At 74.8% G+C, this 230,686-nt stretch carries 149 protein-coding genes and 6 pseudogenes (1 of these 155 cut by a window edge); 80 read left to right on the top strand and 75 right to left on the bottom strand.

The features are described 5' to 3' along the window. On the bottom strand, positions 1-845 hold the 5' portion of the coding sequence (locus ACFVVU_RS08465) for a helix-turn-helix domain-containing protein (RefSeq protein ID WP_387788790.1). Its footprint begins 55 nt before the window's first position; only the first 845 of its 900 coding nucleotides appear in the window; it begins with the start codon at positions 843-845; its stop codon lies off the left edge, out of view. Between the two features lie 230 nt (positions 846-1,075). On the opposite strand from ACFVVU_RS08465, the gene ACFVVU_RS08460 reads away from it, so the two are divergent. The 3 genes from ACFVVU_RS08460 to ACFVVU_RS08450 are packed head-to-tail and all read left to right on the top strand — an operon-like array spanning position 1,076 to position 3,345. Next, the gene (locus tag ACFVVU_RS08460) at positions 1,076-1,639 is read left to right on the top strand and encodes a DoxX family protein (protein WP_387788789.1); all 564 of its coding nucleotides are present in this window, start codon (positions 1,076-1,078) and stop codon (positions 1,637-1,639) included. 24 nt (positions 1,640-1,663) lie between these two features. Next, positions 1,664-2,623 (top strand): prolyl aminopeptidase, encoded by a 960-nt coding sequence (pip, locus tag ACFVVU_RS08455; RefSeq protein WP_387788788.1) that lies wholly within the window; start codon positions 1,664-1,666, stop codon positions 2,621-2,623. Further along, on the top strand, positions 2,620-3,345 hold the full coding sequence (locus ACFVVU_RS08450) for a hypothetical protein (RefSeq protein ID WP_387788787.1): 726 nt from the start codon (positions 2,620-2,622) through the stop codon (positions 3,343-3,345). Before pip ends, ACFVVU_RS08450 begins: the two co-directional genes overlap by 4 nt. 41 nt (positions 3,346-3,386) lie before the next feature. Here the strand turns inward: ACFVVU_RS08450 and ACFVVU_RS08445 are convergent, their stop codons facing one another. Continuing rightward, positions 3,387-4,271 carry a hypothetical protein gene (locus ACFVVU_RS08445; RefSeq protein ID WP_387788786.1) on the bottom strand — a complete coding sequence of 295 codons (885 nt, stop codon included), beginning with the start codon at positions 4,269-4,271 and terminating at the stop codon, positions 3,387-3,389. Between the two features lie 157 nt (positions 4,272-4,428). After that, complete coding sequence (locus ACFVVU_RS08440) at positions 4,429-5,532, bottom strand: NADH:flavin oxidoreductase/NADH oxidase (protein WP_380690055.1); 1,104 nt, start codon at positions 5,530-5,532, stop codon at positions 4,429-4,431. Positions 5,533-5,837: 305 nt separating this feature from the next. On the opposite strand from ACFVVU_RS08440, the gene ACFVVU_RS08435 reads away from it, so the two are divergent. After that, positions 5,838-6,584: an SAM-dependent methyltransferase gene (locus tag ACFVVU_RS08435; RefSeq protein WP_387788785.1), complete on the top strand. Its 747-nt coding sequence runs from the start codon at positions 5,838-5,840 to the stop codon at positions 6,582-6,584. A gap of 85 nt (positions 6,585-6,669) precedes the next feature. Here ACFVVU_RS08435 and ACFVVU_RS08430 read toward each other — a convergent pair whose 3' ends face one another. Genes ACFVVU_RS08430 through ACFVVU_RS08420 form a run of 3 tightly spaced genes read right to left on the bottom strand, consistent with a single transcriptional unit; the run spans position 6,670 to position 10,007 of the window. Beyond that, the gene (locus ACFVVU_RS08430; RefSeq protein ID WP_380688098.1) at positions 6,670-7,524 is read right to left on the bottom strand and encodes a fumarylacetoacetate hydrolase family protein; all 855 of its coding nucleotides are present in this window, start codon (positions 7,522-7,524) and stop codon (positions 6,670-6,672) included. Beyond that, positions 7,517-8,509, bottom strand: a complete 993-nt coding sequence (locus ACFVVU_RS08425; protein ID WP_387788784.1) for a 3,4-dihydroxyphenylacetate 2,3-dioxygenase — start codon at positions 8,507-8,509, stop codon at positions 7,517-7,519. The genes ACFVVU_RS08430 and ACFVVU_RS08425 overlap by 8 nt, the downstream gene beginning before the upstream one ends. Then, on the bottom strand, positions 8,502-10,007 hold the full coding sequence (locus ACFVVU_RS08420) for an aldehyde dehydrogenase (RefSeq protein WP_387788783.1): 1,506 nt from the start codon (positions 10,005-10,007) through the stop codon (positions 8,502-8,504). Before ACFVVU_RS08420 ends, ACFVVU_RS08425 begins: the two co-directional genes overlap by 8 nt. 154 nt (positions 10,008-10,161) lie before the next feature. Here ACFVVU_RS08420 and ACFVVU_RS08415 point away from each other — a divergent pair, with 154 nt between their 5' ends. Together ACFVVU_RS08415 and ACFVVU_RS08410 are read left to right on the top strand one after the other, a co-directional pair. Continuing rightward, positions 10,162-11,667 (top strand): aldehyde dehydrogenase, encoded by a 1,506-nt coding sequence (locus ACFVVU_RS08415; RefSeq protein WP_387788782.1) that lies wholly within the window; start codon positions 10,162-10,164, stop codon positions 11,665-11,667. Beyond that, positions 11,664-12,407 carry a gamma-glutamyl-gamma-aminobutyrate hydrolase family protein gene (locus ACFVVU_RS08410; protein WP_387788781.1) on the top strand — a complete coding sequence of 248 codons (744 nt, stop codon included), beginning with the start codon at positions 11,664-11,666 and terminating at the stop codon, positions 12,405-12,407. Before ACFVVU_RS08415 ends, ACFVVU_RS08410 begins: the two co-directional genes overlap by 4 nt. Before the next feature lie 58 nt (positions 12,408-12,465). Here ACFVVU_RS08410 and ACFVVU_RS08405 read toward each other — a convergent pair whose 3' ends face one another. Then, positions 12,466-13,038, bottom strand: a complete 573-nt coding sequence (locus ACFVVU_RS08405) for a MarR family winged helix-turn-helix transcriptional regulator (protein ID WP_387788780.1) — start codon at positions 13,036-13,038, stop codon at positions 12,466-12,468. Positions 13,039-13,183: 145 nt separating this feature from the next. Then, positions 13,184-13,984, bottom strand: a complete 801-nt coding sequence (locus tag ACFVVU_RS08400) for an acetoacetate decarboxylase family protein (RefSeq protein ID WP_387788779.1) — start codon at positions 13,982-13,984, stop codon at positions 13,184-13,186. A gap of 392 nt (positions 13,985-14,376) precedes the next feature. Here ACFVVU_RS08400 and ACFVVU_RS08395 point away from each other — a divergent pair, with 392 nt between their 5' ends. Next, the gene (locus ACFVVU_RS08395) at positions 14,377-15,639 is read left to right on the top strand and encodes a glutamine synthetase family protein (RefSeq protein WP_380689972.1); all 1,263 of its coding nucleotides are present in this window, start codon (positions 14,377-14,379) and stop codon (positions 15,637-15,639) included. 149 nt (positions 15,640-15,788) lie between these two features. Here ACFVVU_RS08395 and hpaD read toward each other — a convergent pair whose 3' ends face one another. Genes hpaD through ACFVVU_RS08375 form a run of 4 tightly spaced genes read right to left on the bottom strand, consistent with a single transcriptional unit; the run spans position 15,789 to position 20,859 of the window. Next, a complete protein-coding gene (gene hpaD, locus ACFVVU_RS08390; protein WP_380685631.1) occupies positions 15,789-16,856 on the bottom strand; it encodes a 3,4-dihydroxyphenylacetate 2,3-dioxygenase in 1,068 nt (355 codons plus the stop codon). 8 nt (positions 16,857-16,864) lie between these two features. After that, a complete protein-coding gene (hpaE, locus tag ACFVVU_RS08385) occupies positions 16,865-18,409 on the bottom strand; it encodes a 5-carboxymethyl-2-hydroxymuconate semialdehyde dehydrogenase (RefSeq protein ID WP_387788778.1) in 1,545 nt (514 codons plus the stop codon). Between the two features lie 44 nt (positions 18,410-18,453). Then, positions 18,454-19,374, bottom strand: coding sequence for a 4-hydroxy-tetrahydrodipicolinate synthase (dapA, locus tag ACFVVU_RS08380; protein WP_387788777.1), 921 nt, complete (start codon positions 19,372-19,374; stop codon positions 18,454-18,456). 45 nt (positions 19,375-19,419) lie between these two features. Continuing rightward, entirely contained in the window at positions 19,420-20,859 is a 1,440-nt protein-coding gene (locus tag ACFVVU_RS08375; protein WP_387788776.1) for a fumarylacetoacetate hydrolase family protein, read from the bottom strand. 191 nt (positions 20,860-21,050) lie between these two features. Between ACFVVU_RS08375 and ACFVVU_RS08370 the strand changes: the two genes are divergently transcribed. Beyond that, on the top strand, positions 21,051-21,806 hold the full coding sequence (locus ACFVVU_RS08370) for an alpha/beta fold hydrolase (RefSeq protein ID WP_387788775.1): 756 nt from the start codon (positions 21,051-21,053) through the stop codon (positions 21,804-21,806). Positions 21,807-21,883: 77 nt separating this feature from the next. Further along, the gene (locus ACFVVU_RS08365; protein WP_380685621.1) at positions 21,884-22,558 is read left to right on the top strand and encodes a GntR family transcriptional regulator; all 675 of its coding nucleotides are present in this window, start codon (positions 21,884-21,886) and stop codon (positions 22,556-22,558) included. An 80-nt stretch (positions 22,559-22,638) separates the two neighbouring features. On the opposite strand, the gene ACFVVU_RS08360 is transcribed toward ACFVVU_RS08365, so the two are convergent. Both ACFVVU_RS08360 and ACFVVU_RS08355 read right to left on the bottom strand, forming a co-directional pair. After that, on the bottom strand, positions 22,639-23,403 hold the full coding sequence (locus ACFVVU_RS08360) for an SDR family NAD(P)-dependent oxidoreductase (RefSeq protein ID WP_387788774.1): 765 nt from the start codon (positions 23,401-23,403) through the stop codon (positions 22,639-22,641). Beyond that, positions 23,400-24,401, bottom strand: a complete 1,002-nt coding sequence (locus ACFVVU_RS08355; protein WP_380685617.1) for a methyltransferase — start codon at positions 24,399-24,401, stop codon at positions 23,400-23,402. The genes ACFVVU_RS08360 and ACFVVU_RS08355 overlap by 4 nt, the downstream gene beginning before the upstream one ends. A 95-nt stretch (positions 24,402-24,496) precedes the next feature. On the opposite strand from ACFVVU_RS08355, the gene ACFVVU_RS08350 reads away from it, so the two are divergent. Continuing rightward, positions 24,497-25,513, top strand: a complete 1,017-nt coding sequence (locus ACFVVU_RS08350; protein ID WP_387788773.1) for an aldo/keto reductase — start codon at positions 24,497-24,499, stop codon at positions 25,511-25,513. A gap of 46 nt (positions 25,514-25,559) precedes the next feature. Here the strand turns inward: ACFVVU_RS08350 and ACFVVU_RS08345 are convergent, their stop codons facing one another. Then, positions 25,560-26,981: an amidohydrolase gene (locus ACFVVU_RS08345; protein ID WP_387788772.1), complete on the bottom strand. Its 1,422-nt coding sequence runs from the start codon at positions 26,979-26,981 to the stop codon at positions 25,560-25,562. A 111-nt stretch (positions 26,982-27,092) separates the two neighbouring features. On the opposite strand from ACFVVU_RS08345, the gene ACFVVU_RS08340 reads away from it, so the two are divergent. The 9 genes from ACFVVU_RS08340 to ACFVVU_RS08300 all read left to right on the top strand — a co-directional run bounded on the left by ACFVVU_RS08340 (position 27,093) and on the right by ACFVVU_RS08300 (position 37,307). Beyond that, entirely contained in the window at positions 27,093-28,040 is a 948-nt protein-coding gene (locus ACFVVU_RS08340; RefSeq protein WP_387788771.1) for an alpha/beta hydrolase, read from the top strand. Next, positions 28,037-28,804, top strand: a complete 768-nt coding sequence (locus tag ACFVVU_RS08335; RefSeq protein WP_380686464.1) for an ABC transporter ATP-binding protein — start codon at positions 28,037-28,039, stop codon at positions 28,802-28,804. Before ACFVVU_RS08340 ends, ACFVVU_RS08335 begins: the two co-directional genes overlap by 4 nt. Then, complete coding sequence (locus tag ACFVVU_RS08330) at positions 28,801-30,555, top strand: ATP-binding cassette domain-containing protein (RefSeq protein ID WP_387788770.1); 1,755 nt, start codon at positions 28,801-28,803, stop codon at positions 30,553-30,555. Before ACFVVU_RS08335 ends, ACFVVU_RS08330 begins: the two co-directional genes overlap by 4 nt. Positions 30,556-30,664: 109 nt before the next feature. Beyond that, a complete protein-coding gene (locus ACFVVU_RS08325; protein WP_380686460.1) occupies positions 30,665-31,828 on the top strand; it encodes an ABC transporter substrate-binding protein in 1,164 nt (387 codons plus the stop codon). Between the two features lie 43 nt (positions 31,829-31,871). Continuing rightward, positions 31,872-32,744 carry a branched-chain amino acid ABC transporter permease gene (locus ACFVVU_RS08320; protein ID WP_355363347.1) on the top strand — a complete coding sequence of 291 codons (873 nt, stop codon included), beginning with the start codon at positions 31,872-31,874 and terminating at the stop codon, positions 32,742-32,744. A 56-nt stretch (positions 32,745-32,800) separates the two neighbouring features. Next, positions 32,801-33,910, top strand: coding sequence for a zinc-binding dehydrogenase (locus ACFVVU_RS08315; RefSeq protein ID WP_380686458.1), 1,110 nt, complete (start codon positions 32,801-32,803; stop codon positions 33,908-33,910). Positions 33,911-34,078: 168 nt separating this feature from the next. Then, the gene (locus ACFVVU_RS08310) at positions 34,079-35,035 is read left to right on the top strand and encodes an aldo/keto reductase (protein ID WP_380689827.1); all 957 of its coding nucleotides are present in this window, start codon (positions 34,079-34,081) and stop codon (positions 35,033-35,035) included. A 26-nt stretch (positions 35,036-35,061) separates the two neighbouring features. After that, a complete protein-coding gene (locus ACFVVU_RS08305; RefSeq protein WP_387788769.1) occupies positions 35,062-36,837 on the top strand; it encodes an amidohydrolase in 1,776 nt (591 codons plus the stop codon). A gap of 92 nt (positions 36,838-36,929) precedes the next feature. Next, positions 36,930-37,307 (top strand): hypothetical protein, encoded by a 378-nt coding sequence (locus ACFVVU_RS08300; protein WP_380683959.1) that lies wholly within the window; start codon positions 36,930-36,932, stop codon positions 37,305-37,307. Between the two features lie 49 nt (positions 37,308-37,356). Here the strand turns inward: ACFVVU_RS08300 and ACFVVU_RS08295 are convergent, their stop codons facing one another. Then, positions 37,357-37,668, bottom strand: a complete 312-nt coding sequence (locus ACFVVU_RS08295) for a hypothetical protein (RefSeq protein ID WP_387788768.1) — start codon at positions 37,666-37,668, stop codon at positions 37,357-37,359. A gap of 400 nt (positions 37,669-38,068) precedes the next feature. Between ACFVVU_RS08295 and ACFVVU_RS08290 the strand changes: the two genes are divergently transcribed. The 7 genes and pseudogenes from ACFVVU_RS08290 to ACFVVU_RS08260 all read left to right on the top strand — a co-directional run bounded on the left by ACFVVU_RS08290 (position 38,069) and on the right by ACFVVU_RS08260 (position 104,392). Continuing rightward, positions 38,069-63,454 carry an SDR family NAD(P)-dependent oxidoreductase gene (locus ACFVVU_RS08290; RefSeq protein ID WP_387788767.1) on the top strand — a complete coding sequence of 8,462 codons (25,386 nt, stop codon included), beginning with the start codon at positions 38,069-38,071 and terminating at the stop codon, positions 63,452-63,454. 100 nt (positions 63,455-63,554) lie between these two features. Beyond that, on the top strand, positions 63,555-85,850 hold the full coding sequence (locus ACFVVU_RS08285; RefSeq protein ID WP_387788766.1) for an SDR family NAD(P)-dependent oxidoreductase: 22,296 nt from the start codon (positions 63,555-63,557) through the stop codon (positions 85,848-85,850). A 61-nt stretch (positions 85,851-85,911) separates the two neighbouring features. Then, positions 85,912-96,123 (top strand): type I polyketide synthase, encoded by a 10,212-nt coding sequence (locus ACFVVU_RS08280; RefSeq protein ID WP_387788765.1) that lies wholly within the window; start codon positions 85,912-85,914, stop codon positions 96,121-96,123. Between the two features lie 177 nt (positions 96,124-96,300). Then, positions 96,301-101,769, top strand: a pseudogene (locus ACFVVU_RS08275) (type I polyketide synthase); the annotation flags it as partial. A gap of 65 nt (positions 101,770-101,834) precedes the next feature. Further along, positions 101,835-102,377: a nuclear transport factor 2 family protein gene (locus ACFVVU_RS08270; RefSeq protein ID WP_387788764.1), complete on the top strand. Its 543-nt coding sequence runs from the start codon at positions 101,835-101,837 to the stop codon at positions 102,375-102,377. Next, positions 102,374-103,549, top strand: coding sequence for a cytochrome P450 (locus ACFVVU_RS08265; RefSeq protein WP_380679985.1), 1,176 nt, complete (start codon positions 102,374-102,376; stop codon positions 103,547-103,549). The genes ACFVVU_RS08270 and ACFVVU_RS08265 overlap by 4 nt, the downstream gene beginning before the upstream one ends. A gap of 42 nt (positions 103,550-103,591) precedes the next feature. Beyond that, a complete protein-coding gene (locus ACFVVU_RS08260) occupies positions 103,592-104,392 on the top strand; it encodes a thioesterase II family protein (protein ID WP_387788763.1) in 801 nt (266 codons plus the stop codon). 327 nt (positions 104,393-104,719) lie between these two features. Here the strand turns inward: ACFVVU_RS08260 and ACFVVU_RS08255 are convergent. The 15 genes and pseudogenes from ACFVVU_RS08255 to ACFVVU_RS08185 all read right to left on the bottom strand — a co-directional run bounded on the left by ACFVVU_RS08255 (position 104,720) and on the right by ACFVVU_RS08185 (position 119,731). Beyond that, positions 104,720-105,750 (bottom strand): annotated as a pseudogene (locus ACFVVU_RS08255) (medium chain dehydrogenase/reductase family protein). A 181-nt stretch (positions 105,751-105,931) separates the two neighbouring features. Further along, positions 105,932-106,474, bottom strand: a complete 543-nt coding sequence (locus tag ACFVVU_RS08250; RefSeq protein ID WP_387788762.1) for a DinB family protein — start codon at positions 106,472-106,474, stop codon at positions 105,932-105,934. Positions 106,475-106,551: 77 nt separating this feature from the next. Then, positions 106,552-107,565 carry a TIGR03571 family LLM class oxidoreductase gene (locus ACFVVU_RS08245; RefSeq protein WP_387788761.1) on the bottom strand — a complete coding sequence of 338 codons (1,014 nt, stop codon included), beginning with the start codon at positions 107,563-107,565 and terminating at the stop codon, positions 106,552-106,554. A gap of 141 nt (positions 107,566-107,706) precedes the next feature. Then, entirely contained in the window at positions 107,707-108,537 is an 831-nt protein-coding gene (locus tag ACFVVU_RS08240) for an aldo/keto reductase (protein ID WP_387788760.1), read from the bottom strand. A gap of 15 nt (positions 108,538-108,552) precedes the next feature. Beyond that, positions 108,553-108,900 carry a nuclear transport factor 2 family protein gene (locus ACFVVU_RS08235; RefSeq protein ID WP_380679967.1) on the bottom strand — a complete coding sequence of 116 codons (348 nt, stop codon included), beginning with the start codon at positions 108,898-108,900 and terminating at the stop codon, positions 108,553-108,555. Further along, complete coding sequence (locus tag ACFVVU_RS08230; RefSeq protein WP_387788759.1) at positions 108,897-109,319, bottom strand: heme-binding protein; 423 nt, start codon at positions 109,317-109,319, stop codon at positions 108,897-108,899. The genes ACFVVU_RS08235 and ACFVVU_RS08230 overlap by 4 nt, the downstream gene beginning before the upstream one ends. Positions 109,320-109,368: 49 nt before the next feature. After that, positions 109,369-110,574 (bottom strand): MFS transporter, encoded by a 1,206-nt coding sequence (locus ACFVVU_RS08225; RefSeq protein WP_387788758.1) that lies wholly within the window; start codon positions 110,572-110,574, stop codon positions 109,369-109,371. Between the two features lie 232 nt (positions 110,575-110,806). After that, positions 110,807-111,274, bottom strand: coding sequence for a MarR family transcriptional regulator (locus ACFVVU_RS08220; protein WP_355363373.1), 468 nt, complete (start codon positions 111,272-111,274; stop codon positions 110,807-110,809). 135 nt (positions 111,275-111,409) lie between these two features. Further along, entirely contained in the window at positions 111,410-111,901 is a 492-nt protein-coding gene (locus ACFVVU_RS08215) for a VOC family protein (RefSeq protein ID WP_380679958.1), read from the bottom strand. A gap of 146 nt (positions 111,902-112,047) precedes the next feature. After that, positions 112,048-113,208: an RNA polymerase sigma factor gene (locus ACFVVU_RS08210; protein WP_380679994.1), complete on the bottom strand. Its 1,161-nt coding sequence runs from the start codon at positions 113,206-113,208 to the stop codon at positions 112,048-112,050. A gap of 8 nt (positions 113,209-113,216) precedes the next feature. Next, positions 113,217-113,624, bottom strand: a complete 408-nt coding sequence (locus ACFVVU_RS08205; RefSeq protein ID WP_380286405.1) for a YciI family protein — start codon at positions 113,622-113,624, stop codon at positions 113,217-113,219. 135 nt (positions 113,625-113,759) lie between these two features. Beyond that, positions 113,760-115,820: a discoidin domain-containing protein gene (locus tag ACFVVU_RS08200; protein ID WP_387788757.1), complete on the bottom strand. Its 2,061-nt coding sequence runs from the start codon at positions 115,818-115,820 to the stop codon at positions 113,760-113,762. 190 nt (positions 115,821-116,010) lie between these two features. Next, a complete protein-coding gene (locus tag ACFVVU_RS08195) occupies positions 116,011-117,453 on the bottom strand; it encodes an MFS transporter (RefSeq protein WP_387788756.1) in 1,443 nt (480 codons plus the stop codon). After that, positions 117,450-117,848 (bottom strand): hypothetical protein, encoded by a 399-nt coding sequence (locus ACFVVU_RS08190; RefSeq protein WP_380679950.1) that lies wholly within the window; start codon positions 117,846-117,848, stop codon positions 117,450-117,452. The genes ACFVVU_RS08195 and ACFVVU_RS08190 overlap by 4 nt, the downstream gene beginning before the upstream one ends. 53 nt (positions 117,849-117,901) lie before the next feature. Beyond that, positions 117,902-119,731 (bottom strand): glycoside hydrolase family 15 protein, encoded by a 1,830-nt coding sequence (locus tag ACFVVU_RS08185; protein WP_387788755.1) that lies wholly within the window; start codon positions 119,729-119,731, stop codon positions 117,902-117,904. A 296-nt stretch (positions 119,732-120,027) separates the two neighbouring features. Here ACFVVU_RS08185 and ACFVVU_RS08180 point away from each other — a divergent pair, with 296 nt between their 5' ends. Further along, the gene (locus tag ACFVVU_RS08180) at positions 120,028-120,228 is read left to right on the top strand and encodes a hypothetical protein (RefSeq protein WP_355363385.1); all 201 of its coding nucleotides are present in this window, start codon (positions 120,028-120,030) and stop codon (positions 120,226-120,228) included. 71 nt (positions 120,229-120,299) lie between these two features. On the opposite strand, the gene ACFVVU_RS08175 is transcribed toward ACFVVU_RS08180, so the two are convergent. Continuing rightward, positions 120,300-123,026 (bottom strand): LuxR C-terminal-related transcriptional regulator, encoded by a 2,727-nt coding sequence (locus ACFVVU_RS08175; RefSeq protein WP_387788754.1) that lies wholly within the window; start codon positions 123,024-123,026, stop codon positions 120,300-120,302. A gap of 267 nt (positions 123,027-123,293) precedes the next feature. Between ACFVVU_RS08175 and ACFVVU_RS08170 the strand changes: the two genes are divergently transcribed. After that, on the top strand, positions 123,294-123,827 hold the full coding sequence (locus ACFVVU_RS08170) for a hypothetical protein (RefSeq protein WP_380679941.1): 534 nt from the start codon (positions 123,294-123,296) through the stop codon (positions 123,825-123,827). A gap of 125 nt (positions 123,828-123,952) precedes the next feature. Next, positions 123,953-124,432 carry a hypothetical protein gene (locus tag ACFVVU_RS08165; protein WP_380679938.1) on the top strand — a complete coding sequence of 160 codons (480 nt, stop codon included), beginning with the start codon at positions 123,953-123,955 and terminating at the stop codon, positions 124,430-124,432. 92 nt (positions 124,433-124,524) lie between these two features. Here ACFVVU_RS08165 and ACFVVU_RS08160 read toward each other — a convergent pair whose 3' ends face one another. The 5 genes from ACFVVU_RS08160 to ACFVVU_RS08140 all read right to left on the bottom strand — a co-directional run bounded on the left by ACFVVU_RS08160 (position 124,525) and on the right by ACFVVU_RS08140 (position 127,400). Further along, positions 124,525-125,091 (bottom strand): GNAT family N-acetyltransferase, encoded by a 567-nt coding sequence (locus tag ACFVVU_RS08160; protein ID WP_387788753.1) that lies wholly within the window; start codon positions 125,089-125,091, stop codon positions 124,525-124,527. 88 nt (positions 125,092-125,179) lie between these two features. Beyond that, positions 125,180-125,428 carry a type B 50S ribosomal protein L31 gene (locus tag ACFVVU_RS08155; RefSeq protein WP_380679932.1) on the bottom strand — a complete coding sequence of 83 codons (249 nt, stop codon included), beginning with the start codon at positions 125,426-125,428 and terminating at the stop codon, positions 125,180-125,182. 69 nt (positions 125,429-125,497) lie between these two features. Then, positions 125,498-125,662 (bottom strand): 50S ribosomal protein L33, encoded by a 165-nt coding sequence (gene rpmG, locus ACFVVU_RS08150; protein ID WP_355363397.1) that lies wholly within the window; start codon positions 125,660-125,662, stop codon positions 125,498-125,500. Positions 125,663-125,786: 124 nt separating this feature from the next. Next, positions 125,787-126,683 carry a RimK family alpha-L-glutamate ligase gene (locus ACFVVU_RS08145; RefSeq protein WP_387788752.1) on the bottom strand — a complete coding sequence of 299 codons (897 nt, stop codon included), beginning with the start codon at positions 126,681-126,683 and terminating at the stop codon, positions 125,787-125,789. A gap of 78 nt (positions 126,684-126,761) precedes the next feature. Continuing rightward, positions 126,762-127,400, bottom strand: coding sequence for an HD domain-containing protein (locus ACFVVU_RS08140; RefSeq protein WP_387788751.1), 639 nt, complete (start codon positions 127,398-127,400; stop codon positions 126,762-126,764). A 155-nt stretch (positions 127,401-127,555) separates the two neighbouring features. Here ACFVVU_RS08140 and ACFVVU_RS08135 point away from each other — a divergent pair, with 155 nt between their 5' ends. The 4 genes from ACFVVU_RS08135 (at position 127,556) to ACFVVU_RS08120 (ending at position 133,520) form a co-directional block, all read left to right on the top strand. Next, a complete protein-coding gene (locus ACFVVU_RS08135) occupies positions 127,556-128,032 on the top strand; it encodes a hypothetical protein (protein ID WP_380679922.1) in 477 nt (158 codons plus the stop codon). A 737-nt stretch (positions 128,033-128,769) separates the two neighbouring features. Then, on the top strand, positions 128,770-131,346 hold the full coding sequence (gene lanKC / locus ACFVVU_RS08130; RefSeq protein ID WP_380679919.1) for a class III lanthionine synthetase LanKC: 2,577 nt from the start codon (positions 128,770-128,772) through the stop codon (positions 131,344-131,346). 82 nt (positions 131,347-131,428) lie between these two features. After that, on the top strand, positions 131,429-131,566 hold the full coding sequence (locus ACFVVU_RS08125; RefSeq protein ID WP_380679916.1) for a SapB/AmfS family lanthipeptide: 138 nt from the start codon (positions 131,429-131,431) through the stop codon (positions 131,564-131,566). Between the two features lie 133 nt (positions 131,567-131,699). Then, positions 131,700-133,520 carry an ABC transporter ATP-binding protein gene (locus ACFVVU_RS08120; protein WP_387788750.1) on the top strand — a complete coding sequence of 607 codons (1,821 nt, stop codon included), beginning with the start codon at positions 131,700-131,702 and terminating at the stop codon, positions 133,518-133,520. A 10-nt stretch (positions 133,521-133,530) separates the two neighbouring features. On the opposite strand, the gene ACFVVU_RS08115 is transcribed toward ACFVVU_RS08120, so the two are convergent. Next, positions 133,531-133,911 (bottom strand): hypothetical protein, encoded by a 381-nt coding sequence (locus ACFVVU_RS08115; protein WP_387788749.1) that lies wholly within the window; start codon positions 133,909-133,911, stop codon positions 133,531-133,533. 79 nt (positions 133,912-133,990) lie between these two features. Between ACFVVU_RS08115 and ACFVVU_RS08110 the strand changes: the two genes are divergently transcribed. Further along, positions 133,991-134,389: a PLDc N-terminal domain-containing protein gene (locus tag ACFVVU_RS08110; protein WP_380679907.1), complete on the top strand. Its 399-nt coding sequence runs from the start codon at positions 133,991-133,993 to the stop codon at positions 134,387-134,389. Between the two features lie 12 nt (positions 134,390-134,401). Here the strand turns inward: ACFVVU_RS08110 and ACFVVU_RS08105 are convergent, their stop codons facing one another. Continuing rightward, positions 134,402-135,775 (bottom strand): hypothetical protein, encoded by a 1,374-nt coding sequence (locus ACFVVU_RS08105; protein WP_380679904.1) that lies wholly within the window; start codon positions 135,773-135,775, stop codon positions 134,402-134,404. A gap of 297 nt (positions 135,776-136,072) precedes the next feature. Here ACFVVU_RS08105 and ACFVVU_RS08100 point away from each other — a divergent pair, with 297 nt between their 5' ends. From ACFVVU_RS08100 to ACFVVU_RS08090, 3 genes are read left to right on the top strand one after another with little or no spacing between them, the layout of a single operon-like run. Further along, positions 136,073-136,543, top strand: coding sequence for a DUF6325 family protein (locus ACFVVU_RS08100; protein ID WP_380679901.1), 471 nt, complete (start codon positions 136,073-136,075; stop codon positions 136,541-136,543). A gap of 51 nt (positions 136,544-136,594) precedes the next feature. Further along, entirely contained in the window at positions 136,595-136,891 is a 297-nt protein-coding gene (locus ACFVVU_RS08095) for an SHOCT domain-containing protein (protein WP_387788748.1), read from the top strand. Positions 136,892-136,940: 49 nt separating this feature from the next. Beyond that, a complete protein-coding gene (locus tag ACFVVU_RS08090) occupies positions 136,941-138,539 on the top strand; it encodes an MFS transporter (protein ID WP_387788747.1) in 1,599 nt (532 codons plus the stop codon). Positions 138,540-138,617: 78 nt separating this feature from the next. Here the strand turns inward: ACFVVU_RS08090 and ACFVVU_RS08085 are convergent, their stop codons facing one another. Then, complete coding sequence (locus ACFVVU_RS08085) at positions 138,618-139,436, bottom strand: methyltransferase domain-containing protein (RefSeq protein WP_380679892.1); 819 nt, start codon at positions 139,434-139,436, stop codon at positions 138,618-138,620. Positions 139,437-139,710: 274 nt separating this feature from the next. On the opposite strand from ACFVVU_RS08085, the gene ACFVVU_RS08080 reads away from it, so the two are divergent. Beyond that, complete coding sequence (locus tag ACFVVU_RS08080) at positions 139,711-140,718, top strand: polysaccharide deacetylase family protein (protein ID WP_387788746.1); 1,008 nt, start codon at positions 139,711-139,713, stop codon at positions 140,716-140,718. 30 nt (positions 140,719-140,748) lie between these two features. Here the strand turns inward: ACFVVU_RS08080 and ACFVVU_RS08075 are convergent, their stop codons facing one another. Further along, a complete protein-coding gene (locus ACFVVU_RS08075) occupies positions 140,749-141,540 on the bottom strand; it encodes an aminoglycoside adenylyltransferase domain-containing protein (protein ID WP_380679886.1) in 792 nt (263 codons plus the stop codon). A 136-nt stretch (positions 141,541-141,676) separates the two neighbouring features. Here ACFVVU_RS08075 and ACFVVU_RS08070 point away from each other — a divergent pair, with 136 nt between their 5' ends. Beyond that, positions 141,677-143,128, top strand: coding sequence for an ALF repeat-containing protein (locus tag ACFVVU_RS08070; protein ID WP_387788745.1), 1,452 nt, complete (start codon positions 141,677-141,679; stop codon positions 143,126-143,128). Between the two features lie 138 nt (positions 143,129-143,266). Here the strand turns inward: ACFVVU_RS08070 and ACFVVU_RS08065 are convergent, their stop codons facing one another. The 4 genes from ACFVVU_RS08065 to ACFVVU_RS08050 all read right to left on the bottom strand — a co-directional run bounded on the left by ACFVVU_RS08065 (position 143,267) and on the right by ACFVVU_RS08050 (position 149,264). Next, entirely contained in the window at positions 143,267-144,343 is a 1,077-nt protein-coding gene (locus ACFVVU_RS08065) for a methyltransferase (RefSeq protein ID WP_380682626.1), read from the bottom strand. Positions 144,344-144,718: 375 nt separating this feature from the next. After that, on the bottom strand, positions 144,719-144,895 hold the full coding sequence (locus tag ACFVVU_RS08060) for a hypothetical protein (RefSeq protein WP_380682625.1): 177 nt from the start codon (positions 144,893-144,895) through the stop codon (positions 144,719-144,721). Positions 144,896-145,203: 308 nt separating this feature from the next. Next, the gene (locus ACFVVU_RS08055; protein WP_387788744.1) at positions 145,204-148,881 is read right to left on the bottom strand and encodes a tetratricopeptide repeat protein; all 3,678 of its coding nucleotides are present in this window, start codon (positions 148,879-148,881) and stop codon (positions 145,204-145,206) included. Beyond that, positions 148,878-149,264 carry a toll/interleukin-1 receptor domain-containing protein gene (locus tag ACFVVU_RS08050; RefSeq protein WP_380682623.1) on the bottom strand — a complete coding sequence of 129 codons (387 nt, stop codon included), beginning with the start codon at positions 149,262-149,264 and terminating at the stop codon, positions 148,878-148,880. Before ACFVVU_RS08050 ends, ACFVVU_RS08055 begins: the two co-directional genes overlap by 4 nt. 337 nt (positions 149,265-149,601) lie before the next feature. On the opposite strand from ACFVVU_RS08050, the gene ACFVVU_RS08045 reads away from it, so the two are divergent. The 5 genes from ACFVVU_RS08045 to ACFVVU_RS08025 all read left to right on the top strand — a co-directional run bounded on the left by ACFVVU_RS08045 (position 149,602) and on the right by ACFVVU_RS08025 (position 154,890). Continuing rightward, entirely contained in the window at positions 149,602-150,480 is an 879-nt protein-coding gene (locus ACFVVU_RS08045; protein ID WP_387788743.1) for a hypothetical protein, read from the top strand. Between the two features lie 178 nt (positions 150,481-150,658). After that, positions 150,659-151,798, top strand: coding sequence for an ABC transporter ATP-binding protein (locus ACFVVU_RS08040; protein WP_387788742.1), 1,140 nt, complete (start codon positions 150,659-150,661; stop codon positions 151,796-151,798). 103 nt (positions 151,799-151,901) lie between these two features. Further along, positions 151,902-153,227, top strand: coding sequence for an ABC transporter substrate-binding protein (locus ACFVVU_RS08035; protein ID WP_387788741.1), 1,326 nt, complete (start codon positions 151,902-151,904; stop codon positions 153,225-153,227). Continuing rightward, on the top strand, positions 153,224-154,102 hold the full coding sequence (locus tag ACFVVU_RS08030; protein ID WP_387788740.1) for a carbohydrate ABC transporter permease: 879 nt from the start codon (positions 153,224-153,226) through the stop codon (positions 154,100-154,102). Before ACFVVU_RS08035 ends, ACFVVU_RS08030 begins: the two co-directional genes overlap by 4 nt. An 8-nt stretch (positions 154,103-154,110) precedes the next feature. Beyond that, on the top strand, positions 154,111-154,890 hold the full coding sequence (locus ACFVVU_RS08025) for a carbohydrate ABC transporter permease (protein WP_380682618.1): 780 nt from the start codon (positions 154,111-154,113) through the stop codon (positions 154,888-154,890). Between the two features lie 101 nt (positions 154,891-154,991). Here ACFVVU_RS08025 and ACFVVU_RS08020 read toward each other — a convergent pair whose 3' ends face one another. After that, positions 154,992-155,792, bottom strand: coding sequence for an IclR family transcriptional regulator (locus ACFVVU_RS08020; protein WP_387788739.1), 801 nt, complete (start codon positions 155,790-155,792; stop codon positions 154,992-154,994). A gap of 67 nt (positions 155,793-155,859) precedes the next feature. On the opposite strand from ACFVVU_RS08020, the gene ACFVVU_RS08015 reads away from it, so the two are divergent. Continuing rightward, positions 155,860-156,651, top strand: coding sequence for an inositol monophosphatase family protein (locus tag ACFVVU_RS08015; protein ID WP_387788738.1), 792 nt, complete (start codon positions 155,860-155,862; stop codon positions 156,649-156,651). 62 nt (positions 156,652-156,713) lie between these two features. Here ACFVVU_RS08015 and ACFVVU_RS08010 read toward each other — a convergent pair whose 3' ends face one another. Further along, positions 156,714-157,688, bottom strand: a complete 975-nt coding sequence (locus tag ACFVVU_RS08010; protein WP_387788737.1) for a zinc-binding dehydrogenase — start codon at positions 157,686-157,688, stop codon at positions 156,714-156,716. 164 nt (positions 157,689-157,852) lie between these two features. Between ACFVVU_RS08010 and ACFVVU_RS08005 the strand changes: the two genes are divergently transcribed. From ACFVVU_RS08005 to ACFVVU_RS07995, 3 genes are read left to right on the top strand one after another with little or no spacing between them, the layout of a single operon-like run. Further along, positions 157,853-158,773 (top strand): hypothetical protein, encoded by a 921-nt coding sequence (locus ACFVVU_RS08005; RefSeq protein ID WP_380682614.1) that lies wholly within the window; start codon positions 157,853-157,855, stop codon positions 158,771-158,773. Then, on the top strand, positions 158,770-160,518 hold the full coding sequence (locus ACFVVU_RS08000; RefSeq protein WP_387788736.1) for a dihydroxy-acid dehydratase: 1,749 nt from the start codon (positions 158,770-158,772) through the stop codon (positions 160,516-160,518). The genes ACFVVU_RS08005 and ACFVVU_RS08000 overlap by 4 nt, the downstream gene beginning before the upstream one ends. Positions 160,519-160,565: 47 nt before the next feature. Continuing rightward, positions 160,566-161,318 carry an endonuclease/exonuclease/phosphatase family protein gene (locus tag ACFVVU_RS07995; protein WP_387788735.1) on the top strand — a complete coding sequence of 251 codons (753 nt, stop codon included), beginning with the start codon at positions 160,566-160,568 and terminating at the stop codon, positions 161,316-161,318. A gap of 76 nt (positions 161,319-161,394) precedes the next feature. Here the strand turns inward: ACFVVU_RS07995 and ACFVVU_RS07990 are convergent, their stop codons facing one another. The 3 genes from ACFVVU_RS07990 to ACFVVU_RS07980 form a co-directional block, all read right to left on the bottom strand. Further along, entirely contained in the window at positions 161,395-161,769 is a 375-nt protein-coding gene (locus ACFVVU_RS07990) for a hypothetical protein (RefSeq protein WP_387788734.1), read from the bottom strand. Between the two features lie 275 nt (positions 161,770-162,044). Continuing rightward, entirely contained in the window at positions 162,045-162,188 is a 144-nt protein-coding gene (locus ACFVVU_RS07985) for a hypothetical protein (RefSeq protein ID WP_387788733.1), read from the bottom strand. 189 nt (positions 162,189-162,377) lie between these two features. Beyond that, positions 162,378-163,010, bottom strand: a complete 633-nt coding sequence (locus ACFVVU_RS07980; protein ID WP_387788732.1) for an HD domain-containing protein — start codon at positions 163,008-163,010, stop codon at positions 162,378-162,380. A gap of 71 nt (positions 163,011-163,081) precedes the next feature. Between ACFVVU_RS07980 and ACFVVU_RS07975 the strand changes: the two genes are divergently transcribed. After that, positions 163,082-164,023, top strand: a complete 942-nt coding sequence (locus ACFVVU_RS07975) for a GlxA family transcriptional regulator (protein ID WP_387788731.1) — start codon at positions 163,082-163,084, stop codon at positions 164,021-164,023. Between the two features lie 133 nt (positions 164,024-164,156). Then, on the top strand, positions 164,157-164,753 hold the full coding sequence (locus ACFVVU_RS07970) for an RICIN domain-containing protein (RefSeq protein ID WP_387788730.1): 597 nt from the start codon (positions 164,157-164,159) through the stop codon (positions 164,751-164,753). 90 nt (positions 164,754-164,843) lie between these two features. Here the strand turns inward: ACFVVU_RS07970 and ACFVVU_RS07965 are convergent. Next, a pseudogene (locus tag ACFVVU_RS07965) lies at positions 164,844-164,969 on the bottom strand (carbohydrate-binding protein); the annotation flags it as partial. A 15-nt stretch (positions 164,970-164,984) separates the two neighbouring features. Next, positions 164,985-166,880 (bottom strand): annotated as a pseudogene (locus ACFVVU_RS07960) (M4 family metallopeptidase); the annotation flags it as partial. Between the two features lie 363 nt (positions 166,881-167,243). Between ACFVVU_RS07960 and ACFVVU_RS07955 the strand changes: the two are divergent. The 4 genes from ACFVVU_RS07955 to ACFVVU_RS07940 all read left to right on the top strand — a co-directional run bounded on the left by ACFVVU_RS07955 (position 167,244) and on the right by ACFVVU_RS07940 (position 176,557). Continuing rightward, positions 167,244-173,465 (top strand): DNRLRE domain-containing protein, encoded by a 6,222-nt coding sequence (locus tag ACFVVU_RS07955; RefSeq protein ID WP_387788729.1) that lies wholly within the window; start codon positions 167,244-167,246, stop codon positions 173,463-173,465. Continuing rightward, positions 173,462-173,701: a hypothetical protein gene (locus tag ACFVVU_RS07950; RefSeq protein WP_380686078.1), complete on the top strand. Its 240-nt coding sequence runs from the start codon at positions 173,462-173,464 to the stop codon at positions 173,699-173,701. The genes ACFVVU_RS07955 and ACFVVU_RS07950 overlap by 4 nt, the downstream gene beginning before the upstream one ends. A 253-nt stretch (positions 173,702-173,954) precedes the next feature. Next, on the top strand, positions 173,955-175,781 hold the full coding sequence (locus ACFVVU_RS07945; protein ID WP_387788728.1) for a hypothetical protein: 1,827 nt from the start codon (positions 173,955-173,957) through the stop codon (positions 175,779-175,781). 86 nt (positions 175,782-175,867) lie between these two features. Then, positions 175,868-176,557 carry an alpha/beta fold hydrolase gene (locus ACFVVU_RS07940; protein WP_387788727.1) on the top strand — a complete coding sequence of 230 codons (690 nt, stop codon included), beginning with the start codon at positions 175,868-175,870 and terminating at the stop codon, positions 176,555-176,557. A 10-nt stretch (positions 176,558-176,567) separates the two neighbouring features. Here the strand turns inward: ACFVVU_RS07940 and ACFVVU_RS07935 are convergent, their stop codons facing one another. Further along, positions 176,568-179,762 (bottom strand): discoidin domain-containing protein, encoded by a 3,195-nt coding sequence (locus tag ACFVVU_RS07935; protein ID WP_387788726.1) that lies wholly within the window; start codon positions 179,760-179,762, stop codon positions 176,568-176,570. Between the two features lie 278 nt (positions 179,763-180,040). On the opposite strand from ACFVVU_RS07935, the gene ACFVVU_RS07930 reads away from it, so the two are divergent. Together ACFVVU_RS07930 and ACFVVU_RS07925 are read left to right on the top strand one after the other, a co-directional pair. Then, positions 180,041-181,069, top strand: coding sequence for a DUF4190 domain-containing protein (locus tag ACFVVU_RS07930; protein WP_387788725.1), 1,029 nt, complete (start codon positions 180,041-180,043; stop codon positions 181,067-181,069). A gap of 131 nt (positions 181,070-181,200) precedes the next feature. Continuing rightward, the gene (locus tag ACFVVU_RS07925; RefSeq protein ID WP_387788724.1) at positions 181,201-182,529 is read left to right on the top strand and encodes a PP2C family protein-serine/threonine phosphatase; all 1,329 of its coding nucleotides are present in this window, start codon (positions 181,201-181,203) and stop codon (positions 182,527-182,529) included. Between the two features lie 114 nt (positions 182,530-182,643). On the opposite strand, the gene ACFVVU_RS07920 is transcribed toward ACFVVU_RS07925, so the two are convergent. From ACFVVU_RS07920 to ACFVVU_RS07910, 3 genes are all read right to left on the bottom strand, one after another. After that, a complete protein-coding gene (locus tag ACFVVU_RS07920; RefSeq protein ID WP_387788723.1) occupies positions 182,644-183,243 on the bottom strand; it encodes a choice-of-anchor C family protein in 600 nt (199 codons plus the stop codon). A gap of 331 nt (positions 183,244-183,574) precedes the next feature. Next, complete coding sequence (locus ACFVVU_RS07915; RefSeq protein WP_387788722.1) at positions 183,575-185,131, bottom strand: TolB family protein; 1,557 nt, start codon at positions 185,129-185,131, stop codon at positions 183,575-183,577. A 989-nt stretch (positions 185,132-186,120) separates the two neighbouring features. Then, the gene (locus ACFVVU_RS07910) at positions 186,121-188,145 is read right to left on the bottom strand and encodes a hypothetical protein (protein ID WP_387788721.1); all 2,025 of its coding nucleotides are present in this window, start codon (positions 188,143-188,145) and stop codon (positions 186,121-186,123) included. A gap of 498 nt (positions 188,146-188,643) precedes the next feature. On the opposite strand from ACFVVU_RS07910, the gene ACFVVU_RS07905 reads away from it, so the two are divergent. Beyond that, positions 188,644-190,626, top strand: a complete 1,983-nt coding sequence (locus ACFVVU_RS07905; RefSeq protein WP_387788720.1) for a glycoside hydrolase family 5 protein — start codon at positions 188,644-188,646, stop codon at positions 190,624-190,626. 111 nt (positions 190,627-190,737) lie between these two features. Here the strand turns inward: ACFVVU_RS07905 and ACFVVU_RS07900 are convergent, their stop codons facing one another. Then, on the bottom strand, positions 190,738-192,225 hold the full coding sequence (locus ACFVVU_RS07900) for a purine-cytosine permease family protein (protein ID WP_380688928.1): 1,488 nt from the start codon (positions 192,223-192,225) through the stop codon (positions 190,738-190,740). A gap of 390 nt (positions 192,226-192,615) precedes the next feature. Between ACFVVU_RS07900 and ACFVVU_RS07895 the strand changes: the two genes are divergently transcribed. Next, complete coding sequence (locus ACFVVU_RS07895; protein ID WP_387788719.1) at positions 192,616-193,161, top strand: EF-hand domain-containing protein; 546 nt, start codon at positions 192,616-192,618, stop codon at positions 193,159-193,161. A 53-nt stretch (positions 193,162-193,214) separates the two neighbouring features. On the opposite strand, the gene ACFVVU_RS07890 is transcribed toward ACFVVU_RS07895, so the two are convergent. From ACFVVU_RS07890 to ACFVVU_RS07880, 3 genes are all read right to left on the bottom strand, one after another. Beyond that, entirely contained in the window at positions 193,215-195,188 is a 1,974-nt protein-coding gene (locus ACFVVU_RS07890; protein WP_387788718.1) for a tetratricopeptide repeat protein, read from the bottom strand. 163 nt (positions 195,189-195,351) lie between these two features. Then, a complete protein-coding gene (locus ACFVVU_RS07885) occupies positions 195,352-195,492 on the bottom strand; it encodes a hypothetical protein (protein ID WP_380687081.1) in 141 nt (46 codons plus the stop codon). Positions 195,493-195,553: 61 nt separating this feature from the next. Then, complete coding sequence (locus ACFVVU_RS07880) at positions 195,554-196,468, bottom strand: hypothetical protein (protein ID WP_387788717.1); 915 nt, start codon at positions 196,466-196,468, stop codon at positions 195,554-195,556. 131 nt (positions 196,469-196,599) lie between these two features. On the opposite strand from ACFVVU_RS07880, the pseudogene ACFVVU_RS07875 reads away from it, so the two are divergent. Beyond that, positions 196,600-196,799: pseudogene (locus ACFVVU_RS07875) on the top strand (VOC family protein); the annotation flags it as partial. A 252-nt stretch (positions 196,800-197,051) separates the two neighbouring features. Then, positions 197,052-197,516, top strand: coding sequence for a phage tail protein (locus tag ACFVVU_RS07870; RefSeq protein ID WP_387788716.1), 465 nt, complete (start codon positions 197,052-197,054; stop codon positions 197,514-197,516). Positions 197,517-197,552: 36 nt separating this feature from the next. Here ACFVVU_RS07870 and ACFVVU_RS07865 read toward each other — a convergent pair whose 3' ends face one another. Together ACFVVU_RS07865 and ACFVVU_RS07860 are read right to left on the bottom strand one after the other, a co-directional pair. Continuing rightward, on the bottom strand, positions 197,553-198,305 hold the full coding sequence (locus ACFVVU_RS07865; protein WP_380687087.1) for a VIT family protein: 753 nt from the start codon (positions 198,303-198,305) through the stop codon (positions 197,553-197,555). A gap of 67 nt (positions 198,306-198,372) precedes the next feature. Continuing rightward, positions 198,373-199,068, bottom strand: coding sequence for a GntR family transcriptional regulator (locus tag ACFVVU_RS07860; RefSeq protein WP_387788715.1), 696 nt, complete (start codon positions 199,066-199,068; stop codon positions 198,373-198,375). 237 nt (positions 199,069-199,305) lie between these two features. On the opposite strand from ACFVVU_RS07860, the gene ACFVVU_RS07855 reads away from it, so the two are divergent. The 4 genes from ACFVVU_RS07855 (at position 199,306) to ACFVVU_RS07840 (ending at position 202,356) form a co-directional block, all read left to right on the top strand. After that, positions 199,306-199,710, top strand: a complete 405-nt coding sequence (locus ACFVVU_RS07855; protein ID WP_387788714.1) for a hypothetical protein — start codon at positions 199,306-199,308, stop codon at positions 199,708-199,710. A 146-nt stretch (positions 199,711-199,856) separates the two neighbouring features. Then, positions 199,857-200,666: a putative hydro-lyase gene (locus ACFVVU_RS07850; protein WP_380687093.1), complete on the top strand. Its 810-nt coding sequence runs from the start codon at positions 199,857-199,859 to the stop codon at positions 200,664-200,666. A 9-nt stretch (positions 200,667-200,675) separates the two neighbouring features. Next, entirely contained in the window at positions 200,676-201,350 is a 675-nt protein-coding gene (locus tag ACFVVU_RS07845) for an allophanate hydrolase subunit 1 (protein ID WP_387788713.1), read from the top strand. Between the two features lie 127 nt (positions 201,351-201,477). Beyond that, the gene (locus tag ACFVVU_RS07840) at positions 201,478-202,356 is read left to right on the top strand and encodes a biotin-dependent carboxyltransferase family protein (RefSeq protein ID WP_387788712.1); all 879 of its coding nucleotides are present in this window, start codon (positions 201,478-201,480) and stop codon (positions 202,354-202,356) included. Between the two features lie 304 nt (positions 202,357-202,660). Here the strand turns inward: ACFVVU_RS07840 and ACFVVU_RS07835 are convergent, their stop codons facing one another. The 8 genes from ACFVVU_RS07835 to ACFVVU_RS07800 all read right to left on the bottom strand — a co-directional run bounded on the left by ACFVVU_RS07835 (position 202,661) and on the right by ACFVVU_RS07800 (position 211,455). Next, complete coding sequence (locus ACFVVU_RS07835; protein ID WP_380690274.1) at positions 202,661-203,743, bottom strand: glycerate kinase; 1,083 nt, start codon at positions 203,741-203,743, stop codon at positions 202,661-202,663. Then, positions 203,740-204,594 (bottom strand): sugar phosphate isomerase/epimerase family protein, encoded by an 855-nt coding sequence (locus ACFVVU_RS07830; RefSeq protein WP_380715117.1) that lies wholly within the window; start codon positions 204,592-204,594, stop codon positions 203,740-203,742. The genes ACFVVU_RS07835 and ACFVVU_RS07830 overlap by 4 nt, the downstream gene beginning before the upstream one ends. Continuing rightward, on the bottom strand, positions 204,591-205,739 hold the full coding sequence (locus ACFVVU_RS07825) for a dihydrodipicolinate synthase family protein (protein ID WP_380688020.1): 1,149 nt from the start codon (positions 205,737-205,739) through the stop codon (positions 204,591-204,593). The genes ACFVVU_RS07830 and ACFVVU_RS07825 overlap by 4 nt, the downstream gene beginning before the upstream one ends. A gap of 99 nt (positions 205,740-205,838) precedes the next feature. Continuing rightward, positions 205,839-206,990: a Gfo/Idh/MocA family protein gene (locus tag ACFVVU_RS07820; RefSeq protein ID WP_387788711.1), complete on the bottom strand. Its 1,152-nt coding sequence runs from the start codon at positions 206,988-206,990 to the stop codon at positions 205,839-205,841. A gap of 157 nt (positions 206,991-207,147) precedes the next feature. Beyond that, positions 207,148-208,128, bottom strand: coding sequence for a hydroxyacid dehydrogenase (locus tag ACFVVU_RS07815; protein WP_380688024.1), 981 nt, complete (start codon positions 208,126-208,128; stop codon positions 207,148-207,150). Positions 208,129-208,259: 131 nt separating this feature from the next. Next, the gene (locus ACFVVU_RS07810) at positions 208,260-209,165 is read right to left on the bottom strand and encodes a carbohydrate ABC transporter permease (RefSeq protein WP_380688016.1); all 906 of its coding nucleotides are present in this window, start codon (positions 209,163-209,165) and stop codon (positions 208,260-208,262) included. Beyond that, the gene (locus tag ACFVVU_RS07805) at positions 209,162-210,103 is read right to left on the bottom strand and encodes a carbohydrate ABC transporter permease (RefSeq protein ID WP_380715115.1); all 942 of its coding nucleotides are present in this window, start codon (positions 210,101-210,103) and stop codon (positions 209,162-209,164) included. Before ACFVVU_RS07805 ends, ACFVVU_RS07810 begins: the two co-directional genes overlap by 4 nt. After that, positions 210,100-211,455 carry an ABC transporter substrate-binding protein gene (locus ACFVVU_RS07800; RefSeq protein WP_380688818.1) on the bottom strand — a complete coding sequence of 452 codons (1,356 nt, stop codon included), beginning with the start codon at positions 211,453-211,455 and terminating at the stop codon, positions 210,100-210,102. Before ACFVVU_RS07800 ends, ACFVVU_RS07805 begins: the two co-directional genes overlap by 4 nt. Positions 211,456-211,779: 324 nt before the next feature. On the opposite strand from ACFVVU_RS07800, the gene ACFVVU_RS07795 reads away from it, so the two are divergent. Next, positions 211,780-213,831 (top strand): DUF2264 domain-containing protein, encoded by a 2,052-nt coding sequence (locus ACFVVU_RS07795; RefSeq protein WP_387788710.1) that lies wholly within the window; start codon positions 211,780-211,782, stop codon positions 213,829-213,831. A 6-nt stretch (positions 213,832-213,837) separates the two neighbouring features. Beyond that, positions 213,838-214,620 (top strand): sugar phosphate isomerase/epimerase family protein, encoded by a 783-nt coding sequence (locus ACFVVU_RS07790; protein WP_387788709.1) that lies wholly within the window; start codon positions 213,838-213,840, stop codon positions 214,618-214,620. A 98-nt stretch (positions 214,621-214,718) separates the two neighbouring features. On the opposite strand, the gene ACFVVU_RS07785 is transcribed toward ACFVVU_RS07790, so the two are convergent. After that, positions 214,719-215,834: a substrate-binding domain-containing protein gene (locus ACFVVU_RS07785; RefSeq protein WP_387788708.1), complete on the bottom strand. Its 1,116-nt coding sequence runs from the start codon at positions 215,832-215,834 to the stop codon at positions 214,719-214,721. 262 nt (positions 215,835-216,096) lie between these two features. Between ACFVVU_RS07785 and ACFVVU_RS07780 the strand changes: the two genes are divergently transcribed. The 4 genes from ACFVVU_RS07780 (at position 216,097) to ACFVVU_RS07765 (ending at position 220,208) form a co-directional block, all read left to right on the top strand. Beyond that, positions 216,097-217,914, top strand: coding sequence for a beta-galactosidase family protein (locus ACFVVU_RS07780; protein WP_380689664.1), 1,818 nt, complete (start codon positions 216,097-216,099; stop codon positions 217,912-217,914). Between the two features lie 161 nt (positions 217,915-218,075). Further along, positions 218,076-219,140, top strand: a complete 1,065-nt coding sequence (locus ACFVVU_RS07775; RefSeq protein WP_387788707.1) for a substrate-binding domain-containing protein — start codon at positions 218,076-218,078, stop codon at positions 219,138-219,140. A gap of 170 nt (positions 219,141-219,310) precedes the next feature. Next, positions 219,311-219,565 carry a hypothetical protein gene (locus tag ACFVVU_RS07770; protein ID WP_380688683.1) on the top strand — a complete coding sequence of 85 codons (255 nt, stop codon included), beginning with the start codon at positions 219,311-219,313 and terminating at the stop codon, positions 219,563-219,565. Between the two features lie 142 nt (positions 219,566-219,707). Continuing rightward, positions 219,708-220,208 carry a GNAT family N-acetyltransferase gene (locus ACFVVU_RS07765; protein ID WP_380688685.1) on the top strand — a complete coding sequence of 167 codons (501 nt, stop codon included), beginning with the start codon at positions 219,708-219,710 and terminating at the stop codon, positions 220,206-220,208. A gap of 32 nt (positions 220,209-220,240) precedes the next feature. Here the strand turns inward: ACFVVU_RS07765 and ACFVVU_RS07760 are convergent, their stop codons facing one another. Continuing rightward, complete coding sequence (locus tag ACFVVU_RS07760) at positions 220,241-220,753, bottom strand: hypothetical protein (protein ID WP_387788706.1); 513 nt, start codon at positions 220,751-220,753, stop codon at positions 220,241-220,243. A gap of 301 nt (positions 220,754-221,054) precedes the next feature. On the opposite strand from ACFVVU_RS07760, the gene ACFVVU_RS07755 reads away from it, so the two are divergent. Next, the gene (locus ACFVVU_RS07755) at positions 221,055-222,716 is read left to right on the top strand and encodes a PxKF domain-containing protein (RefSeq protein WP_387788705.1); all 1,662 of its coding nucleotides are present in this window, start codon (positions 221,055-221,057) and stop codon (positions 222,714-222,716) included. A 183-nt stretch (positions 222,717-222,899) separates the two neighbouring features. On the opposite strand, the pseudogene ACFVVU_RS07750 reads toward ACFVVU_RS07755, so the two are convergent. Further along, positions 222,900-223,067: pseudogene (locus tag ACFVVU_RS07750) on the bottom strand (cupin domain-containing protein); the annotation flags it as partial. A gap of 324 nt (positions 223,068-223,391) precedes the next feature. Between ACFVVU_RS07750 and thpR the strand changes: the two are divergent. After that, entirely contained in the window at positions 223,392-224,009 is a 618-nt protein-coding gene (gene thpR / locus ACFVVU_RS07745; protein WP_387788704.1) for an RNA 2',3'-cyclic phosphodiesterase, read from the top strand. Positions 224,010-224,062: 53 nt separating this feature from the next. Here thpR and ACFVVU_RS07740 read toward each other — a convergent pair whose 3' ends face one another. Then, complete coding sequence (locus tag ACFVVU_RS07740) at positions 224,063-224,245, bottom strand: hypothetical protein (RefSeq protein WP_387788703.1); 183 nt, start codon at positions 224,243-224,245, stop codon at positions 224,063-224,065. A gap of 259 nt (positions 224,246-224,504) precedes the next feature. Here ACFVVU_RS07740 and ACFVVU_RS07735 point away from each other — a divergent pair, with 259 nt between their 5' ends. The 3 genes from ACFVVU_RS07735 to ACFVVU_RS07725 all read left to right on the top strand — a co-directional run bounded on the left by ACFVVU_RS07735 (position 224,505) and on the right by ACFVVU_RS07725 (position 226,824). After that, entirely contained in the window at positions 224,505-225,026 is a 522-nt protein-coding gene (locus tag ACFVVU_RS07735) for a hypothetical protein (RefSeq protein WP_380684254.1), read from the top strand. A gap of 106 nt (positions 225,027-225,132) precedes the next feature. Beyond that, complete coding sequence (locus ACFVVU_RS07730; protein ID WP_387788702.1) at positions 225,133-226,119, top strand: hypothetical protein; 987 nt, start codon at positions 225,133-225,135, stop codon at positions 226,117-226,119. 126 nt (positions 226,120-226,245) lie between these two features. Then, the gene (locus tag ACFVVU_RS07725) at positions 226,246-226,824 is read left to right on the top strand and encodes a hypothetical protein (RefSeq protein ID WP_387788701.1); all 579 of its coding nucleotides are present in this window, start codon (positions 226,246-226,248) and stop codon (positions 226,822-226,824) included. 21 nt (positions 226,825-226,845) lie between these two features. On the opposite strand, the gene ACFVVU_RS07720 is transcribed toward ACFVVU_RS07725, so the two are convergent. After that, a complete protein-coding gene (locus ACFVVU_RS07720; protein WP_387788700.1) occupies positions 226,846-227,298 on the bottom strand; it encodes a hypothetical protein in 453 nt (150 codons plus the stop codon). Positions 227,299-227,431: 133 nt separating this feature from the next. Here ACFVVU_RS07720 and ACFVVU_RS07715 point away from each other — a divergent pair, with 133 nt between their 5' ends. The 5 genes from ACFVVU_RS07715 to ACFVVU_RS07695 all read left to right on the top strand — a co-directional run bounded on the left by ACFVVU_RS07715 (position 227,432) and on the right by ACFVVU_RS07695 (position 230,595). Beyond that, positions 227,432-227,677, top strand: a complete 246-nt coding sequence (locus ACFVVU_RS07715) for a hypothetical protein (protein WP_380684258.1) — start codon at positions 227,432-227,434, stop codon at positions 227,675-227,677. 223 nt (positions 227,678-227,900) lie between these two features. Then, the gene (locus tag ACFVVU_RS07710; RefSeq protein WP_380684259.1) at positions 227,901-228,293 is read left to right on the top strand and encodes a hypothetical protein; all 393 of its coding nucleotides are present in this window, start codon (positions 227,901-227,903) and stop codon (positions 228,291-228,293) included. A gap of 265 nt (positions 228,294-228,558) precedes the next feature. Next, positions 228,559-229,143, top strand: a complete 585-nt coding sequence (locus ACFVVU_RS07705; protein WP_387788699.1) for a DUF2975 domain-containing protein — start codon at positions 228,559-228,561, stop codon at positions 229,141-229,143. After that, complete coding sequence (locus ACFVVU_RS07700) at positions 229,143-229,391, top strand: helix-turn-helix transcriptional regulator (RefSeq protein WP_355363610.1); 249 nt, start codon at positions 229,143-229,145, stop codon at positions 229,389-229,391. The genes ACFVVU_RS07705 and ACFVVU_RS07700 overlap by 1 nt, the downstream gene beginning before the upstream one ends. A gap of 286 nt (positions 229,392-229,677) precedes the next feature. Then, positions 229,678-230,595: a DUF6891 domain-containing protein gene (locus tag ACFVVU_RS07695; RefSeq protein ID WP_387788698.1), complete on the top strand. Its 918-nt coding sequence runs from the start codon at positions 229,678-229,680 to the stop codon at positions 230,593-230,595. Positions 230,596-230,686: the final 91 nt, after the last annotated feature.

The raw sequence follows: 230,686 nt of genomic DNA, 5'->3' as shown, positions 1-230,686 counted from the left end.
GGCCGATAGTAGAAATGCGACAGGCCCCGTCCGAGCACGTCGCCCGGCCGCTCGCCGGTGAGCCGGCGGAACTCGCGGACGAAGTGGCTCTGGTCGTAGTAGCCGGCCGCCAACGCCGCGGGCAGGTAGTCGCGTCGGTCCTCCCGCAGGAGGTGCCGGGCGAGGCGCTGGAACCGCGCGAGGCGCTGGAACTCCTTCGGCCCGGCCCCCACCGCCGCCGGGAACGCCCGCTGCAACCGGCGCTCGCCGACCCCGGCCGTCTCGGCGAGCCGGTCGATCCGCAGCCCGGCCGGCCGGCGGTAGACGCGCCCGACGGCGGCGTCCAGCCAGGCCTCCGGACGGCGGTGCTCGGCGAGCAGCCCGGTGAGGAACCCGTCCAGGGCCGCGATCCGATCCGCCGCGCCGGTGGCCGTCCGGACCCGGTCGACCAGCCGCCGGCCGGCCGCGCCCCAGAGGTCCTCGGCGTCCACCACCCGGTCGGCCAGCTCGTCGAGCCCGACCGGGACCAGGTGGCGCAGCGCACCCGCCCGGAACCGCACCGCCATGAAGCCGCCCGTCCCGCCGTGCCTGTCCAACCGCCAGGCGGTGCGGCGCAGACAGACGAGGTGCGCGCCCGGCAGCGGTGTCGGCGCCCCGGTGGTGTCGGGTGCGCGCAGCGCCACCCCGCCCGCCCAGTGCACCCACAGCTCGGCCCCGGTCCCCGGCAGCAGCCGGGGCAAGGCGCCCGCGCCGCCCTCGGACCACCAGTACCGTTCGACGAACGCCCGCAGTCCGGGCGCGGGCGGCGTGTGGCCGAAACACGGACGGACCGTCACTTCGGCGCTCGCCGGGGGTGGTGGAGTCATGACGGAGATGCTAGAAGGCGCCACCGCGCTCTTCCCCGTGTGGTCAAGCACCCCGCGGAGCCTATGCGGCGCGGCAGCAGGGCGCTAAGCTGCGGACTTCTGAGCCAGTACCTGACAGGCCGTGCCACGGCCGGTGCCCCGGGCCGCCCCTCACCCGGATCCCATCGGATGTGACATGTCCCGTCCCCGTTCGGTGCTGGGAACTCTGTTGGATCCGAAGGAGGGGCAGGATGGAGTCGTTTTCCGCACGGGTGGTGCGCTCGTCCAGACAGCGCGCCGAAGTGTTCGCCGACGCCTACCGGCGCGTGGCCCCCGGCGTTCTGCGCGTCAGTGTCGGGGTGTTGTACCTCTGGTTCGGGCTGCCGAAGTTCTTCCCCGGTACCAGCCCCGCCGAGGACCTCGCCACCCGCTGCATGAGCCTGATGACCTTCGACGCCGTCCCGCCCGACGTCTCGCGCTTCCTGCTGGCGCTGATGGAGGTCGCCATCGGGCTCGGTCTGGTCACCGGACTTCTGCGCCGACTCACCCTCACCGTGTTCTTCGTCCACATGACCGGGGTGTTCGCCACCCTCGTCCTGCTGCCGAACGACGTGTGGGCCCACGGCGTCCCGCCGGTGCCGACGCTGGAGGGGCAGTACATCCTGAAGAACATCGTGCTGATCGCGGCCTGTCTGACCGTCGCCACCCGCGAGCGGCGCGTGCCGGCGCCCCGTCAGGACCCGGCGGTGGAGCCGGCGGTGGACCGGGCGGTGGCCGAGGCGCCGCGGATCTCCCGTTCCCGGGCCGTGCGTTGACGAACCCGCGTACGATCGGAGGTCATGGTTGACTTCTATCCTCCGACCGCCCCCTACGACCGCGGGTTCCTCGACACCGGAGACGGCAACCGCCTCTACTACGAACAGCTCGGCAACCCGGACGGCAAGCCCGCCGTGCAGATCCACGGCGGTCCGGGGGCGGGCACCCCGGACCGTCCGACGAGGGCGTGGGACCCGGACGCCTACCGGGTGATCCGCTTCGACCAGCGCAACTGCGGCCGCAGCACCCCGCACGCCGGCGACCCGGCGGCGGACATGCGGCTGAACACCACGCAGCACCTCATCGACGACATCGAGCGGCTGCGCGAACACCTCGGCATCGAACGGTGGTTGGTGAACGGCGCCTCCTGGGGTTCGGCGCTCTCCGTCGCCTACGCGCAGCAACACCCCGAGCGGGTGACCGAGGTGGTGATCGCGGCCGTGTTCACCGCCCGCCGCTCGGAGATCGACTGGCTCTACCGGGGCGCCGGGCAGTTCCACCCGGAGGCCTGGGACCGCTTCCGCGACGGCGTCCCCGAGGACGAGCGCGACGGCGACCTGCTCGCCGCCTACGCCCGGCTGATGGAGCATCCGGACCGGGCCGTCCGCGAGCGGGCCGCCGCGCAGTGGCTGGCCTGGGAGGACGCCGTCGTCTCCGACGAGCCCAACGGCGTGCCCGGCATGTACAGCCGCCAGGAGACCGACGCCCGGATCGCCTTCGTGCGGATCTGCGCCCATGTCTTCGGCCACGGCGCGTGGCTGGAGGAAGGGCAGCTCATCCGCGATGCCCCCAAGCTGGCCGGCATCCCGGCGGTGCTGGTGCACGGCCGGCACGACATGGGCTGCCCGGTGCAGACGGCCTGGGAGCTGGCCAAGGCCTGGCCGGGAGCCCGCCTGCACATCATCGAGGACTCCGGCCACGCCGGCAGCGAACTCATGGGCCGCACCATTCGCGAGGCCATCGAGGAGTTCAAGACCCGGTGAACGCCACCCGTGCCACCGTGACCCGGACGGCGACCGTGCTCGCCACCCTGGCGCTCCTGGTCTCCGTCTCCGAGTGCTCGCTGCTCAAACGCGAGGGGGTGGAGCGGGCGGGCGGCCCCGTGGGTGCCGAGGGTCCGGCCGAACCGCCGCCGGCCCTCTCGCCGCCGGTGGTCGACACCCGAACGGTGGCGGACTGGCCGGACCGTCCGGTGACCGGGGAGTCCGCGCTGCCGCCGCTCAGGGCCCGGGTGATCGAGCCCGGCTACACCGGCGAGACCTTCCTGAAGCGTCTCGCCGCAGGCCGGGGCATCACGCTGAAGGAACGGGAGAAGGTCGACTTCCCGGGGCCGCCCGTCTGGCATGCGGCGGGGGAGAAGGCGGACGGCGGAGTGGTGGAGTGGATCGCCGCCGTGTGGTCCTTCGACGGCGAGTTGGAGAGGGTGACCTGCTCCGTGACGGCCACGGCGGTCGACCGCATCGCGTTCCTGCGGCAATGCGCGGGTGCGGACCGTCCGGCTGGGACCCCGGCGGAGGTCCGGGCCTGGCTGGACGGCATGGTGCCCCGGGTGGACGAGCTCTTCGCGACGGGACCGGGTCTCACCGTCACCAGTCCGCTGCTGCGGCGCGGCGCGACGGCGGCCTTCCTGCGGAAGTGGCACAGCGAGGACCGGGGTGGCGACACCTACGAACTGCACCTGTTCGGCACCGGGGCCGGCAACTGACCGGGCGGGCGGCCGCGTCGTTGGCGCGGCCGCCCACCCGCTCAGCGCGCCGGCGGCTGCTCCGGCAGTCGTACGACGGCGGTTCCGGCCTGAGACTCGCCGAAGCCCCAGCCCGCCACCAGGGAGCAGCCGACCGCCTCCAGGATGTCGCTCCACGGCCAGCCGTCGGCGCCGGAGTAGAAGCCGCCCTCGCTGCGCGCGTCGTTCGGGGAGAGGCAGAGCATCCGCAGGTGGTCACGGAGCGCGGGGTGGGTGAGCGTGCTGAGCCGCTCCTCCCAGGGCTCGGCGGCCTCGCGGGCGCGGCTCATGTCGCCGACCGACACCAGGTGTTCGGGGCCGCGCTCGGTGAACGTGGCGGCCCGCAGGGCGTCGGTGAGCGTGCCGTCGGTGGCGACGCGCAGCAGCACGGTCAGCCAGGTGTTCAGCTTCTCGGCGTTCCTGCCGGTCAGATCAACCTCGTGGCGGGCCAGGAGCGGGCCCAGGTCGGCGCCGTGCACCAGCGCCTCGTCGAACTCGTCGACGACGGCGACGGTCCGCAGGTCGGCGACGAAGGCGTCGTCGAACGGCCGGGGGCCCTTGTGGCCGTCCTCGCCCCACGGTCCCGTTCCCGCCAGGAGGTCGGCGTCGAAGCGGAACAGCGATCCGCCCAGGTCGAACCGCCAGGTCCAGGGGGAGAAGGGGTACTCGCCGTCCGGATCCGGCAGCTGCCTCGGTTCCCGGCCGGACAGCGCGTCAGAAGTCGTCCAGGGGCTCGGGAACAGGAACTCGTCGAGGGAGTCCGAGGCGTAGTAGACCCCGTACCCGGTGGCGGGTCCGACGGCCGGATCGACGGCCGGGCTTCCGTCGAGCAGGATCGCGAAGGCACTGGCCAGCGCGGCGTCCCACGCGCCGGGGTCGGTCGCCGGAGCCGTCTCGGGCGTCGTCATGGGCACTCCTTCATGTCGCGTCGCACGGGCGGACACAAGGTACCGGCCGCCGCTGACAGGACGGATGGCATGGGCGGCGGGCGGCGCCCGGGAACGCCGCAGCGCCCCGGCCGCCGTCCCTGTTCAGCGGGACGGCGGCCGGGGCGCTGCGGGCTCGTCAGGCCCGGTGGTACGGCGACGGGGTGGCGACCTCGCCGCCGAGCGCGGTGGCCGCGTGGCGGGCCCAGTACGGGTTGCGCAGCAGCTCGCGGCCGATCAGGACGGCGTCGGCGCGGCCGTCGGTGAGGATCTGCTGGGCCTGGGCCGGCTCGGTGATCAGGCCGACGGTCGCCACCGGCAGGTCGGTCTCCTGGCGGACCGCTTCGGCGAACGGGACCTGGAAGCCGGGGGCGGCCTCGATCCGGGCGTCGGGCACCAGGCCGCCGGTGGAGACGTCGAGCAGGTCGACGCCGTGCGAGAGCAGTTCCTTGGCGAGGCGGACGGTCTCCGCCGAGGTCCAGCCCTCGCGCCCGTCCTCGGGGTTCTCGGTGAGCCAGTCGGTCGCGGAGATGCGGAAGAAGACCGGCAGGTCCTCGGGCCACACCGCGCGGACGGCGTCCACGACCTCCAGCGCGAAGCGGGTCCGGCCCTCGAAGGAGCCGCCGTACGCGTCGGTGCGGCGGTTGCTGAACGGGGAGAGGAACTCGTGGACGAGGTAGCCGTGCGCGCCGTGGATCTCGACGACCTGGAAGCCGGCGTCGAGCGCGCGCCGGGCGGCGTCGGCGAACTGGCCGACGATCTCCGCGATCTGCTCGACGGTCAGCTCCTCCGGCGTGACCCGGGCGTCGTCGAACGGGAGGGCGCTGGGGGCGAGCGGCGTCCAGCCGTGCGCCTCGTCCGGGTGGATCGCGCGGCCGCGGTCGACCCAGGTCCGCTCGGTGGACGCCTTGCGCCCGGCATGGCCGAGCTGGATCGCGGGCACGGTGCCCTGCGCCTTGAGGAAGGCGGTGATCCGGCGGAAGGCCTCGGTCTGGGTGTCGTTCCACAGGCCGAGGTCGTAGGGCGAGATCCGGCCCTCGGGGCTGACGGCGGTGGCCTCGGTGATGATCAGCCCGGTGCCGCCGGCGGCGCGTGCGGCCTGGTGGGTGAAGTGCCAGTCGTGCGGAACGCCCGCCAGCTCGCCGTCCGGCGCGGCGCTGTACTGGCACATCGGCGGCATCCAGATCCGGTTCGGGATGGTGAGCGACCGCAGGGTGAAGGGGCTGAAGAGGCTGGTGCTCATGTCGGACTCTCCTGGTCAGGACGGAGGGCGGAGTGCAGACGGAACCCGCGAGTGATTGCAGCCGCAATCTCTGCTGGAACAATAATTGCATGCGCGCCCTAAATGCAAGCGGTGTCCGCCGCCCCCGGTGGGGCGCGCGCTCGGAAAACCGGTGGACAGTCGCAGGCCGTCGGCCTAGCTTGGCGACCATCGGCAACGGTGATGACTGCGGGGGTGTTGCGGGATGAGCGTTCGGACCGGCGCGGCGGACTGGCGGAAGCCGCGAACAGTTGCCATGACCTCATCCAGCCGAAGGGCCCCCCGAAGTGGATCTTCCACGTAGTTTCGTCATCCGCGAGAGCAGTCACCGCATCCACGACCCGTTCACCAGCGAGAAGCTGGCCATGCTCGGGCAGGCGCTCCGGCTGTCGCCCGGCGCGAGCGTGCTCGACCTGGCCTGCGGGTCGGGGGAGCTGTTGTGCACCTGGGCCCGGGACCACCGGATCACCGGGGCCGGAGTGGACATCAGTACGGCGTTCATCGACCGGGCGCGGACCCGCGCCGCCGAAGTCGGTGTCACCGATCGCGTGCGTTTCGTCCACGGGGACGCCTCCGGCCATGTGGCCGACGAGCCCGTCGACGTCGCCGCCTGCGTCGGTGCCACCTGGATCGGCGGTGGCGTCCCCGGCACGGTCCGGCTCCTGCGGCAGAGCCTCAAGCCGGACGGGATCATGCTCATCGGCGAGCCGTTCTGGCGGCGCCGGCCGGCTGACCAGGCCGTCGTGACCGGCTGCCACGTCGAGAGCGTCGACGACTTGCTGCCGCTGCCCGGGCTCGTCGAACAGTTCGGCGCGCTCGGCTACGACGTCGTGGAGATGGTCCTCGCCGATCAGGACAGCTGGGACCGCTACCGGGCCGCGCAGTGGCTGAACGTCCGCCGCTGGCTCGACGCCCACCCCGAGGACGAACTCGCCGCCGAACTGCGTGCGGAGCTCCACGCCGGTCCGGCGCGTTACGTGCGCTACGAACGCGAGTACGTCGGCTGGGGCGTCTTCGCGCTCATGCGTCGCTGACCGACGGCCGAGGACGACGGCCGGGGCGGGGGTCCGGCCCGTACGGCGCGGGGCGGGCCGCCGTCCGCCCCGCGCCGGTCCGTGCTCAGGAGGCGGTCCGCACCGGGGGCCTGATGCCGCGGAACTCCCAGTCGCCGCCGAGGGCGGTGGAGAGGACCTCCTCACTGGCCGTCACCTGGGCCCCGACGTCGGTGCGGATCGGGGTGGGGCCGGTGACCACGTGGTTGCGCAGCCGGCCGAGGCCCTCGGCCTCGACCTCGACGATGTCCCCGGGCCGGACCGGCCGGGAGTTGGCGGGGGTGCCGGAGAGCAGGACGTCGCCGGGGTGCAGGGTGATGGTGCGGGCGATGTCGGCGACCAGGTAGTGCATGTCCCACTCCATCTCGTCCGTGGAACCGTCCTGGACGAGCACGCCGTTGACGTAGGTGCGCAGGTACTTGCCGCGGAAGTCCCAGTCGGTGACCAGGCCCGGTCCGAGCGGGCCGAGGGTGTCGGAGCCCTTGACCCGGAGCATCGAGCCGGCGTCGGTGTCCCGGAAGTCGTGCAGGCCGAAGTCGTTGGCGACGGTGTAGCCGGCGATGTACGCGCCGGCCTCGGCGGGGGCGATGTTGCGGCAGGTGCGGCCGATCACGATCGCCACCTCGCCCTCGTAGTTGAGGTAGTGGCAGCCCTCGGGGCGCACGACCGCTCCGCCGTGGGCGTTGAGGGCGGAGACCGGCTTGTGGAAGTAGGTCGGGGCCGGGGTGAGCCGGATCCCGAACTCCTCGACGCGGCTGCGGTGGTTGAGGTGGACGGCGACGATCTTGCCCGGGACGACCGGCGGCAGGTGCCGGGCGGCGTCGGCGGCGACGCGGCGGCCGTCGCCGGCCACCAGCTCCTCGCCCTCGCGGCGCACCTCGACGGCCGCGCCGTCGAGGAGGATCCGGCGGTACTCAGGCATGGGCGGTCTCCTCGTACGGGTCGGCCTCGTGCGGGTCGACGTGGTGGTGCGGGTCGACGTGGTGGTGCGGGTCGTGCCGGTGGGCGGCGGCGCCGGCGGGCGGCGCGGTCCAGCCCGCTGTCGGGCGGTCGAACCAGAGCAGCGCCTGCCCGGTGCCGACCGAGTTCTCGTACTCCCCGTACTGCCGCGCGGGCGCGGTGCAGCGCTGCTCGCCGAGGGCGCCGGCCAGCATCAGGTAGTGGCCGAAGCGGGCCTCGGGCTTGAACCGCTGGAAGTCGTCCATGGTGTCGAGCACCCGGTCGTGCCGGCCCTCGCGGAACCAGGTGATCCGCTGCTCGTCGGCGGCCCTCGCCTCGGGGGTGAAGATGTGCGCGGGGTCGCCGGACTCGTGGTCGCGCAGTTGGCGCAGCGGCCAGAAGGTGTGCGAGAACGCCCCCGAGGCGATCACCAGGACCCTGCGGTCGACGGCCGCGATGCCGTCGGCGAGCGCCCGGCCGAGCCGCAGGTGGTCCTCGGCGTCGCCGGTCTGGCAGACGCCGATGCTCAGCCAGCGCTTGTCGGCCAGCCCCTCGCCGAGGTACTTCCAGAGGTTGATCGTGGCGTAGTGGACGGGCAGGCAGGGGTCGTCGATCGGGGTGATCCAGGTGCCGTGGCGATCGGCGAACCGGGCGACCGCGTGGGCGAGTTCCTGGTCCCCGGGGTAGTCGTAGAGCATCCGTCGCATGCCGCGCGGCAGCTCCTCGGAGGTGAACAGCCCGGCCCGGCGCTGCTGGGCGGCGATCACGAACTCGACGGTGGTGGCCCAGTGCGAGTCGAGGACGACGACGGTGTCGTAGTCCAGCGTCTCGAAGACGTCCCGGCGCAGCTCGCGCAGGCCGGTGACCAGGGTGAACTCCCGGCCCTCGTTGAGCTCGCGCCGGGTGGCCTCGGGCAGCACGATGGTGGGCACGTGGGCGAGCAGCCCGGCGCCGACGATCTCACCCACGGTCCGCCCACCCCCTCGGCGCGGTGACGGTGTTGCGGACGTCGGCGTAGAAGTCGAAGCTCCAGTCGCCGCCCTCGCGGCCGATCCCGGACTCGCGCGAGCCGCCGAACGGGGCGCGCAGGTCGCGGACGAAGAAGCAGTTCACCCAGACGGTGCCGGCCACCAGCCGGTCGGCGACCCGGTCGGCGCGTTCCCGGTCACCGGTGGCGAGGGTGGCGGCCAGGCCGAAGCGGGTGCCGTTGGCCAGGGCCACCGCCTCCTCCTCGCTGTCGAAGGTCTGCAGGGTGAGCACCGGGCCGAACACCTCCTCCTGGACGATCTCGGAGTCCTGGTGGACGTCGGTCAGCAGGGTGGGCCGGTAGTGGAGGCCGCCCAGCTCCTCGTTGGGCCCGCCGCCGAACACCGCGCGGGCGCCGGTGGCCAGGGCCCGCCGTACGAAGCCGTCGATCCGCTCCAGCTGGCGCGGGTGGATGTTGGGGCCGAGGTCGGTGGACTCCGCGCGCGGGTCGCCCTGGCGCAGCGCGGCGGCGCGGGCGGTGAGCCGGGCGGTGAACTCCTCGGCCACCGAGGCCTCGACGAGCAGCCGGGTGGCGGCCAGGCAGACCTGTCCGGCGTTGTCGAACTGCTCGACGGCGAGCTCCGCGGCGAGGTCGAGGTCGGCGTCGGCGAAGACCAGCAGCGGGGACTTGCCGCCGAGTTCCAGGCTGACCGGGGTGAGGTTGCGTCCGGCGGCCTCGGCGATCCGCCGGGCGGTGGGGACGGAGCCGGTGAAGCTGATCCGCCGTACGCCGGGGTGGGCGGTGAGCGGAGCGCCGACCTCGGCGCCCAGGCCCTGGACGACGTTGAGGACGCCGTCGGGCAGTCCGGCCGAGGCAGCGATGTCGGCGAGCAGCGAGGCGGTGAGCGGGGACCACTCGGCGGGCTTGAGGACGACGGTGTTGCCGGCCGCGAGGGCGGGGGCGACCTTCCAGGTGGCGAGCATCAGCGGGGCGTTCCAGGGCGTGATCAGGACGCTCGGTCCGGCCGGGTCCCAGCTGACCCGGTTGGCGTGGCCGCGGGTGTCCAGTCCGGGGTGGCCGAGGGCGAGCAGCCGGTCGGCGAAGAACCGGAAGTTGTGGGCGACCCGGGGCATCACGCCGCGCCGGTGGGAGCGGAGCAGGGCCCCGTTGTCGGCGGTCTCGACGGCGGCGAGGTCCTCCAGCCGGGCCTCGACGCCGTCGGCGATCGCGTGCAGCAGCCGGGCGCGTTCGGCGGGGGCGGTGGCGGCCCAGTCGGGGAAGGCGGCGGTGGCGGCGGCGACCGCGGCGTCGGCCTCGGCGGCGGTGCCCCGGGCGATCCGGGCCAGTTCGGCGCCGTCGATCGGGGAGTGGTCGGCGAAGGTGTCGGCGGAGGCGACGCGGCGTCCGCCGATCCAGTGGCGGGTGTCCACGGGGACCCCGGCCACCGTCGCGAGGTGGGGCGGCGGCGCGTCGGCGGCGGCCGCAGGGTGGACGGACATGCGCGCCCTCCTGATTCTCGTTTGGCTCCAAACAACGTAGGGCCCGGGATCCGTGGAGGTCAACCCTTGGAAGCGGCCGGGTCCTTGGTTATCGTTTGCCTCCAAATGACACCTGGGTGGCCTTCGCGCCACCGCGAGTTCGACCGGAGGCACCGTGACGGGCGCACCCCACGACGACGACACCCACGAAGGATGGCGGCGGCGCGCCCGCGCACTCGCCCTCCCGACCGCCCACCTCATCGGCGGCGCCCCGGAACCGGGCGGCGGCGCCACCTTCCCGGTGGTCTCCCCGCGTGACGGCCGCCTGCTGGCCGAGGTCGCCGCCGGCGGGCGGGCCGAGGCGGACGCCGCCGTCGCCGCCGCCCGGCGGGCCTTCGACCACGGCCCCTGGCCCCGGCTCGCCCCCGTCGAACGCGGCCGCGCGCTCCAACGGCTCGCCGACCTGGTCGAGCGGCACCGCGACGAACTCGCCCTGCTGATCAGCCTGGAGATGGGCAAGCCGGTCACCGAGGCGCGCGACATCGAACTGCGCGCCGTCGCCGCCACCTTCCGCTGGTACGGCGAACTCGCCGGCAAGCTCACCGACGAGGCCCCGCACACCCCCGGCGACGCCCTGGCACTGGTCACCCGGGAGCCGGTCGGCGTCGTGGCGGCCGTGGTGCCCTGGAACTTCCCGCTCACCATGGCCGCCTGGAAGGCCGCGCCCGCCCTCGCCGCCGGCTGCACCGTCGTCCTCAAGCCCGCCGAGCAGTCCCCGTTGTCCGCGCTGCGCCTGGGCGCGCTGGCCGTCGAGGCCGGACTGCCCGACGGCGTGCTCAACGTGCTGGCCGGACAGGGCCCGGAGGCCGGGCGCGCGCTCGGGCGCCACCCGGACGTCGACGCGCTCGCCTTCACCGGCTCCACCGAGGTCGGGCGGCACTTCCTGCGTTACGCCGCCGACTCCAACCTCAAGCGGGTCTGGCTCGAACTCGGCGGCAAGTCCCCGAACATCGTGCTGCCCGACGCCCCCGACCTGGACCGGGCGGCGGCCACCGCCGCCTGGGGCATCTTCTTCAACCAGGGCGAGATGTGCACCGCTCCGTCCCGGCTGCTGGTCCACCGGTCGGTCGCCGACCGGGTGGTGGACGCCGTGGTCGAGCGCGCCCGCACCCTGCGGATCGGCGACCCGCTGGACCCGGCCACCGAGATGGGCCCGCTGGTGACCGCCGCCCACCGCGAGCGCGTCCTCGGACACATCGAGGCCGCCCACCGGGACGGCGCCCGGCTGCGGGCCGGCGGCCGGGCGGTGCTCCCCGACAGCGGCGGGTCCTACCTGGAGCCGACGGTCTTCGACCGGGTCGGCCCGCGGATGCGGCTTGCCCACGAGGAGGTGTTCGGCCCGGTGCTCGCCGTCCAGGTCTTCGACACCCCCGAGGAGGCCGTCCGGATCGCCAACGACAGCGTCTACGGGCTGGCCGCCGGCCTGTGGACGGCCGACCTGTCCACCGCGCACCGGATGTCGCGGGCGCTGCGGGCGGGTACCGTCTGGGTCAACTGCTACGAGGAGGGCGGACTCGAAGTGCCCTTCGGCGGCGTCCGGCAGTCCGGGCACGGGCGCGACAAGTCCGCGCACGCGCTGGACAAGTACACCGACCTCAAGACCACCTGGATCCGGCTGTGAGCGCGCCCAGGCCGCTGATCGCGCTGCCCGCCCGCTTCTCGGCCTCCGTCTCGGCGCTGCGGTACGCCGCCGTGGTGGCCGCCGAGGCGCTCGCCGAGGCCGTCTACCGGGCCGGCGGCGAGCCGTTCGTGATGCTGCCCGCCGGACCGGGCGCGCCCGGGGCCGCCGGCGCCGAGGAGGTCGCCGAACGGCTCGCGCGCTGCTCCGGACTGCTGCTGCCCGGCGGCGGGGACCTCGATCCGGCGCACTACGGCGAGGACTCCCGGCACCCCGACGTCTACGACCTGCACGCCGGTCAGGACGCCTTCGACCTCGCGCTCGCCGAGTACGCCCTGCTCGCCGGACTGCCGACGCTCGCGGTCTGCCGGGGCCTGCAGGTCGTCAACACCGTGCTCGGGGGCACCCTGGAGCAGGACATGGGCGGCCCCGGGCTCGACCACCGGCACGTGGTGCACCCGCTGACGCCGCTCGACGGCAGCCTGCTGGCACGGTTGGCCGGCCCGGGGGACCGGGTGGTCTCCTGCTACCACCACCAGCGGGTGGCCCGGCTCGGTCACGGCCTGCGGGTGACGGCGCGGGCCGCCGACGGCACCGTGGAGGCGGTCGAACTCGTCGAACCGGCCGGCTGGTTCCTCGGCGTGCAGTGGCACCCGGAGGACACGGCGGCCACCGACCCGGCCCAGCAGGCGGTGTTCGACGCCCTGGTGGAGGCCGCGGCCGCCGAGGGCCGCCGGGGCTGAGCGCACGACATGAGGGCCCCGTCCACCGGTGGACGGGGCCCTCACGCCTTCCGGAGCGTCAGGCGACGCGCCGGCGGCGGCCGCCGGGGCGCGGCGGCGGGGGAGCGTCGGCGGTCAGCTCGGCGCGGCGGGCCTCGCCGTCCTGCTCCAGGGTGCCGACGACCCGGCGCAGCAGACCGGCCAGCTGCTCGCACTCCTCGTCGGAGAGCGCGCCGGCCACGAAGGCCTCCTCCTGGTTGAACCGCGGGAACAGCCCGGCCATCAGCTCCTCGCCGGCCGCGGTGAGCCGCAGCAGCACCATCCGGCCGTCCGAGGGGTGGCCGACCCGCTCGACGAGTCCGCGCGATTCGAGGGTCCGGGCGACGCCGGTCAGCGTGCCCTTGGAGATGCCCGCCTCCTCGGCGACGTAGCGGGTCTCCATCTCGCCCCAGATCCAGACCACCCAGAGCACCACGAAGGATGTCCAGGTCAGCTGGGCGCCGCGCAGGACGGAGTTCTCCAGGTGCTGGCGGACGGCCGCCGCCGCGCGGTGGATGTTGCCGACGGCGGCCATCTGCGCGCGCAGCAGCGGTACCTGCCCCAGCTTGGCCTGGACGGCGAGCTCGGTCTCCTCGATGGTGCGGTTGGTCACCGGTGGTCCCCTCCCCGCGGCCGGGCCGCGGTCGTGTCGTGGGGCCGAATCTAGCGCGCCGGGCACTCCATTTGCACCCGTACGATTCCTCGGCGCCCGCGCGCGGGCCCGCGGCCGAACCCCGGTCCCGGGCCCGCGCGGGGGCTCAGCCGCCGGTGGGTGACTCCAGTACCCGCCCGCCGTTCCAGACCACCCCGACCTGCCGGTAGTAGGCACCGATCGGCTCCTCGATCCGCAGCGCGGCCAGCTCCTCGGTGGGCGCCTCGAACAGTTCCAGCTCGGCCGTGCCGCGCCAGGCCGGCCCGGCCTCGAAGGCGGCGGCGCCGCTCTCCACCAGCTCGTCCAGGGCCAGGGTGCCGGGCCGGTCGATGGCGGGCAGCTGCCGGTGGTGGGCCATCGGGTGCCCGTTGACGAAGCCGTTGGTCGCGGACTCCTCCCGCAGCGTCACCACCGCCTGGGCGAGCCGGCGGTCGGCCGCCGCCAGGGTGGCGCCGAACCGGGCGCCGGGGGCGAGCCGGGGCGCCGGGCCGTAGGGGTGCGGGCGGGTCTGGTGGATCGAGCCGAGCTTCTTCGGGTAGCCCTGGTGCAGTCCGCGCGCGATCGCGAAGTCCTTGTCCACCCAGATGTAGACGCAGCGCGAGTAGGTGCGGCCCCGGTAGGAGCAGCGCACCACGGCGAAGCACTCCTTGTACTGGGCGCGGACCGGGTCGAGCAGCTCGGCGCCGTCGGCGGCGCAGGACTGCCAGTCGGCCCAGATCAGCGCGACGGCGCCGGGGTCCTCCTCGGCGGGTTCCAGTGGGGCGGGCAGCAGTTCGGCGACCCGGGCGGGGTCGGTGCGGTACTCGACCGTCAGCAGGTCGCCCGAGTAGTGCCAGGGCGGGGCGGGGACGAGCGAGGAGCGGCCGGTGGCCGTCCTGGGGTGAAAGAAGCCGTGCACGGTGGCCACGGCACCTCCTGGATCGCGGGGGCCGGGGAGAGCGGCGGGCGGCGGTCCGGAGCGGCGCCGCGCGGTCTCTCGTTTGGGGCCATACGATATGCCCTGGCGGGCGGACTGTCACCCCGTCCGGCCGGATCGCGCGGATCGGCCCGAGGGGCTTGTTCCGCGGTGCCGGTCGGGCCTATTGTTTGATCCCAAACGAGAGTCCCGGGCCGGAGCCGACCGTTCGCCCGCCCGGACCGCGGTGAACTCCCCACCCCCACGCCCGCCTCACGAGGAGGCCCGTCGTGACCGACCCGGTCGCCACCCCCCAAGCACCCGCCACGCAGGACCCCGAGGCGGTCGCCGCCGCGCTGAGGGCCCGCGGCATCGACGTCGTCCGGGTCGGCTACCCGGACCTCATGGGCACCGACCGGGGCCGCGACGTCCTGGTCGACGCGCTGCCCGCCGCCGTCCGCCACGGACTCACCTTCTGCCGCGCGATCTACCACACCGGACCGCTCGGCGAGGTCGTCCCGGTCGAGGGCGGCCTCGACGCCGGCCTGCCCGACATCACCGTCCACCCCGACCTCGCCACGCTCGTCGAACTCCCCTGGGAGCCCGGCGTCGCCTGGTGCCTCGCCCGCATCACCGACCCGAGCACCGGCCGCCCGTGCCCCGAGTCCCCCCGCGAGGTCCTGCACGCCGTCACCGAGCGCCTCGCCGGACTCGGCCTGACCGCCGTCGTCGGACCGGAGCTGGAGTACTTCCTCTGCGAGCCCGACCCGGCCGCCCCCAGCGGCTGGCGCCCGTACGCGGGCGCGCCCGGCAACGTCTACGTGGCCGGCCGCCGCGGCGACCCGGACGGCCACCTGCTGCGCACCCTGCGCCTGCTCGCCGCGCTCGGCATCGGCACCACCATGGGCAACCACGAGTTCTCCGGCGGCCAGTTCGAGATCAACCTCACCCACTCCGAGGCCCTCGACGCCGCCGACCGGGCCTTCCGCTTCAAGGCCGCGGTCAAGGAGATCGCCCGCACCGAGGGCCGGCTGGCCACCTTCATGGCCAAGCCGTTCAACGCCGAGGGCGGCTCCGGCTTCCACCTGCACGTCTCCTGCCTCGACGCCGACGGGCACAACACCTTCGCCGACCCCGGCGCGCCCGACGGTCTGTCCGCCACCGCCCGGCACGCCATCGGCGGCGTCCTGCGGCACGCCCCGGCGCTCGCCGCGCTGCTCAACCCCACGGTCAACTCCTACAAGCGGTTCGGGCCGGACACCCTGGCGCCCTGGCTGATCGACTGGGGCCTGGACAACCGCAGCGCGATGGTGCGCATCCCTCCGGAGCGCGGCGGGTCGACCCGGCTGGAGGTCCGCCTGGGCGACGCCGGCGCCAACCCCTACCTCGCCGTGGCCGGCCTGGTCGCCGCCCTCGCGCTCGGCGTCGAGGAGGCCGTCGAGCCGCCCGCGCCGCTGGAGGGCTACGGCTACGACGCCGCCAAGGCGCCGGTGCTGCCCGGCTCGCTGGGCGCGGCGCTGGACGCGCTGGAGGCGGACACGGCGCTCTGCGAGGCGCTGGGCAAGGGCTTCACCTCGGCCTTCCTCGCCTTCAAGCGCGCCGAGCTGGAGCGCTTCGCCCGCCACGTCACCGACTGGGAGTTCCGCGAGTACGGCTACCACCTCTGAGCACCCGCCCACCGGCCCCGCCACCCCGAGACCCGGGCGGCGGGGCCTTCCCGCTGCCGGGCCCCTTGCCGGGCCCTTGCCGGGGGCCGGGGACGACGACGCCGCCCCGGGCCGGCGGGCCCGGGGCGGCGCAAGGGGGTCAGGAGGGATCAGCGCTCCGCGGCGGGCACCGGCGCGGGCGCCGGGATGATGCCCAGCCCGTCCGCGCCGACCTGCACCGCCGACTCGTCCAGCGTCGCCGAGACCACCGGCTGCGCCTTGCCGTCGAGGTCCAGCACCGGCACCGCCTCCTTGTACCAGGACTCGATGACCGCGTTGCCCCAGAAGTCCCGGCGCCGGTCGTCGTGCACGTTCCAGCGGTAGGTCTCGTGGTCCGGGTCCCCGGTGTAGTAGTCGGAGGTGTAGATCTCCACCCGGTGGCCGTCCGGGTCGCGCAGGTACAGGTAGAAGGCGTTGGACACGCCGTGCCGCCCGGGCCCGCGCTCGATGTGGTGCTCGGCGCGCAGCGAGCCGAAGATGTCGGCCGTCCGCAGCACCTGGTGCGCCTCGGGGGCGAACACCCCGACGTGGTGCAGCCGCGGCCCGGCGCCGCTGGTGAAGGCGACGTCGTGCACGGTCTGCTTGCGGAACATCCAGGCCGCGTACAGCTCGTGCTCGTCGCCCTCGATGGTCTCCGAGCAGCCGAAGCCGAGCGAGCGGTAGTGCTCGTAGGCGGCCGGGATGTCCGGCACCACGATGTTGAAGTGGTCCATCCGCGCCACCTCGGCGCCGCGCCGCAGGTCGTAGCGCTGGATGAGGCGTTCGGCCCGGTCGATCGCGTGGAAGAACTCGACCGGGAAGCCGAGCGGGTCCACCACCCGCACCGCGTCGCCGACGCCGCGCGTGCCGGTGCCGGCCGGCACCCGGCGCACCGGGCAGCCGAGCGCGGTGAAGAACTCCTCGGCGCGGTCCACGTCCTCGGGGGTGCGCACCCGGTAGGCGAGGTGGTCCAGGGCGGGCGCGTCGCCCACCCGCAGCACCAGGCTGTGGTGGGTCAGCTCGTCGGTGCCGCGCAGGTACAGCGCGCGCTCGTCCTCGTACTGGACGTGGAAGCCCAGCATGTCGACCCAGAACCAGCGGGCCCGGGGCAGGTCGGTGACGACCAGCTGGGCGTAGGCGGACCGTACGACGTCCGGCGGGGTGGGCATCGGCGTGACCTCCATCTGCGTGACTCCCATGGGCGGGTTCAGTGCTGCTCGTCGGCGCCGAAGCGCGGCGTGTGGACGTCCCCGAGCATCACGTGGACGATCTTGGACTCGGTGTAGAAGTCGATGCTGTGCGCACCGCCCTCGCGGCCGAGGCCGCTGGCCTTCACCCCGCCGAACGGCGTGCGCAGGTCGCGGACGTTGTGCGAGTTGATCCAGACCATGCCGGACTCCACCGCGTGGGCCACCCGGTGACCCCGCTTGAGGTCGGACGTCCACACGTATGCGGCCAGACCGTATGCGGTGGCATTGGCCAGGTCAATGGCCTCCCGCTCGTCGTCGAACGGCGCGACGGCCACCACCGGGCCGAAGATCTCCTCCTGGAAGATCCGGGCGTCGCGCGGCACGTCCGCGAAGACGGTCGGCTGCAGGTAGTTGCCCTCCGGCAGGTGCGCCGGGCGGTCGCCGCCGGCCACCAGCCGCGCCTCGGCCTTCCCGGCCTCGACGTAGTCCAGCACCCGCCGGTAGTGCACGGGGTGGACCAGCGCGCCGACCTCGGTCGCCGGGTCGCCCGGCAGTCCGACCCGGACCCGCTCGGCCCGCTCGGCCAGCCGGCGGGTGAACTCCTCGTACAGCGGCCGCTCCACCAGTACCCGGGAGCCGGCCGTGCAGCGCTCGCCGTTGAGCGAGAAGACGCCGAACACCACCGAGTCCAGCGCCGCCTCGACGTCGGCGTCCGCGAAGACCACCACCGGGGACTTGCCGCCCAGCTCCATGGAGACCGTCTTCAGCCGGTCCGCCGAGCAGCGCACGATGTGCCGCCCGGTGGCGGTGGAGCCGGTGAAGGAGAGGATCGGCACCTCCGGGTGGTCCACCAGCGCCTGCCCGGCCTCGGTGCCCAGGCCGTGCACGATGTTGACCACGCCGGCCGGCAGGCCCGCGTCGGTGAGGATGGCCGGCCACAGGCTCGCCGAGAGCGGCGTCCACTCGGCGGGCTTGAGCACCAGGGTGCAGCCGGAGGCGATGGCCGGCGCCAGCTTCCAGCTCTCCAGCATGAACGGGGTGTTCCACGGGGTGATCAGCCCGGCCACGCCGACGGGGGTGCGCACCACGTAGTTGAGCTGCTGGGTGCCGACCCGGAACGCCTCCTCGCCGAGGGCGACGACGACGTCGGCGAAGTAGCGGAAGTTCTCGGCGGCGCGCCGGGCCTGGCCGCGGGCCTGGGTGATCGGCAGGCCGGTGTCGAAGGACTCGAACGCGGCCAGCTCCTCCTCGCGGGCCTCGACCGCGTCGGCGATCCTGTTGAGCACGGTGGCCCGCTCCCGGTTGCCGAGCGCCGACCAGGCGGGGAAGGCGGCCCGGGCGGCGGCCACCGCCCGGTCGACGTCCGCCGCGCCGCCCGCCGCGAGGGTGGCGTAGGCGGTGTTGGAGACCGGGTCGGCGACGTCGAGGACGCGGCCGTCGGCGGACGGCACGCGCTCGCCGCCGATCCAGTGCGGGATCTCGCCGGGCAGCCCGGCCGGACGGGCCGGGGCGCCGGCCGGGTCGGCGGCGGTCTGCGGGGCCGCCTCGGTGGTGGTGGTCATCTCGTCTCCTGCTCTCGTGGGGGGCGGGGCGGTGGAGCCCGCGGTCACAGCTGCTGGGTGAGGTCGCCGCCGGCGGCGAGCAGCGCGCGGATCCGCTCCAGGCCGGCGTCGGTCGGCGTGGTGAGCGGCGGTCGGACGTGGTCGGAGGCGATCCGGCCCTGCCGGGCGAGCACCCACTTCGCGGGGGCCGGGTTGGTCTCCACGAACAGCAGGTCGACCAGCGGGTGGAGGCGGTAGTGCAGTTCACGGGCGCCGGCGTGGTCGCCCTGCTCCCACAGCTCGTACATCCGGGCCACGGCGGTGGGCGCCAGGTTGGCGACGGCGCTGATGAAGCCGGCCCCGCCGAGGGCCATCAGCGGCAGGCAGAGCAGCTCGATGCCGGACCAGACGAGCAGTTCGGAGCCGCAGGCGTGGATCACCCGGGAGAAGTGCTCGAAGTCCTTGGTGGTCTCCTTGACGCCGACGACGTTGTCGAAGTCGGTGAACAGCCGGCGCACGGTCTCCGGCTCGATGTCCACGGCGGTGCGCGAGGGCACGTTGTAGACGACCAGCGGCAGGTCCGGGAACTCCCGGGCCACCGTGGCGTACCAGCGGTACAGCGCCTCCTGGGTGGGCCGGGCGTAGTAGGGGGTGATCACCAGGGCCGCGTCGGCGCCGAGTTCGGCTGCGGCGGCGGTGAGTTCGAGGGTCTCGTCGAGCTTGGCGGAGCCGGTGCCGGGCAGGAAGGGCACCCGGTCGGCGATCTCCTCGGCGGCGGTGCGCATCGCGGCGATCCGCTCGGCGACGCTCTGCGCGCTCGGCTCGCCGGTGGAGCCGCCCAGCGAGATGCCGTGCGAGCCGGAGTCGAGCTGCCAGCGCACCAGGGCGCGCAGCGAGTCGTGGTCGACGGCGCCGTCGTCGGTGAAGGGGGTGACCACGGGGGCGAGGGAGCCGCGGATCACGGACGGGTCGCTTCGGAACTTCATCGGGTCTCCGTGGGGGAGTGGGGGGAGGGGAGGAAGGGCGGAGGGTCAGTCGCCCTGGCGCTCGCGCTCGTAGCGGGCGCGCCAGTGCGCGTTCATCGGGTAGAGGCCGTCGATGCCGGCGCCGCCGTCCACCTGCCGCAGCACGAAGCGCTCCTCGTCCTCCTGGGCGGCGGCGTCCCGGGCGACCTCGGCGGCCAGCGCGGGCGGGATCACCACGACGCCCTCGGCGTCGCCGACCAGCACGTCGCCGGGCATCACCAGCACCCCGCCGCAGTCCACCGGCACCTGGGAGTCCATCGGAACGTGCCGGCGGCCGAGCACGGCGGCGTGCGGCCCGGCGTAGTAGGAGGGCAGGTCGAGGCCGGCGAAGGAGGGGCTGTCGCGCAGGCCGCCGTCGGTGACCACGCCGGCCGCACCGCGGCGCAGCGCGCGCAGTGCCAGGATGTCGCCGAGGGTGCCGGAGCCGTGCTCGCCGCGCGCGCCGATCACCAGCACCTCGCCGGGCAGCAGCTCCTCGACGGTGCGCTTCTGGGCGTTCATCCCGCCGCCGATCTCGGCGAAGACGTCCTCGCGCAGCGGCAGGTAGCGCAGGGTGCGTGCGGTGCCGACCATCCGCAGGTCGGGGCGGGCCGGGCGGACGCCCTCGATGAAGTGGTGGTCGATGCCGCGCTTGCGCAGCTGGGCGGAGAGGGTGGCGGTGGAGACGGTGCGCAGCAGGGCGGCGGTCCGCTCGTCCAGCCCGGCGGGGGCGGCCTCGGCGGCCTCGGTGGCGGGCGCGGGCGGCCGGACGGAGCCGTACGCGGCCTGCCGGGCCTCCTCGGTGGCCCGGGGCAGCGCGCCGTACTCGATGACGCCGCTCTCCTCGGCCACCACCTCGCTGCGCAGCCGGCCGCTCTCCTCCAGTTCGACCTCGACCACGTCGCCGGGCTGGACCACGGTGGAGCCGGCCGGGGTGCCGATCAGCAGCACGTCGCCCGGCTCCAGGGTGGTCGAGCGGGACAGGTCGGCGATCAACAGGTCGACGGGGAAGAGGAGTTCCTCGGTGGAGGCGTCCTGGACGAGCCGGCCGTTGACCCAGCTGCGCAGCCGCAGCCGGGTGGGGTCGACGCCGGTCAGCAGTGCCGGGCCGACGGGGGTGTAGCCGTCGCGGCCCTTGGCCCGCAGATTGGCGCCGAGGTCGGCGTGCTTGAGGTCGTAGACGCCGAAGTCGTTGGCGGCGGCGTAGCCGGCCACGTGCTCCAGGGCCTGTTCGCGGGTGACCCGGTGCGCCCGCTTGCCGATGACCACCGCGATCTCGCCCTCGAAGGCGAGCAGTTCGCACCCGGCCGGGCGGACGACGGGCCGGCCGCTCCAGGAGAGCGAGGAGGGGGGCTTCAGGAAGTAGGAGGGGGCGTCGGGGGTCCGCCCGCGCTCGGCCGCTCGGCTGCGGTAGTTGAGGTGCACCGCGATGATCTTTCCCGGCGACAGTCCGAGGGGGTGTGCCACATTGCCCTCCTAGAATCGTATACGGCATCATGCACGATAGCGGACGTGATCGACGCTGGCCATGGTTGATCGGATGTGAATTCGCACATGATCCGCAGGCGCGACCGACCCGGTCGAAGCGATGGCAGGGCGGGTGGGCGTGCAGTACTATCAAAAATCGTATGCGAAAACAGGGGAGAGGTGCAGTGCTCATGAACCGGAGCGACGACCTGGCGGTGCGGATCATCACGCCGGAGGAGGGCGACGGAGGTGGCGTCGGAGGCGAGCCGCCCGTCGTCCTGCTGCACGGCTTCGCCTCCGACGGCGAGACCGACTGGATCGCACCCGGCACCGCCGCCGCGATCGCCGCCACCGGCCGCACCGTGCTGGTGCCGGACCTGCCCGGCCACGGCGCCTCGCCGGACCCGGCCGACGCCGCCGGGGCCGGCGCGGACGCCCTGACCGCCCGGCTGCTGGCCGCCCTGGACGCCGCCGGGGTGGGGGAGTTCGACCTCGTCGGCTACTCCCTCGGTGCCCGGCTCGCCTGGGAGTTCCCGGCGGCCGCACCCGGGCGGGTGGGCCGGGTGGTGCTCGGCGGGCTCAGCCCCTTCGAGCCGTTCGCCGGAGTCGACGTCGAGGCGCTGCACCGCGCGGTGGCCGACGGCGCGGAGCCCGCCGACCCCCTCACCGGCATGATCGCCGGCCTGGTCCGCTCCCGCGGCGAACGCGCCGCCGCCCTCGCCCGCTGCGTCGAGGGCCTGCGCAACACCCCCTTCACACCCGGGCGTTGGGCCGGACGGACCGCCCCGGTGGTGGTCGTCGGCGCGGACGATGTGATGACGCGGGGCATCGAGAGTATCGTTGCTCCCCTTGACGGGGCGGAGCTGGTGACCGTTCCCGGCGACCACCTGGGGGCCTTGGCCGGTGCGGAGTTCCGCGGCGTCGTGCTGAAGGCCCTCGCCCGGTGACCGCCGGGGGCGCGCGGACCGCCCGGCGGTCCGCCACGGGGGCGAAGGCCGTGCTGAGGAAGGATGAGGGAACGGCGTTGGGTTCCGCGAAGGACCGAACCAGCGGTGGCGGGTCGAAGGCCGAGCAGAGCTACGAGTTGCTCCGCTCGCGCATCCTCGACGGCACGTACGGCCCGGGCTACCGCCTGGTGATGAACCAGCTCGCGCAGGAGACCGGGGTCAGCACCATCCCGCTGCGCGAGGCGCTGCGCCGGTTGCAGTCGGACGGCCTGGTCGAGGTGGTGCGCAACATCGGTGCCCGGGTGGCGGTCTTCGAGGCCGTCCAGGTCGAGCACTCGCTGCAGATCCTGGCCCGGCTGGAGGGGTACGCGACGGCCGTCTGCGCACCGCTGCTGACGCCGGACCAGATCGCCGCCTCACGGGAGATCAACGCCCGGATGGTGGCCGCGCTGGACGAGTTCGACCCGGCCGCGTTCACCGCGCTCAACCGCACCTTCCACTTCTCGATCTACCAGCACTGCCCGGACGCGCACCTGCGCTCCCTGCTGGAGGAGGAGTGGGCCCGGCTGGACCACATGCGCCGCTCCACCTTCACCTATGTGCCGGGCCGGGCCCGGCGCTCGGTGGTGGAGCACGAGCAGATCCTCGACCTGATCGAGCAGGGCGCCGACGCGGCCGAGATCGAGCGGGTGGCCTGCGCCCACAAGGCGGCCACCGCCGACGCGCTGCACCAGGCCAAGCCGTCCGGCTGAGCCGTCCGACCGAGCCCTTCCGTACGGCCCGAAGGGGCGGGAGTCCACGAGGACTCCCGCCCCTTCCGGGTTCCCGGGGGTCAGACCAGCAGCTGGCCGCCGTCCACCTGCACCACCGCGCCGGTGATGTGCCGGGCCTGCGCCGAGGCGAGGAACTGCACCAGCGGCGTCAGGTCGCCGGTGTCGGCGATCCGGCCGAGCGGGATCCGCGCCTCCCAGGCGCCGCGCGCCGCCGCGTCGTCCATCAGCGGCGCCGTCATCGGCGTGTGCACCGGCCCGGGGGCCACCCCGTTGACCCGGATGCCGTGCCCGGCCAGCTCCAGGGCGGCGGTGCGGGTGAGCGCGTCCACCGCGGCCTTGGTGGCCTCGTAGTGGCCGAGCCCCGGGGTGGGCTGGCGGGCGCCGATCGAGCTGATGTTGACGATCGCCCCGCCCCGGCCGCTGTCCACCATCTGCCGGCCGACGACCTGGGTGACGGTGAAGGTGCCGCGCAGGTTCACCGAGACGACCAGGTCGAAGACCTCGGCCGGCAGGTCGATCAGCGCACCGCCGCCGCCCGCCAGGCCCGCGTTGTTGACCAGCACCTCGACGGGGCCGAACCGCTCGGTGGCCTCGGCCAGCGCCGCGCTCACGCTCGCCCGGTCGGTGACGTCCATGGTGACGGCCAGCGCGCGGGTGCCGATCTCCCCGGCCACGGCGTCGGCCGCCGCCCGGTTGAGGTCGGCGACCACCACCCGGTCCCCGGCCGCCGCGAAGGCCTCGGCGACCGCCCGGCCGATGCCGCTGGCCGCCCCGGTGACCAGGACGACCCGGCCCCCGGTGCCCGTGCTCTCCTCGGTGCTCATCGGGCCTCCGCGATGATGATGCGCGGGCTGCCGGGCAGCGCGCGGGTCTCGACGGGCTCCCAGCCCGCCTCGCGCAGCCAGCCGCGGACCTCGTCCTCCGGGTAGACGGTGGTGCCGTCGATCACCAGGTACTCGCCGGCGTGCAGGGCGTCGATGGCGCGCTGCTTGTCGTCGGAGTCCAGGAAGAAGTCCAGCAGCACCAGCCTGGCCCCCTCGGCGGCCGCCGCGCGTGCCCGGCGGGCGATGGCGAGGTTCTGCCCGGCGTCGAAGCGGTGCGCCACGTGCTCCAGCAGCACCAGGTCGAAGCCGCCGGGGACGTCCCCGGCGACCGCGTCGCCCTCGACGATGTCCACCCGGTCGGCGACCCCGGCCGCCGCCAGCACGTCGCGGGCGTGGCCGACCAGCTCGCCGGCCGAGAAGAAGGTGCCCTTGAGGCCGGGGGCGGCGGTGAGCGCCTCGGCCAGGAAGGAGCCGGACAGGCCGCCGAGGTCCAGCACCCGCTCGTGCGCGGTGAAGTCGTAGTGCTCGGCCAGCTGGCGGGCGTGCAGCGCGTTGTAGGTCATCACGCCGCCGAGGAAGGTGGTCATCCGCTCGCCGCCGAAGTCGAGCTGCTGGGGCTCGGCGGTGCGGCTGGTGTCGCCGAAGCCCAGCCAGTGGCCGTAGCTGATCTCGTCGAGGAAGGTGAGGAACGGCCGCAGGTCGATCTGGCCCTCGGCGCCGGTGAGGTACGTGGCGGTGCCGGGCGAGTTGGCGTAGCGTCCGTCGGTGCGCTCCAGCAGGCCGAGGCCGGCCATCGCGTCGGCCAGGATGCGGCTGGTGCGCTCGGGCAGGCCGGTGCGCTCGGCGATCTGCGGCACGTCCAGCGGGCCGTCGGCCAGTGCGGCGAACAGGTTCGCGTCGGCGGCGGCGAACAGCTGCTTGGCGGCCATGTAGCCGACGGCCACCTCGACGATCGGGGCCGGGTCCGCGGAACGGGGGGATTCCGGGCGAAGGGACATCGCGTCCTCCTTGACGGTCAAAGAATATGCCGGATGCTATACGATCGCCTTCCCGGCGGCCAGAGCCGGACCACTCGGATCCTCAGGAGGTTGGCGTGGAGTTCTCGGAAACCGTGTCCCCGGACGGCGGCCCGCAGGCGGTGCCCCGGCGCAGGCTCGGCGCGGACGGCCCCGAGGTGCCGGTGTTCGGCCTCGGCTCGTGGAACACCTGGGACCGGATGACCACCGACGAGGCGGCCGACCTGGTCGCCCGCGCCGTCGCGCGCGGGGTGAACCTGTTCGACGTCGCCCACTACGACTTCGGCCCGCACGCGGAGAACGCGGTCACCGACATCCTCTTCGGCGAGGCCGTGCGCAATGCGGGCCTGTCCCGCGCGGACTACCTGCTCTGCGGCAAGCTGTGGCTCTGGGACTACCCGAAGGCCTCCTTCGCCGAGCAGCTGGAGGTCTCGCTGGCCCGGGTCGGCACCGACCGCGCCGACTTCGTGGTGGTCGGCGACTACCTCGGCAGGCTGGACGTCCCGGCGGTGGTCACCGACGTCGCCGAGCAGGTGCGGGCCGGGCGCTTCACCGCCTGGGGCGTCAACAACTGGTCGGCGGACGACCTGGCCGAGGCCTTCCGGTTCGCCCGGGCCGAGGGGCTGGTCGCGCCGTCCTTCGCCCAGCTCAAGTACAGCCTGGCCCGCCGCTCGGTGCCCGAGGGCGAGCCCTACGGGCGGCTGTTCGACGAGTTCGGGCTCGGCCTCCAGGCCTCGGACGTCTTCGAGGGCGGCATCCTGGCCGGCAAGCTGCACCCGCAGCGCAAGATCGGGGCCGACCCGGGCGGCATCCGCGAGCGGATCCGGGAGTCCTACCCGCAGGTGCGACGCATCGCCGAGGGCTTCGACGCCACCCCCGCCCAGCTCGCCCTCGCCTTCACCCTCACCCACCGGGCCGCCGCGAGCGTGCTGTTCGGCGCCAGCAGGCCGGAGCAGTTCGAGGCCAACCTCGGCGCGCTGGAGCTGCTGGAGCGTCACGGGGAGGAGCTGCGCGCGGCGGTCTCCGGCCTCTGGCTGGACCGCGACGTCGTGCACCCCGGGGCCTCCTGGGGCACCGACGCGCCGACGGGCTGAGCGTGGACCGGCCCGGACCTCCCGCGCGGGAGGTCCGGGCCGCGGGTCAGAGCTCGTGCACCACCCGGCCGTCCAGCACGGTCATCGCCACCGGCACCTCGGGCAGCGCGGTCGGGGCGACCTCCCGCAGGTCCGCGTCCAGCAGGCACAGGTCGGCCGCCATCCCGGCCTCCAGCGTGCCCTTCCAGTGTTCGGCGCCGTCCTGCCGCGCCGGGGCCGCGGTGTACGCGTAGAGCGCCTCCGTCAGGGCGATCCGCTGGTCGCGGCCGGTGGCCTCGACCGCCCGGGTGGCGGCCGCCGCCGCGCCGGCCCGCCAGTCCGGGGCGAGCACCGGCGCGTCCGAGCTGAGGCAGAGCGGCACGCCCGCCGCCAGCGCGTCGCGCACCGGCCAGGCGTGCGCCAGCGCGTCGGTGCCGAGCGCCCCGGCGAGCATCGCGGCGGTCGCGGCGGCGATGCCCGGCTGGGTGTTCAGGCCCACCCCGGCGGCGGCCATCGCGGCGAGCGTCGCCGGGTGCAGCACGTCGCCGTGGATGAGGTAGTGCCGCCCGTCCCGGCCGTCCGCCGCGCGGGCCTCGGCGAAGGCCTCGGTGACCACCCGGGTGGTGCGGCTGCCGGTGGCGTGCACCCCGACCTGGTGGCCGGCCGCGTGCGCGGCCCGGATCATCGCGCGCAGGTTCGCCTCCCGCTCGCCCGCGTCCGCGCCGTCCACCAGCAGGTCGCCGTGGCCGCCGTCGGCGTACGGCTCCTCGCTCCAGGCGCTGCCCATCGGCGGGATGCCGTCGGCGAAGATCTTCACCCCGGCCACCCGGAACCAGCCGGGCACCTCGGCGGGCGCGGCGAACCCGGTCAGTCCGCGGTGCAGGTCGGCGGCGCTGCTCGCGCCGTCCAGCAGGCCGAACAGCAGCAGCGCGGTGACCCGCGCCCGCAGTCGTCCCTCGGCGGCCAGTTCGGCGTACTCGGCCAGCACGGCGGAGGAGAAGCAGCCGGTCGGCCCGCCGTCCTCGCCGGGTCCGAGGCCGGGCTCGGTGTAGCTGGTGATGCCGAGCGAGGAGAGCAGCTCGCCGGTGCGCAGGATCGCCCGGCGCCGCTCGGCGGAGCTGGTCAGCGCGGCCAGCGCCGGCCCCTCGCCCGCGTGGTCGTGGCGGTGCCCGTCGTCGCCGAAGCCGCCGTCCGGCGCCGCCGCCAGCTGCGCCATCAGCGTGTCCGGCCACATCGTGCCCAGCCACGCGCCGTGCAGGTGCGAGTCGTTGATCCCGGGCAGCAGGGAGCGCCCGCGCAGCTCCACCACCCTGGTGCCGGGCCCGATCAGCGGGGCCACCTCGGCGTCGGTGCCGACCCGGACGACGGTGCCCCCGCGCACCGCCAGCGCCTCGCCGACCGTGCGGGCGCCGTCCATCGTGTGCACGCGGCCACCCTGCATGACCAGGTCAGCTGTGGTGATTCCGGCCTGGAATCCGTTGCGCATCATCTTGCTCCCAGCTCTGGACACCGTGGATTGTGACTGCTTAACGTACATGGAATCAGATACGATTTTCGAGTGCCGAACCCCCAGCGGCACCCGGGCAATCGGAGGTAAACGATGCCCCTGCACCCCGAGGCACAGCTGATCATCGACCGGGCCGGTGCGGCGGAGCAGCCCGCCCAGCCCGTCGAACTCGATGCAGCGACCATGCGCGAGCAGTTCCGCACCACCTGGATCATGCCGGAGACCCTGCCCGCCGTCGGTTCGGTGACCGACACCACCGTCCCCGGCCCGGCCGGCGACATCCCCGTGCGGATCTACACCCCCGACGGCGAGGGCCCCTTCGCCGCCTTCATCTGGCTGCACGGCGGCGGCTGGACCATCGGCTGTCTCGACGAGAACGAGTTCTCCTGCCGAGCCGTGTGCGCCGCCGCGGGCGCGGTGGTCGTCTCCGTCGACTACCGGCTCGCCCCCGAGCACCGCTACCCGGCCGCCGCCGACGACTGCTACGCCGTCCTCACGTGGCTGCACGAGAACGCCGCCACGATCGGCGTCGACCCGCAGCGCCTCGCCATCGGCGGCGAGAGCGCCGGCGGCAACCTCGCCGCCGTCACCAGCCTGCGCGCCCGCGACCAGGCCGGACCCCGGATATCCCTCCAGGTACTGGTCTCCCCGGTGGTCGCCCACCCCGACGAGGGCCGGGTCTCCTACCGCGACTACGCCGAGGGCTACTTCCTGTCCAAGGACAGCATGGACTGGTTCTTCACCCAGTACCCGCGCGAGGCCGCCGACCTCGCCGACCCCTACCTGCTCCCGCTGCGCGCCCGCGATCTGTCCGGACTGCCCCGCGCGCTGGTCCTGGAGGCCGAGTACGACGTGCTGCGCGACGAGGGCGAGGAGTACGCCCGCGCGCTCGCCGCCGCCGGCGTGGAGACCTCGCTGGTGCGGTTCGACGGCCTCATCCACGGCTTCTTCGGCCTGCTCGCCACCGACCTCACCGACGCCCCCCGGGCCCACGCCCTGGTCGCCGACGCCATCCGCGCCGCCTGCGGAGCCGAACGATGACACCCGCGCTCGCCCTGCGCGACGTCCGCATCAGCCGCGCCGAGGCCCCCGTGGTCCACGGGGTGAGCCTGGACGTCGCCCCCGCCTCGGTCACCGTCCTGCTCGGGGCCAACGGCGCCGGCAAGACCACCCTGATGGACGGCATCGCCGGCCTGGTGCGCTGCACCTCCGGCACCGTCACCCTCGACGGCACGCCCCTGGACAAGCTGTCCACCTACCGCCGGGCCACCGCCGGCCTCGCCTACGTCGAACAGTCCCGCAGCGTCTTCCGCACTCTGACGGTCGAACAGAACCTGCTGGTCGCCCAGCGGGACGGCGCCGACCTCGACACGGCCTACCGGCTCTTCCCCGAGCTGGACAAGCGCCGCGGCCTGCAGGCCGGCCACCTCTCCGGCGGCGAGCAGCAGATGCTCGTCCTCGGCCGCGCCCTGGTCTCCCGGCCGAAGACCGTCCTGATCGACGAGATGTCCTCCGGCCTCGCGCCGGTGGTCGTCCACCGGCTGATGAAGGCCGTCGCCGACCTCGTCGACCTCGGCATCGCGGTGCTCCTCATCGAGCAGTTCGCCCACCTCGCGCTGGAGATCGGCGAGCGGGCCTACGTCCTCAGCAAGGGCCGGCTCGCCTACGACGGCCCCTGCGCCGAACTGCGCGGCGACGCCGACCGGCTGCACGACTTCTACTTCGGCGCGACCCCGCAGCCCGTCGGCGCGGCGGTCGCGGACCACGGCCCGGGCAGCGGCCCGGCGGAGAGCGGGGGAGCATGAGCCTCACCGAAAGACTCGCCGGCGACCGGCGGGCGCTGCTCACCGGCCTCGGCGCCGCCGTCGCCGCCTGCGTCCTGGTCCCGACCCTGCTCCCGGCCTACTGGGTCTACCTGGCGATCACCGCCGTGGTCAGCGCCGTGATCATGCAGAGCTACGGTGTGATCGTCGGCCGGGTCGGCGTGATGTCGCTGTGCCAGATGTCCTTCGCCTCGATCGGCGCCTGGGTGGTACTGCGGCTCAACGTCGCCGACGCCCCCGGCGGCTTCCTGGTCTGGCTGGTGCTCGGCGGCCTGGCCGCCGTCCCGGTCGGTGTCGCGATCGGCCTGCCCGCGCTGCGCATCCGGGGCGTCAACCTGGCCGTGGTCACCTTCGGCTTCGCGGTCTCCGCCGACATCGTGCTGAACGCCAACCAGATGCCGGGCATGGCCGAGCTCAGGACCCTGGAGCGGCCCGCCCTGTTCGAGGAGGACGGCGCCTACTTCGTCCTGGTCGTCATCGTCTTCACGCTGATCGCGCTGGGCCTCGCCCTGCTCAACCGCACCCGGCTCGGGATGTCCTGGACCGAACTGCGGCACTCCGAGCGGGCCGCCGCCGCGCACGGCGTCTCGGTCGCCCGCAGCAAGCTCGCCGCGTTCGCGATCAGCGCCTTCGTCGCGGGCGTCGGCGGCGGCCTGATGGCCGGCCAGCTGGGCCTGGTCGTCCCCGGCAACTTCGCCATGATGCAGTCGCTCGCGCTGTTCGCGGTCGCCATCATGATCGGCCCGCACAACCCCGAGGGCGCCGTGATGGGCGGCATCTTCGGCGCGGTGATGGCGACCGTCCTGGAGAAGCTGGACCTGCCGCAGGACCTCGGCGGCATGCTGTTCGGCGTCGGCGCCGTGTTCGCGCTGCGCAGCGGCGTCAGCCAGACCGACTTCACCCGCTCCCGCAAGCGCGAGCGCGCCGCCCGCGCCTTCCTGAAGGAGCACGAGGCCACCGCCGCCGACCGCCCGGCCGTGCCCGAACCGCTCGCCGCCCCCGCCACCGTCGCCACCGGCGAGCCGGCCCTGACCGTCAGCGGACTGACCGTCCGCTACGGCCCGGTGACCGCGCTCGACGGCGTCGACCTCACCGTCCCCCGGGGCGCGGTGGTCGGCCTGATCGGCCCCAACGGCGCCGGCAAGTCCACCTTCATCGCCGCCGTCACCGGCTTCGTCGGCGGGTACCAGGGAAGCGTGGCGCTCGCCGGCACCCCGCTCGACAGGCTCAGCCCCAGCGCCCGCGCCACCCGCGGCCTGCGCCGCACCTTCCAGACCACCACCATCGCCCCGGAGCTCACCCAGTACGAGTACCTCACGATCGGCGCCGGCCGCCACCTGTCCACCGAGGAGGCCGACGAACTGCTCGACTTCTTCGGTTGCCCGCCCGGCCGCCTGCCGGTCTCCCTGGTCGACGCCGGCGCCCGCCGCCTGCTGGACGTCGCCGCCGCCGTCGCGGCCCGCCCCGCCGTCGCGCTGCTCGACGAGCCCGCCGCCGGCCAGTCCGCCGCCGAATCGCTCGCCCTCGGCCGCCGGCTCGCCCAGGTGCCCGCCCGCTACGGCGTCTCCGTCCTGCTCGTCGAGCACGACATGGACCTCGTCCAGGCCGCCTGCTCCGAGGTCACCGTCCTGGACTTCGGCCACGTCATCGCCGGCGGCCCGACCGCCGAGGTGCTCGCCGACCCCACCGTGATGGCCGCCTACCTCGGCACCGCGGACCTCCCGGTCGGCTGACCGGCCCCGCACGGCCCCGCCCCTCCCGCACACCCCCACACCCACCCTCGCGCGGGACCGCGTTGTACCCCTGTTCCGGCGCGCCCCCACAGAACGGAATGAGTGCACCATGACGCACGCCCGGCCGCTCGCCGCCCTCGCCGCCGCCACCGCACTGGCCCTCGGCGCCACCGCCTGCGACGGCTCCGGCTCCGGCTCGGAGTCCGGCCCGATCAAGGTCGGCTCGATCAACGGCATCACCGGACTCTTCCAGACCCCCGAGGTCCCCCAGGCCGTCAAGGCCGTCTTCGACGAGGTCAACGCCGCCGGCGGCATCAACGGCCGCAAGCTGGAACTCGTCAGCATGGACGACGCGATGAACCCGCAGCGCTCCACCGAGGCCGCCGTCGACCTGGTCAAGTCCAAGAAGGTGGTGGCCCTGGTCGGCTCCTCCAGCGCCGTCGACTGCGGCCTCAACCGCGCCGCCTACGGCAAGGAGAAGATCGTCTCGATCCCGGCCGTCGGCGTCGACCCGGCCTGCTTCACCAGCCCCAACATCGCCCCGGTCAACCCCGGCCCGTTCAACCTGCTCACCGCCAACCTCTACTACGCCTCCGAGGTGCTCAAGCACGACAAGGTCTGCCTGGACTACACCGTGCTGCCCGGCAGCGGCGGCGGCATCGAGGACGCGATCAAGAAGTGGACCGAGCTGACCGGCAAGCAGCTCGCCCACAAGGAGCTCGCCATCGCCGAGGGCGATCCGACCAAGTACCTGGTCGCCGACAAGGGCGCCGGCTGTCAGGCCGTGCTCTACAACGGCATCGTCGGGCCCTACTTCGCGCAGGCGAAGACGCAGGGCATGGACGACGTCGACTTCATCGTCGGCGCCAACAGCTACACCGACGCCAACGCCCAGGCCATCCCGGCCGGCCTCAAGGTCTACGCCGGCACCGAGTGGCAGCCGTACACCGACACCACCCTGCCCGGCAACGAGCGCTGGTCCCGGCTGGTCGACAAGAACAAGATCCAGAAGACCGCCTTCAGCCAGGGCGGCGTGATGGCCGCCGACCTCTTCGTGCAGGTCCTCAAGGGCATCTCCGGGACGATCGACCGGGAGTCCGTCACCAAGGCCTTCAAGACCATGCAGCCCGTCGACTACCCGATGGTCGGCACCCCCTGGGTGTTCGGCGAGGGCGACGCCCACAACCCCGTCCAGGGCAGCCGCTTCGTCCAGGCCGTCGACGGCACCTGGAAGGTCCTGCCCGAGGGCTTCGTCGTCCCCGGCAAGAAGTGACCCCGACCCCGCAGGACCCCCGGCGGACCCCAGGAGGCGTCCCATGCTCAACTCCACGCTCGCCGGCCTGACCGGTGGCGGCGTCTACGCCCTGCTCGGCCTGTGCGTCGTCCTGACCTACCGGCTCGTCGCCACCGTCAACTTCGCGATGGCCGCCGTCGGCGCGATCGGTGCCTTCGTCATGGTCAGCCTCACCGACGAGGGCGTGAGCCTCTGGCTGGCCCTGCCCGCCGGGGTGCTCGCCGGGGCGGCGCTGTCCGCCCTGCTCGGCACCGTGCTGGTGCGCTGGTTCGCCGGCCACTCGCAGAACACCAAGGCGGCCGTCACCGTCGCCGTCTACGTCGCCGTGATGGCAGCCGGACTGCGGCTGTTCGGCTCCACCACCACCGGCGCGCACACCTTCCCGAGCCCCTTCGAGAAGCCGGTGCTCACCCTCGGCGGGGTGGTGATCCCGCAGTCCGTGCTGGTCACCATCGCCTTCGCCGCGCTGATCACCGTCGGCGTCGGCCTGCTGCTCGGCCGCACCCGGCTCGGTCTGCGCCTGCAGGCGCTCTCCGAGCAGCCCGCCACCGCCGAGGTGGTCGGGATCCCGGTGGCGAAGCTGGCGGTCGCGGTGTGGGCCGCCATCGGCGCCGTCACCACGCTGGTGGTGGTGCTGGCCGCCCCGCGCCTGGGCGGGGACTTCTCCACCCTCGGAAAGCTCATCAACACCGCGCTGGCGGTCGCCATGCTCGGCGCCTTCCGCAGCCTGCCGCTGACCCTGCTCGGCGGCCTCGTCCTCGGCTGCCTGGAGGGCCTGTCCGCCTCCGTCGAGGCGATCCAGAAGTACCAGGGCGTGGTGCCCTTCCTGGTCATCGTGGTGCTGCTCTGGTGGCGCAGCCGCAACGAGGTCTGGGACACCGCCCACAGCAGATGACCGGACCGGGCACCCGCCCGGACCGTGGACCAGGGGAACGAAGGAGACGAAGGACCATGACGCTTCCGACCGGCACCAGGGCCGCCGTGCTGCACGCCCACGGCGAGCCGCTGGTGATCGAGGAGCTGCCGCTGCCCCGGCGGATCGAACCGGGCGCCGCCCTGGTGCGCGTCGACTGCGCCACGCTGTGCGCCACCGACGTCCACCTGTGGAGCGGGGCGATGTCGCTGCCCGGGATGCTGCCGCTGGTCCTCGGCCACGAGACGGCCGGCACCGTGGTCGCGGTGGGGGAGGGCACCGTGGACGCGCTCGGCCGCCCGGTCGCGGTCGGCCGCCGGATCGGCTGGTCGGAGTCCACCTGCGGGTACTGCTACGGCTGCACCGTGCTGCGCACCCCGGTGGCCTGCGAGGACCGCGGCTACGGCTTCCGCCAGCGCGCCGACCGCCACCCCTATGCCACCGCCGGGCTCGCCGAGTACAACTACGTCGTCCCGAACGCGCAGAAGTACCTGCTGCCCGACGAGGTCGAGTCCACCTGGGCCGCCGCGGCCGGCTGCGCCGTCAAGACCGTGCTGCACGCTTTCGACCGGGCCGGCGGCACCCGCCCCGGCTCCTCGGTGGTGATCCAGGGCGCGGGCGCGCTCGGCATCGTCGCCACCGCCGTCGCCAAGGCGGGCGGCGCCGGTCCGGTGATCACCATCGGTGCGCCGGACAGCCGCCTGGAACTCGCCGCCGAGTTCGGCGCCGACCTGACGCTGGGTCTGGCCGACGGCCCCGAGGCCCGCCGCGAGGCGGTGCTCGCCGCCACCGGCGGGCGCGGCGCCGACCTGGTGATCGACCTCGCGGGCGCGCCCGGCGTCGGCGCCGAGGCGGTGGACCTGGCCGCCTGGGGTGGGCGGTTCGTGGTCGTCGGCACCACCGGCCCGGCCCTCCAGGAGCTGCCGCTGGGCACCGTCATGGGCAAGGAGCTGACCGTGCTCGGCTCGCTCAACGGCGACGTCGGCGACTACCACCGGGCCGTGGAGTTCCTGGCCGCCTTCCGCTCGCACTTCGACTGGGACGCGCTGTTCAGCGACCCGGTCGGGCTGAGCGGCGCGAGCGGGGCCATCGAGGCGATGGCCCGCCTGGAGCAGACCAAGGCCGTCGTGCACCCCTGGCTGCCCTGACCCAGGCCCGCTCCGCGCCGGCGGCCCTCCGCCGCCGGCGCCCCGATCCGCCCGGCGCCCCGGGGCGTCCCCTCATGTCCCTGTGTCCCGCCCCGGGGCGCCGGGTGCCACCTTCGAGCACCCGACCGCCCGCCCCCTCCGTCATCCCCCGACCCCGTGAGGACCATCATGACCGTCGTCCCCCGCCGCCGGCTCGGCACCGCCGGACCCGAGGTGTCCGCGCTGTCCCTCGGCTCCTGGCACACCTACGACCGGATGGACTTCGGCGACGCCGTCGCCATGGTCCGCCACGCCGTGGACCTCGGCATCAACCTGTTCGACGTGGCCGTCTACGGCATCCCCGGCCACCCGCCGGTCTTCACCGACGTGCTGTTCTCCGCCATCGTGCGGGCCGGCGGCCTCGCCCGCGAGGACTACCTGCTCTCCGCCAAGCTCTGGCTGGAGCCCTACCCGCAGCTCTCGCTGCGCGACCAACTGGCCAACGCCCTGTTCCGGGCCGGCGTCGAGCACGCCGACCTCGCCGTGCTCGGCGACATCCGTCGCGAGGACCTCGACCTGCGCGCGATCGCCGAGGAGCTGGCGGAGCTGGAGAAGGAGGGCCTGATCGGCTGCTGGGGCGTCAACAACTGGTCCGCCACAGCGATCCGTACCATCCGCGAGCACGCCCGCGCCGCCGGCTCGCCCGGCCCGCAGCTCGCCCAGCTCAAGTACAGCCCCTGCCGCCGCGCCGTCCCCGACGGCGAGCCCTTCGCCGAGCTGTTCGCCGAGGGCCTCTCGCTCCAGGCCTCGGACATCCTGGAGGGCGGCATCCTGGCCGGGCGCACCAGCCCCGCACGCGAGATCGGCCGTGACCCGGGCGGCATCCGCGACCGGATCACCGAGGCCGCCGGCGGGCTGGCCGCCGTCGCCGCCGACCTCGGCGCGACCCCCGCGCAGTTGTGCGTGGCCTTCGCGCTCACCCATCCCGCCACCGCCACCGTGCTGTTCGGCGCCAGCCGGATGCGGCAGCTGACCGACAACGTCGGCGCCTTGGAGCTGCTGGAGCGGGTCGGCGCCGAGCAGGTGCGCGAACTGGTCGAGCCGTACTGGGCGGACCGCGGCGTGGTCTCCCCCGAGGGGCCCTGACACCCGTGAACCCTCCCGCCGACCCCATGCCCGTCCGAACGCGCCCCGCCGAATCCCGTCCCGCCGACCTCGTGCTCGTCGACGGCGATGTGCTCACCGTCGACGCCGGCTTCAGCACCGCCCAGGCGCTGGCCGTGCGCGACGGCGTCATCACCGCCGTGGGCAGCACCGCCGCCGTGCTCGGCCACGCCGGGCCCGCCACCCGGGTGGTGGACCTGCGCGGCCGCACCGTCCTGCCCGGCATCAACGACTCGCACCTGCACGGCCACGCCTGGGGCCTCAACCGCCCGCCGCTCGCCCTCGACCTCAACTTCCCCGCCGTCCGCTCGATCGCCGACATCGTGGCGGCCGTCGCCGCGGCGGCCCGCGCCGCCGCGCCGGGGGAGTGGATCGTCGGCCGCGGCTGGGACGTCGGCTACCTCGCCGAGTGCCGCGACGGCAGCCGGACCCTGCCCGACCGTGCCGACCTGGACGCCGCCGCCCCGGACAACCCGGTCTGCCTGACCGACTTCTCCGACCACATGGCCTGGGTCAATTCGGCGGCCCTGCGCGCGGCCGGCATCGGCCCCGCCACCCAGCCCCCGCCCGGCGGCACCATCGACGCCGACCCGGCCGGCCACCCCACCGGCATCCTCCGCGAGGCCGCCCAGCGCGCCGTCCACGCGCACATCCCGCGCGCCGACGAGCACCGCCGCCGCGCGGCGATCACCGGCGCGATCAGCGCCCTGCACGCCCTCGGCACCACCAGCTACACCGAACCCGGCCTGGGGCCGGGCGGCGAGGGCATCATGGCCGGCGCCATGGGCACCGGCGCCCTGCGCAGCTACCTGGACCTCGCCCGCGGCGGCGAACTGCACGCCCGGGTCAGCCTGTTGCTGCTGCCCTCCCCGATGGGCGGCGGCCTGCCGGACGTCCGGGCCGGGCTCGCCGAACTGGCCGCACTGCCGCTGGACGACATCGACCCGCGCCGGCTCGCGGTCCTCGGCGTCAAGCTCTTCGCCGACGGCGTGCCGCCCAACCGGACCGCCTGGATGCACGACGCCTACCGGGGAGGCGGCCACGGCGCGCTGTGCGTGCACGGCGCCGCGCCCGCGCTCCAGGCCGCCGAACTCACCGCGATGATCGCCGCCGTGCACGCCGCCGGCCACCAGATCGGCGTCCACGTCACCGGTGACCGGGCGATCGACACGGTCGCCGACGCCTTTGCCGCCGCCCAGCGCGCCCACCCGCGTTCCGACGCCCGGCACTACCTCATCCACGGCGACTTCGCGACCGGACGCAGCCTCGCCCTGCTCGCCGAGCACGGCTACGGCGTCAACATGAACCCGGCGATCAAATGGACGATCTCCGACCTGATGGACGAGGTCGTCGGGACCGAACGCTCCGGGCGGATGTGGCCGGTGCGCTCCGCCCTCACGGCCGGCGTACGGCTGTGCGCCAGCTCCGACGCGCCGATCACCGAACCGGACTGGCGCCGCGGCGTCGCCTCCATGCTGCTGCGCGAGTCCAAGGCGACCGGCCGCACCAGCGGACCGCAGGAGCGCGTCGGCCTCCCCGAGGCGGTGCGCGCCTACACCTCCGCCCCGGCCGTCCAGGACTTCGCCGAGCACTGGAAGGGCACCCTCGAATCCGGCAAGGTCGCCGACCTCTGCGTCCTCGGCGGACGCCTCGCCGACACCTCCCCGCACGACCTGCCCGACCTCCCGGTCGACCTCACCCTCTTCGACGGCCGGGCGGTGCACGGCACCCTGGGACCCCGCCGGCCACCTCGGCACGCGCGGAGGGGGCCGGCGGTCGGCTGATGATCGGCTGATGACAACGGGACCGACTTTTCCGGATTACCCGCGTGCAAGCGGACTTTGTGGGACATGATCGGCCTGTGCCGAGTAACAACGTGAGTCCGAGGACCGCGATCCTGCCCGCCTCGTGGACCACCTGGTGGTTCCGCCGCTGCGAGCTGCACCTGCGCGCGGTCACCGTCGAACTGTCGTGGTGGGGCCATGAGTTCCCGGACGGCCCGCCGGACGCCGAGGACGCGCTCATCCTGCTGCGCCGCACCGCCGCCGGCCTGAAGGCGGCCGCCGGCGCCGGTCCGCAGGGGCCGGAGACCGCCGAGCTGCTGCTCCGCGCCACCGCCCCGCTGGAGGCGGCCGAGGCCTTCACCCGAAGGCCGGAACCGCAGGTCCTCCCGCTGGTCTCCCACCACTTCGCCGCCGCCGCCCGCCACCTGGCGGCCGCCCGCGAACACCTCGCCACGGTCGGCCCGAACTGAGCAGGACCGGTCCGATGCGGCGGGAGTACGGGCCGGCCGGCGGGCGGAGTCAGCCGTGTTCCGCCGAGCCGGTGAGCCGGAGTTTGCGCTGGGCCCGCTGGTAGAAGGTGGTGTGGCCGAGCCGTACGACGCGGGCGGCGGCGGGCGGCATGGTGACCGCGACGGTGTCGCCCGGTGCGACGTGGCCGACGAGGAGGCCGTCGGCCTCGATGGCGAGGTCGCCGCTGTGCGGCAGGACGTCCAGGTCGGGCCGCTCGCCGCTGGAGAGGAACACGGAGCGGTTGAACGCGGCGTGCGGGGCCACGGGGGTGACCAGTAGGCCCTCCGCGTCGGGGGAGGTCCCCGAGGGATCGGAATTCACCGGAGGGTCGGAAAGCCGTCGCTTTCAATAATCCGTCAAACGTTCGAATGATAAGGAATTCGGGCTTCCGGTCGGCGCGCGGCCGGGTGGCGGGTGTGACGCCAGTGAATTTCTCTCGAATGACGGTCCGCCGTCCGACGACTTTTTCGGATCGGAATCGGACGTACGGATTCGACGTGTGCAATGACGTGTCTGGACCGGTGTGCTCGTCGGGTGATCGCATTTAGGCAGTTCCAGGCCTTGGGGCAGGAGAGCGCCCAGGGGCTCGGGGTGACTTCGATGTCCTTCGACGGCCTCCGGCTGGCCGAAACCGGGTGCTTGCGGATCATCGATCGTCCGATTCAGAGTTCTGCTGCCTGCGCTCGCCCGTGCTAATCGACTCTGGACGTGATGGAACGGTATGGCCGATTCGGATGCTGTCGCGATCGTCGGTTTCGCCTGCCGGGTGGCGGGAGCCGACACCCCGGACGGGTTCTGGCAACTCCTGCGCGCCGGCGGCGACTCCGTCCGCGAACTCCCTGACGGCCGCCGGGCTTTGACACCGCCGGAACGCCCCGGCGGCACGGTCGCCGCCGGCGGGCCGGACCGGCCCCGGCGCGGCGGCTACCTGGACGAGGTCAGCGGCTTCGACCCGGAGTTCTTCGGCATCGGTCCGGGCGAGGCGGCGCTCATGGACCCGCAGCAGCGGCTCATGCTCGAATTGTGCTGGGAGGCCCTGGAACACGCGGGCATCCCGCCGCACGGGCTCAGCGGCGGCCCGGTCGGCGTGTTCGCCGGGGCGATCTGGGACGACTACGCCGTGCTGCTGCGCCGCGCGGGCATCGCGGCCGGGGCGCGCCAGGTGACCGGCCTGCATCGCAGCATGATCGCCAACCGGGTCTCCTACACGCTCGGCCTGCGCGGTCCCAGCATGACGGTCGACGCGGCCCAGGCGTCCTCGCTGGTCGCGGTGCACACGGCCTGTGAGAGCCTGCGGCGCGGCGAGTCCGAACTCGCCCTGGCCGGCGGCGTCAACCTCGACCTCGTCCCCGACGCCCCGGGCGAGGCGGGCAAGCTGGGCGGCCTCTCCCCGGACGGTCGGTGCTTCACCTTCGACGCCCGCGCCAACGGCTACGTGCGCGGCGAGGGCGGCGCGGTCGTCGTGCTCAAGCCGCTGGCCCGCGCGCTCGCCGACGGCGACACCGTGCACTGCGTGGTGGCGGGCAGCGCGATGAACCACGACGGCGGCGGCGCGGCGCTGACCTCGCCCGAGGTCGCGGCGCAGGAGCAGGTGATCCGCGCGGCCCACCGCCGGGCCGGGTTCCGTCCCGCCGACGTGCAGTACGTCGAACTGCACGGCACCGGAACCCCCGTGGGCGACCCGGTGGAGGCGGCGGCCCTGGGCGCCGCGCTCGGCACCGGCCGCCCGGCCGGCGCGCCGCTTCGGGTCGGCTCGGTGAAGACCAACCTCGGGCACCTGGAGGGCGCGGCGGGCATCGTCGGGCTGGTCAAGACGGTCCTCGCCATCCGGCACCGCGAGCTGCCGCGCAGCCTCAACTACGAGACCCCGAACCCCCGCATCCCGCTGGGGGAGCTCGGCCTGCGCGTCCAGGACGCGACGGGTGCCTGGCCACGGCCCGAGCGTCGGCTGGTCGCCGGGGTGAGCTCCTTCGGCATGGGCGGCACCAACTGCCACGTGGTTCTGGCGGAACGGCTCCCCGACGGGAGCGGGCCGGCCTCGGCGGCGCCCGCCGCCGGTCACGCCGAGCCGGTCGCGGACCCCCGGCTCCCGGTCCTCACCCCGCTGTCCGGCACCACCCCCGAGGCGGTGCGCGCCCAGGCGGACCGCCTGCACGACCACCTGCTGAGGCACCCCGGGGTCGAGCCGACGCACGTCGGCTGGTCGGCCGCGACCACCCGCAGCCACCTGCCCTCCCGCGCCGTCGTCCTCGCGCCCGACCGCGCGGGGCTCCTGGCCGGCCTCGACGCGCTCCGTACCGAGGGCGCCACCGGCGGCGTGGTGAGCGGTGAGGTCAAGCCCGGCCGCACCGCCTTCCTGTTCACCGGCCAGGGCAGCCAGCGCCCCGGCACCGGCCGCGAACTGTACGACCGGTTCCCGGCGTTCGCCGCCGCCTTCGAGGAGGTCTGCCGCCACCTCGATCCGCTCCTGCCGCGCCCGCTGCGCGAGGTGCTGTTCGCTCCCGAGGGCAGCCCGGAGGCGGAGTCGGTCCACCGCACCGAGTTCACCCAGCCCGCCCTGTTCGCCGTCGGGGTGGCGCTGCACCGGCTGCTGGCGCACTGGGGCGTCGTCCCCGACCTGCTGCTCGGCCACTCGATCGGCGAACTCACGGCCGCGCACCTGGCCGGCGTCCTCGACCTGCCCGACGCCTGCGCCCTGGTGGCCGCCCGCGGCCGGCTGATGCAGCAACTGCCCGCCGGTGGCGCGATGGCGGCGGTCCGCCTGGGCGAGGCCGAGGTCGCGGAGGCGCTCGCCGACCTCGGCGACCGGGTCGCGATCGCGGCCGTGAACGGGCCGGCGGCCACCGTCGTCTCCGGCGACGAGGAGGCCGTCCTCGCCCTCGCGGAGCAGTGGCGGGCCCAGGGCCACAAGGTCCGGCGCCTGCGGGTCGGCCACGCCTTCCACTCGCCGCGGATGGAGCCGATGCTCGACGCCTTCGCGGAGGTCGCGCGGGGGCTGGTCTACCGTCCGCCGACGACGCCCGTGGTGTCGAACCTGACCGGCCGCACGGCGTCCGCCGAGGAGCTGTGCTCGCCCGACCACTGGGTGCGGCAGGTGCGCGGGACGGTGCGCTTCGGGGACGGCGTCGAGCGGCTGCGCGAGGCCGGTGCGACCGTCCTGGTCGAACTGGGGCCGGACGGCAGCCTGTCCGCGCTGGCCCGGGGATGCCCGGTGCCCGAGGGCGGCGAGGCCTTCGCCACCGTCGCCACCCTGCGGGCAGGCCGGCCGGAGGCGGACGCGCTGGCCGAGACCGCCGCCCGGCTGCACACCCTGGGCGCCGCGCTCGACTGGACCGCGCTGTTCGAGGCACCGGCGCGGCGCCGGGTCGAGCTGCCCGGCTACGCGTTCCAGCGCTCCCGGCACTGGCTGCGCGCCGCCGCCCCCGAGGACGTGGTGTCCGAGGACGTCGCGTCCGAGGTCCTCGCCGCCGGGGAGTCCGCGCCCGAGACGTCCGGACCGGCTCGCGCGGCCCAGGCATCGCCGCTGGCCCGCCGGATCGCTGGGCTGCCGACGGCCGACCAGGCGCGCGTGGTGCTGGACCTGGTCCGCTCGCACGCGGCCGCCGTGCTGGGCCGCGCCACCAGGGACGCCGTCCGCGCGGACCTCGCCTACCGTGAGTCGGGACTCGACTCGCTCGCCACCGTCGAACTCCTCCAGCGGCTGTCCGCCGCGACCGGCCTCGACCTGCCCGCGAGCGCCGGCTACGACCACCCGACGCCTGCCGACCTCGCCCGCCACCTGCGCTCCCGGGCCCTCGCGCTGCCCGTGCCGGAGCGGAGGGCCGGGCGGGCCGAGCCGTCCCCGGCGGCCGACCGGGACGGAGACCCGATCGCCGTCGTCGCCATGGGGTGCCGCTTCCCCGGCGGCGCCCACACCCCCGAGCAGCTGTGGCGCCTGGCCGCCGAGGGCGTGGACGCCATCGGACCGTTTCCCCGGGACCGCGGCTGGGACCTCGGGCGGCTGCACCACCCCTCCCCGGAGCGGCTCGGCAGCACCTATGTGCGCGAGGGCGGGTTCCTCGACGGCGCGGGCGAGTTCGACGCCGAGTTCTTCGGCATCAGCCCGCGTGAGGCCCTCGCGATGGACCCGCAGCAGCGGCTGCTGCTGGAGACGTCCTGGGAGGCCCTGGAGCGCGCCGGACTCGACCCCGCCGGGCTGCGCGGCGACCGCGTCGGAGTATTCGTCGGCGCCACCGCGCAGGACTACGGCCCGCGCATGCACCAGCCCGCCGACGGCCTGGACGGCTACCTGCTCACCGGCACCACCCCGAGCGTCGCCTCCGGCCGGATCGCCTACGAGCTCGGCCTCGAAGGCCCCGCCGTCACCGTCGACACCGCCTGCTCCTCCTCGCTCGTCGCCGTGCACCTGGCCGCCCAGGCCCTGCGCAACGGCGAGTGCACGCTGGCCCTCGCGGGCGGCGCCACCGTGATGGCCGAGCCCGGGATGTTCGTCGAGTTCGCGCGGCAGCGCGGCCTCGCCCCGGACGGCCGCTGCAAGCCGTTCTCCGCCGATGCCGACGGCACGGCCTGGGCCGAGGGCGTCGGCGTCGTCCTGCTGGAGCGGCTGTCGGACGCCCGGCGCCACGGCCACCCGGTGCTCGCCCTGGTCGTCGGCTCCGCCGTCAACCAGGACGGTGCCAGCAACGGCCTCAGCGCCCCCAACGGGGCCGCCCAGCAGCGGGTGATCCGGCAGGCGCTGGGCTCCGCCGGGCTGGTACCCGGAGACGTCGACGTGGTCGAGGCCCACGGCACCGGCACCGCCCTCGGCGACCCGGTCGAGGCGCACGCGCTGCTCGCCGTCTACGGCGCCGACCGCGCCCCCGAACACCCCCTGCTGCTCGGCTCGGTGAAGTCCAACATCGGCCACACCCAGGCCGCGGCCGGGGTCGCCGGGCTGATCAAGACCGTCCTCGCGCTGCGGCACGGGCTGGTGCCCGGCGTCCTGCACCTGCGCGAGCCCTCGCCGGAGGTGCGCTGGGCGGACGGCGCGGTCACCGTGCCGACGGCCGCGACCCCGTGGCCCGCGCCCGCCGGTCCCGAACGCCCCCGAAGGGCCGGCGTCTCCTCGTTCGGCATCAGCGGCACCAACGCGCACGTCATCGTCGAGCAGGCGCCGGCCGACACCTGGCGGGCGCCGGAGGCCGAGGACGGCGGGGACCCGGACCTGCCCGTGCCGCTCACCGTCTCCGGCCGCACCGAGGCCGCGCTGCGCGCCCAGGCCGCCCGGCTGGCCCGGCACCTGGCCACCGGCGGGGCGGACGCGCCCGCCGACCGGCACGCGCTCGCCCACGCCCTGCTGCACGGCCGGACCAGGTTCGACCACACCGCCGTCGTCCTCGCCCGCACGCACGCCGAGGCGCTGAGCGGGCTGACCGCGCTCGCCCAGGGCGAGCCGGCCGACAACCTCGTCCGGGCCCAGTCCACCGCCCGCGGCGGGACCGTCCTGGTGTTCCCCGGCCAGGGCTCGCAGTGGGCCGACATGGCCGTCGAACTCCTCGACGCCTCACCCGCGTTCGCGGCCGAGCTGGACGCCTGCGCGGCGGCGCTGGCCCGCTGGACCGACTGGTCGCTGCACGACGTCCTGCGGGGCCGGCCGGGCGCGCCAGACCTGTCCCGGGTCGATGTCGTCCAGCCCGTGCTGTTCGCCGTCATGGTCGCGCTGGCCGGGCTGTGGCGGTCCGTCGGCGTCGAACCGGGGGCCGTCGTCGGCCACTCGCAGGGGGAGATCGCCGCCGCGTACGTCGCGGGCGCGCTCACCCTGGACGACGCCGCCAAGGTGGTCGCGCTGCGCAGCCGCGCCCTGCTCGGCCTGGCCGGCACCGGCGGCATGGTCTCGGTGCCACTGTCCGCCGAGGAGACCGGCGAACTGCTCGCACCCTGGGGCGGAAGCCTCGGCATCGCCGCCCGCAACGGCCCCGCCACCACCGTCGTCTCCGGGGGCGCCGACGCCCTGGACGCCTTCCTCGCCCACTGCGAGCGGGCCGACGTGCGCGCCCGCCGGATCCCGGTGGACTACGCCTCGCACTCGGCGCACGTCGAGTCGCTGCGCGAGCCGCTGCTCGCCGCGCTCGCCGACCTCGCGCCCCGCGCCCCGCGGATCGCCTTCTACTCGACCGTCACCGGAGGGCTGCTGACCGACAGCACGACGCTCGACGCCGACTACTGGTACCGCAACCTGCGCCAGGAGGTCCGCTTCGAGCCCGCCGTGCGCGCCCTGAGCGCGGACGGCCACCGGCTCTTCGTCGAGGCGAGCCCGCACCCCGTGCTGAAGATCGGAACCCAGGAGACCCTGGACGCCTGCGGCACCGGCGGCCCCGGGGGCACGGCCATCGGCACCCTGCGGCGCGACCACGGCGGCCTCGGACAGTTCCTCGCCTCCGTCGCCGAGGCGATCGTCCACGGGGCGGAGCCCGCCCCCGACGCGCTGCTCCCCGGGGGCCACCTCGGCCGACACGTCGACCTGCCCACCTACGCCTTCCAGCGCCGCCGCTACTGGCTGGCCGCCGGGTCCGAGCGGACCCGCCCCGCCGACCTCGGCCTGGACGCCGTCGACCACCCGCTGCTCGGCGCCGTCACGACGGCCCCGGACGGCACCACCCTGGTCACCGGCCGACTCTCCGCGGACGCCCAGCCCTGGCTGCCCGATCACGCGGTCACCGGCACCGTCGTGCTGCCCGGAACGGCCTTCCTCGACCTCGTGCTCCGGGCGGGCGCGCTGGCCGGCTGCCCGGGCGTCGAGGAGCTCACCCTGGAGTCCCCGCTCGTGCTGCCCGACACCGGGTGGACGCAACTGCGGGTGGCCGTCGCCCCCGCCGGCCCGGCGGGCCGGCGCGCCGTCACCGTGGACTCCCGGCCGTCCGCCCCCGAGGGCGAGCCGGACGACGAGCCCGTGGAGCGGCCCTGGACCCGGCACGCCTCCGGCGTGCTGACGGCCGCCGAGGAGCCCGTCACCGCCGGGGAACACGGAACCTGGCCGCCGGCGGGCAGCGAACCGATGGACCTCGCCGACGCCTACCACCGCCTCGACCGCCTCGGCTACGGCTACGGCCCGTGGTTCCAGGGCCTCGCCGCCGCCTGGCGCGCGGGAGACCGCCTGTACGCCGACGTCCGCCTGCCCGCCGAACCCGGCCGGGGCGACGCCGCGCACAGCGTCCATCCCGCCCTGCTCGACGCCGCGCTCCACCCGCTGCTGCTGGCGGACACCGACGCCGGGAGCGCCCACGGAGCGGCCCCACGCATCCCGTTCTCCTTCACCGACGTGCGTCTTCACGCCACCGGCGCCACCGCGCTGCGCGTCCGGCTCTCGCCCGGGCCGGACGGCACCACCGCACTCGCCGTCGAGGACCCCACCGGAGCGCCGGTCCTCACGGTCGGCGGCCTCGGCCTGCGCGAACTGCCCGCCGACCGGCTCGGTCCGGCCGGGCCCGCCCCGCGCGACGCGCTGTTCGAACTGCGGTGGACGGAACTGCCCGCCCCCGCCACCGGCGCGGACCCGGACTGCGTGGTCCTCGGCACCGACGACCTCGGCCTCGACCCGCGCGCCGTGTTCCCGGGCCTCGCCGAACTCGACGCCCGCACCGCCGCCGGGCACCCGGCGCCCGCCGTGGTGGCCGCCGCCGTGCCCGGCGCGCCCGCGGCCACCGGCGCCCCCGGCGACAACACGGCCGAGGCCGCGCACGCCGCCGCCCGCTGGGCCCTCGACACCGTCCGGGCCTGGCTGGCCGGCGACCGCCCGGACGGCGCCAGGCTGGTCGTCGTCACCCGGGGCGCCGTCGCCGTCCGACCGGGGGACGCCGTGCCGGGCGTCGGCCAGTCCCCGGTGTGGGGCCTGCTGCGCACCGCGCAGTCCGAGCACCCGGGCCGTGTCACCCTGATCGACGTCGACGACCCCGCGCGCTCCGGCCGCGCCCTGCGGGCCGCCCTCACCGCCGACGAACCCCAGCTCGCCCTGCGCGACGGGATCCCGTACGGCCCCCGGCTCGCCCCGGCCGCGGTTCCGGGCGGTGGGCGCCCGCTGGACCCGGACCGCACGGCACTGATCACGGGCGGCACCGGCACCCTCGGCGCGCTGATCGCCCGACGGCTGGTCACCGAGCACGGCCTGCGCCACCTGCTGCTGGTCAGCCGGTCCGGGCAGCGGACGGACGGCGGCGAACGGCTGCGGGCCGAACTCGCGGCGCTCGGCGCACGGGTGACGATCGCCGCGTGCGACGTCGCCCGCCGCGAGGAGCTCGCGGAGCTGATCGCGGGCATCCCGGCCGCGCACCCGCTGGGCGTCGTCGTGCACGCCGCCGGCGTCCTCGACGACGGCACGGTGGAGACCCTCGCCCCCGAACGCCTCGCCGCCGTCCTGCGCCCCAAGGTGGACGCCGCCTGGCACCTGCACGAGCTGACCCGGGACCAGGAGCTCGACGCGTTCGTCCTGTTCTCCTCCGTCACCTCCGTCACCGGCAACGCCGGGCAGGGCGCCTACACGGCCGCGAACGCCTTCCTCGATGCCCTGGCCGAGCACCGCCGCGCGGCCGGACTGCCCGGCAACGCGCTCGCCTGGGGCCTGTGGGCCGAGGGCAGCGGGATGACCCGCCACCTCGCGGCCGCCGACCTCGCCCGACTCGCGCGCGGCGGCATCGGCCTGCTGTCCACCGAGGACGGGCTCGCGCTGTTCGACGCCGCACTGCGGTGCGACCTGCCGTACGCCGTCACCGCCCGCCTCGACCGGGCGGCGCTGCGCGGCCTCGCGGCGGCCGGCACAGTGCCGCCCGTTCTCCGCGGACTGGTCCGCGCCCCGCTGCGGCACGCGGCCGCGGCGGCGAGCACGGCGGAGGCGGGCGGCGCCGGGGACGCGTCCTCCTGGGCGCGCCGGATGGCCGGGCTGCCCGAGGACCGCCGTGCCCAGGCGGTACTCGACCTCGTCCGCGGCCAGACCGCCACCGTGCTCGGCCTCGGCGAGGCGGACACCGTCGACGTTCGACGGGCCTTCCGCGAACTGGGCTTCGACTCGCTCACCGCGCTGGAACTGCGCAACCGGCTCAACACGCTCACCGGCCTGCGGCTGCCCGCCACCGTGGTGTTCGACCACCCCAGCGCCACCGCCCTCGCGGCACGGCTGACCAGGGAGGCGGTGGGCGCCCCGGCGACGGCCGCCCCGGCACCCGCGGCCGTCCCGGCGGACGACGACCCGGTCGTGATCGTCGGCATGGGCTGCCGCTACCCCGGTGGCGTCGCCGGGCCCGAGGACCTCTGGCGCCTCGTCGCCCAGGAGACCGACGCGGTCGGCGGCTTCCCGACCGACCGCGGCTGGGACGCCGACGCCCTGTACGACCCGGACCCGTCCCGCCCCGGCACGGTGTACACCCGGCACGGCGCCTTCCTCTACGACTCCGGCGACTTCGACGCCGAGTTCTTCGGGATGTCACCGCGGGAGACCCGTGCGACGGACCCGCAGCAGCGCCTGCTGCTGGAGACCTCCTGGGAGGCGCTGGAGCACGCGGGCATCGACCCGAGCACCCTGCGCGGCTCCCGGACCGGCGTCTTCACCGGCGTCATGCACCACGACTACGCCTCCCGCCTCCACCGGGCCCCGGACGGCTACGAGGGCCTGCTGCTCGCCGGCAGCGTCGGGAGCGTCGTCTCGGGCCGGGTGGCGTACTCGCTGGGGCTGGAGGGTCCGGCGGTCAGTATCGACACGGCGTGCTCGTCGTCGCTGGTCGCGCTGCATCTGGCGGCGAACGCGCTGCGCTCGGGGGAGTGCGACCTGGCGCTCGCGGGCGGGGTGACCGTGATGTCGACGCCGCACGTGTTCGTGGAGTTCGCCCGCCAGCGCGGTTTGGCGGCGGACGGCCGGTGCAAGCCGTTCGCGGCGGGCGCGGACGGGACCGGCTGGGGCGAGGGCGTGGGCCTGCTGGTGGTCGAGCGGTTGTCGGACGCGGTGCGCAACGGGCATCGGGTGCTGGCGGTGGTGCGGGGCAGTGCGGTGAACCAGGACGGTGCGTCGAACGGGTTGACGGCGCCGAACGGTCCGTCGCAGGAGCGGGTGATCCGGCAGGCGCTGGCCAACGCGGGTCTGACCACGGCGGACGTGGACGTGGTGGAGGCGCACGGGACGGGGACGACGCTGGGTGACCCGATCGAGGCGCAGGCGCTGCTGGCGACGTACGGTCAGGGTCGGCCGGCCGACCGGCCGCTGCGGCTGGGGTCGGTGAAGTCGAACATCGGTCACACGCAGGCGGCGGCGGGTGTGGCGGGTGTGATCAAGATGGTGATGGCGTTGCGGCACGGTGTGCTGCCGAAGTCGCTGCATGTGGACGCGCCGTCGCCGCACGTGGACTGGTCGGCGGGTGCGGTCGAGCTGCTGGCGGAGTCGGTGGAGTGGCCGGAGACCGGGTGGCCGCGTCGGGCGGGGGTGTCCTCGTTCGGGATCAGCGGCACCAACGCCCACGTGATCATCGAGCAGCCGGTTCCCGTCGACCACGAGCGCGTTCCGACGGAGCTGGTGACGACCGCCGGAACGGGCGGGGTGGTGCCGTGGGTGGTGTCGGCGCGGTCGGATGCGGCGCTGCGTGTGCAGGTGGAGCGGTTGCGGGAGTGGGCGGTGGCGCACCCCGGAGTGGACCCGGTGGATGTCGGCCGGTCGTTGGTGGCGGGTCGCGCGGTGTTCGAGCACCGGGCAGTGGTCGCCGGTCATTCGGTGGCCCAACTCGTGGACCGGCTCGGAGAGTGGGGGACGGATTCCCTGCTGTCGGCGGGACGCGCCGAAGAGTCGGGTGCGGTGTTCGTGTTCCCGGGTCAGGGGTCGCAGTGGGCCGGGATGGCCGTCGAACTCCTCGACGCATCACCGGTGTTCGCCGCCGCGATCGATGAGTGTGCGGGGGTGATGGACGCGCTGACGGACTGGTCGTTGCTGGAGGTGTTGCGGGACGGTTCGGGGGCGCTGCTGGAGCGCGTCGACGTGGTGCAGCCGGTGCTGTTCGCGGTGATGGTGGGTTTGGCGCGGTGGTGGGAGTCGTGTGGGGTGCGGCCTGTGGCGGTGATCGGGCATTCGCAGGGGGAGATCGCCGCCGCCCATGTGGCGGGGCTGTTGTCCCTGGAGGACGCGGTCCAGCTCGTGGTGCTGCGCAGCCGGGCGCTGCGTGGGGTGACGGGCGGGGGGATGCTGTCCGTGGGTCTCGGTGCGGAGCGTGCTGCTGAACTGGCTTCCGGGGATGGTCGGTTGTCGTTGGCGGCGGTGAACGGGCCGTCGAGTGTGGTGCTGTCCGGGGAGATCGAGGCGCTGACCTCGGTGGTGGAGCGGTGTGAGCGTGACGGGGTGCGGGCGCGGTGGATTCCGGTGGATTACGCCTCGCATTCGGCGTACATGGACGCGGTGCGCGAGGAGGTCGTCGAACTCTCCTCGGGTGTGCGTCCGTTGGCGGGGCGGGTGGCGATGTTCTCGACGGTGACCGGCGAAGTGGTCGACGAGCCGGACCGGTTGGCGGGTTCGTACTGGTTCGACAACCTGCGCGGCACTGTCCGCCTGGACGCGGCGGTGCGGGCCGCGGTCGCCGCCGGGCACACCACGTTCGTGGAGTGCAGTCCGCACCCCGGGCTGGTCGTTCCGGTCGCGGACCAGTTGGAAGAGGTTCCCGGTGCCGTGGTCCTGGAGACCCTGCGCCGTCATGAGGGTGGTCCTGAGCGGCTGGTGACGGCGTTGTCGGCGGCCTTCGTCGCGGGCCTGCCCGTCGACTGGACCACCCTGCTCCCCACCGGCCGGCACGTCGACCTGCCGACCTACGCCTTCCAGCACCGCCGCTACTGGCTCGACGCCCCGCCCGTCGCGGGCGCCGCGCACGACCTCGGTCTCGTGGCGGCCGGCCACCCGCTGCTGGGCGCCGCCGTACGCTCGCCGGAGGACGGCGGCCTGTCGTTCACCGGACGGTTGTCCGTGCCCGCCCACCCCTGGCTCGCCGACCACGCCGTGCACGGGACGGTCCTCGTGCCGGGCACCGCCTTCCTCGACCTCGCGGCCTGGGCCGGCGCCGAGGCCGACTGCCCGGTGGTCGACGAACTCACCCTGCACGAGCCTCTCGTGCTGCCCGAACAGGCTGGAGTACGACTGCACGTGGCACTCGCCGCTCCCGACGCGACCGGTGTCCGGGCCCTTGCCGTCCACTCCCGGCCCGAGGGCGCCCCCGAGGACGAGCCGTGGACCCGACACGCCACCGGCAGTCTCTCCTCCACTCCGCCGCAGGTCGTCGCCGACGTCCTCCTGCCGTGGCCGCCTCCGCACACGGAGGCCGTCGACACCACCACGCTCTACGAGCGCCTGGCCGAGTCCGGCTACGACTACGGCCCCGTCTTCCAGGGCCTGCGGGCCGCCTGGCGGCACGGCGACGACCTGTTCGCCGAGATCGAGCTCCCGCACGGCCCGGACGAGCCGACCCAGCAGGAGCACGGCTACCACCTGCACCCCGCGCTCCTGGACGCCGCCCTGCACCTCACCGCGCTGGACGCGGTGGAGACCTCGGGCAGCACCCTGCTGCCCTTCGCCTGGGCGGGAACGACCAGGGAACCGACCGCCGAGCCCGTCACCGCCCTGCGGGTGCGGCTGCGGCGCACCGGCGGCGAGTCGGTGTCGCTGCTGGCCACCGACCGCAGTGGCTCGCCGGTGGTGCGCGCCGAGTCGCTCGTACTGCGGCCGCTGGCCCCCGGGGGGATCGCCGGCCGGGCCGCCGCCGAGCCGGCCTGGCTGCACCGGGTGGACTGGACGGAGACGTCCCTGCCGGAGGCGGAGCCCGACCCGCGGCAGCGCTGGGCGCTGCTCGGCGCGCCGTCACCTGGCCGGCCGGCCCACCCTGACCACGGCCTGCCCGCCCACCCCGACCCGGCTGCGGCCGCCGAGGCCGGGACCGACGTCGCCGTCCTTCCCTGCCCGCCTGCGGACGGCACCGGGCCCGCCGCCGTCCCGGCCGCCGTTCACACCGTCCTCGGTGTCCTCCGCGGCTGGCTCGCCGAGGAGCGCCTCGCCGCCGCCCGCCTGGTGGTCGTCACCCGGGGCGCCATCGCCTCCGACCCGTCCGAGGACGTCCCCGAACCGGCGCACGCAGCGGTCTGGGGCCTCCTGCGCAGTGCCCAGACCGAGCATCCGGGCCGCTTCGTCCTTGTCGACCTCGACCACGACCCGCACCGGGCCGCCCCCTCGTTCCCCGTGGACCTGCTGCGCGCCGTCCTGGCGTCCGGTGAGGCCCAGGCGATCGTCCGCGACGGCACCGTGCTGACCCCGCGCCTGGTCCGCGCCGACGCCGGACCGGCCCTGGTGCTCCCGGACGGGCCCGCACCCTGGCGCGTCGAGTCCGGCCCGCGGCACACCATCGACGCCCTCGCCGTCGTCGATCACCCGGCCGCGGCCGAACCGCTCGCCGCCGGGCAGGTCAGGGTCGCGGTGCGCGCGGCCGGCGTGAACTTCCGCGACGCACTGATCGCACTCGGCATGTACCCCGGCCGGGCCGTCGTCGGCGCCGAGGCGGCGGGCGTCGTGACCGAGGTCGGACCGGGCGTCACCGCGCTCACGCCGGGCGACCGGGTGATGGGCCTGTTCGACGGCGCCTTCGGTCCGCTGGCCGTCACCGACCACCGCCTGCTGGCCCGGGTACCCGCCGGCTGGTCGTACGCCCGGGCGGCCTCCGTGCCGGTGGTCTTCCTGACCGCCCTGTACGGGCTGCGCGACCTCGGCGGACTGCGGCCCGGCGAGACCGTCCTCGTCCACGCGGCGGCCGGCGGCGTGGGCATGGCCGCCGTCCAGCTCGCCCGGCACTGGGGCGCCACGGTCCTCGCCACCGCGAGCAGCGCGAAGTGGCCGGTGGTGCGTGGGCTCGGCGTGCCCGAGGACCGGATCGCCTCCTCCCGCGACACCGGCTTCGAACGGCGCTTCGCCGGGGCCACCGACGGCCGGGGCGTCGACGTCGTCCTGAACTCGCTGGCCGGGGAGTTCGTGGACGCCTCGCTGCGCCTGCTCGCGGACGGCGGCCGGTTCGTCGAGATGGGCAAGACGGACGTGCGCGGCCGGGAGGCCGTCGCGGCCGACCGCCCGGACGTCCGGTACCGGGCGTTCGACCTCATCGACGCGGGGCCGGACCGGATCGCCGAACTGTTCGCCGAACTCGTGGAGCTCTTCGAGGCGGGCGCCCTGGACCCGTTGCCCGTCCGCACCTTCGACCTGCGCCATGCCCGCGAGGCGGTGCGTTTCGTCAGTCGCGCCCGGCACATCGGCAAGGTCGTGCTGACCCTGCCCCAACCGCTCGCCGACGACGGGACGGTCCTGATCACCGGCGGTACCGGCACCCTCGGCCGCCACCTCGCCCAGCACCTGGTCACCCGGCACGGCGTCCGGCACCTCCTGCTGCTCGGTCGGCGCGGTGCGGACGCCCCCGGTGCGGCCGCCCTGGCCGCCGAACTCGCCGAGCTGGGCGCCGAGGTGCGCATCGAGGCCTGCGACGCGGCCGACCGCGAGGCCCTCGCCCGGGTGCTCGCCGCGATCCCCGCCGAGCACCCGCTCACCGCCGTCGTCCACGCCGCCGGCGTGCTCGACGACGGCCTGGTCGACGCGCTGACGCCGGAGCAGGTCGACCGTGTCCTGCGCGCCAAGGCCGAGACCGCCGCCCACCTGCACGACCTCACGCGGGACACCGAGCTGTCCGCCTTCGTGCTGTACTCCTCGGCCGCCGGCGTCCTCGGCACCCCCGGCCAGGCCGCCTACGCCGCGGCCAACGGCTACCTCGACGGCCTCGCGCAGCACCGCCGCGCCCGCGGCCTGCCGGCCACCTCCCTGGCCTGGGGCCTGTGGGCCGAGCGCACCGGACTGACCGGCCACCTCGGCGCGGCGGACCTGAAGCGGCTCGCCCGCGGCGGGCTGCTGCCCTTCTCGACGCCGCAGGGGCTCGCCCTGTTCGACGCCGCGTGGCAGCGCCCCGAGGCGGCACTCGTCCCGGCAAGGCTGGACCTCGCCGCGCTGCGGGCCACCACCGGCCCCGTGCCGCCACTGCTGCGGGCGCTCGCCGGTCCGGCGTCCCCGCGCCGCACGGCGGCCGCCGACGGCGCCCTGCCGTGGGCCCGGCGACTGGCCGGTGCCTCGCCCGAGGAGCGCGTCGACCTGGCGCTGCGCCTGGTGCGGACCGAGGCGGCCGTGGTGCTCGGCCACGACTCGGCGGAGACCGTGCGCCCCGGGACGGCCTTCAAGGAGCTGGGCTTCGACTCGCTGACCGGTGTCGAGCTGCGCAACCGGCTCAACGGCGCCACCGGTCTGCGGCTGCCGTCCACCCTGGTCTTCGACCACCCGACGCCGCTGCGGCTCGCGGGCTTCCTCGCCGCGGCCGCCCAGGGCGGGACGGCGTCCGCCGAGGCGCCGGCCGCCGCGAGCACGGCGGTCCGCGCCGACGAACCGGTGGCGATCGTCGCGATGGGCTGCCGCTTCCCGGGCGGTGTCGCGTCGCCCGAGGACCTCTGGGAGCTGGTGGTCGCCGGGGGCGATGCGATCGGTGACTTCCCGGGCGACCGGGGGTGGGACGTGGCGGGGCTCTTCGACCCCGATCCGGAGGCGTCCGGGAAGAGCTATGTGCGCCGGGGTGGATTCCTGTCCGGTGTGGCCGACTTCGACTCCGAATTCTTCGGGATCTCGCCGCGCGAGGCGCTGGCGATGGACCCGCAGCAGCGCCTGCTGCTGGAGACGGCGTGGGAGACCTTCGAGCGGGCCGGGATCGACCCGCGGTCGCTGCGCGGCAGCCGGACCGGCGTCTTCGCGGGGATGGCCGGGCACGACTACGCGACGGGTGGGATGCCGTCCAGCGTCGAAGGGCACGTGCTGACCGGCAACGCCACGAGCGTCGCGTCGGGCCGCGTCGCCTACACGTTCGGGCTGGAAGGCCCGGCGTTGACGGTGGACACGGCGTGCTCGTCGTCGCTGGTCGCGCTGCATCTGGCGGCGAACGCGCTGCGCGCGGGGGAGTGCGACCTCGCCCTGGCCGGCGGGGTGACGGCGATGTCCACGCCGGACTTCTTCGTCGAGTTCTCCCGCCAGCGCGGTCTGGCACCGGACGGGCGGAGTAAGGCCTTCGCCGCGACGGCCGACGGCATGGGGGCGGCGGAGGGCGTGGGTCTGCTGCTGGTGGAGCGGTTGTCGGACGCGGTGCGCAACGGGCACCGGGTGCTGGCGGTGGTGCGGGGCAGTGCGGTGAACCAGGACGGTGCGTCGAACGGGTTGACGGCGCCGAACGGTCCTTCGCAGGAGCGGGTGATCCGGGCGGCTCTGGCGAGCGGGGGGCTGGCTCCGGCGGACGTGGACGTGGTGGAGGCGCACGGGACGGGCACCGCGCTGGGTGACCCGATCGAGGCTCAGGCGCTTCAGGCGGCGTACGGGCGTGAGCGGGCCGGTGAGCCGCTGTGGCTGGGGTCGGTGAAGTCGAACATCGGTCACACGCAGGCGGCGGCGGGTGTGGCGGGTGTGATCAAGATGGTGATGGCGTTGCGGCACGGTGTGCTGCCGAAGTCGCTGCACGTGGACGCGCCCTCGTCGCACGTGGACTGGTCGGCGGGTGCGGTCGAGCTGTTGACGGACGAGGTGCCGTGGCCGGAGACCGGTCGGCGGCGTCGGGCCGGGGTGTCCTCGTTCGGGATCAGTGGCACCAATGCCCACGTGATCCTGGAGGAGGCGCCGGAGGCGGAGGCCCCGGCACCGGCGGAGGCGGTCGGCGGGGTGGTGCCGTGGGTGCTGTCGGCGGGCTCCGAGGCCGCGCTGCGTGCGCAGGTGGAGCGGTTGCGCGGTTGGGTGGCCGATCGTCCTGAGGTCGATCCGGTGGCGGTGGCGCGGACGCTCGCCTCGGGCCGGGCGGCGCTGGAGCACCGGGTGGTGGTGGCCGGTCGTTCGGTGGCGGAGCTGGTGGACCGGCTGGGTGAGCCGGCCGGGGGCGGGGCGGCTGCTGTGTCGGGGTCGGGTGCGGTGTTCGTGTTCCCGGGGCAGGGGTCGCAGTGGGCGGGGATGGCGGCTGAACTGCTGGTCTCCAGTCCGGTGTTCGCGGCTGCTGTGGAGGAGTGTGCGGGGGTGATGGACGCGCTGACGGACTGGTCGCTGTTGGAGGTGTTGCGGGACGGTTCGGGGGCGCTGCTGGAGCGGGTCGATGTGGTGCAGCCGGTGTTGTTCGCGGTGATGGTGGGGCTTGCGCGGTGGTGGGAGTCGTGTGGGGTTCGGCCTGTGGCGGTGATCGGGCATTCGCAGGGGGAGATCGCCGCCGCGCACGTGGCCGGGTTGCTCACTCTTGAGGATGCGGTGCGGGTGGTGGTGCTGCGGAGCCGGGCGCTGCGTGGGGTGACGGGTGGCGGGATGCTGTCCGTCGGTCTTGGTGCGGAGCGTGCTGCTGAACTGGTGGCCGGGGATGGTCGGTTGTCGTTGGCGGCGGTGAACGGGCCGTCGAGTGTGGTGCTGTCCGGGGAGATCGAGGCGCTGGCCGCGGTGGTGGAGCGGTGTGAGCGTGACGGGGTGCGGGCGCGGTGGATTCCGGTGGACTACGCCTCGCATTCGGCGTACATGGACGCGGTGCGCGAGGAGGTCGTCGAACTCTCCTCGGGTGTGCGTCCGTTGGCGGGTCGGGTGGCGATGTTCTCGACGGTGACCGGCGAAGCCGTTGACTCTCCGGACCGGTTGGCGGGTTCGTACTGGTTCGACAATCTGCGCGGCACTGTCCGCCTGGACGCGGCGGTGCGGGCGGCCGTCGCGGAGGGGTACACCACGTTCGTGGAGTGCAGTCCGCACCCCGGGCTGGTCGTTCCGGTCGCGGACCAGTTGGAAGAGGTTCCCGGTGCCGTGGTCCTGGAGACCCTGCGCCGTCATGAGGGCGGCCCCGAGCGGCTGGTGACGGCGCTGTCGGCGGCCTTCGTCGCGGGCCTTCCCGTCGACTGGACCACCCAGCTCCCCGCCGGTCCCCAGGCAGACCTGCCGACCTACCCGTTCCAGCGCGAGCGCTACTGGGTGACGGCTGCCGACGCGGGGTCCTCCGGTGCCGGCCGTGGCCAACTCGCCGTCGACCACCCGGTCCTGGGAGCCGCCGTCGAGTTGGCGGACGGTTCCGGGACGGTCCTGACCGGTCGGCTCTCCACCGTCACCCACCCATGGCTCGCCGACCACGCCGTACTCGGCACCGTCATCGTCCCCGGCACGGTGTTCGTGGAGCTCGCACTGCGCGCCGGAGACCGGGTCGGCCACGGCGAGATCGAGGAACTCACCCTGCCCGCACCGCTGGTGCTGCCCGAGACGGGCGGCGTTCAGCTCCAGGTCTCCGTCGGTGCGCCGGACGAGTCCGGAGCCCGTGCCATCGGCATCCACTCCCGGCCCGAGCACGCGCCCGCCGACCAGCCCTGGACCCGGCACGCCACCGGCACACTGGTCGCCCCGGACGAGAGGGCCGAGATCGGCGCGCCGGACCTCACCGCCTGGCCGCCGCCGGGTGCCGCACCCGTCGCGACCGACGGCACGTACGAGCGGCTGGGCGCTGCCGGCTTCGACTACGGACCGGTGTTCCAGGGCCTGCGAGCCGCCTGGCGGCGCGGCGACGAACTCCTCGCCGAGGTCGAACTCCCGGCGGAGGCCGACGCGCAGACCGGCCGTTTCGAGCTGCACCCCGCTCTGCTGGACGCCGCCCTCCACGTGCTGGCGGAAGCCCGCGAGCCGGGCGGGCCGAAGGATCCCGACCCGACGGTCGGGGCGCGGGTGGCCTTCGCCTGGCGCGGCGTCCGGTCGGCCGCCGGGCCGAGGCCGGCCGCAGGGACCTCCCGCCTGCGCGTCCGGCTGTCGCCCACCGGGGCCGACGCGGTGTCGCTGCACTTGGCGGACGAGACGGGCACGGGTGTCGCGTCGGTGGCGGAGCTCACCGTCCGCCCGGTCACGGCGGAGCAGCTGCGCCCGGCCGGTCCGTCGCACCGCGACGCGCTGTTCCGGGTGGAGTGGCGGGCGGTCGAGCCCGGCCCGGCGGAGCTGCCGCCGTGGGCCCTGCTCGGCCTGGTCGGCGCGGATGCGCCCGGCGTGGCCGCGCGCCTGGCCGAGCAGCACCATCCGGCTGCCCTCTTCGAGGACCTGGCCGCGGCCGCGGCGGCCGACGGGCCGGTGCCCGCCACGGTCGTGCTGCCCCTCCCGTTGGCGCCCGAGGCCGGGGAGGACGTCCCCGCCCGGACCCGCAGGCTGCTGGGCTCGGTGCTCGGCCTGCTCCAGGCCTGGCTGGCGCACGACCGCTTCGACGGCGCCCGCTTGGTCGTCGCGACGACCGGTGCGCTCGCCGCCCGTGCGGACGAGCCGGTCGCCGATGTCGCGGCCGCCGCCGTCTGGGGCCTGGTGCGCTCGGCGCAGTCGGAGCACCCCGGCCGCTTCACCCTGCTCGACCTCGACGGCGACGAGGCCTCGCTCATCCGGTGGCCGCTGGCACTCGCCGTGTCGGAACCGCAACTGGCCCTCCGCGAGGGGACCTTGCTGGTGCCCCGGCTGGTCCGCGCGACCCCGCCGCCGGCCGCCGACCGCGTGTTCGACCCGGAGGGAACCGTCCTGGTCACCGGCGCCACCGGCGGTCTGGGCGCGCTCGTGGCACGGCACCTGGTGACCGGCCACGGCGTGCGCCGGCTCCTGCTGCTGTCGCGCCGCGGCACCGCCGCGCCGGACGCCGCCGCGCTCCTCGCCGACCTCGCCGAGCTGGGCGCCGAGGCCACCCTGCTGGCCTGCGACCTGGCCGACCGCGACGCCCTGACGGAGGCGCTGGCGCGGGTGCCCGACGCGCACCCGCTGACCGGCGTGGTCCACACCGCGGGCATCGTCGACGACGGACTGGTCGAGGCCCTGACAGCCGGCCACCTGGACCGGTCGCTCCGCCCGAAGGCCGACGGGGCGTACCACCTGCACGAGCTCACCCGGGACGCCAAGCTCGCCGCCTTCGTGCTCTTCTCCTCCGGAGCGACCACCTTCGGCGGCCCGGGCCAGGGCAACTACGCCGCCGCCAACGCCTTCCTGGACGGCCTCGCGCAGCACCGCCGGGCTCTCGGCCTGCCGGCGATCTCGCTCGCCTGGGGCCTGTGGGCCGGCACACGGGGCATGGGCGGGCGGCTGAGCGAGGCCGACCTCGCCCGGTGGGCGCGGACCGGCGCGGTCGCGATGCCGGCCGAGGAGGCGCTGAGCCTGTTCGACCTCGCGCTCGCCGAGCCCGGCGCGACCCTGGTGCCCGCGCACCTGGACCTCCGGGCGATCCGCGCGTGTGCGGCGGCCGCACCCGCGCTGTTCGGCGAGCTGCTGGGTGTGGCGACCCGCCGCACCGACCGGCAGTCCGGCGCGGCCCCGCTGGCCGCCCGGATCACCGCCATGGCGGCGGGCGAGCGCGAGCGGGCGCTGTTGGAGATCGTCCGGACCGAGGCCGCGGGAGCGCTGGGCCACCGGTCGGCCGACAGCGTGCACGCGACCCGGGCCTTCAAGGAGCTGGGCTTCGACTCGCTGACCGGTGTCGAGCTGCGCAACCGGCTCAACGGCGCCACCGGTCTGCGGCTGCCGTCCACCCTGGTCTTCGACCACCCGACCCCGGCCCGGCTCGCCGGCCATCTCCTGGAGCGGCTGGTCGGCGCCGCCGGACCGGACGATTCGGCGGTGGTGCCCGTGCGCACGCCGGCCGCCGGAGCGGGCACCGACGGCGATCCGGTGGTGATCGTCGGCATGGGCTGCCGCTTCCCCGGCGGGGTGGGCTCGCCCCAGGAGCTCTGGGAGCTGGTCGCCTCCGGCCGCGACGCGGTCGGCGACTTCCCGGGCGACCGGGGGTGGGACGTGGCGGGGCTCTTCGACCCCGATCCGGAGGCGTCCGGGAAGAGCTATGTGCGCCGGGGTGGATTCCTGTCCGGTGTGGCCGACTTCGACGCCGAGTTCTTCGGGATCTCGCCGCGCGAGGCGCTGGCGATGGACCCGCAGCAGCGGCTGCTGCTGGAGGCCTCCTGGGAGGCGGTCGAGCGCGCCGGCATCGACCCCGGTTCGCTGCGCGGCAGCCGGACCGGGATCTTCGCCGGCGTCATCGACAACGACTACGGCTCGCGTCTCGACCGCGTCCCGGAAGAGGTCGAGGGCTACGTCGGCTACGGCAGCGCGAGCAGCATCGCCTCCGGCCGGGTGGCGTACTCGCTGGGGCTGGAGGGTCCGGCGGTCAGTATCGACACGGCGTGCTCGTCGTCGCTGGTCGCGCTGCATCTGGCGGCGAACGCGCTGCGCTCGGGGGAGTGCGACCTGGCGCTCGCGGGCGGGGTGACCGTGATGTCGACGCCCGAGTTCTTCGTCGAGTTCTCGCGGCAGCGCGGGCTGTCCGCGGACGGCCGTTGCAAGGCGTTCTCGGAGGCGGCCGACGGCATGGGCGCCGGCGAGGGGGTCGGCCTGGTCCTGCTGGAGCGGCTCTCGGACGCACGCCGCCACGGCCACCGGGTGCTGGCGGTGGTGCGGAGCAGTGCGGTGAACCAGGACGGTGCCTCCAACGGGCTGTCCGCCCCCAACGGGCCGTCCCAGCAGCGGGTGATCCGGCAGGCGCTGGCCAACGCGGGTCTGACCACGGCGGACGTCGACGTGGTGGAGGCGCACGGGACGGGGACGACGCTGGGTGACCCGATCGAGGCTCAGGCGCTGCTGGCCACCTACGGTCAGGGTCGGCCGGCCGACCGGCCGCTGCGGCTGGGGTCGGTGAAGTCGAACATCGGCCATGCCCAGGCGGCGGCGGGTGTGGCGGGTGTGATCAAGATGGTGATGGCGTTGCGGCACGGTGTGCTGCCGAGGACGCTGCACGTGGACGCGCCCTCGTCGCACGTGGACTGGTCGGCGGGCGCGGTCGAGCTGCTGGCGGAGTCGGTGGAGTGGCCGGAGACGGGGCGGCCGCGTCGGGCCGGGGTGTCCTCGTTCGGGATCAGCGGCACCAACGCCCACGTGATTCTGGAGGCGCCGGAGGCGGAGGCTCCGATCGCGGCCGAGGCGGTCGGCGGGGTGGTGCCGTGGGTGGTGTCGGCGCGGTCGGCTGAGGCGCTGCGTGTGCAGGTGGAGCGGTTGCGGGAGTGGGCGGTGGCGCATCCCGGGGTGGACCCGGTGGATGTCGGGCGGTCGTTGGTGGCGGGTCGCGCGGTGTTCGAGCACCGGGCGGTGGTGGCCGGGCGGGATCTGGCCCAACTCGTGGACCGGCTCGGAGAGTGGGGGACGGATTCCCTGCTGTCGGCGGGACGCGCCGAAGAGTCGGGTGCGGTGTTCGTGTTCCCGGGGCAGGGGTCGCAGTGGGCCGGGATGGCCGTCGAACTCCTCGACGCATCACCGGTGTTCGCCGCTGCCGTGGAGGAGTGTGCGGGGGTGATGGACCCGCTGACGGACTGGTCGTTGCTGGAGGTGTTGCGGGACGGTTCGGGGGCGCTGCTGGAGCGGGTCGATGTGGTGCAGCCGGTGTTGTTCGCGGTGATGGTGGGTTTGGCGCGGTGGTGGGAGTCGTGTGGGGTGCGGCCGGCGGCGGTGATCGGGCACTCGCAGGGGGAGATCGCCGCCGCCCATGTGGCGGGGCTGTTGTCCCTGGAGGACGCGGTCCAGCTCGTGGTGCTGCGCAGCCGGGCGCTGCGTGGGGTGACGGGCGGGGGGATGCTGTCCGTGGGTCTCGGTGCGGAGCGTGCTGCTGAACTGGTCGCCGGGGATGGGCGGTTGTCGTTGGCGGCGGTGAACGGGCCGTCGAGTGTGGTGCTGTCCGGGGAGATCGAGGCGCTGGCCGCGGTGGTGGAGCGGTGTGAGCGTGACGGGGTGCGGGCGCGGTGGATCCCGGTGGATTACGCCTCGCATTCGGCGTACATGGACGCGGTGCGCGAGGAGGTCGTCGAACTCTCCTCGGGTGTGCGTCCGTTGGCCGGCCGGGTGGCCATGTTCTCGACGGTGACCGGCGAAGCCGTTGACTCTCCGGACCGGTTGGCGGGTTCGTACTGGTTCGACAATCTGCGGGGCACTGTCCGCCTGGACGCGGCGGTGCGGGCCGCGGTGGCCGCCGGGCACACCACGTTCGTGGAGTGCAGTCCGCACCCCGGGCTGGTCGTTCCGGTCGCGGACCAGTTGGAGGAGACTTCCGGGGCCGTGGTCCTGGAGACCCTGCGCCGTCATGAGGGTGGTCCCGAGCGGCTGGTGACGGCGTTGTCGGCGGCCTTCGTCGCGGGCCTGCCCGTCGACTGGACCACCCTGCTCCCCGCCGGCCGGCACGTCGACCTGCCGACCTACGCCTTCCAGCACCGCCGCTACTGGCTCGACCAGGGTGCCAGGGCGGGCGACCCCGCAGGGCTCGGACTGGCCGCGGCCGAGCACCCGTTGCTGGGCGCGGCGGTCAGCTCGGCGCACGACGGCACCGTGTTGTTCACCGGCCGCCTCTCCGCTGCCGCTCACCCGTGGCTCGCCGACCACGTCGTCCTGGGCACGGCGATCGTGCCGGGGACGCTCTTCGTCGAGCTGGCGGCCTGGGCGGGTGGCGAGGTGGGCAGTCCCACCGTCGAGGAGCTGACCCTGCACACCCCGCTCGTCCTGCCGGAGTCCGAGGCTCTGCGGATCCAGGTTGTCGTGGGTGCGCCGGACGAGGCCGGCGCCCGTCCGATCGGCGTCCACTCCCGGCCTGAGCAGGCGCCCGCCGACCAGCCCTGGACCCGGCACGCGGAGGGCACGCTGGTCGAGGGTGCGGACGTCGACGACGCCGGGCCCGAGTGGACGAGCTGGCCTCCGACCGGCGCCGCGCCGTTGGAGGTGGACGACTTCTACGATCGCCTGGTCGCCTCCGGGGTCGACTACGGTCCCGCCTTCCGGGGCCTGCGGGCCGTCTGGCGGCGCGGCGACGACCTCTTCGCCGAGGTCGCGCTCCTCGGCGAGCACGAGCGCGGCGCGGCCGGCTTCGTCGTCCACCCGGCCCTGCTCGACGCGGGGATCCAGGCGCTCCGCGTGGGCGCGGGCGAGGACGAGGATGTCCGGGTGGCCTTCTCCTGGCACGGTGTCCGCTTCTCCGGCACGGGTCCGGTCGGCCTGCGGGTCCAGTTGACCCCGGCAGGGGAGGGCGCGGTGTCGATGCGGGTCGCGGACGCGGAGGGCCGTCCGGTCGCGGTGGTCGAGTCGCTGACCGTGCGCCCGGTCTCCGCCGAGCAGCTGCGCGCGGCCGGCGGTGCGCACCAGGACGCGCTCCTGCGACTGACCTGGGCGGAGTGGGCCGAGGACGCGTCGAGCCGTGATACGCCCGGACGTCTCGCCGTCGTCGGTGCGGCGGAGGCCCTCGAGGGCATCGAGGCGGTGGACCGGTACGCGGACGTGGCGGCCCTCGCCGCCGCCGTCGCGGGCGGCTCGCCGGCGCCCGACACCGTCGTGCTCGCCGTGACCGGCCCGGACCCGATCGCGGCGGACCCCGACGCGGACCGGACGGGCGCGGAAGCCCGCCACCGTCGGTCCCACGCGGCGGCCCAGGTCGCGGCCTGGGCGGTCGAACCGGCGCTGGAGGACAGCAGGCTCCTGCTGGCGACCTGGCAGGCCGTCCTCACCGCGGACGGGGACCGTGTGCCGGACCCGGACCGGGCGGCCGCCTGGGGCGCCGGGTGCGCGCTTCAGGCCGCGTACCCGGACCGGATCCTGCTGGCCGACCTGGACGACGACCCGGCCTCCGCCGCCGCACTGCCCCGGGCGGTGTCCGCCGGTGTCCCGCGGCTCGCCGTGCGCGGCGGACGGCTGCTCGCCCCGTCGCTCGCCAGGGCGGCAGCTGACCGTGCGGCAGTGGAGCCGTGGGGTGCGGGAGGCGGCACGGTGCTGATCAGCGGCGCGGACGGCCCGCTGGCCGCCGCGCTGGCCGGTCACCTGGTCGCCGCCCACGGGGTCCGCCGCCTGGTCCTGCTGCCGGGCGGTGACACCGGCAGCGACACGGGCAGCGCCGCCGTGCGCCGACTGGCGGACCGGCTGGCCGAGGCGGGAGCCGAGGCCGAGGTCGTCACCTGGGCCCCTGGAGACCACGAAGGGCTGCGCGCCGCGCTGGAAGCGGCCACCGCCGGGCGCCCGGTGGCCGGCGCGCTGCTCGCGGCGGCCGGTGCGGCCTGCGAGGGCGGGGAACCGGACGTCGAAGCCGCCCTGGCCCTCTCCGGACTCTTGGCCGAGCACCGGGGCGCGTCGCTCGTGGCGGTCTCCCCGGCGAGCGGCCTGATCGGTGCCGCTCCGGAACCGCCCGCCGTCGCTGCGGCCGCCGCCTTCGCGGAGGCCTTGGCGGCCGCCCGGCACGCGGACGGCCTGCCCGCCGCCGCGCTCGCCTGGGGGCCCGTCGGATTCGGTGGATCCGGGGTCGAACTCCAGGCAGGACTACTGGAGTTGACGGATGACGAGGCGCTGGTGCTGTTCGGGGAGGCCCTGCGTGCGGCCGGGCCCGGACTGGTGCTCGCCCGGCCCGACCGCGCGGCCCTGCGGACCCGCCCGGAGGCCGTGCGCGCTCCGCTGCGGCAGCTGCTCCGTGCCCTGGAGGTCCGCCGGGCGGCCGGCGGGGCCGAGACGCCCGGGGCCCCGGACACCGAAGCGCTGCGACGGCGGCTGGCGGCGCTGTCCGAGGAGGAGCGTGAACGCGAACTGGTCACGCTCGTCAGGACCTTGGCGGCCGCCGTGCTCGGACACCCGGGCGCCGACGAGGTCGGGCCCGAGCGGGCGTTCAAGGAGGTCGGCTTCGACTCGCTGATGGCGGTCGAGCTGCGGAAGCGCCTGATGCGCGCGACCGGGGTGCACCTGCGCTCGACGCTGGTGTTCGACTTCCCGAGCCCGGTGAGCCTGGCCCGCCACGTGCTGGAGCGCCTCGCCGAGGACTCCTCGGAGGCCACCCCGGTGCTCGCCGACCTGGACCGGCTGCACGAGGCGCTGCCGGCGGTCCTGGCCGAGGACGGCGCCCGTGACCGGATCGCCGAACGCCTGCGCGAGCTGCTGGCGCTGTGCGGAGCACCGGACGACGCGGTCGACGGGAGCGACGCGGACGACCTCGGCTCCGCCACCGACGACGAGCTGTTCTCGCTCGTCGACCAGGGGTTCGAGTGATGCCGCGGATCCACCCGGGCCCGCCGCCGGACGAACACCAGGGCCGGCACCACCACCAGACCAGCGACAACGACCGTTCGATCGAGGAGTCGGAGTAGACGTGGCCGAGTCGGAAGAGAAGCTGCGGTCCTACCTCAAGCGGGCCGTCGCCGATGCGCGGGACGCGCACCGGCGGGTACGGGAGCTGGAGGAGCAGGGCCGCGAGCCGATCGCGATCGTGGGCATGGCCTGTCGCTTCCCGGGCGGGCTGTCGACGCCGGAGCAGCTGTGGGAGTTCGTGGCGGGCGGCGGCGACGCGATCGGCGCCTTCCCGACCGACCGGGGCTGGGACCTGGAGGCCCTGTACGACCCCGACCCCGACGCCCCCGGCACGGCGTACGTCCGTGAGGGCGGATTCCTCTACGACGCCGCCGACTTCGACGCGGGCTTCTTCGGGATCTCGCCGCGTGAGGCGCTGGCGATGGATCCGCAGCAGCGGCTGCTGCTGGAGATCTCCTGGGAGGCCGTCGAGCGTACCGGCATCGACCCGAGCACCCTGCGCGGCAGCCGCACCGGGGTGTACACCGGGATCAACTGGCTCGACTACACCACCGTCCTCGCGCGGACGGCCAAGGGCCGGGACGGGACGCTGGGCATGGCCAACGCCGCCAGCCTCCTCGCGGGCCGGGTGTCCTACGTCCTCGGCCTGGAGGGGCCGGCGGTGACGGTGGACACGGCGTGCTCCTCGGCGCTGGTCGCGCTGCACCTGGCGGTCGGCGCACTGCGCGCGGGGGAGTGCGACCTCGCGCTCGCCGGCGGCGCCACCGTGATGTGCACCCCGGAGACGTTCGTCAACTTCAGCCGACAGCGCGGCCTCGCCCCGGACGGCCGCTGCAAGCCGTTCTCGGCGGCGGCCGACGGCTTCAGCCCCGCGGACGGCGCGGGCCTGCTGGTCGTCGAGCGGCTCTCGGACGCGCGCCGCAACGGACACCCCGTCCTCGCCGTGGTGCGGGGCAGTGCGGTGAACCAGGACGGTGCGTCCAACGGCCTGACGGCGCCGAACGGCCCGTCGCAGGAACGGGTGATCCGCCAGGCCCTGGAGGCCGCCGGCCTGGCCGCGCGCGACGTGGACACGGTGGAGGCGCACGGCACCGGCACGCCGCTGGGTGACCCGATCGAGGCGCAGGCGCTGCTGGCGACGTACGGGCGGGGCCGTCCTGCCGACCGGCCGCTCTGGCTCGGTTCGGTGAAGTCCAACATCGGGCACACCCAGGCGGCGGCGGGTGTGGCGGGTGTGATCAAGACGGTGATGGCGCTGCGGCACCAGGAACTGCCGCGCACCCTGCACATCGACGCCCCCTCGCCGAACATCGACTGGGAGACCGGCAACGTCCGGCTGCTGACCGAGCCGGTGGCCTGGCCGCGCTCGGACCGGCCGCGCCGGGCCGCCGTCTCATCGTTCGGCGCGAGCGGCACCAATGCGCATGTGGTGCTGGAGGATGCGCCGGAGGAGGAGGACCGGGCGGCGGCCGAGGCGGTCGGCGGGGTGGTGCCGTGGGTGCTGTCGGCGCGGTCGGACGCGGCGCTGCGGGAGCAGGTGGAGCGGCTGCGGGAGTGGGCGGTGGCGCATCCCGGGGTGGACCCGGTGGATGTCGGCCGGTCGTTGGTGGCGGGTCGCGCGGTGTTCGAGCACCGGGCAGTGGTCGCCGGTCGTTCGGTGGCGGAGCTGGTGAGCCGGCTGGGCGGGGTGGCCGACGGTGAGTCGGTTGCCGCGTCGGGGTCGGGTGCGGTGTTCGTGTTCCCGGGGCAGGGGTCGCAGTGGGCGGGGATGGCGGTTGAGCTCCTCGACGGCTCACCGGTGTTCGCCGCTGCCGTGGAGGAGTGTGCGGGGGTGATGGACGCGCTGACGGACTGGTCGTTGCTGGAGGTGTTGCGGGACGGTTCGGGCGGGTTGCTGGAGCGGGTCGATGTGGTGCAGCCGGTGTTGTTCGCGGTGATGGTGGGTTTGGCGCGGTGGTGGGAGTCGTGTGGGGTGCGGCCGGCGGCGGTGATCGGGCATTCGCAGGGGGAGATCGCCGCTGCCCATGTGGCGGGGCTGTTGTCCCTGGAGGACGCGGTCCAGCTCGTGGTGCTGCGCAGCCGGGCGCTGCGTGGGGTGACGGGTGGCGGGATGCTGTCCGTCGGTCTTGGTGCGGAGCGTGCTGCTGAACTGGTCGCCGGGGATGGGCGGTTGTCGTTGGCGGCGGTGAACGGGCCGTCGAGTGTGGTGCTGTCCGGGGAGATCGAGGCGCTGACCTCGGTGGCCGAACAGTGTGAGCGTGACGGGGTGCGGGCGCGGTGGATCCCGGTGGACTACGCCTCGCATTCGGCGTACATGGACGCGGTGCGCGAGGAGGTCGTCGAACTCTCCTCGGGTGTACGTCCGTTGGCCGGCCGGGTGGCGATGTTCTCGACGGTGACCGGCGAAGCCGTTGACTCTCCGGACCGGTTGGCGGGTTCGTACTGGTTCGACAACCTGCGGGGCACTGTCCGCCTGGACGCGGCGGTGCGGGCCGCGGTGGCTGCCGGGCACACCACGTTCGTGGAGTGCAGTCCGCACCCCGGGCTGGTCGTTCCGGTCGCGGACCAGCTGGAAGAGGTTCCCGGCGCCGTGGTCCTGGAGACCCTGCGCCGTCATGAGGGTGGTCCTGAGCGGCTGGTGACGGCGCTGTCGGCGGCCTTCGTCGCGGGCCTTCCCGTCGACTGGACCACCCTGCTCCCCGCCGGCCGGCACGTCGACCTGCCGACCTACGCCTTCCAACACCGCCGCTACTGGGCCGAGCCCGACCCCACGGACGTCGTCGGCGTCGGCTGGGGCCAGTCGGCCATGGAACACCCGGTGCTGGGCGCCGCCGTCGAACTGGCGGACGGCTCCGGGACGGTCCTGACCGGTCGGTTCTCCGCCGCCACCCATCCGTGGCTCGCCGACCACGCCGTACTCGGCACCGTCATCGTCCCCGGCACGGCCTTCCTCGAACTCGCCCTCCGCGCGGGGGCCGAGGCCGGCTGCCCGGTGGTCGACGAACTCACCCTGCACACCCCGCTCGTGCTGGCCGACGCCGACGACGTCCGGATCCAGGTCACCGTCGAGGACCCGGACGAGTCCGGCGCCCGCGCGATCGGCATCCACTCCCGGCCCGAGCACGCGCCCGCCGACCAGCCCTGGACCCGGCACGCCACCGGTCTGCTCACCGCCGCCCCCGAAGCGGTCGCCGAGGACCCGGCAGGCGAAGCGGCTGCCGGGCAGTGGCCCCCGCCCGGCACCCGGCCGCTCGACGCGGACGACCTCTACGAACGCGCGGCAGCGGCCGGCTTCGACTACGGCCCGCTGTTCCAGGGCCTGCGGCAGGTCTGGCGGCGCGGAAACGAGCTGTTCGCCGAAGTCGAACTCCCCGACGAGGGCGGCGCCGACGCCGACCGCTTCACACTGCACCCGGCCCTGCTCGACGCCGCCATGCACCCGATGCTGGTCCGGGAGGACGCGGACGCGCCCCTCCAGGCGGGCCTGCCGTTCTCCTGGACGGCTGTCCGGCTGGACGCCCGCCACAGCCGTGCGCTGCGGGTGCGGCTGGTGGCGGGCGCGGACGGCGCGATCTCGCTGAGCGCCCACGACGAGGACGGCCGGGCGGTCGTCTCCATCGGCTCGGTGGCCGTCCGACCCGTCTCCGCCGAGCTGCTGCGGACCACCGACGCGCCGCTCCGCGATTCCCTCTTCGAACTCCACTGGAAGGAAGCGGAGTTCGATGCCGCCTCCGGTTCCGGCCGGACCGTCGACCTGGACGACGCCCCCGCGCTCCTCGACGACTCCGAGGCCCCGCTCCCGGAGGCCGTCCTGGTGCGCGTCCCCTCCGCCGAGGACCCGGAACCCGCGCGGGCGCACGAGCTCACCGCTCGCGTCCTCGGTCTCCTGGGCCGCTGGCTGGCCGACCCCAGGACCGCCGACACCCGTCTCGTCCTGCTGACCACCGGCGCGGTCGCGGTCGGCGGGGACGAGCAGGTCGCCGACCTCGCCTCGGCCGCCGTCTGGGGGCTGGTCCGCTCCGCGCAGGCCGAGCACCCCGGGCGCTTCGTACTGGTCGACGCCGACCCCGACACCTCCGAGGAGGCCGTGCTCGCGCAGGCCGCCTCGGGCGAGGCCCAGCTCGCGCTGCGCCGCGGCACCGCTCTCCTCCCCGCCCTGGTCCGGGCCGCCGCCCGCCCCGAGGACACCGGCTTCACGCCCGCGCCCGAGGGCACCGTGCTGATCACCGGCGGCACCGGCACCCTCGGGGCCCTGCTGGCCCGCCACCTGGTCGCCGAGCGCGGCGTGCGCCGGCTGCTGCTGCTCAGCCGGCGCGGAGCGGACGCCCCCGGTGCGGCCGCCCTGGCCGCCGAACTCGCCGAGCTGGGCGCCGAGGTGCGCATCGAGGCCTGCGACGCGGCCGACCGCGAGGCCCTCGCCCGGGTGCTCGCCGCGATCCCCGCCGAGCACCCGCTCACCGCCGTCGTCCACGCCGCCGGCGTACTCGACGACGGGGTCGTCCAGGCCATGACGCCCGAACGGCTGGCCGCGGTGCTGCGCCCCAAGGCCGACGCGGCGTGGAACCTGCACCAGGCCACCCGTGACCTGGACCTGGACGCCTTCGTCCTGTTCTCCTCGGCCGCCGGCCTGATCGGCAACCCAGGGCAGAGCAACTACGCCGCCGCCAACGCCTACCTCGACGCCCTCGCCCGGCACCGCCGCGCCCACGGCCTGCCGGCGACCTCGCTGGCCTGGGGCTGGTGGGCCGACGGCAGCGAGATGACCGCGGGACTCGGCACGGCCGACCGCCGGCGGATGACGAGCCTGGGAGTCCTGCCGCTCTCCGCCGAGCAGGGCTGCGCGCTCCTCGAAGCGGCGACCAACCGTGCCGAGGCCGTACTGATGCCGGTCCGGATGGACCTCGCCGTGCTGCGCCGCGCCGACGCCGACACGGTGCCCGCGCTGCTGCGCGAGCTCGCCCGGGGCCCCCGCCGACGTCGTTCCGCGGTCGGCGGAAGGACGCGGTCGGGCGCCCTGACGGTCCGACTGGCCGGGCTGCCGGAGGCCGAGCGCCGGCAGCTGCTGCTGCGGACCGTCTGCACCCACGCCGCCGCCGTGCTCGGACACGGCGACGAGGACGGCATCGAGGAGAGCCGGGCGTTCCGGGAGCTGGGCTTCGACTCGCTCACCGGGCTCGAACTGCGCAACCGGCTGAGCGGTGCGACCGGCCTGCGCCTGCCCGCGACGCTGGTCTTCGACTACCCGACGCCGAGGCTGCTGGCCGGCCGCCTGGCCGACCTGCTCGCCGACGGCCCGGCCCCGGCCGCCGCGTCCGCCCGGCCCGTGCCGGTGGCTTCGGACGAGCCGATCGCCATCGTCGGCATGGGCTGCCGCCTCCCGGGCGGCGTGACCTCCCCGCAGGAGCTGTGGGAGCTGGTCGCCGGCGGTGTCGACGCCCTCACCGACTTCCCCGCCGACCGCGGCTGGGACATCGACCGGATCTTCGACCTCGACCCCTCGCGCCCGGGCAGCACCTATGTGCGGACCGGCGGATTCCTCGACACCGCCGCCGAGTTCGACGCGGACTTCTTCGGGATCTCGCCGCGCGAGGCGCTGGCGATGGACCCGCAGCAGCGCCTGCTGCTGGAAGCCTCCTGGGAGACCGTCGAGCATGCGGGCATCGACCCGGAGTCACTGCGCGGCAGCCGCACCGGCGTGTTCGCGGGCGCGATCTACTACGACTACGCGACCCGCCTGAACCGGGTGCCGGACGAGCTGGAGGGCTACCTCGGCAACGGCAACGTCGGGAGCGTCGCCTCGGGCCGGGTGGCCTACGCGCTCGGCCTGGAGGGCCCGGCGGTGACCGTCGACACGGCCTGCTCGTCCTCGCTGGTCACCCTGCACCTGGCCTGCCAGGCGCTGCGCGCCGGTGAGTGCGACCTGGCGCTCGCCGGCGGGGTGACCGTGATGTCCACACCCGCCGTCTTCGTCGACTTCGCCCGCCAGCGCGGTTTGGCGGCGGACGGCCGGTGCAAGCCGTTCGCGGCGGGCGCGGACGGGACCGGTTGGGGCGAGGGCGTGGGCCTGCTGCTGGTGGAGCGGTTGTCGGACGCGGTGCGCAACGGGCATCCCGTCCTCGCGGTGGTGCGGGGCAGCGCGGTGAACCAGGACGGCGCGTCGAACGGGTTGACGGCGCCGAACGGTCCGTCGCAGGAGCGGGTGATCCGGGCGGCTCTGGCGAGCGGGGGGCTGGCTCCGGCGGACGTGGATGTGGTGGAGGCGCACGGGACGGGGACGACGCTGGGCGACCCGATCGAGGCGCAGGCGCTGCTGGCGACGTACGGTCAGGACCGTCCCGGGGACCGGCCGCTGCGGCTGGGGTCGGTGAAGTCGAACATCGGTCACACGCAGGCGGCGGCGGGTGTGGCGGGTGTGATCAAGATGGTGATGGCGTTGCGGCACGGTGTGCTGCCGAAGTCGCTGCATGTGGACGCGCCGTCGCCGCACGTGGACTGGTCGGCGGGCGCGGTCGAGCTGCTGGCGGAGTCGGTGGAGTGGCCGGAGACCGGGCGGCCGCGCCGGGCCGGGGTGTCCTCGTTCGGGATCAGCGGCACCAACGCCCACGTGATCATCGAACAGGCCCCGGAACCGGCCGGCCAGGACACCCCCCGGGAGCCGGGCGTGCCCGTTCCGTGGGTGGTCTCCGCACGCACCGCGACCGGGCTGCGGGCCCAGGCGGCCCGGCTGCGCGACTGGGCCGACGAGCACCCGGAGGCCCGCATCGCGGAGGTCGCGGCCGTGCTCGCCTCGGGGCGTTCGGCCATGGCGCACCGGGCGGTGGTCCTCGGCGCAGACACCGCGGAACTGTCGGTCGGTCTGGCCGCGGTGGCGGCCGGCGAGCCCGAACCCGCAGGCGTGGTGACCGGCGCCGTGGCGCGCGGTGCGGGGCGGACGGCGCTGGTGTTCACGGGTCAGGGGGTGCGGTGCGCGGGTGTGGGGCGTGAGCTGTACGACGTGTTCCCGGTGTTCGCGGCGGCGGTGGACGAGGTGTGCGGGGCGTTCGAGGGGGTGGTGCCGTTCTCGGTGCGGGAGGTGCTGCTGGGGGAGCCCGGCGGTGCTGAGGACACGGGTGTGGTGCAGCCGGTGCTGTTCGCGTTCGAGGTGGCGTTGTACCGGTTGTGGCGTTCGTGGGTCGGGGTGCCGGAGGTGGTGCTGGGGCATTCGCTGGGCGGGATCGTGGCGGCGTACGTGGCGGGGGTGTTCTCGCTGGAGGGCGCGGTCGCCCTGGTGGCGGCGCGGGCCCGGCTGATGGCCGAACTGCCGCCGGGCGGGGCGATGCTGGCGGTGGGGGCGAGCGAGGCGCAGGTGCTGGCGCTGCTCGCGGAGCGTGCTGTGGGTGTGGTGGGGGTCGCGGCGGTGAACGGGCCGGCGTCGGTGGTGGTCTCCGGTGAGGCCGGTGCCGTGGAGGCGGTGCGGGTGCTGTGCGGGGAGCGCGGCTGGCGGTCCTCGCGGCTGGCGGTGTCGCACGCGTTCCACTCGGTGCTGATGGAGCCGGTGGTGGCACAGCTTCGGGAGGTGGTGGCGGGTATAGCCCTGTCGGAGCCGTCGATCCCGCTGGCCTCGGACGTGACGGGCCGGCTGGCGACGGCGGCCGAGGTCTGCGATCCGGAGTACTGGGTGCGTCAGGTGTGCGAGCCGGTGCGGTTCGCGGACGCGGTCGCCGCGGCCAGGTCCGAGGGTGCCTCGGTGTTCGTCGAGCTGGGCCCGGAGGCGGCACTGACCCCGATGATCGTCGAATGCACGACCGGCACGGACACCGTCGCCGTCCCCGCCCAGCAGCGGGACCGCGACCGGGTCCTGGCCCTCCGGACGGCGCTGGCCCGGCTGTTCGTCCGCGGCGGAGCGGTCGACTGGACGGCGGTGACCGGCATCGACGCGGCCACCGCCCGCCGCCGCGCCGGCGAGCTGCCGACGTACGCGTTCGAACGGCAGCGCTTCTGGCTCGACGCCGGCACCGGCGCGGGCGATGCCGCCGGCCTGGGACAGGGAGCGGTGGACCACCCGCTGCTGGGCGCGGTGGTGGGCCTCGCGGACGGCGACGGCGTGCTGTTCACCGGGCGCCTCTCGCTCGACACCCATCCGTGGCTCGCCGACCACGCGGTGCTCGACACCGTGCTGGTGCCCGGGGCCGCCTTCCTCGAACTCGCGCTGCACTCCGGCGCCCGGCTCGGCTGCCCGCACGTGGACGAACTGACGCTGGTGGCGCCGCTGGCCGTGCCGAGGACCGGGGGAGTGCAGGTCCAGGTCGCCGTCGGCGCGCCCGACCCGTCAGGCCTGCGGCCGGTCACCGTGCACGCCCGCCCCGAGCGGGCCGAAGGTCCCTCCGGGCCGGACGGCGCCTGGACGCTGCACGCCACCGGCGCGCTGACGCCCGAACAGGACTCCGGGGACACCCGGGGCGCCCGCGAACAGCAGGCGCTCGCCGTCTGGCCGCCGGCCGGCGCGGAGCCGGTCGAGGTGGACGAGCTGTACGCCGACGCGGCCGACGCCGGGGTGCGCTACGGTCCCTCCTTCCACGGGCTGCGGGCGGCCTGGCAGCGCGGCTCCGAGCTGTTCGCCGAGATCGTCCTCCCCGAGGAGGCGGCCGGCGGCCGGTTCGGCCTGCACCCGGCCCTGATCGACGCCGCCCTGCACCCGCTCGGGCTGACCGGGGTGGCGACCCGGGCGGCGACCGAGAGGGCCGAGGGGGCCGAGGACCTCGGCGCCCGGGTGAGGCTGCCGTTCTCCTGGCGCGGCGTGCGGCTGCACGCGGGCGGCGTCCGGGCGCTGAGGGTGCGCCTGCTGCCGCTGGACGCCGACACGATCGCCATCACGGCGGCGGACGCGGACGGCCGGGCCGTCCTCTCGGTCGAGACCCTGACGGTGCGCGCGCTTTCCCGGGACCAGCTGCCGACGGCCGCGGCGCCCGCCGCCGACCACCTCTTCGACCTGGCCTGGGCCGAGGCCCCGGCCGTCGAGCCGCCCGGGCGCTGGGCGGTCGTGGGCGGCGGGAGCGACCCGGAGCCGGCCGCGTTCGCGGCACGGTTCGCCGCCCCCGGGTACCCGGACCTCGCCGCGCTGGCCGCGGCGGTCGACGACGGCGCGCCACTGCCCGACGCGGTCCTGCTCGCGCCCCGGTCCGGCCAGGACCCGGCCGCCGGGCCGCAGGCCGTCCGGGCCGCTGTGCACGAGGCGCTCGCCGTCGCGCAGGCCTGGCTCGCGGACGAGCGGTTCGCCGCCGCGTGCCTGGTGGTCACGACCCGCGGCGCGCTCGCCGTGAACGGCACCGAGCCGCCCGACCCGGCAGCGGCCGCGGTGTGGGGCCTGATCCGGTCCGCGCGCTCGGAGCACCCCGACCGATTCGCCCTGCTCGACCTGGAAGCGGATGCCGGGCGCCCGGACGGTACCGACCCCGCCGACGCCCGGCTCGACGCGATCGCCGCGGCCGGCGCCCTGCCCGAGGCTGCGCTGCGCGGCGCGGCCCTGCTGGTGCCCCGGCTGCGCCGGGCGCCGGCCCTCCCGGCCGCCCCCACCCCGCCGGAGCCGGCGGACGGCGGCACCGTGCTGGTCACCGGCGGCACCGGAGCCCTCGGGGCCCTGGTGGCCCGGCACCTGGTCGCGGCGTACGGCGTACGGCACCTGCTGCTGGTGTCCCGGCGCGGCGCCGACGCCCCCGGGGCGCCGGAGCTGCGGGACGAACTCGCCGCGGCCGGTGCCCGGGCCGACTTCGCCGCCTGCGACGTCGCCGACCGCGCCGAGCTGGCGCGGGTGCTCGCGGCCGTCCCGGCCGAACACCCGCTCACCGCGGTCGTCCACTTGGCGGCCGTGGTCGACGACGGCCTGCTCCCGGCGCTGACCCCCGAGCGGGTGGACCGCGTCCTGCGCCCCAAGGCCGACGCGGCGCTGCACCTGCACGAGCTGACGGCCGACCTCGACCTGCGGGCGTTCGTGCTGTTCTCCTCGGCCGCCGGCCTCACCGGCAACCCGGGCCAGGCCGCCTACTCCGCCGCCAACCTGGTGCTCGACGCGCTCGCGCAGCGCCGCCGCTCCCTCGGACTGCCCGCCGTCTCGCTGCAGTGGGGCCTGTGGGAGCAGGACAGCACGCTCACCGCCGGTCTCGGCACGACCGACCGGCAGCGGATGGCCCGCTCCGGGGTCCAGCCGCTGGACGCCGGGCTCGGCCTCGCCCTGTTCGACGCGGCACTGGCCCGGCCGGAGGCGGTCCTGGCGCCGGTCCGGCTCGACCCCGCCCGCCTCGGCGGGGAGGACCTGCCGCCCGTCCTGGCCGGGCTGGCCGCCCGACGGCCCGGGGCCGAGCGGCCGGGTCCGGGCACCGGACGCGCCCTGGTCCGCCGGCTGGCCGCCGCTCCGGTGGCCGAGCAGGAACGGCAACTGGTCGACCTGGTGCGCACCCACGCCGCCGCGGTCCTCGGACACCGGGACGGCGGCGCGATCGACCCGGACCGCGCGTTCAGCGAGCTGGGCCTCGACTCGCTCGCCGCGCTCGAACTGCGCAACCGGCTGAACGGCGCGGCCGGCCTGCGGCTGCCCGCCACGGTGCTGTTCGACCACCCGTCCGCGGGCGCCCTCGGTCGGCACCTGCGCGCCGAACTGCTCGACGAGCCGCGCCGCCCGCGCGTCGCCGCCCCTGCCCGGGTGGCCGAAGAGCCGATCGCGATCGTCTCCGCCGGCTGCCGCTACCCCGGCGGGGTGGCGAGCCCCGAGGACCTCTGGCGGCTGGTGCAGGAGGGCACCGACGCCATCTCGGCCTTCCCCGACAACCGCGGCTGGGACGTGGAGAACCTGTTCCACCCCGACCCGGACCACCCCGGCACCTCGTACGTCCGCGAGGGCGGGTTCCTGTACGACGCCGACCGCTTCGACCCCGGGTTCTTCGGGATCTCGCCGCGCGAGGCGCTGGCGATGGACCCCCAGCAGCGCCTGCTGCTGGAGGCCTCCTGGGAAGCCGTCGAGCGGGCGGCCATCGACCCGCGCTCGCTGCGCGGCAGCCGTACCGGGGTCTTCGCCGGCCTGATGTACGCCGACTACGCGTCCCGGCTGGCCGCCGTCCCCGAGGGCGTCGACGGCTACCTCGGCAACGGCAGCGCCGGCAGCATCGCCTCCGGCCGGGTCGCCTACACCCTGGGCCTGGAGGGCCCGGCGGTGACGGTCGACACCGCCTGCTCCTCCTCGCTGGTCGCGCTGCACCTGGCCTGCCAGGCGCTGCGCCGCGGGGAGTGCGACCTCGCCCTGGCGGGCGGAGTGACGGTGATGTCGAGCCCGTCGACCTTCGTCGAGTTCTCCCGCCAGCGGGGCCTGGCCCCGGACGGGCGCTGCAAGTCCTTCGCGGCCGGCGCCGACGGCACGGCCTGGTCGGAGGGCGTGGGCCTGCTGCTGGTCGAACGGCTCTCCGACGCGCGGCGCAACGGCCACCCCGTCCTCGCGGTGGTCCGGGGCAGCGCGGTCAACCAGGACGGCGCGAGCAACGGCCTCTCCGCCCCCAACGGCCTCGCCCAGGAGCGGGTGATCCGCGACGCCCTCGCCGAGGCCGGGCTCACCCCGGCCGAGGTCGACGCGGTCGAGGCGCACGGCACCGGCACCGCCCTCGGCGACCCGATCGAGGCGCACGCGCTGCTCGCCACCTACGGCCAGGACCGGCCGGCCGAGCGGCCGCTGCGCCTCGGCTCCGTGAAGTCCAACCTCGGCCACACCCAGGCCGCCGCCGGGGTGGCCGGCGTGATCAAGATGATCATGGCGATGCGGCACGGCGAACTGCCCGCCACCGTGCACGTGGACGCGCCCACCCCGCACGTCGACTGGGCGTCAGGCGCGGTCTCGCTGCTCACCGAGCCGGCGCCGTGGCCGCAGGAGGGCCGGCCCCGCCGGGCCGGGGTGTCCTCCTTCGGCGTCAGCGGCACCAACGCGCACGTGATCCTGGAACAGGGCGATCCGGTCGAGGAGGCCGCGGCCCCGCTCCCCGAGCCGCAGCCGGAGCCGTCCGCGCTGGTCTGGCCGCTGTCCGGCGCGACCCCGGCCGCCCTGCGCGACCAGGCCGGCCGGCTCCGCGCCCACCTGGCCGCGCACCCCGCCGCCGAGCCCGCCGACACCGCCCACGCGCTCGCCACCACCCGCGCCGCGCTCGACCACCGCGCCGTGCTCGTCGCCACCGACCCGGACGAACTCCTCGCCGCACTCGACGCGCTGAGCACCGGCGCGGCCCACCCCGGGCTGGTCACCGGAGCCGCCGGGCAGCCCGGCCGGACGGTCTTCGTGTTCGGCGGGCAGGGCTCGCAGTGGGCCGGCATGGGCGCCCGGTTGCTGGACCGCTCCCCGGTGTTCGCCGAGCACGTCCGCGCCTGCGACGCCGCCCTCGCCCCGCACACCGACTGGTCGCTGCTCGACGTGCTGCTGCGGCGCCCCGGCGCCGCCTCGCTGGACCGCGTCGACGTCGTCCAGCCCGCCCTGTTCGCCGTCATGGTGTCCGTCGCCGCGGTGTGGCGCTCGCTCGGCGTCGAACCGGCCGCCGTCGTCGGACACTCCCAGGGCGAGATCGCCGCCGCCCAGGTGGCCGGCGCGCTCACCCTGGAGGAGGCCGCCCGGATCGTCGCGCTGCGCAGCCGGGCCCTGCGGGCCATCGCGGGCGGCGGCGGCATGATGTCGCTGGCCGCCGCGGCCGCGCGGACCGAGGAGCTGATCGCCGACCTGCCCGGCCGCCTCGGCATCGCGGCCGTCAACGGACCCGGCGCGGTGGTCGTCTCCGGCGACGCCGCCGCCCTGGACGCCCTGCACGAGCGGTGCGAGGCACAGGGCCTGCGGACCCGTCGGCTGCCGGTCGACTACGCCGCGCACTCCGCCGCCGTCGAGCACGTCCGCGACGAACTCCTCGCCGGCATCGGCGACATCGCCCCGAGGCCGACCCCGGCGGTCGCGTTCTACTCGACCGTCACCGGCGAGCCGTTGGACGGAGCCGCACTGGACGCCGGGTACTGGTACCGCAACCTGCGCGAGACCGTCGCCTTCGAGCGGGCCACCCGCGCGCTGCTGCGCGACGGGTACACCACGCTGGTCGAGACCAGCCCGCACCCGGTGATGGCCCCGGCCGTCGAGCAGACCGCCCAGGAGACCGGGACGGACGCCCTGGTCGTCGGCTCGCTCCAGCGCGACGCGGACACCCTGCACCGCCTGCTGACCGCGGCGGCAGCCCTGTCCGTGCGCGGGGTGCCCGTCGACTGGGCGGCGCTGCACGCGCACCGCGCGCCGCTGCGCACCGAGCTGCCCACCTACGCCTTCCAGCGCGAACGCTACTGGCTGGAGCCCGCTCCGGCCGCAGCCGACGCCGAGGGGCTCGGCCTGCGCTCCGCCGACCACCCGCTGCTCGGCGCCGCCCTCACCCAGGCCGGGGACGACCGGCACCTGCTCACCGGCCGGATCTCGCTGCCCACCCACCCCTGGCTCGCCGACCACGCCGTCCTCGGCACGGTGCTGCTCCCCGGCACGGCCTTCGTCGAACTCGCCCTCCAGGCAGGGCAGTCGGCGGACTGCGCGGTGATCGAGGAACTGACCCTGGAGGCACCGCTGACCCTGCGCGAGCGCGCGGCCGTCCAGCTCCAGGTCCACCTCGAAGCCCCGGACGAGGACGGGCGCCGCGCGCTCACCGTGCACGCCCGCCCCGACACCGCCGAGCCGGGCCCATGGACCCGGCACGCCGCCGGCGTCCTGGCGCCCGCCCCGCTCGGCGAGGAGCCCGCCGCCGACGGCGCGGCGTGGCCGCCGCCCGGCGCCGAACCGCTGGACACCGAGGGCCTCTACGAGCGGCTGGCCGCCGCCGGCTACCAGTACGGCCCGCTGTTCCGCGCGGTGCGCGCCGCCTGGCGGCACGGCGGCGACCTGCTCGCCGAGGTCGCCCTGTCCGGGGACGACCACGACGCCGGGCGGTTCGCGCTCCACCCCGCGCTGCTCGACGCCGCCCTGCACACCGCCGGGGCCCTCGACGGCGCGGACGGCGAGAACCGGGGTGTCGGCCTCCCGTTCGCCTGGACGGGGGTGCGCCTGTACGCGGTCGGCGCCCGCACGCTGCGCGTGCGGCTCGGCCGCACCGGCCCGGACGCCGTCACCCTCGCCCTGACCGACCCGGCCGGCGCGCCCGTCGCCACCGTCGACACGCTGCTCTCCCGGCCGCTCACCGCGGGCGGCCTCGCCCCCGCCCCGGCGGGCGCGGACGCGGACCTCCACCCCGTCGCCTGGCCGCCGCTGACGCTGCCGCCGACCGCCCCGCTCGGCAGCTGGCTGCTGGCCGGGCCCGACGAACTCGGCGCCGCGGCCGCCCTGCGCGCGGCCGGCGCCGCCGTCACCACGACGGCCGACCCGGCCGCGCTCGACCCCGGCGCCCCGCTGCCCGACGCCGTCGCGCTCACCTGCGCCACCGACGGCGGCCCGCAGGCCGTCCGCACCGCCACCCGGCGGGTGCTGGCGTTCCTGCAGTCGTGGCTCGCCACCGAGCGCTTCGCCGCCACACCGCTGGTGGTGCTCACCCGCGGCGCCGTGCCCGGCCCGTCCGGGGAGGCGGTCGACGACCTCGGCGCGGCCGCGGTCTGGGGCCTGGTGCGCTCCGCGCAGACCGAGCACCCCGGCCGGATCGTGCTGGTCGACCTCGACCGGCACCCCGACTCCCACACCGCCCTCGGCGCGGCCCTGGCCTCCGGCGAGCCCCAGCTCGCCCTGCGCTCCGGCACCGCGGCGGCGCCCCGGCTCGCCCGGACCGGCCCTTCGGAGCGCCTGGCGGTGCCGGCCGGCACCGACGCCTGGCGCCTAGACCTGACCGGCACCGGGACCGTCGACGGCCTGGCCCTGGTGCCCCACGAGGACGGTGCCCGCCCGCTCGCCCCCGGCGAGGTCCGGGTCGCGCTGCGCGCCGCGGGCCTCAACTTCCGCGACGTCGTGGTCGCCCTCGGCATGGTGGCCGACACCCGGCCGCCCGGCGGCGAGGGCGCCGGCGTGGTGGTCGAGGTCGGCACCGAGGTCCACGACCTCGCGCCCGGCGACCGCGTCATGGGCCTGTTCTCCGGCGGCACCGGCCCGCTCGCGGTGACCGACCGGCGCCTGCTCGCCCCCGTCCCGGCCGGCTGGACGTACCCGCAGGCGGCGAGCGTGCCGGTGGTGTACCTCACGGCGTACTACGGCCTGGTCGACCTCGGCCGGGTCCGGCCGGGCGAGTCGCTGCTGCTGCACGCGGCGAGCGGCGGCGTCGGCATGGCCGCCCTGCAACTCGCCCGTCACTGGGGCCTGGACGTCCACGGCACCGCCTCGCCGGCCAAGTGGCCGGTGCTGCGCGCCCTCGGACTGGACGACGAGCACCTCGCCTCCTCCCGCGACCTCGGCTTCGAGGAGCGGTTCCGCACCGCCCGCGACGGCCGGGGCTTCGACCTCGTGCTCAACTCGCTCGCCCAGGACTACGTCGACGCCTCGCTGCGCCTGCTCGGCCCCGGCGGCCGGTTCCTGGAGATGGGCAAGACCGACATCCGCGACCGCGACGCGGTGACCGCCGCCCACCCCGGCACCGACTACCGGGCGTTCGACCTGATGGACGCGGGCGCCGACCGGATCCAGCAGATCCTCACCGAACTCGGCACCCTGTTCGCCGACGGCATCCTCGCCCCGCTGCCCGTCACCACCTGGGACGTCCGCGACGCCGTGGCCGCCTTCCGCCACCTGAGCCAGGCCCGGCACACCGGCAAGATCGTGCTGACGCTGCCGCCCACCGTCACCGGCGCCGCCGCCGACCCGCACGGCACCGTCCTGATCACCGGCGGCACCGGCACCCTCGGCGCCCTGCTCGCCCGCCACCTCGTCACCGGGCACGGCGCCCGGCACCTGCTGCTGACCAGCCGCCGCGGCCCGGCCGCCGACGGCGCCGCCGAGCTCGCCGCCGACCTCACCGCCCTCGGCGCGGAGGTGCGGATCGAGGCCTGCGACGCCGCCGACCGGGACGCGCTGGCCGCCCTGCTCGCCACCGTCGACCCCGGGCACCCGCTCACCGCCGTGGTGCACGCGGCCGGCGCCATCGACGACGCCGCCCTGCACGCGCTCACCCCGGAACAGCTCGACCGGGTGCTGCGCCCCAAGACCGACGCCGCCTGGAACCTGCACGAGCTGACGCTCGGCCGGGACCTGGCCGAGTTCGTGCTCTTCTCCTCGATGGCCGGCACCTTCGGCGGCGCCGGACAGGCCAACTACGCGGCCGCCAACGCCTACCTGGACGCGCTCGCCCAGCACCGGCGCTCCCGGGGCCTGGCCGCCACCTCGCTGGCCTGGGGCCTGTGGGCGCAGGCCAGCGGGATGACCGGCCACCTCGACCGGGCCGACCTCGACCGGATCGCCCGCACCGGCGTCGCCGCCCTGGAGACCGACCAGGCGCTCGCGCTGTACGACGCCGCGCGCGCCGCCGACCACCCGGCCGCGGTGCTCGCCCACCTGGACCTCGCCGCGCTGCGCGGGGCCGACGGCGTCCCCGCCCTGCTGCGCGATCTGGTCCGGTCCCGGCCCAGGCGGGCCGCGGCCGGCCCCGACCCGGACACGGCCGCCTTCGCGCAGCGCCTCGCCCGGCTGCCCGAGGACCGGCGCCGGCAGACCCTCACCACCCTGGTCCGCCAGGAGACCGCGGCCGTCCTCGGCCACGCCGGCGCCGAGACGATCGAGCGCGGCCGCCCGTTCAAGGCGCTCGGCTTCGACTCCCTCACCGCGGTCGAACTGCGCAACCGGCTCAGCGCCGCGACCGGGCTGCGGCTGCCCGTCACCCTGGTCTTCGACCACCCGACGCCCGAGGTGCTCGCCGAGCACCTCGGCGCCGAACTCCTCGGCTCCTCCGAGCAGCAGGCGCCGGCCCTGCCCGTGCCGCGCACCGCCGACACCGGCGACGACCCGGTGGTCATCGTCGGCCTCGGCTGCCGCTACCCCGGCGGCGTCGCCGACGAGCACGACCTGTGGCGGATGCTCGCCGAGGGCGCCGACGCCATCACGCCGTTCCCGCGCGACCGCGGCTGGAACCTCGACACCCTCTTCGACCCCGACCCCGACCGCCCCGGCAAGTCCTATGTGCGCGAGGGCGGCTTCATCGACGACGCCGTGGCCTTCGACGCCGAGTTCTTCGGCATCTCGCCGCGTGAGGCCGCCGCGATGGACCCCCAGCAGCGCGTCCTGCTGGAGACCGCGTGGGAGACCTTCGAGCACGCCGGCATCGACCCCACCTCGCTGCGCGGATCCGCCACCGGCGTGTTCGTCGGCGCGATGGCGCAGGACTACCACACCGCCTCGGGCGCGGTGGCCGAGGGCCAGGAGGGCTACCTGCTCACCGGCACCGCCACCAGCGTCATCAGCGGCCGGGTCTCCTACGTGCTCGGCCTCGAGGGCCCGGCCGTCACCGTCGACACCGCCTGCTCCTCCTCCCTGGTCGCCCTGCACCTCGCGGCCGCCGCGCTGCGCTCCGGCGAGTGCGACCTCGCCCTCGCCGGCGGAGTCGCGGTGCTCACCTCGCCGCACGCCTTCGTCGAGTTCAGCCGCCAGCGGGGACTGGCGCCGGACGGCCGCTGCAAGCCGTTCGCGGCCTCGGCCGACGGCACCGGCTGGGGCGAGGGCGTCGGCCTCGTGCTCGTCGAGCGGCTCTCCGACGCCCGGCGCCGCGGCCACCGCGTCCTCGCCGTCGTGCGCGGCTCCGCGACCAACCAGGACGGCGCCTCCAACGGGCTCACCGCGCCCAACGGGCCGTCCCAGCAGCGGGTCATCCGCCAGGCGCTCGGCAACGCCGGGCTCACCCCGGCCGACGTCGACGCGGTCGAGGCGCACGGCACCGGCACCCGGCTCGGCGACCCGATCGAGGCGCAGGCCCTGCTCGCCGTGTACGGCCGCGAGCACACCGCCGACCGGCCGCTCTGGCTCGGCTCGATCAAGTCCAACATCGGCCACACCCAGTCCGCCGCCGGCATCGCGGGCGTGCTCAAGATGGTGCTCGCCCTGCGCCACGGCGAACTGCCGCGCACCCTGCACGCCGACGAGCCGACCCCGCACGTCGACTGGGCCTCCGGCCACGTCGCGCTGGCCACCGAGCACCGGGCCTGGCCGGAGACCGGCCGCCCGCGCCGCGCCGCCGTCTCCTCCTTCGGTGTCAGCGGCACCAACGCGCACATCATCCTGGAACAGGCCCCCGAGGAGGAGCCGGCGCCCGACCGGGCCGCCCTGCCCGCCCCGCGGGTGCCGGGCGTGGCCGACGTGGTGCCGTGGCCGTTGTCCGCCCGCACCGGCGAGGCGCTGCGCGCCCAGGCCGCCCGGCTGCGGGACTGGCTCCTGCGCAACCCGGGGGCCGAACCCGCCGACGTGGCCTGGTCGCTGGCGACCGGCCGGGCCGCCTTCGACCACCGGGTGGTGGCCCGCGGCCGCGACACCGCCGAGCTGCTCGCCTCCCTCGGTGAGGTGGCGGACGGAGCGGTGGAGGCTCCGGGCGTCCTGGTGTCCGGCCCCGGGCCGGTCTTCGTCTTCCCCGGCCAGGGCTCCCAGTGGCTCGGCATGGCGGCCGAACTGCTGGACACCAGCCCGGTGTTCGCGCAGGCCGTGGCCGAGTGCGCGGAGGCCGTCGACCCGCTGGTCACCGGCTGGTCGCTGCTCGACGTGCTGCGCGGCACCGACGAGAACACCGAGCGGGCGCTCGCGCGGGTCGAGGTGCTGCACCCCGTCCTGTTCGCCGTGATGGTCGGCCTCGCCCGCTGGTGGGAGTCCTGCGGGGTGCGCCCGGCCGCGGTGATCGGCCACTCCCAGGGCGAGGCCGCCGCCGCCTACGTGGCAGGCCGGCTCTCCCTGGCGGACGCGGCCCGGGTCGCGGTGATGCGGGTGCGGGCCGTGCAGACGGTCGACGCCTGCCACGGCGGCCTCCTCGCGGTGGCCCTGACCCCGGATCTGGCCCGCGCCGAGATCGACGCGGTCGGCGCCGCCGACCGGGTGTCACTCGGTGCCGTCAACAGCCCGACCGGTGTGGTGCTCTCCGGCGAGACGGACGCCCTGGCGGCGATCGCGGCCCGCTGCGAGGCGGCCGGCACCCGCGCCCGCTGGGTGCCCGCCGCCTACGCCTCGCACTCCGCGCAGATGGACCCCGCCCGCGGGGAGATCACCCGCCTGCTCGCGGACCTGCGCCCGCTGCCGGGCCGCGTCCCGATGTACTCCACCGTCACCGGCGCGCTGCTGGACGACGCGACCCCGCTGGACGCCGCCTACTGGTTCGAGAACATGCGCCGCACCGTCCTGTTCGAGAGCGCGGTCGCCGCCGCCGCGGCGGACGGCCATGACGCCTTCGTCGAGTGCAGCCCGCACCCCGGCCTGCTGGTGCCGGCCGGGGACACCCTCGACGGGCTCGGCGTGCCCGCCGCGGTGCTGGGCACCCTGCGCCGGGGCGACGGCGGCGCGGACCGGCTGGTCACCGCCCTGTCCGACGCCCACGCCCGCGGTCTGGACGTCGACTGGCCGGGGCTGCTCGCCCACGACGGCGCGGTGCGGGTCGACCTTCCCGGCTACGCCTTCCGGCGCCGCCGCCACTGGATCGAGCCCACCACCGCCACCGGCTCCGCGGGCGCGGGCTGGGGGCAGTCCGCGGTCGAGCACCCGGTGCTCGGCGCCGGTGTCGACCTCGCCGACGGCTCCGGGACGGTCTTCACCGGGCGGCTCTCCACCGCCGCGCACCCCTGGCTGGCCGACCACCTCGCGCTCGGCTCCGCCGCCGTGCCCGGCAGCCTCCTCGTCGACCTCGCGCTGCGGGCCGGTGGCGAGAGCGGCTGCCCGGTACTGGAGGAGCTCACCGTCCACACCCCGCTGGTGCTGCCCGCGACGGCCGGGGTACGGGTCCAGGTCGCCCTGGAGGTGCCGGACGGCACCGGCTCCCGAACCGTCAGCGTGCACTCGCGCTCCGAGGACGCGCCCGCCGAGGCCCCCTGGACCCGGCACGCCACCGGCAGGCTGGCCCCCGGCGGCCACCACCCGGCCGCCCGCCCCGGGCAGTGGCCGCCGATCGGCGCGACCCCGCTGCCCGTCGCGGACGCCTACGAGCGGCTCGCCGACACCGGCCTGCTGCTCGGCCCGGCCTTCGCCGGGATGCGGGCCGCCTGGCAGCGCGGCGAGGACCTGTTCGCCGAGACCGCCCACACCGGCGGCGAGGCGGCGACCGCCCGCCACGACCTGCACCCCGCACTGCTGGAGGCAGCCCTGCTCGGCCTCGCCCCCGGCGAGCCCGCGGGCGACGGCCAGGTGCGGCTGCCGTCCGCCTGGCAGGGCGTCACCGCCGTACCCGGGGCACGGGCGGCCGTCCGGCTCACGCTGCGCGCCACCGGCCCGGACACCCTGGCCGTGCACCTCGCCGACGAGCAGGGGCGGTCCGTCGCGGCGATCGAGTCGGTCCGGCTGCGCTCCTGGTCGGCCGCCGAACTGCGCGCGGCGGGCCGGGAGCGCCCGGCGCTCGCCCGGCTGGAGTGGCTGCCGCCGGAGCAGCCGCCCGCCGCGGCGCCCGGCGGTGCGTGGGCCGTGCTCGGCACCGCCGGCCCGCTCGCCCGCGAGCTCGCGGCCGGCACCCACCCCGACTGGGCGGCCCTCGGCGCCGCGGTGGCGGCCGGACTGCCGGTGCCGGAGCGGATCGCCCTGGTACCCGACGCCCCGGCGGACGGGGAGCCGCTGCCGCAGGCCGTCCGCGACCGGCTGGGCGCCGTGCTCGCGCTGCTGCGCGAGCACGGGGCGGACCGGCGTTTCGAGGGCGCCCGCCCGGTCGTGGTCACCCGGGGCGCGGTGCTCGCCGAACCCGGCGACCGCGTCGCCGACCCGGCCGCCGCCGCCCTGTGGGGGCTGCTGCGCTCGACCGGCCGGGAGCGGATCGTCCTCGCCGACCTGGACGACCACGAGGCCTCCCCGCAGGCACTGGCGGCAGCCGTGGACGCGGGCCTGACCGAGTTCGCCGTCCGGGCCGGGCAGGTCCTCGTGCCGGTGCTCGGCCGGGCACCCGCCGTCGGCGTGGACGGGCCGGGACTCCCGGCGGACGGCACCGTGCTGGTGACCGGCGCGGCCGGCCGCCTCGGCGCCGCCACCGCCCGCCGGCTGGTGGCCGTCCACGGCGTGCGCCGCCTGCTGCTCGCCGACCCCGGCCCCACGGCACCGGCGACGGCCGCCCTGGCCGAGGAACTGGCCGGACTCGGCGCCGCCGTCACGCTCGCCGACTGCGACGCCGCGGACCGGGACGCCTTGGCCGCGCTGCTGGCCGCCGTGCCGGCGGAGCACCCGCTGCGCGCCGTGGTGCACGCACCCCGGGCCCCGCGCACCGACGGCGCGGGCCCCGCCGACGACACCGAGGCCGAGTTGCGCCCGACCGTCGACGCGGCCTGGCACCTGCACGAACTCACCCGGGACCTCGACCTCGCCGCCTTCGTCCTGCACGGCTCCTGGGCCGGCCGGGCGGGCGACCCGGACCGGGCCGGGCGGGCCGCGGGCGCCGCTTTCCTCGACGCCCTGGCCCAGCACCGGCGCGCCCAGGGGCTGCCGGGCCTCGCGCTCGCCTGGGGCCCGTGGGCGGACGCGGACGCCTCCCCCGACGCGGGCGACGCCCGCCCGGACGGGCTGGTCGCCCTCGGTGAACCCGAGGCCCTGGCGCTGCTCGACGAGGCGCTCGGCCGCCCGGAGGCCGCGCTCGTCCCGCTCGCCGTCGACACCGCCGCCGTGCGACGCGGCGACCTGGGCGTGGCCCCGCTGCTCGCCGGCCTGGTGACGGACCGCCGGCGGGGCCGGCCCGCCGGCCCGGCCGAGGCGGGCCCCGCCGTCGCCGCCCGCCTGCTGGACCTGCCCGAGGACGAGCAGGAACAGGCCTTCGTCGACCTGGTCCGGGCCGGCGCCGCCGCCGTCCTCGGCCACGCCGACCCCGAGGAGATCGACCCTGGGACGGCCTTCAAGGACCTCGGTTTCGACTCGCTCACCGCGCTCGCGGTGCGCAACCGGCTGCGCACCGCGACCGGGCTGGCCCTGCCGGCCACGCTGGTCTTCAGCCACCCCAACCCGGCCGCCCTCGGCCGCCACCTGCGGACCCTGCTGCGCAGGGAGCACACCGTCTCCTGGGACTCCGTGCTCGGCGAGATCGACCGGGTCGAGGCGATGCTCGCCCTGCTGGACGAACACGACCGCGCCAAGGCGGCGCAGCGCCTCCGGGAGCTCGCCGGCGGCGGGGCGGAGAACCCGGAGGAACGACAGGTCCCGGCTGTGCACGAGGAATTCGGATCGGCCACCGACGAGGAGATGTTCGACTTCATCGACCGCGGCACCGATCGCTGACCACCCATCACGGGGCTGGGGCATCCCCGTCCCTCGCGGACATTCACGGAGCAGACCAACGATGGCGAACGAAGAGCAACTGCGCGACTACCTGCGGCGTGCGGCCAACGAGCTGCACGAGACCCGGACCCTGCTGCGCGACGCCGAGGACCGGTGGCACGAGCCCATCGCCATCGTCGGCATGCAGTGCCGCTACCCCGGCGGGGTCGGCTCTCCCGAGGAGCTCTGGGAACTGGTGCGCACCGGCGGCGACGCCATCACCGGCATCCCGTCCGGGCGCGGCTGGGAGCACGCCGAGGGAGCGGCCGGCGGCTCCTACCGGGGCGGGTTCCTGGCCGACGCGGCCGACTTCGACCCCGGCTTCTTCGGGATCTCGCCGCGCGAGGCGCTGGCGATGGACCCGCAGCAGCGCCTGCTGCTGGAGGCCTCCTGGGAGGCGGTCGAGCGGGCCGGGATCGACCCGACCTCGCTGCGCGGCAGCCGGACCGGCGTCTTCGTCGGGGTGATCGCGAGCGACTACCTGTCCCGGCTGCCCTCCGTCCCCAAGGAGGTCGAGGGCCACCTGCTGACCGGCAGCCTGACCAGCGTCGCCTCCGGCCGGATCGCCTACACCCTGGGCCTGGAGGGCGCGGCGGTCACCGTGGACACGGCGTGCTCCTCGTCGTTGGTCGCCCTGCACCTGGCCTGCCAGGCGCTGCGGGCCGGCGAGTGCGACCTCGCGCTGGCCGGCGGCGCCACCGTCCTGGCGACCCCGGGCGCCTTCGACGAGTTCGCCCGCCAGCGCGGCCTGGCGGCGGACGGGCGGTGCAAGTCCTTCTCGGCGGCGGCCGACGGCACCGGCTGGAGCGAGGGCGTCGGCATGCTGCTGGTCGAACGGCTCTCCGACGCGCGGCGCCACGGGCACTCCGTGCTCGCCGTGGTGCGGGGGTCGGCGGTCAACCAGGACGGCGCCTCCAACGGCCTGACCGCGCCCAACGACCTGGCGCAGGAGCGGGTGATCCGCCAGGCCCTCGCCAGCGCCCGGCTGACCCCGGCGGACGTGGACGCGGTGGAGGCGCACGGCACCGGCACGGTCCTCGGCGACCCGATCGAGGCCCAGGCACTGCTGGCCACCTACGGCCGGGACCGGCCGGCCGGACGGCCGCTGCGGCTCGGCTCGGTGAAGTCCAACCTCGGCCACACCCAGGCCGCCGCCGGAGTGGCCGGCGTCATCAAGACGGTGCTGGCGCTGCGGCACGGCCTGCTGCCGCGCACCCTGCACGCCCAGGAGCCCACGCCCATGGTCGACTGGGCGTCCGGCGGGGTCGAACTGCTGACCGAGGCGGCCGACTGGTCGGCGGGGGAGCGGGTGCGCCGGGCCGGCGTCTCCTCCTTCGGGGTCAGCGGCACCAACGCGCACGTGATCATCGAGGAGGAGCCGGCCGAGGACCGGACGCCCGCCGACGGGGTAGCCGCCGCGCCGTCACCGGCCCCCGTGCCCTGGGTGGTCAGTGCCCGCACCGAGGCCGGGCTGCGCGCCCAGGCCGCCCGGCTGCGCGACTGGGCGCTCGCGCACCCCGCGGCCCGGCCGGCCGACGTGGCCTGGTCGCTGGCCTCCGGACGGGCCGTGCTGGAGCACCGGGCGGTCCTGGTCGGGGACGACCTCGCCGGACTCGCCGCGCAGCTGGGCCGGGTCGCGGACGGCGGGGCGGACGCGCCGCAGGGCGCCGCGCCGCGCCGGACCGGCCGCACCGCCGTCCTGTTCACGGGCCAGGGCACCCGGACCCGGGGCGTCGCGCGCGAGGCGTACGCGGCCTTCCCGGTGTTCGCCGCCGCGCTGGACGAGGTCTGCGCCGCCTTCGAGGGAGTGACGCCGTTCTCCGTCCGCGAGGTGCTGCTCGGCGAGCCCGACGGGTCGCCGGTCGAGGACACCGGCGTCGCCCAGCCCGCCCTGTTCGCCTACGAGGTCGCCCTCTACCGCCTGTGGACCGCGTGGGCGCCGGCGCCCGACCACGTGGCCGGCCACTCACTGGGCGAGATCGTCGCCGCGCACGTGGCCGGGGCGCTCACCCTGGAGGACGCCGTCACCCTGGTCGCCGCCCGTGCCCGGCTGATGGCCGCGCTGCCGACCGGTGGCGCGATGCTCGCGGTCGGGGCGGGCGAGGGCGAGGCCGCCGCCGTCCTGGCCCCGATCGCCGGGGTCGGGCTCGCCGCCGTCAACGGGCCTGCGAGCGTGGTGGTCTCCGGCACCGTCGAGGCCGTCGAACAGGTCCGCGCCGCCTGCGCCGAACGCGGCTGGCGGCACACCCGGCTGCCGGTCTCGCACGCCTTCCACTCCGAGCTGATGGACCCGGTGCTGGAGAAGTTCGCCTCCGTGGTCGACGGGCTGCGCCCGCGCCGCGCCGGGATCCCGCTCGCCTCCACCGTCACCGGGACGATCACGGCCCCCGACCGGCTCAGCGATCCGGCGCACTGGATCGCCAACCTGCGCGGCACCGTCCGCTTCGCGGACGCGGTCGGCGCGCTGCGGGCGGCCGGGGTGACCGAGTTCGTCGAACTCGGCCCCGGGGCCGTCCTGACGCCGATGGCCACCGAGTGCCTCGCCGCCGAGGAGGCCGACCGGACGGTCGCCGTGCTCCCCACCGCCGACCGCGAGGGCCCCACCGCCCGGAGCGTCCTGACGGCGCTCGGCCGGGCCTTCGTGCGCGGCACGGCGGTGGACTGGGCAGCCCTCACCGCGGGGCCCGCCACCGACCCGGCCGCACTCGGCCGGCGCCGGGTCGAGCTGCCCACCCAGGCCTTCGAACGCCGCCGGTTCTGGCTGGACGCGGGCATCGGGGCCACCGACGCGACCGGCCTCGGACAGGGCCCGGCCGACCACCCGCTGCTCGGCGCCATGGTCGAACTCGCGGACGGGCACGGCTCGCTGTTCACCGGACTGCTCTCGCTCGACAGCCACCCCTGGCTCGGCGACCACGTGGTGCTCGGCACCGTGCTGCTGCCCGGCACCGCCTTCCTGGAGCTCGCCCTGCACGCCGGCCGGCGGGCCGGCTGCGAACTCGTCGAGGAACTCTCCCTGGAGGCGCCGCTGGTCCTGCCCGAGCGCGGCGCCCTCCAGCTCCAGCTGTGGCTGGAGGCCCCGGACGCCGCCGGCCGGCGGGCCGTCGCGATCCACTCGCGGCCCGACACCGGCGACGCCGCCGAGCCGTGGACCCGCCACGCGGTCGGCACCCTGGCCCGGACCGGCGCGAGCGCCCCCGCCGAGTCGCCGGTCCGGCCGCCGGCCGACGAGGGCGCCGTCCCGCTCGACGGCTTCTACGACTGGCTCGCCGACGCCGGTGTCGCCTACGGTCCGGCCTTCCTCGGCGTGCGCGCCGCCACCCGCCACGGCGAGGACGTGTACGGGGAGATCGCGTTGCCCGAGGCCGTCGCCCACGACGCCGACCGCTTCGGCGTCCACCCGGCACTGATGGACGCCACCCAGCACCTGCTCGGCATCGCGGCCTTCGCGGACCGCGCCGACCCCGGCGCCGGGCCGGTCTCGCTGCCGTTCTCCTGGCGCGACGTCCGCCTGTTCGCCCCCGGCGCCGCCGCGGTCCGGGCACGGCTGCGGCGCACCGGCCCGGAGGCCGTCACCCTGACCCTCGCCGACCCCCAGGGCCGACCGGTCGCCGAGGTCGGCTCGCTGTCGGTGCGGCCGGTCTCCGCGGAGAAGCTGCGCGCCGCCGCCACGGCCCGTCAGGACCCGCTGTACGCCGTGCGCTGGACCGCACTGCCCCACCCGGCGCAGCCCGCCGCCCCCGCCGCCGGCTCCTGGGCCGTGGTCGGGGACGGCGACCTGGCCCCCGGTCCGGAGGCCTCCCGGCACACCGACCTCGCGGCCCTCGCCCGCGCCCTGGACGGCGGCCTGCCCACCCCGGCCCTGGTCGTGCTGTCCTGGCCCGCCGCCGGAACCCCCGGCCCGCCGCCGGCGGAGGCCGTGCACGCCGCCGTCACCCGCGCCCTGGAGACCGTCCAGACCTGGCTCGCCGAGCCCCGCCTCACCGGAACGCGCCTGGCCGTGGTGACCCGCCGGGCGGTCTCGGTGGGCGCCGACGACCCGGTGCGCGACCTCGCCGCCGCCGCGGTCGGCGGCCTGGTGCGCTCCGCCATGTCGGAGAACCCGGACCGGATCGTCCTGGTCGACCTCGACGACGACCCGGCCTCGGCGTCCGCCCTCGCCGCCGCCACCGCGACCGCCGCCGCGACCGGAGAACCGCAACTCGCGCTGCGGGCCGGTGCGCTGTACGCGCCGCGGATCATCCGCAGTGGCCCCGCCGAGGCCGCCCGACCCGCCTTCGACCCGGACGGGACCGTCCTGGTCACCGGCGGCACCGGCGCGCTCGGTGCCCTCGTCGCCCGGCACCTGGCCGCGGTCCACGGCGTCCGCCGGCTGCTGCTGACCAGCCGGCGCGGCCCGAGCGCCCCCGGTGCCGCGGAACTCGTCGCCGACCTCGCCGCGCTGGGCGCCGAGGTCGAGGTCGCGGCCTGCGACGTCGCCGACCGGCAGGCCCTGGCGGCCCTGCTCGCCGCCGTCCCCGCCGAGCACCCGCTGCGCGCCGTGGTGCACACCGCCGGCGCCGTGGACGACGGCGTGATCGCCGCCCTGACACCCGAGCGCGTCGGCCCCGTGCTGCGCCCCAAGGTGGACGCCGTCCTCCACCTGCACGAGCTCACCCGCGACCTCGACCTGACCGCCTTCGTGCTCTACTCCTCCGTCGCCGGCGTCATCGGCAGCCGGGGCCAGGCCAACTACGCGGCCGGCAACGCCTTCCTGGACGCCTTCGCCCAGTACCGGCGGGCGGCCGGCCTGCCCGGCGTCTCGCTGGCCTGGGGCCTGTGGGAGGAGGAGAGCGGTCTGATGCGGGAGGACTTCACCGCCACCGACCGCCACCGCATCGACCGCAGCGGTGTGCTCGCGCTCTCCGCCGAGCAGGGCCTCGCCCTGTTCGACGCCGCCCTCGCCCAGGACGAGGCGCTGCTCGCCCCCGTCCGGCTCGACCTGGCCGCGCTGCGCCGCTTCGACGAACTGCCGGTCATCCTCGGCGCCCTCGTCCCCGCGCGGCGGCGGGCCGGCGGCGAGGAGGCCCGCAGGCTCGTCCAGCGCCTGGCCGGCCGCCCCGAGGCCGAGCAGGTCCAGCTGCTCACCGACCTGACCCGCCGGCAGGCCGCCGTCGTCCTCGGGCACTCCGGCCCCGAGACGGTCGGCGCCGACCGCGCCTTCACCGAGCTGGGCTTCGACTCGCTCACCGCGCTGGAGATGCGCAACCGCCTCAACACCGCGACCGGCCTGCGGCTCCCGGCGACCGTCCTGTTCGACTACCCCAGCGCCACCGCCCTCGCCCGCTTCCTGCGCACCGAACTGCTCAGCCTGCCCGGGTTCGGCCGGGCCCCGGCCGCCGTCCCGGCCCGGGTGACGGACGAGCCGATCGCGATCGTCGCCATGAGCTGCCGCTTCCCCGGCGACATCGCGAGCCCCGAGGAACTCTGGCGCTGCGTGGCCGACGGCGTGGACACCGTCTCCCCGCTCCCCACCGATCGCGGCTGGGACCTCGCGGGGCTGTACGACCCGGACCCGGACCGCTCCGGGCGCTTCTACACCCGCGAGGGCGCGTTCATGCGGGGCATCGACCGCTTCGACTCGGAGCTGTTCGGGATCTCGCCGCGCGAGGCGCTCGCGATGGACCCGCAGCAGCGCCTGTTGCTGGAGACCTCTTGGGAGGCCTTCGAGCGGGCCGGCATCGACCCGCTCTCGCTGCGCGGCAGCAACACCTCCGTCTTCGCCGGGCTGATGTACTCGGACTACGCCGCCGGCCGGGTCCAGGACGTCGACGACGAGCTGGAGGCGTACATCGGCAACGGCAACTCCTTCGGCGTCGCCTCCGGGCGCGTGGCCTACACCCTTGGCCTGGAGGGCGCGGCCGTCACCGTCGACTCGGCCTGCTCCTCCTCGCTGGTGTCGCTGCACTGGGCGAGCCACGCGCTGCGGACCGGGGAGTGCGACCTCGCGCTGGCCGGCGGGGTCACGATCATGTCGACGCCGAGCGTGTTCGTGGAGTTCGCCCGCCAGCGCGGGCTGGCCCCGAACGGCCGCTGCAAGTCCTTCGCGGCCGGCGCGGACGGCACCGCCTGGGGCGAGGGCATCGGCATGCTGCTGCTGGAGCGGCTCTCCGACGCCCGCCGCAACGGGCACCCCGTGCTGGCGATCGTCCGCGGCTCGGCGGTCAATCAGGACGGCGCCTCCAACGGCCTCACCGCCCCCAACGGGCCGTCCCAGCAGCGGGTCATCCGCCAGGCGCTGGCCAACGCGCGGCTGTCCACGGCCGACGTCGACGTGGTGGAGGCGCACGGGACGGGGACGACGCTGGGCGACCCGATCGAGGCCCAGGCGCTGCTGGCCACCTACGGCCAGGACCGTCCCGAGGACCGGCCGCTCTGGCTCGGCTCGGTGAAGTCGAACTTCGGCCACACCCAGGCGGCGGCCGGCGTGGCCGGTGTGATCAAGATGGTGATGGCGCTGCGCCACGGCCTGCTGCCGAAGACCCTGCACGTCGACGCGCCGACCCCGCACGTCGACTGGACGGCCGGCCGGGTGGAACTTCTCGCGGAGGGCCGCCCCTGGCCCGAGCTGGACCGCCCGCGCCGCGCGGCGGTCTCCTCGTTCGGGATAAGCGGCACCAACGCGCACGTCATCCTGGAGCAGGCGCCGGCCGCCGAGGCCCCCGCCGGGCCGGCCGCCGAGGCCCCCGCCGGCGTGGCCGGGGTGGTGCCCTGGGTGCTCTCGGCCCGGACCGAGGGCGCGCTGCGGGACCAGGCCGGCCGGCTCGGGCAGTGGCTGACCGCCCGCCCCGACGCCGGACTCGCCGACGCGGCGTGGTCGCTGGCGGCCGGGCGGGCCACCCTGGAGCGCCGCGCGGTGGTCTGGGGGCGCGACGGCGCCGAGATCGCCGCCGGGCTGCGGGCGGTGGCGGACGGTACGGCCTCCACCGCCCCGAACGCGCTCCCGGGCGACGCCGGCGGACCCGGAGCCGCCGCCACCGGACCGGTGTTCGTGTTCCCGGGGCAGGGGTCGCAGTGGGCCGGGATGGCGGTCGAACTCCTCGACGTCTCGAAGGTCTTCACCGCCGCGATCGAGGAGTGTGCGGAGGTGATGGACCCGCTGACGGACTGGTCGCTGCTGGAGGTGCTGCGGGACGGTTCGGGGGCGCTGCTGGATCGCGTCGACGTGGTGCAGCCGGTGCTGTTCGCGGTGATGGTGGGGCTTGCGCGCTGGTGGGAGTCGTGCGGGGTGCGGCCGGCCGCGGTGATCGGGCACTCGCAGGGCGAGATCGCCGCCGCGCACGTGGCCGGGCTGCTGTCCCTGGAGGACGCGATCCGGGTGGTGGTGCGGCGCGCCCAGGCGCTGCGGCGGGTCTCCGGCACCGGCGGCGGGATGCTTTCGGTCGGTGTGAGTGCGGACAGCGCCGCCGAACTGCTGGCCGACGACGAGCGGTTGTCCCTGGCGGCGGTCAACGGGCCGTCGAGCGTGGTGCTCTCCGGGGCCGTCGAGGCGCTGGCCGCCGTGGCCGAGCGGTGCGAGCGCGAGGACGTCCGGGCCCGCTGGATCCCGGTCGACTACGCCTCGCACTCGGCGCACATGGACGCGCTGCACGATGACCTCCGGGCGCTGCAGGCGGACCTCGCCCCGCTACCGGGCCGGGTGCCGATGTACTCGACGCTGACCGGCGAAGCGGTCGACTCTCCGGACCGGCTGGCGGGTTCGTACTGGTTCGACAACCTGCGCGGCACCGTCCGGCTGGACAAGGCGGTGCGCACGGCTCTCGGGGAGGGGCACACCGTCTTCCTGGAGTGCAGCCCGCACCCCGGGCTGGTCGTGCCACTGGAGGACCTCATCGCCGCGGCCGCCGCCCCCGGGACCGTGCTGCACACCCTGCGGCGCGGCGCGGGCGGTCCGGAGCAGTTGGTCACCGCCCTGGCCGCGGCCTTCGGCCGAGGCGTGCCGGTGGACTGGGCCGGGCTGCTGCACCGGCGTGGCGTGCGCCGGGTCGACCTGCCCACCTACGCCTTCCAGGGCCGCCGTTACTGGCTCGACCCGGACGGCGGGACCGCGCTGCCGGGCCGCGCCAAGCGGTCCGCCGCCCCGAGCGGCGACCCGGTCGACGGCACCCTGTGGGACGCCGTCACCGCCTCCGACGCGGCGGGCCTTGCCGCACTGCTCGACGTCCGCGAGGACGCGCCGCTGCACGAGGTCCTGCCCGCGCTCGCCGGCTGGCGCACCCGCCGGCGGGCCGACACGGCGGTCCGCTCCTGGCGCTACACCGAGAGGTGGGAGCCGTGGACGGACGCGCCCGCCGTGCCCGGCCGGCTCACCGGGCGCTGGCTGGTCCTCGCCCCGGCGGACACGGAGCCGCGCGCCACCGTGGCGGACGCGCTCACCGCGGCCGGCGCGGAGGTCCTCGCCCCCGGGGCCGGGGAGGTGCCCACCGACCGTGCCGAGCTGGCCGCCTGGCTGCGGGAGACCGCGCCCGCCGGCGTCCTGCTGCTGCCCGACCCCGGGCCGGAGCGGGCCGATCCGACCCTCGCCCTGTACGGGCTGGCGGTGCTCGTCCAGTCCCTCGGTGACGCCGGACTCGACGCACCGCTCTGGTGCGCCACCCGGGGCGCGGCCTCCCCCCTCGGCGAGGCCCCGGCCGACCTGACGGCGGCCGCCCTCTGGGGGCTCGGCCGCGTCGCCGGTCTCGAACACCCGGACCGCTGGGGCGGCCTGGTCGACCTGCCCGAGGCCGTCGACGAGCGCTCCGCCGCGATCCTGTCCGCCGTACTCGGTGCCCGCTCGGTGGAGGACGAGATCGCGATCCGCCCGCTCGGCACCTTCGTCCGGCGCCTGGCCCGGTTCCCGCACGCCGAGGGCGCCCCGCGCCGCGACACCCCCTGGCAGGCCGGCCGCACCGCGCTGGTCACCGGCGGCACCGGGGCGCTCGGAGGGCACGTCGCCCGCTGGCTGGTCCGGGCCGGCGCCGAGCACCTGGTGCTGGCCGGCCGGCGGGGCGAGGCCGCGCCGGGGGCCGCGGAACTGCGCGAGGAGCTGACGACGGCCGGCGCCGAGGTGGAGATCGCCGCCTGCGACGTCAGCGACCGCGAAGCGGTCGCGGCCCTGCTCGCCGACCTACGCGGCCGGGGACTGCGGGTGGACACCGTGGTGCACGCGGCGGGCGCCGAGGTCGGCGGACCGTTCGAACGGATCACCCGGGAGTCCGTCGCCGAGGCGGTTGCCGCCAAGGTCGGCGGCGCCCTCGCTCTTGACGGACTGCTGCGCGCCGACGAGGCCGGGACCTTCGTGCTCTTCACCTCGGGTGCCGGGGTGTGGGGCGGAGCCGGCCAGGGCGCGTACGCGGCGGCCAACGCCTACCTCGACGCGCTCGCCGCCCGGCGCCGTGACGAGGGCCGGGCCGCCACCGCCGTCGCCTGGGGCCGGTGGGCGGGCGGCGGAATGTCGGACGGCGAGGCCGTCTCGGCGGCACTCGACCGGATCGGTGTGGCGGCGATGGACCCCGAACTCGCCCTTGAGGCGCTGCGCCAGGCCCTGGAGGAGGACTTGGACCGGGTGACTGTCGCCGACCTCGACTGGCCGCGCTTTGCGGTCGGGTACACCGCCGCCCGCCCGCGCCCGCTGATCGCGGAGCTGGTCGCGGCCGAGACCCCGGCGCCGGCCGACGCGGAGCCGGGCGCCGACGACCGGGTGCCCGAGCACCTGCGCGAGCGCCTCGCCGGGCTGTCCGCCGATGACCGGCACGGCGCGCTGGTCACCCTGGTGTGTGCGGAGGTCGCCTCCCAGCTGGGCCACACCGACCCGGCCGAGATCGAGCCCGAACGGCCGTTCCGCGACCTCGGGTTCGATTCGCTGGCCGCCGTCGGCCTGCGCAACCGGCTGGTCGCCGCGACCGGGATCGACCTGCCGACCACGTTGGTCTTCGACCACCCGACGGCGCAGGCGCTGGCCGCCCACCTCGGCGCGGAGCTGTTCGACGACACCGCGCGGAACGCGTCGGCGCTCGACGAGCTGGACCGGCTGGAGGCGGGCCTGGCGGCGCTGTCCGGCGCCGCGGACCGTGACCGCGTCGCCGACCGGCTGGTCGAGCTGGCGGAGCGCCTGCGCGGCGGACCGCGCCCGCCGGCCGAGGCCGGCCGCGACCTGCGGACCGCGACCGACGCCGAGATGTTCGACATCCTCGGGGAGGAGTTCGGGATCTCCTGAGCAGCCGTCCACACCGGATTTCTCGAACCGACAGGGGTACACATGTCCACCGCGTCCAGCGCGCCGGACCCGTCCAACGGGTCGAACGAGGAGAAGCTCCGCCACTTCCTGCGGATGACCGCCACGGACCTGCGCGAGACCAAACAGCGACTGCGCGAGGCCGAACAGGCCGCCCGGGAGCCGCTCGCGATCGTGGCGACCGGCTGCCGGCTGCCCGGCGGCGTCCGCTCCGCCGAGGACCTGTGGCAGCTGGTGGCGGAAGGCATCGACGCGATCGGCGCCTTCCCGGCCGACCGGGGCTGGGAGGCCGGACCGGCGGGGGACGACGCCGCCGGCTCCGCCACCCGGCAGGGCGGATTCGTCTACGACGCCGCCGAGTTCGACGCGGACTTCTTCGGCATCTCGCCCTTCGAGGCGCTCGCGATGGACCCCCAGCAGCGCCTGTTGCTGGAGACCGCCTGGGAGACCGTGGAGCGCGCCGGCATCGACCCGCTCTCGCTGCGGCGCAGCCGGACCGGCGTCTTCGTCGGCGCCTCCGCGCTCGGCTACGGCGGTGGCCGGCAGGACATCGCCCCGGCGGTGGCGGGCCACCGGGTGACCGGCGGCTCGATGTCCGTGGTCTCGGGCCGGATCTCGTACGTGCTGGGCCTGGAGGGCCCGGCGGTGACCCTGGACACCGCCTGCTCCTCGTCCCTGGTGGCCCTGCACACCGCGGCGCAGGCGCTGCGCGCCGGTGAGTGCGACCTGGCACTGGCCGGCGGCGTGACCGTGATGGCCCGGCCGACCGCCTTCGTGGAGTTCTCCCGGCAGAACGGACTGGCGACGGACGGCCGGTGCAAGCCGTTCGCGGCGGCGGCGGACGGGACCGGTTGGGGCGAGGGCGTGGGCCTGCTGCTGGTGGAGCGGTTGTCGGACGCGGTGCGCAACGGGCATCCCGTCCTCGCGGTGGTGCGGGGCAGTGCGGTGAACCAGGACGGCGCGTCCAACGGCCTGTCCGCTCCGAACGGACCCTCGCAGGAGCGGGTCATTCGCCAGGCACTGGTGAACGCGGGGCTCTCCACGGACGAGGTGGACGTGGTGGAGGCGCACGGGACGGGCACGGCGCTGGGTGACCCGATCGAGGCGCGGGCGCTGCTGGCGACGTACGGTCAGGGTCGGCCGGCCGACCGGCCGCTGTGGCTGGGGTCGGTGAAGTCGAACATCGGTCACACGCAGGCGGCGGCGGGTGTGGCGGGTGTGATCAAGATGGTGATGGCGTTGCGGCACGGTGTGCTGCCGAGGTCGCTGCACGTGGACGCGCCGTCGCCGCATGTGGACTGGTCGGCGGGTGCGGTCGAGCTGTTGACGGACGAGGTGGAGTGGCCGGAGACGGGGCGGCCGCGTCGGGCGGGGGTGTCCTCGTTCGGGATCAGCGGCACCAACGCCCACGTGGTCCTCGAACAGGCCCCGGAACCCGCGCAGCCGCTGCCGGAGCCGCCCTCCGGGGCCGGGGTGGGCGGACTCGTTCCATGGGTGCTGTCGGCCCGGACCCCCGAGGCCCTGCGGGCCCAGGCCGCCCGGCTGCGCGACTGGGTCCGCGCGCACCCGGAGGCCGAGCCCGCCGATGTCGCCTGGTCCGCCGTCACCGGCCGGGCCCTGCTGGAGCACCGCGCCGTGCTGCTCGGCCGTGACCTCGCCGAGCTGACGGCCGGACTGACGGCGCTCGCCGACGGCGTGCCCAGGCCGGCCGGAACCCCGGCTGTGGTGACCGGGGTGCTGCCACGCGGTGCGGGGGCGGCCGGCAAGCACGCCGTGGTGTTCACGGGTCAGGGGGTGGGTTGCCGGGGTGTGGGGCGTGAGCTGTACGACGTGTTCCCGGTGTTCGCGGCGGCGGTGGACGAGGTGTGCGGGGCGTTCGAGGGGGTGGTGCCGTTCTCGGTGCGGGAGGTGTTGCTGGGGGAGCCCGGCGGTGCTGAGGACACGGGTGTGGTGCAGCCGGTGCTGTTCGCGTTCGAGGTGGCGTTGTACCGGTTGTGGCGTTCGTGGGTCGGGGTGCCGGAGGTGGTGCTGGGGCATTCGCTGGGTGGGATCGTGGCGGCGTACGTGGCGGGGGTGTTCTCGCTGGAGGGCGCGGTCGCCCTGGTGGCGGCGCGGGCCCGGTTGATGGCCGAACTGCCTTCGGGTGGGGCGATGCTGGCGGTGGGGGCGAGTGAGGCGCAGGTGCTGGCGCTGCTCGCGGAGCGTGCTGTGGGTGTGGTGGGGGTCGCGGCGGTGAACGGTCCGGCGTCGGTGGTGGTCTCCGGTGAGGCCGGGGCCGTGGAGGCGGTGCGGGTGCTGTGCGGGGAGCGCGGCTGGCGGTCCTCGCGGCTGGCGGTGTCGCACGCGTTCCACTCGGTGCTGATGGAGCCGGTACTGACCCACTTGCGGGAGGTGGCGGCGGGCATCGAGCTGAGGGAGCCGTCGATCCCGCTGGCGTCGGACGTGACGGGCCGGATGGCGACGGCGGCGGAGGTCTGCGATCCGGAGTACTGGGTGCGCCAGGTGTGTGAGCCGGTGCGGTTCGCGGACGCGGTCGCCGCGGCGAGGGCCGGGGGTGCCTCGGTGTTCGTCGAGCTGGGCCCGGAGGCGGCGCTCACCCCGATGGTCGCGGAGTGCACGGCCGGGACCGACGCCGTCGCCGTCCCCGCCCAGCGCCACGGCCGAGACCCGCGGGAGACCCTGGCGGCGGCACTCTCCACCGCCTTCGTCCGCGGCACCCCGGTCGACTGGGCCGCGGCCGTGACCGGCGCGCACCGGGTGGACCTGCCGACCTACCCCTTCCAGGGCCGCCCCTACTGGCTCGCCCACGAGGCGCCCTCGGCGGAACCGCTGCCGCAGCCCGCCACCGAGCCGGCGGACGGCGGGTTCTGGGAGGCCGTCGAGCAGACCGACCTCGACCGGCTCACCGCGCTGCTGGACGTCCCCGCGGACGCGCCGCTGCGCGAACTGCTGCCCGCGCTCTCCACCTGGCGCACCGAGGACCGTGCCGCGCGGACCGCCCGGTCCTGGCGCCACGAGCTGCGCTGGGAGCCGTGGACGCCCGCCGCGCCCGACGCCGCGCCCACCGGGCACTGGCTCCTCGTCCACTCCGCCGACGGCGGCGACCTCGCCGCCGCGGTGGCGCGGGCGCTGACCGACGGCGGCGCCCGGGTCCTGCGCCGCGAACTCGACGCCAAGACCGCCGATCGGGCCGAACTCGCCGCCTGGCTCCGCGAGTCGGCCGGTGAACCGGGACTCGCCGGGGTCGTCTCGCTGCTCGGGGCAGCGCCGGAGGAGGGCGACGGCGGATCGGTCCTGGTCCGCGCCGTGACAGCCACCGTCACCTTGGTCCAGGCGCTGGCGGACACGGACATCGCCGCCCCGCTCTGGTGCCTGACCACCGGCGCCGTGTCGGTGCTGGGCGAGGACGTGGCCTCCGCGACGGGCGCCGGGATCTGGGGCCTCGGCGGCGTCGTCGGACTCGAACACCCGCTCAACTGGGGCGGGTTGGCCGACCTGCCGGCCGACCCCGACGAGCGCTCCCTGACCACCCTGCTCGCCGTCCTGGCCGACGCCGGGGGAGAGGACCAGTTCGCGATCCGGCCGCTGGGCACCTTCGGCCGCCGCCTGTCCCGCCCCGCCGCCACGGACGCGCCCGCCCGCCCCGCCCGCCCCTGGCGGACCGGCGGCACCGCGCTGATCACCGGCGGCACCGGAGCCCTGGGCGGGCACGCGGCCCGCTGGCTGGCCGCCCGCGGGGCCGAGCGCGTGCTGGTGCTGGGCCGCCGGGGCCCCGACACCCCCGGCCTCGACGGGCTGCGGGCCGAGCTCGCGGCCGTCGGTGTCGACCTGGTGCCGGTTGCCTGCGATCTCACCGCCCCGGACGCCGCCGACCGGCTCCGCGAGGCCCTGGGCGAGGAACTTCCGCGCATCCGCACCGTGCTGCACGCCGCCGGCGTCGCCGGGCCCGCCCGGCTGCTCGACACCGGCCCGGCCGCGATCGCCGCCACCGTCACCGCCAAGGTCGCCGGGGCGCTGGCGCTGGACGAGCTCTTCGCCACGGCCGAGCTCGACGCCTTCGTGCTCTACTCCTCCGGCGCCGGGGTCTGGGGCGGCGCCGCGCAGGGCGCCTACGCGGCCGCCAACGCCCACCTGGACGCCCTCGCCCTGCGCCGCCGGCAGCGCGGACTCACCGCCACCGCCGTCGCCTGGGGCCCCTGGGCCGCCGGGGGCATGGCCGACGGCGAGGCCGGACGCCACCTCGGCCGGCTCGGGGTGCGGCCGATGGACCCCGCCACCGCCCTGACCGCCCTCGGCCAGGCCCTGGACGAGGACCTGACCTGCGTGACGGTCGCCGACGTGGACTGGCCCCGACTCGCGCACAGCTACGCCGCCGCCCGCCCCCGGCCGCTGATCGCGGACCTCGTGGCGGCCGCCCCGGAGCGTCCGGCGGACCCGGCGCCCGGCACCGTACCGCCCCCGGTCCTGGACCGCTCCGCCGAGCGCTCGCCCGCCCGGCTGGCCGCCGAGCTGCTCGACCTGGTCCGCACCGAGGTGGCCGCCCAGCTCGGCCACGCCGACGCCGGCGCCGTCGATCCGGACCAGCCCTTCCGCGCGATGGGATTCGACTCGCTGGCCACCGTCGGGCTCGCCCGGCGGCTCGGCGAGGCCACCGGCCTCGACCTCCCCACCACCCTGGTCTACGACCATGCCGGCCCGGCCGCGCTCGCCGCGCACCTGGCCCGCGCCCTGGAGGACGGGACCGCCGCGCGCCGCGCGCCGCGGCCGGAGCCGGGCACGGAGGAGTCCCACGAACTGCTCGGCTCCGTCTACCGCGAGCTGGCCCTGCGCGGGCAGATGGACGACGCGGAGGCACTGCTGGTCGGCGCGTCCGGCCTGCGCGAGGTCAGCGCGGATCTGCTGCTCCTGGCCGGCCTGGCCGGATCCGTCCGGATGTCGCAGGGCGGCGAACAGCCGCGGCTGATCTGCTTCCCTCCGTTCGCCCCGGTCGACGGCACCATCCAGTTCGGCCGACTGGCCGGCGCCTTCGACGGATTCTGCGGCACCGCCGTCCTGACCGTCCCCGGCTTCCGCTCCGGCGAGCCGCTCGCGGCCTCCCGCGACGTCCTGCTGGACCTGCTCACCGACGCGACCCTGCGCTGCGCCGAGGGCGAGCCGTTCGTCCTGCTCGGCTACTCCTCCAGCGGCTGGCTCGCCCAGGCGGTCGCCAGTCGGCTCCAGGCGGCCGGCACCGCGCCGGCCGGCCTGGTGCTGCTGGACACCTACCTGCCGGCCACCATGTCGCGTCGCATGCGCAAGGCGATGAACTACGAGGTGATCGTGCGCCGGCAGGCGTTCACCGCGCTCGGCTACGTCGGACTCACCGCGATCGGCAGCTACCGGCGGATGTTCCGCGGCTGGGAGCCCGAGCCGACCACGGTGCCGACGCTGTTCGTCCGGCCGTCGCGCTGCGTGCCGGGCTCGCCCGAGGAACCGATGACCGGCGAGGACTGGCGCTCCTCCTGGCCCCACGAGCACACCGCCGCGGAGGTCGAGGGCGACCACTGCACCATGATCGGCGAACACGCCGACCGGACCGGCGCCGCGGTGCGCACCTGGATCGAGGGGCTGTCCCGGACCGCCCCGTGACCCCGCAGGACCACCGGCCCCCGGCCGGCCGACGGACCGTACGACCGACGAAGGGATCATCACCCATGCCCCGGACCACCGCCCCCACGCCCGCCCCGCTGCTTCCGGCACCCGGCTCGACCGGCCACCTCGACGCGGCGTTCCTCGCCGACCGGGCGGCCATCCAGGACGTCATCGCCGCCTACAGCCTGTACTACGACTCCGGCGACTTCGAAGCCCTCGGCGACCTGTTCACCGAGGACGCGAGCTTCACCTTCACCCCGGCCCCCGAGGGCTTCCCGCCGTCGGTGACCACCCGCGAGCGGATCGTCTTCGCGATGGCCGCGCTGTACCGCCACCACACCGAGACACGCGGCGCCCACCAGCGCCACCTCACCGGCAACACGGTCGTCGTCCGCTCGGACGGGAACACCGCCGAGGCGCGCTCGCTGCTCTCCGTCACCTTCGCCCTCGACGACGGCAGCCACGAGATCGGCCGCAGCGGCTCGTACGTCGACCTGCTGGAGAAGGACGGGGACCGCTGGCGCATCGCGAGCCGCCACCTGTGGCTCCGGGACCTCCCCCGGGTCACCGCCACCCCCCCGGACGGACCGGAGGGTCGGGCATGATCCCCGTCCTGGACCTCGTCCAGATCTCCTCCCTGCCCGACGCGGAACGCGAGCTCGGGCAGCTGGCCCGCCGCCACCCGGTGATCCGCGCCCGGCAGGCCGACGGCACCGAGGCGTGGACCGTCCTCGGCGCCGAGTCCGCCCGGCGGTTGCTCGGCGACCCCCGGCTCTCCAGCGACCTCCACCGGCACGCGCCGCAGGCCGCGCAGATCCCGGACGCCCCGATCGTCCTCTTCGAACAGGACAATCCGGAGCACGCCCGCTACCGCCGGCTGGTCAGCGCCGCCTTCGCCTCCCGCGCGGTGCGCTCGCTGGAACCCCGCCTCACCGAGATCGCCCGCGGCCTGCTGGACGGCCTTCCCGCCGAGGGGGAGGCCGACTTCGTCTCCGCCTTCGCCAACCCCTTCCCGCTGGAGGTCATCTGCGAGCTGCTCGGCGTGCCGTCGGCCGACCGCGAGGTGTTCCACAGCCGGGTCAAGAACATGGACTCGCCCTCGGCGCCGGTCCGCCAGGCCGCGACGGACGCCTTCGCCGCCTACTGCACCAACCTGGTCGAGGCGAAGCGCCGACAACCCACCGAGGACCTGCTGAGCGAGCTCGTCGGCGCCCGGCTGGACGACGGACAGGCGCTCTCCCGGGAGGAGCTCGTCGGGTTCTGCTCCGTCCTGCTGTTCGCCGGACACGTCACCACCGCCCACGTCATCTCCAGCGCACTCCTCGAACTCCTCGAACACCCCGATCAGCTGGCCGCGCTCCGGACCGACCCGGAGCTCGTGGCGGGCGCCACCGAGGAGGCGCTGCGCTACCGCGGCTCCCTGCTGTCGACCACCAACCGGGTGGCGCTCGACGACATCGAGATCGATGGCGTGAACGTCCGCAAGGGCGAGCTGGTCCGCTTCCTGCCGTCGGCCGCCAACCGGGACCCGGCCGTCCGCGCCGACCCGCACTCCTTCGACCTGCTGCGCCCGACCACCGCGCACCTCGCCTTCGGCCACGGCCCGCACTTCTGCCTCGGCCACCAGCTGGCCCGGCAGGAGATCAGGGTCGCGCTGACCGAGGTCCTGGCCCGTTTCCCGGGCCTGGAACTCGCCGTCCCGCCCGGGCGGCTGACCTGGCACCGCTCGGACTTCCTGCGCGGGCTCACCGAGCTGCCGCTGCGCTTCGCCGGCTGACCGGCCGGACCGGTCCCACCACGAGAAACGGATCCCCCTCCCATGCCCGACCCCGGCCTCGACCCCGACCTCGCGGAGCTGAGCGGACGCTGGCTGCGGCAGTACCGCCCGGCCCCCGAGGCGGCCGTCACCCTGGTCGCCTTCCCGCACGCCGGCGGCTCCGCCAGCTACTTCCAGCCGCTGTCCGGCGCGCTCGGGCCGCGGACGCAGGTGCTCTGCCTCCAGTACCCGGGCCGGCAGGACCGCCGCCACGAACCCTGCCTGGACACCGTCGACGCCTTCGTCGACGCCATCTGCGCCGTGCTGCGCCCCCGCACCGAGCGGCCCCTGGTGTTCTTCGGACACAGCATGGGCGCCGTCCTGGCCTACGAGACGGCCCGCCGGCTGGAGGCCGAGCGCGCCGTCGACCTGCTCGGCCTGATCGTCTCGGGCCGCCGCTCGCCGACCACCACGCGGCACGAGACCGTGCACCTGCGCGACGACGCCGGCATCCTCGCCGAGATCCAGCAGCTGAACGGCACCGACAGCACGCTCCTGGACGACGAGGACATCCGGCGGATGATCCTGCCGTGCCTGCGCGCCGACTACACGGCGGTCGAGACCCACGTCCACCGCGACGGGCCGCCCCTGCGCTGCCCGGTCACGGTGCTGACCGGCGACGCCGACCCGCAGGTGACCCGGCAGGAGGCGGAGCGCTGGACGGAGGTCACCGCCGGAGGGTTCCGGCTCCGGACCTTTCCCGGCGGGCACTTCTTCCTCAGCTCCCAGCAGGGACCGGTGACCAGGGCGCTCACCGACTCCCTCACGGTCTTCCGCACCGGAACGGCGGAGAGCGCCCGCTGATCCGGGGCGAGGGGAGCGGGAACGGAGTGGTCCGGTAACACCTGTGCCGGACCCGGCTCGCGGACCGGGTGCGGCCCCGGTGGCCGCCGTCCGTACCTCGTGCGTCCCAGCACGGGACCGCCGGTGGCGCCGTTCTTCCGGAGAACGGCGCCACCCACCGGTCGATCCGCCACCGCCGGTGGAAGGCTCCCCGATGGCCGGCCGGGGGAAGCGCAAGCGCGTCCCGGGCGCCGCGGTCACACCTTCGAGTAGCGCCGGAACGAGTCCGGCCGGCCGTGGCCGAGCACCAGCGGCGACACGGGGCCGGCCGGTGCGACGGTGAGGGCGTCAGGGGATCAGCACCACCTTGCCGCTCACCGTTCCGGACTCGGCCAGGCGCAGCGCCTCGGCGGCGCTGGTGAGCGGGAGTTCGGCGGCGACGCGGGCGGAGACCTCGCCGCAGCGGACGGCGTCGAAGACCTCGGTGAGGTCCTCCCGCAGCCGGGCGCGGAAGCCGTCCGCGCGCAGGGCGCGGCCCGCCCAGATGTTGTAGAAGTGGGCGCGGCGCCCGTTGGGCAGGGTGTTCCAGAACCAGGTGCGGGCCAGGATCTTCAGCACCGGCCACTGCTTGGAGCCGGTGTCGTCCCGGGTGGAGGCGCTGCCGTAGGCGACCAGGGTGCCGCCGGGGGCGAGCAGCTGCCAGGAGTCGACCACGCTGCGCCCGCCGACGTGGTCGAACACCGCGTCCACTCCGCCGGGCGCCAGCTCCCGCACCCGGGCGGGGACGTCACCGGTCCGGTAGTCGAGCGGGACGGCGCCCAGTTCGCGCAGCGCGTCGTGGTGCCGGGCGGAGGCCGTGCCGATCACCGACGCGCCCCCCGTGCGGGCGAGTTGGACCAGCACCGAGCCGACGCCGCCGCTCGCGCCGTGCACCAGCACGGTCTGCCCGGGGCGCACCCGGGCCAGCCGGTGCAGCATCTGCCGGGCGGTGATGCCGTTGACCACCACGGCCTCCGCCTCGGCCGGGGTGAGGCCGTCCGGCACGGGCACCACGTCCGCGGCGTCGAGCGCCACATGGCTGGCCCACCCGCCGGTCTTCACCAGCGCCGCCACCCGCCGGCCGGTCAGGGCCGGGTCGACGCCCTCGCCGGTGGCCAGGACCCGGCCGACCAGGTCGTAGCCGGGGACGAAGGGGAACGGCGGCTGGTCGTAGTACCGCCCGCGGCGCATCTGCTGCTCGGCGAACGAGACGCCGGTCGCCTCCACGCCGATCACGACCTGGCCCCGGCCGGGCTCCGGCACCGTGCCCCGGCGGATCTCCAGCCCCTCCGGGCCACCACACCCGGCAGGACGACTTCGAGCAGGCGCAGGTCACTCATGGCCGCACCCTCCTGTTCCCTAGAGGCTTTTGCGTTCGTTATAAGTTGTAACTCCTACCTTTGTGAGTGTCAACAACTTCAGTGAGAGCCTCTAACTCCGCGGTGCGGCCGCGACGCCCCCGGCGCGCGTCACGGGACACGCGCCGGGGGCGGGCTGTCGGGGGCGGGCCGTCGGGGGTGCTCAGCCCATCGACTTGGCGCCGTCCAGGGACTCCCGCAGGATGTCGGCGTGGCCCGCGTGCTGCGCGGTCTCGCCGATGATGCCGAGCACCACCCGGCGGGCCGAGCGGCGGGCGCCGGGCTCGTACCACGGCGCCGGCGGCAGGGGCTGGGAGACCTCGAGGTCCGGCAGGGCGGCGATCAGCTCGTCCGTGCGGCGCGCCGTCTCGGTGTACTCGGCGAGCACGTCGGCCAGCGTCTCGCCGGGCAGCATCCGGAAGATTCCCGTCCACCTCTCCTGCTCGGCCTGCGTCATGCTGGTGAAGTCGGGCATCGCGGACGGGCCTTCGAGGATGAAGTCGACCCAGGCCCGCTCGACGGCCGAGACGTGCTTGATGAGGCCGCCCAGGCACAGTTCGCTGGCGGTGGTGCGCAGCCCGACCTGCTCGTCGGTCAGGTCGCGCGTGGTGTGGCGCAGGTAGTGGCGCTGCATGGCGAGCTGCTCCAGCAGGTCGGCCCGCTCGCCGGTGATCGCAGGGGCGGTGGTGGCCGTGGTGTCGCTCATGTCCGTACCTCCGTGGGGTGTTGCGTTCTCGACGGTCCGTCGCCGTCCGACGTGTTCCACGATAGGAGCCGTATAGGTCAGATCCTGTCCTCGACTGCCGGGGCGGCCTCGGGCGTGGGGAAGTTCGGCAGCACGTGCTCGGCGAGCTCGTGCAGCAGTTCCTCGATCGGCCGGTCGTTGGGGCGCAGGTTGAACGAGACATGGGAGACGCCGAGACCGGCCATCGCCTTCAGGTGCTCCACCAGGGCGTTGCGGCCGGTGCTCAGGCCGAGCCGGATGGGGGTGGCCGGGGCGTCGGGGTCCTCCTGGAGGGTGAGGACCATGGGCGTCAGGTACGGCTTGGCGCCGTCGGTCCGCTGCTGCCACTCCCGGGCCCTGATCCGCAGCGCGCCCAGTTCGCGCGGGTAGTTGAGGGAGGCGTCGACGTTCTCGGCGATCCACTCCGGGGTCTGCTGGGCGCCGCCGGCGACGGCGATCGGGATCCCGGCCGGGTGCACCGGCCGCGGCAGCACCTCCAGCTGCCGGTCCGCGCCGAGGCCGACGGCGGGCAGCTCCAGCGGCCCGCCGCGCCAGGCGGCGCGCAGGGTCTCGACGCCCTCGCGGAACGCCGCGCCGCGGGACTGGAAGTCGCGCCCGAACAGCGGGTACTCCACCGGGCGGTCGCCGCTGGCCAGGCCGAGCAGCATGCGCCCGCCGGACAGCACGTCGACGGTGGCGGCGGCCTTGGCGACCAGCAGCGGCTCGCGCAGCGGCAGGACTGTCGCGCCGGTGCCGAGGACGACGTTCTCGGTGACGGCGGCGAGGTGGCCGAGGTGGGTGAAGGTCTCGAAGACGGTGCCGGCGTCGCCGAACTGGAGCGGGTCGTAGAGCGGGACGTCGCGCAGCCACAGGGCGGCGAAGCCGAGCCGGTCGGCCAGCCGTGCGCGCTCGGTGTGCGCCGTGAGGTCGGGCACGCCGAACGGCAGGCCGGCGGCGCGGTCGGCGCGTCCGCGCTCGGGGCCCCAGTCGTTGTCCAGGGGCAGTTCGAGGCCGATCGTGAGCCGTCCGTCGCCGGGGGCGATGCGGGCGAGGGCGGGGTGGGCGGAGGCCATGGCGGATCCTTCCGAGGCGGTGCGGGCGGGTGTGCGAGCGGGGGTGCGGGCGAGCGGTGGGAGCGGGCGGAGCGGCAACGGGGGACGCCCCCGCTCCGCCCCGGTCGGTCGGCCGGTGGTGGAGCGGGGGCGTCGGGAGGATCAGTTGAACTGGTCCGGGTGCGGGCCGGTGCGCAGGCCGCGGTCGGTCGCACCGATCGCGTCCATGTCCGCGTCGGTCAGCTCGAAGTCGAAGACGTCGAGGTTCTGGCGGATGCGGGCCGGGGTGACCGACTTGGGGATCACGATGTTGCCCAGCTGCAGGTGCCAGCGCAGCACCACCTGAGCGGGCGACTTGCCGGTGCGCTCGGCGATCGCGGTGATCGCCGGGTCGTCCAGGACGGCGCCCTGCGCGAGCGGGCTCCAGGCCTCGGTGGCGATGCCGTGGCGGGCGTGGAAGGCGCGCAGCTCGGCCTGCTGGAGGCCGGGGTGCAGCTCGACCTGGTTGACGGCCGGGACGAGCTCGCTGTTGTCCAGCAGGCGCTGGAGGTGGGCGGGCTGGAAGTTGGAGACACCGGCGGCGCGGATCCTGCCGTCGGCGGCGAGGCGCTCGATGGCCCGCCAGGAGTCGAGGTAGAGGTCGCGGGCCGGGGTGGGCCAGTGGATCAGGTAGAGGTCGACGGTCTCCAGGCCCAGCTTGGCGAGGCTGGCGTCGAAGGCGCGCAGGGTCGCGTCGTAGCCCTGGTCGGCGTTCCACAGCTTGGTGGTGACGAACAGGTCCTCGCGCGGCACGCCGCCCTCGGCCAGGGCCCGGCCGACGCCGGCCTCGTTGCCGTAGATCGCGGCGGTGTCGATGCTGCGGTAGCCGGCCTCCAGGGCGCTGGCGACGGCGGCGGTGGTCCGGTCGTCCGGGACCTGGAAGACGCCGAAGCCGAGCTGGGGGATCTCGACGCCGTTGTTGAGCTTCACGGTGGGGACGGTGGGGGCGTTCATGGTGGTACCGGTCTTTCAGTCGGTGCGGTTGCTGAGGGTGTAGCGGACGGTCTGAGCACTGATCAGGCCGTCGCGGAAGACGAAGGTGTCGGTGCCGTCGGCGACCCGGTGGGTGCCGGTGGCGGCCGCCCAGCGGAGGAAGAGGATCTCGCCGGCGAACTGCGGGGTCAGCCACCACTCGGCCTGCGGCAGGTCGGCCAGCAGCCGGCCGATCACCTGCCGGACCCCGTCATGGCCCCGGAACTCCCCGTCGGGGGTGATCAGGACGGCGTCCTCGGTGTAGTTGCCCGCTATGTGGTCGAGGTCGCCGGTGCCCAGGCGCTCACCGTGGTCGGCGAAGACCTCGCGAGGGGTGCGGCTCACCGCTCCAGCTCCTGGAGGGCGGCGGTGGCGAAGGAGTGGTCCTGCTCCGGGGCGCCGCCGCCGAGGCCGATGGCGCCGACGAGGCGGCCGTCGCGGTGGACGGGGATGCCGCCGGCGATGAACAGGAGCGGACGGTCGAGCGCGGTCGGCAGCGAGTGGAACGGGCCGTCGGGCTTGACCAGGTCGACCAGGTCGGCGGTCGGGGCGTTCAGCTGCAGCGCGGTGTAGGCCTTGCGGGTGCTGGTCTCGCCGGAGATCAGGACGGCCCGGTCGTCGCGCCGGAAGGCGAGCAGGTGGCCCCCGGCGTCGAGGACGGTGACGCTGACCGGGACCCCGGCCGCTTCGGCGGCGGCGCGGGCGGCGGTGATCAGGGTCTCGGCGTCGGCGGTGGTCAGCGGGGTCACGGTGGTGGTGCTCATGGGGGTGGTTCTCCTGAGGTGAGGGGGCCGGACGGGGAGGGTGGGACGGTCAGTGGTGGACCGGGACGGCGGCGGCGACGGGGTCGGCCGGTGCCGCGGTCGCGGTCACGGGGGTGCGGCGCTCCAGGGCGGCGGACCAGATGGCGAGGACGAGGGCCGCGGCGGCGAGCACGGCGCCGACCCAGTTCGGCGAGGTGTAGCCGAGGCCGGCGGCGATGACCATGCCGCCGAGCCAGGCGGAGAGGGCGTTGCCGAGGTTGAAGGCGCCGATGTTCACGGCGGAGGCCAGGGTGGGCGCCCCGTGGGCCTGGTCGAGCACCCGCTTCTGCAGCGGCGGGACGGTGGCGAAGCCGAGCGCCCCGACGAGCATGATGGTGATCGCGGCCAGCACCTTGTTGTGCGCGGTCAGGGTGAACAGCGCCAGGACGACGGCGAGGCCGCCCAGGGTGGTGTAGAGCATCGGCATCAGCTTGCGGTCGGCGTACTTGCCGCCGAGCAGGTTGCCGAGGAACATCCCGATGCCGAAGAGGACCAGCAGCCAGGTGACCGCGCCGTCCGAGTAGCCCGCCACCTGGGTCATCATCGGGGCGATGTAGGTGATCGCGGCGAAGACACCACCGAAACCGAGCACGGTCATCGCCATGGCGAGCAGGACCTGCGGGTTGCGGAAGGCGGTCAGCTCGCGGCGCAGGTGGGCGCCCTCGGGCCGGGGCATGGCGGGGACGAGCTTGGCGATGCCGAGCAGGCCGACGATGCCGAGCGCGGCGACACCGGCGAAGGTGATGCGCCAGCCGACGGCCTGGCCGATGTAGGTGCCGAGCGGCACGCCGACGATGTTGGCGATGGTCAGACCGGTGAACATGGTGGCGATGGCGCCGGCCTTCTTGTCCGGGGCGACCAGGTCGGCGGCGACGACGGAGCCGATGCCGAAGAACGCGCCGTGGGCGAGCGAGGCGACCACGCGGCCGGCGAGCATCATGCCGAACGAGGGGGCGAGGGCCGAGACCAGGTTGCCGAGCACGAACAGGCCCATCAGCAGCATGAGCATCCGCTTGCGGCTGACCTTGGTGCCGAGCACGGTCAGCAGCGGTGCGCCGAGGACGACGCCGAGGGCGTAGCCGGTGACGAGCAGGCCCGCGGTGGGGATGGAGACGCCGTAGTCGGCGGCGATCTCGGGCAGCAGGCCCATGATCACGAATTCGGTGGTGCCGATGCCGAAAGCGCCGACGGCCAGAGCGAGCAGTGCGAGAGGCATTGGGCTCGACCCTTCTGTGATTGATTGAGTGAGCTCCTTGCGTGTCTTCACAATAGTTGCAGGCGCGCTATAAGTGCAAGCGCGGGCTGTGGTCGTTCTCTGGATGTCGGCGATCACATGGTGTCGTCGGGCCGGGGCTGCGGGGGTCGCCGGGCCGGGATGGGGGGTCGGGCATGCAAAAACCGGCCCCAGCGAGGTGCTGGGGCCGGTCGGGGGAGGCGGGGTCGGGTGGCTAGCCGAGGCGCGCCGGGGTCTCCACGGCCTCGACGGCCTCCACCAGTGAGGCCAGCTCGGGATTGCGCGCGGCCTCGCCGAGCGCCTCGCGCAGCGCGGCGTCATTGGTCGGCCGGGCCTCCTCCAGCAGCTTCAGCCCCTCCTCGCTGACATTGGTGTAGATGCCGCGGCGGTCGGTGGGGCAGAGGTAGCGGGCCAGCAGGCCGCGGTCCTCCAGGCGGGTGACCAGTCGCGTCGTGGCGCTCTGGCTGAGCACGACCGCGTCGGCGACCTGCTTCATCTGGAGGTGGCCGCCCTCGCCGTCGTGCTGCCGGCTGAGGACGTCGAGAAGTGAGTACTCCCGCACGCTCAGGTCGTGCTTGGACTGCAGGGCGCGCTCGATGTGCGACTCGATCCTGCCGTGCAGGAGGGAAAGCGCACCCCAGCCGCTGGCCAGGGCGGTGAGCGCGGGGTCCGTAGCGGTCATGAGGCCGGTCTCCTTCCGAATGTGGCTGTACCCAAGGGTAAGCCATGAAGGCGAATACCGGCTAGGGCCTATATGCGGCTAGTGCAAGTATCTCGTGCTCGGCTGCACGCTCGCCACACGCCCGGCCGCGGAAGTTCAGCTCGCGAAGCCGCCCTCCGGCTGGATGATCTCCAGATTGGTGCCGTCGGGGTCGTTGAAGTAGGCGACCTTGGTACCCAGGGCCGCCTCCGGGGTGACCTCGCCCGCGATGAACGTGTAGTCGTCGCCGAGGAAGTCGTACCCGGCCTCCTTCATCCGCCGGTACACCGCGTCGAAGTCGTCGACCCGCAGACACAGGTGCATCGAGCCGGGGCGGTTCGCCACCCCGCCGGTCCGCTCGCCCACCGGCTCCTGGAACTGGATGAGGTCGATGCCGAGGCTGTTGTCCAGGTTGATCGTGGCGTAGCGGAGCTTGGCGACCGGCAGCCCCTGCGACCTGCCGAACGGCACGCTGTGCATGGTTCCCTCGGCGACCGGCGACCGGCCGGTGAGGGCCGTGTAGAAGGCGATCGAGGCGTCCAGGTCGGAGACCGAGATGCCGACGTGGGCGGCGCGGGTGAGGTTGACCGGGGTGCTGGAAACGGTCATGGGGCATCCCCTTCGTCCTGCGGCCCTCCTCGTGCGGGGTGGCGCCGGCCGGCACGGGCGGGCCGGTCCCCGGAGAGCCGTCCGCGCTCAATTCTTCCGGGGACCGGGGCGGTCGCAACTCGCCCGCGGGGGGCCGGCGCGCACGCTCACTCCTGCCCCCGGTCCGCCGCGAGCGCGGTGTTGAGCCGGGCCGCCCGGCGGGTCAGATGGTCCCGCTCGGCGAGGTTGGGCGCCTCGCGGGCCGCCTCGGCGTACAGCCGCGCCGCCGTCGCCAGTTCGCCGTCCCGCTCGCGCAGGTGGGCCTCCGCCGCCGTGCGGCGCGGCAGCCCGGCGTCCACCTCCGCCAGCGCCGCCAGCCCGGCGCGCGGCCCGTCCGCCTCGCCGACCGCCACCGCGCGGTTGAGTCGCACGACGGGGCTGCCGGTCAGCCGCAGCAGCTCGTCGTACCACTCGACGATCTGCACCCAGTCCGTCTCCTCCGCCGTCCGCGCGTCCGCGTGCAGCGCCGCGACGGCCGCCTGCGCCTGGAACTCGCCCAGCCGGTCGCGGGCGAGGGCCGCCTGGAGGATCGCCACGCCCTCGGCGATCGCCGCGGTGTCCCAGCGGGAGCGGTCCTGCTCGGCGAGCGGCACCAGACTGCCGTCCGGGGCGGTCCGGGCGGCCCGCCGGGCGTGGTGGAGCAGCATCAGGGCGAGCAGCCCGGCCACCTCGGGGTGGTCGACCCGGGCCGCCAGCTGCCGGGTCAGCCGGATCGCCTCGGCGGCGAGGTCGACATCGCCCGAGTAGCCCTCGTTGAACACCAGGTAGAGCACCCGCAGCACGGTCGCGACGTCGCCCGGCCGGTCGAGGCGCACACCGGAGACGGTGCGCTTGGCCCGGCTGATCCGCTGCGCCATGGTCGCCTCGGGCACCAGGTAGGCCCGGGCGATCTGGCGGGTGGTGAGCCCGCCGACGGCGCGCAGGGTGAGCGCCACCGCCGAGGCCGGCGTCAGCGAGGGGTGGGCGCACAGGAAGTACAGCCGCAGCGTGTCGTCGAGCGCGGGGGCCGGCCCGGGGGCCGGCTCCTCCTCGACCCGGTCCTCGCGGCGGCGCCGGGCGGAGTCCGCCCGGGCCGCGTCGAGGAACTTGCGCCAGGCCACGGTGACCAGCCACCCCTTCGGCTCGGCCGGAGGCCCCGCGGGCCACACCCGCAGGGCCTCCACCAAGGCGTCCTGGACGGCGTCCTCGGCCGCCGCGAAGTCGGCTCCGCGGCGGACGAGGACGGCGAGCACCTCCGGGGTGAGGCTGCGCAGCAGGGCCTCGTCCACGGGTGCGGTCACTCCGTGATGGTCGGCGAGAAGGCGAGGAACGGGCGCAGCTCCAGCCACTCGTGGATCGGCCGCCCGCCCGCCCCCGGAGCGGCGGACAGCTCGCCGGCCAGCTCGACGGCGCGCTCGTAGCTGTCGACGTCGATCACCATCCAGCCGGCGATGAGGTCCTTGGTCTCCGCGAACGGGCCGTCGGTGACCGGCGGCCGGCCCTCGCCGTCGTACCGGACCCACGCCCCTTCGGGGGCGAGCGCCTGGCCGTCGACGTACTCGCCGCTCTTCTCCAGCCGGTTCGCAAAGTCGCGCATGTACTGCATGTGCGCCTCGATCTCCTCCGGGGTCCACTGGTCCATGGGCACGCAGTTGACCGCCTCCGGGGCGCCGCGGTAGTGCTTCAGCAGCAGGTACTTGGCCATGGTGACCCTCTCCTCGCAGTTCGTGCGGCCCATTGTGGCCGCCTTCGACCCTGGGACGGAGCCGTCCGCCGCTTCTCGACACCACCGCCGGAACTTTTTCGAGGAATTCCTCCCGCCCGGCCGCGCCCGGGCGCGTCAGCTCCGGTGGACGCCCACCTCGTACAGTGAGTACCCCCACGAGGTGGCCCGCTGCTCGCCGTGGATCCGCACCTGGCGGGCCGGGACGGCGGGGAACCGCGCGGTGTCCAGACCGCCGTCGCCGGAGGCGGTGGACCACACCGTCCGCCAGGTCGTCCCGTCGGTGGACACCTCGATCCGGTAGGCCCGGGCGAAGGCGCGCTCCCAGTCCAGGGTGACCCGGCCGACCAGGGTGGTGGCGGGCAGGTCGATCCGCAGCCACTGGTCGTCGCTCCAGTCACTGGCCCAGCGGCTGGATCCGTTGCCGTCCACGGCCCGGGCGGCCCCGAAGTCGGTGAACGGGTTCCACTCGGCCGAGCTCGCCGAGGCGGTGGCGCCCGCCGCGAGGTTCACCTCGGACCGGTACCGCTCGGCGGCGCCCCAGGTGGTGAGGTAGGACTCCGCGCCGCGGAACAGGTCGTCGACCACGCCCTGCCCGCCGACCTGCCGGATGTCCTCGATCCAGTCCGGCACCAGGCCGTAGTGCGCGGCGCCGTCGGTGTTGACGTCCCAGGTGCGGCTGCCGGCGGTGGCGCGCTCGACCACCGAGCCGCCGTCGGCGGTGCGGAACGGGTAGCGCACCGGGTTCGCGGTCCCGGCCCCGCGCGGACCGGGCCAGCCGCCCACGCCGTTCATGTCCGTCCCGTAGCCGTAGCCGACCCCGTACTTGTCGCGCAGCGCGTCGGTGCGCTTCGCCTCCGCGCTGAACGCCTCCGCGCCGTTCATGTACTGGGCGACGAAGCCGCCGAGCTTGTAGACCCGCTCCGTCCAGCCGAGGTCCATCCAGCTGTGCGAGGAGAGCACGCCCGGGTACGACGCGGACTCCAGCACATCCAGTGCCCGCCCGGCCGCCTTGACGCTCATGTGGTCGAGCTCCAGCATCATGCCGCGCCGCATCATCCCGCGCAGGGCGTACTCGCCCAGCTCGGTCAGTCCGCGGGTGTTGCACTGCGCTCCGGCCGCGTACGAGGGCGGCGCCACCCCTGCGGGGAGCCGGCTCTGGACGGAGGCCGGCGCGGGTGCCAGGCCGATCGGATTGTCGTGCTGCGGGCCGGTGCACTGCTCGGTCTGCCAGAAGGTGCCGGTCGACAGGAACTGGCCGGCGTTGATCGCCGCGCCCAGCGAGCCTTCGTCGAACCGCACCCCGCACAGCGCGTTGTCGAACTTGTGGCAGAGGAACATGCTGCGCACGCCGAGCCCGTACAGCTCGTCGAGACCGCGGTCGATGTCCGCCTGGCCGCACTGGGCGACGTCCAGCACCTGCTTGCAGCCGAACGGCTCCGAGGTCTCCACCCCGAGCACGACGGCGAGCTTGCCCTGCCGGACCACCTCGCGGGCCTGTGCGCCGGTGGTGACGATCCGGAACCAGCCCTTGCCCGGCCCGCCGTACATGCGGTCGACGTAGGCCTGCATCTCCCAGCTCTTCTGCGCCTGAAGGCGGATCGAGGTCATCTCGTCGCAGCTGCGGTCCTTGAAGAAGTAGACCGAGCAGATCACGCCGTTGGTCACCAGGTCGTTGACGAGCACTCGCTCGCCGCCGCGCCAGGCGCGTTCCACCCAGGCGTAGTAGTTCTGCTGGTGGGTCAGCGAGTCATGGGCGGGCCAGTCGGCGAAGGTGGGCCAGCCGACCGGGTCGTGCTTGCCGTCGCCGCCCTTGGTGATCATGTCGAAGAGGGCGAGCGAGCCGTCGGGGTAGTGCTCCGGGCAGTCCTTGAGGGCGTCCTCGACGCCCGCCTCGGAGAAGGCCTTGCCGCAGATCAGACGGCCGCCGAAGGCTTCGTTGGCCAGGATGTGGTCGTGCGCGTCCACGAAGCCGCGGACGCGGCCCTGGGCGTCGGTGCCGGTGAACGGCTCGCCCGTGACGCCGATGGCGGCGTCGGGCGCCGGCCGGGCGACGGGGTCCCACCAGTCGGTGGAGCCCGCCCCTTGGGCCGGGGCGGCGAGCGCGGCGGCGACCAGGGCGAGCAGCGCGGCGAGCAGGGTGGCGAATCGGAGGCGTGCGTGGGGGAGTCGGCTCATGGGGAACCCCGGTTCCGGACGGGCGGACGACGCGGTCGACGCCCGGTCGCCCGCGGCGCGGCACCGCAGCCGGACCGGCCGCCGGGTCCCGCGTACTCGGTGTGACGAGAATCGCCACTGTTGGACATTTCGTCAATAGCGCTGGCAGAACCGGCCGTTCCATGTGCGCCGGTGGGCCGTCGCGCCTGCCTCAGGTGCCGGCCCGGGCCCCGGCCTCGCCGCCGGCCTCGCCCCCGGTCGCGGCGTCCTGGGCGGCCGGTGGCCGGTCGTGCGGCAGGAACAGCGCCGCGCCGAGGCCGACCACGCCGAAGCCGGCCAGCGCGATCATCGCCGCCGCGTAGCCGTTGCGGGTGAGCTCGGAGACCAGGATGGTGCCGGCGACGGCGGTGCCCAGCGAGGAGCCGAGATTGGAGATGCTGCGGGACAGACCCGAGATCTCGCCCTGGCGGCTGTCCGGGAAGGCGGACTGCACCACGTTGACCGACGGGGTGAGCATCAGGCCGAGCCCGAGGCCGATCAGCAGCAGGCCGGGAGCGAAGGCCCAGGCACCGCCGAAGGAGCGCACCAGCAGGAGCAGCAGGACGATGCCGGCGGTGGTGGTCGCGAAGCCGGTGACGATCAGCGTGCGCTGGGCACGGCGCTTCGCCAGCCGTTCGGCGGCGAGCGAGGAGACCAGCAGCCCCAGGGTGGCGGCGGTGAAGACGCCGCCGGTGGCGATCGCGCTGTAGCCGCGGACCACCTGGAGGTAGGCGCCGACGGTGAACGAGACGCCCATCAGGACCAGCCACTGGGCGTTCTGGGTGACCAGGCCCAGGTTGGAGACCCGGTTGTGGAACAGGCTGGTGGCCAGCAGCGGTTCGCGGCCCGCGCGCTCCAGCCGGCGGATCCAGCGGAAGAAGCCGGCCAGGACGACGGCTCCGGCGGCCAGCAGGGCGATCATCAGCCAGGCGTTGTTGTCCGCCGCGAGGATGCCGGTGACCAGCAGCACCAGGCCGCCCGCGGACAGCACCGCGCCGACGAGGTCGAACGGCCGGTCGGGGTCGGCGGGCAGCGGGTCCTCCAGGGTGCGGGTGAGGAGGAGGATCGCGGCGACCACCACGGCCTGGAAGCCGAAGTTGGCCCGCCAGTCGATCGCGGTGGTGAGCAGACCGCCGATGAGCGGACCGGCCGCCGCGCCGATGCCGCCCAGTGCCATGATCGTGCCGAAGGCACGGGCCCGGGCGGCGGTGCCGGTGAACAGCAGGGTGGTCAGGATGTACACCGGGGGGATCAGCAGCGCGGTGCCGACGCCCTCCAGCACCGAGTTGCCGAGGATCAGCACGCCCAGCCCGGGGGCGGCCGCGCTGAGCACGGCACCGACGCCGTAGACGGCGAGGCCCAGCATCAGGCAGCGCTTGCGGCCCCAGCGGTCGGTGAGCTTGCCGCCGGGGATCATCAGGGCGGCCATCACCAGCAGGAAGACGGTGATCGCCACCTGGACGCCCTGGACGCTGGTGTCGAGGTCCGCGCTGATGTCGTTGATCATCACGTTCATGCTGGAGCCGGCGAAGCTGCAGATGAACTGGGCCAGCGCCAGCGGGGCCAGCACCTGCCGTCCGGCGGACCGGGCAGGACGGGCGGTGGCGGTGGTCATGTCCCGCTCCGTTCGTAGGGCGCGGTGAGCACCGCGTACAGGGCGGCCACGTCGATGGCGATGATCAGGAGCGACCAGGCGGGGTAGCTCGCCACGAAGACGAACTGCACGAAGACGTTGGCGCACAGCACCGTCACCGGGAACCAGCGGCTGGGAAGGTCGCCGGTGAGCAGCGTGATGCCGGCCAGGCCCTGGGCGACCGCCAGCGCGAGCACCGCCCAGCCGAGGCTGTGCAGGTCGCCGAAGACGTAGCGGTCGGTGCCGGTGACGACGGGCGAGTCGATCAGCGCGGCGATCGCGTCCCACCCGTTGAACAGGGCCAGCAGGATCAGCGCCACGCCCGCGAACGGCAGCAGGTTGCGGCGCGGTCGCGCCGGGTGGGTGGATGAGGCCATGGCGCCGGGCTCCTTTCGCGGTGCTGCGGTCCTGCGGTGGGGCGCTCCTGCGCTCAGGCGGCGCCGCGCCGGTCGAGCTCCTCGTCGAGCGCGAGCGCCGCGTCGATCAGCGCGAGGTGGGTGAACGCCTGCGGGAAGTTGCCCAGTTGCTCGCCGGAGGGCCCGATCTCCTCGGCGAACAGGCCCACGTGGTTGGCGTAGGTGAGCATCTTGTCGAAGGCGTAGCGGGCCTGCTCGACCCGGCCGGCCCGGGCGAGGGCCTCGACGTAGAGGAAGGAGCAGAGGTTGAAGGTGCCCTCCGTGCCGCGCAGCCCGTCCGGCGAGGCCGCCGGGTCGTAGCGGTAGACCAGGCTGTCGCAGACCAGTTCCCGGTCCATCGCGTCCAGGGTGGACAGCCAGTCCGGGTCGGTGGGGGAGAGGAAGCCGACCTTGGGCATCAGCAGCAGCGAGGCGTCCAGGACCTCGGTGTCGTAGTGCTGGACGAAGGCCTTCCGCTTCGGGCTCCAGCCCCGCTGCACCACCTGGCGCAGGATGTCGTCGCGCACCGAGCTCCAGCGGTCCAGGTCCGCCGGGCGGGCGTGGGTGCGGGCCATCCGCACCGCCCGGTCGAAGGCCACCCAGCACATCACCCGGCTGTAGGTGAAGTCCTGGCGTCCGCCGCGGGTCTCCCAGACCCCCTCGTCGGCGCGGTCCCAGTGCTCGGTCAGCCAGTCCACCAGCCGGCGGAAGGCGTCCCAGCCGCGCAGCGCGCCCATGTCGCCCTCCCCGGCGGCGAACGCGTAGGCGGCCTCGCCGTAGATGTCGAGCTGGAGCTGGTCGGCGGCGGCGTTGCCGGCCCGCACCGGGAACGAGCCCAGGTAGCCCTCCCAGTGGCCGAGCGTCTCCTCGCCCAGCCGCGGGTCGCCGTCGATGCGGTACATGATCTGCAGCCGCTCGCGCTCGGCGGCGGCGGCCTCGACCCGGTCGCGCACCCAGCGGCGGAACGCCGCCGCCTCCTCACGGAAGCCGAGCCCGATCAGGGTGTGCACGGAGAGCGAGGCGTCGCGGATCCAGGTGTAGCGGTAGTCCCAGTTCCGCTCGCCGCCGACCTGCTCGGGCAGGCCCATGGTCGCCGCGGCGATCAGCGCGCCGGTCGGCCGGTAGCTGAGCAGCTTCAGCGTGATCGCCGAGCGGTCCACGATCTGCTGCCAACGCCCGTGGTAGTTCGAGGACTTCAGCCAGCCGTACCAGAACGCCCGGCAGGCGTCGAAGGCGGCGAGGCTCTCCTCGTCCCGGGGCGCGGCGGGCAGGGCGGTGCCCGGCGGCCGGCTGGTCAGCACGACGGTGGCCATCTGCCCGGCGTCCAGGGTGAACCGCGCGGTCACGTCGGTGCCGTCCGAGCGCAGCACGACCGGCTCGGTGGCCTGCACGCACAGCTCCTGGCCCGCCCCCTCCAGGACGGCGGTGCGCTCGTCGGGCAGGGCGAGCCCGTGGGTGGCCCGGCCGTAGTCGAAGCGGGGGCGGCACTCCAGGACGAACGGCACCCGGCCGCGCACCACCCGCGCCGCCCGGAGGATCCGGTGCTGCTCGCTCGGGATGGGCGAGGTGTCCGGGAGCATGAAGTCGATCACCTCCGCCACCCCCTGCGGGGCGAGGAAGCGGGTGACCACGATGGCCGTGCCGGCCAGGTAGAGCTGCTTCACCTGGGCGTCCGGCACGGCCTCCCGGTCGACGGCGAGCCGGCACCGGCCGCCCTTGCGGTGGTCCAGCAGGGAGGCGAACAGACTCGGGGAGTCGAACCGGGGGGCGCACCACCAGTCGATGTCGCCGTCGGTGGAGACCAGCGCTGCGGTCTGCAGGTCGCCGATGACGCCGTGCTCGGCGATCGGGGGGTAGGGACTCATGGTGGATGCTCCCTCGGCGGACGACGGGACCCGGACGGCGCGGTCCGGGCGGTGGGAACCGCCTGCGCCGCCACCGTACGGGGGGCGGTCCGGGCGGAGGATCACCCCGGGCGGGTGAACGCCCGCCGGGTGGCCCCGCCGCGTCCTGCCGCACCCCGCCACTCCCCGCCGCTGCCACTCCCCGCCGCTCCGGCCGCCGTGCGCCCGGGCCGGCAGGTCACCTCGTGGGGGTGATGCGCCGGGCTCCCGGGACGACCAGGCTGGAGGCCACCGTCGAAGCGAAGGGAGCCGGCCCCATGCGCTACGAGATCCGGGTGTCCGGCGTGCTGCAGGAGACGACCCGCCGGGAGGGCTTTCCCGAGCTGGAGAGCAGGGTCGTTCCCGATCACACCGTTCTGTACGGGGACGTCGTCGACGAGGCCCACCTGTTCGGTCTGCTGAACCGCTGCCAGGCGCTGGGCCTGCGGGTGACGGAGCTGCACCGGCTGCCCGAGTGAGGCGCCCCGCCGTCGGCCCACGCGCCGCGGTCGGTCCGTGTGCCACCGGCGGTCCACGCGTCGCCGTCGGCTCACGGGCCGTCGAGCAGGTGCAGCCGGGCCGCCCTGCGCACCGCCTCGCGGCGGTTCGCCGTCAGCAGCTTGCGGTTGATGCTCTTGAGGTGCGTCTTCACGGTGTTCGGCGACAGGTACAGCTCGTCGGCGATCTCCTGGGTCGACAGCATCCGCGCCGCGTGCCGCAGCACGTCGCGCTCCCGCTCCGTCAGCGCCTCGGTCAGCAGGTCGGCCGGCGGCTCGGCGGCTGGTGCGGCCGGAGCCCGGGTCGGCGGCCGTCCGCCGGGGGGCGGGCCGTCCGGGTGCGGGTCCGGCGCGGACGGGCGCAGATCCTCGGGCAGCCAGCTGTGGGCCCGGGCCAGCCGGGGTTGCCGGTGCAGCTGGCGCCGTACCCAGGGCGCGGACTCGCGGAACGGCCGGAGCAGACCCTCCGGCTCGGCGGCGGCCAGGGCCTGCGCCAGCAGCCGGGCGCTCTCCGGCCCGCCGGGTTCGGCGTCGGCCTGGGCCAGCAGCAGCAGTGCCCGGGTCCGGGTGGCGCCGCCCACGGTGGGGTCGTCGCGCAGCGCCCGCAGCTGGGCGAGGGCGCCCGCCTCGTCCAGCCCGGCCGCCAGCCGGGCCCGCGCCACCACCACCAGCGAGTCCGGCGCCCTGGTCGGCACGCCCTCCAGGACCGCCACCGCCGCCTGCGGCCGTCCGGCCGCCAGATGCGCGGCGCAGGCGGTCACGGCGAGGCACTCGCGGCTCCAGTCGGACGGGCGGTCGGCGAGGCCGCCGTCCTCCCGGCTCTCCTCCAGCAGTCGCAGCGCGGCGTCGGGCCGGCCCCGGGCCAGTTCCAGCTCGGCGCCGAGCACCGCTTCGCCCAGCGCGACCACGGGATCGCGTTCGGCCGCCGGGCGGGCCGTCATCCGCAGCAGCGCCCGGCGGGCGTCGGCCGGCTCGTCGCGCTCCAGCGCGGTGGCGGCCAGCACCAGGTCGCGCACCTCGGTGCGGCTGTCGGGCGGCAGGCTGGAACGGTCGGCCTCCTCGTCGGCCTCGCGCACCCGGTGCTCGGCCCGCCCGGAACGGCCGCGCAGGTGGTCGATGAACGCGAGCCGGCACAGCGAGTCATGGCGCAGCCGGGCGGTGCCGGGCGAGGGCGGGGCCTGCGCCGCGCACTCCAGGGCCGCCCGCGCCTCGTCGAGCCGGCCGTGCCACAGCAGCGCGGAGCCGAGGCCGGCGTCCACCAGGGCGAGCAGTTCGGGGTGCCGCTCCAGCGGGCCGGCCGGCGCCCGGCCGGCCAGCTCGTGGGCACACCGGGCGGCCCGCTCGGCGAGCGCGGCCGAGCCGAGCAGCCGGGCGGCCTCCGCCCGCACGAAGGCGGCCGCCAGCCGCAGTTCGGTCTGCTGCTCCGCCAGCCGCGGTTCGACGCGCTCCAGGACCCGCAGCACGCCGTCCACCTCGTCGCGGCCCAACTGGACCGCGGCCCGGACGAGTTCGGCGGCCGGGGTGTGTTCGGTGGCCGGCATCCGGGAGAACAGGGCGCGCAGCCGGGTGGCGTCCCGTCCGGCGACCAGCTCGCCGAGGGCCAGCTGGTCGACCAGCAGCTGCGCCGCCGACCCCCAGGCGCCGCCCTCGACGGCGTGGTCCAGCGCCGCCCGGTACTGGCCGTGGTCGGCGAGCCAGCGCGCGGCCCGCACCCGCAGCCCGTCGACGCGGTCCGGGGCGGCGGCGCGCAGGTGCAGGCGCAGGATGCCGGCGAACATCGGGTGCAGCCGGTACCAGCCGTCGGACAGCGCCTCGGTGAAGGCGTTGTCCTGGTGCAGCTGCTCCAGGATCCGCCGGCCGTCGCGGCGCCCGGTGAGCGCGTCGGCGAGGTCGGGGTGGACCCGGCCCAGGATGCTGCAGCGCAGCAGCAGGTCCTGGGTCGGCGCGGGCTGGGTGCGCAGCACCTCGGCGAGCAGGTAGTCGGAGAGCGCGGCCTGTCCGGCGTCGATCCGCCCGAGGTAGGCCTCGGGCTCGCCGGAGTCCTTGGCGGCGAGCGCGAGCAGCCGCAGCCCGGCCGCCCAGCCGGAGACCGCCCGGTGCACCGTGTCGACGGTGGACGCGTGCAGCCGCAGCCCGTGGCGCTCCAGCAGCTCGGCCGTCTCGGCCGGGCCGAAGGCGAGGTCGGCGGCGTGGATCTCGGCGAGCTCGTCCGCGGCCCGGTAGCGGTGCAGCGGCAGCAGCGGCTCGCGGCGGCCGACCAGCACCAGCCGCAGCTGCCCGGCCGTGTGCCGGACCAGGTCGTGCAGCTGACCGGTCAGCCGGGGGTTGTCGATGTGCTCGAACTCGTCCAGCACCAGGACCAGCGGCTGGGGCCGGGCGTTGATCCAGGCGGCCAGCCGGACCAGCAGGGACGGTTCGACGTGCTCGGCCCGGGCCGGGGCGCCGACCTCCTCGGGCAGCCCGGGCACGCCGCCGCGCAGGGCCTCGCGCACGTAGGCCCAGAAGGTGCCGGGCTGGTTGTCGCCCTCCTCCAGGGTGAGCCACCCGGCCGGCCCCGGGAGCCCGCCGCGGGCCAGCCAGTCGGCCACCAGCAGGGTCTTGCCCGCCCCCGCGGGCCCGTCGACCAGGGTCACCGGCCGGGACACGGCCGCGTCCATCCGGCGCAGCAGCCGCTCGCGCCGGACGAAGGTGGCGGCGGGCGGGCCGGGCGGGCGGATCCGGGTGAGCAGCATCGGGTCCCCGTTGGGGAGCCTCGCGGGCGCTGTGCGGGTGTGCGGCATGGGGCCACCGCCTGGTGGTTCCGCCGTGCCCGAGGGCACGGCCGGGCGCGGACGCGAAAGGGCGGGCCGCGGGCTCACCGGCGCTCGGTCGCTCCGGGTGACGCCACTCAAACGGTAGTACGGCCCGGCCGCCGGGTGCCATCCGAGCGGGCGGGGCGGCCCGCCTCACCTCCCGGGGGTGAGGCCGGCACCCGGCGGACCGGCGACGATCGTCGCGAGGACCGGTCCGGGCGGCCGGTCCTGCCCCCGACCCCGCAGGAGGCCGCCGTGACCGGACCCGGACCGGCATCCCGCAGGCGCGTCCCCGGCCCGCCCGGACCGGGCCCGGAGGGGTCCGCGCAGCGGACCGACTACGCCGGCGCCGTCTACGGCTCGATGCTGGCGGCCTCCGTGATCGCGGCCTCGACGCTGAGCGGACCGCACCCGAGGCTGTCGCTCATCCTGCTGCTGGTGATCACCGGCCTGGTGTTCTGGGCGGCGCACGTCTACGCGCACGTCGCCGGGCAGCGCGAGGCCGGCCGCCAGGTCACCCGGCGGCAGGTGCGTGAGGTGGGGCGGCACGAGTGGCCGATCGTGGAGGCCGCCGCGCTGCCGGCCCTGGCGGTGCTGGTCAGCCCTTGGCTGGGGACCGGGGAGAACGCCTGGCTGGCCCTCGGCGTCGCGGTGGCCCAGCAGGTGGGCTGGGCCGGCCTGGGCGCCCGCCGGGCGGGGGCGACACCGCGCCAGGTGCTCGCGGAGGGCGCGGTCAACCTGCTGCTGGGCCTGGTCATCGTGGCGGCCAAGGTGGCCGTCGGGCACTGAATCACCCGGACCGGGTGGTCCCGGGGGGCGCTCCGTCGTGGCGCAGTGGTACTCGGGGCAGCCTGCCCGGATCCGGGGCTCCCGGGCCCCCGATGACCCACGCCCGACAACCCACGGAGGCCACCATGACCGCCGCCGTTCCGCACGGTCCCGCCCGCCCGGCCGGGGCGCGCGCGAGGACCGACCCCGTCGGCTCCGGCCTGCTGACCTTCGCCGGTGTGCTGCTGGTGCTGGTGGGCTCGCTGAACGCCCTGGACGGCATCTCCGCGATCGCCGGCTCGCACGTCTTCATCGGGAACGCCCACTTCGTCTTCGGGGACCTGCTCGCCTGGGGCTGGGTGATGCTCGCCCTGGCCGTCGCCCAGCTCGGGGCCGCCTACGGCGTCCTCGCCCTGCGCGCGCAGTGGGCCCGGTGGGCCGGCGTCGTCGTCCTGGTGCTGAACGCCTTCGCGCAGATGTCCTTCGTGCCGTCCTACCCGGTGTGGTCGCTGACGATCATCGCGATCGACGTGGTCGCCATCTACGGCCTGACCGCCTACGCCACCCCCGACCGGTGGGGACCCGCCCCCTCCGAGGAACCCCCGGGCCCCGGCGGCGCCGCCTGAGCGGCCGGGCCGCGTCCTCGGAGCGCGTGACCGCCGCCCCCGCCACCGGATCGACCGTCGGCGGGGACCGGCGGTCCCGCACGTCCGACGGCTCACCCGGGCCGCGCCGCCCCCGCCGCCGGCCGCTCCAGCCGCCAGACCACCGCGATCCCGGTGCCCGCGGGAGGGACCGGCGGCGTGCTCGGCCCGCGGTGGATCTCCGCGAACCCCAGCCGGCGCGGTACGGCGGCGCTGGCGGTGTTGGCCAGGTCGTGCACGATCTCCACGAAGTCCACGTCCGGCAGCGTGAACAGCTCGGCGGTCAGGGCCGCCGCGGCCCTGGTCGCGATGCCCCGGCCGGTCGCGGCCGGGTGCAGCCAGTACCCCAGCCCCCGCCCCCGGGGATCGGCGCCGCAGTAGGCCTGGCACATGCCGAGGAGCGCGCCGCTCCCGGCCTCGACGGCGTAGTTGAAGACCTCGCCCTCCTCCCACCGGACCCAGGACCGCGCGAGGAAGCCCCGGGTGTCCTCCTCGCTGTTCCCGGTGACCCAGGTCACCCAGGGCCGCAGGTGCTCCAGCGACTCCTCGAACAGCACCAGCGCCGCGGCGAAGTCCTCCTCCCCCCGCCACCGGCGCAGCGTGAAGCCTCCACAGTCGATGATCTCCCTCGGTCTCCCCATGGACGCCATGATGTCCCGCGCCGCAGGCGTGTCACCAGAGCGGCGGGGCCGCACCCGAGTCCGGGGGTGCGGCCCCGCGGGGCGTCGGTCAGTACCGGTCGCCGTAGCGCCGGTGGAACTGCTCGACCCGGCCGGCGGTGTCGAGGACGCGGGAGCGGCCGGTGTAGAAGGGGTGGCTCGCCGAGGAGATCTCGACGTCGACCACCGGGTAGCTGCGGCCGTCCTCCCACTCGACCGTGCGGTCACCGGCGACGGTCGAACGGGACAGGAAGGAGAGGCCGCCGCTCTTGTCGCGGAAGACGACGGGCCGGTACGCGGGGTGGATGGCGGTCTGCACAGGAGGCTCCTTCGGGTCGAGTCCGGTCGGTTCGGGTCGGTTCGGGTCGGCGGGTACGGGGCCGGCGGGTCAGCGCTCCTCGCGGAAGTCGACGTGCCGGGCCACCACCGGGTCGTACTTGCGCAGCACCATCCGGTCCGCGTCGGTGCGGCGGTTCTTGCGGGTCACGTACGTGTATCCGGTGCCCGCGGTGGAGCGGAGCTTGATCACCGGGCGAAGTTCGCTACGGGCCATGGGGGTGTCCTCCCGGGGTCGCGCGGTGGTGGGCCGGAGCCCCTCCACTGCAATGGAAGTCGTTTTCATCCGGCTCCAACACGGGCCCCGCCCGGTCCATTCCCGGGGCCGGGGGAACGACGGATCAGGGCCGCGCCAGCGCCGCCACCGCGTCGGCGAAGCGCGCCGGGCCGTCCGGAACGGTGTCCAGGAAGAGGTTCGGCTCGACGAGCTCCAGCTCCAGGACGAGCGGCCGCCCGTCACCGTCGAGCACCAGGTCCACCCGGGCGTACAGCGGCGGGCGAGGGGAGGGCAGCGCGGCCAGGGCCGCGAGCGCGGTGCGCAGCTCCGCCCCGGTCGGCCGGTACGGGACGAGGCCGGGGTGCGGGTGGCGGTCGTTGTCGATCACCCCGGGCTCGGTCAGCAGGGGACCCTTGCGGACCGCGTGGCTGAAGACGCCGTTGAGCAGGACCAGCGCGCGTTCGCCCTCCGCCACCCGGGGCAGGTAGGGCTGGACCATCACGCCGCGGCCGCGCTCCAGCAGCGTCCGGGCGTGCCGGGCGGCCTGCTCGCCGTGACCGGGCTCGTAGCGGGCGGTGTCCAGCGCGCCCGCCGAGACGACCGGCTTGACCACGACGCCGTCGGGGGCGTCCAGCTCCCCCGGGTCGGCCGGGTCGGCCGGGGCGTTCGGGGAGCCGGGTTCGAGGAACCGGGTCGGTACGACGGCGACCCCGTGCCGGGCCAGCTCCCGCAGGTAGTGCTTGTCGCAGTTCCAGCGGATCAGCGGCGCCGGGTTCCACAGCCGGGTGGCGCGCGCCGTGCCGTCGGCCCACCGCAGGAACTCGTCGAGCCGCTCCACGTAGTCCCACACCGAGCGGACGACGGCCAGGTCGAACCGCTCCCAGGCCGCGGCGGCGGCGCCCCACACCACCGGCTCCGCCGCCAGCCCGCGGTCGGCCAGCGCCGCCACGACGGGCGCGAGGTCGCCGTCGAGTTCGGCGCCGGCCTCGCTGGTCACCACGGCGACCCTGGTCACGGTCATGACTGCCCTCCTGCCACCAGTCCGACCCGGCCCACCCGGGCGGACGACGCGGATCCGCCGTTCAAGGCGGAGCGCCCGTCACTCCGGCCAGGCGGAGTCCTTGATGACCTCGACGAAGTCGCCGCGCTCGAAACCGGGCAGGTAGTGGGCCAGCACATCGGCCTTGACGTTGCCGAAGGTGGTGGCGGGCCGGTCCTTGACGCCCTCGGTGAAGGCGGCGAGGATCCGGTTCTTGAAGTCCGGCCGGGGGTGGGCGGCGGTGACGGCGGCGCGCTGCGCGTCGGTGACGGCGTGGTAGCCGATACCGAGGACGTCCAGCTCGACACCACGGGTGACCAGGGCGATCTCGGGCGCCATGTGCAGCGGGATCTCCGGGGTGGTGTGCAGCGCGATCGCGGTCCACACCCGGTCGGCCGGCTCGCCCGTGATGCCGTGGGCGTGCAGGAAGCGGCGGGCCTCGTCGGCGCCGTCGATCTCGAAGCGCCGGTCGGTGCGGGCGTAGCGGCCGGTGAGCCCGAGGTCGTGGAACATGGCGCCGACGTAGAGCAGCTCCGGGTCGAAGTCCAGCCCCTGTTCGGCACCGCGCAGCGAGCCGAACAGGAAGACCCGGCGGGAGTGGTCGAACAGCAGCGGGGAGGCGGCCTCCCGCACCAGTTCGGTGGCCTCCGCGGCCAGTGCGCTGTCCGGGATCCGCACACCCGCGATCGTCTCGCTCATCTCGGTCTCCTTCCGCTGGGGAACACTCGGTGGCCCCTCCACCCTCGCCCGGCGGCGGGGGCGGGCGCCAGGCCCGATCGGCCGTTCGCCCGAGCGGTGGGCGCCGCTGTGCAGGCGGGCCGCTCCGATCGGGCGGCCGGCTCGTTGAAGGGGGTATGGCGGACGAAGCGGGTGACGGCGGATCGGCGCCGATGGTCTGGGCCCTGGCGGTGCGTGCGGCGGCGGCCGGGCCGCCGTACGCGGAGCTGATCGTGGAGATCGGCCCGCGGCTGTACGAGGAGTTCGTCGAGAGCGCGGTGGACAGCGGTTTCGTGCTGGCGGCGGGGGAACCGCCCGCCACCACCGCCGTGGTGGGGCTGCGGGGCCATGTGCTGAGCCGGCTCGTCCTGGTCGGCGGCCGGCAGCTGTGGGAGCCGTCCTCCGAGGTCCACGCCTCGCCCGGCTGGGTGGCGGCCGCCGAGGGCCGGGCCGCCGTGGTGGTGCTGCTCGTACCGCCGGGGACGTGGCCGCCGGACCTCATGGACCTCGCCCCGGAGCAGGGCGCGGAGGTGCTCGGCCGGAGCCTGGAGGCGGCCCGCACCACCGGCGCCGTCCTGCACGGCACGGCGGCCTATGCGCAACTCGGCGGCTGATCCCGTGCTGCTGATGGGACGCCAGTGGTATTCGGGGTCGGACTCGTGCGAACGAATCATTCCGATGAGACTCCCGGTCGGTCAAGGGAAAACAAATTTCCCGACCGCCTGAAATAGTCCTGAAATAGAACGGCAATATCAAACAGCGGGCACCTGTTCGGTTTGTTGGGTTGAGGAGAAGGCGCGCCCCGGGCGGACGGACGGGGTGGCGCGCCGGGCGTGCGCCGGGCCCGGAGCGGCCGGCCCGCGCCGCGCGGGCACCCGTCCATCGGCCTGAGCCCGGCAGCATAATGGCAGGTCGATGCCGTCTCCGCGGGGGAGTGGCGCGCCCGCCGCCCGCGCCGTTCGTGCGCCCCCGGACGGCTCTTCCGGCCGCCGATGGTCGGTGGACGGCGCGCGGCCCCGCGCCCCGCTCGCGCAGTGGCGCGACGGGCGCCCGGGGTGCGCGATTCCGGTCGTGCGGGCGGAATGCGCGCCGTTGCGGGAGTCGTGGCAGCCAACCCAATATTCGGATGGCCTTATCGCCATACCGGAATCCCGCTTCCGGGTCCCGCCCCGTCGTCCACCCTCGCCCCGCCGTGCCCGGTGCCGTTCCGCGCCAGGCTTTCCGCCCCGCACTTCCCGCGTTCCGCGATCAACTGTTCGGCGATCAACTGTTCCGCGATCAGACGTTCCGCGATCAACCGTTCCGCACTGCCGCCGCCCGCCGCCGACCCCCTGCCACGAGGAGGGTTCCGTTGGACAACCGGTACGAGGCCTACGCCTACGCCGATCCGATCTTCTACGACTCGCCCCGGCGCTGGGGAGCGCACGAGGAGTTCGACGCCGTGACCCGCCCGCTGCCCGCCGGCTGGGAGCACGGGGACCTGGAGATGTGGGCGGTGGTGCGTCCCGTCGACGTGCGGATCCCCGACCAGGGCTGGAAGATCCACGTCTCCGCGTGCGTCGAGGACGCGGAGGAGGTGCTGGAGACCGTCTTCGCCTACTGCCTGCGCGAACACGTGACCTTCAAGTTCCTGCGCGGCCTGCCGATCCTCCAGGTGCAGAACTCCAAGTACGCGCCCCGCGGCTCCAGCGGGAAGTTCTGCACCCTCTACCCGGTGGACGACGCCGAGCTGGAGCGCTGTCTCGACGGCCTCGGCGCGCTGCTCGCCGGCCGCCGGGGGCCCTACATCCTCAGCGACCTGCGCTGGCAGGACGGCCCGCTGTACCTGCGGTACGGCGGCTTCGCCGAGCGCTACTGCCGCAACGAGGCGGGCGAGCGGGTGCTGGCCCTGGTCGGGCCGGACGGGCGGCTGGTGCCGGACGTGCGCGGCACGGCCTTCTCGGTCCCCGCCTGGGCGCCGGTGCCGGAGTGCATCGCCGCGGCCGTCGCCGAGCGCGCCGTCCAGCGCGACACCGGGCTGCCGTACACCGTGGAGCGGGTCCTGCACTTCTCCAACGCCGGCGGTGTCTACCTGGCCCGCGACGGGCAGGACGGCCCGCCGGTGGTGCTGAAGGAGGCCCGCCCGTTCGCCGGGCTGGACCAGCGCGGCGTGGACGCGGTGACCCGGCTGCGCAACGAGCACGCCGTCCTGGCCCGGCTGGCCGGCGTCCCCGGGGTCCCCGCCGAGTACGGGCTGCTGACGGCCTGGGAGCACGAGTTCCTCGTCCAGGAGTACGTGGCCGGGCAGGCCCTGAGCGAGTGGCTGACGGCCCGCTACCCGCTGATCCACCCCGGCGCGGACGAGGAGGCCGTCGCCGGGTACACCCGGGACGCCCTGGCGATCGTCGGCCAGGTCGAACGGGCCCTGGGACAGATCCACGCCCGGGGCGTCGTCTTCGGCGACCTCCATCCCCGAAACCTGATCATCGGACCGGACGGTGAGCTGAGCTTCATCGACTTCGAACTCGCCAGCACCGTCGAGGACTTCCTGCGCCCGGCGCTCGGCGCGGCGGGCTTCACCGCACCGCTCGGCGTCACCGGGCCGGACATCGACCGGTACGCGCTGGCGGCCGTGCGGCTCTGGCTCTTCTACCCGCTGGTCCAGCTCACCGCCCTGGACGCGGACAAGGCCGGTGAACTCGCCGACGCGATCGACCGGCGCTTCCCGGTACCGCCCGGCTACACCGACGACATCCGCCGCCACCTCGCCCGCTCGCCCGAGGACGGCCGCACGCCCCGCCCCGAACTGGCCGCCGGCCGCACCGGGACCCGCGCGCTGCTGGAGGCCCCGGTGGCCGACTGGCCGGCGATCAGGGACTCGCTGGCCGCCGGCATCGCCGCCGCGGCCACCCCCGGGCGGGCCGACCGGCTCTTCCCGGGCGACATCGCCCAGTTCACCCTGGGCGGGCTCGGCCTGGCGCACGGCGCGGCCGGGGTGCTCTACGCCCTGCACGCCACCGGGGCCGCCGTCGATCCCGCGCACGTGCGGTGGCTGGCCGCCGCCGCCCGCGACCGCGCCCCGGCGCCCGGGCTGTACCACGGCGGCCACGGCGTCGCCTACGTCCTGGACCTGCTGGGCGAGACGGAGCAGGCGGCCGAGCTCCTGCGCCGCCTGGGAGCCGCCGCGGGGGCCGAGGGCGAACCCGCCGCGGCGCCGACGCTGGTCTCCGGCGGGCCGGGGATCGCGCTCACCCTGCTGCACTTCGCCCGCGCCACCGGGGACGACCGGCTGCTGGACGAGGCGCTGGGCGCCGCCAGGAGCGCCGCCATGACCTGGGAGAAGGCCGGCCGCGGCGACGCCGGACGGCGCGCCGGGCTGCTGGCCGGCGCCTCGGGCGCCGCGCTCGCCCTGGTCCGCCTCCACGAGCACACCGGGGACCGCGCCCTGCTCGACCAGGCCGAGACCCTCCTGGAACTCGACCTCGACCGCTGTGTCACGGTCGCCGACGGAACGCTGCAGGTGGTCGACCGGCGCCGGGTGCTGCCCTACGTCGAGACCGGCAGCGCGGGCATCGGCCTCGCCCTGGCCGCCTTCCTCGTCCACCGGCCCGGCAGCGTCCTCGCCGGGCGGCAGGCGCCGATCCGGAAGGCGGCCGAGCCGGAGTTCGTGATCCAGCCGGGCCTGTTCAACGGACGGGCCGGACTCCTCGGCTACCTCGCGCTGACCGGCGACCCGGCGACGGCGCAGGCCCGGTCGGCCCGGCACCGAGCCCTGCTGGCGCTCCACCAGGTCCCGTACCACGGCCACCTCGCCTTCCCCGGCGACCAGTTGCTGCGCCTGTCGACGGACCTGGCGACCGGTTCGGCCGGGGTGCTGCTGGCCCTCGGCACGGCCCTCGCGGGCACCCCCTTCCTCCCGTTCACCGGTCCGGCGCCCGCGCCCCGGTGACGACCCCCGGGCGCGCCGGTCGCGCCCCCACCGACTCCCGGCCACCCGGCCGGGTGGTACACCGCAACCGAAGGAGAACGTCATGGCGATCCTCGACCTCCAGACCCTGGAGCTGCCCGAGACCGAGGCGGCCCCGATCGACGACACCCTCGCGAGCACCAGCTCGCTGAGCGTCCTCAACTGCACCGTCAGCACCGTCAGCACCCTGCTCTGCCTCTGACCCGACCGGCCGCCCGCACGGGCGGCCCGTGACGGTCGACCCGGCCGGAGGGTCCACGGACCAGCCGGCCGGGTCCCGGTCGCGGCGGCCACCGCCGCGTCCCGACGGTCCCGCCCCAGGAGAGAGGTGTACCGTGGCCGACCGGCCCGCGCCCGCCCACGCCGCCGAGCCGGCCCGTGCCGCCGAACCGGCCGCCGCCCCCGCGCCCGCCCCGGCCACCGCGCCGCCGCACGTCCGGCTGCGCCGCGAACTCACCGCCCAGCCGGTCCGCCTCGCCGCCGCCCTGACGCTCGCCGTGGTGGCCACCGCCGCCGCCCTCGCGCTCCCGCTGCTGGTCCGCCGGATCGTCGGCGACTTCTCCGGCCACCGCTCGCTCGCCCCCGGACTGCTGATGATGGCCGCCGCCGCCCTCACCGGCGCGGTGGCCCAGGCCCTCTCCGGCTTCCAACTGGCGCAGGTCGGCGAGGGGATGACCTACCGGCTGCGGACCGCCCTGATGGCCCACGCGCTGCGCCTGCCGCTGCCCGTCGTCCGGGCCCGGGGCACCGGCGAGCTCGCCGCCCGCGTCACCTCCGACGCCCAACTGCTGGGTCAGGTGGTGGAAGTGGCGATGCAGCTGCCGCTCGCCGCGCTCAGCGTGCTGGCCACCCTCGCGGTCATGGTGTGGATCGACTGGGTGCTCACCGTGGTCACCGTGGCCGCGCTCGTCCTGCTCACCGCCCTGGTCCTGGTGATCACCCGCCGGATGCGGGCCAATGTCACCGGGCAGCAGGACGCGGTGGGAAGGATCGCCCAGCGCTTCACCGCCGACCTGGAGGCCCTCACCACCATCAAGGCCTACCGGGCCGAGGAACTGGCCGACCGCGTCCTGGCCGAGGACGCCGAGCACCTGCGCGCCGTCTCGCTGACCGGCGCCCGCCTCGGCGCCCTGGTCCCGGCGGTGCTCACGCTCGGCAACCAGTTCGCCATGATCGCGGTCATCCTCACCGGCGGCGCGCGGCTGGCGGCCGGTCACCTGCAGGTGGCGGCCTTCGCCGCGTTCCTGCTCTACCTGCTCCAGACCGTCCCGTCCGTCAACACGCTGGCCACCGGGTTCGGCCGTCTCCAAGCGGGGCTGGCCGCCCGCGACCGCTGCAACGAACTCCTCGCGCTGGCGCCCGAGGCGGAGCCGGACGACGCCGCCCGGGCGACGCCCGTCCCCGCGCCCGAGGCACCGGCGGTGGTCTTCCGCACCGTCTCCTACACCCACACCGGCGCTCGGCGCGCCGCCCTGAGCGCCGCCTCCTTCAGCATCCCGCGCACCGGACTGACCGCCGTGGTCGGCCCCTCGGGCGCCGGCAAGAGCACCGCCCTCGCGCTCGTCGGCCGCTTCGTGCGGCCCGGCGCCGGATCGGTCAGCGTCCTCGGCCACGACCTGCGCGCCTGGCCGCTCGGCGCACTGCGCGCCCGCATGGCGTACGTGGACCAGGAGTTCACCCTCCTGGAGGCCAGCGCCCGCGACAACCTCCAGCTCGGCCGGGCCGGCGCCGCCGACGAGCACGAGCTGGCCCGGGCCCTGGCCACCGTCGGCCTGAGCGAGGACGTCGAACGCCTCCCGCACGGCCTGGACACTGTCCTGGGCCGGGAGTTCGACCTCTCCGGCGGCCAGCGCCAGCGGATGGCCCTGGCCCGCGCGCTGCTCGCCGACGCCGACATCGTCCTGCTGGACGAGCCCACCAGCCAGCTCGACGGCCTCAACGAACTGCGCTTCCGCGAGATCGTCGACCGACTGGCCCGCCGCAGCGCCGTCGTGGTCGTCGCCCACCGGCTCTCCACCGTCCAGCACGCCGACCACGTGATCATGATGGACGGCGGCGCCGTCGTCGACGCCGCCGACCACCCCACCCTGCTCGCCCGCTGCGCCCCCTACCGCGAACTGGTGACCAGCCAGGCCGGCCCGCCCCTGCACGCCTGAACCCGGCGGGTCAGTCCCAGTCGGATTGCGGCTGCACGAGCCCGGGCCCGCCGGTGTGCGGGACGGGCACGTAGCCCTCGGCCGGGGCAGGCAGCGTGTCCACGCACGCCGCCGAGCAGGCGTTGACCAGGAGCGGAAGCACATCGGTCGCCACTCGCAGCGAGATCCACACCTGCCGCAGTCCGGCCCCGTCGACGCTCCGGCCGCACACGCTGCACCCGCGGACCGCCGTGGTGCCCCGCACCCCGGGGTCGAGGCCGTACGCTACGCCGGCGTCCCCGGCCTGCGCGCCGCCTTCGGCAACTGGCGCACCACCGAGGCCGACGTCCGCCGGACCGTCGCCGCCCTCGCCCGCGCCCTCCGCACCCCGGCCGACTGACTCCCGGCTCACCCGGAAGGGGTGGTGCGCGGGCGGGCGGGGTGGGCGACCGTGGGCGCGAGGGGGTTCGGTTTCTCCTCCGGAGGCGGCGATGGACAGCTATCCGCTCTTGAACATCTTCCTCACGACCATGTGGATCTTCCTCTGGATCCTCTGGTTCATGCTCCTGTTCCGGGTCTTCGGCGACCTGTTCCGGGACGACTCCGTGAACGGCTGGGGCAAGGCGGGCTGGTGCGTGCTGCTGATCATCCTGCCGTTCCTGGGCGTGTTCATCTATCTGATCGCCCGCGGGAAGGGCATGGGGATGCGCGAGATGGCGCGCGCGAAGGAGGCCGAGGCGGAGTTCCGCACCTATGTGCGCGACGCGGCCGGGGCGGAGGCGAAGCCGGCCAGTGCCGCCGAGGAACTGGCCCGGCTCGCGGAACTGAAGCGCGACGGCTCCATCACGGAGGAGGAGTACCAGCGCGCCAAGGCGCTCGTCCTGGAGTGACGCGGCAGACCGTCACCGCTCCCCGTCCCCCGCGCCGGCCGGCTCGGGGGACGCGGGCGCGGGGGTGACCGGGTGGGCGGGCGCGAGGAACTCGCGCAGGGCGAAGGCGGCCAGCACGACCACCGCGAACCAGAACACCACCATCCCGGTCGGGTGGTCCCACAGGACGAAGACCACGGCGGCGACGACCAGGATCAGCACGCCCAGCCAGCGCTTCCAGCGGCGGACGAAGCGCTCCACCGGCCCGGCCCGGAACCCCGCCGCGTCGGCGGAGGACCGCAGCGCCGCGACCCCGTGCCCGGTCACCGTGCGGACGGTCACGGCGACGCGCGAGGGACCGATGAAGAACGCCCCGAGCGCGACGACCACGGCGACGAAGCCGACCATCCGCACGCCGACGCGCAGGTAGTGCACCAGGGCGTCGTAGACTGCGCCGGCGGCGGCCTGCGAGGCGTCCGCGGGCAGGTGGTCCAGGAAGTAGGAGCGGAAGACCGCCAGCGCGATGCCGAGCAGCAGCATGGCCGCCCCGATGCCGAGGGCGGCGCCGACCAGCGCGCGGCGGCGGTTGAAGGCGGTCAGCACGCCGGCCGCGGCGATCAGGACCGTGATGACCGGCAGCCACCAGCCGAGGATCTGCAGGAGCCGGAACCAGCCCTTGATCTTGGCGAGGTCGGGCGAGGAGAACACCACGAACGAGGTGTGCACCTCCGGGATCTTGGCGGCGGGCGCGAAACCGGCGTTGACCAGCTCGGTCTTGACGCGTTCCACCATCGGCCCGATGTCGATCACGACCTCGTCGTTCTTCAGTTCCACCGCGCCGCCGCCCTGGCCGGTCAGGGCCTTGACCATGGTGCTGTGCGCGGCCCGTACGGCGTCCTCCCACACGGTGGCGAAGGCGTCGCTGGTGACCACCCGGGTGGCGGCGCCGTGCACGAGGTTGGTCAGCGCCCCCTCCAGGGGACCGGTCAGCCCGCCCAGCAGCTGGGCGAGCCGGGGCGGCACGCCCTGCTCGGCGGCGGCCTGGGAGAGGTCGTTGACCACGGCCTTGACGTCGATCTGCTCCGTCGCGGCATCGGTGATCCGGTTGGCGAGGGCGTTCTGCACGTCGGGGTTGTGGGCCAGCGGCGCCATGGTGGCGACGAACCGGTCGGTGTCGGTGATCTCGTCGTGGGTCCAGACCGCGATCACCGCGAGCAGCGACAGCACCGAGGCCACGATCACCAGGACGGTCGCGCCGGTGGTGCGCAGCCGGTGGTGCTGCGGCCCGCGCCGGGCCTCGGCCTCCAGCTGGGCGACCCGGTGGTGGAGCGCCTCCAGCTCGCCGGCGTCCGGGCGGACGGGCTCCGGGCGGTCGGGCTGCGGTGTGCTGGACTCGGCCGGTGGCATGCGGGCGGCTCCTCGTTCTGGGCGGTCCGGGGGCGGAACGGCGGCACCGAGCGGACGGGTCGCCGTGTACACCAGCCAAGGGCCCGGCCGGGCGGACGGCGAGCAGGGTTACCCCACCGGGGTGAGGCGCTCCCCCCGGCGGAGGGAGCGCCCGGGTCACGGCTCGGGTCACCCCGAACAGGTGAGCCGGAGAGCGGGCCCGGCGGGTTAGCTTCGCCGAGGGTCGGCTCCACCGCAGCGTCCGGGGCCGGCTCCCGGCCGACGCCGTCGGCCGGCCCTCCTCCGACAGGAGCCGACGTGAGCAGCGAACCCGACACCCGCGGCGAACTCGACGACCTGGGCCCCATCGACTACCTGGTCATCGCGTTCCCCGGAAGCCACTTCACCGGCGAGGGACTGCCCCTGCTCGTGGACCTGGTCGACCGCGGCATCATCCGCATCCTCGACCTGACCTTCGTCCGCAAGGACACCGACGGCACCGTGGTCGGCGCCGAGCTGGCCGATGTGACCGGCGACGGCCGTCTCGACCTGACCGTCTTCGAGGGCGCCTCCTCGGGCGTGCTCGGCGAGTCCGACGTCGCCGAGGCCGGCGCACTGCTGGATCCCGGCGACTCCGCCGCCGTCCTTCTCTACGAGAACCGCTGGGCGGCGCCGCTGGTGGCCGCGCTGCGCCGGGAGGACGCGCGCCTCGTCGCCGGCGGGCGGGTCCCGGTCCAGGACCTGCTGACGGTGCTGGACTCGCTCGACCGGCTCGACGCCGCGAGCTGAGCCCGCTCCCCTCCCGCACCCCCCTCACCCCTCGCACCCCAGGAGGAAGCCATGCCCGGACTGCTCCGCGGAGTCGCCCGTACCGCGGTGGTCGCCGGAACGGCCACCGCCGTCTCCAACCGGGTCTCCCGCCGCCAGGCCGGCCGCTGGGCGCAGCAGGACGCCCCGCAGGCCGGCTACTACGCCGAGCCCGCCGCGCCCCCGCCCCCGCCGGCCGCCGCACCGCCCGCCGCGCCGACCATGGAGGACAAGCTGGACCAGCTCAAGGACCTGGCGACGCTCAGGGACCAGGGCGTCCTCACCGAGGAGGAGTTCGCCGCCCAGAAGGCCCGGATCCTCGGCAGCTGACCGCGTGCTGGGCGCGCGGCGGCAAGGCGGGTGACGTGGTGGTGACGTGATGAACCGCTGGAAGACCCTGGTCGTGCTCGGGACGGCCCAGTTCCTCATGGTGCTCGACGCGTCGGTGATGAACGTGTCGATCAGCCAGCTGGTCGAGGACTTCGACACCGAGGTGACCGCGATCCAGGCCGTCATCACCCTCTACACCCTGGTCATGGCCTCCTTCATGCTGACCGGCGGCAGGCTGGGCGACATGTACGGTCGGCGCCGGGTCTTCGTGGTCGGGCTCGCCGTGTACGCGGTCGGATCGGGGCTGACCGCGGTGGCCCCGACCGTGGGTGTGCTCGCGCTGGGGTGGTCGGTCATCGAGGGCCTGGGCGCCGCCCTGGTCCTGCCCGCGCTGGCGGCGCTGGTGGCCGGCACCTACCAGGGCCGCGACCGTGCCGTGGCCTACGGCGTCGTCGGCGGACTCGCGGGCGCCGGCATCGCGGTGGGGCCGCTGCTCGGCGGCTGGGTCACCACCTATCTGACCTGGCGGCTGGTGTTCGCCGGGGAGGTGGTCCTGGTCGTCGTGATCCTGTTCCTGATGCACTGGGTGCCGCCGCAGCCGCCACCGGAGCGGCGCCCCCGGCTGGACGTGGCGGGCGTGGTGCTGTCCGCCGCCGGCCTCGCCGTGATGGTGCTCGCGGTGCTGCAGAGCGGCACCTGGGGCTGGGTCCAGCCCCGCAACCCGCCGTTCACCGTCCTCGGCTTCGCCCCGACGCTGTTCGCGGTGGCGCTCGGGGCCGCGCTGATCTACGCGTTCGCCCTGCACGAACGCCGCCGGGAGGCCAAGGGCCTCGACCCGCTGGTCTCGCTCGCGCTGTTCGACAACCGGACGCTGCGCTCGGGCCTGGCGACCCTGTTCAACCAGAACACCGTCCTGCTGGGCCTGTTCTTCGTCATCCCGCTCTACCTCCAGGTCGTCCAGGGCCTGGACGCCTTCCAGACCGGCCTGCGGCTGCTGCCGGTGTCCATCACCATGCTCGCGGCCTCGATGTCCGGCTCCCTGATGCTGCGGTTCGCCTCGACCCGCACCATCGTCCGGGCCGGGCTGCTGGTCCTGGTCGCCGCCACCCTGTGGCTGATCACCGTCATCGGGCCGGAGCTTCGCGGCGGCTCGTTCGCCGGGGCGATGGCGCTGCTCGGCATCGGCATGGGGATGCTCGCCTCCCAGCTGGGCAACACGGTGCAGTCCAGCGTGCGGCAGGAGGAGCGCAGCGAGGCGGGCGGGCTGCAGTACACGGCCCAGAACCTCGGCTCCTCGCTCGGGACGGCGCTGATCGGCGCGATCCTGATCGGCGCCCTGGCGACGTCCGTCACCAGCCAGATCGAGAGCGACCCCCGGGTCTCCGCCGCCGTCGCCGAGCAGGCCGGGGTCCGCGTGGAGGCGGGGCTGTCGTTCGTGCCCGCCGACCAGGTGGCGGCGGCGCTGGCGGCGCAGCCCGGGATACCGCCGGAGGAGGCCGCGGCCGTGGTGGAGAGCTACCAGGACGCGCAGATCAACGGACTCAAGGCCGCGGTCCTCGCGTGCACGGGCATCACGGCCGCCGCCGTCCTGTTCACCCGCCGGCTCCCCTCCCGGCGCCCGGCCGCCGGATCCGGGCCCGAGGAGTAGCCCGGACGCTCCCGTTGCCCCGGGCCCGACCGGACGGTGCCCCGAAGCACACCCCGGGGGAGCGGTGGCGCGGTGCCGTCAGCGCGGCCGGTGGGCGGCGACGGCGAACATCGTCACCGACAGGTGGAAGGCACCCTGCTCGGCGGCGGCCGTCAGGTCCTCGTAGAGCCGGTCGCGCTGCTCCTCGTCCATCAGGCCCCGCCCGAGGGCTGCCGCGCCGAGCCCCCGCACCAGGGGCCAGGTGACGGACCGGGGGTCGTGCAGCAGGACGTCGGAGCCGATCGCGTCGACGGTCAGCCCGGCCTCCGCCAGCCAGCCGGCGAGCCGGCGCCCGGCGTCGGGGGTGGCGGCGGCGTCCCGGGCGACCGTGGCCAGCGCGGACCGGACGCCGGGGGAGGCGGGGTGCAGGATGAAGGTGGCCCAGTCGGTGTCCAGCAGGGTGACCCGGCCACCCGGCCGCAGCACCCGGGCGATCTCCGCGACGGCCCGCGCGGGATCTGTCAGATGCTGCAGGACCCGTTCGCACCGCACCGCGTCCAGGTCCGCGTCCGGCAGCGGCAGCGCGAGCGCGTCGCCGTCCAGGAAGCGGGCCGCACTCCCGGCCTCGGCGGCGCGCCGCTCGGCGAGGGCACGCAGCCCGGGGTTGGGCTCCAGCCCGATCGCGCTGCCGCCCGGCCCGACCGCCGCGGCGAGCACGCGTGTCTCCGAACCGGTGCCGGACCCGATGTCCAGCACCCGCTCGCCGGGGGCCGCCGCCAGCCGTTCGTGCGCCCACGCGCGCAGCCGCCGCACGCCGGCGTTGGCGGCCTGCGCGTCCAGCGCGGCGACCAACCGGCCGGTGACCGCGGGATCGGCGTTGGTGGCGTGGAACGGCGAGGTCGGCCGGGGATCGGTCATGGCGCCCACTTTAGGCAGCGCACCCCGCTCCGGCCTGGCCGCTCCCTGTTGTGTCCTGTCGTGTCCTGCCGTGTCCTGTTGTGGCGTCAATCCCGCGCCGGTGTCATCGGATTCATTCCGTTCCGCCCTATCGTCCTGGAGAGCCGGCGTCCGTATGATCTGGGCTGCCTGCCGTCGGGGACGCCTGTGGGGGGCGGGACCCCGCGTGGTGCCCGGAGCCGTCCCGTCGGCCTCGATCGTTCCCAGGGAGGGCAGCACGGTGCGGTTCGCGGGTGTGGGTGTGACGCGTGAGGGCTACCGGATCGCCGTGCCGGGGGCGGTCGAGGTGTTCGAACACTGCGGGGTGGAACGGCCGGTGGCCCGGCTGATCGAACTGGCGGCCCGAACCCCGGACGGCCTCACCGTGGTCGTCGACAGCGCCAACGGCATCATGGACGCCTCCCTCACGGCCGCCGGGGTGCGCGTGCTGCGCGCCGATCCGCCGCTCCTCGCGGACGGCGGCGCGACGGCGGAGGCGCTCGCCGCGCTCGGCCGCTCCCGTGCCGAGGACCTGGCGGTACTGCCCGCCGGGGCCTGGACGATGAGCGGGCGCGAGGAGGAGATCGCGGCCGCGGATCGGGCCGGCGCGCCGGTGGAGAGCGAACTCTCCTCCCGGGGACGGCTGCTGACCGGAAGGGAGGACACCGGGCCGCTGGTGGCACTGACCTTCGACGACGGCCCGCACCCGGAGTTCACGCCTCGGATGCTGGACGTACTGCACCGTCACGACGCCCCGGCCGCCTTCTTCTGCATCGGCCTGAACGCCCTGGCCCACCCCGCCGTGGTGCGCCGGATCGCCGACGCGGGCCAGACCCTGGGCAATCACACCTGGTCCCACGCCTACCTGCCGGACCTGGGCCCGATCGGCCTCGCCCGCCAGCTCGGCCACACCCGTGAGGTGCTCGCCGAGGCCTGCGGCGACGACCGCCCGGTCCGCTGGCTGCGCCCCCCGTACGGCGGACGAAGCCCCGAACTCCTCCGCGCGGTCGACGGATTGGGCCTGGTCACGGTGCTCTGGGACGTCGACGCCAAGGACTGGTCACGGCCCGGCCCCGAGGTCATCGCCGACCGGATCCTGAGCCAGGTGCGCCCCGGCTCGGTGATCCTGATGCACGACGGCGGTGAGGACCGTTCGCAGACCGTCGCCGCGCTGCCCGCCGTCATCACCGGCCTGCGCGCACGCGGCTACCGCCTGGTTACCCTCGACCAGCTGCTCGCGGCCACACGCCCCGTCGCCGCCTGAGCCGGCGTCGCCTTCGGCGCCGCCGCCGTCTCACCTGCCGGCCTCCGCCACCCGCTCGCCCGCCCAGTCCAGGAACGCCCGCACCTCCGCCTCCGGCAGCGCCGCGCCGGCCGCCGCCCGAGGCCGTTCGTAACCGCGTACCGCGGCCTCCAGCAGCGCCCGGAACCGGGGTTCGGCCTCGGCGGTCTCCCGGGCCGCCGCCCGCTTGGCCGACCATCTGCCGGAGCGGCAGAAGGCCACCGCCCGGCAGCCGTTGAGGACCCGGTCCTCCGCGCGGTGCCCCGGCCCGTCGGCGTGCTCGCGCACGGCGGCGCGCAGTGCGGCGAACAGCTCGGCGGGCGCGGGCTCCGCGATCACGCGGCGCGCCGGCGCGCCCCACAGGGTGATCCCGGCCCGGTGCGCGATCGAGCGGTCGATGACGAACCAGAACGCCGCCGCCCCGGCGCCGTCCAGGTCGGCGCGCTCCGCCAGCAGCGGCCCGGTGTCGAGGTTGAGCAGGAACCTCGGTCCGCCCGCCGACCGTCCGGCGAACTCCGCGTCGTGGACGACCAGTTCCAGCCCGGCCGCCGGGCAGGGCAGCCCCGGATGGGCCAGCTCCCCGGCCAGCCGGCGCAGCGCCGCCCTCGGCAGGCCCGGTTCGACGACCACCACCACGTCCACGTCGCTGCGGCCGTGCCGGTAGTCGCCGAGTGCCACCGACCCGACCGCCACCACGCTCACCAGCCGGGCCCCGCACACCGCCCGCACCCGGCGGACGACCTCCCCCAGGTATGCGCGCAGCTCGGCGGGCACCGGCCGCCGCTCCTCGTCATCGTGGCTCATGGGCCAAGTCTGCCCGTCCGCGGCCGTCCGGCGGTGGACGCCCGACTCCCCTGAAAACAGGGGGATGTGACGACAGGCCCGGACCCTCTATGCTTCGTGCGTTCACAGACTCTTCGTACAGAGCAGGTTCTGCCGGATGAAGCTTCCTCGGGTCACCGCCGTCGTCGCGGCCGCGGTTCTCGCCCCTGCCGTCCTCTTCCCGTCCTCGGCCGTGGCCGCCGACGCTCCCCAGCCGGCCGGCGTCGTCGGGCCCGACACCGCCGAGGCCGACCGGCCCACCGGCGCCCCCGGGCCCGGGCCCGCCGAGACCGGCCGGCCGGTCGGCTCCGAGCCCGGGACGACCGCCCCCGAGGGCGGCGTGACCCAGGAGGAGCTCGACCGCGCCGAGATCGAGCGGATCCTCGCGGACAAGGACAGCGGAATATCCGTGCGGGAGGAGGCGCAGAAGGCCCTCGCCGTCGGAACGCCCGAGGCCCTGCGGCGCTACCTGGCGGAGGGCCTGGAGGTCGCCCGCTACATCGACGACCGGGTGAAGGTCTTCCAGGCCCTCGCCGTCGGCGGCCCGGCCGTGAAGCGGGCCGCGGTGGCCGCGGTGACCGCGCAAACCCACTCGGCCCTGATCGCCTTCCTCAAGGAGGGCTGGTTCACGGCCCAGGCCGAGGACGACCGCGACGAGATCGAACGTCTCCTGGCCGATCCGCAGACCAGCAGACGCCTGCGACTGGCCGCCCAGAAGGCCCTCGACGCCGGAACGACCACCGCGCTGCGGCACTTCGTCGAGGTCGAACTCGCCGACGTGCGTGCCGGTGACGACCGCGTCGAGGTCACCCAGATCCTCTCCAAGGGTGGTCCCGCCGTGCAGAAGGCCGCACGCGAGGCCCTCAACGGCAGCTACGCGGACCTCGTCAAGTTCCTCAAGGAGGGCCAGTTCGCCGCCCGCGCCGAGGACGACCACGCCGAGATCGAGCGGATCGTCGCCGACCCGCAGACCGGCCCGCACACCCGCAGCGCCGCCCAGAAGGCGCTCGACCGCGACGCCGCCGGCCTGCGCGGCTTCCTGGAGTCCGAGCTGGCGGCGGTGCGCATGAGCGACCACCGGGTGAGGGTCTCGCAGATCGCCGAGAGCGGCGGCCCCGCGGTCCGGCAGGCCGCCCTCGCGGCCCTGGAGGGCAGCGACCAGGCCGTCCTGGGCTTCCTGGAGTACGGCTGGGACGCGGCCCGCGCCAAGGACGAGGCCGCCGCGAAGGCCGGCGGCCAGCCCACCGCCCAGCCCACCACTCAGCCCACCGAGCAGGCGCCGGCCACCACCCCGGCACCGCAGGACACCGCCACCGCCCCGACCGGCCAGGCCGCCCCGACCGGCCAGGTCGTTCAGGCCGCGGTCGGCAGCACCGGCTCCGGCACCGGCACGCGCCACGCACCCACCACCCGCGCCACCACCACCGGTACCGTCGCCTCCCGCCCCGGGCAGCTCGCCGCCACCGGTGCCGAGGGCCTCGGTACGGAGGCCGGCGCCGCCGCCGCGGCCGTCGCCGCCGGTGCGGCGCTCGTGGTGGTCTCCCGCCGCCGTCGCCCCACCGAGGACTGACCCACCCGCGCATCCGCAGGCCCGGACACCCGAAGGCCGGCGCCCCGTCACCCCGGCCGCCTCCCGGCGGCCGGGGTGACACGCGCGTACGGGCCGCCCGGACCGCGCCCGGACCGCCAACGAGGGGTCAGGGGAGCATCAGGCCGCGACCGCCTCGACCACCGACAGCACGGTCGGCGTGGGGATCACCCGGGACAGTCGCAGTCCGGCCCGCGCGAAGAGCTCCGCGAAGTCGGCCTCGCTGCGCTCGCGGCCGGTCAGCGAGGCCATCATCATCAGGTCCAGATCCTTGGACTGGTGGGGCTCGTTGCCCGGGGGAACCACGGCGTCCAGCACCAGCACCCGGCCGCCCGGGCGCAGCGCACGCGCGCAGTGGCCGAGCAGGGTCACGCACGCGTCGTCGTCCCAGTCGTGCGTGATCCGCTTGAGCATCAGGACGTCACCGGCCGGCACGGCGGCGAAGAAGTCCCCTTCCTGGACCGTCCAGCGGCCCGTGATCTCCGGGTGCGCGCCCAGCCGGTTGCCGGCGAGGACGTGGGAGCGGTCGTAGAGGACGCCCTCCAGGCCCGGGCCGCGGCGCAGCACCTCCAGCAGCAGACCGCCGTGACCGCCGCCGATGTCCACCACCGTGCCGCTCGGCGGGAAGTCGGGGGCGGCCGCGATGGGCGCGTTCTCCTGGTCCGACATCGCCGCCATGCCGACGTGGAAGACGGCGGCGGTGCGCTCGTCCTTGGCGAAGTGGTCGAAGAACGGCATCCCGAAGATGTTCTCGAACGCCGTGGTGCCCTCGGTCAGACAGTGCGTCAGCTCCCCGGCGGGGCGCCACATGGTGCGGTCGGTGAGCATCTGGACGGCCGTCCGCACCGAGTACGGGACGTCGCCGCGCAGCGCCTGGCCGGCGTCGGTGAGGGTGAAGCGGCCCTGCTCGTCCTCGGACACCACCCCCCGGGTGGCGAGCAGCCGCAGCACCCGGTAGAGGTTGCGGGTGTCGGTGCCGGTCGCGGCGGCGAGTTCGCCGGGGGTGGCGGGGCCGTTCGCCAGGTGGTCGGCCACCCCGACATCGGCGGCGGCGCGCAGGGCCGCGGGGAACAGGAAGCCGAGGGCCTCGTCGACGAGGAACGCGGCGGACCGCCGCAGACCGTCCTCGCCGCCGCCGTCCCCGGTCCGTTCCGTCCCTGTGGTCCCCGCTGCCACCACGGTCTCGTCCTGGCTCATCCCGTCCTCCTCCTCGCGGCCGAATGTCCGCCCGGGAGACTGCCCACCGCCGGCGGCCCCGAAGCCGGGCGCACGGCGATCCCGTTCTTTCGAGTGCCGCGCGCCGCTGTCCCAGGTCCGTGGCGGCTACCGCGCCCGGGCGCCGGTGCCGCTCTCGGCGCGCGCATCGTGGCGATGACGTTCCACCCGCGCTCGTGGACGTGGAGGGCGGTGCGGCGGCCGTAGTCCGGAGGGTCGCCGTACGCCCCGCTCGCCCGCCTGCTGCGCCCGTACGCCCCCTGGGACGAGCTGACCTCCCACCCCGCGGGGCTTGTGACCTCGGCCAGTTTCGATGGTTCCGTCAGTTCATCGACGGGCCCTCGGGTCGGAGCGCGTCTACGGGCCCGCGGTCCCGGCCGTCCCCGGCGGATCGCCGGGTTCGAGCAGCCCCAGGGCGTCCAGCAGCAGCCGGCAGTCCTCGGTGTCCCGGGCGCGTGCCGCCACCGTCCTCCGCGCCCGCGTTCGCACCTCGGGCGGCCCCGGCTCGCCCGGCGGTGCGAACAGGTCGCCCATCGTCTGCAGTTCATGGTTGGACCGAGCCGTCGCCGCCACTGTCGCCTCCCGTCCGAACCGAGACCGGTCGTCCAGCGTACTGCGATCGCCGCCCGCCCGGGAAAGCCGATTCGGGCAGGCTCCGCCCCCGGCCCTCCGGCGGTGGGCGGCGGCCCGCCTCGACCTGGTCTGGAGCAGCGGTGACCGCCAGGGCCGCCTCCACATCGACGACCACGGCCGCACCTGGTCCCGCACCGAGCCCGATCTCTGACCCCGGCCGCCGGGAGCCGGCCCGGTCGGCCCTTCCCGGTGACACCGCCGCCGGGGCGTCAGCTGATGTGGACGTTGCCCTGGATACCTGTGACAACAGTGCCGTGGCCCGCGATGTGGAGGGCCACGGAGCCGCTGACCGCTCCCACTTCCTCCGGCGCCACCGGCGTTCCGCCCGTGCGGGCGAGCTCGTGGAACAGCTCCTCCGCACCGGAGGCGAGCGCCCGGTCGACGAGGTCCTGCCACGGTTTGACGGTACGGTCCGGTTCGCGCAGGCAGGCCGTCACCCAGGCCGCCAGCCGGGCGTCGAGCCGGCTCACGGGTTCGGCGACCTCCTCGGGCGGCAGTGTGCTCGACTCCAGAACGGTGCCCAGCCAGTACGCGAGATTGGCCCGGGTGACGACGGTCTCCGGATGGTTCGGCCCGAGGACCCGCGCCCGGTCCACCGCGATCCGCGTCAGCAGCCTCACCGCTCCCCGGGCATCGCCGCTCCGGCCGAGCCAGGAGGCCAGGTTGTTGCCGGAGGTCAGGGTGTCGGGGTGGTCCGCACCCAGGACGCGCAGCCGGGCCTCCCTGACGCGCTCCAGCAACTCGGCGGCGTCCCGGGAGGCACCGGCCTGGCCGAGCGAGGAGGCCAGGTTGTCGCCCGAGGTGAGGGTGTCGGGGTGCTCCGCGCCCAGGACCCGGGTCTGGTCGGCGACCAGGGCGCGCCAGAGCCGGGTGGCCGTCGGGGCGTCGTCGCTCCGGCCGATGGACCAGGCGAGGCGGCCACGGAGCAGCAGGGTCTCGGGGTGATCCGGTCCGAACAGCCGCTCGGCGAAGGCGAGGAGCTCCCGCAGCTCCGCGATGGCGCCGGCGGTGTCACCGCACTCCCCGCGCCACGTGGCCAGGCTGCGGCGGATCGAGACCGCCTCGGGGTGGTCGGCGCCGAAGATCTCCTGCGCCTCGGCCAGCAACGCTGTCAGGGCCTCCACGGCCTCCTCGGGGCGGCCGGACTGGCCGCGGCACCAGGCCAGGTCGTGCGCCGCGCGCAGGGAGTCCGAGTGGTACGGCCCGAGGACCCGTCGGGTGTCCGCCACCAGCCGCTCCAGTTCCGCCGCCGCTCCCACGAGGTCTCCGGCGGCGGTCCGCCACCGGGCCAGGAACGAGCGTGTGTCCAGGACGTCGGGGTGGTCCGGGCCGAGCCGTTCGGTGGCTTCGGCGACGAGCCCGCTCAGGTACCGGACGGCCTCCAGCGGCATGGTCGTACCGGTGCTCTCGGCCAGGCGCAGCATCACCGGGTGCATCCCGCCGGACCACAGCACCTGCGGCGAGTGCTCCAGCAGCGCCCGCGCGCAGTTCCGCAGACCCTGGGCTCGTGCCGGGTCGTGCCCGTCGGCGGCCCAGGCCTGGGCCAGGGCATCCGCTGCCGCCAGGGCCACTTCGCCCAGTCCGGGCTCCGGAAGGTGTTCGAGCGTCAGCCGCTGGGTCAGCCGGTGCACCCGCACCAGTCCACGGTCGTGTTCGAAGGAGACCAGCCCGAGACGGTGCAGGCAGCTCAGCGCGGCACGGGCCTCGTGCGGTGCGCGGCGGCGATGGCCCGCTGCGGTGTTGTCCAGAACCGTCCGGGCCTTCAGGTAGTCGAGGGCGGCGTCGCTGAGGAAGACGTCGAGCGGGACACCGCTGGGGGAGAGCATCGAGGCGAGTTCCAGCACGGGCCGGGCCAGGCCCAGCGGTCGCATCCGGTCGGCTCGTGCCACGGACAGCGCCCAGCTCGCCGACAGCGTGGTGTGCTGGGCGTCCGGCAGCCCGGAGGGGTCCGGGAGGACGTCCTGGAGACGCAGCTGCCGATCCGTCAGGAGGCGCAGGTAGGCCGAGCTGTCGAGATGGACGTCGGCCATGTAGGTGGCGGCCTGTGCGAGTGCCAGCGGAAGGTGGCCGAGGCTCTCGGCCAGTTCGGCCAGCGGCCCGGGCTCGTCGTACAGGCCGGCGGCGGCGAGTTTGCTGCCCAGGTAGCCGACGGACGCCGCCGGGGAGAACGTCCCCAGGTCGAGCGTCCGTCCCACGCCGATCAGCGCCGAGTCCCTCCGCCGGGTGGTCACCACGACCTTGCCGCCGGCGTGCCCGGGCGGCAGGAGATCGCCGATGTCCGACGGTTCGAGAACGTCGTCCAGCACCACCAGCCACCGGAAGTCCGCGATGGCGAGGTGGTTGAGGAAGATCCGGGCCGCCGTCGGGACGTCGTCGGCCGTCGCCAGGTGCAGCTCCGCGGCGGCCTGGGCGTAGCCGGTGAGCACCGACTCCCGGCTGCTGGCGGACACCCAGACGAGCAGGTCGATCCGGCCCCCTGACAGGGTCTGCGTCGCGTGCAGGGCGGCGAGTTGGGTCTTCCCGACGCCCCCGATCCCGGTGACCACCACGGCCCCGCCGTCGGCCGCGCCGAGCACCGACAGTTCGTGATCGCGCTCCACCAGGCTGTCCGCCCGCCGCGGCACCGGCCCGACCTGGAGCGGCCACGAGGGCCGGACCGCGCGAACCGGGGGGAAGACCCTCCGCCGGGCACGGCGGAGCAGCGTCACCGTGACGAAGCCGTCCGCCTCCACCACCTGCGGCGGGGCGGCGCCGACGGCGTCACAGTCGGCGACCGCCGTGGGGATCCCGCTGCCCTCGCCCTCCACCAGCCGGTTCCAGGTGAGCAGGCGGGCGAGCTGGAAGTTCCGTTTGACGGACTGCCCCTCCAGGGCGGTCAGCTCCCGCGGATCCGAGTCCGCGAGCACGCCGCCGGGCCAGGTGCCGGGGCTGCTGACCTCCAGCCGGTCGGTGAACAGCCGCACGTGCACGCACGCGTCGACGCGTGCGTAGTCGCGGTGCACCAGCGCGTTCGCGATGATCTCCCGCACCGCGATCATCGGCAGTTCGTAGACGGGGACCGACCGGGCGCTCTCGGCGCTGGGCCGTTCGCCGCGGTGCACCCGGCCGGCGACGAAGTCGCGTGCCCCGGCGATGAGTTCCGTCACCGGTCCCTCGAAGGTCACGGGGTGCCGGGCGGCGGAGCGGTCGGTGCCGAAGTACTCGACGCACTTCACCATCGACCGGACGGAACCGGCGGCCGGGTACCGGGTGAACATCAGCACACCCGTGTGGGTCAGCACCTCGCCGGTCCAGACCCCGGTGCGCTTCAGGAACTCCGCGGCGGTGAGCGTGGCCGGATGGTCGGCGAGGACGTCCTCGTGCAGGTCCGCCCGGAAGGCGCGCACCACGTCGTGGTCGAACTCGGCCGTGGGGCTGGGTTCGTCGAGGAACTGCCCGGCCGCGCCCCGGTCGCCCGCCCGGGCGGCCGGGCGGGCAGGTGGCGGGGGCGGCGGGCAGGGGAAGTGGTGTTGCAGCGCCGCGAGCAGATCGGCCATCGCCTTGACGGGATCGTCGCAGTACCGGGCCGTCACCGTGCCGATGGCCAGCTGGTCGACGTAGGCCTCGGCGTCCATCTGGACCACGAACACCCGCGACGAGGCCCTTGCCCGGGCCGCGCCGACCAGCTTGTGCGCCCAGTCGCTGCCGACGGCCCTCAGGGTCGCGCACAGGACGACGGGGGCGTTCCGGTCGAGGGCCTGCACGGCCGCCGCGTAGACGGAGTCGCCGACCGGCACGGTCCCGTTGTGGGAGACCGGGTAGCCGGCCTCGCGGAGCTTCCCGGCCACCAGTTCGGCGTGCTCGCTCTCGTCCAGGGCCGCGACGATGAAGACCTCCTGGCAGCTCATCGCAGTGCGCGATCCAGTGCCTCGACTCCCTCGTTCCAGTCGGCCACCAGGTCCGCGTACTTGATGTCCGCCAGGATCGAGGGGAGTTCACCCCCGGTCAGCCGGGCGGGCAGCAGCTTCACGTCGGCACCGTTCAGCTGGCGGGCGAGCGCGGACAGCCACTCCCGGCTCATCCAGGGGGCGTGTACGCCCGAATCCGACAGGCACAGCACGAGGAAGCGGTAGCCGGCGAGCCCCTCGTCGATCTTCTGCACGATCGAGTCGCCGATCCCGATCTCCCAGAGGTCGAGCCACACCCGGTGCCCGCGCGCCCGGAGTTCGTCGGCGAGCTCCTCGGCCTTCTTGTCGTCGTTGCCCCGATGGCTGATGAACACGTCCGCCATGTGCCGCTGCCCCCTTGGGTCGAATCCCGTCGGAAGTCTACGGAAACCGCCCCGCGGTGGGCAGCGGTTCGGCGGGTTCGGCGGCCGTCCTGCGGTATCCGGTACGGACCACCGCCGGCCGGCGGAGCCCGTCGTCCGCCTGTCCGGTGACATCGGACGTTCACCTCCCGCTCGTTGACCCTGTTCGAGCGGCCCTGTTGTAATCATGTTGGCGATAGGGAACGAGGTTCTGTAGTACCGAACAATTGGAACCTCGCAGCCCCGGATACCGCCGAGAGCGCGGCGTCGAACGACAGCGGGCGCCAGCACCCCCCCGAACAGGCAGAGGTGATCGGCTGTGAAGAAGTTGGGCAGGATCAGCATCAGCGCCGCCGTCGTGGCGGCCGTGGCCGTCGCGGCGGCCACCCCCGCGCAGGCCGCGACGTGGACGCGGACCGCGCAGTACTACCGGTGGACCGGGTTCAACGCCCTGGAGCGCGGCCAGGGCGTGGCGACCGACGGCACGTACTTCTACTACGCCGGTCCCGGCGGGATGGTGAAGGCGACCATCTCCAACGACAGCGAGGTCGCCTCCTCGGCGTTCCCGATCCCGTCGTCGCTCAGCTCCCCGTTCAAGAGCGACCACATCGGCGACCTGGAGTACTACGGCGGCTATGTGATCGCCCCGTTGGAGGACGGCAAGAACAACTACCAGCACCCGCTGCTGGCGCTCTACAACGCGAGCGACCTCAGCTACACCGGCCGCTACGTGCAGCTGCCGCTCGACAAGATGCCCGGCGGGGTGCCGTGGGTGGCCGTGGACGGGGCCGCCGGCCTGGTCTACACCGCGCCGTGGACGCAGAACGCCGCCAACGGCACCAACACCCTGATCGCCTACAGCCTGGCCGACCTGCTCACCCTGCCGGCCGGCAGCACCCTCCCGGTGCAGCGGACCATCACCCTGTCCCAGCCGCTGAGTCGGATCCAGGGCGCGGCCGTCTGGCAGAACAAGCTCTACGCCTCGGTCGACGACAGCGGCAAGTCCGTCTTCTCGATCGACCCGAACACCGGTCAGGTCTCCTACGAGTTCCACCAGGACGCGGAGCCGGGCGACGAGGTGCAGGGCATCGCGGCCTGGGACCTCGGCCCCTCCGGTGGCCAGCTGCACATCGTGCACGTCGGTTCGGGCTGGAAGTCGATCTTCCTCTACCTCCAGCACTACACCAGGACCAGTTGACCGGTCCGGGTCCGGTCGCTCCGAGCGGCCGCCCGGATTTCATCGGCAGGTCATCGGCGCGCCGCCGCGACGACCGGGTGGCGCGCCACCATGTTCAGGAAAGCAGATCGATGTTCGGAATGGCAGAACATCTCGGAACATCGCAGAGCACTCTGCGGATCGTGAGGGGTGGGCGGGAATGCCCGACGTGGTACTGGAGCGGATCTCGAAGACCTACCAGGGCGCCAGGGGAGTCCGGCACCAGGCGCTGACCGCGATCGACTTCACCGTGCCGAGCGGCGAGTTCGCCGCCCTGCTGGGCCCGAGCGGCTGCGGCAAGTCCACCACACTGCGGATCGTGGCCGGCCTGGAACGCGCCGACGAGGGCGAGCTGAGGATCGGCGGACGCTCCGTCAACCGGGTTCCCGCCGCCGACCGCGGGCTGGCGATGGTCTTCCAGAACTACGCGCTCTTCCCGCACCTCTCCGTCGCCGAGAACATCCTGTTCGGCCTCAAGTCCCGCCGGGTCCCCAGGGCCGAGCGGAACGCCCGACTGGCGGAGGCGGCCCGCCAGCTGCGGCTGACGGAGCAGCTCAACCGCCGCCCGGCCCAGCTCTCCGGCGGCCAGCGCCAGCGGGTCGCCCTCGGCCGGGCCCTGGTCAGCGGGGCCGAGCTCGTCCTGATGGACGAGCCGCTGTCCAACCTGGACGCCCGGCTGCGCGCCGACATGCGCACCGAGCTGCGTGAACTCCAGCAGCGGCTCGGGCTGACCGTCCTGTACGTGACCCACGACCAGGTCGAGGCGATGACGATGGCCGACCGGGTGATCGTCATGCGGGAGGGCGGCATCGACCAGATCGCCGCCCCCGAGGAGCTGTACGCCCGCCCGGCCTCCGTGCGGGTCGCCTCCTTCATCGGCTCCCCGCCGATGAACCTGCTCGACGTCCGCCGGGACGGCGCCTGGCTGGCCCTCGATGAGGGCGAGGGCAAGGGTGGGAGCGAGGGGGGCGACGCGGTCCGGATCGAGGCGTCCGCCCTGCTCAAGGGCCTGCCGGACGAGCTGCCCGAGGAACTCGTGCTCGGCGTCCGCCCCGAGGACCTCGTGCCGGGCCCGGGCGAACTGACCCTGCCGGCCGTCCGGATGCGGGACGAACTGCTGGGCGCCGACCGGCTGATCGCCTTCCGGGTCGGCACCCGGACCGTCCAGGTGAGGGTCCGCGCCGACGAGCACCGCCCCGGCGGCGACCGGCTCGGCGTCCGGTACTCCGCCTGCCACCTCTTCGACCGCCGCACCGGTGTCCGCCTCGACGCCCGCCGCCTCGTCGGCGCCGTGAGCTGAACCCCGTGCTCAGCGGTCCAAAGCTCCACCAACGCACCGAGAAGCACCAAGCACCAAGCACCAAGCGCCAAGCACCGAAGCACAGACCCGTCAGGAGATCTCCGTGGCCCTCTCTCCCCGCACCCGAGCGCTCGCCGCAGCGACGCTCGCGCTGACCGCGATCGCCGGCTGCTCCTCGGCCTCGGGCGATTCGGGCGGTGACGGCGCGAAGGACGGCGCCGTCAGCATCGACTTCTACTACCCCGACCAGGTCGGCACCCTCAGCACCCTGATCGACGGCTACCTCAAGGACTTCGCCAAGGAGCACCCCGAGATCAAGGTCAAGGGCGTCTACTCCGGCGACTACGACCAGACGCTGGCGGCCGTCAACACCGCGATCGACGCCAAGAAGGCGCCCGCGCTGGCGATCATGGACCAGTCCTTCATGCACGACCTGGTCGAGCGCAAGGCCGTGACGGCCTGGAACCCGTTCCTGACCACCGACGCCGACAAGCAGTGGAAGGACTCCTTCTACCCGCAGTTCATGTCCAACTCGGTCGGCGCCGACGGCCAGGTCTGGGGCATCCCCTTCGCCCGCTCCACGATCGTCCAGTACTGGAACAAGGACTACTTCAAGAAGGCCGGGCTCGACCCCGAGAAGCCGCCGGCCACCTGGGACGAGCTGATCGCCGACGCCAAGACCGTGCAGAGCGGCGCGGGCGCCAAGTGGGGCCTGTTCATCCCGACCTCCACCGGGACGGCGTACTGGCTCTACCAGGCACTCGTCCAGCAGGCCGGCGGCGACGGCGCGATCAGCGACCGGGCCGGTACCAAGGTCACCGTCAACTCGCCGCAGAACGTCAAGGCCCTGGAGTCCTGGGCCTCGCTCGGCGCCCAGAAGATCGCCCCGACCACCGAGGTCGCCTGGGGCACCTCCACCGACGACTTCCTGGCCGGCACCACCGGAATCCTCTGGACGACCTCCGGCCGGATCGGCTCGATCCAGGAGAAGGCGGGCTTCGACTGGGGCGTCTCGGCGCTCCCGGCGGGCGCCGGCAAGGGCGCGCCCACCGGCGGCGGCAGCCTGATGCTCTTCGACGCGGGCGTCTCCAAGAAGCAGAAGGAGGCCGCCGTCACGCTGGCGAAGTTCCTCACCACCCCGGAGCGGGCCGCGGACGTCTCCGCCAAGTCCGGCTACATCGCCACCTCCGCCGCCGCCTGGAACACCGAGGCGATGCGCGGCTACCTCGCCCAGCACCCGCAGGCGAAGGCCCCGCATGACGCCGTCGCCGACGCCATCCCGGAGATGGCCACGGTCGACCGCGACCGGGTGGTCTACCAGACGCTCGCCCCCGCGCTGCAGTCCGTGCTGCTCAAGGGCGCCGACCCGCGCCAGGCGCTGGACAAGGCCCAGTCGGACATCGACGCGATCCTGAAGACCCACCGGTGAGGTCCCGCACCTCGCCGCGCAGGGTCCCGGACCAGGTGTTCGCGTACGCGCTGCTGGTGCCCGCGTTCACCTTCCTCGCCCTGTTCACGGTGAAGCCGCTCGTCTCGACGGTCGTCAGCAGCCTGTACGACCGCCGGGACGAGGGGCCCACCCTGGACAACTACCGCTTCCTGGCGGAGGACGAGGTCTTCCGCAAGGCCCTGGTGAACAACCTGCTGTTCTCGGCGCTGACCGTCCCGGTCTCCCTCGTGCTCGCGATGCTGCTCGCCGTCCTGCTGCAACGCGCCCTGCGGGGCAAGGCGCTGCTGCGGGCCGGCGTGTTCGCCCCGGCGATCCTGCCGGTGGTCGCGATCGCCGTGATCTGGCTGTACTTCTACCAGCCCAACATCGGGGTGATCAACGAACTGCTCGCCCGGTTCGGGGTGACCGGGCCGGACTGGCTCGGTGACACCGCCCTGGTGCTGCCCTCGCTGATGGTGATGATGGTCTGGAAGGAGGCCGGCTTCTTCATGATCTTCTACCTGGCCGGCCTCCAGGCCATCGACCCCGAACTGGATGAGGCCTCCCAGCTGGAGGGCACCGGACGGTTCGCCCACTTCCGCCGGGTGACCTTCCCGCTGCTGATGCCGACCACCCTGTTCGCCGCGATCGTGGCGCTCGCCGACAGCATCAAGATGGTCGACTTCGTCTTCGTGATGACCCAGGGCGGGCCGGACAACGCCAGCAACCTCCTCCTCTACTACCTCTACCGGGTGACCTTCTCCCAGCACTGGCCGCAGTACGGCGCCGCCGTCGCGCTGCTGGTGATCGGTGTCCTGGTCGCCCTGGCCGTCCTGCAGATCCGTCTGCTGGACCGCCGGATCCACTACCGCTAGGAGCCCCCGTGGACCGCATCGTCAGCTGGCCCGACCGGGTCGAGACGGCGCTCGCGTGGCTGGCCGGCCTGCTCTGGACGGCCCCGCTGCTCTACGTCTTCGTCCGCGCCTTCGAGTCGGGGACCGCCGACCTCTCCTCGGCCTGGCGGGCCGCGCCGTTCGGCCGCTACTACCTGAACACCGCGCTGCTGGTCACCGGGATCACCGCCGCCCAGCTCCTGGTGGGCGTGCTCGCCGCCTACGCGTTCGCCCGGTTCGCGTTCCCGCTGCGGGGGCCGCTGTTCGGCTTCGTGCTGATCCAGCTCATGATCTTCCCCGAGGTCCTGATGTCGGAGAACTACCGGACGATCGCCGCCCTCGGGCTGCTCGACACCCTCCCCGGGGTCGGACTGCCCTATGTGGCCAGCGCGTTCTGCGTGTTCTTCCTGCGGCAGGCCTTCCTCGGGGTGCCGGACGAGCTGGTGGAGGCGGCCCGGATCGAGGGGGTCTCACGGATCGGAATCCTGTGGAAGGTGTTCGTGCCGGCGGCCCGGCCGAGCATCGTCGCGTACGCGCTGGTCTCGATCTCGACGCAGTGGAACAACTTCCTCTGGCCGCTGATCGTCGCCGTGTCGGACGAGACCCGTCCGGTGACGGTCGGCCTGGTCCGCTTCCTTGCCCCGGAGACGGGCATCGACGTGCCCAGGATGGCGGCCGGGACGGTGATCGTCGCGGCGCCGCTGCTCGCGCTCTTCCTGATCGGGCAGCGGCAGTTCATCAACAGCTTCCTGCGCTCGGGGATCAAGTAGTGGCCCCGGGCCCCGCACCCGGAGCCCGGCCGTGCTCCGGACCCGGACCCGGACCCGGACCCGGACCCGGACCCGGATCCGGAGCCAGACCCGGCCGGTGCTCAGAGGGCCCGGTAACCGCCGAGCGTGCGGGTGATCCGGTCGGCGGCCTCGGTCAGCACCCCGCCGAGCTCGGTGATCTGCCGCACCGACTGGTCCCCCTTGAGCCCGGTGACGGACAGCGCGCCGAGGACCGTCCCGGTGTGGTCGAAGACGGGCGCGGCGACGCACAGCACGCCGTCGGAGTCCTCCTCGTCGTCCACGCCGTAGCCGCGCCCCCGGGTGAGGTCGAGCTCGGCCCGCAGCTCGGCCGCCGAGGTGATCGTCTTGCGGGTGCGCGGAGGCAGGCCCGTCTCCTCGGCGATCCGCTCGGTCACCGCGGCCGGCAGCAGGGAGAGGATCACCTTGCCGGCGGCGGAGGTGTGCGGCAGTTCACGCACCCCGAGCGGGGTGTGGAAGCGGACGGTGCCCGCGGCGTCGACCCGGGCGATGAACATCGGGTAGCCGTCGTCGTTGATCGCGGCGCGCGCCGTCATCCCGGTCTGCCGGCTGAGCTCGTTCAGCACCGGCTTGACCACGTCCGCCAGCGGGTGCGTGGCCGACGCCCGGTCGCCGAGCCGCACCAGGGCCATGCCGAGCCGGTAGCGCGGGCCGGGCTGCACGTCGCGCAGGTAGCCGGCGTCGACCATGGTGCGGGCCAGCGAGTAGGCGGTGGACTTGGAGGTGCCGAGACCGCGGGTGAGCTCGGTCAGGGTGACGCCCTCGGCCGGTCCCTCGGCGACCAGGTCCACCAGGCGCAGCGCCCGGACCACGCTGCCCACCGCGTAGCTGCGCTTCTCGCCGCTCTCCGTGCCGTCCGCCATCGCCGTCCCCGTTCTGTGCTGTCCTGTGGAACCTGATTCTTCCCTGCCAAACATTCTAGGAGGGCCTGTGGACCTGCTGACCCTGGCGACCGAACTCGCACGCGAGGGTGCCGCGTTCGTCCGGCGCCGCACGGGCGGGGCCCGTGTGGTCGCGACCAAGTCCTCGGAGCTGGACGTGGTGACCGCCGTCGACCGCGGGGCCGAGACGCTGATCCGCGACGCGCTGGCCGCCGCGCGGCCGCTCGACGGCTTCCTCGGCGAGGAGAGCGGCCACCGGCCCGGGAGCAGCGGACTGACCTGGATCGTCGACCCGCTCGACGGCACGGTCAACTTCCTGTACGGGGCCGCCCCGTGCGCGGTGAGCGTGGCGGTGGTGAGCGGCCCGCCGGATCGGTGGACGCCCGGGGCGGGCGGGTGGACGGCCGAGGCCGGCGCGGTGGTGACCCTCCCCGGCGGGGAGGTGTTCGCCGCCGCCCGGGGGAGGGGCGCGACCCTGGACGGCCGGCCGCTGCGGGCGAGCGGCGAATCGGCGCTGTCGCGGGGGCTGGTCTCCACCGGCCTGGCGTACGACCGCGCGGCCCGCGCCGGGCAGCTCGCCGTGCTCGCCGAACTCGCCCCGGTGGTACGGGACATCCGGATGAGCGGTTCGGCCTGCGCGGACCTGTGCGCGGTCGCGGCGGGGCGGCTCGACGGCTACTACGAGCGCGGACTCGGGCCGTGGGACCACGCGGCGGGCGCGCTGATCGCCCGGGAGGCCGGCGCCGTCGTGGCGGGACCGGGCGGCGGTCCGCCGGACGGGGAGCTGGTGCTGGCCGCCGCTCCGGGCATCGCCGCCGCGCTGCGCCGGGTGGTCGGGTGAGCCGGGCACGCCGGGCCGGCCCGGCGCCACGGCCGGGTCCGGTGTCACGACGGGGTCCGGCGTTACGGCAGGGTCAGCTGCACCTTCCCCCGGGGCCCGGCGCAGCCGCGCAGGACGGCCAGCGCCCGGTGGGCCTCGGCGAGCGGGAAGCGGTGGGTGATCACGAAGCCCGGTGCCACCTCGCCGGCGTTCAGCAGCCGCACCGTCTCCCGCCAGGCCTCCGAGGTGTAGGCGAAGCTGCCGAGCACGGTGAGGTCGCCGTTGACCGTGTCGTCGATCGGCAGGGCGGCGGTGCGGCCGGTCCCGGCCAGCCCGAGCAGCAGGATCCGTCCGCCGCGCCCGGCCGCGCCGAACGCCGTTCGCACCGCCTCCGGCGCGCCGGCCGCCTCGACCACGAGGTCGTAGCCGCCGCCCGCCTCCCGGGCGTCCAGGGTGAACCGGTCCGCTCCGGCCGCCACCGCGAGGCCGGCCTGCTCCGGTCGCCGGCCGAGCACGGTGACCTCGGCGGGCGACCGGAGCCGCAGCAGATGGGCGGCCAGCAGGCCGATCGTGCCGTCGCCGACGACCAGCGCACGCCCTCCCGGTTCGGGCGCGGCCCGGCGCAGACCGCGCAGCACCACGGCCATCGGCTCGACCAGGGCCGCCTCGGCGAGGTCCACGCCGGGCGCCAGCCGGTGCACCAGCCGGGCGGGGACGGCCAGTTGGTCGGCCGCGGCGCCGGGGCGGGTGAAGCCGATCTCGTCGTACGTCGCGCACAGGTTGGTCGCCCCGCGCCCGCAGGCGGCGCAGGCGCCGCAGGGGACGACTCCCTCGCCGACCACCGCGGTCCCGTCCGCCAGTACGCCGGACCACTCGTGGCCGAGCACCAGTGGGTAGCGGACGTAGGCGGGGTCGACGGCGCCGTCGATCAGCTCCAGGTCGGTGCCGCAGAGCCCGACCGCGCGCGGGCGGACCAGCAGTTCGCCGGCTCCCGGCGTGGGGGCGGGCTGTTCGGCGAGGGCGACGGAGCGGGGGCGGTCGACGCGGAGGGCTCGCACGGTCGGTCTCCTCTGTTCTGTCCTACCGAACGATGGTCTTTCATTCGGCACATAATGCTTGACGATCAGTGAGCCGTGGTGCTTGGCTCTCGATCGCTTCATGAAACCAAGTTCTGTGACGCAGAACAGGGCACAGAAGATGACCTTGACGTGAAAGGAAGCGCATGAGGAGTACCGACATCGTCGCCGGACTCGGACTGAGTGCCGAACCCGTGCCGCCGCCCAGCGAACTCCGCTTCCCCGACGGCGCCCACTACCGGGTGGAGATCCCCAGCGTGGAGGGCCCGGACGTCCTGCGGGCCACCCTCGCCGCGGCCGACGCCCTCGGCGTCACTGTCAACCGCGTCTCGCAGGGCAGCGGCGCGATGCTGCTCACCCGGGCCGAACTCGCCGAGCTGGCCCGGATCGGCGCCGACCGGGGCCTGGAGGTCTCCCTGTTCGTCGGCCCGCGCGAGGGCTACGACACCGGCAACCACTCCCGCTCGGGCGACGGCGCCGCGCTCGCCGGCCAGCTGCGCGGCACCCGCCAGCTGCGCCACGCCGTCGAGGACGTGCTGCGCGCCGTCGAGCAGGGCATCCGCGGCTTCCTGGTCTCCGACCTCGGACTGCTGGAGGTGCTCAACGGCCTCCAGAGGACCGGGGAGATCCCGGCGTCGGTGGTCTGGAAGGCCTCCGTGCTGATCGCGCCGTCCAACCCCGTGGCCATCCGCCAGCTCGCCCGGCTCGGCGCCCACACCGTCAACGTTCCCTGCGACATCACCCTCGGCCAGCTGGCCGAACTGCGCGCGGCGACCACCCTGCCGATCGACCTCTACGTCGAGTCCCCCGACTGGCTCGCCGGGGTGGTGCGCGGGCACGAGGCCGCCGAACTGGTGCCGGTGGGGGCGCCGCTGTACGTCAAGTTCGGGCTGCGCAACGCCCGCAACCTCTACCCGGCCGGCGAGCACCTGGCGGCCGACGCCGCCGCCATCGCGGCGGCCAAGGTCCACCGGGCCGCCGTCGCCCGGGAGTGGATCGACCGCTCGGGCCTGCCCCTCGTCCAGTCCTCGCCCGGCGCCGAGGGTCTGGGGGTGCCCGAGCCGTGAGTGAGCACGAACGAACGGGCGCGGACCCGTGCACGCCGAGGAGCCGGGAGTGGTTCGCGGGCGAGGACGAGGTCGCCGTCCTGCACCGCGTCGCGATGCGCTCGACAGGCGTCGCGATGGACGCCGACGACCACCGCCCGGTGATCGGCATCGCCGACTCCGCGAGCGACCTCAACCCCTGCAACCTGCCGCTGGCCGGGCTGGTCGACGCCGTGCGCCGGGGCATCACCGCCGCGGGCGGCATCGCGGTGCGCTTCCCCGTCATGTCGCTGGGCGAGGACCTGATGAAGCCCAGCGCGATGCTCTACCGCAACCTCCTCGCCATGGAGGTCGAGGAAACCCTGCGGGCGAACCCGCTCGACGGCGTCGTCCTGCTCGCCAACTGCGACAAGACCGTCCCCGGCGCCCTGATGGGCGCCGCCAGCGCCGACCTGCCGGCCGTGCTGGTCACCGGCGGCGCCCGCCCGGCGGCCGTGTACCGCGGCCGCCGGCTCGGCACCGGCACCGACCTGTGGCGGCTCTGGGAGGACCACCGCGCCGGGCGGCTCGACGACGCCGGCTGGGCGGAGGTGGAACGCTGCCTCTCCTGCGGCCTGGGTGCCTGCAACACCATGGGTACCGCCTCCACGATGGCGGTCCTCGCCGAGACGCTCGGCATGGCCCTGCCCGGCTCGGCGACCGTTCCGGCCGGCGACCCGGCCGCCGCCGTCCTGGCCGAACGGGCCGGCCGCCGGGCCGTCGAACTCGTCCGCGAGGGCCTGACCCCGTCGGCGGTCCTCACCCCGGCGGCGTTCCGCAACGCCATCGCGATGCTGAACGCCGTCGGCGGCTCCACCAACGCGATCATCCACCTGGCGGCGATCGCCGGACGGCTGGCCCTGGACCTCGCGCCGGAGGACTTCGTCCGCCCGGACGTGCCGGTGCTCGCCGACGTCGAGCCGTCCGGGGCCGGCCTCGTCCAGGACCTGCACGCGGCCGGCGGCGTCCCGGCCCTGGTCCGTGAACTCGGCCCGCTGCTCGACCAGGACGCGCCGACCGTGGCCGGCACCTCCCTCGGCGCGGCCGCCGCCGACGCGCCCCGGCCCTCCGGGGCCCTGCGGCCGCTCACCGATCCGCTGCGTCGCGGCGGCGCCTTCGCGGTCGTCCGGGGCTCCCTGGCCCCGGACGGCGCGGTGATCAAGGTCTCGGCCGCCGGACCCGAACTGCTCGTCCACCGCGGCCCGGCGCTGGTCTTCACCTCCTACCAGGACATGCGGGCGCGGATCGACGACCCCGACCTCGACGTCACCGCCGCGACGGTGCTGGTGCTCACGGGCTGCGGGCCGGTCGGCGTGCCCGGCATGCCCGAGTGGGGCATGGTCCCGGTCCCCGCCAAACTGGCGGCGCAGGGCGTGCGCGACATGGTCCGGGTCACCGACGGGCGGATGAGCGGCACCGGCTTCGGCACCGTCTTCCTGCACGCCGCCCCCGAGTCCGCCGTCGGCGGGCCGCTGGGCCTCGTCCGCACCGGCGACACCGTCGTGGTGGACGTCCCGGCCGGGCGGCTCGACCTGGACGTTCCGGCGCGGGAACTGGCCCGCCGCCGCGCCGCCTGGTCGCCGCCGCCCTCCCCGCACCTGCGCGGCTGGCCCGCCCTGTACCGGCGGCACGTCACCCAGGCCCCGCAGGGCTGCGACCTGGACTTCCTGCGGGCGCCCACCGAGCGGCACCTCGGGATGGTGCCGCCCGTGATCGGCCGCTCATGAGCCGCCCCCTTCGACCCTGCACAGAGGGAGGACGCACCGTGCGCGTCATGGCCTACAACATCCTGGACGGCGGGCAGCGGCGCACCGAGGCGCTGCTCTCGGTGATCCGTGAGCAGCGCCCCGACGTGCTCGGCCTGTGCGAGTGCGCGGGCTTCGACACGGACGGGACGTTCGGGTACTTCGCCCGGGCCCTCGGCCTGACCGGCGTCCTCAACCGGGCCCCCAGCGGCAACCACGTGGCGCTGCTGCACCGGCCCGGACTGGAGGTGGTGCGGAGCGGCACCCAGTCGGCCGGGATGTACAACGGCATGGTGGAGGTGGTGCTGCGCACGGGCCTCGGCGAGGTCGCCTTCGTGATGACCCATCTCCACCCGTTCTCACCGGTCTTCCGGCTGGCGGAGGCGGAGGCCGTCGCCGGCGCCGCGTCGTTCACCCCGCACTCGGTGGTGATGGGCGACCTGAACAGTCTCTCCGCGGCCGAACTCCCCGGCACGCACGAGGCGCTGGCCAGGACGTTCCGGCTGCGGACCACCACCGCGGACGGCCGGGTGGACACCGGGCCCGCCGATCTGCTGGCCGCCCGGGGCTGGACGGACCTCGAATCCGGCGCTCCGCGGCCGACCTATCCCAGCCGCCTGCCGGGCGCCGAGGAGGTCCCCGGCGGCTCCGCCCGGCTGGACTACCTGCTCGCCACACCCGAACTCGCCGCCCGGTGCCGGGAGTTCACCGTGGTCGACGACGAGCGCGCGCAGCTGGCCTCGGACCACCTGCCGGTCGTCGCGGAGTTCGACCTCGGCTGAGCCGCCGCACCGCCGCACCGCCGAGCCGTCGCACCGCCGGCCGGGGCCGGGGTCGCGTACCGGGGCGCACCCGGCGTCACAGCACGGTGAGCACGTCCTGGTGCAGCTCGTCGAGGACGAAGCCGTTGTCCCACCGGACCCGTACCGTCACCCGCCGGCCCCGCCCCCGGTACGCGGCCCACTGCGGCTCCAGCTCGGCGACCTCCGCCTCCAGCCGTTCGCGGCTCGCCACCGGCATGGTGTGCCCGTAGTCGTCGAGCAGCGCCTTCAGCCGCTGGTACTCGCGGACCTCGTGGCTCGCAGGGAGCTCCCCGTGAACCCGCTCGACGGTGCCTTCGATCCCGGCTCCCAGCGCGAGGAACCCGACGACGGCCGCCGGCTCCCCGGCGAGCGCCTCACCGATCCCGAGGTCCTCGGCGAGCCTGACGCGGCGGCCTTCCTCCAGGGTCATCCGTTCACTGCCTCTCCGTCGATCATCACCGGACGTCACCGTACCCGGCTCCCGGCGACGGGTCGCACCCGACGGGCGGCACGCGACCGGCGGGGCACTGCTCGCCGCGATCGATGAGCGGGGCTTGTCGATCGATGAGTTCATCGATCTTGTTCGGCCCTTCCGCCGGCTGATGGGCTGATCACATGACGAACCCGGAAGATCTCGTTCCACCGGCCGGTCCGGCCACCACCCCGCAGCGCTGGACGCCGGTGCTCGCCGTCGCCTCGCCACCTTCACCGTGGCACGACGGCCAGATCCACCTCGCCCCGGGCGAGCTGCGAGAACGGGTCCGCCCAGGGCAGCTCGACCGGCCGCGTGGTGCCCTCCGGCAGACCCGCGATCACCCGGGCGACCGGCTCGTAGACCGCGCACTGCAAGCCCAGCCGCAGCGGCCGGGCCGTCGCCGCCCGGGCGCGCGGTGTCGTAGCCCGACCGGAGCCGTTCGAAGGCGGGCGCCAGCTCCTGCAGCGGCAGTTCGGGCAGGATCGGGACGGGCGTCGGTGGTTCCACCGCGCCGGCCTACGCCGGTCCGCCGGTCCGCCGGTTGGCGGTCCGCCGGCCTCCGGTCACTCTCCCCAGGGGCAGGAGGCCGCGGCCCGCTCCAGCTCGGTCACCCCGTCGGCCCGGCGCTCCCGCAGCAGTTCGCCGCCGAGGGAGTACCGCACCGAGGCGGCGTCCGACCGGGCGGCCCGCTCCGCGATCGCGTCGACGAGGGCGCGGACCATGGACAGCCGCGGATGGGCGGCGTGGATCCGCTTCTCCCAGGGGGCGAAGATCGCGGCATTGCGCCCGAAGTCGGCGCCCACACCCTCGCGGGTGAGGTGGCACAGCAGGCCGCGGCGTTCGGCGATGCCGGCGGAGGTGTGTAGGGCGATCGCCTCCCAGACCCGGTCGACGTCCGCCTCGGGAACGTCGTGCCGGCGCAGCAGCTCCGCCGCCAGGTCCGCGCCCTCCACCTCGAAGCGGGCCGCGCCCGGCGCCAGGTCGCCCGTGCCCAGATCGTGCAGCACGGTGGCGGCGAACAGCAGTTCACGGTCGTACGCCGCGTCCTCCAGGCACCCCTCGTGGGCGGCGAGGATCTCGGCGAAGAGGAAGCTGCGCACGCTGTGATTGGCCACCGGGGGAGTCTCGGAGGCCCGCACGGTGGCGAGCACCGCTTCGGCCAGGGGGCCGGTCGGCAGGTCGAGTGAGAAGTCCATGGGTGCAGGCTATGAACCCGCGGCCGACCCCCGACAGTGGCACGTGGGACGGGTCTCGCTAGGATCGTGCCATGTCGGCCACAGCAGGGCACCGGGTCGCGGTGCTGGCGCTACCGGGGGTGCTCCCGCTCGACCTGGGCATACCGGCGCAGGTCTTCGGCAGTGACCCGCACTACCGGGTCACCGTCTGCGCGGACCCGGAGGCCGGGCCGGTCAGCAGCGGCGGGTTCACCGTCACCGCACCCGCGGGGCTGGAGGCGCTGCGGGACGCGGACACCGTCGTCGTCCCCGGCTACACGGAGCCGCAGGTCCAGCCGCCCGCCACCGTGCTGTCGGCGATCCGTTCGGCGCACGCCCGCGGAGCGCGGCTGGTGTCGATCTGCACCGGGGCGTTCACGCTGGCCGCCGCCGGGCTGCTGGACGGTCGGCCCGCGACGACCCACTGGCGGGACGCCGCCGAGCTGCAACGCCGTTACCCCCGGATCGACGTCCGTCCGAACCGGCTCTTCGTCGACGACGGCGACATCCTCACCTCGGCGGGCGTGACCGCCGGCATCGACCTGTGCCTGCACGTCATCCGCCGCGACCACGGCGCCGCCGCCGCCAACGACCGCGCCCGGGCACTCGTCGCCCCGCCGCAACGGCCCGGCGACCAGGCGCAGTTCATCGAGCGCTTCCGGCCCGCCGACCGTGGCGACGAACTCGCCCCGGTCCGCGCCTGGATGCTCGACAACCTCGCCTCGCGCCACAGCGTGGACGAGCTGGCCCGCCGCGCGCACATGTCCCGGCGCACCTTCATCCGGCGCTTCCAGCAGGAGACGGGCACCTCGCCGATGGCCTGGCTGACCGCCGCCCGCATCGACTGGGCCCGGGAACTCCTGGAGACGACCGCGGGCCCGGTCGAACAGGTCGCCCGGCTCAGTGGCCTGGGCAGCCCGGCCGCCTTCCGCGCGGCCTTCCACCGCCATGTCGGCACGTCCCCGGCGGAGTACCGGACCACCTTCCGCCGCTGACGCCGCCGCCCCGTTCCTCCCGTCGGTGTCGATCCTCGGCCATGATCGGAACGGCCGGTACTCGACTGTCCGTGGCGGTCACCTGACCCCTAGCCTCACTGGTCTGAACCAGTCGGACGAAGGGACCCCAATCATGAACCGTCTCAGACGAGTTGGCTCGATCCTCGGTGCCGCCGCGGCGGCGCTGACCCTGTGCGCAGGACCTGCGGCCGCGGTCGGGCAGCCCGCGGCACCCGCGGCGTCCGGCAGCACCCTCGCGGCGAACCCGGCGGCGAGCGTGTCGGCCGGCACGTTCGCCCGGACCTTCACGCTCGTGAGCAACAGCCCCGACGCCGCCGGCAAGTGCTTGGACGTCTGGGACTGGGGCAACGGGCCGTGGATCCAGATGTGGGGCTGTCACGGCGGCAGCAACCAGTCCTGGAACGTCTCGTTCAACAGCGTCAGCAACGGCTACCAGATCCAGAGCAACGCCAGCGGCAAGTGCATCGACGGCTGGCGCGGCCGGGGGCAGCAGGTCGTCCAGCTCCCGTGCGACAACAGCAAGACGCAGACCTGGATCCTGTCCACGACGGGTGGCCCCTGGCACCTCATCAACGCCCAGTTCCCCGGCTCCTACCCCCTGCCCATGGTCACCGGCCAGTGCCTGGACATCTACGACTGGGGTCGCGGCGACGCGGTCCAGCTCTGGGACTGCGCGAGCCGGGGCAACCAGGAGTGGTGGTACAACTGATCCACCCCGGCCCCGAACACGGCTGCGCCGCGGTCCGTCCCCTCGACGGACCGCGGCGCGGCGGTTTCAGCGGGCGTCAGCGCCTGCCGGTCACACGGCCTGCCAGAGCGCCGGGACGTTCGGCGGCTCCCAGCCGACGTAGGCGGTGTGGCCCTGGAGGCAGCGGTAGCTGACCCCGTTGTAGGTCACGATGTCGCCGGCCTTGTAGGTGGTGCCGGCGGCCCAGGTGCCACCGCCGGGGTTGGGCGTGCCGTCACCGACCGTCAGGTTGAACTGACTGGTGTGGACGGTGGCGCCGGCGGTGCCGGTGACGGTGATCTGGTAGGTGCCGGCCGTGGCGCTCGACGAGGCCGACAGCGTCAGGGTGGCGGAGCCACCGGACTGGACCGACGACGGGCTGAAGGCCGCCGTGACGCCGGCCGGGAGGCCGGAGGCGGTCAGGGCGACGGTCTGCGCGCTGCCCGAGGTGACGGCGGTGTTGACGGTCGCCGTGGTCGAGGCGCCGGGCTTGACCGAGGCGGACGACGGGTTCAGCGCGAGCGAGAAGTCGTCGCCGCCGTTGTTGGTGCAGGTCGGGTCGCCGGTCTGGGCGGGGACGCTGACGGCGTCCCAGGCGGCCTTGGCGCGGTTGAACAGGTTGCAGGTGGAGTCGAGCTGCTTGGCGGCGGTCAGGGTGGTGGTGCGGTAGCGCTTGAGGGTCATGCCGCTGGTCTTGAGCAGCATGCCGCCGTAGAAGATCCGGCCGGCGTCCTTGATGCCGACGCCGGTGACGGTGGAGTTGTTGCAGGTGGGGCTGGTGGGCTTGCCGCCGCCGGGGTTCGAGCCCTCGGAGATCAGGTAGAACCAGTGGTTCAGCGGGCCGGCGGCCGCGTGCACCTCGGTGTTGGGGATCGAGGAGGAGTAGCAGTTGGGGTTGTTGCTGACGAGCGAGGGGTTGTACATGTTGCGGATCGGGCCGCTGCCGACGAGGTTGATCATCTCGCCGACGAGGTAGTCCGGGCTGTCGTACGGGGCGGACTGGTTGGCGTAGGCCTCGGTCAGTGCGCCGAAGATGTCGCCGGTGCCCTCGCCCAGGCCGGCCTCGTTGTTGGCGCCGCCGGGGGTGAACTGGTCGATGCCGTGGCCGAACTCGTGGCCGACGACGTCGATCGAGGAGATCCACTCGTTGGCGTTGCTGTGGCCGATGGAGATGGACGAGCCGTCCCAGTAGGCGTTGACGTCGTTGAGGCCGACCTTGATCGGCCAGCTGCCGCCGTTGCCGTTGTGCCCGTTGCGACCGAGCCAGTCGCGGAGCATGTCCCATTCCTTCTGGGCCGCGAACATGGCGTCGCCGCAGCCGGTCTCCTTGCTGGTGGGGCTGCCGGTGCCCCAGGAGTCGGAGGACTTGGTGAAGACCTGGCCGGTGGCGTTGTCGGCGCAGCTCAGGCCGGGGCGGCTGGGGTCGCGCAGCGAGTAGGAGCTGCCGGAGCCCGTGGTGCTGATGGTGGGGTTCGGGCCGTTCCACTTGGAGTTGAGCGTGCCGGCGCGCGCGTCGTCGTAGCTGTCGATGACCTCGCCCGAGGTGGCGTCGACGAAGACGTGCAGGGTGCTCGGGGCGATGCCGTTGCTTCCGGTGAGCACGGTCTCCCAGGCGAGCCGGCCGCTGTCGCCGTCCTTGACACGCACGACGAGGCGGCGCGACTCGACGGAGTCGACCCGGGCCAGCTTGGTGCGGGCGGTCTTCTCGGCCTTCTGGGCGCTGATCCTGGCGCTGGTGGCGCCACCGATCCGGCCGGTGGAGGCGGACTGGGCGCCGCGGACCTTGCCCTGGCCGTCGGCGAGGACGACCGCGTCGCCGCCGACGACGGGCAGGCCCTTGTAGGTGCGCTCGTAGGAGACCGAGTAGAGGCCGCCGACCCAGGGGGTGACGGTCTGCCGCTCATAGGTCTCGTCCGGGCCCTTGGCCAGGGCGTCCAGGCCCGCCGAGGCCGCCAGGTCGGCGGCGTTGACGGCGGCGGCCAGGGCGCTGGGCGGCGCGGGGGTGGCCGCGGCGGTGGCCGGGCCCGCGGTGGCGGCTATCGTGCCGGCCAGCACGGTCAGGGTGGTCGCGGCGGTCAGCAACCGGCCCGCGGTGGCACTGCGTTTCATCGAGGCTCCTAGCACGTGGGGGTCCTCGACCGCGGAAGGCATGGCTGATGGCGCACCGCAGGGCCGTGTTTCGGGGACGGCCGTGCGGGCCGTCCGCGCTCGGGTGCTCGAACCCTCACACGACGTCATGCTCCGGTCAATGAGTGCGGCAGGGGGTGACCGGGGTTGGCAAGTTCCGTCAAGAATCGCGGGAACGGATCCACCCGGGCCGGTCCTGCCGGGTCATGATCACGAACAAATGAATCCTGGTCGAACAATCGCGTCGGCCGGTGATCATTTGACGCTGTTTGGTCAATTTCGATCGTTCTGGCCCCTCCTAAGCTCCGAGCGCACCGTCGCGTGACGGCAAGTCAAGGAGTGCACATGAAGAGGGACATACCCGAACGGCCCGGGCGCCGCGCGCCCGTGGGCATGCGGGCGTTGAGCGGGACGCTCGCGCTCGCCGTGGCCGTGTCGCTGCTGGCCGGGTCCGAGGCGGCGCTCGCGGCCTCGCCGGCCGCCGCCCCGGCCGGCCAGGGGGCGGGCCGGTGGGCCGGCTCCGCGGCCGACGTGCCGTCGGCGCGGATCGCGGCCCGGCTCTCGGGACAGCGGGTGGAGGCGCTCTCCGAGCGCACCGAGACGTCGACGACCTGGGTCAACAAGGACGGCTCGCTCACCACCGAGCTGTTCGCCGGCCCGGTCCGCTTCCAGCGCGACGGCCAGTGGGTGGACGTCGACCTCGGCCTGCAGGCCGCCGCCGACGGCTCGGTGGCACCCAAGGCCCACCCGAACGCGCTGCGGCTCGCCGGTGCCGGCGGCACCCGCACGAAGTCCCTGGCCGAGGCGCAGGGCGCGGCCGAGCAGGCCCGCACCCTGGTGACCCTCGGTCAGGGCGACGAGCAGGTCGAACTCCAGTGGAAGGGCGGCCTGCCCAAGCCCGTCCTGGACGGCACCAAGGCCACCTACCGGGACGCCATCGCCGACGGCGCAGCCGACCTGGTCGTCGAGGCGACCCGCACCGGCTTCGAGCAGTACACGGTGCTGAAGCAGCGCCCGGCCGCCGCCGGCTTCTCGTACACGATGCCGTTGCGCGCCGACGGCCTGAAGGCCGAGGCCCAGCCGGACGGCAGCGTGCTGTTCACCGACAAGAAGTCCGGTGAGAAGAAGGCGGTGCTGCCGGCCCCGGTGATGTGGGACGCCACCACCGTCCCCGGGTCCAGCGAGCACCCGCGCCAGGCCAGGGTCGACCTGAAGGTCGTCCAGCACGGCAACGGCATCGACCTCGTCTTCACCCCGGACGCCGCCTTCCTGGCGGACCCGAACACGCGGTACCCGGTCACGGTCGACCCGTCCACCACGGCCCTCGGCAACGCCTTCGACACCCGGGTGCAGCAGGGCGAGACGGTCGACTGGTCGGCCGACACCGAGATCTACTGGGGCAACTCCGGCACCAAGAACGCCGACGGCTCCTCCCGCCAGGCCCGCTCGTTCATCAACTGGAACACCGCGCCGATCGCGGACGCGCTGATCACCAACGCCACCCTGTCGCTGTACAACTTCCACTCCGGCAACAGCGACTGCCTGCCCTACGCGTGGGACATCTGGGACACCGGCCTCGCCTCCACCGCCTCGCGGTGGACCGCCCAGCCCTCCTGGAACTCCAAGAAGGCCACCGGCACCGAGACCAAGGGCCGGGACGCCTGCGGCGGCGACGGCTGGATCACCGCCGACGTCACCAACCTGGTGCAGACCTGGACCTCGGCGAAGAACGCCACCTCGGGCATGGGCCTGCGCGCCCCCGACGAGACCAACACCAAGTACTGGAAGGAGGTGAACTCGGCGAATGCCGCGAGCAACGTGCCGAAGCTGACGGTGACGTACAACTACCGCCCGCGCACCGGCACCGACCAGCAGGCCGGCTCCCCGTTCTACAAGGACACCGCCGGTACCTGGTGGGTCAACTCGGCCACCCCGACCCTGCGCGACACCTTCGTCGACCCCAACAACGACAAGGTCGACGGCACCTTCCAGATCTTCGACGCCGCCACCGACACCCAGGTGGGCAACGTCCTGGTCTCCCCGTACGTGCCCAGCGGCGCCCCGGCCTCCGTCACGGTCCCGGCCGGCGTGCTGACCAACGGCAAGACCTACAAGTTCCGCACCTCGCCGTACGACGGGCTGCACTACAACAACAACTGGTCGGCCTGGGCCACCTTCACGGTCGACACCTCCGCCCCGTCGGCGCCCGCCGCGCTCTCCTCGGCCGACTACCCGTCGGGCCAGTGGGTCAAGGGCGCCGGCCAGCCCGGCACCTTCACCGCGACCCCGCCCGCGGGCGACCAGAACGCCCTGGAGTGGTCGCTCGACGGCGCGACCTGGACCAAGGTGGCGACCAACGGCTCCAGCGCGCCGGTCACCTTCACCGTGACCCCGGCCAAGGCCGGCACCAACACCCTCCAGGTGCGGGCGGTGGACCGGGCGGAGAACAAGTCCGAGGCCCTGTCCTACACCTTCCAGGTCGGCGCCGGCGGCGTCACCGCGCCGAACGACGGCACCCGCACCGCCGCGCGCCTGCCGCTGGCCGCCGAGGCCGACGCCGCCAAGTACGACAAGGTGTCCTTCTCCTGGCGGCGCTCCGACGCCGACGGCTGGACCCCGGTCCCGGCCGGCGACGTCACCGCCGGCGGCACCGCGCTCACCGCCTGGCCGGTGGCCCTCACCGCGGGCAAGAGCCCCGCGCTGACCTGGAACGCCACCTCCACCGTGACCCCGGACGGAACCGTCCAGCTGCGCGCCGACTTCACCGGCCCCGCCTCCGCGGCCGTCTCCTCGGAGCCGATCCGGGTCGTGGTCGACCGCAAGGCCGACGACGCCGCGACGGAGAACGTCGGCCCGGGCGCGCTGAACCTGCTCACCGGCGACCTCCGGGTCCCGGCCACCGACGTGTCGCTGTTCGGCATGACGGTCGGCCGCACCCACTCCTCGCGCGACCCGCGGGCCGCCGCCGGCCAGGAGGGCCAGGCGGCGATCTTCGGCCCCAACTGGGTGTCCAGCGTCTCCTCGAACCTCTCCTCCTCGGAGTACACCGAGATCCGCAGGACCTCCAACACCTCACTCAGCGTGATGGCGGCCGACGGCTCGGCCGTCTCCTTCACCTCGAACGCGGCGGGCAACGGCTGGGCGCCCGAGCCGGGCAGCGAGGACCTCACCCTGGCCGGCTCCTTCGCCGGCGGCTTCACCCTGTCCGGCGCCGAGGGCACCGTCACCGCGTTCGGCAAGGCCGACCCGGCCGCCGCCACCTGGACCGTCACCTCCACCCTGCTGGACGGGCGCGCCAACACCACCACCACGGTCGTCTCCGAGGCCACCGTGGTCGGCGGCAAGACCCTGACCCGGCCGAAGCTGGTCATCGCCCCGACCTCCGCCGTCACCCCGGCCGTCTGCGCCGCGAACGTGACAGCCAAGGGCTGCCGCGTCCTGCAGTTCGTCTACGCCGCCGCCACCACCGCCACCGGGGTCACCGGCCCCGGCGAGTTCGGTGACGTCGCCGGGCAGGTCAGCTCGATCAAGCTGTGGAGCACCGCCCCCGGGGCCGCCGCCGCCACCGCCACCGACGTCGCCGTCTACCGCTACGACTCCGCCGGCCGGCTGCGCCAGACCTGGGACCCGCGGCTCGGCCAGAGCAGCCAGAACCAGTACACCTACTACACCCAGGGCGCCGACGACGGCCTGCTCGCCTCCGTCCAGCTGAGCGGCACCCGCGCCACCTCGCTGGCGTACGGCACCGTCGCCTCCAACCCGGCCGCCGGCCCCGGCATGCTGACGAAGGCCTGGCACGACACGCTCGCCCCCGGCACCACGGGCACCGTGAACGGCACCGCCACCACCACCGTCGTCTACGGCGTCCCGCTCACCGGCGCGAAGGCGCCCGAGGACCTCGGCGCCTCCGCCGCCGCCGCGTGGGGCCAGCGGGACCTGCCGACCGACGCCACCGCGGTGTTCCCGGCCGACCAGGTCCCGGCCTCCAACAACGGCGCCGACCTGGGCGCCGGTGACTACACCAGGGCGAGCGTCGGCTACCTGAACGCCTCCGGCCGCCAGGTCAACCAGCTCACCCCGGGCCACCACGTCACCACCACCGAGCACGACAAGCAGGGCCACCAGGTCCGCAGCCTGACCGCGGCCAACCGCGAGCTCGCCCTCGGCGGCACCCCCGCGGCCAAGGCCCGGCTCGCGGACCTCGGCATCGACACCCTGCCGTCCGCCGAGCGCGCCCAGCTGCTCTCCAGCAGCAGCGTCTACAGCGCGGACGGGCAGCAGGAGACCGAGGTCTACAACCCGCTGCACCGCATCACCCTCGCCGCCGACGCGGTCTCCGGCAGCACGGTCCTGGCCAAGGCCGGCACCCAGCTGCCCGCCCGTCAGCACACCGTGAAGACCTACGACGAGGGCCGGCCGACCGACGGCACCGCCAAGATCAAGAACCAGGTCACCCTCACCACCACCGGTGCCCGCCTGCGCGCCTGGCCCGACCTGCTCACCGAGTCCCGCCAGGACCGCAGCGCCTACAACTGGGCGCTGGGCGTGCCCACCGCGCAGACCAAGGACAGCGGCGGCCTCGCCCTGACCACCACCACCGGCTACGACGCCCAGGGCCGGATGGTCTCCACCCAGCAGCCGGCCTCCACCGGAGCCGACGCGGGCACCGCCTGGACCAGCTACTACACCGCCGACGGCACCGGCGTCTGCGCCAACCGCCCGGAGTGGGCCGACCTCGTCTGCCAGACCGGGCCCGCCGCGGCCGTCACCGGCGGCGGATCCAACCCCGCCCAGCTGCCCGTCCGGACCACCCAGTACGGGCAGTTCGGCCAGGCCACCCGGACCACCGAGACCGCCAACGGCGTCACCCGGACCACCGTGACCGACACCGACGCGGCCGGCCGTCCGACCACCGTCACCGTCGCCGACGGCCTCGGTACCGCCGCCCCGGCCACCACCACGACCTACCACCCGGGCACCGGCGCCGTCACCCAGCAGACCTCCGCCACCGGCGGCACGATCACCAAGGGCTACGACGAGCTGGGCCGGCTGATCTCCTACACCGACGCCGACGGCGCCGTCACCACCACGGAGTACGACGCCCTCAACCGTCCCACCAAGGTCACCGACACCGCCCCGTCCACCACCACCTACACCTACGACACCGCCGTCGACCCGCGCGGGTTGGCCACCTCGGTGACCGACTCCGTCGCCGGCACCCTCACCGCCCGCTACGACGCGGACGGCACGCCGCTCACCCAGGGCCTGCCCGGCGGCTACACCCAGACCGACACCAAGGACCCGGCCGGCACCACCGTCAGCCGCGTCTACACCCGTGACGGCGACGGCGCCGTCCTGGTCTCCGACGGCATCACCGAGACCGTCCACGGCCAGCGGGCCACCCACACCGGCACCCCCGGCGTCACCGCGGCCCAGACCTACAGCTACGACCGGGCCGGCCGGCTCGTCCAGGTCCAGGACACCTCGACCGACGCCGTCTGCACCACCCGCACCTACACCTTCGACCGGAACACCAACCGCACCGGCCTGGCCACCGCCGACGCCGCCCGCGGCCAGGCCTGCACCACCACCGGAGGCAGCAGCCAGACCAGTGGCTACGACACCGCCGACCGCCTGGTCAACCCCGGTTACACCTACGACGCGTTCGGCCGCACCACCGCGCTGCCCGGCAGCACCGTCGCGTACTTCAACACCGACCTGGTGCAGCAGCAGACCAGTGGCAACAACCGGCAGACCTGGACCCTCGACTCGGCCCAGCGCTTCCGCGCCTGGACCACCGAGGCCAACAACGCCGGCACCTGGACCCAGACCGGCGTCAGGACCAACCACTACGGCTCCGACACCGACACCCCCCGCTGGACCACCGAGGACACCGCGGGCAACCTGACCCGCAACGTCACCGGCCCCACCGGCACCCTGGCCGCCACCACCACCAGGACCGGCGGCGGCGTCCTGCAACTCGCCAACCTGCACGGCGACATCACCCTGCGCCTGCCGCTGGACACCGCCGTCGCGCCGACCGTGCTCGACTACGACGAGTACGGCCAGCCGCGGGCCGGCCAGCCCGGCGCCCGTTACGCCTGGCTCGGCGACAAGCAGCGCTCCGACGAGACCCCCGGCGCGCTCACCCTGATGGGCGTGCGCCTCTACAACCCGGCCACCGGCCGCTTCCTGTCCCCGGACCCGGTCCAGGGCGCGAGCGCCAACGCCTACGACTACTGCAACGCCGACCCGGCCAACTGCACCGACCTCAACGGCCGGATGCCCGGCTGGCTGAAGGCCGCGCTCAAGGCCGCCGTCGCCCGCGCCGTCCAGTTGGCCGTGACCGCGGCCGTGGCCGCCTGGGTCCCGTTCCTCGCGCCGTGGGCGCTGCACATCGGCAACTGCGCCGGCGGCGCCTGCGCCGGCGTGCTGTTCGGCAGCGGCAACTGGAAGCAGCGCATCGTCTGGGCCGTGGCCGGCTGCCTGGCCGGCTTCGTCTTCGACCGCGGCGTCTCCCAGAAGATCATCGACAAGGTGATCGGCGTGGTCCGGAGGTTCGTGTGACGCCCGAGCAGGAACCGCCGGCGCGGGGCGCGAGCCCGCTGCGCCTGGCCGCGGCGAACGGGGCCTGGCTCGCCCCGTCGTTCCTCGCCGCGTTCCTGCTCGCCGACCGGCTGACCGCCGACGCCACCGCCCGCACCTGGTGCACCCTGCTGCTCGCACCGGTGATCGGCCTGGCCCTGCGCGCCGCGACGCAGCTCGCGGCCCGCCTGCGGCACCGGCGGAGGCACCGCCACTAGCCCGACCCGCACACCGCGCGGGCCGGCCCACCGCACCACGGTGGGCCGGCCCGCGCCGTTTCGGGCGGTTCCGGCGCCGTCCCGCGGGGAACCGGGCGCCCCACCGCGCCGTCCCCTGTACGAGGGAAGCCCGACGCCCGGGAACAGTGCCCCAACTCCGGCCGAACAACCACCATCCGAGGGGTTGACGGACGGGTGGGGCGGGAAGAGGCGGGGGCGGGACGAAGGTCCGGGGCGCGGAACTGGGGGTCGTGTGACGAAGCGTGCAGCCCATGCGATACGGAGCGGTGCCGTCGCACTGGCCGTCTGGTGGCTGTGGATGCCACTGGTCGGGCTGCTGGTGTGGCTGGTCAAGCACTTCGTCTTCGGCGGCTTCGGACAACAGGACCAGAGCTATCTGCTGCTGATCGAGCGGGAGTTCTTCCCCAACGGCGGCCCGCTGGACGCCGCTCCGCTGTTCTGGTTCTGGATCGCCGTGGGCCTGTGCGGCACGGTGTGGGCGGTCGTGCACATCGCGGAGGAGGCCGGGGCGGCCCTCCACGGCCTGCGGACGCGCCTGGCGGTGGCGGTCGTGGTGCTGGCGGTGGCCGGCTCGCTGGTGCGCGCCGGCACCGGACTGTGGGACGACGACAAGGACGCGGGCCGCTTCTACGCGGCGGCGACCGTGCTCGACGTCCCGGCCTCCGGCGCGGGCACCCCGCGCTCGGTGCTGCCGGTCATCGAGCACACCCGCTCGGGCGACGGCACCCGCTGCGACCTGCACGGCACCGCGGACGTGCCCGCCTGCGTGAAGACCGCGCCGATGCCGGACTTCGACTTCGAGGCGCGCACCGCCTCCTACGCGGCGGCGACCAAGGCGCTCACCGACAGCGCCGGCCTGACCTCCGGGATCAACCTGCTGGGACACAGCCTGCACTACCTGCCCGACGGCTCGGCGGGCGGCGGTGTGTGGACGGCGGTCCTGGACGGCTCCGGCGAGCAGCCGATGGAGGGCGTCGCCGTCTGGGACGGCCGCTCGAACTCCGTCGTCACCTGCGCCTTCCGCGGCGACCACGCCTTCGGCCGGGCCTTCGGCGGGACGGGCGCGGTCAGCCTGCGCAACCTGCTCGCCGAGCGCTTCCCGGACCTGGTCTACAGCGACCAGGACATCTGGGGCTACTGCGACGGCACCGACCCCCGCACCGCCCGGCCGGTGGTGGTGATCTCGGTCACCCGGCAGATCGGCTACCGGCAGCGCACGGTGCTGGAGCCGGCCGGCGTGCTGGTGCTGCGCGGCTCGCCGGACGGCCGCCCGGACGTCACCCACCGGGCGGAGGTCTCCCCGGGTGAACTGCCGGGAGCGGTGTACCCGGCCTCGGTGGTCCGCTCGCAGATCCACGAGGTGCAGTGGCTCGGCGGGCGCGGCGCCAAGGACGACCGGGGCTTCGGCTACGACCACACCTCGGCGGCCACCAACGCCACCAACCCGGGCGAGTTCCTGCTGCGCTCCAAGGCCGACGGCCACCTGTACTACGTGACCCCGCTGGTGCCCCGCGAGAGCTCCTCGCAGCTGGTGGTGGCCTTCGCGGTGCTGCAGGCCGACCGGGTCGGCGGGGGCCTGGGCGACCTGCACGTGTACGTGCGCGGGGACGACGAGCCGCCGGTGAACCTGGACGTGCTGGCCGGCCGGATGGTGACGTACATGGCGCAGCAGACGTCGATCACCATCAGCGCCGGGAAGGACGGGGCGCTGCAGGAGATCATCCCGTTCGGCCGGGACAAGTGGCGCGGCTTCGTGGACTTCAACGGGCAGACCCAGGACTACATCGACCTGTCGGGCGACGCCGGGGTGACGCCGAACCTGGTGTCGGTGAACGGCGGCATCACCCCGCCCGGCGGCCAGCCGTCCACGTCCCCGAGCCCGAGCCCCTCCGCTACGCCGGCTCCGTCCGCGTCCGCGTCCGCGTCCGCGACCGTACCCGTGGGTGAATGCGGCGGCGACCCGGCGAAGTTGACGACCGGACAGCTCGCCGCCTGCGTCGCGGAACTGTCCAAGGCGCTGCAGGGGCGCGTCCAGGACCAGGCGTCCCCCCGGCCCTGACTCCGCCCTGGTCCCGTTGTCGGTGGTCGGGTCTAGGCTGCGGCCGTATCGACGATCCGGTCGACGATCCGGGAGGTATGCGTCCGATGGCGACCTACGTACTGATCCACGCGGCGGCGGTCGACTCCTGGTACTGGGGGCCGCTGTCCGCCGAACTCCGCGCCCGGGGCCACCAGGTGGTGGCCCCGGACCTGCCGTGCGAGGACGAGTCGGCCGGGCTCCAGGAGTACGCGGACACCGTCGTCGAGGCGATCGGCGACCGCACCGGTCTGGTCGTCGTGGCCCACTCCTTCGGCGGGTTCACCGGCCCGCTGGTGTGCGAGCGGGTCCCGGCGGACCTGCTGGTGATGCTCCAGGCCCAGGTCCCGGCGCCGGGCGAGTCGCCGGGCGCGTGGTGGGCCGACACCGGCTACCCGGCCGCGCGGGCCGAGGCCGACCTGCGGCGGGGTGTCGCACCCGGCACCGAGGAGGACGCGGCCTCCCTCGTACTGCACGACACCCCGCCGGAGCTGGCCGCCGCGTTCCTGGCCGGCCACCAGCGGCGGCAGGCGCCCACCCCGTTCGGTCGGCCGTGGCCGGCGGCCTCCTGGCCGGATGTGCCGACCAGGTTCCTGCTCTCCGCCGGCGACCGATTCTTCCCCGCCGGGTTCATGCGGCGCCTGGTCGTCGAGCGCCTCGGTTTCGAGCCGGACGAGATGCCCGGCGACCACTGCCCGATGCTCGGCCACCCCGAGGAGGTGGCCGAGCGGTTGGAGGCCTACCGCACCGCGCTCTGAGCGCGGCGCGTCAGGAGACGGCGACCTCGCCGAGCTGCAGGTAGTGGTCACCGAACTGGTCGGTGCTCAGGCGGGTGCCGGTGATCTTCACGTAGCGGGCCGTGGCCGGTGCGAACGGGAAGGTCACGGTGCCGCCCGGGCGGGGCTGGCCGTGGCGGTCGGCGACGATGGTCCAGGTGGTGCCGTCGGCCGACACCTGGATGGTGAAGTCGACCGGGAAGCCCAGGCCGGTGTTGGCGCCGTCGGTGCGCGGGGTCAGCCGGACCTGTTCGATCCGGCTGGCCCCCTGGAGGTCCACGGTGAGCGACTCGTTGGCCGTCGCGGTCGGCGACTTGAGGCTGCTCCAGCCCATCGAGTAGCCCGCCGCGGAGTTCAGCACGCCGTCGGTGGCCGCGGCCCGGCCCCAGCCGGAGACCTCGACCGAACTCGACGTGGTCACCGGCCGGTTGGCGGCCAGATTGTCGCCGGCGGCTTCGATCTCGGCGAGCTGCATGTGGTAGTTGCCGCGGGGGTCGGTGCGCAGCCTGGTCCCGGTGACCTTGACGTAGCGCACGTCGGCGGGCGTGAACCCGAAGACCTGTGCGGAGGCGTCGGGACGCGGGTAGTCGTGCCGGTCGGCGACGGTGGTCCAGGTGTTCTTGTCGGCCGAGACCTCGATGGTGAAGTCCACCGGGAAGCCGAGACCGGTGTTGGCGCCGTCGGCGCGGCCGAACAGGTCCAGGCGGCTGATCCGGCGGGTGGCGCCGAGGTCGACGGTGACGCCCTCGATGTGGTCGGTGGACAGGTTGTCGATGCTGCTCCAGCCGAGGGTGCCGGTCGGCAGGCCCCGGCGGCCGTCGGTCAGGGCGGCGGCGCTCCAGCCGTCGGACTCGTAACTGCTGGTGGGGGAGACGCCGGCGGCCTCGGCGGGGTCGCTGCCGGGGTTGAGCCGGACGTTGTCGAAGCGGGCGGCGGCGCCACCGGTGGCGAGGCCGATGTTGCCGACCGGGTAGCCCGGGTCGTCGACGGTGATCAGCTTCTTGGCGCCCGCGTACACGTCGAGCCTGGAACCGCGGGTGACCACCCGCAAGGTGACCGTCTGGCCCGGGGTGAAGCCGGGAACGGTCGCGGTGTCGAGGGTGGTGTTGCCGCGATTGACGAAGACCTCGCCGTTGTTGCGCAGCGCCACCAGGTAGCCGGTCTGACGGTCGGTCGGGTGCTGGCTGTGGACGGTCAGGCCGGCCCAGTTGGCGTTGCCGCCGCTGGCGTTGACGTCGGTGATCCGGACGTCCACGGAGGCGGCGACGTCCGCGTAGGCGCGCCCGGCCACCGCGGTGACGTTGTTCCACTCGTCGCCCGCGCTGGTCTGTGCGTAGTCCTTGTCCCCGGTGACGGTCCAGGTGCCGTGGGTGTGGCGCCACTGAGTGTCGGCGCCGGAGGAGAAGTCGTCGGTGAACGGGTAGGAGGCGTCGGGCCCCGGGTCGGTGAGGGCGTCCAGGATCTGCTTGTGGCGGTGGTCGATCTCGGCGCCCGAGGTGGTGAACTCGGTGGTGCTGGTGATCAGCGACGAGGTCAGGGCGTGGGCCAGCACGGGCTTGGTGGCGGCGAGCCGGGTGAGCAGCTCGTAGTCCTGGACGCCGGCGAGCATCGCCTCGCTGCGCAGGCTGTCGTAGATGTCGAGGGCGCCGTTCTCGCTCTTGGGGCGCACCAGGAACGGGTCGCCGGTGGTGGCGTCCTTGAAGGTGTCGACGTGCGCGTACCCGCCGTTCTTCGGCTGCGTCCAGATGTTCCAGCCCCAGTGGAGGTACCCGTTGCCGCCTGCCGCCGACACCATCCACGGCGTCAGCCGGGAGTCGGAGAGGGGGTAGCTGATGTAGCGGTTGGGGTGGGCGTCGTTGGGGTCGTTGCTGTAGTAGAGCCAGAGATCCTTGCCGGCCAGCCGCTTCTCCTGGTAGTAGGCGGCGTTGTTGTCGTACGAGTCGTCGACATGGGCCGCGATGGTCGAGATGCGGGAGTCGATCGCCTCGTTCGGCTGGAGGTGCGCTTCGCCGGTCATGGCCTGCGGGAAGTACTGGTGGAAGCGGTCGTTGAGCCAGGTGACGGCGGAGACCTGGGCGGTGTTCTCGGACAGCGGCTCGTCGGTCGCGGAGAGGTAGAACACGTCGCTCCAGCGCCGGCCCGGTGCGCAGCCCGGTCCCGGGTCCAGGCACTTGGTGTCCAGGTGGGCCTTGAGCGCGGGCAGGGCGGCGGCGAGGTACTTCGTGGCTTCGTCCGAGCCGGGTGCTACGTGGCCGACCCGCACCCCGCCGCTGCCGTCCTCGACGAGCGCCTCCAGTTCCACGCCCTCCAGGAGGTGAGGGGTGTAGATGTACTGGAGGGCGCCGGCGTCCTGGAAGAGCTGGACGAATCGGTCGAAGGTCGTCCAGTCGAAGGTGTAGGTGCCGTTCACCAGCGTGGTGCCGCGGGCGGCCAGTGCCTGGAAGTCCGCGAAGACGACGTTGTTGCGGTGCTTGGCGTGGTTCCTGGCGATGTTCCCCATCAGGGTCCACCAGCCGTCGGAGTACGCGTCCACCCCGTACTGGTCCGGGATCGAACTGGCCGTCCAGGTGTAGTCCCAGCCGACCGAGGTGAACCAGTTGTTCAGCCGGAACGAGGAGCGGTTGGCCGGGGGTAGTTCGACCGCGTACACCGTCACCGAGACCGGGACGTCCACCGGACCCGAGGAACTGTTCACGGTGGCCTTGCCGGTGTATGTGCCGGGCGCCTGCCCGGGGGGCACGGCCACGCTGTAGTGGTAGGGCTGGGTGGTGTTCGCCGCGAGGTCGTAGGGCGCGTTGCCGTAGAGCGAGTCGTAGTAGTCGTTGCCGCCGTTCGGGGGCTCCTCGCGGTGAGGGCTGCCGATCTTCACGACGTTCGGGTGGTTGTACTCCCGGTTGACGCTGATCCTGGAGGACGGGATCACCGCCCCGCCCGGTCCGGCGAGATCGCTCGCCTGCACCGACAGGCCGGTCAGGGCTGCCGCCGAGCGGACGGCGATCTGGGCCGCCTGGACCTCGTTGCGTGCCGCGAACAGGGTCACCCCTCCGGTCGGCCGCTGAGGGGTCGGTGAGGAGCTGAAGACGTGGTCGGCGCCACTGGCGACCCAGACCGAGGGCGGGGCGGCGGCGCCGGCCTGCCCGGGCAGTACCGAAGCCAGGACCAGCCCCGCCAGTGTCGCTATTGACACCCTTGTGGATATTTTCCCCACGGTATCCCCTTCGTGAATTCTGACTGTTCTGTACACGTCTAATAACTGGCACTGCAAGTCATATCGCATGAAGAGCATCTGGGTTGAGGGTTCGATGGAATTGGCCGTATCCGCTCCCTCCGTCACCCCCCCCGTCGCCCCTCCTGCCGTCCTCGGCCGGTGCCCGGTGGCGGAAACGCCACCGGGCACCGGTATGTTGATCATCCGCCGGAGGTGGCCGGCCGTGCCTCGTCCCACCATTTCTCGAAGGAACCCGGATGACCCTCCCCGCCCCGTCCGACAGTCCCAAGCCCGCCGAGGAGGCTGCCGGCGCCAACCCCTGGGCGCCGCCGGGCCCGGACCCGAGCGACCGCGCCGGCGCCGCGCCGGGCGGGGTCCCGGGCCAGGGCGGCCAGGGCTGGTCCCCGGCGCCCCCGACCCCGGGTGCGCCGTACTGGGGCCCGTTCCCGTACCCGATGCCGGCGCCGCCGCCGCGCAACGGCGTGGGCATCGCGGCCATGGTCATCGGGGTCGTCGGCCTGGTGCTCAGCCTGGCGGTCCTCCTGTTCTGGCTGTCCTGGCTGCCGGCCCTGCTGGCCGTGATCCTCGGCGCCGTCGGCCTGGTGCAGGTGCGCAAGGGCATCGCGACCAACCGCGGGATGGCACTCGCGGGCGTGATCCTGGGCGTGCTGGGCCTGCTGGTCTCGACCGGCGCCGGAGTGTTCGTGGTGTCGGAGGTGCGCGCGGTCGAAAGGGAGCGCAAGGCGGAGGAGGAGGCCGACCAGGCCCGCTACGACGCCGCGATGAAGGAGGCCGAGGAACGGGCGGCCAAGGAGCGCGAACGGATCGAGGCCGAGCGCAAGCGGCTGGAGGCCGAGCGCGAGAAGGCGGCCGCGGACGAGAAGGCCCGGCGCCTGTCGTTCGGGCAGTCCTACACCTACCCGGACGGCCTGAAGGTCACCATGGGCAAGCCGGAGCGCTACGTCCCGGACGAGACGGTCTTCCGGGCCCCCAAGAACTCCAGGTTCGTCCAGGTGAGGATCACCATCGTCAACACCGGCTCGGCGAACCTCGCACTGGAGGGGGCGGGCCTGCCCTTCGTCCGGGACGCCAACGGCGGCCTCCTCCTCGTGCTGATCGACGGAAGCTCGCGGATGCAGGTCCCCACCGGGTCGCTCGCCGTCGGCCAGACGGTCACCAGCCTGACCGCCTACGCCGTGCCGAACACCGCGGGCGAGTCGTTCTCCGTCGAGTTCAACCACGGCTCCGTGCTGAAGCACGTCACCTGGTCCGGCCCGGTCGGCTGACCCGCCGACCGACCCGCCGGCTGACCCGGCCGGGGCCCGCACGGTCGATCCGTGTGCCCCGGGCGGGCGCATGCACCCGCCCGGGCGGCACCGCCGTGCGTAGCGTGGGTGGTGATGAGCGAGGTGATGTCGTGAACGCCGAAGCGGAGCCGGCCGGGCCACCGGGAGCGGGGGACCGGCTGGAGCCGGGCGGCCGGCTGGAGGGCGTCGCCCTGCAGCTGCACGCGCTGGCCAGGGCGAAGAACCGGTGGCAGGGCCTGCTGTCGGCGGTGCTGGCCATCAGCGGCGACCTGGAGCTGCCCGTGGTGCTCCACCGCATCGTCACGACGGCCATGGACCTCGCCGGCGCCCGCTATGGCGCCCTCGGCGTGCTCGGCCCCTCCGGCGACCGGCTGGAGCAGTTCATCACCGCGGGTCTGACACCCGAGGAGCGCGCGGCCCTCGCCGGGATCGACTTCCCGCACGGGCGCGGCGTGCTCGGCCACCTGATCCGTCACCCCGGACCCCTGCGGGTGGACGACATCCCCTCCCACCCGGCGTCGGTCGGCTTCCCGCCCGGCCATCCGCCGATGCGCACGCTGCTGGGCGTGGCGATCACCGTCCGCGGCGAGATCTACGGGGACCTCTACCTCTCCGAGCGCGTCGACGGCCGGCCGTTCGACGAGGACGACGAGGAGATCGTCCGCGCCCTCGCGGGCGCGGCCGGCATCGCCATCGAGAACGCCCGCCTGTTCGGCTACATGCGCGACAGCGCGGAGCAGTTCCAGCGGCTGCTGCTGCCCACGCTGCCGGACCTGGCCCCGTTCTCCGGCGCCGCCGTCTACCGCACCGCCGCCGAGCCGGCCGGCGTGGGCGGCGACTGGTACGACGCCGCCGTGCTGCCCGACCGGGCCTGCGTGGCCGTCATCGGCGACGTGGTCGGCCACGACCTGCACGCCGCCGCGGCCATGGCCCAGGCCCGCAACATGCTCCGCGCGCTGCTCTACGACCGCCGGACCCCGCCCAGCTCGGTGCTGACCCAGCTCGACCACACCGTGCACGCCATCACCGACCTGCCCGTCACCACCGCGTGCCTGGCCCGGATCGAACCCGTCGCCGACGGCTGGATCCTCCACTGGAGCACCGCCGGCCACCTGCCGCCCCTCGTGCTCACCCCCGACGGCCGCGCCTGGTACCTGGAGGGCGAACCCGGCATCCCGCTGGGCGTCGACGTCGCCGTCGACCGCCCCGACCACACCCACCCCCTGCCCGTCGGCGGCACCGTCGTGCTCTTCACCGACGGCCTCGTCGAGGACCCCGCCCGCTCCATCGACGAGGGCCTGGACGCCCTCGCCGCCCTCGCCGCCGCGCACGCCGCCGACCCGCTGGACGACCTCGTCCGCGCCCTCGCCAACCATCATCCCAGCGACGGCCACGACGACATGGCCATCCTCGCCATCCGCACCCCCGCCACCCGCTGACCGCCCCCGTCCGGGGGACGGGCAGAGCGGCCGACACGCCCGCGACCGGGCCCTCGGCAGGGCCCGGTCGCGGGACAGGTCGAACGGTGGCCCATCAGCGACGGACCGGGCCGGTCACCCGGAACAGGGCTTGCACTCCTTCACCTGGACGTTGTCGATGACCGGGCCGAACGCCCCGCCGACGGTGCTCGCGAAGCTCAGGGTGGTGGTGGTGTTCTGCGCGACGAAGCTGAACTGGCGTCCCACGTAGCCCATGGCGGTCCTGGTCTTGCCGGTGACGTCGAAGGAGAAGTCCTGGAAGTTCTGGCCGTCGATCAGCGCCCGGCCGGTCCGCACGGGGTTTCCCCCGGCCGGGTTGCCGGCCAGCGCGTAGGTGACGGAGTAGAGGGTGCCCGGGACGGTGGTGAAGCTCTGGGCGATGGTGCCGGTGGTGTTGCCGTTGAGGTCCACCGCCTGGTCGCCCTCGGCGACCTGCCAGAAGCCGGCGCCGGTCAGGTCGACGCTGCCGGCGATGACGGTCCACGGACCGATGGTCTGACCGGCGTTCAGCTCGACGAAGTTGTTCGCCGGGGCCTTGGGCGTCTCGAAGCTGCCGTCGTCGAAGCGGCTCAGGGCGCGGTGGCCGTCGGCACCCTGGGCCGGGACGGCCGCGGCGGTGGCTCCGGCGACGAGCAGGACGGCGACGGCGGCGATGCGGGCACGCGGGAACGGCATGGGTGGCCCTCCTGGGGCTGGTGGACGGGGTCAGCCGGATCGGCTGCGCACCGAGCGTCCGCCGTTCGGGTGATCGCTGCCAAGGCCGGAGGCCGGGCGCCCGGTGTCGCACGGCGCTCGCCGCCGGGCTCTCGCGCGCCGGTTTGGCCGGGCCCGAACCGTCGTACCAGGCGGTTGTCCCGCCCCGGACGGCGCCGCGCGGCCACTCGCCGTCCCCCGTACGGTCCCGTCCGGGGGAGCGGAGCCGGTCGCGCACACCCCCATCGCACCGCACGCGCCGCCGCTCCCGGCCGTGCCCCGGCGTGCAAGCACGCCGGGGCACGGCAACCGGTCAGCCGTCCTCGTTCTCGCCCTGGGAGTCGCCGCCGCCACCCCGGTGGCGCCCGACGAACGCGGCGAAGGCCTGCCAGTCCTCGGTCGGCGGGGCGTCGGTGCCGGCCACCAGGTTGCCGCTGGTCGAACCGAACACCACCGCACGGCCGGCGGCGTCCACGAAGGGCGCCGTCGACGAGCCGTTGCCGAGCGAGCCGTCCGGCGCGGTGGACACCCGCTCGGTGCGGCCGGTGCGCAGGTCCTGGCGGTAGACGTCCCAGCCCTGGTGCTGCGGGCCGGGCACCAGGTTGTCGGCGGCCGACTCGAAGTAGACCCAGCGGTTGTCCGCGGTGATCGAGCCGTGGTCGGAGGAACCGACCGAGCTGGTGCCCGGCAGGCCGCCGCTGACCTTCGTCACCGTGCCCGTCCTCAGGTCCCGGACGTGGAGCACCGTGTGGTAGCGGTGACCGCTGGTCGAGCCGCCGGGCTCGGGCAGGGTGTAGATCGCGCGCCGCCCGTCCGGACTGATCGTCGCGTCGAAGCTGGAGTTGCCCAGCGTGCCGTCGAGGCCCGCGCTCACCGGGGTCAGCTTCCCGGAGCGCACGTCGTACGTGTAGTAGACGGCGGACGTCGGGTGGGAGAGGACCGTCTCCGTCGGGCCCTGCGGGGTGCTGCGCCGCGCGGCCTCGGCGGCGCTCGGGGTGAGCTCCGTGTCCGCGGACGCGGCGGCCGACGCCGCGGCGAGGCCGGGGGCCTGCTCCTCCGGCAGCAGCTGGGACAGCGAGGAGAAGCCGATGGTGCGGCCGTCCGCGCTGATCGTCGGGTGCAGCGAGAGGCTCTCGCCCGGCTTGCCGTTGGCGTCGCGGGAGATCAGCCGGGTGGTGTGGGTCCGGCGGTCGGTCAGGTAGACGTTGTACTTCCAGGTGTAGGGCCTGTTCAGCGAGGGCTCGGTGTCCACCACCGTCGGGTCCAGGTCGGTCCGGGAGGACACGAAGGCCACGTACCGGCCGTCGGCGCTGATCGACGGCGCGTACGAGGCGTGGTACCGGTCGGTGTCGGTGTTGGCGAGGCTGCCGCTGATCAGTTCGGTGTGCCCCGTCCAGCGGTCGCGGATGTACACCTCGTCGCGCCCCGCCACCGGCGTACCGGGCACGACGCCCTCCGCGTCGCTGTTGAAGGCGACGTAGCGGCCGTTGGCGTTGATCGCGACGTAGTCGGTGAAACCGGCCAGCGGCTCGCCCGAGTCGGACAGGTTGACGCGCTCGGTGCGGCCGGTGCGCAGGTCCGCCACGAAGGCGTCGCGCCAGCTCTTCCCGGGCTGCTCCACCAGGTTGGTGGCCCAGGAGGTGAACAGGGCGTAGCGGCCGTCGGCGCTGATGCCCTGGCCGGAGGACTGGCCGTCCGGCACGGCGCCGTTGAACCCGATGCTGACCTGGACGGTGCCGCGTGGCACCGGGCCGGCCTGGGCCGGGGCGGCGATCGCGGTGGCGGCGGTCGCGGCGACCAGCGTGGCCGCGGCCAGCAGACCGCCGCCCGCCCGCCAACGGTTGCGGATCGTCCGGGTGGTACGTGTCATGAGGTCTTCCCCTCTGCTCGCCCGGCCGGGCTCCCTCCCGGTGGCGGGCTTTCCGGGCAAGCCAATCCCCGGTGCGCCCCGCGGTCAACGCCCGGGCGCGTTCGGCGGCGAATAATACGTCAACCTGCTTACCCCACACCGGAGTCGGGCCGTCGCCGGAAGCGTCCGACCCGGCCGTCGTCGCGCGAGACTCCGCTCCATCGGCTCGGCCATGTTCTCCTCCGGTCCTGTCGGCACCTCCGGTGATCATCGCGGGCGGCACCGACAGGGGCGGCCGGCAGGAGGCGCCGCCCCGGCCGGGGCCGGGTCGTTCGCAACCGGGGGACCTGACGCGGTGTCGTTCCTGTCGACGGTCCGATTCCGTGATGCGGGGGGCATGGTGGGGACGATCGCAGTGGTGGGCGCGGTGGCCGGGCTCGTCGGGGCGGCGCTGCTGCGCGGGCTGCCGCTGCGGGGCCGGGCCGGCGGTGTGGCTGCGGCGGGTGGTGCACAGCTGTCCGGCGGGCGACCCGACGCCGCTGCACCGGGCCGCCCGGACGGCGTTCGGCCGGAACCTCTCGTGGGCCGACGTCGCGGCGGCCCCGGCTGTAGGGCGGGCCCGGGAGGAGGTGCGCGTCGATCTGGTGCGACGCGGTCTGCGCTGCGGTCGGCCCCGGCTGACGGCGGCGGCCCTGCTGACCGTCGCCGCGCCTGCGCCGCCTCCTGCCGACCTTCGCCGCCCGGGCCGCACTCATCGGTGGCCGCGCGGCCCGGGAGACCGTCGCCCGCACGGATTCCGGCGGGTACGAGGGATCCGACGCCGCCCCCGCCGGGGACTACTGACGCCCCCTCGGGCCCACCCCGGAACCGACCGGGCGGGTGACTCCGCTCGACGAGCGTCTGTGGCATCGCGTCGGCCAGGGGTCCGCCTGCGGTCCGGCCCCGATCGCTCGGGGCCGGACCGCTCCGCTCGCCCGAGCGGGGGCGCTCAGGCGGTGCTCAGGCGGTGCTCAGGCGAGCTTCTGGCAGAGCAGCGCGTACGGCCGCGCCGCCCACAGCTGCCACCAGGGCTGGCTGTAGGCCACGCCCGCGATGAACTCGTCGTTGGAGCACTGGCCCTTGGCGAAGCCGTACGCGAAGTCACCGCCGCCCGGCACCGCGGGGCGGTTGTCGCCCTTGTCGAACCAGACCGTGCGGCTCGAAGTGCCCAGCGGAGTGGCCGACCTGGCGCACAAAACGCTCATCGTCCGGCCGTTGCGGCCGTATCCGGACACGAAGGATCCGGCAGGGCACTGGGCCTTCGTGTAGCCCGGCGCCCAGTCGCCGGTCACGTAGGTGCCGCCGTGGTCGACGACGAACGCGTGGCCGGCGTCCCAGAGGTCCGCCTTCGTGGCGTCGGTGCACAGGCCGTCGTCGCCGCCGTGGCTGAGCCCGATCAGCCGGCCGCCGTCCGGGCAGGAGGCCTTGAGGGCGTACGGGTCCCAGTCCGGCCGGGTCCTCAGGTGGGCGGAGTGCTGGTCGTCGCCCAGACCGGAGCTGAGCGCGGTCCAGTCCACCAGGCGCGGGGGGTTCGGGCCGGTGCTCGCCGAGGTGAGCAGCCATTCGCGGTGGAAGGCGAGGAAGGGCAGATCGGCCGAGAGGATCGGCGTGCCGAGCACGGCGAGCTGCGCCGTCAGTGCTCCGTTGATGTTGATTCCGCCGTAGAGCGCGGCCGTGCCGTTGACCTCCGGCGTGCCGCTGGCGCCGCCGAGGACGACCGAGCCGCTGACAGCGGCCCGCAGGTACGGCTCGATCGAGGCCTTCACGCCGATCGTGTCGTACAGGGCGATGGAGCCCTCGGCGAGCAGGCCGGCCTTTGCCGAGGCGGAGCCCTTGAGGTCGAGGCGCAGCGGGGTGACGGTGGAGGTCCCGGGGTCGGTGGTGGTGGTCCAGCCCGGGCCCTTGACGTAGTCGGAGTGGACGCCCCACTGGCCGTCGTAGGTCTGCTCGGCGTCGAGGGTGACGGTGCCGTCGGCGGCGATGTCGGCGGAGAGGGTGAACTTCAGGTTGATGACGACGGGCAGCGGGCCCACCATCACCACGGGACTGGCGCTGTACGTGGCCAGCGGTATCCGGATGCCCGCGGCGCTCGCCGTGAGGTCCGCGCTGACGTGCCAGTCGGCGTGGGCGCCCAGGCTGAAGCCGATCCGCGCCTGCTGGGGGTCGATCAGGCCGAGGCCGCCCCGGTAGGAGAAGTCGACGGCCGGGGTGAGCGAGACCGAGCCGGAGAGCCTCGCCGAGGAGCCGTTCGGCAGCGGGACGGTGGTGTCGGCGCTGAGGCCCAGGCTGCCGGAGACGGAGCCCCGGCCGGCGGTGGCGCCGAGGTCGGTGGTGACCTGGACGCCGCCGATCTGCGGCTGGACCTGGAAGGCGCTGGGGCTGACGGCGCTGTGCAGGCTGGTGCTGGTCGCACCGAGCAGCTCGGGGAGCGTGGCCGGGCGGGTGGTGACGGCCACCTTGCCGTCGGTGGTCGGCTGCACGCCGGTGACGGCGACCAGCGCGCCCTGCGGGGCCGCCGGGGTGGGCGGGCTGTCGATCAGCTGCCCGGGTCGGACGGCGGCCGCGGCGGTCTCGGCGGCGCCCGGGGCCGCGGCCGGGCCGGACGGCGACTGCGCGTCGGCCGCGACCGGCGCGAGCTCGGCGGTGCCGGTGCCGGCGTCGTACGCGGAGAGCGTGAGGCCGGGGGCGGTGGTGGCGGTGGCCGGCGCGCTGCCCTGCGCCGGGGTCGCCACCGTGGCCGCGGCCGTTCCGGTGGTGGTGTCGGAGGCCGTGTCGGAGCTCGGGGGTGCCAGGGTCGCCGGCACACCGGGCGACTCGGGCGAAGTGGGCGAAGTGGCGTCCACGGCGTTCACGGCGTTCACGGCGGCCACCGTGGTCGCGGTGGTCGTGGTGACAGCGGCGGCCGATGCCACCGCCGCCCCGTTCAGGACGGTGCCGCAGAGGAGGAGCACGGTGGTTGTCGCGGCTGCTGACAGGGTCAGCTTGCGCACGGTCACGTGGAGGGTCCCTTCCGGTCAACGGTGCTGGAGCAGTGGTGACTTGCGGTGAGGCACGACGGCCGGAGCAGCCGCACGCCGCTCCTGACCGACGGGTAACTTAGCAGCCGCCCACGGCTCCGCTGACCGGTTCGCACGGTTCTCGGATTGCGCTTACCGAGATTTCACGATTCGGGAACAGGCCTTTCCCCCGCGGTTAATGCGGCGCCCCGGGCGATTCGGTCCCGGAGGCTCCGACAGGGCGAAATCGGACGATCCGACCAGTGATCACATTCGCGCACGGAACGGTGAATTGCTGCCGAGGGCCGATCTCCGTGCGCATCGCCGGGCGTATCGGACTACCTATTCTTTCCGCCCGCCGTGCGGCAATGAATGGGGAAGGCCCCGGATTGATCCGACCGGCCGCGCAGGCTTGGCTCGCCGGGCGGCTCCCCTGTTCATGGGTGCCGGTCGGACGTACCGTCAGCACTCCCTGCCCCCGCTCCCGATGGAGACCTCGTGAACCCCAGCAGTCCGGCCCGCGTGCCGCGGATCCGACGCCGATGCCTCGCGGCCGCCGTCGCGGCAGTGGCCCTCCTCGCCGGGACGGCGGCCACCGCCCCGGCGACCGCGCGGCCGGCCGCGGCCCCGTACGCGGCCCCGCCCGCCCCCGCGGCCACCGCGCCGGTCCTGGACGGCGCCGCGCTCGCCGCTTCCTGGACCGGCCCGTTGAGCACACGGGGCCGCTACATCGTCGACGCGAGCGGTGACCGGTTCAAGCTGAAGGCGGGCAACTGGGCCGGTGCCCAGGGCACTTGGGAGGGCAGCGGCTCGACCACCGACCCGGCCAACAACCAGGCCCGTCAGGTGTCGTACAACATCCCGCTCGGTCTGGACCGGGCGCCGATCGGCCGGATCCTGGCGGACCTCCACGGGCTGGGCCTGAACAGCGTCCGGCTCCCGTTCGCCAACGCGATGATCCACGACACCACCCCGGTCCCGGACGCCGCCGTCACCGCCAACCCGCAGCTCAGGGGCAGGACCCCGCTCCAGGTGTACGACGCCGTCGTCGCCGCGCTGACCGCCGACGGCTTCGCGGTGATCCTCAACAACCACACCACCGGCTACCGGTTCTGCTGCGGCCTGGACGGCAACGAGCGGTGGAACAGCGGCCAGACGACCCAGCAGTGGGAGGACGACTGGCTGTTCATGGTGAACCGCTACCAGGCCGACAAGCGCGTCGTCGGCGCCGACCTGCGCAACGAGGTCCGCCGGGACGTCTGGGACGACCCCAACTGGGGGATGGGCGACGGCCACGACGCGTACGCCGCCTTCGAGGAGGCCGGCAACCGGATCCTGCGGGCCGACCCGGACATGCTGGTGATCATGGAGGGGATCAACTGGTACGGCATCCCCGCCGCCGGGTTCTCCCACGGCCGCCCGGTGCTCGCCCCGGTCGCCACCCTGTCGAACACGCTCGTCCGGTCCGACAAGCTGGTCTACGCCGCGCACTTCTACGCCTACACCGGCCCGGCCAACACCGGCGCGGCCGGCGGCGCGGGTGCCACGAACGACCCGCGCTACCAGGACTTCACGCCCGAGCAGCTGGCGCGCGTGGTCGACGAGCAGGCGCTCTTCGTCACCCGCTCCGGGCAGCACTTCACCGCGCCCGTGTGGATCAGCGAGTTCGGCGCCGCCGGACGCGGTTCCACGAACACCGCGGAACAGGGCTGGTTCGACCGCTTCACCGACATCCTCGCCGCCAACGACACCGACTTCGCCGTCTGGCCGCTGGTCGGCTGGCAGAGCGGCGGCGTCCCGAACGACACCTGGGCCCTGCTCTCCTACGACGCCGACGGCCGGCGGATCGGTCTCGGCGACCCGGGCGACTGGCGGGCCGCCGACTGGAACAAGCTGCTCGACGCGCCCTCGTACCGCGGCCGGGTCGCGCCGGTGGACCACTGGAACATGCTCGACCTCGACCACGGCGACCAGAACGTCTCCGGTCGCATGCTGGCGCTGCCGGACTGGAGCAGCGGCAACCGCAAGGGCAACTGCCCCGACGGCCAGCGCCTGGTCGGCCTCGGCCGGGGCGACAGCCGCGGCCTGTGCACCGACGCCGGCTCGCCCGCCACCGGCGGCGGCACCTGGGTCACCGTCGCCGACCAGCGCTACGTCACCGAGGGTGACTGGGCTCCGGGCTACGACAAGCTCCAGTGCCCCGCCGGCACCTTCGCCGTCGGCTACAGCGTCAACCGGAACGCCATGTCCGCCCTGCTCTGCGCCCCGTCCGCCACCCCGCTGCCCCGCACCGGCCGGACCGTCTGGTTCGACCACGGCGACAACCGCCCGGCCACCGGCGGCTCCACCGGCAGTGACTGGGCCCCGGGGCACTACAAGGGCCAGTGCGCCGACACCGAGTACGTCGCGGGCGTCGCCTACACCTGGAAGTGGCTCCACTACGGCGTCCCGGACGCCCTGCTCTGCCGCCCGCCGGCCTGACCCCGCCGGCGCCCCGCCGCAGTGGGCGCTGCCCATACGTGGCAGAACCGGACCGCCCGGCCGCCGGCTCCACTGAGCCTGCGACCGGGCGGTCCGGGGGTGTCCGCGGGGTCAGACGGTGACCGCCTCGCCCCGCTCCACCTGAAGGTCGGAGGCCGGCTCGGTGGCCGACCCGGTGGCCGGGGTCTTCTCCCGGGGGGTGGGGAGCACGGCCATGATCACGGCGGAGATGACGATGGTCGCCGCCCAGGCGAGCCCGTACCGGCCGATGGGCGTACCGGACAGCGGGCCGGCGAACCAGTCGCACTTGGTGAACGCGAGCCCGGTCAGCAGGGCGAGCACCCAGGACACCATGGCCTGCCAGCAGAAGCCGCCCGTGTACCAGTAGCGGCTGTTCCGGCTGGTGTCCATCAGCGCCTCGGCGTCGTAGCGCACCGCGCGCCTGCGGCGCCGGAACATGTCCACCGCGTAGACGCCGATCCAGGCCGAGAAGGAGACGGCGAGCAGGATCAGGAAGGTGATGAAGGAGCCCAGGAAGCTCTTGGCGACCAGCATCAGCAGCAGGCCGGCGACCAGCGAGATCACGGCGTTGATGCTGACGGCCATGGCACGCGGCAGCTTCACGCCCATGGTCTGCGCGGTGAAGCCGGCCGAGTACATGGAGAGGCTGTTGATCAGCAGCATGCCCACGATCGCGGTCAGCAGGTACGGCACGGCCAGCCAGGTCGGCAGCAGGTCGCCGAGGAAGGAGACCGGGTCCGCGGCGTCGGCCAGTCCGGGGGAGGCCACCGCCATCACGGCGCCCATCAGCACCATCGGCACCATCACCAGGCCGGCACCGGAGACCGTCACGCCGACGATCTTCCGGCCGGAGGCGGAGTGCGGCAGGTAGCGGGCGAAGTCCGGGCCGGTGGGGACCCAGCTGATGCCGCCGGCGGCGATGGTCCCGATGCCGGCGATCATCATCGCGGTGGTCCCCGCGGGCTTGGCGAAGACCTCGCTCCAGGGCATGGTCGCGATCAGGTAGCCCAGCACCAGGACGCTGAAGACGCCGAAGAGGTACGTCGACCAGGTGTTGCAGATGTTCAGCGCCTTGCGGCCCAGCCCGGAGACCAGGAAGGTGGCGGCGACGAAGCCGACGAGCGTGACCACGATCAGCGCGGTGTTGCTCCTCACACCGAACAGCAGGTCGAGGACGGTCAGCACGGCGTAGGCGCCGGTGACGGCGTTGATCGTCTCCCAGCCGAACCGGGCGATCCACAGGATCGCACCGGGGAAGAGGTTGCCGCGCACCCCGAAGGTGGCCCGGGAGAGCGTGGCACCGGGGGCCCCGCCCCACTTCCCGGAGACCGACACCACGCCGACCAGGCCGAAGGAGACGAGTGCGGCGCACGCGGCGACGACCAGGACCTGCCAGAAGTTCAACCGGTTGAACACCACCAGGGCCGCACCCATGGTGAGAAGCAGGACGCTGATGTTGGCCGCGACCCAGGTCGGGAAGAGCTCGCGGACCCTGCCCCGGCGCTCGTGGTCCGGGACGGGCTCGATACCGCGGGTCTCGACGGCGCCGCCGGTGTCGGCGGTGGACGGATTGTCCATGAGGATGGCTCCGTGCATGTGAAGCGGGAGATGAATGGCAAAATGGATCATTTATGGATCTCTCCGCGCATAGCGCGGGAGTCTATTCATCCTACTTTGTCCGTTTCGGTTCCATCCTCGGCCCAGTTGTGGACGCACCGTCCCTACGGCTGGATCACGAAGTGCGCCACCGTGCCGGCGGTCGGGCACAGGAACAGTTGCACCATGAAACCGGCGGGGATCGGCACCTCGCCCTCGCGCCCGGACCACACCTTCGATGGTGCGCTGTTCCATCGAAGGTGTGAACTTCCCCCCGGGTCATGGCCTCGCCGTTCGCTTTCGACCTAACGTGCGTCGGGAGCCGCGGCGGGCCGGCGGGCTGCGCCGTCGGGCGGGAGCGAAGGAGAAGGCATGCCGGCCAAGGTGAAGAAGCAGAAGTTCACCATGCTCTTCGACTGGTTCGACCAGGGTGGTGACGGCCTGCTCACGCAGGACGACTTCCAGGCGATGGGGGATCTCTTCGGCGGGCTGGCCGCGGACGACGACCGGGAGAACGCCTCGGCGATGCGGGAGGCGTTCGAGGAGTGGTGGCGGGTGCTGCTCGCGCACGGGGACGCCGACGGGGACGGGAGGATCACCCGCAAGGAGTTCCTCGACGTCATGGAGGTCAACGTCACGGCTCCGGAGCACTTCGGGACGGCGGTGCTGGCGATCGCCGACGCTCTGATGCGCGCGCTGGACACCAACGGTGACGGGGAGCTGAGCGAGGACGAGTACGTGCGCATGTACAGCGCCCTGGGAATCCCGCCCGAGCACTCGGGGGAGGCGTTCCGGCGGCTCGACCGGGACGGCAACGGGGCGATCAGCCACGAGGAGTTCAGGACGGCCATCACCGAGTTCTACCTGAGCACCGACGAGAACGCACCGGGGAACTGGCTGATCGGCCCCATCGAGTAGCGGCTGAGTGGCGGCGTTCCGGGGCCGGCCCGTGGTCGGCCCCGGGGCGGGGTTCAGCAGGCCCGTTCCCGGGCCAGCTCGGCGTGCAGTTCGGCCCGCAGCTCGGGGTCCGGGCCGGGGTCGGCGGCAAGTGCGCGGGTGAAGTCCTCGACGGCGGCGGACCGGTTGCCGAGCCGGCGGTGGGCCAGTCCCCGGTTGTAGAGGGCGAGGGGGTCGGGGTCCAGGGCGATGGCGCGGTCCAGGTCGCCGACGGCGCCGGGGACGTCACCCCGTTCGAAGCGGACCGCCGCGCGGTTGGCCCACGCGGTCGGCAGGTCGGGGGCGCGCTCGACGGCCCGGGTGAGCAGGGCCTCGGCCTCGGGGTGGCGGCCGCGTTCGGACTCGACCAGGCCGAGCACGCACAGCAGGTGGGGCTGGCCGGGGGACAGGCTCAGGCCCGTGTTCGCGTCGCGTTCGGCGAGGTCGGGTTCGCCGCTGTCCAGGTACAGGCCGGCCCGGTTGACCAGCGCGTCGAGGTGGTCGGGGGCGATCCGCAGGGTCCGGTCGAGGTCGGCCAGGGCCGCCCGCGGCCGGCCCAGGTCGGTGTGGGTCTCGGCGCGGTTGTAGTAGGCCTCGGGAAGGTGCGGACCGAGGCGGATCGCGGTGCCGTAGTCGGCGATCGCATCGTCCGCCCGTCCGGTGGCCCGGTGGAGGGCGGCCCGGTCGACGTAGTACTCGGCGTTCTGCGGGTCCTGCGCGATCACCGTGTCGAGATCGGCGAGCGCGCGGTCGGGATCGCCCAGCGCGAGGTGCAGCTGGGCCCGGTTGTGCACCAGCCGGGCGCGGTCCTGGGGACGTTCGCCGGGCGCCAGGGTCTCGGCGAGCCTGGCGATGCCCTCCTCGACCGTCCGCAGCGCCGCCGCGTGGTCGCCGGCCCGGCTGTCCAGCAGGGCCAGGCCCTGGCGGTGGAAGACCGTGGTCACGGTGCGCTCGCGCGGGTCGTCGATCTGTCCGGCGAGCGTGAGGGCGCGCTCCAGCCAGGTGCGGGCGGCGGCCAGGTCCCGGGCGGCCGCCGGAAGGTGGCGGGCGTGCAGCATGGCGGTGGAGTAGGCGGCGGACTGGTGGATCCTCGGCTCGTCGGTGACCTGCCGGGCGTGGTCGTAGAGCGCGAGCGCCTCCGCCGGGCGGTCCAGGGCGGTCAGCGCGGTGGCCAGCATGGTGGTGAAGGCCCACCAGTTCCGGGTGTCCGCCGACGGGGTGACCAGCGGCAGGCCGCGCTCGGCGAGCCGGACGGCGTGCTCGTAGAAGCCGCTGTTCAGGGCCGCGCCGAGGGCGGTGCGCAGCGCGTCGACACCGTCGGTGGCCGGGCGGGTGCCCCGTTCGCGGTGGTAGGGGATCGCGCCCAGTTGCCAGGACCACTCGCCGGTGGCGGCGAGTTCGTCGGCGCGCTCGTCGTGCCAGACGGGGCCGTGGGCCGGGGCGGCGTCCTCGGTGGCCGGCCCGGACGGGGCGACGGCCAGGGGCCGGGCGAACTCGGCGACGGTCTCCGCGAGCGCGTCGGGCAGCGAGGCGCCACCGACGTACAGCCTCAGCCGGGACGGGTCGACGCGCCGCAGCAGGACGTCGACGAGCTCGACGGTGGTGGCGTCCGCCTGGTCCAGCCGGTCCAGTACGACGGCGGCAGGCGCCCTGCGCTCCGCCGCCCAGGCCGCGACGAACTCGCCTATCCCGTAGGCGAGATGGCGGGTGCGCCGGGCCGGGTGGAACCTGATCTGGACGTCCGCGACGTCCAGGGCCGCGACGGCCTCGGCGGCCCACGGCATCGCTGGTTTCAAGTCCCTTACCGCACAGAGGAGTTCGACCTGGTGGCGGGCCACCAGCGGGGAGTGCTCCAGGTCGAGGACGAGGCGGCGGACGAACTCACCGACTCCGCCGTAGGGGCCGCGTTGCCAGACCCGGCAGTCGAAGGCGCCCAGGAGCCCTTCGACTCCCGCGGTCGCCGCGCGCCGGTCCCGGGGCCGGGGCGCCTCCAGCCAGACGTGCCGCATGCTCGACTCAATCCTCCTCGCGCCGGCGGGCCAGCGGCGCCCGCCGCGGGCTGCCGGTGGCCGTCGGCGGCTCTCGCTTCCGGGCGGCGGCGGCCGCCTGGTGGCGCGCCGGGGCTCCTGGAACGCCCGGCACGCCACCGGTGTCAGTGGTGGTACGCCGGAGTTACCAGCACCACTCGAACCAGAGCCGGCGGGTGTTGCCGGTCAGCGCGACGGTGCCGGACTTACGGATCGTCATCTTCCGCATGTCTGTCTCCTTCGGTGTGGGGGTGGTCGGCCGGGACTCGGGGCGACCTCCGTTCATGGTGTGATAAGTCATATGGCCTGTCAAGGAATTGGAGACTCCGCTTCCGGCGGATGCCGGGTCAGTCCGGCAGGCCCTTGAAGCCGCCGAGCAGCGCCGTCAAGGCCTGCTGCGCGGCCGGGTACGCCTCCTCGGCGGCGGGGGTTTCGGACGTGCTCGTCGAGACGTGGTTCTTGCCGACCTTGACCAGTTCGACCAGGACGCGGCCGTTGGTGCCGTAGAACACCGCCTCGCCGTAGTCGACGGGCGTCGGGCCGGGCTTGGAGGCGGCCAGCAGGTCGCCGTCGGGCGCGAGCTTCCCGTCCGGTCCGATGGTCCAGCCCGGGGTCTTCGGCGGGGTGGTGGTGGCCGGGGTGGCGGGGGCCGACCTGCTGAGCACGGCCACGCCGGGGCCGTCCGGTCCCGAGGTGATCCCCGCGGTGGTCAGCACCGGCGCCGTGGAAAGTGCCGGCGCGGTCGCCGTCGCGGGGTGGTCGGTGCTCGTGACCTTGCGCGGCTCGCACGCCCGGCCGGCCGTCACCAGGTCGGTGAGCACTTTGGTCTTGTCCGCGTCGCGCGCGAGCACGTACACGCTCACCCACAGACCGTCGGCCTCGGCGGGGACCCGCAACTCGTAGAGCGCCGGAACGGGCACGACCGGAACCCCCGCGCGGTCCTTGTCGGCGATCTGCACGCCGACCTGCGGCTGCTCCAGCCGGCAGGGCGAGAGGGTCAGCGGCTTTCCCGGCTCGGGACGGAACACCTGGCCGCCGCGCAGCCCCGCGGTTCCGGAGATGTACACCGACTCGACGATGTTCCGGAGGTGACCGGACGCGAACTCGCCGGCCTCGATGTCCTCCGCCGCGCTCCCTGTCGTGCTCCCCGCCGCGCCCGAGGCCGTGTCCGCGGCCGGGGTGACGTCCCCGGAGCAGCCGCTCGCTGCGAGGCAGGCGATCGTCAACACCACTGCCGCCCAAAGGCGTTCGGTCGTTCCCATACCGCAGACGCTACCCGTGCCGCTCGCCCGCTGTACGGTCAACGGCCAACCGGGCCGACGGTGACGGGCACGGAACCGACCGGCCGCCGGCCCGGGGCGGCTCCGCCGGTTGACGGGCAGGCGTCGACTTGCCTGTGGTGGGCCCCGCCGTCGGGCCGTACGAGGAGGCGCTGGTCGGCGACGGGATCCCCGCGGCTCCTTCGCCGTGGACGACGTGCGCGCCGAGTCCGAGCGGCTGCGCGGTCCGGGCGTGCGCTTCACCCAGGAGCCGGTGACGATAGGGCCGGTCACCACGGCGGTCCTCGACGACACCTGCGGCAACCGGGAGTGAGTCGACGGCGTCACGGGCGTGTGAGCAGCGGGAAACCCTCCGCCGCGGGATCGGGACCGGGACCAGCGCCGAGGCCGGGGCCGGCCCTGCCGCGGCGGACACGCCGTCCGGCCGTTCCCGGGGCGGGAGGCGGCGGATTGTTACGATCGACGCCCCGCCGTCGCCGGACCGGTGCAGAGGCACACCCCGAACGGCCGCTCCGTGGCCCGCGGCGCCATGGATGCCGTCGAGGCCGTTGAGAGGGAGTCCGTCATGACCTACACCGTGGATTTCGACACCGTGTCGACCGTGGGCCTGGAGTCGTCACCCGTCGCGGAAGCGCTCGCCGGGCTCCGCGCCAACGAGGCCCGCTACTTCAAGAACAAGTACGACCACGTCTTCACGGTGGAACGCGCGGAGGACGCCGCGGAGGTCGTCGACTGGGTGCACCGCGTCCTCCGCGAGGAACGCGAGATCGTCATCGCGTCCAGGCCGCTGGAAGCCACCGCGTTCCAGGTCGAGAACATCCGGATGGCCTACGTCTTCTACGAGAGCGGCCTGTCGGTCAACGTGATGTACACCGTGGACGATTCCGGCAAGCGGGCGGTCGGGTTCAAGCTCTCCGACGGGATGGAGGTCCCCGAGGAACTCGCCTCACGGTTCAAGTTCGCACGGCAGAAGTCGAAGCTCGCCGGCACCATCCGCGGATCGTTCTTCGTCATCAAGAACGAGTACTGAGTTCCGGCGCGGCGGAGACTCCCGGGCCGCGGGGCCTCAGAGCGTGGAGGCGTGCAGCAGGGCTCCGGCCGCGTAGGTGATCGCCATGGCCAGGGCGCCGCCGGCGACGTTGCGCAGGACGGCGGGGCGGACGGGTGCCCTGCCAAGGCGCGCGGAACCCCAGCCGCACACGGCGAGCGCCACGAGCACGGAGGCCACGGTCACCGCGATCCGCGCGTCGGCCGGTGGCAGCACGATGGCCAGCAGCGGCAGCAGGGCGCCGACCGTGAACGCCGCGAAGCTGGCCCCGGCGGCGTGCCACGGGTTGGTCAGCTCCTCGGGATCGATGCCCAGCTCGACCTCGGCGTGCGCGGCCAACGGGTCGTGTGCCGTCAGTTCCACCGCGACCTGCCGGGCCAGCTGGGGCGTCAGGCCCTTGGCGACGTACAGGCCGGTCAGCTCGTCGAGCTCCTCCTGGGGCGCGGTGGCGAGCTCGCGTCGCTCCTGCGCCAGTGCCGCCCGCTCGGAGTCCCGCTGGGTGCTGACCGAGACGTACTCCCCGGCGGCCATCGACAGCGATCCGGCCAGCAGCCCGGCCAGACCGGCGGTCAGGAGTTCGCTCGACGTGGCCTGCGCACCTGCCACGCCCACCACGAGCCCGGCCGTCGACACCACTCCGTCATTGGCCCCCAGCACCGCGGCGCGAAGCCAGTTCAGCCGGCCGCCCAGGCCGCCCGCCTCGTGCGGCTCGCCGCGGTGCCTTCCGGCCGCCGCGAAGGGTTTCCCCGGGTCGTCGTCCGCGTTGCCCATCTGCGGAGTATGGCAGCCGGCGGCGGTGGACGGCGGAAGACCCACCGCGACGCCGGCGGACCGGGTGTCACGCGGCCGCGACGTACCGCTCGACCAGATCGCGCTCGGCGTCCCGCAGGTAGGAGGTCATCTCGTTGGCCGCCTTCGTGAAGGCCCCCGCCTCGATCAGCTCCAGGATCCTCCGGTTGCGCGCGCCGTAGACGACGTGGAACTCGCGGAGGTCCGACATCGCGTAGAACACGAGACGCAGTTCGGCCAGTACCCGGCTCATCAGCTCGTCCAGGCGGCGGCTGCCGGCCAGCGCCGTGAGCGCCAGGTGGAACCGCAGGTTGGCGGTGCCCAGGACCCTCCAGTCGGCCTCCGGCCCGGCCGCCTCGGACTCTTCGACGGCCGCCCGGGCCTGACCGAGGTCGACGGCCCGGCCCTTCAGGTCCCTGATGGAGGCCGGCTGCACCACCCGGCGCAGCCGGTACAGGTCGGTCACGTCGGCCACGGTCAGCCGGCGGACGAACACGCCCCGGCCGTGCCGGTGTTCGACGATCCCCTCGTGCGCCAGCAGGCGGAACGCCTCGCGCAGGGTGTTGCGGGAGACCTTCAGTCCCTGGCTGATCGTGTCCTCGGGCAGCCGGTGGTCGGGCAGGTGCTTCCCCTCGGAGATCCGCCTGCGCAGGATCGACGCGATGTGTTCGGCCTTGCTGCTCCAGCCCGCCTGGGCGAGTTCCTCGGCCCAGTCCTCGACCGCACTGCCCGCTTCGCGTTCCATGGCGTTGTCCACGGCGCCCCTCCCGGCTCTTCACCTGTGTCGCACCTTCGTACCACCTCGGGCGACGTCCCGTCAGGTCCCAGGGGGTGCAATGCAATTGTTCAACAATCCTCCTGGTGGATCGTCCTCCTTCCGACAAAGTGGATCGGGTGCCGACGATGCCTTGCGGGCCGATTCGGGAGGCTGTCACTGTCGATGACGAAAGAGCGTTCACCACAACGCAGTTGGGGGAAGATCATGCCACGATCGCGACAGGGCCGCCCGGCTCGGAGACGTACCCGCCGACCTCAGCGCACCGCCCGGTACGACCGCTCGCCGGTCGTGGCCGCGCTGTCCGCGGCGGTGATCGACGCGGGGCTGGACCTCCATCCCTTCCTACGACTGGCCGTCGCCGCGACCGCCGTGGTGCTCACCCTCGGAGGCCGGCTGCTCGTGACCGGACCCCTCTCGCTGTTCGCCGGACGCTACCGCGCTGCCGGTGCCCGCGGCCTGAGCCTGTCGGTCAGCCGCGGACCGGGGCCCGCCCGCCACCTGGCGGTGGGGGTGCGGCTCGGCGACCGCGGGGTCGGCATGGCCGCGGTCCTCGGACCCCTGTCGCCGATGACCACACTCTCCGGCCTGCTGGACCCCTCTGCGCGCTGACCCGCCGGTCGCCGCCCCCGCGCTTCCCCCGCGTCGCCCCCCCGTGCTTCCCCCGCGCAACCGACCCCGCGCGACACGCCCCGCCGAACCGCCCCGGCATCCCCCTGTCGAGAAACCCCGCCCCGCCGACGAAGGAGATCCCTCCCATGACCGAGAACCACGCCACCCTCGCACCCGCCCGCGCCCGTGGACTGTTCCGGGCCGGCACCGCGGTGCCCACGGCCGGCTGGTGCCTGGGCCGCACCCAGGCGAACCTGATCAGCGTGCCCGTGGACTGGGCCGCCGACGTGGCCCGCTTCGCCGAACTCAACCCCGCCCCCTGCCCCGTCCTCGAACAGACCGTTCCCGGCGCCCGCACCAGCGCCCTGGCCCCCGGCGCGGACCTGGCCACCGACCTGCCCCGCTACCGGGTGTGGCACGACGGCCGGTACCAGGAGCACACCGAGGTCTCCGCGCACTGGCGCGACGACCTCGTCACCTTCCTCATCGGCTGCTCCTTCACCTTCGAGTCCGCGCTGCTGGACGCCGGCATACCGCTGCGCCACGTCACCGAGGGCCGCAACGTCGCGATGTACCGCACCACCCGGCCGTGCGCGCCCGCCGGACGGCTGCACGGCCCGATGGTGGTCTCCATGCGTCCCGTCCCCCGCGACCTGGTCGCCGACGCGCGGGCGATCACCGCCCGGATGCCGGCCGTGCACGGGGCACCGGTGGCCGTCGGCGAGCCGGGGGACCGCTCCAACGCCGAGCTCGGCATCGCCGACCTGGGGCGCCCCGACTTCGGCGACCCGACCGTGATCGGGCCCGACGACGTGCCGGTGTTCTGGGCCTGCGGCGTCACGCCGCAGTCGGCCCTGATGGCCTCCCGTCCGCCCTTCGCGATCACCCACGCGCCGGGGCACATGTTCGTGACCGACCGGTTCGACCGTGACTACCTGCTCGCCGAGAGGGGCTGAACCGTCCTCATGGAGATCCTCCAGTACGGCAGCCGGGCCCTGCTGGTCGAGGTCCGCGACCTCGACCAGGCGGCCCGGCTGCACACCGCGCTGCTGCGCGACCCACTGCCCGGGGTGCGGGAACTCGTTCCCGCCGCCCGCACCGTCCTGCTGCGCTACGACCCCCGGACCACCGACCGGGCCCGCCTCACCGCGGCCCTGCGCACCGTCGACCTGCGCACGGTCGACCCGGGGGCCTCCACCACCGCGGGCGCCAACGGGGCGGGGGCCGGGACCGTCGAGATCCCGGTCCGCTACGACGGCGCGGACCTGGCGGAGGTCGCCGGGCTCTGCGCTCTGACGGTCCACCAGGTGATCGCCCGCCACTGCGCCGCCACCTACCGGGTGGCGTTCTGCGGATTCGCGCCCGGATTCGCCTACCTGACGGGCGCCGACCCCGTCCTGCGGGTTCCGCGTCGCACCGTCCCGCGCACCCGGGTCCCCGCGGGCTCGGTCGCCGTGGCCGACGAGTTCACCGGCGTCTACCCCCGCGAGTCCCCCGGCGGTTGGCACCTGCTCGGCACCACCGGCGTGTCGCTGTGGAATCCCGGGGCCCACCCGCCGACTCCGCTCACACCCGGCACGACCGTCCGCTTCACGCCGGTCGGCCCGCCGGACCCGCAGGCCCCGCCACGCCGCCCGTGACGCGACCCGCCACGGCGGACCCGCCCCCGGAGCCGGCCGCTCCGGGGACGGGGACCCCCCGGGGCCTGCGGCGGGCCCCGCGGGCCACGGCCACCCACCGACCCACCAGCACCTCACGGAGGACCTGATGACGGGCAGCCCCACAGCACCCACGCGCCGTGTACGAGTGATCCACCCGGGCTTCGGAGCCACCGTCCAGGACCTGGGCCGCCCCGGCCACGCCGCGCTCGGGGTCGGCCGCTCGGGTGCCGCCGACCGCCGCAGCCTGAGCCTGGCCAACCGGCTCGTCGGCAACCGGGAGGGCGCCGCGGCCGTCGAGGCGCCCCTGGGCGGGCTCGTGCTGGACTTCGACCACCACGCCACCGTCGCCCTCACCGGCGCGCCCTGCCCCGCCCACGCCGACGCCCGCGTCGTCGACCTCAACGCCCCGGTCCGGCTGGCCCCCGGCAGCCGGCTGACCATCGGCGTCCCGTACGAGGGCCTGCGGGTCTACCTCGCCGTACGCGGCGGCGTGGCCGTGCCGCCGGTCCTCGGCTCGCGATCCACCGACACGCTGTCCGGAATCGGTCCCGCCCGGCTCGCCGCCGGCGACCTCCTGCCGGTCGGGGACCTCACGGCCGGCTGGCCCGCGGCGGACTTCGCCCCGCAGCGCGCGCTGCCCGCCGAACCCGTCCTGCGGATCCTGCTCGGCCCCCGCGACGACTGGTTCACGCCCGGGTCCCTCGCCACTCTGTGCGCCCGGCCCTACCGGGTCACCGACCGGAGCGACCGGGTGGGCATGCGGTTGACCGGGGCCGCGCTGCGCCGCGCCCGCCCGGGCGAACTCCCCTCCGAGGCCGCCGTTCCGGGCGCGCTCCAGGTGCCGCCGGACGGGCAGCCGATCCTCTTCCTCGCCGACCACCCGGTGACCGGCGGCTACCCCGTCGTCGCGACCGTGCACGAGGACGATCTCCCGCTCGCCGCCCAGACCCGACCCGGGCAGGCCCTGCGCTTCCGTCCGGTGTGACCGGGCGCGGGCCACTGCGGTCACTGCCGGCCTCGGCCACGGCCCTCCGCTGCCGCTTCCCGCTCTTGTTCTCCGCCGGGGGGAGGGGTGCCCGAGGGTGAACCAGGTGGGTGCCGGTGGTGGTGAGCCGGTGGGTCGCGCCGTGGCGGGCGTCGGCCGGGTCGCCGGACAGTTCCGTGCGGGTGAGTGTGCCGGGGTCGGTGGCCTCGCCGGCGAGGGCCCGGGCCGGGACGCCGGCGGAGCATGGGTGGGGCGTTGCTCCGGCCCGGGGAGCACGTGGTGGTTCCCGGGCCGGAGCAAGAGGTCAACCGGCGGTGTGGGTGCGGGCCAGGTGGGCGCCGGCGGTGGTGAGCCAGTGGGCGGCCCGGTGGCGGGCGTCGGCCGGGTCGCCGGACAGCTCCGTGAGGGTGAGCGCGGCGGGGTCGGCGGACTCACCGGCGACGACCCGGGCGGGGACGTCGGCCCGCCGTGCGCGGGTGAGGACCTCGCCGACCGCCTTGCCGAGCAGGCTGGTGCCGTCGAACCGGCCCTCGCCGGTGATCACCAGGCCGGCCCCGGCGAGGGCCTCGTCGAGCCCGGTGAGCCCGGCCACCGCCGCCGCTCCGGGGACCACCCGGGCGCCCCAGGCGGTCACCAGGCCGTAGGCGGTGCCGCCGGCCGCGCCCGAGCCGGGGAGGTCCGGGTCGCCGCCGAGCAGTTCGGCGAAGCGGCGCAGCCCCGCCTCCAGCAGGGCGGTCCCGTCCTGGTCGGCGCCCTTCTGCGGTCCGTAGACCGCGGCCGCTCCGGCGGGGCCGAGCAGCGGGTTGGTGACGTCGGTCAGCACCCGGACACCGCCCGGCGGGGCGGCGCGCAGGCCGGTGCGGTCGAGCCGGGCGGCCCGGGGGAGGGCGCCGCCGCCGTCCGGGAGGTCGGCGCCGGTGTCGTCCAGCAGCCGCAGGCCGAGGGCGGCCAGCAGTCCGGCACCGCCGTCGGTGGACGCGGACCCGCCGAGCGCGACGGTCACCTGCCGCGCGCCGGCATCCAGCGCGGCGGCGATGGTCTCGCCGGTGCCGCGGGTGCCGGCGGTGAGCGGGGCGAGGGCGCCGCCGAGCAGCGGCAGGCCGCCGGTGTCGGCCAGTTCGACCAGCGCGGTGCCGTCCGGCAGCAGTGCGAAGCGCCCGGTGACCGGCCGCCCGTCGGGGCCGGTGCAGCCGGGGACCGGGTGCAGGACGGCGCCGGGCAGGGCCGCCGCGAGCGCGTCGAGCGTGCCCTCCCCGCCGTCGGCCATCGGACGGATCAGCAGCTCGTCGTCCGGCCGTACCGAGCGCCAGCCGGTGGCCAGCGCCCGGGCGGCGTCCCGGGCGCCGACGGTGCCCTTGAAGGAGTCGGGCGCGAGGACGACCCTCACGGCGAGGCCAGATGGGTGAGGTGGCGCTCGATCAGGGTGCGCAGCGTCAGCTCGCCCGGGGTGTCCCAGATCTCCTGGTTGAAGATCTCGACCTCGATCCAGCCCTCGTACCCGGCGGCGGTGACCAGGTCGGTGAGGGCGCGGAAGTCGATGTGGCCGTCGCCCACGTGGCCGCGGCCGAGCAGGGCGTCGGCGGGCAGCGGCAGGGTCCAGTCGCACACCTGGTAGGAGGCGATCCGGCCCTCCCGCCCGGCACGGGCGATCTGCTCGCGCAGCGCCGGGTCCCACCAGACGTGGTAGCTGTCGACGACCACGCCGACCTGCCGGGCGGGGTGCGGGGCGGCGAGGTCGAGCGCCTGGCCCAGGGTGGAGACCACCGCGCGGTCGGCACAGAACATCGGGTGCAGCGGCTCGATCGCCAGGCGCACGCCGAAGTCGCCCGCGTGCGGGGCGAGTTCGGCGAGCAGATCGGCGACGGCGGCGCGCGCGCCGACCAGGTCGCGGCTGCCCGCCGGCAGGCCGCCGACGACCAGCACCAGGGTGTCGGTGCCGAGTTCGGCGGCCTCCTCGATGGCCAGCAGGTTGTCGGCGAGCGCGGCCCGGCGCTGCTCGGGCCCGTCGGCGGTCAGAAAACCGCCCCGGCAGAGGCTGCTGACGGCGAGCCCGGCGTCCCGGCACAGCTTCGCGGAGCGGGCCAGGCCGGTCTCGGCGACCTTGTCGCGCCACAGCCCGATGGCCGGGATGCCGGCGTCCGCACAGCCCCGCACGGCCTCCGGCAGGCTCCAGCCCTTGGTGGTGATCTGGTTGAGCGACAGCCGGTCGAGGCCGTTCACCACGGGGGAGCCGCTCATGCCGCCACCCCCGCGACCGCGAGCAGCCGGCGCATCCGGTCGGCCGCGAGATCGGGGTCGGGGAGCACCCCGGCCGCGTCCGCGAGCCGGAACAGCTCCACCAGGTGGGGCAGCGAACGCCCGCTCTGCGCACCGCCGACCATGGTGAAGTGGTCCTGGTGGCCCGCCAGCCAGGCGAGGAAGACCACGCCGGTCTTGTAGTGGAAGGTCGGCGCGGCGAACAGGTGCCGGGCCAGCGGCACGGTCGGCGCGAACAGCTCGTCGTAGCGGTCGAGGTCGCCCTCGTCGAGCGCCCGCAGCGCGGCCGCGGCGATGGCCGCGATCGGGTCGAAGACGCCCAGCAGGGCGTGGCTGTGGCCGAGTTCGTCGCCGCGGATCAGCTCGGGGTAGTGGAAGTCGTCACCGGTGTACATCCGCACGCCGGGCGGCAGCGCGCGGCGCAGCGCGATCTCCCGGTCGGCGTCCAGCAGGGAGACCTTGATGCCCTCGATCCGGTCGGCGTGCGCGCCGATCAGCTCCAGCACGGTGGCGGCGGCCGCGTCGAGGTCGGCGGAGCCCCAGTAGCCGGACAGCGCCGGGTCGAACATCTCGCCGAGCCAGTGCAGCAGCACCGGCCGGTCGGAGGCGGCAATCAGCCCGCCGTACACCTCCAGGTAGTCCTCCGGGCCGCGCGCGGCGGCGGCCAGGGCGCGGCTGGCCATCAGGATCGGCTGTGCGCCGGCCTCCTGGACCACGGTCAGCTGCTCCTCGTAGGCGGCCCGGACGGCGTCCAGCGGGTGGGCGCCGGGGGCGAGCTGGTCGGTGCCGACGCCGCAGGCCAGCCGGCCGCCGCAGGCGCGGGCCGCGGCTCCGGAGCGGGTGATCAGCTCGCGGGTGGCGGGCCAGTCGAGGCCCATGCCGCGCTGGGCGGTGTCCATCGCGTCGGCCACGCCCAGGCCCAGCGACCACAGGTGCCGGCGGAAGGCGAGGGTGGCGTCCCAGTCGACGGCGGCGGGTGCGCCGGGGGCGTTGTCGCCCAGCGGGTCGGCGACCACGTGGGCGGCGGCGAAGGCCGTCCGCGAGCGGGCGGGGTCGGCGGAGGCGGGCGGCGCGGCGGGCTCGCGCAGCCGGATCCGGCCGTGGCCGGGCAGGTCGATCTCGGTCATGGTGTCAGCGCATTCGTCTCGTCGGCGGGCGGCTGCGGGGCGGTCGGTTCCCCGGCGGCCGGGTGCGGGGCGGCCGGCCGGGGTGCGGCCGGCGGGCCGTCACAGGGACAGCTCGGGGACGTCCATCCGGCGTCCCTCGCGGGCGGAGCGCAGGCCGAGTTCGGCGAGCTGCACGCCCTTGGCGCCCTCCAGCAGGTCCCAGTGGTACGGGGAGCCGGTGGTCACGTGGCGCAGGAACAGCTCCCACTGCGCCTTGAAGCCGTTGTCGAACTCCTCGTTGTCCGGCACCCGCTGCCACTGCGCGCGGAACGGCTCGGTCACCGGCAGGTCCGGGTTCCAGACCGGCTTGGGGGTGGCGGCGCGGTGCTGGAAGCGGCACTCGCGCAGCCCGGCGACGGCGCTGCCCTCGGTGCCGTCGACCTGGAACTCCACCAGCTCGTCGCGGTCCACCCGGACCGCCCAGGAGGAGTTGATCTGGGCGGTGATGCCGCCCTCCAGCTCGAAGACGCCGTACGCGGCGTCGTCGGCGGTGGCCCGGTAGAGCTGGCCGCGCTCGTCCGTCCGCTCGGGGATGTGGGTGGCGGTGTGGGCGTAGACCGAGCGGACCGGGGCGATGATGCCGTCCAGCACGTAGCGCCAGTGCGGGAACATGTCGAGGACCATGCCGCCGCCGTCCTCGGCGCGGTAGTTCCAGGACGGCCGCTGGGCCTGCTGCCAGTCGCCCTCGAAGACCCAGTAGCCGAACTCGCCGCGCACGGAGAGGATCCGGCCGAAGAAGCCGCCGTCCACCAGCCGCTTGAGCTTGCGCAGACCGGGGAGGAAGAGCTTGTCCTGCACGGCGCCGTTGCACACGCCGGCCTCGCGGGCGAGCCGGGCGAGGTCGAGCGCGGCCTCCAGCGACTCGGCGGTGGGCTTCTCGGTGTAGACGTGCTTGCCGGCGGCGATCGCCGTGCGCAGCGCGGTCTCCCGGGCGGGGGTGACCTGGGCGTCGAAGTAGATCTCGGCGAGCGGGTGGGCGAGGGCCTCGTCGAGCGAGGTGGTCCAGTGGGTGAGGCCGTGCCGGTCGGCGAGGTCCTTGAGCTTGTCGGCGTTGCGGCCGACCAGGATCGGCTCGGGCCACAGCGTCTCGCCGTCGCCGAGCGGCAGGCCGCCCTGCTCGCGGATGGCGAGGATGGAGCGGACCAGGTGCTGGCGGTAGCCCATCCGGCCGGTCACGCCGTTCATGACGATGCCGATCACCCTGCGGGACATGGGGTACTCCGATTCGTTGCTGGTACGGGGGAGCGCGTACTGCGGGGAGCAGGCGCGCGGCGGGGAGCACGCGTCGCGGGAGCGTGTTGTCCGGGCAGCGCGCGTGCTGCGGTGGCGCGTGGTGAGGGGCCGCGCGGCACAGGGGCGCGGCGCGCGATCACGCGGTGCGGTGGACGTCCTCGGCGAGGACGGGGTGGGCGAAGGGCTGCCCGGCGGTGTAGCGGGCGAGCTCGTCCGCGGCGGCGGCGGCCATCCGGTGCAGCTCACCGCCGAGCGAGCCGGCCACGTGGGGGGTGAGGAAGACGTTCGGCAGGTCGTAGAGCGGGGAGTCGGCGGGCAGCACCTCGGGCTCGGTGACGTCGATGACGGCGCCGAGGCGCCCGGAGGCGACCTCGCGCACCAGCGCCTCCTGGTCGACCAGGGAGCCGCGCGAGGTGTTGACCAGGGTGGTCCCGTCAGCCATCAGGGCGAGCCGGCGGCCGTCGATCAGGTGCCGGGTGGCCGGGAGTTCGGGGGCGTGCACGCTCACCACGTCGGAGGCGGCGCAGAGTTCGTCGAGGCCGACGGAGCGCGCGCCGAGCCGGGCGGCCTCGGCGGGGTCGACGTACGGGTCGTGCAGCAGCAGGTCCAGGTCGTGCGGACGCAGCAGTTCCAGCACCCGCCGGCCGATCCGGGAGGCGCCGACGATGCCGACGGTGCGCCGGTAGTTGCCCGCCGTGGCGTACGCCAGCTGCCAGTCGTACGGGGCGCGGCGGCGCCGGTACTCCTCGCGGATCGGCAGCAGCCGCTTGTTGGCGAACAGCACGACGGCGACGGTGTACTCGGCGACCGGCAGGGCGTTGGCCCAGGCCGCCGAGGTGACCTGCAGGCCGCGGCGCCAGCAGGCCTCGGTGACGTGGTGCTTGACCGAGCCGGCGGCGTGGATGACGGCGCTCAGCCGCGGGGCGGCGGCCAGCACCTCCTCGTCGATCGGCGGGCAGCCCCAGCTGGAGACGATCACCTCGGCGTCGGCGAGCGCGGCGCGGGCCTCGGGGGTGGTGAAGTCGTCCAGGACGAGCGCCGGGTCGAGGTCGGCCAGCGCGGTGAGCCGGGCCATCGTGTGCGGGTCGATCAGGCGGCCGGAGAGCTCGCGGTGCATGGCGAGGACGGCGCGGGGGCGGCAGGCGGGCCGGCCGTCGGGCACGGTGGTCTCCCGGTCGGGCGTAGGGGCGGACGCGGCGGCGGTACCGGTCGCGGCGGCGCTGTCCGCGGTGGTGGCGGGGTTCGGGTTCACTTGACGCTCCCTGCGGTCAGGCCGGCCTTCCAGTGCCGCTGGAGCAGCACGAACGCGAGCACGAGCGGCACGACGGCGAGCAGCGAGCCGGTGATGACCAGCGGGTAGTACTCGGGGAAGGCCTTGGTCTGGGCGTTCCAGCTGAACAGGCCGAGGCTGACCGGGAACAGCTTGCTGTTGGAGAGCATCACCAGCGGCAGGAAGAAGTTGTTCCAGATGGCGGTGAACTGGAACAGCAGCACGGTCACGAAGCCGGGCATCACCATCCGCAGCCCGATCGACCAGAAGGTCCGCAGCTCCCCGGCGCCGTCCATCCGGGCGGCCTCCAGGACCTCGTTCGGCACGTAGCCGGCGCAGAACACCCGGGCGAGGTAGACGCCGAAGGGGTTGACCAGCGAGGGCAGGAAGACCGCCCAGAAGGTGTTGACGATGCCGAGCTCGGAGGCCAGCAGGTACATCGGCAGGGCGAGCGCGGTGGTGGGCACCAGCACGCCCAGCAGCACGAGGCCGAACAGCTTCTCCTTGCCGGGGAAGCGGTAGACGTGGAAGGCGTAGCCGGCCGCGACGCACACCAGTGCGCACAGCACGGAGCCGATCCCGGCGTACAGCAGCGAGTTGAGGTACCAGCGGAAGTAGATGCCGTCGCCGGTGGTGGCCAGGTCGTGCAGGTTCTGCCCGAGCCGGAAGTTGTCGGCGCCCAGGGCGTTCCCGCCGAGCAGGTCGGCGGTGTTCTTGGCGGAGGCCGTGAGCAGCCAGCCGAGCGGCCACAGGGTGTAGACGGTGGCCAGGACCAGGGTGCCGTTGACGGCGGCCTTGGAGAGCGTCCAGGGGCGGCGCGGGCGGTTGGCGCGGTCCGGGCGGCGCGGCGGGGCGCCGGCGGGGCGGGTGGCGGTGGTGGTCATGCGTCGGCCTCCCGCCGGCGGTCGGAGCGGCCCCGGGTGAGCCGGGTGACGGCGAAGGAGAGTCCCGCCGCGGCGAGGGCCAGCAGCACCGAGGCGGAGGCGGCGAGCCCGTAGTCGTGGCGCTCGAAGGCGGCCGTGTAGGCGTACATGTTCGGGGTCCAGGAGGAGGTGACGCCCGGCGAGGTGCCGTAGAGGATCATCGGCTCGGTGAACAGCTGGAGCGAGCCGATGACGGTGAACAGGCCGACCATGGCGATCGACGGCCGGATCAGCGGCACCTTGATGCTCAGGGCGGTGCGCAGCGGTCCGGCGCCGTCGACGACGGCGGCCTCCAGCACCGAGCGGTCGATGGCCTGCAGGGCGGCGTAGAAGATGACCAGGTTGTAGCCGGTCCACTGCCACAGCGCCATGTTGACCACGGCGGGCAGCGGGTGGCCGAGCGGGTCGGGCTGGGTGCCCAGGGACTCCAGCGCGTCGAGCACGGGGCTGATGCCGGGGGTGTAGAGGTACATCCACAGCAGGGCGGCGATGATGCCGGGCACGGCGTGCGGGATGAACAGCGTCAGCTGGAAGAAGCGCCGGGCGCGGGCCAGCGTGGAGTCCAGCAGCAGGGCCAGCACGAGCGCCAGGCCGGTCATCAGCGGGATGTAGATCAGGCAGTACTGGGCCGCGGTCAGGAAGCCGCCGCGGAACGCCTCGTCGCTCAGCGCCCGGGTGTAGTTGCCGAGCCCGGTGAAGACCGTCTCGGCGTCGCCGAAGCCGAGGCCGGAGCGGTGCTCGGTGAACAGGCTGAGCCGGATCGCGTAGCCGATCGGGATCAGCGTGCACGCGGTGAAGAGCAGGAGGAACGGGGCGAGCAGCACGGCGGGCGCCCCGTACCGCCCGCGTCGCCGGCCGGCGACGCGGGCGGTACGGCCGGGATGGGTGCCGGAGGTCACTGGGCGACCTTCAGTCCGCGGTTCTTGAACTCGGCGACGGTGGCCTGCTGCGCGGTGGTGAGCGCCTCGTCGATGGTGCCGCTCTTGCCGGAGACCTTGCCGAAGGAGTCCTTCAGCGAGCCGTTGGTGACGCCCATCGCCGGGCCCCAGGTCCAGCCCTGCTTGATGGACTTGGCGGCGTCGGAGTAGAGGGCGTAGAGGTCCTGGCCGCCGTAGAAGTCGGTGTTGAAGGCCTGCTTGGCGACCGGCACCAGCTCGGTGGCGGCCGGGTAGGCGGAGGAGGTGCCGGAGGAGATCCGGGCCTTGAAGCCGTCGGCGGTGGTGGTCGCCCAGGTGGCGAACTCGACGGCGGCCTTGGCCTTCTTGCTGTCCTTGGACACCGCGAAGGTGGTGCCGCCGAGCATGCCGCTGGCGGGGGTGCCGTCCCAGCTGGGCAGCGGCGCGGCCGCCCAGGTGCCGTTGACCTCGGGGGTGGTGCCGACGTTGGCCTTCAGGACGCCGCCGCCCCAGGTGGCGCCGAGGTAGCCGGCCGTCTCGCCCTTCTGCAGGGAGGCGGTCCACTGCTGGCTGAAGGACGGCATGACCCGCACCAGGTCCTCGTCGGCCAGCTTCTGCCAGTACTCGGAGACCTTGCGGGTCTCCGCCCCGGTCAGGTCGGCCTTCCAGGACTCGTCGGCGGCGGTGAACCAGTGGGCGCCGTTCTGCCAGGCCATTGCCTCGAAGGTGGTCGGGTCGTCGGGGAAGAAGGTGGCGATGCGGGTGTCGGGCTGGGCGGCCTTCAGCTGCTGCGCGGCGGTGCGGAACTCGTCCCAGGTCTTGGGGACGGTGATGCCGGCCTTGGCGAAGAGGTCCTTGCGGTAGTAGAAGACCTGGGGGGCGGCGTCCAGCGGCAGGGCCCAGGTCCGGCCGCCGAGCGAGGTGAGCTCGACGGCCTGCGGCAGGTACTTGGCCTTGAGGTCCGCGCCGACGAGCTTGCCGATGTCCTGGACGGCGCCCTGGCTGACGAAGTCCGGCAGCTGCGGGTACTCGATGTTGAAGACGTCGGGGGCGTTGCCGGCCTTGACCGCGTTGGAGATCTTGGCGTAGCCGCCGGCCGCGCCCGCCGGGATCTCCTCGAAGGTGACCTGGATGTTCGGGTGGCTCGCGTTGAACGCGGCGACCACGTCCTTGGTGCCCTTCGCCCAGCCCCAGAACGTCAGGCTGACCGGCTTGCCGTCGTCCGTGGCGGCGGCGGACCCGGCCCCGTCGCCGCTGCTGCCGCAGGCGGCGAGCACGGTGACACCGAGCGCGGTGGCGGTGGCCGCGGCGGCGAGGCGGAGGGCTCTGCGCCGGGAGAGGGGGGTCGAGCGCATCGGTGGGCTCCTTAGGGCGAGGGTGCGCGGGCTGCGGAACGGTCGGCTCCGACCGGAACCCGCAGAGGGTGGGGGCGATTGGCTGTCATCCTGAGCAGGTCGGCGATCGGAGTCAAGAGATTTGGATCAAATGATCCGACCTGATCGGCCCGACCGGCGCCCGGCGGCACCGCTGTGAGCACCGGAAATGCCGGAAAATCGGGGCAATCGGCCACCTCGACGGCAAGGTCACAATCCGATCAAGCCGCTCATTTGATCGCCCCGGCTTGACGAATGATCAGGCGCTGCCTAGATTCCGGCTCACCACCCGATCACGGAGGACCCATGCGCCTGCCCCCGGAGGACCGCGACCTCAGCCCGTACACCGGCTGGACCAGGGAGCACTGGGAGGCGGTGGCCGACGCCCTGCTGACCGCGGTCCGCCCGTACGCCAGCCCCGCCGGGGCGCTGATCGACCTGCCCGGCCCCCGCCCGAGCTGGTCCGGACGGCGCTCGGACGGCCTGGAGGGCTTCGCCCGCACCTTCCTGCCCGCCGCCCTGCGGGTGGCCGGCGCGGGCGGCGCCGACCCGCACGGCCTGCTGGCGCACTACGCCGCCGGACTCGACGCCGGCACCCGCACCCCGACCGGCGAGCGCGACCTCGCCGACGGCGACCGCGAGTCCTGGCCGCCGATCACCGACCGGGGCCAGGCCATGGTCGAGGCCGCCTCCATCGCCTTCGCGCTGCGCCTCACCCGCCCCTGGCTCTGGGACCGGCTGCCCGGACCCGTCCGCGACCGGGTCGGCCGCTGGCTGGCCGACGCCCTGCACCGCGCGCCCAACGACAACAACTGGTGGCTCTTCCCGATGTCCGTCGGCGGCTTCCTCGCCGAGGCCGGAATCGCCGAGCGCGAGGCCCGCGCCGCGGTCCGCCGCGGACTGGAGAACATCGACCGCTGGTACCTCGGCGACGGCTGGTACACCGACGGCCGCCCCCGCGCCTTCGACCACTACAACGGCTGGGCCCTGCACCTCTACCCCGTCCTGCACGCCCACCTCGCCGACGACCGGGCCCTGCGCGCCGTGTACGGCGAGCGCCTCGCCGCCCACCTGGCGGGCTACGCGCACACCTTCGGGGCCGACGGCGCGCCCGTCCACCAGGGCCGCTCGCTCACCTACCGCTTCGCCGCCACCGCCCCGCTCTGGGCCGGGGCCCTCACCGGCCACACCCCGCTCGCCCCGGGCACCACCCGCCGCCTCGCCTCCGGCGCCCTGCGGCACTTCCTCGACCGCGGCGCCGTCGACGAACGGGGCCTGCTCACCCTCGGCTGGCACGGACCCGACCTGCGGCTCGTCCAGCCCTACTCCGGCCCCGCCTCCCCGTACTGGGCCGGCAGCGCCTTCCTCGGCCTGCTGCTCCCGCCCGGCCACCCGGTGTGGACCGCGCCCGAGGACCTCGCGCCCGCCGAGCGGCGCGACACCGTCCTCGCCCTGCCCGGGCCCGGCTGGCTGGTGCAGTCCACCGCCGCCGACGGCCTGGTCCGGCTGCACAACCACGGCAGCGACGACCAGCCCGCGGACGCCGTGGGCCCCGACGACCCGCAGTACGCGCGGCTCGCCCACTCCACCGCCACCGGGCCGTCCCTCGACGGTCCCGCCGACAACCACCTCGCCCTGCTGACCGACGCCGGACCCACCGAACGCGGGCGCGTCCACCCGCTCGGCACCGGGTCCGGCTGGGCCGCCTCCCGCTGGCACCCCCGTGTCGGCGGCCGTGAACTGCCCGGCGTCACCGTCACCTCGCTCACCCTGGCCCACGGCGCCGAGGAGGTCCGCGCCCACCTGGTCACCGGCGGGCCGGCCGGCACCCCGGTCACCCAGACCGGCTGGGCCGTCGCGGGCCGACGCACCGAGCAGTCTGCCGTCGCGTGCAGCGGGCAGTACGCCGCCGCGGACGCCGCCGCCGGACAGCCCCTCGGCGCCGACGCCGCAGCCGGGCAGCACGCCGCCGGCACCGCCGACGCCGCCGCCGGACAGCACGCCGCCGCCGGTGTCCGCGCGGACGGCCGGCTGGCGTCCGAGCTGCGCGCCCTGCACGGCTTCACCGCCGCCGACAGCGAACGGGTCCCCGGCGGCACCGCCTTCGGCCCCGAGGCGGCACTGCCCCGGCTCACCGGGGAACTTCCCGCCGACGGCCCCGCCCTGTTCGCCTGCGCCGCCCGCCTCACCGCGGCCGAGCACCCGCCGGCCCTCGCCGACGCCGTCACCCTGGAGGCCCGCCCGGACGAGCGCGACCCGGCGGCCGTCGTCCTGACCGTGCGCCCCGCCGGCGCCCCCTCCCTGCGGATCCGGCTGGCGCCCGGCGCGGTCGCCGTCCACCCCGCCGAACAGGACTGAGCCGCCGTGCCCCTCGCCCTCGCCACCCTCGGCCTGCCCGGGCTCCCGCTCGACCGGGCCGCCGCCCTCGCCGCCGAGCACGGCTGGCACGGCCTCGAACTGCGCTGCGCCGACGACCAGCCGGTCCGCCTCGGGCTGGACGCGGAGGAACGCCGGCGCACCGCCCGGCTGCTGGCCCGGGCCGGCCTGCTCCCGCTGACCCTCGCCTCCTACGTCGGCGTCGCCGCCCCCGGGCCGGACGCGCCGGTGCTCGCCGCGCTGACCGCCCACCTGCGGCTGGCCGCCGACCTCGGCTGCCGGTACCTGCGGGTCTTCCCGCAGGGCGGCCCCGGCCCGGCGGCCGAGGCCGACGAGCGCGCGGTCCGCAGGCTGCGCGCGGCGGCCCCGCGGGCGGCGGCCCTCGGCGTGCGGATCCTCGTCGAGACCCACGACTCGCACCGCGCCGGCGCCGCGCTGGCACCGCTGCTCGACCGGGTGGACCACCCCGCGGTCGGCGCGCTGTGGGACCTGCTGCACACCTGGCTGGCCGGTGAGACCCCGGCGCGGACCCATCGGGCGCTCGGTCCCCACCTGGGGTACGTGCAGGTCAAGGACGTCGCCTCGGCGGAGGACCTCACCCCGCTGGCGCTCGGCGCGGGCGTGCTGCCGATCGCCGACTGCCTGCGCCTGCTGCCGCCCGGTGCCTGGGCGGCCTGGGAGTACGAGGCCCCCTGGCACCCGCGTGCCGCGCCGCTCGCGCCGCAGCTGGGCCGGGGGGCGCGGCACCTGTCCGCGCTGCTGCCGGGGTAGCCGGACCGGCCGGGCCTCCGGGCCTCCGGGCTGTCGGGCTGTCGGACGTGCCGGATCGGCCGGTCGACGGCGAAGCTCCGCGGCGGGCGCCGCGCCCCTCACCCCAGGGGCGCGGCGCCCGTTCGTGCCGCCGCCTGCTCGGCCCCGCAGGAGGCGCGCACGTGCAGCGCCGGGAGCAGCGCGGTGCGGTGCACCGGCAGCTCGGCGCCGGCCGCCAGCCGGCGCAGCAGCAGATCGACCGCCGCCGCGCCCACCGCGCGCTTGGGCGGGGCGACGGCGGTCAGCGGGGGCGCGGCGAGCGCGGCGAAGACGTCGTCGTAGGCGACCAGCGCCACGTCTGCGGGCACCGACAGACCGTGCGCGCGCAGCAGCGGAGGCAGCCGCAGCGCGTCCTGGTCGTTGTGGACGAGCACCGCCCGGGTCCCGGACCGCACGGCCTCGGCGATCCGCGCCACCAGCGGCTCGGGGTCGGCCGGCACGTTGCCGGGCCCGAGCGTGTCCAGCGCCGGCAGGTCGGGCAGCCCGAGCAGCCGGGTGCCCTCCCGGTACCCGGCCCGCACTTCGGCGGCCGTCCAGGAGTCGCCCCGGGCGGCCAGCAGCACGCTTCCGTGGCCGAGCCCGGCCAGGTGGCGCAGGGCGCTCAGCACTCCGTGGCGGTGGTCGGAGGCCACCGTGTCCAGCCCGGAGCCGGGGCCGTCCGGGGTGGGGGAGCGGCGTTCCACCAGGACCGCGGGCACCGGCAGGGTGTCCAGCCAGGCGTAGTCCTCGGCCGCCCGGCCGGGGACCAGCCCCGGGGCCAGCAGCAGGCCCTCGGCGCCGGACTCCAGCAGGCGTTCGGTCTGCAGCCGGTCGCCGCCCGCGCCGTACGGGGCGATGCCCAGGACGAGCCGGGCCCCGGCGGTTGCGGCGGCGGCCCGGGCCCCGGCGATCACCTCGTCGAAGTAGGAGCCGACCGAGGGCACCAGGAGGCCGAGGGCGCGGCCCGCGCCGGGCCCGGGGGCGATCGGCGTGCCGGCGGCGTCCGGGCGCTCCAGGGAGACGAAGCCGTGCGAGCGGGAGAGCCGGCCGGCGTCGGCGAGCGCGGCGACGTCACGGCGGACCGTCACGGCCGGGATGCCCAGCCGGTCGGCCAGCTCCGTGAGGCGTACCCGACCGCCGAGCTCACCGACGGCCGACACGATCAGCCTGCGGCGCTCTTCCCCCGAAATGGCCATCCTGGCCTCCATCTGTCGTGCCCGCGCAAGCGTCGCCCGGAAGCGGTCTGCCGATGATATTCCGATCGAAGAGTATCGTTCGATCGAAAATTGATCAATAATGCCGATGATCGCCGATCGATTGACCGTGCGATCACCGAACTCCTAGGGTGACCCCGGTGGCCGCCGCCGACCCGCCCGCGGCCACCCGCGCAGCCGTGCGCCCGGACCCACCCGGGGTCCCACGCCCCCTCACTCCCGCTCCCCTCCCGCGGAGGACCCGATGGCCGACCAGGCCCCCCACCCCGCCCTCACCGTCGACGGCGACACCTTCCTGCGCGACGGACGTCCGCACCGGATCGTCTCCGCCGCCGTCCACTACTTCCGCATCCGCCCCGAACAGTGGACCGACCGCCTTACCCGGCTGCGGGCCATGGGCGTCAACACCGTCGAGACCTACGTCGCCTGGAACTTCCACCAGCCCACGCCCGACCGCGCCGACTTCACCGGCGACCGCGACCTCGCCGCCTTCGTCCGCGCCGCCGGCGACCTCGGCCTCGACGTCATCGTCCGCCCCGGCCCCTACATCTGCGCCGAGTGGGAGTTCGGCGGCCTGCCCGGCTGGCTGCTCGCCGACCCCGCGATGCGGCTGCGCCGCCTGGACGCGCCCTTCCTCGCCGCCGTGGAGGCCTGGTTCGACCACCTGGTGCCGGTGCTGCTCCCGCTGCTCTCCTCCCGCGGCGGCCCGGTGGTCGCCGTCGCCGTGGAGAACGAGTACGGCAGCTACGGCAACGACACCGCCTACCTCGAACACCTGAGGGACGCCCTGGTCGCCCGCGGCGTCGACGTCCTGCTGTTCACCGCCGACGGCGCCGAGGACGGCTTCCAGCTCGGCGGCCGGGTGCCCGGACTCCTCACCACCGGCACCTTCGGCTCCCGCCCCGAGGAGTCCCTCGCCTGCCTGCGCCGCCACCAGCCGGTCGGCCCGCTGGTCACCATGGAGTACTGGTGCGGCTGGTTCGACCACTGGGGCACGCCGCACCACGTGCGCGACGCCCGGGACGCCGCCGAGGTGCTCGACGCCCAGCTCGCCGCCGGCGCCTCGGTCAACATGTACATGGGCCACGGCGGCACCAACTTCGGCTGGTGGAACGGCGCCAACCACGACGGCACCACCTACCAGCCGGACGTCACCAGCTACGACTACGACGCCCCGGTCGGCGAGGCCGGCGAACTCACCGAGAAGTTCCACCTCTTCCGCGAGGTGATCGAACGCCACCTCGGCCCCAACCCCCACCCGCTGCCGCCGCTGCCCGCACGCCTCGCCCCCCGCACCGCCCCCGTCACCGCGAGCCGCCCGCTGCTGGGCGGCGTCGGTGAACCCGGCTCCCTCGGCGCCCTCGACGAGCTCTCCACCGCGCACCACCTCCCCGAGCCCCGCCCGATGGAGGAACTCGGCCAGAACTTCGGCCTCATTCACTACCGCACCCGCCTGCGCGGCCCGCTCGCCCACGGCGAACTGCGCGTGGACGGCCTCGCCGACCGCGCCCAGGTCTTCCTCGACGGCGAACCCCTCGGCGTCCTCGACCGCAACCACCCCGAGCACGCCCTGCCGCTGCGGGTCCCCGAGGGCGGCGCCGTGCTCGACCTGCTCGTCGAGAACCTGGGCCGGATCAACTACGGCCCGCTGCTGCACGACCCCAAGGGCATCACCGGCGGCGTCCGGGTCGACCGGCAGTACCAGTTCGGCTGGGAGGTGCGCCCGCTGCCGCTCGACGACCCGACGACCCTCGCCCTCGGCGCGCCCTCCACCGCCGACGGGCCCGCCTTCCACCGCGCCGAACTGACCGTCGACACCCCCGCCGACGGCTTCCTCGCCCTTCCCGGATTCACCAAGGGCATGGTCTGGCTGAACGGGTTCGCGCTCGGCCGCTACTGGGACCGCGGCCCGCAGCGCACCCTCTACGCCCCGGCGCCGCTCTGGCGGGCCGGCGCCAACGAACTGCTGATCCTCGAACTCCACGGCCCGGGCGACCACGTCGAACTGGTCGAGGGCCCCGACCTCGGCCCCGTCGTCCCCGAGGAGCGCTACGGCTCCTGACCCCCTGCCGCCCCGCGGGCGCGTGCCGGCCCCTCCGGCCCGCGCCCGCGGGGCCGTCCGCCCGCGAGGGGAACAGGCACGGGCCGCCCGTCCGCCCCTCCGGTGACCGAGTGGTAGGTTCCTGTCCACTTCGACAGACCGGTCCACCGACAGGGAGTGCCATGCCGATCCCGGCGGACGATCGTCGTGCCCGCATCCTCGACACGGTGCGCGGCCTGGGCACCGTCCGGGTGGTGGACCTCGCCGAGCGCCTGGGACTGCCCGCCGTCACCGTCCGCCGGGACGTCGCGACCCTCGCCGACGCCGGCCTGCTGCGCCGCACGCACGGATCCGTCTCGTTCGGCGGCCCCGCGGCCACGCCCGCCCCCGAGCCGGCCCGCCCCGCCGAGGTCCCCACCCTGGGCCTGCTCGTCCCCGCCGTGGTGCAGTACTTCGACGAGGTGATCGCCGGCGCCCGCACCGCCGCCGCCGAGGCCGGCGTCCACCTGGTCCTCGGCATCTCCTCGTACGAGGCCAGCGCCGACCGCGTCCAGGTCGACCAGCTCCTCGCCTCCGGTGTCCAGGGCCTGCTGCTCGCCCCGAACTGGACCGCCGCCGACCGTCCCGAGGACCACGTCTGGCTGGCCGAACTCCCCGTTCCCGCCGTCCTGCTGGAACGCCGCCCGGCCCCCGGCAGCCCCGCCGCCGCCCTCGACGCGGTCGGCTCCGACCACCGGCACGGCGTCCTGCTCGCCCTGTGCCACCTCGTCGCCCTCGGCCACCGCCGGGTGGCGCTGGCGGCCCGCACCGACACCTGGACGGCCCACCAGGTCCGCCTGGGCTACGCCGAGGCCTGCCGCGCGCTCGACCTGCCCGCCGAACCCGTCGTCGACGTCCGCACCCCGGCCGCCGGCGTCGACGGTGTCGCCCACCGGCTCGCCGAGGCGGTCGCCGACGGGGTCGGGGCCGCGCTCGTGCACAACGACCAGGACGCCCTGCAACTGCTGCCGCTGCTGCGGACCAGGGGTGTACGGGTCCCCGAGGACCTCGCCCTGGTCGCCTACGACGACGTGTTCGCCGCCCTCGGCGCCCCGCCGCTGACCGCCGTGGCCCCGCCCAAGCGCGCCGTCGGCGCCGCCGCGGTGGACCTTCTGGTGCGCCGGCTGACCCCCGCCGGGAGCGCCTTGCCGGTGCACCACCTCGACCTGCTGCCGGACCTGACGGTGCGCGAGTCCTCCGGAGCCTGACCGCCTGCGCCGCGTGGCCGTCGCGCCCGGGCGTTCGCTCACGATTCCCGATCGACGGCAGCTGTCGCACACCTGTCGGTCCTTCACATCCGTTGCTACAGTCCCTGCTTGCAACAACACTGCACGTGCCCGGACTCCCCTCGATCCACCAGAGAAAGTGGAGCACAGCCATGGGTTCGCTTCCCCGCCGCACAGCCGCCGTCGCCCTCACCACGGCGGCCCTGCTGGGCCTCGCCGGTACCGCCACCAGCGCGTCGGCCACCACGATCAGGTACTTCAAGGCCTACGGCCCCAACCCGGCCGTCGCCGCCCCCCACGCCTGGGCCGCCGCCCACGCCGCCGGGTACACCGACGCCCAGTGCGGCCAGGAGAACGAGGTGATCGCGCCCGGCTACTGGCAGGTCATCGTCACCTGTGTGAGCTGACCCCCGGCACCCGCAGAGGGCGGTGCCGCCGCCGGCCGCACGTCCGACCGGCCCCGGCACCGCCCACGCCCCGGTGCGGGGCGGTCTGCCGCTGACGAAGAACCCCGGTGGCCCCGGCGCGCCGTCCGGATAGAGTTGCGCCGTGCCCGAGCTGAAGCAGTTGAACGCCGGCCTCGCCCCGGCGGTGCTGGCCTTCGAGCTGGCGAACCGTGCCTACTTCGCGGCCTCGGTCCCCGACCGGGGCGACGAGTTCTTCGAGCGCTTCGCCGACCGGCACAGCGCCCTGCTGGCCGAGCAGGAGGCCGGCACCTGCGCCTTCTACGTGCTCGTCGCCGAGGACGGCGCGGTGCTGGGCCGGTTCAACCTGTACGACCTCGCGGACGGCGCCGCCGTCCTCGGCTACCGGGTCGCGCAGCACGTCTCCGGCCGTGGCGTGGCGACGGCGACCGTCCGGGAGCTGTGCCGGCTGGCGGCGGAACGGCACGGGCTGCGCACACTGCGGGCCGCCACCACCCACGCCAATGCCGCCTCCCGGAAGGTGCTGACCAAGGCCGGGTTCGTCCCGGCGGGCCCCGCCGACCCCGCCGACCTCGCCGGAGAACCGGGCACCTGGTACCGGCGCGAGCTGGCAGGGCGGCCGTAGCCCACGCGTCGTTCGAGGCTCCGGGTATCCCGCTACCAGTCGCAGACGAACCGGAAGTCGGCTCCTTCACCCTCCTCGTGGTACAGCATGCTCCGGAGCGACCGGATCTCCGGGTCCCTCGCGGCGAACCCGGGGAGGTCGTGGGACAGGGCGACGGGAAACAGTTGGTGGGCCGTGCGGAACTCCGCTGCGGGATCTGCGCCGATGAGCTCCAGCGCCCGGTACAGGAGTGCCATGCGGGGGATGATCTCGCGGGCATCCTGGGTGGTGGCCATCGCCAGTTGCACGGCCGCCAGCCCGTCGCGGGCGGCCTGCACGTCCCGGGTGCGCACGGCGAGCGTGGCCATCCGCCCGGCGAACGCCCCGAGAACCTCCGAGGCGTCGGGATTCATGAGGGGGAGGACCTCCGCCAGTCGACCGGGACCGGACGCGGCCCGTACGACCTCCTGGATGGCCCGGTCCCGAGCGTTCGGAATCGACCTCGGTCCGTATCCGTCGGCCCGTCGCGGATTCAGCGCGCGGTCCTGTGCCTTCGTCAGCCGCATGCCGCTCACTTCACCGGAGTCGGAGGAATCAGCGGCCCCAGCGTAGCCCGCGGCGGCGGAGGCCCGGAATGGCGGGCCGGGCGGGGAGCACGGGCACGGAGCAGTCGTGCGCCCGGCGCGCGTCACGCCGTCCACGCGCGCCCTGTTGTGGTCCGGCGCGGGCGGTCAAGCTTCCCGGGGTGGCCCGGCGGCCGGCCGGGTTCGCCGTCAGAGGATGCGCACGCCGGTCGGCGGGTGGCGGCCTGCCGTGATCAGGGTCCGCCCCGCCCGCCCCGCGCCGTCGTGCAGAGAGGTGGATGGCATGACAGTGGTCTCCAGCGGACGGACCGGATTCCCGGGCCGACTTCGACGGTTACGGCGCCGTGCGCTGGCCGCCGCGGTGGCCGGCGCGCTCGGCGCCCTGGGCGCGGTCGTACCGGTGTCGTCGGCCCACGCCGCCGACCAGACCGACCCGGCCCCCGCGCACCGGCTGGTCTACATCGCCAACCTGCGGTCGAGTTCGGTGACGGCGTTCGACCCGTCGACCGGCACGGCCGTCGCGACCGTCCCGGTCGGCACCGGGCCCCAGGGGGTGGCGGTCTCCCCGGACGGCTCCCAGGCGTATGTCGTCAACAACGGCAGCGGCACGGTGTCGGTGATCGACACCGCCGCCAACACGGTCGCCGCGACCGTCCCCGTCGGCCGGCTGCCCGGACCGGTGGCGTTCTCGCCCGACGGCACCCGCGCCTACGTCGGCCACTACGTCAGCCCGGGCACCGGCGGCGTGGACGTCATCGACACCGCCACCCGGACGGTCACCGCGACCGTCCTGGTCGGCAGCCAGCCCTTCGGCATCGCCGTGACCCCCGACGGGACGCGCGCCTACGTCGCCAACCTGATCGGCGGCACGGTCTCGGTGATCGACACGGCCGCCAATACGCTCAGCGCCACGATCGCGGGCGCGAACGCCCGGATGCCGATGGCGGTCGCGGTCTCCCCGGACGGCTCCCGCGCCTACGCCGCGAACTTCAACAGTGGCAACGTCTCGGTGATCGACACGGCCACCAACACCATCACCGGCACCATCCCCACCGGGTCCGGTCCCGGGGGAGTGTCGGTCGCCCCGGACGGCGCGCACGCCTATGTGACGAACCAGAACGCCAATACGGTGTCGGTGATCGACACCGCGGCCGGCACCGTCACGGGCACGGTCGACGTCGGTGGGACGCCCGTCGGTGTGACGGCCGATCCGGCCGGCGGCGCCGTCTACGTGACCAACAGCCGCTCCAACACCGTGTCGGTGATCGAGACCGCCGGTAACACCGTTACCGGCACCGCCGCCACCGGGAGCAGCCCCTACGCCGTGGCCACGGCCACCGTCGCGCCCACCGTCACCGGGGTCCGGACCGGTCACGGCCCGGCGGCGGGCGGCGGAACCGTCACGATCACCGGTACCCACCTGGCGGGCGCGCGGTCGGTCCGGTTCGGCACCGCGCCGGCCACCGGCGTCACCGTCGTCGACGACTTCACCGTCAAGGCGACCGTACCCGCAGGCGTCGGCGGCACCGTGGACGTCACGGTGACCACCCCCGCCGGCAGCAGCGCCACCGGTGTCGCCGCCCGGTACACCTACGAGTACCCCTTCGGCGGGTTCCAGCCGCCGGTCGCCGACCCGCCCGCCGTCAACCAGGGCCACGCCGGCCGGGCGTTCCCGATGAAGTTCAGCCTCGGCGGCGACCGTGGCCCGGACGTCATCGCCCGCGGCTACCCCACCGCACGGAACGTCGACTGCGTCACCGGCGCCCCGCTCGACCCGCCCGCGCCCGCCGTCACCGCGGGCGGCAGCGGCCTGCGCTACGACCCGGCCGGTGACACGTACACCTTCGTCTGGAAGACCTCGTCCTCCTACGCCGGGACCTGCCGGCTGTTCACGCTCGGCCTGACCGACGGCACCACCCACACCGCTCTCTTCCGGTTCAGCTGACCACCCGGGCGAGCCCCGCCCCGCCCGGGCCGCCGACGCCTCCCTGACCGAAGCGCAGGCCGCCCCCTACCCCGACCCCGACGGCGCCCCGGCCACGCCGTCGGGGTCGACGCTTTTCCCTCAGCCCCTTCCCGAACCACCGCCCCACCACCCCACCGCCGAGACGTCCGGGCTGTGGGCCGGCTACCCCTCGGGGTAGAAGACGAAGAGCGTGCAGCCCTCCGTCGTCTGCGGGACGTGCGACGACCCGGCGGGTGCGTGGATGAACGATCCCGCGGGATAGTCCCGCTCGCCGTCGTTGAAGACGCCGGAGAGCACGAAGACCTCCTCCGGCCCGGGGTCGTGGACGTCGACTGAACAACAACCTGAGCTGCTACCGGCGGCGAAGTCGGGCAGCCGCCGGTGCCCGCGGCCGTCCGGCACTCGCGGCGCACCCGGCGGCTGCGGGTTCAGCGGGCCGGGGCACGAACGGGCGGCGGACACTCCTGGGCGGCGGGTGCAGTCCACGGGGGTGGTCCCGCAGGACCGGGCGGGGCTGCGGGGCGGCGTGCTGGCGGACAACACGCTGCTGCCCTGCCCTGCCCTGCCCCGACCCGGACCGGCGCCGGGGCCCGCCGGCCGCGCCCGTCGGCCCCGCCCGCGCGGGGGCGGCCGGCCCTCGGCTAGCCTCCCCTCGTGAACGATGGTCCCGAGCCCCCGACCCTCCGTGTCTTCGTGGCACTGGCCCCGCCCGACGACGCCAAGGACGAACTGGCCCGGGCCCTGCAGCCCGCCTACGCCGCGTACCCGGGGCTGCGGTGGAACCGCATCGAGGACTGGCACATCACGCTGGCCTTCCTCGGCGAGCTGCCCTCCACGGCCGTGCCGCCGCTGCGGTCCGTGCTGGCCGGCACCGCCGCGTCGCACCCCGCCCCGGCCCTGCGCCTGCGGGGCGGCGGCCACTTCGACCAGCGTCTGCTGTGGAGCGGGATCGACGGGGACCTGGAGGGACTGCACACCCTCGCCGCCGACGTCCGGGAGCAGGTCAGGTCCTGCGGGATCGGCTTCAGGGACCGCGCGCTCCACCCCCACCTGACGCTGGCCCGCGCCCGACGCGACGATCCCACCAGTGTGCCGCGCCTCGCGGCGGGCCTCGCCGCCTTCGCGGGCCGGACATGGTCTGCCGAACGCCTGCACCTCGTCGGCAGCAACATCGGCCGCGGTCCGGGTCCGATCCGGTACCGCGACATCGAGGCGTGGCGGCTGGGCGCCGTCGTCCGGACCCGCGGCGACGGCGCCCCCGCCACGCCGTGACCGGCCGCGGCGTCCTCGCCCCCGCCGGCCTCCACCACCTCGGCGGTGCGCGGTCAGGCGTCCTCCGGCCCCGGCTGTTCCCAGTTCGCCTCGACGCGGGCCCGCTCGGCCTCGACGAGCCGTCGGACCACGTCGTCGTCGGTCTGGTGGGAGATCTCGGCGAAGCAGTGGAGCCATTCGGCGAGGTCGGTGGGCAGGTGGACGGTGACGCGGCGTGTTGCGGGCCGTTCGCGCACGGGGTCTCCTGTGGGGCCTGCGGGCTGCCGGGCGGCGGTGGGGTCCGCTCAAGCCTCGCCGGGGCGGGTGGGGCGGTCATCCGTCTGCGGTGGGAACGGCGGCTCATCCCTGGGACGGACCGGCCGGGGTCCGTCCGCACGTGCGCCGGTTGACCGTTGTTCATCTCGCGGTGGGTGCCGGACGGCCCCGGCCGGGTGCTGTCATGGGGCACATCCCCGATGTGCGGGGCCGGTCGCAGGCTTGAAGGGAAGACGTCCCATGATGACCCGTCAACGTCTCGTCTCCGCCACCGCGGCGGTCGCCCTGGCCGGTGCGGCGCTCGTCGCCGGCACGGGCGGTGCGCACGCCGCCACCTGCTCGCAGTCCTACCTGCCGCTGCCCGACCCCCGCTGTACGCCCGGTTCGTACAACGGCGCCGTCACCCAGGCCACCATAGGCTCCACGATATGTGTGGCGGGCTGGACCGCCACGGTCCGCCCGCCGACGTCCTACACCAACCCGCTCAAGGCCCAGGGCATCGTCGACTACGGCTACAGCGACACCAACATGGCCGACTACGAGGAGGACCACCTCGTTCCCCTCGAACTCGGTGGCGCTCCCCGCGACCCGGGCAACCTGTGGCCCGAGCCGCACTCCGGCACCAAGAACTCCTCCACCAAGGACGGCGTGGAGACCAAGCTGAAGAACGCCGTCTGCGGCGGCGTCATCACCCTGGCCGCCGCCCGCACCGCGATCCGCACCAACTGGACCACCGCCCTCTCGGTCACGGGCATCGGCTGACCCACCCACGGCGGGGCCCGTCCACACCGGGCCCCGCCTGCGCCTCCGCCCCCGGCACGGGCCCGGGCGGAAATTCCTTCGATCGGTGGGCATGTTTCGTGAAAGTGTGTCCACGTACGACATCCGCCGACCGGAGACCACTTTGACGATCCGCCGCACGACCCTGACCGCCGCCGCCTCGCTGCTCGCCCTGTCGGCCGTGGCCGCCTGCAACGACGACACGCAGTCCGCCCCGACGGCGGCCGGCACCTCGGCCGCCGCGAGTACGACCACGTCCGCTCCCGCCCCGGCGCCCACGCCCAGCGCGACCACGTCCGCCCCGGCCGCCACCCCCAGCGCGACCGCGAGCGTCACGCCGACGGCCACGCCGACCGCCACGGCTGCCCCGAGTGCCACGGGTGCGCCGGTCGACGCCTCGGGAGCGTTCGACCCCGTACAGGCACTGACCACTCCCGACCTGACGCCGTACGCCGCGACGATGAACATGACGGTGGTGGCGACGGGCGCGGGCGGTGAGCAGTCCACGATCACCTCGACCGGCCGGACGAACGTCAACACCCCGGTCACCGAGAGCCGGACGGAGACCAAGACGCTCGTCGGCGGCAGCGACGAGCCACTGCTCTGGGTGGAGGTGGTGAACACCGGCAAGGGCATCTTCATGCGCGACAAGACCAAGCCGGGAAGCACCTGGACTCCTTCGGGCACCTCCTCCGACGACTCCGCGTCCGACACCGCCACCACCTATGCCAAGGCGCTCGCCGAGTCCGGCCCCGCCGCCCGCAAGGGCATGGAGCAGAAGAACGGCGTGCCCGCCTACCACCTCGGCGGGCGCCTGACGATCGACCGGATCAAGAGCCTCGCCCCCAAGGAGCACCAGCGGATGAGCGCGAAGGGGGTCACCGCCATCGACTTCGACATCTGGATCGACCGGGGCGGCCGGGTCCTGGCCCTGCGCCAGACCATGAAGGTCCCCGACGCCCGCGTGTCGACCGTCACGACGGTCACCTCCGTGACCTACAGCGACTTCGGCCCGCGCGAGACCTTCACCGCCCCGACCGCCGCCGCGACCACCGCCCCGACCGCCGCCGCCTGAGCCGGCCGCCGCTGACGGCACGCCCCACCCCGCCCGAGGGCCGCCCGCACATGCGGTCACGGCCCGCCGGGTGGCGCGCGCCGCCACCGCGGTGGGGGCTTTGTACCGTGCGCGTAGGCTCACGGCATGAGCTTCACGGGATTCTGGGTGGTGATGCCGGTGCCCGCGGCCGTGATCGACGAGGTGGCTCCGGTGCTCGGCCCGGTGATCGAGGCACAGGCCGCCTCGGATGCCGCACGCGCGGGCCTGCAGCGCTGGGCGCGTGGCGGCGCGGACGTCCCCGACGTCCTGGAGTTCCACGACCTGGCCGCCCCCTACCTGCTCGACGACCATCTCGACCTGCTCTTCGAGGTCTGGGGCGGCTACGAGAAGGCCGGCCCGTTCCTGAAGTCCGCGTGCCGCAAGGGCTACCCCGCCGTCGGGCTCGCCCACGCGCTCGGGCACGAGCGGTTCGGCGTCCTGCCCGGCTGGTTCGGCACCTTCGTCGTCCCGCCGGACGAGGTGCGGGCCGCCTTGCCCGCCGTCGAAGCCGCCCTCACGCTCCACCCCGCCGACCGGGCCGCCGCCGACCAGAGGCTGAACGAGTTCTTGGAGGAGGCCTCGCCGGAGGACACCGCCGCTCTCCTCGACGACCTGGCGCCCACCTGGCGGTGGGCGGCCGCCACCGGACAAGGGCTGATCGGCGCCCAGGCCGTCCCCTGCTGACCGGCGGCGTTGTGGCGGGTGTCAGGTGGTCGCGGGCAGGCCGGCCTCGTGTTCGGCGGTGCTGATCAGGTCGATCACCTGGACCTGGTGGAGCGACAACGCGTCGTTGGCGATCCGTCCGATGTCCACGGGGCGGGTCGCGTGGCCGAGGGGGTGGGCGAATCCGGTGACCACCCAGCGTCCGCCCAGCGGTGACGTGTCGTCGGGCAGCCATGCCCAGTGGGCGCCATGGGTGTGGATGAGGAACTCGCCGGTGACGGCCATGAGCATGGCCCGGAACCGGTGCCGTTCGTCCTCGTCCATGGCGGTCGGGTCGAAGCCCTCGACGATCTCCCGGTCGAGCAGCCCGATCGCCCAGTCGGGGTTGCTGCGCAGCCACTGCGGGTCGCCGCCCAGGCTGCTCACGATCCGTTCGGCGAAGTCCCGCAGGTCGGCGGCCCATGCGTCGGTGTCGGGGTTCGGGTAGCCGGTCATCGACGGGTGCCTCCTCGTACGGGTCGTGCCGGGTGCAGACGATACCGACCTCCCCGAGCCGCTCGCCGGCCGGCCACTGTTGTGTCGGCGGTGGCGGCTACGGTTCGAGTGCCTGTTCGCTCCGCTGCGCCTGGTGGATATCGCCGAAGCCGTTCCGGAGCTGGTGCCGCCGGCGCGGCGGACGGTGCGTCTGCACCTGCGCCTGGGCGGGCCGACCGTCCGCGACGGCTCGGTCGGTGGCTCGCTGCTGTGGCGCTCCTTGGGGCAGGTCGCCGCACTGCTGACGGGTCCGCTGCTCCTGGCCGATGTGGAATACCACGGTGACTGCGTTCCCGGGCCCTGCGTGCTGCACGTCCGGGGCCCGGACCGTGCCGGGTGAGCCGCTTCCCGCCGGACACCTGGTTGTGAAGGCGATGGACGGCTGTTCGAGTGCTGCCAGGCCTACGGTCCCCTGCGACCTGGGGAGAAGTAGGGCAGCCGAGGCGACGTTCCCGGGCAGCGGGCCTGGTGCAGGACGTCGACCTTCCCGTGGCAGCTCAGCGGGCAACGCCCGTGCTGCCGGATGAAAGGAACCCCTCATGCGGAGCCGTTCCCTCCCCCCGATGCTTGCCGCGCCGGTCGCGGCGGCCCTGTCCCTGCTGGGTGTAGCCGTCCCGGCGCAGGCTACGTCCGGCGAATACGCCGAGGCGGTCCCGGTCGCACCAGCCGCAGCCGCAGCCAACGGCGACTTCTTGGTCGCCATCGAGCAGTGCGGGCCCTGGGGCTGCGACTACGCGACTTACTGGTCGCTGACCAACCCGACGGGATGCCACGTCATCCCGAGTGACCCCAAGGAGCCGACCCTCACGGGCTGGAGGGAGTTCTCGAACGAAACCGACGGGGACGCATACCTCTACAACAACACCGACTGCAGCGGGGGACCCGACGCGATCCTCGAGCCCAAGTCCGACATCAAGATCGCTAGCCCCACCTACCGCTCGGTCCTCTTCCGCTGAACCTCGCCGCGTGCCGGCGGACGGCGTGACGCCCGGGCCTCCACTCCACGCCGTCCGCCGGAAAGGCGATGCCGCCCCGCTGAAGGCGACGCCGCACAGTGCTTCGGCGCCGGTCACCGGGGCATCGCCGCCCACACCTGCAGCCTCCGCCCGAGCGCCGCCGCCGACGCTGCGGTGTGCCTGGGGTTCCTGACCGGGCTTGTCGATTATCGATATGGTCGAGTAACGTCGAACATATCGAAAATCGATGCACGGAGGGTGGGAGTTGGATACGCGGCTGACGAAGGTGCTGGCGTCGGTGACGTTCGTGCTGGCGGTGCTGTGCGGGCTGGCGTTCCTCGGGACGGGGGCCGTGCGCATGCTCGACGACGGGGCGGTGTGCGTGCAGACGGGCCTCTGGGCCAATGCCACACTGGCCGGTGACCTGCCGGTGCGTGAGGGTGTGGACGCGGCCAGCAGTGCCTCGCGTCTGTGCCAGGGGAATCCGTCGGTGGGGCAGCGCGCCGCCGACCTCGGGGGTGAACTGCCGTGGCTGCTGTTCGGCGCGATGGCGCTGCTGTTGTTCTCCCGGCTCATGAGGGCGGTCCTGTCCCGTGGGCCGTTCACCGTCGAGGTCGCGCGGCTCCTGACCGTTTTGGGCTGGTTCGTCACGGTGGGCGCGATGGTGGCCGGACTGGTCGCGGGCTGGTCGCAGTCCTGGCTCGTGGGGAGCATGGCGCCGATCGTCGGGGCCGGGCCGGCGCTCTCCGGTCCGCTGGTGCTGGTCCTCGCGGGCCTGGCCGCGGTGGTCATGGGGCGGATCATGCGTGAGGGTGTGCGTATGCGGGAGGACCTCGAAGGGACGATCTGATGCCTGAAGAGGAACCCCATGCGATCCGTATCCACCTCGACCGCCTCCTGGCCGAGCGCGGCATGACGTTGACCGAGCTGTCCGCGCAGGTCGGGATCACGGTCGTCAACCTGTCCGTCCTCAAGAACGACCGGGCCAAGGCCATCCGTTTCTCGACCCTGTCGAAACTCTGTGCGGCCCTGGACTGCCAGCCCGGAGACCTCATCACCCACGACCCCGCCGCCCCGGACACGGACGCGGGGCACTGACACACCGCCCCCGGTCCGGGTTCGGACACGGTGTCGTGCCGGCTCTCGGACGGCCCGCGGGTCGGCCCCGGGCCGTCCGAGAGCCGGGGCAGGCCTGGGGCACCCCTGTCCCTGCACCGTTCCAGCGTTCCCGTCATGTCGGGTTCATTGGGACAGTCGTCGGGACTGTGGCCAGAGCTCGGCCAACAGCCGCCAGGTACCGGGCTGGTCGAGCGGTCGCGGCAGCGGCAGTTGCGTCGCGGTTTCCGGGAGGTCGGCTGTCAGCGGGGTGTGTCAGAGTCTGGGCATGCTCGAGATCGTGGTGAGGACGGAGAACGGGGAGCGGCATGTCCGTGTGTCCGCCGAGGAGCTGGCCGGGTTGGTCCGGCGGATCGGTGGTGACGGTGACCGGTTCCTGGTGGTCCAGCGCATACCCGACCTGCCGGACGTCTTCGCCCAGGTCTGGCACCAGGCCGGTGGTGACTACACGCTGGAGTACCGGGACGGCACCGCCGCCCGGCACTTCCAGGCGATGGTCGACGGGCCTGAGGTCGCGAGTGCGGCGATGACCGGCTGGGCCCGCCAGGAGGCCGGATGGGACGGTGGTCCGGCCTGGTCGCCGCTGGACATGGGCCCCGTCCGTGAGGTGCCGCCGCTCGGCCTCGACGAGGGCGAGCGCGCGGAGTTGGAGAAGCGCGTCCGCGAAGTGCTGGTGGGCGGTTACGCCTCCCGAGCGGAACTGGCCGAGTTTGCCGAGGAGTTCCTGGTCACCGAGGACCGCCGGCCTGTCTCGCGCGAGCAGGCGCAGGCGCTGGCCGACCGGTTGTGGGTGGAGCGGGTCGCGGAGCAGGCCGGCTGGCGGGGCGAGACCGACCCTGAGCGGCTCACCCGCGCGTTCACCGCCCTGCAGGGGGCCGGTATCACCGCCCGCGAGAACTTCACGTGTTGCCGTAGCTGCGGCCAGTCCGAGATCGGCGGCGAAGGCGGGCCCGAAGCCCGGGGCTTCGTCTACTTCCACGCACAGTGCACGGACGCTGCCGCAGCAGGCCACGGACTGATTCTCCTCTACGGCGGCTTCGACGACTCGCCCGAGACCACGACAGCCACCGGCCACGAGGTCGTGGCCGCCCTCGAAGCGGTCGGCCTGACCGCCGAGTGGGATCACGACCCCGGCCGGGCCATCACCGTCACTCCGTTGGACTGGCGTCGCCGCCTGGTCGGCTAGGAGCTGTTCAAGGTTTGGATCATGTGGCTGGAGTCAGGGACTTCAGCCACATGATCGATCCGCGGAGGTGCAGGCCTGCCGTGTAGCTTTC

Origin of the sequence: Kitasatospora sp. NPDC057965 (genome assembly GCF_042887135.1) — a bacterium.
Lineage (GTDB): Bacteria > Actinomycetota > Actinomycetes > Streptomycetales > Streptomycetaceae > Kitasatospora.
Note: the sequence above shows the minus strand (reverse complement) of the source record. Positions and strands in the feature narration are given on the sequence as shown.

Bases quoted from the DNA above. Each gene is read 5' to 3' on its own strand.
- ACFVVU_RS08460 (WP_387788789.1), top strand. From the start codon at position 1,076: ATGGAGTCGTTTTCCGCACGGGTGGTGCGCTCGTCCAGACAGCGCGCC.
- pip (WP_387788788.1), top strand. From the start codon at position 1,664: ATGGTTGACTTCTATCCTCCGACCGCCCCCTACGACCGCGGGTTCCTC.
- ACFVVU_RS08445 (WP_387788786.1), bottom strand. From the start codon at position 4,271: ATGACGACGCCCGAGACGGCTCCGGCGACCGACCCCGGCGCGTGGGAC.
- ACFVVU_RS08440 (WP_380690055.1), bottom strand. From the start codon at position 5,532: ATGAGCACCAGCCTCTTCAGCCCCTTCACCCTGCGGTCGCTCACCATC.
- ACFVVU_RS08430 (WP_380688098.1), bottom strand. From the start codon at position 7,524: ATGCCTGAGTACCGCCGGATCCTCCTCGACGGCGCGGCCGTCGAGGTG.
- ACFVVU_RS08420 (WP_387788783.1), bottom strand. From the start codon at position 10,007: ATGTCCGTCCACCCTGCGGCCGCCGCCGACGCGCCGCCGCCCCACCTC.
- ACFVVU_RS08395 (WP_380689972.1), top strand. From the start codon at position 14,377: ATGGGCACCGACCGGGGCCGCGACGTCCTGGTCGACGCGCTGCCCGCC.
- hpaD (WP_380685631.1), bottom strand. From the start codon at position 16,856: ATGGGAGTCACGCAGATGGAGGTCACGCCGATGCCCACCCCGCCGGAC.
- hpaE (WP_387788778.1), bottom strand. From the start codon at position 18,409: ATGACCACCACCACCGAGGCGGCCCCGCAGACCGCCGCCGACCCGGCC.
- dapA (WP_387788777.1), bottom strand. From the start codon at position 19,374: ATGAAGTTCCGAAGCGACCCGTCCGTGATCCGCGGCTCCCTCGCCCCC.
- ACFVVU_RS08370 (WP_387788775.1), top strand. From the start codon at position 21,051: ATGAACCGGAGCGACGACCTGGCGGTGCGGATCATCACGCCGGAGGAG.
- ACFVVU_RS08360 (WP_387788774.1), bottom strand. From the start codon at position 23,403: ATGAGCACCGAGGAGAGCACGGGCACCGGGGGCCGGGTCGTCCTGGTC.
- ACFVVU_RS08355 (WP_380685617.1), bottom strand. From the start codon at position 24,401: ATGTCCCTTCGCCCGGAATCCCCCCGTTCCGCGGACCCGGCCCCGATC.
- ACFVVU_RS08345 (WP_387788772.1), bottom strand. From the start codon at position 26,981: ATGATGCGCAACGGATTCCAGGCCGGAATCACCACAGCTGACCTGGTC.
- ACFVVU_RS08340 (WP_387788771.1), top strand. From the start codon at position 27,093: ATGCCCCTGCACCCCGAGGCACAGCTGATCATCGACCGGGCCGGTGCG.
- ACFVVU_RS08335 (WP_380686464.1), top strand. From the start codon at position 28,037: ATGACACCCGCGCTCGCCCTGCGCGACGTCCGCATCAGCCGCGCCGAG.
- ACFVVU_RS08330 (WP_387788770.1), top strand. From the start codon at position 28,801: ATGAGCCTCACCGAAAGACTCGCCGGCGACCGGCGGGCGCTGCTCACC.
- ACFVVU_RS08325 (WP_380686460.1), top strand. From the start codon at position 30,665: ATGACGCACGCCCGGCCGCTCGCCGCCCTCGCCGCCGCCACCGCACTG.
- ACFVVU_RS08320 (WP_355363347.1), top strand. From the start codon at position 31,872: ATGCTCAACTCCACGCTCGCCGGCCTGACCGGTGGCGGCGTCTACGCC.
- ACFVVU_RS08315 (WP_380686458.1), top strand. From the start codon at position 32,801: ATGACGCTTCCGACCGGCACCAGGGCCGCCGTGCTGCACGCCCACGGC.
- ACFVVU_RS08310 (WP_380689827.1), top strand. From the start codon at position 34,079: ATGACCGTCGTCCCCCGCCGCCGGCTCGGCACCGCCGGACCCGAGGTG.
- ACFVVU_RS08305 (WP_387788769.1), top strand. From the start codon at position 35,062: ATGCCCGTCCGAACGCGCCCCGCCGAATCCCGTCCCGCCGACCTCGTG.
- ACFVVU_RS08290 (WP_387788767.1), top strand. From the start codon at position 38,069: ATGGCCGATTCGGATGCTGTCGCGATCGTCGGTTTCGCCTGCCGGGTG.
- ACFVVU_RS08280 (WP_387788765.1), top strand. From the start codon at position 85,912: ATGGCGAACGAAGAGCAACTGCGCGACTACCTGCGGCGTGCGGCCAAC.
- ACFVVU_RS08270 (WP_387788764.1), top strand. From the start codon at position 101,835: ATGCCCCGGACCACCGCCCCCACGCCCGCCCCGCTGCTTCCGGCACCC.
- ACFVVU_RS08265 (WP_380679985.1), top strand. From the start codon at position 102,374: ATGATCCCCGTCCTGGACCTCGTCCAGATCTCCTCCCTGCCCGACGCG.
- ACFVVU_RS08260 (WP_387788763.1), top strand. From the start codon at position 103,592: ATGCCCGACCCCGGCCTCGACCCCGACCTCGCGGAGCTGAGCGGACGC.
- ACFVVU_RS08250 (WP_387788762.1), bottom strand. From the start codon at position 106,474: ATGAGCGACACCACGGCCACCACCGCCCCTGCGATCACCGGCGAGCGG.
- ACFVVU_RS08245 (WP_387788761.1), bottom strand. From the start codon at position 107,565: ATGGCCTCCGCCCACCCCGCCCTCGCCCGCATCGCCCCCGGCGACGGA.
- ACFVVU_RS08240 (WP_387788760.1), bottom strand. From the start codon at position 108,537: ATGAACGCCCCCACCGTCCCCACCGTGAAGCTCAACAACGGCGTCGAG.
- ACFVVU_RS08230 (WP_387788759.1), bottom strand. From the start codon at position 109,319: ATGAGCACCACCACCGTGACCCCGCTGACCACCGCCGACGCCGAGACC.
- ACFVVU_RS08225 (WP_387788758.1), bottom strand. From the start codon at position 110,574: ATGCCTCTCGCACTGCTCGCTCTGGCCGTCGGCGCTTTCGGCATCGGC.
- ACFVVU_RS08220 (WP_355363373.1), bottom strand. From the start codon at position 111,274: ATGACCGCTACGGACCCCGCGCTCACCGCCCTGGCCAGCGGCTGGGGT.
- ACFVVU_RS08215 (WP_380679958.1), bottom strand. From the start codon at position 111,901: ATGACCGTTTCCAGCACCCCGGTCAACCTCACCCGCGCCGCCCACGTC.
- ACFVVU_RS08205 (WP_380286405.1), bottom strand. From the start codon at position 113,624: ATGGCCAAGTACCTGCTGCTGAAGCACTACCGCGGCGCCCCGGAGGCG.
- ACFVVU_RS08200 (WP_387788757.1), bottom strand. From the start codon at position 115,820: ATGAGCCGACTCCCCCACGCACGCCTCCGATTCGCCACCCTGCTCGCC.
- ACFVVU_RS08195 (WP_387788756.1), bottom strand. From the start codon at position 117,453: ATGACCACCGCCACCGCCCGTCCTGCCCGGTCCGCCGGACGGCAGGTG.
- ACFVVU_RS08190 (WP_380679950.1), bottom strand. From the start codon at position 117,848: ATGGCCTCATCCACCCACCCGGCGCGACCGCGCCGCAACCTGCTGCCG.
- ACFVVU_RS08185 (WP_387788755.1), bottom strand. From the start codon at position 119,731: ATGAGTCCCTACCCCCCGATCGCCGAGCACGGCGTCATCGGCGACCTG.
- ACFVVU_RS08180 (WP_355363385.1), top strand. From the start codon at position 120,028: ATGCGCTACGAGATCCGGGTGTCCGGCGTGCTGCAGGAGACGACCCGC.
- ACFVVU_RS08175 (WP_387788754.1), bottom strand. From the start codon at position 123,026: ATGCCGCACACCCGCACAGCGCCCGCGAGGCTCCCCAACGGGGACCCG.
- ACFVVU_RS08165 (WP_380679938.1), top strand. From the start codon at position 123,953: ATGACCGCCGCCGTTCCGCACGGTCCCGCCCGCCCGGCCGGGGCGCGC.
- ACFVVU_RS08160 (WP_387788753.1), bottom strand. From the start codon at position 125,091: ATGGGGAGACCGAGGGAGATCATCGACTGTGGAGGCTTCACGCTGCGC.
- rpmG (WP_355363397.1), bottom strand. From the start codon at position 125,662: ATGGCCCGTAGCGAACTTCGCCCGGTGATCAAGCTCCGCTCCACCGCG.
- ACFVVU_RS08145 (WP_387788752.1), bottom strand. From the start codon at position 126,683: ATGACCGTGACCAGGGTCGCCGTGGTGACCAGCGAGGCCGGCGCCGAA.
- ACFVVU_RS08140 (WP_387788751.1), bottom strand. From the start codon at position 127,400: ATGAGCGAGACGATCGCGGGTGTGCGGATCCCGGACAGCGCACTGGCC.
- ACFVVU_RS08135 (WP_380679922.1), top strand. From the start codon at position 127,556: ATGGCGGACGAAGCGGGTGACGGCGGATCGGCGCCGATGGTCTGGGCC.
- ACFVVU_RS08125 (WP_380679916.1), top strand. From the start codon at position 131,429: ATGGCGATCCTCGACCTCCAGACCCTGGAGCTGCCCGAGACCGAGGCG.
- ACFVVU_RS08110 (WP_380679907.1), top strand. From the start codon at position 133,991: ATGGACAGCTATCCGCTCTTGAACATCTTCCTCACGACCATGTGGATC.
- ACFVVU_RS08105 (WP_380679904.1), bottom strand. From the start codon at position 135,775: ATGCCACCGGCCGAGTCCAGCACACCGCAGCCCGACCGCCCGGAGCCC.
- ACFVVU_RS08095 (WP_387788748.1), top strand. From the start codon at position 136,595: ATGCCCGGACTGCTCCGCGGAGTCGCCCGTACCGCGGTGGTCGCCGGA.
- ACFVVU_RS08090 (WP_387788747.1), top strand. From the start codon at position 136,941: ATGAACCGCTGGAAGACCCTGGTCGTGCTCGGGACGGCCCAGTTCCTC.
- ACFVVU_RS08085 (WP_380679892.1), bottom strand. From the start codon at position 139,436: ATGACCGATCCCCGGCCGACCTCGCCGTTCCACGCCACCAACGCCGAT.
- ACFVVU_RS08075 (WP_380679886.1), bottom strand. From the start codon at position 141,540: ATGAGCCACGATGACGAGGAGCGGCGGCCGGTGCCCGCCGAGCTGCGC.
- ACFVVU_RS08070 (WP_387788745.1), top strand. From the start codon at position 141,677: ATGAAGCTTCCTCGGGTCACCGCCGTCGTCGCGGCCGCGGTTCTCGCC.
- ACFVVU_RS08065 (WP_380682626.1), bottom strand. From the start codon at position 144,343: ATGAGCCAGGACGAGACCGTGGTGGCAGCGGGGACCACAGGGACGGAA.
- ACFVVU_RS08060 (WP_380682625.1), bottom strand. From the start codon at position 144,895: ATGGGCGACCTGTTCGCACCGCCGGGCGAGCCGGGGCCGCCCGAGGTG.
- ACFVVU_RS08055 (WP_387788744.1), bottom strand. From the start codon at position 148,881: ATGAGCTGCCAGGAGGTCTTCATCGTCGCGGCCCTGGACGAGAGCGAG.
- ACFVVU_RS08050 (WP_380682623.1), bottom strand. From the start codon at position 149,264: ATGGCGGACGTGTTCATCAGCCATCGGGGCAACGACGACAAGAAGGCC.
- ACFVVU_RS08040 (WP_387788742.1), top strand. From the start codon at position 150,659: ATGCCCGACGTGGTACTGGAGCGGATCTCGAAGACCTACCAGGGCGCC.
- ACFVVU_RS08020 (WP_387788739.1), bottom strand. From the start codon at position 155,792: ATGGCGGACGGCACGGAGAGCGGCGAGAAGCGCAGCTACGCGGTGGGC.
- ACFVVU_RS08005 (WP_380682614.1), top strand. From the start codon at position 157,853: ATGAGGAGTACCGACATCGTCGCCGGACTCGGACTGAGTGCCGAACCC.
- ACFVVU_RS07995 (WP_387788735.1), top strand. From the start codon at position 160,566: ATGGCCTACAACATCCTGGACGGCGGGCAGCGGCGCACCGAGGCGCTG.
- ACFVVU_RS07990 (WP_387788734.1), bottom strand. From the start codon at position 161,769: ATGACCCTGGAGGAAGGCCGCCGCGTCAGGCTCGCCGAGGACCTCGGG.
- ACFVVU_RS07980 (WP_387788732.1), bottom strand. From the start codon at position 163,010: ATGGACTTCTCACTCGACCTGCCGACCGGCCCCCTGGCCGAAGCGGTG.
- ACFVVU_RS07975 (WP_387788731.1), top strand. From the start codon at position 163,082: ATGTCGGCCACAGCAGGGCACCGGGTCGCGGTGCTGGCGCTACCGGGG.
- ACFVVU_RS07970 (WP_387788730.1), top strand. From the start codon at position 164,157: ATGAACCGTCTCAGACGAGTTGGCTCGATCCTCGGTGCCGCCGCGGCG.
- ACFVVU_RS07955 (WP_387788729.1), top strand. From the start codon at position 167,244: ATGAAGAGGGACATACCCGAACGGCCCGGGCGCCGCGCGCCCGTGGGC.
- ACFVVU_RS07940 (WP_387788727.1), top strand. From the start codon at position 175,868: ATGGCGACCTACGTACTGATCCACGCGGCGGCGGTCGACTCCTGGTAC.
- ACFVVU_RS07930 (WP_387788725.1), top strand. From the start codon at position 180,041: ATGACCCTCCCCGCCCCGTCCGACAGTCCCAAGCCCGCCGAGGAGGCT.
- ACFVVU_RS07920 (WP_387788723.1), bottom strand. From the start codon at position 183,243: ATGCCGTTCCCGCGTGCCCGCATCGCCGCCGTCGCCGTCCTGCTCGTC.
- ACFVVU_RS07915 (WP_387788722.1), bottom strand. From the start codon at position 185,131: ATGACACGTACCACCCGGACGATCCGCAACCGTTGGCGGGCGGGCGGC.
- ACFVVU_RS07900 (WP_380688928.1), bottom strand. From the start codon at position 192,225: ATGGACAATCCGTCCACCGCCGACACCGGCGGCGCCGTCGAGACCCGC.
- ACFVVU_RS07895 (WP_387788719.1), top strand. From the start codon at position 192,616: ATGCCGGCCAAGGTGAAGAAGCAGAAGTTCACCATGCTCTTCGACTGG.
- ACFVVU_RS07890 (WP_387788718.1), bottom strand. From the start codon at position 195,188: ATGCGGCACGTCTGGCTGGAGGCGCCCCGGCCCCGGGACCGGCGCGCG.
- ACFVVU_RS07885 (WP_380687081.1), bottom strand. From the start codon at position 195,492: ATGAACGGAGGTCGCCCCGAGTCCCGGCCGACCACCCCCACACCGAAG.
- ACFVVU_RS07880 (WP_387788717.1), bottom strand. From the start codon at position 196,468: ATGGGAACGACCGAACGCCTTTGGGCGGCAGTGGTGTTGACGATCGCC.
- ACFVVU_RS07870 (WP_387788716.1), top strand. From the start codon at position 197,052: ATGACCTACACCGTGGATTTCGACACCGTGTCGACCGTGGGCCTGGAG.
- ACFVVU_RS07865 (WP_380687087.1), bottom strand. From the start codon at position 198,305: ATGGGCAACGCGGACGACGACCCGGGGAAACCCTTCGCGGCGGCCGGA.
- ACFVVU_RS07860 (WP_387788715.1), bottom strand. From the start codon at position 199,068: ATGGAACGCGAAGCGGGCAGTGCGGTCGAGGACTGGGCCGAGGAACTC.
- ACFVVU_RS07855 (WP_387788714.1), top strand. From the start codon at position 199,306: ATGCCACGATCGCGACAGGGCCGCCCGGCTCGGAGACGTACCCGCCGA.
- ACFVVU_RS07850 (WP_380687093.1), top strand. From the start codon at position 199,857: ATGACCGAGAACCACGCCACCCTCGCACCCGCCCGCGCCCGTGGACTG.
- ACFVVU_RS07845 (WP_387788713.1), top strand. From the start codon at position 200,676: ATGGAGATCCTCCAGTACGGCAGCCGGGCCCTGCTGGTCGAGGTCCGC.
- ACFVVU_RS07840 (WP_387788712.1), top strand. From the start codon at position 201,478: ATGACGGGCAGCCCCACAGCACCCACGCGCCGTGTACGAGTGATCCAC.
- ACFVVU_RS07830 (WP_380715117.1), bottom strand. From the start codon at position 204,594: ATGAGCGGCTCCCCCGTGGTGAACGGCCTCGACCGGCTGTCGCTCAAC.
- ACFVVU_RS07825 (WP_380688020.1), bottom strand. From the start codon at position 205,739: ATGACCGAGATCGACCTGCCCGGCCACGGCCGGATCCGGCTGCGCGAG.
- ACFVVU_RS07820 (WP_387788711.1), bottom strand. From the start codon at position 206,990: ATGTCCCGCAGGGTGATCGGCATCGTCATGAACGGCGTGACCGGCCGG.
- ACFVVU_RS07815 (WP_380688024.1), bottom strand. From the start codon at position 208,128: ATGCACCGCGAGCTCTCCGGCCGCCTGATCGACCCGCACACGATGGCC.
- ACFVVU_RS07810 (WP_380688016.1), bottom strand. From the start codon at position 209,165: ATGACCACCACCGCCACCCGCCCCGCCGGCGCCCCGCCGCGCCGCCCG.
- ACFVVU_RS07800 (WP_380688818.1), bottom strand. From the start codon at position 211,455: ATGCGCTCGACCCCCCTCTCCCGGCGCAGAGCCCTCCGCCTCGCCGCC.
- ACFVVU_RS07795 (WP_387788710.1), top strand. From the start codon at position 211,780: ATGCGCCTGCCCCCGGAGGACCGCGACCTCAGCCCGTACACCGGCTGG.
- ACFVVU_RS07785 (WP_387788708.1), bottom strand. From the start codon at position 215,834: ATGGCCATTTCGGGGGAAGAGCGCCGCAGGCTGATCGTGTCGGCCGTC.
- ACFVVU_RS07780 (WP_380689664.1), top strand. From the start codon at position 216,097: ATGGCCGACCAGGCCCCCCACCCCGCCCTCACCGTCGACGGCGACACC.
- ACFVVU_RS07775 (WP_387788707.1), top strand. From the start codon at position 218,076: ATGCCGATCCCGGCGGACGATCGTCGTGCCCGCATCCTCGACACGGTG.
- ACFVVU_RS07770 (WP_380688683.1), top strand. From the start codon at position 219,311: ATGGGTTCGCTTCCCCGCCGCACAGCCGCCGTCGCCCTCACCACGGCG.
- ACFVVU_RS07760 (WP_387788706.1), bottom strand. From the start codon at position 220,753: ATGCGGCTGACGAAGGCACAGGACCGCGCGCTGAATCCGCGACGGGCC.
- ACFVVU_RS07755 (WP_387788705.1), top strand. From the start codon at position 221,055: ATGACAGTGGTCTCCAGCGGACGGACCGGATTCCCGGGCCGACTTCGA.
- ACFVVU_RS07735 (WP_380684254.1), top strand. From the start codon at position 224,505: ATGATGACCCGTCAACGTCTCGTCTCCGCCACCGCGGCGGTCGCCCTG.
- ACFVVU_RS07725 (WP_387788701.1), top strand. From the start codon at position 226,246: ATGAGCTTCACGGGATTCTGGGTGGTGATGCCGGTGCCCGCGGCCGTG.
- ACFVVU_RS07720 (WP_387788700.1), bottom strand. From the start codon at position 227,298: ATGACCGGCTACCCGAACCCCGACACCGACGCATGGGCCGCCGACCTG.
- ACFVVU_RS07710 (WP_380684259.1), top strand. From the start codon at position 227,901: ATGCTTGCCGCGCCGGTCGCGGCGGCCCTGTCCCTGCTGGGTGTAGCC.
- ACFVVU_RS07700 (WP_355363610.1), top strand. From the start codon at position 229,143: ATGCCTGAAGAGGAACCCCATGCGATCCGTATCCACCTCGACCGCCTC.
- ACFVVU_RS07695 (WP_387788698.1), top strand. From the start codon at position 229,678: ATGCTCGAGATCGTGGTGAGGACGGAGAACGGGGAGCGGCATGTCCGT.